This is a genomic window from Streptomyces sp. B93, from assembly GCF_018070565.1.
Lineage (GTDB): Bacteria > Actinomycetota > Actinomycetes > Streptomycetales > Streptomycetaceae > Streptomyces.
This window is the reverse complement of sequence record NZ_JAGPXL010000003.1, coordinates 112,931-294,483: the sequence shown is the minus strand read 5'-3', so window position 1 is coordinate 294,483 and position 181,553 is coordinate 112,931. Positions and strand designations below refer to the sequence as shown.

Annotated in this window: 181 protein-coding genes and 2 pseudogenes (1 of these 183 cut by a window edge); 87 read left to right on the top strand and 96 right to left on the bottom strand. The window is 73.1% G+C overall.

What is annotated here, in order from left to right:
- Positions 1-95: 95 nt before the first annotated feature.
- The 4 genes from glgA (at position 96) to KBY47_RS05140 (ending at position 5,617) form a co-directional block, all read left to right on the top strand.
- On the top strand, positions 96-1,247 hold the full coding sequence (glgA, locus tag KBY47_RS05155; RefSeq protein WP_210919706.1) for a glycogen synthase: 1,152 nt from the start codon (positions 96-98) through the stop codon (positions 1,245-1,247).
- Positions 1,248-1,339: 92 nt separating this feature from the next.
- A complete protein-coding gene (glgC, locus tag KBY47_RS05150; protein WP_210919687.1) occupies positions 1,340-2,560 on the top strand; it encodes a glucose-1-phosphate adenylyltransferase in 1,221 nt (406 codons plus the stop codon).
- A gap of 158 nt (positions 2,561-2,718) precedes the next feature.
- The gene (locus tag KBY47_RS05145) at positions 2,719-4,038 is read left to right on the top strand and encodes a wax ester/triacylglycerol synthase family O-acyltransferase (RefSeq protein ID WP_210919686.1); all 1,320 of its coding nucleotides are present in this window, start codon (positions 2,719-2,721) and stop codon (positions 4,036-4,038) included.
- 103 nt (positions 4,039-4,141) lie between these two features.
- Positions 4,142-5,617, top strand: a complete 1,476-nt coding sequence (locus KBY47_RS05140; protein WP_210919685.1) for an SDR family NAD(P)-dependent oxidoreductase — start codon at positions 4,142-4,144, stop codon at positions 5,615-5,617.
- Here the strand turns inward: KBY47_RS05140 and KBY47_RS05135 are convergent.
- On the bottom strand, positions 5,596-6,069 hold the full coding sequence (locus KBY47_RS05135) for an inositol oxygenase family protein (RefSeq protein WP_210919684.1): 474 nt from the start codon (positions 6,067-6,069) through the stop codon (positions 5,596-5,598). The two genes, KBY47_RS05140 and KBY47_RS05135, sit on opposite strands and share 22 nt — an antisense overlap.
- 441 nt (positions 6,070-6,510) lie before the next feature.
- Between KBY47_RS05135 and KBY47_RS05130 the strand changes: the two genes are divergently transcribed.
- Positions 6,511-6,684, top strand: a complete 174-nt coding sequence (locus KBY47_RS05130) for a hypothetical protein (protein WP_210919683.1) — start codon at positions 6,511-6,513, stop codon at positions 6,682-6,684.
- Positions 6,685-6,744: 60 nt separating this feature from the next.
- Positions 6,745-7,227: a GNAT family N-acetyltransferase gene (locus tag KBY47_RS05125; RefSeq protein ID WP_210919682.1), complete on the top strand. Its 483-nt coding sequence runs from the start codon at positions 6,745-6,747 to the stop codon at positions 7,225-7,227.
- On the opposite strand, the gene KBY47_RS05120 is transcribed toward KBY47_RS05125, so the two are convergent.
- Together KBY47_RS05120 and KBY47_RS05115 are read right to left on the bottom strand one after the other, a co-directional pair.
- Entirely contained in the window at positions 7,224-8,579 is a 1,356-nt protein-coding gene (locus KBY47_RS05120; RefSeq protein ID WP_210919681.1) for an amidase, read from the bottom strand. The genes KBY47_RS05125 and KBY47_RS05120 overlap by 4 nt on opposite strands.
- A gap of 34 nt (positions 8,580-8,613) precedes the next feature.
- Positions 8,614-9,330: a FadR/GntR family transcriptional regulator gene (locus tag KBY47_RS05115; protein WP_210919680.1), complete on the bottom strand. Its 717-nt coding sequence runs from the start codon at positions 9,328-9,330 to the stop codon at positions 8,614-8,616.
- A 173-nt stretch (positions 9,331-9,503) separates the two neighbouring features.
- On the opposite strand from KBY47_RS05115, the gene KBY47_RS05110 reads away from it, so the two are divergent.
- Genes KBY47_RS05110 through KBY47_RS05095 form a run of 4 tightly spaced genes read left to right on the top strand, consistent with a single transcriptional unit; the run spans position 9,504 to position 13,493 of the window.
- The gene (locus KBY47_RS05110) at positions 9,504-10,838 is read left to right on the top strand and encodes an enolase C-terminal domain-like protein (RefSeq protein ID WP_210919679.1); all 1,335 of its coding nucleotides are present in this window, start codon (positions 9,504-9,506) and stop codon (positions 10,836-10,838) included.
- The gene (locus tag KBY47_RS05105; RefSeq protein WP_210919678.1) at positions 10,835-11,590 is read left to right on the top strand and encodes an SDR family NAD(P)-dependent oxidoreductase; all 756 of its coding nucleotides are present in this window, start codon (positions 10,835-10,837) and stop codon (positions 11,588-11,590) included. Before KBY47_RS05110 ends, KBY47_RS05105 begins: the two co-directional genes overlap by 4 nt.
- Entirely contained in the window at positions 11,587-12,606 is a 1,020-nt protein-coding gene (locus KBY47_RS05100) for an aldo/keto reductase (protein ID WP_210919677.1), read from the top strand. Before KBY47_RS05105 ends, KBY47_RS05100 begins: the two co-directional genes overlap by 4 nt.
- Positions 12,603-13,493, top strand: a complete 891-nt coding sequence (locus KBY47_RS05095; protein WP_210919676.1) for an amidohydrolase — start codon at positions 12,603-12,605, stop codon at positions 13,491-13,493. Before KBY47_RS05100 ends, KBY47_RS05095 begins: the two co-directional genes overlap by 4 nt.
- On the opposite strand, the gene KBY47_RS05090 is transcribed toward KBY47_RS05095, so the two are convergent.
- A complete protein-coding gene (locus KBY47_RS05090) occupies positions 13,433-14,860 on the bottom strand; it encodes a lipase maturation factor family protein (protein WP_210919675.1) in 1,428 nt (475 codons plus the stop codon). The two genes, KBY47_RS05095 and KBY47_RS05090, sit on opposite strands and share 61 nt — an antisense overlap.
- A 97-nt stretch (positions 14,861-14,957) precedes the next feature.
- Between KBY47_RS05090 and KBY47_RS05085 the strand changes: the two genes are divergently transcribed.
- From KBY47_RS05085 to KBY47_RS05075, 3 genes are read left to right on the top strand one after another with little or no spacing between them, the layout of a single operon-like run.
- Positions 14,958-16,079 carry a DUF6777 domain-containing protein gene (locus KBY47_RS05085; protein WP_247694209.1) on the top strand — a complete coding sequence of 374 codons (1,122 nt, stop codon included), beginning with the start codon at positions 14,958-14,960 and terminating at the stop codon, positions 16,077-16,079.
- A 47-nt stretch (positions 16,080-16,126) separates the two neighbouring features.
- Entirely contained in the window at positions 16,127-18,232 is a 2,106-nt protein-coding gene (locus KBY47_RS05080) for a SpoIIE family protein phosphatase (protein ID WP_210919674.1), read from the top strand.
- Between the two features lie 33 nt (positions 18,233-18,265).
- A complete protein-coding gene (locus KBY47_RS05075) occupies positions 18,266-19,129 on the top strand; it encodes an Fpg/Nei family DNA glycosylase (RefSeq protein WP_210919673.1) in 864 nt (287 codons plus the stop codon).
- Between the two features lie 9 nt (positions 19,130-19,138).
- Here the strand turns inward: KBY47_RS05075 and KBY47_RS05070 are convergent, their stop codons facing one another.
- The 3 genes from KBY47_RS05070 to KBY47_RS05060 all read right to left on the bottom strand — a co-directional run bounded on the left by KBY47_RS05070 (position 19,139) and on the right by KBY47_RS05060 (position 21,178).
- Complete coding sequence (locus tag KBY47_RS05070; protein ID WP_210919672.1) at positions 19,139-19,792, bottom strand: zf-HC2 domain-containing protein; 654 nt, start codon at positions 19,790-19,792, stop codon at positions 19,139-19,141.
- Between the two features lie 182 nt (positions 19,793-19,974).
- Positions 19,975-20,490: a hypothetical protein gene (locus KBY47_RS05065; RefSeq protein ID WP_210919671.1), complete on the bottom strand. Its 516-nt coding sequence runs from the start codon at positions 20,488-20,490 to the stop codon at positions 19,975-19,977.
- Between the two features lie 139 nt (positions 20,491-20,629).
- Entirely contained in the window at positions 20,630-21,178 is a 549-nt protein-coding gene (locus KBY47_RS05060) for a sigma-70 family RNA polymerase sigma factor (RefSeq protein ID WP_210919670.1), read from the bottom strand.
- A 224-nt stretch (positions 21,179-21,402) separates the two neighbouring features.
- Between KBY47_RS05060 and KBY47_RS05055 the strand changes: the two genes are divergently transcribed.
- Positions 21,403-22,560 (top strand): CapA family protein, encoded by a 1,158-nt coding sequence (locus KBY47_RS05055; protein ID WP_210919669.1) that lies wholly within the window; start codon positions 21,403-21,405, stop codon positions 22,558-22,560.
- Positions 22,561-22,585: 25 nt separating this feature from the next.
- Here the strand turns inward: KBY47_RS05055 and KBY47_RS05050 are convergent, their stop codons facing one another.
- Positions 22,586-23,047 (bottom strand): universal stress protein, encoded by a 462-nt coding sequence (locus tag KBY47_RS05050; RefSeq protein ID WP_210919668.1) that lies wholly within the window; start codon positions 23,045-23,047, stop codon positions 22,586-22,588.
- A gap of 149 nt (positions 23,048-23,196) precedes the next feature.
- Between KBY47_RS05050 and KBY47_RS05045 the strand changes: the two genes are divergently transcribed.
- Positions 23,197-24,033 (top strand): polysaccharide deacetylase family protein, encoded by an 837-nt coding sequence (locus KBY47_RS05045; RefSeq protein ID WP_210919667.1) that lies wholly within the window; start codon positions 23,197-23,199, stop codon positions 24,031-24,033.
- A gap of 33 nt (positions 24,034-24,066) precedes the next feature.
- Here KBY47_RS05045 and KBY47_RS05040 read toward each other — a convergent pair whose 3' ends face one another.
- A complete protein-coding gene (locus KBY47_RS05040) occupies positions 24,067-24,735 on the bottom strand; it encodes a class F sortase (protein ID WP_210919666.1) in 669 nt (222 codons plus the stop codon).
- Positions 24,736-25,071: 336 nt separating this feature from the next.
- Between KBY47_RS05040 and KBY47_RS05035 the strand changes: the two genes are divergently transcribed.
- Positions 25,072-25,557 carry a hypothetical protein gene (locus tag KBY47_RS05035; protein WP_210919665.1) on the top strand — a complete coding sequence of 162 codons (486 nt, stop codon included), beginning with the start codon at positions 25,072-25,074 and terminating at the stop codon, positions 25,555-25,557.
- Between the two features lie 115 nt (positions 25,558-25,672).
- Here the strand turns inward: KBY47_RS05035 and KBY47_RS05030 are convergent, their stop codons facing one another.
- The 4 genes from KBY47_RS05030 to KBY47_RS05020 form a co-directional block, all read right to left on the bottom strand.
- On the bottom strand, positions 25,673-26,269 hold the full coding sequence (locus KBY47_RS05030) for a hypothetical protein (protein WP_210919664.1): 597 nt from the start codon (positions 26,267-26,269) through the stop codon (positions 25,673-25,675).
- Positions 26,270-26,689: 420 nt separating this feature from the next.
- The gene (locus KBY47_RS05025; protein WP_210919663.1) at positions 26,690-27,454 is read right to left on the bottom strand and encodes a DUF4239 domain-containing protein; all 765 of its coding nucleotides are present in this window, start codon (positions 27,452-27,454) and stop codon (positions 26,690-26,692) included.
- A 43-nt stretch (positions 27,455-27,497) separates the two neighbouring features.
- Positions 27,498-27,626 (bottom strand): hypothetical protein, encoded by a 129-nt coding sequence (locus tag KBY47_RS36950; protein WP_282108349.1) that lies wholly within the window; start codon positions 27,624-27,626, stop codon positions 27,498-27,500.
- Between the two features lie 190 nt (positions 27,627-27,816).
- Complete coding sequence (locus KBY47_RS05020; RefSeq protein ID WP_210919662.1) at positions 27,817-28,008, bottom strand: hypothetical protein; 192 nt, start codon at positions 28,006-28,008, stop codon at positions 27,817-27,819.
- Between the two features lie 381 nt (positions 28,009-28,389).
- Between KBY47_RS05020 and KBY47_RS05015 the strand changes: the two genes are divergently transcribed.
- From KBY47_RS05015 to KBY47_RS05005, 3 genes are all read left to right on the top strand, one after another.
- A complete protein-coding gene (locus KBY47_RS05015) occupies positions 28,390-29,358 on the top strand; it encodes an SCO0930 family lipoprotein (protein ID WP_210919661.1) in 969 nt (322 codons plus the stop codon).
- A 211-nt stretch (positions 29,359-29,569) separates the two neighbouring features.
- Positions 29,570-30,382 carry an SAM-dependent methyltransferase gene (locus KBY47_RS05010; RefSeq protein WP_210919660.1) on the top strand — a complete coding sequence of 271 codons (813 nt, stop codon included), beginning with the start codon at positions 29,570-29,572 and terminating at the stop codon, positions 30,380-30,382.
- The gene (locus tag KBY47_RS05005) at positions 30,379-32,523 is read left to right on the top strand and encodes a bifunctional diguanylate cyclase/phosphodiesterase (RefSeq protein WP_210919659.1); all 2,145 of its coding nucleotides are present in this window, start codon (positions 30,379-30,381) and stop codon (positions 32,521-32,523) included. The genes KBY47_RS05010 and KBY47_RS05005 overlap by 4 nt, the downstream gene beginning before the upstream one ends.
- 135 nt (positions 32,524-32,658) lie before the next feature.
- On the opposite strand, the gene KBY47_RS05000 is transcribed toward KBY47_RS05005, so the two are convergent.
- Positions 32,659-33,543 carry a LysR family transcriptional regulator gene (locus KBY47_RS05000; RefSeq protein WP_210919658.1) on the bottom strand — a complete coding sequence of 295 codons (885 nt, stop codon included), beginning with the start codon at positions 33,541-33,543 and terminating at the stop codon, positions 32,659-32,661.
- A gap of 131 nt (positions 33,544-33,674) precedes the next feature.
- On the opposite strand from KBY47_RS05000, the gene KBY47_RS04995 reads away from it, so the two are divergent.
- From KBY47_RS04995 to KBY47_RS04975, 5 genes are all read left to right on the top strand, one after another.
- Positions 33,675-34,346, top strand: coding sequence for a succinate dehydrogenase (locus KBY47_RS04995; RefSeq protein WP_210919704.1), 672 nt, complete (start codon positions 33,675-33,677; stop codon positions 34,344-34,346).
- Between the two features lie 28 nt (positions 34,347-34,374).
- Positions 34,375-36,324 carry a fumarate reductase/succinate dehydrogenase flavoprotein subunit gene (locus tag KBY47_RS04990; RefSeq protein ID WP_210919703.1) on the top strand — a complete coding sequence of 650 codons (1,950 nt, stop codon included), beginning with the start codon at positions 34,375-34,377 and terminating at the stop codon, positions 36,322-36,324.
- Complete coding sequence (locus tag KBY47_RS04985; RefSeq protein ID WP_210919657.1) at positions 36,321-37,070, top strand: succinate dehydrogenase/fumarate reductase iron-sulfur subunit; 750 nt, start codon at positions 36,321-36,323, stop codon at positions 37,068-37,070. The genes KBY47_RS04990 and KBY47_RS04985 overlap by 4 nt, the downstream gene beginning before the upstream one ends.
- Before the next feature lie 219 nt (positions 37,071-37,289).
- On the top strand, positions 37,290-38,069 hold the full coding sequence (locus KBY47_RS04980) for a GNAT family N-acetyltransferase (protein ID WP_210919656.1): 780 nt from the start codon (positions 37,290-37,292) through the stop codon (positions 38,067-38,069).
- Positions 38,066-38,875: a 1-acyl-sn-glycerol-3-phosphate acyltransferase gene (locus tag KBY47_RS04975; RefSeq protein ID WP_210919655.1), complete on the top strand. Its 810-nt coding sequence runs from the start codon at positions 38,066-38,068 to the stop codon at positions 38,873-38,875. Before KBY47_RS04980 ends, KBY47_RS04975 begins: the two co-directional genes overlap by 4 nt.
- Positions 38,876-38,889: 14 nt before the next feature.
- On the opposite strand, the pseudogene gvpO reads toward KBY47_RS04975, so the two are convergent.
- Both gvpO and KBY47_RS04965 read right to left on the bottom strand, forming a co-directional pair.
- A pseudogene (gene gvpO / locus KBY47_RS04970) lies at positions 38,890-39,248 on the bottom strand (gas vesicle protein GvpO).
- Positions 39,249-39,432: 184 nt separating this feature from the next.
- Positions 39,433-40,437: an LLM class flavin-dependent oxidoreductase gene (locus tag KBY47_RS04965; protein ID WP_210919654.1), complete on the bottom strand. Its 1,005-nt coding sequence runs from the start codon at positions 40,435-40,437 to the stop codon at positions 39,433-39,435.
- 156 nt (positions 40,438-40,593) lie between these two features.
- Here KBY47_RS04965 and KBY47_RS04960 point away from each other — a divergent pair, with 156 nt between their 5' ends.
- Entirely contained in the window at positions 40,594-41,085 is a 492-nt protein-coding gene (locus KBY47_RS04960) for a hypothetical protein (protein WP_210919653.1), read from the top strand.
- A gap of 23 nt (positions 41,086-41,108) precedes the next feature.
- Here the strand turns inward: KBY47_RS04960 and KBY47_RS04955 are convergent, their stop codons facing one another.
- Positions 41,109-41,324 (bottom strand): dodecin, encoded by a 216-nt coding sequence (locus KBY47_RS04955; protein WP_210919652.1) that lies wholly within the window; start codon positions 41,322-41,324, stop codon positions 41,109-41,111.
- Between the two features lie 213 nt (positions 41,325-41,537).
- On the opposite strand from KBY47_RS04955, the gene KBY47_RS04950 reads away from it, so the two are divergent.
- Positions 41,538-42,809 carry an extracellular solute-binding protein gene (locus tag KBY47_RS04950; RefSeq protein ID WP_374103056.1) on the top strand — a complete coding sequence of 424 codons (1,272 nt, stop codon included), beginning with the start codon at positions 41,538-41,540 and terminating at the stop codon, positions 42,807-42,809.
- A 16-nt stretch (positions 42,810-42,825) separates the two neighbouring features.
- Here the strand turns inward: KBY47_RS04950 and egtD are convergent, their stop codons facing one another.
- From egtD to egtA, 4 genes are read right to left on the bottom strand one after another with little or no spacing between them, the layout of a single operon-like run.
- Positions 42,826-43,788, bottom strand: coding sequence for an L-histidine N(alpha)-methyltransferase (gene egtD / locus KBY47_RS04945; protein ID WP_210919651.1), 963 nt, complete (start codon positions 43,786-43,788; stop codon positions 42,826-42,828).
- Complete coding sequence (gene egtC / locus KBY47_RS04940) at positions 43,785-44,576, bottom strand: ergothioneine biosynthesis protein EgtC (protein WP_210919650.1); 792 nt, start codon at positions 44,574-44,576, stop codon at positions 43,785-43,787. The genes egtD and egtC overlap by 4 nt, the downstream gene beginning before the upstream one ends.
- The gene (gene egtB, locus KBY47_RS04935; RefSeq protein WP_210919649.1) at positions 44,576-45,913 is read right to left on the bottom strand and encodes an ergothioneine biosynthesis protein EgtB; all 1,338 of its coding nucleotides are present in this window, start codon (positions 45,911-45,913) and stop codon (positions 44,576-44,578) included. The genes egtC and egtB overlap by 1 nt, the downstream gene beginning before the upstream one ends.
- Complete coding sequence (egtA, locus tag KBY47_RS04930) at positions 45,910-47,205, bottom strand: ergothioneine biosynthesis glutamate--cysteine ligase EgtA (RefSeq protein WP_210919648.1); 1,296 nt, start codon at positions 47,203-47,205, stop codon at positions 45,910-45,912. The genes egtB and egtA overlap by 4 nt, the downstream gene beginning before the upstream one ends.
- Positions 47,206-47,475: 270 nt before the next feature.
- Here egtA and KBY47_RS04925 point away from each other — a divergent pair, with 270 nt between their 5' ends.
- Positions 47,476-48,270, top strand: a complete 795-nt coding sequence (locus KBY47_RS04925; protein ID WP_210919701.1) for a TIGR02452 family protein — start codon at positions 47,476-47,478, stop codon at positions 48,268-48,270.
- Here KBY47_RS04925 and KBY47_RS04920 read toward each other — a convergent pair.
- The 3 genes from KBY47_RS04920 to KBY47_RS04910 all read right to left on the bottom strand — a co-directional run bounded on the left by KBY47_RS04920 (position 48,255) and on the right by KBY47_RS04910 (position 50,953).
- Positions 48,255-48,701 carry a type II toxin-antitoxin system PemK/MazF family toxin gene (locus tag KBY47_RS04920; protein ID WP_210919647.1) on the bottom strand — a complete coding sequence of 149 codons (447 nt, stop codon included), beginning with the start codon at positions 48,699-48,701 and terminating at the stop codon, positions 48,255-48,257. The two genes, KBY47_RS04925 and KBY47_RS04920, sit on opposite strands and share 16 nt — an antisense overlap.
- Before the next feature lie 85 nt (positions 48,702-48,786).
- Positions 48,787-50,214 (bottom strand): amidase, encoded by a 1,428-nt coding sequence (locus KBY47_RS04915; RefSeq protein WP_210919646.1) that lies wholly within the window; start codon positions 50,212-50,214, stop codon positions 48,787-48,789.
- A 94-nt stretch (positions 50,215-50,308) separates the two neighbouring features.
- The gene (locus tag KBY47_RS04910) at positions 50,309-50,953 is read right to left on the bottom strand and encodes an FMN-dependent NADH-azoreductase (RefSeq protein WP_210919645.1); all 645 of its coding nucleotides are present in this window, start codon (positions 50,951-50,953) and stop codon (positions 50,309-50,311) included.
- Between the two features lie 141 nt (positions 50,954-51,094).
- Between KBY47_RS04910 and KBY47_RS04905 the strand changes: the two genes are divergently transcribed.
- Positions 51,095-51,457, top strand: a complete 363-nt coding sequence (locus KBY47_RS04905; RefSeq protein WP_210919644.1) for a helix-turn-helix domain-containing protein — start codon at positions 51,095-51,097, stop codon at positions 51,455-51,457.
- A 40-nt stretch (positions 51,458-51,497) separates the two neighbouring features.
- Here KBY47_RS04905 and KBY47_RS04900 read toward each other — a convergent pair whose 3' ends face one another.
- From KBY47_RS04900 to KBY47_RS04870, 7 genes are all read right to left on the bottom strand, one after another.
- On the bottom strand, positions 51,498-52,493 hold the full coding sequence (locus KBY47_RS04900) for a PP2C family protein-serine/threonine phosphatase (RefSeq protein WP_210919700.1): 996 nt from the start codon (positions 52,491-52,493) through the stop codon (positions 51,498-51,500).
- Between the two features lie 208 nt (positions 52,494-52,701).
- Positions 52,702-53,787 (bottom strand): acyltransferase family protein, encoded by a 1,086-nt coding sequence (locus KBY47_RS04895; RefSeq protein ID WP_247694250.1) that lies wholly within the window; start codon positions 53,785-53,787, stop codon positions 52,702-52,704.
- Positions 53,788-53,956: 169 nt separating this feature from the next.
- Positions 53,957-54,343 carry an adenylyl-sulfate kinase gene (locus KBY47_RS04890; protein ID WP_210919642.1) on the bottom strand — a complete coding sequence of 129 codons (387 nt, stop codon included), beginning with the start codon at positions 54,341-54,343 and terminating at the stop codon, positions 53,957-53,959.
- The gene (locus tag KBY47_RS04885; RefSeq protein ID WP_210919641.1) at positions 54,340-55,155 is read right to left on the bottom strand and encodes a sulfotransferase; all 816 of its coding nucleotides are present in this window, start codon (positions 55,153-55,155) and stop codon (positions 54,340-54,342) included. Before KBY47_RS04885 ends, KBY47_RS04890 begins: the two co-directional genes overlap by 4 nt.
- A gap of 78 nt (positions 55,156-55,233) precedes the next feature.
- The gene (locus KBY47_RS04880) at positions 55,234-55,659 is read right to left on the bottom strand and encodes a hypothetical protein (RefSeq protein ID WP_210919640.1); all 426 of its coding nucleotides are present in this window, start codon (positions 55,657-55,659) and stop codon (positions 55,234-55,236) included.
- Between the two features lie 87 nt (positions 55,660-55,746).
- On the bottom strand, positions 55,747-56,187 hold the full coding sequence (locus tag KBY47_RS04875) for a hypothetical protein (RefSeq protein WP_210919639.1): 441 nt from the start codon (positions 56,185-56,187) through the stop codon (positions 55,747-55,749).
- Positions 56,165-56,830 carry an ATP-binding protein gene (locus KBY47_RS04870; RefSeq protein WP_210919638.1) on the bottom strand — a complete coding sequence of 222 codons (666 nt, stop codon included), beginning with the start codon at positions 56,828-56,830 and terminating at the stop codon, positions 56,165-56,167. Before KBY47_RS04870 ends, KBY47_RS04875 begins: the two co-directional genes overlap by 23 nt.
- Before the next feature lie 207 nt (positions 56,831-57,037).
- Here KBY47_RS04870 and KBY47_RS04865 point away from each other — a divergent pair, with 207 nt between their 5' ends.
- Genes KBY47_RS04865 through KBY47_RS04855 form a run of 3 tightly spaced genes read left to right on the top strand, consistent with a single transcriptional unit; the run spans position 57,038 to position 59,027 of the window.
- Positions 57,038-57,913 carry a helix-turn-helix transcriptional regulator gene (locus KBY47_RS04865; RefSeq protein ID WP_210919637.1) on the top strand — a complete coding sequence of 292 codons (876 nt, stop codon included), beginning with the start codon at positions 57,038-57,040 and terminating at the stop codon, positions 57,911-57,913.
- A gap of 26 nt (positions 57,914-57,939) precedes the next feature.
- The gene (locus tag KBY47_RS04860; protein WP_210919699.1) at positions 57,940-58,152 is read left to right on the top strand and encodes a DUF397 domain-containing protein; all 213 of its coding nucleotides are present in this window, start codon (positions 57,940-57,942) and stop codon (positions 58,150-58,152) included.
- Positions 58,153-58,211: 59 nt separating this feature from the next.
- Positions 58,212-59,027 carry an SAM-dependent methyltransferase gene (locus KBY47_RS04855; RefSeq protein WP_210919636.1) on the top strand — a complete coding sequence of 272 codons (816 nt, stop codon included), beginning with the start codon at positions 58,212-58,214 and terminating at the stop codon, positions 59,025-59,027.
- A gap of 104 nt (positions 59,028-59,131) precedes the next feature.
- Here KBY47_RS04855 and KBY47_RS04850 read toward each other — a convergent pair whose 3' ends face one another.
- The gene (locus KBY47_RS04850) at positions 59,132-60,013 is read right to left on the bottom strand and encodes a DUF6424 family protein (RefSeq protein WP_210919635.1); all 882 of its coding nucleotides are present in this window, start codon (positions 60,011-60,013) and stop codon (positions 59,132-59,134) included.
- Between the two features lie 233 nt (positions 60,014-60,246).
- Here KBY47_RS04850 and KBY47_RS04845 point away from each other — a divergent pair, with 233 nt between their 5' ends.
- Positions 60,247-60,642, top strand: a complete 396-nt coding sequence (locus KBY47_RS04845) for a hypothetical protein (RefSeq protein WP_210919634.1) — start codon at positions 60,247-60,249, stop codon at positions 60,640-60,642.
- 2 nt (positions 60,643-60,644) lie between these two features.
- Entirely contained in the window at positions 60,645-62,678 is a 2,034-nt protein-coding gene (locus KBY47_RS04840; protein WP_210919633.1) for a caspase family protein, read from the top strand.
- A 45-nt stretch (positions 62,679-62,723) separates the two neighbouring features.
- Here KBY47_RS04840 and KBY47_RS04835 read toward each other — a convergent pair whose 3' ends face one another.
- On the bottom strand, positions 62,724-63,287 hold the full coding sequence (locus KBY47_RS04835; RefSeq protein WP_210919632.1) for an NAD(P)H-dependent oxidoreductase: 564 nt from the start codon (positions 63,285-63,287) through the stop codon (positions 62,724-62,726).
- A gap of 143 nt (positions 63,288-63,430) precedes the next feature.
- On the opposite strand from KBY47_RS04835, the gene KBY47_RS04830 reads away from it, so the two are divergent.
- Positions 63,431-64,102: a TetR family transcriptional regulator gene (locus KBY47_RS04830; RefSeq protein WP_247694207.1), complete on the top strand. Its 672-nt coding sequence runs from the start codon at positions 63,431-63,433 to the stop codon at positions 64,100-64,102.
- A 73-nt stretch (positions 64,103-64,175) separates the two neighbouring features.
- The gene (locus tag KBY47_RS04825; protein ID WP_210919630.1) at positions 64,176-65,222 is read left to right on the top strand and encodes a LacI family DNA-binding transcriptional regulator; all 1,047 of its coding nucleotides are present in this window, start codon (positions 64,176-64,178) and stop codon (positions 65,220-65,222) included.
- A 74-nt stretch (positions 65,223-65,296) separates the two neighbouring features.
- Here the strand turns inward: KBY47_RS04825 and trxA are convergent, their stop codons facing one another.
- Positions 65,297-65,692, bottom strand: a complete 396-nt coding sequence (gene trxA / locus KBY47_RS04820; protein ID WP_210919629.1) for a thioredoxin — start codon at positions 65,690-65,692, stop codon at positions 65,297-65,299.
- A gap of 123 nt (positions 65,693-65,815) precedes the next feature.
- Here trxA and KBY47_RS04815 point away from each other — a divergent pair, with 123 nt between their 5' ends.
- A complete protein-coding gene (locus KBY47_RS04815) occupies positions 65,816-67,246 on the top strand; it encodes an NAD(P)/FAD-dependent oxidoreductase (protein WP_210919628.1) in 1,431 nt (476 codons plus the stop codon).
- A gap of 28 nt (positions 67,247-67,274) precedes the next feature.
- On the opposite strand, the gene KBY47_RS04810 is transcribed toward KBY47_RS04815, so the two are convergent.
- The 8 genes from KBY47_RS04810 to KBY47_RS04775 form a co-directional block, all read right to left on the bottom strand.
- On the bottom strand, positions 67,275-67,949 hold the full coding sequence (locus KBY47_RS04810; protein ID WP_210919627.1) for a peptide deformylase: 675 nt from the start codon (positions 67,947-67,949) through the stop codon (positions 67,275-67,277).
- A gap of 82 nt (positions 67,950-68,031) precedes the next feature.
- Positions 68,032-68,379: a tetratricopeptide repeat protein gene (locus tag KBY47_RS04805; protein WP_210919626.1), complete on the bottom strand. Its 348-nt coding sequence runs from the start codon at positions 68,377-68,379 to the stop codon at positions 68,032-68,034.
- Positions 68,380-68,429: 50 nt separating this feature from the next.
- Entirely contained in the window at positions 68,430-68,882 is a 453-nt protein-coding gene (locus KBY47_RS04800; RefSeq protein ID WP_210919625.1) for a MarR family transcriptional regulator, read from the bottom strand.
- Positions 68,879-69,361 (bottom strand): MarR family winged helix-turn-helix transcriptional regulator, encoded by a 483-nt coding sequence (locus KBY47_RS04795; protein WP_210919624.1) that lies wholly within the window; start codon positions 69,359-69,361, stop codon positions 68,879-68,881. Before KBY47_RS04795 ends, KBY47_RS04800 begins: the two co-directional genes overlap by 4 nt.
- A gap of 77 nt (positions 69,362-69,438) precedes the next feature.
- Complete coding sequence (locus KBY47_RS04790) at positions 69,439-70,404, bottom strand: pirin family protein (protein WP_210919623.1); 966 nt, start codon at positions 70,402-70,404, stop codon at positions 69,439-69,441.
- Between the two features lie 227 nt (positions 70,405-70,631).
- On the bottom strand, positions 70,632-71,879 hold the full coding sequence (locus KBY47_RS04785) for a cation:proton antiporter (protein ID WP_210919622.1): 1,248 nt from the start codon (positions 71,877-71,879) through the stop codon (positions 70,632-70,634).
- A 6-nt stretch (positions 71,880-71,885) separates the two neighbouring features.
- Entirely contained in the window at positions 71,886-72,371 is a 486-nt protein-coding gene (locus tag KBY47_RS04780) for a cation:proton antiporter regulatory subunit (protein WP_210919621.1), read from the bottom strand.
- Positions 72,372-72,499: 128 nt separating this feature from the next.
- Entirely contained in the window at positions 72,500-73,246 is a 747-nt protein-coding gene (locus KBY47_RS04775) for a DUF4142 domain-containing protein (protein ID WP_210919620.1), read from the bottom strand.
- Between the two features lie 219 nt (positions 73,247-73,465).
- Here KBY47_RS04775 and KBY47_RS04770 point away from each other — a divergent pair, with 219 nt between their 5' ends.
- Entirely contained in the window at positions 73,466-74,443 is a 978-nt protein-coding gene (locus tag KBY47_RS04770; RefSeq protein WP_210919619.1) for a threo-3-hydroxy-L-aspartate ammonia-lyase, read from the top strand.
- Positions 74,444-74,565: 122 nt separating this feature from the next.
- Entirely contained in the window at positions 74,566-74,925 is a 360-nt protein-coding gene (locus KBY47_RS04765; RefSeq protein WP_210919618.1) for a cupin domain-containing protein, read from the top strand.
- Between the two features lie 24 nt (positions 74,926-74,949).
- Here KBY47_RS04765 and KBY47_RS04760 read toward each other — a convergent pair whose 3' ends face one another.
- The 3 genes from KBY47_RS04760 to KBY47_RS04750 form a co-directional block, all read right to left on the bottom strand.
- A complete protein-coding gene (locus KBY47_RS04760; RefSeq protein ID WP_210919698.1) occupies positions 74,950-76,236 on the bottom strand; it encodes a VWA domain-containing protein in 1,287 nt (428 codons plus the stop codon).
- Between the two features lie 62 nt (positions 76,237-76,298).
- Positions 76,299-77,156, bottom strand: coding sequence for a MoxR family ATPase (locus KBY47_RS04755; protein WP_210919617.1), 858 nt, complete (start codon positions 77,154-77,156; stop codon positions 76,299-76,301).
- Between the two features lie 79 nt (positions 77,157-77,235).
- Positions 77,236-78,081, bottom strand: coding sequence for an NAD(P)H-binding protein (locus KBY47_RS04750; RefSeq protein ID WP_210919616.1), 846 nt, complete (start codon positions 78,079-78,081; stop codon positions 77,236-77,238).
- A 98-nt stretch (positions 78,082-78,179) separates the two neighbouring features.
- On the opposite strand from KBY47_RS04750, the gene KBY47_RS04745 reads away from it, so the two are divergent.
- On the top strand, positions 78,180-78,575 hold the full coding sequence (locus KBY47_RS04745; protein ID WP_210919615.1) for a helix-turn-helix domain-containing protein: 396 nt from the start codon (positions 78,180-78,182) through the stop codon (positions 78,573-78,575).
- Here the strand turns inward: KBY47_RS04745 and KBY47_RS04740 are convergent.
- From KBY47_RS04740 to rhaI, 8 genes are all read right to left on the bottom strand, one after another.
- Positions 78,556-79,740, bottom strand: coding sequence for a GDSL-type esterase/lipase family protein (locus tag KBY47_RS04740; RefSeq protein ID WP_210919614.1), 1,185 nt, complete (start codon positions 79,738-79,740; stop codon positions 78,556-78,558). The genes KBY47_RS04745 and KBY47_RS04740 overlap by 20 nt on opposite strands.
- 4 nt (positions 79,741-79,744) lie before the next feature.
- Positions 79,745-80,341, bottom strand: coding sequence for a TetR/AcrR family transcriptional regulator (locus tag KBY47_RS04735; protein WP_210919613.1), 597 nt, complete (start codon positions 80,339-80,341; stop codon positions 79,745-79,747).
- Between the two features lie 87 nt (positions 80,342-80,428).
- Complete coding sequence (locus KBY47_RS04730) at positions 80,429-81,073, bottom strand: lactate utilization protein C (protein ID WP_210919612.1); 645 nt, start codon at positions 81,071-81,073, stop codon at positions 80,429-80,431.
- Positions 81,070-82,545 (bottom strand): lactate utilization protein B, encoded by a 1,476-nt coding sequence (locus tag KBY47_RS04725; protein WP_210919611.1) that lies wholly within the window; start codon positions 82,543-82,545, stop codon positions 81,070-81,072. Before KBY47_RS04725 ends, KBY47_RS04730 begins: the two co-directional genes overlap by 4 nt.
- Positions 82,542-83,297 carry a (Fe-S)-binding protein gene (locus KBY47_RS04720; RefSeq protein WP_210919610.1) on the bottom strand — a complete coding sequence of 252 codons (756 nt, stop codon included), beginning with the start codon at positions 83,295-83,297 and terminating at the stop codon, positions 82,542-82,544. The genes KBY47_RS04725 and KBY47_RS04720 overlap by 4 nt, the downstream gene beginning before the upstream one ends.
- Before the next feature lie 85 nt (positions 83,298-83,382).
- Positions 83,383-84,849, bottom strand: coding sequence for a rhamnulokinase family protein (locus KBY47_RS04715; RefSeq protein ID WP_210919609.1), 1,467 nt, complete (start codon positions 84,847-84,849; stop codon positions 83,383-83,385).
- On the bottom strand, positions 84,846-86,885 hold the full coding sequence (locus tag KBY47_RS04710) for a bifunctional aldolase/short-chain dehydrogenase (protein WP_210919608.1): 2,040 nt from the start codon (positions 86,883-86,885) through the stop codon (positions 84,846-84,848). The genes KBY47_RS04715 and KBY47_RS04710 overlap by 4 nt, the downstream gene beginning before the upstream one ends.
- 116 nt (positions 86,886-87,001) lie before the next feature.
- A complete protein-coding gene (rhaI, locus tag KBY47_RS04705; RefSeq protein ID WP_210919607.1) occupies positions 87,002-88,162 on the bottom strand; it encodes an L-rhamnose isomerase in 1,161 nt (386 codons plus the stop codon).
- A gap of 259 nt (positions 88,163-88,421) precedes the next feature.
- Between rhaI and KBY47_RS04700 the strand changes: the two genes are divergently transcribed.
- From KBY47_RS04700 to KBY47_RS04655, 10 genes are all read left to right on the top strand, one after another.
- A complete protein-coding gene (locus tag KBY47_RS04700; protein WP_210919606.1) occupies positions 88,422-89,939 on the top strand; it encodes a sugar ABC transporter ATP-binding protein in 1,518 nt (505 codons plus the stop codon).
- Complete coding sequence (locus KBY47_RS04695; RefSeq protein ID WP_210919605.1) at positions 89,936-90,976, top strand: ABC transporter permease; 1,041 nt, start codon at positions 89,936-89,938, stop codon at positions 90,974-90,976. The genes KBY47_RS04700 and KBY47_RS04695 overlap by 4 nt, the downstream gene beginning before the upstream one ends.
- Positions 90,969-91,982 carry an ABC transporter permease gene (locus tag KBY47_RS04690; protein ID WP_210919604.1) on the top strand — a complete coding sequence of 338 codons (1,014 nt, stop codon included), beginning with the start codon at positions 90,969-90,971 and terminating at the stop codon, positions 91,980-91,982. Before KBY47_RS04695 ends, KBY47_RS04690 begins: the two co-directional genes overlap by 8 nt.
- 38 nt (positions 91,983-92,020) lie before the next feature.
- Positions 92,021-93,103, top strand: a complete 1,083-nt coding sequence (rhaS, locus tag KBY47_RS04685; protein WP_210919603.1) for a rhamnose ABC transporter substrate-binding protein — start codon at positions 92,021-92,023, stop codon at positions 93,101-93,103.
- 17 nt (positions 93,104-93,120) lie between these two features.
- The gene (locus KBY47_RS04680; protein WP_210919602.1) at positions 93,121-93,441 is read left to right on the top strand and encodes an L-rhamnose mutarotase; all 321 of its coding nucleotides are present in this window, start codon (positions 93,121-93,123) and stop codon (positions 93,439-93,441) included.
- Positions 93,442-93,481: 40 nt separating this feature from the next.
- Positions 93,482-94,912: a BNR repeat-containing protein gene (locus tag KBY47_RS04675; RefSeq protein ID WP_210919601.1), complete on the top strand. Its 1,431-nt coding sequence runs from the start codon at positions 93,482-93,484 to the stop codon at positions 94,910-94,912.
- Between the two features lie 90 nt (positions 94,913-95,002).
- Positions 95,003-96,028 (top strand): LacI family DNA-binding transcriptional regulator, encoded by a 1,026-nt coding sequence (locus KBY47_RS04670; RefSeq protein WP_210919600.1) that lies wholly within the window; start codon positions 95,003-95,005, stop codon positions 96,026-96,028.
- Positions 96,029-96,209: 181 nt separating this feature from the next.
- Entirely contained in the window at positions 96,210-97,511 is a 1,302-nt protein-coding gene (locus KBY47_RS04665; RefSeq protein WP_210919599.1) for an alpha/beta fold hydrolase, read from the top strand.
- Positions 97,512-97,539: 28 nt separating this feature from the next.
- Positions 97,540-98,283: a PIG-L deacetylase family protein gene (locus KBY47_RS04660; protein ID WP_210919598.1), complete on the top strand. Its 744-nt coding sequence runs from the start codon at positions 97,540-97,542 to the stop codon at positions 98,281-98,283.
- 14 nt (positions 98,284-98,297) lie between these two features.
- On the top strand, positions 98,298-99,173 hold the full coding sequence (locus tag KBY47_RS04655; protein WP_210919597.1) for a sigma-70 family RNA polymerase sigma factor: 876 nt from the start codon (positions 98,298-98,300) through the stop codon (positions 99,171-99,173).
- 7 nt (positions 99,174-99,180) lie between these two features.
- Here KBY47_RS04655 and KBY47_RS04650 read toward each other — a convergent pair whose 3' ends face one another.
- Positions 99,181-99,372, bottom strand: a complete 192-nt coding sequence (locus KBY47_RS04650) for a DUF5999 family protein (RefSeq protein ID WP_210919596.1) — start codon at positions 99,370-99,372, stop codon at positions 99,181-99,183.
- A gap of 317 nt (positions 99,373-99,689) precedes the next feature.
- Between KBY47_RS04650 and KBY47_RS04645 the strand changes: the two genes are divergently transcribed.
- Positions 99,690-100,412, top strand: a complete 723-nt coding sequence (locus tag KBY47_RS04645) for a DUF2470 domain-containing protein (protein WP_210919595.1) — start codon at positions 99,690-99,692, stop codon at positions 100,410-100,412.
- A 12-nt stretch (positions 100,413-100,424) separates the two neighbouring features.
- On the opposite strand, the gene KBY47_RS04640 is transcribed toward KBY47_RS04645, so the two are convergent.
- The 3 genes from KBY47_RS04640 to KBY47_RS04630 all read right to left on the bottom strand — a co-directional run bounded on the left by KBY47_RS04640 (position 100,425) and on the right by KBY47_RS04630 (position 103,347).
- Complete coding sequence (locus tag KBY47_RS04640; RefSeq protein ID WP_210919594.1) at positions 100,425-101,474, bottom strand: hypothetical protein; 1,050 nt, start codon at positions 101,472-101,474, stop codon at positions 100,425-100,427.
- 60 nt (positions 101,475-101,534) lie between these two features.
- Positions 101,535-102,785 (bottom strand): aromatic acid exporter family protein, encoded by a 1,251-nt coding sequence (locus KBY47_RS04635; protein ID WP_210919593.1) that lies wholly within the window; start codon positions 102,783-102,785, stop codon positions 101,535-101,537.
- A 67-nt stretch (positions 102,786-102,852) separates the two neighbouring features.
- The gene (locus KBY47_RS04630) at positions 102,853-103,347 is read right to left on the bottom strand and encodes an FBP domain-containing protein (protein WP_210919592.1); all 495 of its coding nucleotides are present in this window, start codon (positions 103,345-103,347) and stop codon (positions 102,853-102,855) included.
- A 168-nt stretch (positions 103,348-103,515) separates the two neighbouring features.
- On the opposite strand from KBY47_RS04630, the gene KBY47_RS04625 reads away from it, so the two are divergent.
- The 3 genes from KBY47_RS04625 to KBY47_RS04615 all read left to right on the top strand — a co-directional run bounded on the left by KBY47_RS04625 (position 103,516) and on the right by KBY47_RS04615 (position 106,293).
- Positions 103,516-104,502 (top strand): phosphotransferase family protein, encoded by a 987-nt coding sequence (locus KBY47_RS04625; protein ID WP_210919591.1) that lies wholly within the window; start codon positions 103,516-103,518, stop codon positions 104,500-104,502.
- Positions 104,503-104,651: 149 nt separating this feature from the next.
- Positions 104,652-105,941 (top strand): ROK family transcriptional regulator, encoded by a 1,290-nt coding sequence (locus KBY47_RS04620; protein ID WP_210919590.1) that lies wholly within the window; start codon positions 104,652-104,654, stop codon positions 105,939-105,941.
- Between the two features lie 88 nt (positions 105,942-106,029).
- The gene (locus KBY47_RS04615) at positions 106,030-106,293 is read left to right on the top strand and encodes a hypothetical protein (protein WP_210919589.1); all 264 of its coding nucleotides are present in this window, start codon (positions 106,030-106,032) and stop codon (positions 106,291-106,293) included.
- Between the two features lie 164 nt (positions 106,294-106,457).
- Here the strand turns inward: KBY47_RS04615 and KBY47_RS04610 are convergent, their stop codons facing one another.
- The 3 genes from KBY47_RS04610 to KBY47_RS04600 form a co-directional block, all read right to left on the bottom strand.
- Entirely contained in the window at positions 106,458-107,489 is a 1,032-nt protein-coding gene (locus tag KBY47_RS04610) for an SDR family oxidoreductase (RefSeq protein ID WP_210919588.1), read from the bottom strand.
- Positions 107,490-107,810: 321 nt separating this feature from the next.
- A complete protein-coding gene (locus tag KBY47_RS04605) occupies positions 107,811-108,467 on the bottom strand; it encodes an HAD family hydrolase (protein ID WP_210919587.1) in 657 nt (218 codons plus the stop codon).
- A 79-nt stretch (positions 108,468-108,546) separates the two neighbouring features.
- The gene (locus KBY47_RS04600; RefSeq protein WP_210919586.1) at positions 108,547-109,578 is read right to left on the bottom strand and encodes a PHP domain-containing protein; all 1,032 of its coding nucleotides are present in this window, start codon (positions 109,576-109,578) and stop codon (positions 108,547-108,549) included.
- A gap of 127 nt (positions 109,579-109,705) precedes the next feature.
- Between KBY47_RS04600 and KBY47_RS04595 the strand changes: the two genes are divergently transcribed.
- Both KBY47_RS04595 and KBY47_RS04590 read left to right on the top strand, forming a co-directional pair.
- On the top strand, positions 109,706-110,518 hold the full coding sequence (locus KBY47_RS04595) for an SDR family oxidoreductase (protein WP_210919585.1): 813 nt from the start codon (positions 109,706-109,708) through the stop codon (positions 110,516-110,518).
- Positions 110,519-110,612: 94 nt separating this feature from the next.
- On the top strand, positions 110,613-110,849 hold the full coding sequence (locus KBY47_RS04590) for a hypothetical protein (protein ID WP_210919584.1): 237 nt from the start codon (positions 110,613-110,615) through the stop codon (positions 110,847-110,849).
- Between the two features lie 16 nt (positions 110,850-110,865).
- Here KBY47_RS04590 and KBY47_RS04585 read toward each other — a convergent pair whose 3' ends face one another.
- From KBY47_RS04585 to KBY47_RS04570, 4 genes are all read right to left on the bottom strand, one after another.
- Positions 110,866-112,098 carry a lectin gene (locus KBY47_RS04585; protein ID WP_210919583.1) on the bottom strand — a complete coding sequence of 411 codons (1,233 nt, stop codon included), beginning with the start codon at positions 112,096-112,098 and terminating at the stop codon, positions 110,866-110,868.
- A 177-nt stretch (positions 112,099-112,275) separates the two neighbouring features.
- The gene (locus KBY47_RS04580; RefSeq protein WP_210919582.1) at positions 112,276-112,851 is read right to left on the bottom strand and encodes a VanZ family protein; all 576 of its coding nucleotides are present in this window, start codon (positions 112,849-112,851) and stop codon (positions 112,276-112,278) included.
- 30 nt (positions 112,852-112,881) lie between these two features.
- A complete protein-coding gene (locus KBY47_RS04575) occupies positions 112,882-113,556 on the bottom strand; it encodes a DUF4230 domain-containing protein (protein WP_210919581.1) in 675 nt (224 codons plus the stop codon).
- A gap of 107 nt (positions 113,557-113,663) precedes the next feature.
- Positions 113,664-114,119, bottom strand: coding sequence for an anti-sigma factor antagonist (locus KBY47_RS04570; RefSeq protein ID WP_210919580.1), 456 nt, complete (start codon positions 114,117-114,119; stop codon positions 113,664-113,666).
- Between the two features lie 180 nt (positions 114,120-114,299).
- Between KBY47_RS04570 and KBY47_RS04565 the strand changes: the two genes are divergently transcribed.
- The gene (locus KBY47_RS04565; RefSeq protein ID WP_210919579.1) at positions 114,300-114,692 is read left to right on the top strand and encodes a VOC family protein; all 393 of its coding nucleotides are present in this window, start codon (positions 114,300-114,302) and stop codon (positions 114,690-114,692) included.
- A 28-nt stretch (positions 114,693-114,720) separates the two neighbouring features.
- Here the strand turns inward: KBY47_RS04565 and KBY47_RS04560 are convergent, their stop codons facing one another.
- Both KBY47_RS04560 and KBY47_RS04555 read right to left on the bottom strand, forming a co-directional pair.
- Positions 114,721-115,017 carry a DUF4235 domain-containing protein gene (locus KBY47_RS04560; RefSeq protein ID WP_210919578.1) on the bottom strand — a complete coding sequence of 99 codons (297 nt, stop codon included), beginning with the start codon at positions 115,015-115,017 and terminating at the stop codon, positions 114,721-114,723.
- A 42-nt stretch (positions 115,018-115,059) separates the two neighbouring features.
- Positions 115,060-116,088 carry a glutathione S-transferase family protein gene (locus tag KBY47_RS04555; RefSeq protein ID WP_210919577.1) on the bottom strand — a complete coding sequence of 343 codons (1,029 nt, stop codon included), beginning with the start codon at positions 116,086-116,088 and terminating at the stop codon, positions 115,060-115,062.
- A 162-nt stretch (positions 116,089-116,250) separates the two neighbouring features.
- Here KBY47_RS04555 and KBY47_RS04550 point away from each other — a divergent pair, with 162 nt between their 5' ends.
- Positions 116,251-117,210, top strand: a complete 960-nt coding sequence (locus KBY47_RS04550; protein WP_210919576.1) for a cation diffusion facilitator family transporter — start codon at positions 116,251-116,253, stop codon at positions 117,208-117,210.
- Between the two features lie 108 nt (positions 117,211-117,318).
- On the opposite strand, the gene KBY47_RS04545 is transcribed toward KBY47_RS04550, so the two are convergent.
- A complete protein-coding gene (locus KBY47_RS04545) occupies positions 117,319-117,768 on the bottom strand; it encodes a nitroreductase family deazaflavin-dependent oxidoreductase (RefSeq protein WP_210919575.1) in 450 nt (149 codons plus the stop codon).
- Positions 117,769-117,817: 49 nt separating this feature from the next.
- Positions 117,818-118,444 (bottom strand): LysE/ArgO family amino acid transporter, encoded by a 627-nt coding sequence (locus tag KBY47_RS04540; protein WP_210919574.1) that lies wholly within the window; start codon positions 118,442-118,444, stop codon positions 117,818-117,820.
- A 331-nt stretch (positions 118,445-118,775) separates the two neighbouring features.
- Between KBY47_RS04540 and KBY47_RS04535 the strand changes: the two genes are divergently transcribed.
- Positions 118,776-120,116 (top strand): lipase family protein, encoded by a 1,341-nt coding sequence (locus tag KBY47_RS04535; protein ID WP_210919573.1) that lies wholly within the window; start codon positions 118,776-118,778, stop codon positions 120,114-120,116.
- Here the strand turns inward: KBY47_RS04535 and KBY47_RS04530 are convergent.
- Positions 120,113-120,979: a hypothetical protein gene (locus tag KBY47_RS04530; RefSeq protein ID WP_308405041.1), complete on the bottom strand. Its 867-nt coding sequence runs from the start codon at positions 120,977-120,979 to the stop codon at positions 120,113-120,115. The genes KBY47_RS04535 and KBY47_RS04530 overlap by 4 nt on opposite strands.
- A gap of 123 nt (positions 120,980-121,102) precedes the next feature.
- A complete protein-coding gene (locus KBY47_RS04525; RefSeq protein ID WP_210919572.1) occupies positions 121,103-121,933 on the bottom strand; it encodes a phytanoyl-CoA dioxygenase family protein in 831 nt (276 codons plus the stop codon).
- Between the two features lie 63 nt (positions 121,934-121,996).
- Here KBY47_RS04525 and KBY47_RS04520 point away from each other — a divergent pair, with 63 nt between their 5' ends.
- Positions 121,997-122,911: a helix-turn-helix domain-containing protein gene (locus tag KBY47_RS04520; RefSeq protein WP_210919571.1), complete on the top strand. Its 915-nt coding sequence runs from the start codon at positions 121,997-121,999 to the stop codon at positions 122,909-122,911.
- Between the two features lie 222 nt (positions 122,912-123,133).
- Here KBY47_RS04520 and KBY47_RS37150 read toward each other — a convergent pair.
- From KBY47_RS37150 to KBY47_RS04510, 3 genes and pseudogenes are all read right to left on the bottom strand, one after another.
- Positions 123,134-123,376 (bottom strand): annotated as a pseudogene (locus tag KBY47_RS37150) (DUF4232 domain-containing protein); the annotation flags it as partial.
- Entirely contained in the window at positions 123,373-123,495 is a 123-nt protein-coding gene (locus KBY47_RS37145; protein ID WP_308405040.1) for a hypothetical protein, read from the bottom strand. The pseudogene KBY47_RS37150 and the gene KBY47_RS37145, both read right to left, overlap by 4 nt.
- 37 nt (positions 123,496-123,532) lie before the next feature.
- Complete coding sequence (locus KBY47_RS04510) at positions 123,533-125,908, bottom strand: SpoIIE family protein phosphatase (RefSeq protein WP_210919570.1); 2,376 nt, start codon at positions 125,906-125,908, stop codon at positions 123,533-123,535.
- 250 nt (positions 125,909-126,158) lie between these two features.
- On the opposite strand from KBY47_RS04510, the gene KBY47_RS04505 reads away from it, so the two are divergent.
- Positions 126,159-128,402: a glycoside hydrolase family 9 protein gene (locus KBY47_RS04505; protein ID WP_210919569.1), complete on the top strand. Its 2,244-nt coding sequence runs from the start codon at positions 126,159-126,161 to the stop codon at positions 128,400-128,402.
- A 43-nt stretch (positions 128,403-128,445) separates the two neighbouring features.
- Here the strand turns inward: KBY47_RS04505 and KBY47_RS04500 are convergent, their stop codons facing one another.
- Positions 128,446-129,612: a CdaR family transcriptional regulator gene (locus KBY47_RS04500; protein WP_210919568.1), complete on the bottom strand. Its 1,167-nt coding sequence runs from the start codon at positions 129,610-129,612 to the stop codon at positions 128,446-128,448.
- 268 nt (positions 129,613-129,880) lie between these two features.
- On the opposite strand from KBY47_RS04500, the gene KBY47_RS04495 reads away from it, so the two are divergent.
- From KBY47_RS04495 to KBY47_RS04455, 9 genes are read left to right on the top strand one after another with little or no spacing between them, the layout of a single operon-like run.
- On the top strand, positions 129,881-130,417 hold the full coding sequence (locus KBY47_RS04495; protein WP_210919567.1) for a Na+/H+ antiporter subunit E: 537 nt from the start codon (positions 129,881-129,883) through the stop codon (positions 130,415-130,417).
- Entirely contained in the window at positions 130,414-130,695 is a 282-nt protein-coding gene (locus tag KBY47_RS04490; protein WP_210919566.1) for a monovalent cation/H+ antiporter complex subunit F, read from the top strand. Before KBY47_RS04495 ends, KBY47_RS04490 begins: the two co-directional genes overlap by 4 nt.
- Positions 130,692-131,006, top strand: a complete 315-nt coding sequence (gene mnhG, locus KBY47_RS04485; RefSeq protein ID WP_210919565.1) for a monovalent cation/H(+) antiporter subunit G — start codon at positions 130,692-130,694, stop codon at positions 131,004-131,006. The genes KBY47_RS04490 and mnhG overlap by 4 nt, the downstream gene beginning before the upstream one ends.
- Positions 131,006-132,001 (top strand): DUF4040 domain-containing protein, encoded by a 996-nt coding sequence (locus KBY47_RS04480; RefSeq protein ID WP_210919564.1) that lies wholly within the window; start codon positions 131,006-131,008, stop codon positions 131,999-132,001. The genes mnhG and KBY47_RS04480 overlap by 1 nt, the downstream gene beginning before the upstream one ends.
- Complete coding sequence (locus tag KBY47_RS04475; protein WP_210919563.1) at positions 131,998-132,357, top strand: cation:proton antiporter subunit C; 360 nt, start codon at positions 131,998-132,000, stop codon at positions 132,355-132,357. Before KBY47_RS04480 ends, KBY47_RS04475 begins: the two co-directional genes overlap by 4 nt.
- Positions 132,354-133,832, top strand: coding sequence for a monovalent cation/H+ antiporter subunit D family protein (locus tag KBY47_RS04470; RefSeq protein ID WP_210919562.1), 1,479 nt, complete (start codon positions 132,354-132,356; stop codon positions 133,830-133,832). The genes KBY47_RS04475 and KBY47_RS04470 overlap by 4 nt, the downstream gene beginning before the upstream one ends.
- Positions 133,825-135,306, top strand: coding sequence for a proton-conducting transporter membrane subunit (locus KBY47_RS04465; RefSeq protein ID WP_210919561.1), 1,482 nt, complete (start codon positions 133,825-133,827; stop codon positions 135,304-135,306). Before KBY47_RS04470 ends, KBY47_RS04465 begins: the two co-directional genes overlap by 8 nt.
- Positions 135,303-135,587 carry a hypothetical protein gene (locus tag KBY47_RS04460; RefSeq protein WP_210919560.1) on the top strand — a complete coding sequence of 95 codons (285 nt, stop codon included), beginning with the start codon at positions 135,303-135,305 and terminating at the stop codon, positions 135,585-135,587. The genes KBY47_RS04465 and KBY47_RS04460 overlap by 4 nt, the downstream gene beginning before the upstream one ends.
- Complete coding sequence (locus tag KBY47_RS04455) at positions 135,577-137,259, top strand: Na(+)/H(+) antiporter subunit D (RefSeq protein ID WP_210919559.1); 1,683 nt, start codon at positions 135,577-135,579, stop codon at positions 137,257-137,259. The genes KBY47_RS04460 and KBY47_RS04455 overlap by 11 nt, the downstream gene beginning before the upstream one ends.
- A gap of 9 nt (positions 137,260-137,268) precedes the next feature.
- Here KBY47_RS04455 and KBY47_RS04450 read toward each other — a convergent pair whose 3' ends face one another.
- The gene (locus tag KBY47_RS04450) at positions 137,269-137,733 is read right to left on the bottom strand and encodes a CBS domain-containing protein (RefSeq protein ID WP_210919558.1); all 465 of its coding nucleotides are present in this window, start codon (positions 137,731-137,733) and stop codon (positions 137,269-137,271) included.
- 162 nt (positions 137,734-137,895) lie between these two features.
- On the opposite strand from KBY47_RS04450, the gene KBY47_RS04445 reads away from it, so the two are divergent.
- On the top strand, positions 137,896-138,936 hold the full coding sequence (locus KBY47_RS04445; protein ID WP_210919557.1) for a CdaR family transcriptional regulator: 1,041 nt from the start codon (positions 137,896-137,898) through the stop codon (positions 138,934-138,936).
- A 7-nt stretch (positions 138,937-138,943) separates the two neighbouring features.
- Here KBY47_RS04445 and KBY47_RS04440 read toward each other — a convergent pair whose 3' ends face one another.
- Entirely contained in the window at positions 138,944-140,554 is a 1,611-nt protein-coding gene (locus tag KBY47_RS04440; protein ID WP_210919556.1) for a carboxylesterase/lipase family protein, read from the bottom strand.
- 97 nt (positions 140,555-140,651) lie between these two features.
- Positions 140,652-142,586: a DUF1996 domain-containing protein gene (locus KBY47_RS04435; protein WP_210919696.1), complete on the bottom strand. Its 1,935-nt coding sequence runs from the start codon at positions 142,584-142,586 to the stop codon at positions 140,652-140,654.
- 249 nt (positions 142,587-142,835) lie between these two features.
- On the opposite strand from KBY47_RS04435, the gene KBY47_RS04430 reads away from it, so the two are divergent.
- From KBY47_RS04430 to KBY47_RS04420, 3 genes are all read left to right on the top strand, one after another.
- Positions 142,836-143,081: a hypothetical protein gene (locus KBY47_RS04430; RefSeq protein WP_210919555.1), complete on the top strand. Its 246-nt coding sequence runs from the start codon at positions 142,836-142,838 to the stop codon at positions 143,079-143,081.
- 3 nt (positions 143,082-143,084) lie between these two features.
- Complete coding sequence (locus tag KBY47_RS04425; protein WP_210919554.1) at positions 143,085-143,465, top strand: toxin Doc; 381 nt, start codon at positions 143,085-143,087, stop codon at positions 143,463-143,465.
- Between the two features lie 374 nt (positions 143,466-143,839).
- A complete protein-coding gene (locus tag KBY47_RS04420; protein WP_210919553.1) occupies positions 143,840-145,444 on the top strand; it encodes an RICIN domain-containing protein in 1,605 nt (534 codons plus the stop codon).
- Between the two features lie 49 nt (positions 145,445-145,493).
- Here the strand turns inward: KBY47_RS04420 and KBY47_RS04415 are convergent, their stop codons facing one another.
- Both KBY47_RS04415 and KBY47_RS04410 read right to left on the bottom strand, forming a co-directional pair.
- Positions 145,494-146,663: a lactate 2-monooxygenase gene (locus KBY47_RS04415; protein ID WP_210919552.1), complete on the bottom strand. Its 1,170-nt coding sequence runs from the start codon at positions 146,661-146,663 to the stop codon at positions 145,494-145,496.
- Positions 146,664-146,745: 82 nt separating this feature from the next.
- The gene (locus KBY47_RS04410) at positions 146,746-147,441 is read right to left on the bottom strand and encodes an alpha/beta fold hydrolase (RefSeq protein ID WP_210919551.1); all 696 of its coding nucleotides are present in this window, start codon (positions 147,439-147,441) and stop codon (positions 146,746-146,748) included.
- A 319-nt stretch (positions 147,442-147,760) separates the two neighbouring features.
- Here KBY47_RS04410 and KBY47_RS04405 point away from each other — a divergent pair, with 319 nt between their 5' ends.
- A complete protein-coding gene (locus KBY47_RS04405; RefSeq protein ID WP_210919550.1) occupies positions 147,761-148,186 on the top strand; it encodes a subtilase-type protease inhibitor in 426 nt (141 codons plus the stop codon).
- A 142-nt stretch (positions 148,187-148,328) separates the two neighbouring features.
- Here KBY47_RS04405 and KBY47_RS04400 read toward each other — a convergent pair whose 3' ends face one another.
- From KBY47_RS04400 to KBY47_RS04390, 3 genes are read right to left on the bottom strand one after another with little or no spacing between them, the layout of a single operon-like run.
- A complete protein-coding gene (locus KBY47_RS04400) occupies positions 148,329-148,535 on the bottom strand; it encodes a CDGSH iron-sulfur domain-containing protein (protein WP_210919549.1) in 207 nt (68 codons plus the stop codon).
- Positions 148,516-149,229, bottom strand: coding sequence for a HemK2/MTQ2 family protein methyltransferase (locus KBY47_RS04395; protein WP_210919548.1), 714 nt, complete (start codon positions 149,227-149,229; stop codon positions 148,516-148,518). Before KBY47_RS04395 ends, KBY47_RS04400 begins: the two co-directional genes overlap by 20 nt.
- Complete coding sequence (locus KBY47_RS04390) at positions 149,230-150,243, bottom strand: iron-containing redox enzyme family protein (protein ID WP_210919547.1); 1,014 nt, start codon at positions 150,241-150,243, stop codon at positions 149,230-149,232.
- Positions 150,244-150,318: 75 nt separating this feature from the next.
- Between KBY47_RS04390 and KBY47_RS04385 the strand changes: the two genes are divergently transcribed.
- Complete coding sequence (locus tag KBY47_RS04385) at positions 150,319-150,927, top strand: flavodoxin family protein (RefSeq protein WP_210919546.1); 609 nt, start codon at positions 150,319-150,321, stop codon at positions 150,925-150,927.
- Between the two features lie 117 nt (positions 150,928-151,044).
- On the opposite strand, the gene KBY47_RS04380 is transcribed toward KBY47_RS04385, so the two are convergent.
- The 7 genes from KBY47_RS04380 to KBY47_RS04350 form a co-directional block, all read right to left on the bottom strand.
- A complete protein-coding gene (locus tag KBY47_RS04380) occupies positions 151,045-151,239 on the bottom strand; it encodes a hypothetical protein (protein ID WP_210919545.1) in 195 nt (64 codons plus the stop codon).
- Between the two features lie 20 nt (positions 151,240-151,259).
- On the bottom strand, positions 151,260-152,261 hold the full coding sequence (locus KBY47_RS04375; protein WP_210919544.1) for a Ppx/GppA family phosphatase: 1,002 nt from the start codon (positions 152,259-152,261) through the stop codon (positions 151,260-151,262).
- A gap of 105 nt (positions 152,262-152,366) precedes the next feature.
- Positions 152,367-155,216 (bottom strand): NHLP bacteriocin export ABC transporter permease/ATPase subunit, encoded by a 2,850-nt coding sequence (locus tag KBY47_RS04370; RefSeq protein WP_210919543.1) that lies wholly within the window; start codon positions 155,214-155,216, stop codon positions 152,367-152,369.
- Position 155,217: 1 nt separating this feature from the next.
- Positions 155,218-157,443: an NHLP family bacteriocin export ABC transporter peptidase/permease/ATPase subunit gene (locus KBY47_RS04365; RefSeq protein WP_210919542.1), complete on the bottom strand. Its 2,226-nt coding sequence runs from the start codon at positions 157,441-157,443 to the stop codon at positions 155,218-155,220.
- Positions 157,440-158,246 carry an HlyD family efflux transporter periplasmic adaptor subunit gene (locus tag KBY47_RS04360; RefSeq protein WP_210919541.1) on the bottom strand — a complete coding sequence of 269 codons (807 nt, stop codon included), beginning with the start codon at positions 158,244-158,246 and terminating at the stop codon, positions 157,440-157,442. The genes KBY47_RS04365 and KBY47_RS04360 overlap by 4 nt, the downstream gene beginning before the upstream one ends.
- Before the next feature lie 76 nt (positions 158,247-158,322).
- Entirely contained in the window at positions 158,323-158,538 is a 216-nt protein-coding gene (locus KBY47_RS04355) for a type A2 lantipeptide (protein ID WP_210919540.1), read from the bottom strand.
- Positions 158,539-159,001: 463 nt separating this feature from the next.
- Entirely contained in the window at positions 159,002-159,415 is a 414-nt protein-coding gene (locus tag KBY47_RS04350) for a PaaI family thioesterase (protein WP_210919539.1), read from the bottom strand.
- Positions 159,416-159,602: 187 nt separating this feature from the next.
- Between KBY47_RS04350 and KBY47_RS04345 the strand changes: the two genes are divergently transcribed.
- A complete protein-coding gene (locus KBY47_RS04345; RefSeq protein WP_210919538.1) occupies positions 159,603-160,835 on the top strand; it encodes a S1 family peptidase in 1,233 nt (410 codons plus the stop codon).
- A 104-nt stretch (positions 160,836-160,939) separates the two neighbouring features.
- On the opposite strand, the gene KBY47_RS04340 is transcribed toward KBY47_RS04345, so the two are convergent.
- Positions 160,940-163,090 carry a PP2C family protein-serine/threonine phosphatase gene (locus KBY47_RS04340; RefSeq protein WP_210919695.1) on the bottom strand — a complete coding sequence of 717 codons (2,151 nt, stop codon included), beginning with the start codon at positions 163,088-163,090 and terminating at the stop codon, positions 160,940-160,942.
- A gap of 254 nt (positions 163,091-163,344) precedes the next feature.
- Here KBY47_RS04340 and KBY47_RS04335 point away from each other — a divergent pair, with 254 nt between their 5' ends.
- From KBY47_RS04335 to KBY47_RS04300, 8 genes are all read left to right on the top strand, one after another.
- Positions 163,345-165,741, top strand: coding sequence for a SpoIIE family protein phosphatase (locus KBY47_RS04335; RefSeq protein WP_374103055.1), 2,397 nt, complete (start codon positions 163,345-163,347; stop codon positions 165,739-165,741).
- A gap of 20 nt (positions 165,742-165,761) precedes the next feature.
- A complete protein-coding gene (locus KBY47_RS04330; RefSeq protein WP_210919536.1) occupies positions 165,762-166,703 on the top strand; it encodes a LysR family transcriptional regulator in 942 nt (313 codons plus the stop codon).
- Between the two features lie 133 nt (positions 166,704-166,836).
- On the top strand, positions 166,837-167,901 hold the full coding sequence (locus tag KBY47_RS04325) for a glucose-1-phosphate thymidylyltransferase (RefSeq protein WP_210919535.1): 1,065 nt from the start codon (positions 166,837-166,839) through the stop codon (positions 167,899-167,901).
- Entirely contained in the window at positions 167,898-168,869 is a 972-nt protein-coding gene (rfbB, locus tag KBY47_RS04320; RefSeq protein WP_210919534.1) for a dTDP-glucose 4,6-dehydratase, read from the top strand. The genes KBY47_RS04325 and rfbB overlap by 4 nt, the downstream gene beginning before the upstream one ends.
- Positions 168,866-169,750 carry a dTDP-4-dehydrorhamnose reductase gene (gene rfbD / locus KBY47_RS04315; protein WP_210919533.1) on the top strand — a complete coding sequence of 295 codons (885 nt, stop codon included), beginning with the start codon at positions 168,866-168,868 and terminating at the stop codon, positions 169,748-169,750. The genes rfbB and rfbD overlap by 4 nt, the downstream gene beginning before the upstream one ends.
- Positions 169,747-170,550 (top strand): class I SAM-dependent methyltransferase, encoded by an 804-nt coding sequence (locus KBY47_RS04310; RefSeq protein WP_210919532.1) that lies wholly within the window; start codon positions 169,747-169,749, stop codon positions 170,548-170,550. The genes rfbD and KBY47_RS04310 overlap by 4 nt, the downstream gene beginning before the upstream one ends.
- Positions 170,551-170,934: 384 nt before the next feature.
- Positions 170,935-171,105, top strand: coding sequence for a hypothetical protein (locus tag KBY47_RS04305; protein ID WP_210919531.1), 171 nt, complete (start codon positions 170,935-170,937; stop codon positions 171,103-171,105).
- Positions 171,102-172,943 carry an HEXXH motif domain-containing protein gene (locus KBY47_RS04300; protein WP_210919530.1) on the top strand — a complete coding sequence of 614 codons (1,842 nt, stop codon included), beginning with the start codon at positions 171,102-171,104 and terminating at the stop codon, positions 172,941-172,943. The genes KBY47_RS04305 and KBY47_RS04300 overlap by 4 nt, the downstream gene beginning before the upstream one ends.
- On the opposite strand, the gene KBY47_RS04295 is transcribed toward KBY47_RS04300, so the two are convergent.
- From KBY47_RS04295 to KBY47_RS04280, 4 genes are all read right to left on the bottom strand, one after another.
- Positions 172,913-173,824: a hypothetical protein gene (locus KBY47_RS04295; protein WP_210919529.1), complete on the bottom strand. Its 912-nt coding sequence runs from the start codon at positions 173,822-173,824 to the stop codon at positions 172,913-172,915. The genes KBY47_RS04300 and KBY47_RS04295 overlap by 31 nt on opposite strands.
- Before the next feature lie 90 nt (positions 173,825-173,914).
- Complete coding sequence (rfbC, locus tag KBY47_RS04290; RefSeq protein WP_210919528.1) at positions 173,915-174,508, bottom strand: dTDP-4-dehydrorhamnose 3,5-epimerase; 594 nt, start codon at positions 174,506-174,508, stop codon at positions 173,915-173,917.
- A gap of 5 nt (positions 174,509-174,513) precedes the next feature.
- A complete protein-coding gene (locus tag KBY47_RS04285; RefSeq protein WP_210919527.1) occupies positions 174,514-176,466 on the bottom strand; it encodes a glycosyltransferase family A protein in 1,953 nt (650 codons plus the stop codon).
- A 147-nt stretch (positions 176,467-176,613) separates the two neighbouring features.
- A complete protein-coding gene (locus KBY47_RS04280) occupies positions 176,614-177,864 on the bottom strand; it encodes a YncE family protein (RefSeq protein WP_210919526.1) in 1,251 nt (416 codons plus the stop codon).
- A 148-nt stretch (positions 177,865-178,012) separates the two neighbouring features.
- On the opposite strand from KBY47_RS04280, the gene KBY47_RS04275 reads away from it, so the two are divergent.
- Positions 178,013-178,678, top strand: coding sequence for a TetR/AcrR family transcriptional regulator (locus KBY47_RS04275; protein ID WP_210919525.1), 666 nt, complete (start codon positions 178,013-178,015; stop codon positions 178,676-178,678).
- Positions 178,679-178,688: 10 nt separating this feature from the next.
- Here the strand turns inward: KBY47_RS04275 and KBY47_RS04270 are convergent, their stop codons facing one another.
- Entirely contained in the window at positions 178,689-179,054 is a 366-nt protein-coding gene (locus tag KBY47_RS04270) for a nuclear transport factor 2 family protein (RefSeq protein ID WP_210919524.1), read from the bottom strand.
- A 171-nt stretch (positions 179,055-179,225) separates the two neighbouring features.
- Between KBY47_RS04270 and KBY47_RS04265 the strand changes: the two genes are divergently transcribed.
- Positions 179,226-179,519 (top strand): hypothetical protein, encoded by a 294-nt coding sequence (locus KBY47_RS04265; RefSeq protein ID WP_210919523.1) that lies wholly within the window; start codon positions 179,226-179,228, stop codon positions 179,517-179,519.
- 37 nt (positions 179,520-179,556) lie between these two features.
- Here the strand turns inward: KBY47_RS04265 and KBY47_RS04260 are convergent, their stop codons facing one another.
- Positions 179,557-181,332 carry an ABC transporter ATP-binding protein gene (locus KBY47_RS04260; RefSeq protein ID WP_210919522.1) on the bottom strand — a complete coding sequence of 592 codons (1,776 nt, stop codon included), beginning with the start codon at positions 181,330-181,332 and terminating at the stop codon, positions 179,557-179,559.
- 39 nt (positions 181,333-181,371) lie between these two features.
- Between KBY47_RS04260 and KBY47_RS04255 the strand changes: the two genes are divergently transcribed.
- Positions 181,372-181,553, top strand: partial view of a metal-sensitive transcriptional regulator gene (locus KBY47_RS04255; protein WP_210919521.1) — the 5' portion only. Its footprint extends 106 nt past the window's final position; the window shows 182 of its 288 coding nt (coding positions 1-182); it begins with the start codon at positions 181,372-181,374; the stop codon falls past the right edge of the window.

The window sequence follows — 181,553 nt, the reverse complement described above, 5'->3', positions numbered from 1 at the left end:
GACCCCGCCCGCCCCACAAGGCGACCGCGGTCTTCCGTGCGTACCCCCTCATGGGTGACCATGTGGGCACCAGCCGCCGAACCAGGGAGCCGCGGGTGCGAGTGGGACTGCTGACCCGGGAGTACCCGCCGGACGTGTACGGCGGTGCGGGCGTGCATGTGGAGTTCCTCGCCCGGGAGTTGGCGCCCCTGGTCGACCTCGACGTGCACTGCTGGGGCGAGGGCCGCGCCGCGGGCGTCGTCCGGCACCGCCCCTGGACCGCCCTCGACCGGGCCAACGACGCACTGCGCACCTTCTCCGTGGACCTGTCGATCGCCGCCGAGCTGGAGGGCCGCGAACTCGTCCACTCCCACACCTGGTACGCCAATCTCGCCGGGCACCTCGCCAAGCTGCTGTACGGCGTGCCGCACATCATGACCGCCCACTCTCTGGAGCCCCTGCGCCCCTGGAAGGCGGAGCAGCTCGGCGGCGGGTACGCGCTGTCCGGCTGGGCGGAGCGCACCGCGATCGAGGCCGCCGACGCCGTGATCGCGGTGTCCGGCGCCATGCGCGAGGACATCCTCGCCTGCTACCCGGCCCTGGACCCGGCCCGCGTCCACGTCGTGCACAACGGCATCGACACCGCCATCTACCGGCCCGACCCCGGCACCGACGTCCTGCAGCGCCTCGGCCTGGACCCGGACCGTCCCTATGTGCTGTTCGTCGGGCGGATCACCCGGCAGAAGGGCGTGCCCCAGCTGCTGCGCGCGGTGCGCGACATCGACCCGGCGGCGCAGGTGGTGCTGTGCGCGGGCGCCCCGGACACCCCGGAGATCGAGCGGGAGTTCCGTGACCTCTTCCGGGAACTGGGCGCCGTACGCGACGCGGTGCACTGGATACCCCGCATGCTGCCGCGCCCGGAGGTGGTGCAGCTGCTCACCCACGCGGCGGTGTTCGTCTGCCCGTCGGTGTACGAGCCGCTCGGCATCGTCAATCTGGAGGCGATGGCGTGCGGTACGGCGGTGGTGGCGTCCGCGGTCGGGGGCATCCCGGAGGTGGTCGCCGACGGTGAGACTGGCCTGCTCGTCCCCCTGACGGACGACTTCGAGGCGGGCCTGACGCGGGCGCTGGACACCGTCCTAGCCGACCCGGCCGCCGCCCGGCGGATGGGCGAGGCCGGGCGGGAGCGGGCGGTGGGTGAGTTCGGCTGGGACACCGTGGCGCGGCGCACGGTCCGGCTGTACGAGGAGACCCTGAAGCACCCTTGAGGCCGCCTGAGGCCCCCGGCGGCCTCGAACAGGCTTACTCACTCGCACCACGGGGCACTCATCGGTCAACCAGGGTGAGGGAGGGGGCGGCCATGCGTCGTGGAGGACCTTCGGTGCTGGGGATCGTGCTGGCGGGCGGGGAGGGCAAGCGCCTGATGCCGCTGACGGCGGACCGGGCGAAGCCCGCGGTGACCTTCGGCGGCACCTACCGCCTGGTCGACTTCGTGCTCTCCAACCTCGTCAACGGCGACATCCTGCGCATCTGCGTGCTGACGCAGTACAAGTCGCACTCCCTGGACCGGCACATCACCACCACCTGGCGGATGTCGAGCCTGCTCGGCAACTACGTCACCCCCGTCCCCGCCCAGCAGCGCCTCGGCCCGCGCTGGTACCTCGGCAGCGCGGACGCCATCCTCCAGTCGCTGAACCTGGTCCACGACGAACAGCCCGAGTACGTCGCCGTCTTCGGCGCCGACCACGTGTACCGCATGGACCCGCGGCAGATGCTCGCCCAGCACATCGAGTCCGGCGCCGGGGTGACGGTGGCGGGCATCCGCGTCCCGCGCGCCGAGTCCTCGTCGTTCGGGGTGATCACCCCCGGCTCGGACGGCCTGACGGTGCAGCGGTTCCTGGAGAAGCCCGCCGACCCTCCCGGCCTCGCGGACGACCCCGACTGCGTCTTCGCCTCGATGGGCAACTACGTCTTCACCACCAAGGCCCTCATCGAGGCCCTCCAGCGGGACGCCGACGACCGGGAGTCCGTGCACGACATGGGCGGCTCGATCCTGCCCCAGCTCACCGCGCGCGGCGAGGCCCAGCTGTACGACTTCAGCGGCAACCACGTCCCCGGTGAGACCAGCCGAGACCAGGGCTACTGGCGGGACGTGGGCACGCTGGACGCGTACTACGACGCCCATATGGACCTGATCGCCGAGCGCCCCGCCTTCAACCTCTACAACCGCAGCTGGCCCGTCTACACCCACTCGGGCCAGCTCTCCCCGGCCCGGTTCAACGCGGGCGGCATCGCCAGCGAGTCGATCATCAGCGCGGGGTGCCTGATCCGGGGGCAGGTCACCCGGTCCGTGCTGTCGCCCGGGGTGGTCGTCGATCCGGGGGCGGTGGTGCAGGGGTCGGTGCTCCACGACAACGTGCACATCGGACGGGGCGCGGTGGTGCGCGGGGCGGTGCTCGACAAGAACGTGGAGGTACCGCCCGGCGCGACGATCGGGGTCAACCCGGAGCGGGACGCCGAGCTGTACACCGTCTCCAAGGGCGGCGTGATCGCGCTGGGCAAGGGTCAGCGGGTGCCGTAGCGCGGGACACGAATGACCGTTTTCTGGCCGTTCGGGGGAGGTCGGAGAGCGTCCGTGCTTAATCTGATGTTAACTGTGCGTAGCTTGATCGTACTTGACCGTAATCACCCCATGGCGATTGACTGCTGGTCCACCTGTCGTCGTCGCGAGGCAAGCCATTGACTTCCGATCCGCTCGCACCCCTCGACCTGGCGTTCTGGAACATCGACTCCGACCGGCACCCCATGCACCTCGGCGCCCTCGGCGTCTTCGAGACGCACTCGCCCACCGCGGGCGCCCACGCGGCCGACCTGCTCGCCGCCCGCGCCGCCGCGGTGCCCGGCCTGCGGATGCGCATCCGGGACGTCTGGCAGCCGTTCGCCTTCGGCGGCGCGGCCCGCGAGCCCGACCCCGGCTTCGACCCCCTCGACCACGTCCGGCTGCACGCGCCCACGGGCGACTTCCAGCAGGCCGCGGGCCACCTCATGCAGCGTCCCCTGGAGCGCGGACGGCCCCCCTGGGAGGCCCATGTGCTGCCCGGCGCGGACGGCACGTCGTTCGCGGTGCTGTTCAAGTTCCACCACGCGCTCGCCGACGGGCTGCGGGCCCTCGCCCTGGCCGCCGCCGTCCTCGACCCGATCGACATGCCCGCGCCCCGCCCCCGGCCCCCGGAGCCCCCACGCGGCCTGCTGCCCGACGTGCGGCGCCTGCCCGGGCTGCTGCGCGGCGCCCTCTCCGACGTGGGCCGCGCCCTGGACATCGGCGCCTCCGTGGCCGTCTCCACCCTCGGCATGCGGTCCACCCCGGCCCTCACCTCCGAGCCCAGCGGCAGCCGCCGTACCGCCGGGGTCGTCGTCGACATCGACGATGTGCACCGCATCCGCAAGGCCGTCGGCGGCACCGTCAACGACGTCGTGATCGCGGTCGTCGCGGGCGCCCTGCGGCGCTGGCTGGACGAGCGCGGCGACGGCAGCGAGGGCGTCGCGCCCCGCGCCCTGATCCCCGTCTCCAAGCGCCGTCCGCGCACCGCCCACCCCCAGGGCAACCGGCTCTCCGGCTACTTGATACGGCTTCCCGTCGGTGACCCGGACCCGCTCGCCCGCCTCGCCGCGGTGCGCACCGCCATGGACCGCAACAAGGACGCGGGCCCCGGGCGGGGCGCGGGCGCCGTCGCCCTGCTCGCCGACCACGTCCCCGCCCTCGGCCACCGGCTCGGCGGGCCCCTGGTCGCGCAGGCGGCGCGGCTCTGGTTCGACATCCTGGTCACCAGCGTGCCGCTGCCCGGCTTCGGTCTGAGGCTCGGCGGCCACCGGCTGGCCGCCGTCTACCCGTACGCCCCGCTCGCCCGCGGTCAGTCGCTGGCCGTCGCCGTCTCGACGTACCGCGGCCGGGTCCACTACGGGCTGGTCGCCGACGCCGAGGCCGTGCCCGACCTCGATCTGCTCGCCCGCGCGGTCACCGAGGAGGTGGCGGCCCTCAACGACGCCTGCGCCCCATGATCGTCACGGGTTTGGCGGCACGGCCCGGCGCTACGTAAAATTCCCCGTTCGAATGCGGGCGCGAGCGGCGCGCCACGACGGCAGAGCAGGGAACGGCAGCGCGATGACGGTGACAGACGACGGCTCGGCGAGCACCCAGGAGCTGGTCCACGGGCCCGGCATCGACCCGGAACGGCTCGCCGTCTGCCTGAGCGTGCTGGAGGAACTCGACAGGCTCGACGTCGACCACCCCGACGCGATCCTGGTCCGCCGGGCCACCTCGCACATCTACCGCACGGTCAAGCAGCGCCGCCGCCAGGAGCGCCGCGCCGCCAAGACCGCGCACGACAAGGCGGTCACCGAGGCCACCGCCACCGGCTCCGCCGAGCGCATCGACGACGAGACCGAGGGCATCCTGCCCTCCTCCCGCACCGCCGAGGGCCAGATCGCCGGGATACTCCAGCGGCCCCGCTCCTGCTACGTCTGCAAGCAGCGGTACGTCGAGGTCGACTACTTCTACCACCAGCTCTGCCAGAAGTGCGCCGACGAGAACCGCGCCCGCCGCGACGCCCGCGCCGACCTGACCGGCAAGCGCGCCCTGCTCACCGGTGGCCGGGCCAAGATCGGCATGTACATCGCGCTGCGGCTGCTGCGCGACGGCGCCCACACCACCATCACCACCCGCTTCCCGAGCGACGCCGTCCGCCGTTTCAAGGCCCAGCCCGACAGCGACGACTGGATCCACCGGCTGAAGATCGTCGGCATCGACCTGCGCGACCCCGCCCAGGTGGTGGCGCTGGCGGACTCCGTGGCGGCCGACGGCCCGCTGGACATCCTCATCAACAACGCGGCCCAGACCGTACGCCGTTCCCCGGGCGCCTACAGCGAACTGGTCGCCGCCGAGTCCGCCCCGCTGCCCGCGGGTGAACTGCCCGCCGCCGAGGTCATCGGCACCTTCGGCTCCGGCGCGGTCGCCGCCCTCCCGGTCTCCGGCGGCGGCGCGCTCACCGCCCAGGACGTGACCGGCCTGGCCCTGGTCTCCGGCTCGGCCTCGCTGGAGCGGATCGCCGCCGGTACGGCCATCGACGCCGGCGGCCTGGTGCCCGACCTGCACGACACCAACAGCTGGGTGCAGACGGTGGACGAGGTCACCCCGGTCGAGCTGCTGGAGGTGCAGCTCTGCAACTCCACCGCCCCCTTCATCCTCATCAGCCGGCTGCGCCCGTCGATGGCGGCCTCGGCCTCCCGCCGCACCTACATCGTCAACGTCTCCGCGATGGAGGGCGTCTTCGCCCGCGGCTACAAGGGCGCCGGACACCCGCACACCAACATGGCCAAGGCCGCGCTGAACATGCTCACCCGCACCAGCGCCCAGGAGATGTTCGAGAAGGACGGCATCCTGATGACGGCCGTCGACACCGGCTGGATCACCGACGAGCGCCCCCACCCCGACAAGGTTCGCCTCGCCGAGGCGGGCTTCCACGCCCCGCTCGACCTGGTCGACGGCGCCGCCCGCGTCTACGACCCCATCGTCCGCGGTGAGCAGGGCGAGGACCTGTACGGCGTCTTCCTGAAGGACTACGCGCCCGGCAAGTGGTGAACGGGCCGGGCGCCCGGCGACGGGTGCACCGCCCGCGCGGCCACCAGCTCCAGGACCGTACGCCAGTCCTCCAGGACGCCGGCGTCCAGACCGGGGACGGTGGCCGCGTCATGGGCCTGGCGCAGCGTCAGGGCGTCGTCGTCGGGATGCCGCCCGGCGGACCCCTGTTGCCGCACCAGCCGGGCGACCCGCTCCCCGAGCAGCGTCCGTACCGCGTCGGCGGCGAGATCCGCCTGCCCGGCGCCGCCGGGGTGCAGCAGCCGTCCGATGGCGTGCACCAGACCCGCCACCTGGAGTTCCTTGTCGGCGGGCCGACTTCGGCGCAGCAGCGCCGCCGTTTGCAGCGCGTGCTCGTGCAGGTCCACCGGCGTCGGGGCGCCGCCGCCGTCCGGGGCCGCGCCCTGACAGGCGTACAGCAGCTCCATCAGCTCCTCGACGCTGCGCAGTTCCATGCGTCAGTCCTCCCGCGAGACAGCCGTAGCGGTGTGCCAGGCAACCATGGGCAGCTTGCGGACCGGCCAACACGAGCCAACGGGACGTGAACCGAGCGGTCGCGCGCAAGCGCCGAACCGAAGACGCGTTCGATCCGCTGGTCCGCGCGGGTGTCCCGGGAGCGGTGCATCATGTAACAAACACGTGCACAGCGGCATCAAACGAACACGGCACGACTCGACATAGTTACAGGTTGTTTGCAGCCCCATCGAGCGGGGGGCCGCTCATTTGGTTAATCTGAAGGCGACGGACAGCAGCACGGGGCTCAACCCAAACCCACGATCCGTTGCCGACGCCACCGCGTCCGACCGTTTGAAGCAGCACCCGAGCGGAACGCCGGACGGCCGGAGCGTGGCTGGACGGCGAACCCCGAGGGTTACCCGACACATAAGGAGTGCGCGGTGACACCGGAGAAGACGAATCGCGACCAACGCCCCAAGGAACGCACGGACCGCGCGGGCCGCAGGCCGGGCGAGATCGGCAGCCTCGACGTGTGGGCCCGGTCCGCCCCCATCCGCCTCGCGGGCTACGAGGACGACCTCGCCGAACCCCACATCCTGCCAAGCGTGGACTGACCGCGTTCCGCGGCAACCCCTCGCGATCGCCGAGCGCATGGGCGTGTCAGACTCACGCCCATGCAGATCAGGGAAGCCGCCGCCGACGACTGGCCGCACATCTGGCCCTTCTGGCACCGCATCGTCGCCGCCGCCGAGACCTACGCCTGGGACCCCGGCACCTCCGAGGAAGCGGCCCGCGCCCTGTGGATGAACCCGGCGAAACGGGTCTACGTCGCCGAGGACGACACCGGCGCCGTCGTGGGCTCCGCCTACCTCACCCCCAACTACGGCGGCCCCGCCGCCCATATCGCCAACGCCGGATTCATGGTCGACCCCGACCAGGGCGGCCGCGGCATCGGCCGCGCCCTCGCCCAGCACATCCTGACCGAGGCCAAACGTCACGGCTACCGCGGCATGGTCTTCAACGCCGTCGTCGAGACCAACCCCGCGGTCGGCCTGTGGAAGTCCCTCGGCTTCACCGTCCTCGGCACGGTCCCGGAGGCCTACGACCACCCGAGATACGGCCCGGTCGGACTCCACGTGATGTACAAGGCCCTCTAGATCCGCGCCTCCCCGACCGGCGCCGTCCGCCGCCACGGCCGTGCCCGCTCGAGCCGTGCGGCCAACTCCAGCAGCACCGCCTCCGATCCGGGCCGCCCCACCAGTTGTACGGCGCAGGGGGCGCCGGAGGGCAGCGTCCCGAACGGCACGGCCATCGCGGGCCAGCCGGTCAGGTTCCAGGGCGGGGTGAACGGCGAGTACGCCGAGTTCGCGCCGACATTGCGCAGCCAGCCACGCTCGTGCCACGCGGCGGCCTTCGGGGAGCGGCGCGCCAGCGCGGGCGTCAGCAGCACGTCGTACTCCTCGAAGAACGGCTCCAGGCGTCGCCGTAGCGCCTCCCGGGCCGTTCCCCCTTGCGCCTTGGTGACGAAACGCCGCCCCAGCGCGGCGTGCACCCGGGTGCGCCGGGCCAGCAGCCGGGTGTCGAGCCCCCGCGCGTCCACCGCCGTACCGGCCGTCCAGTACGTCAGCGCGGTGACGCCCAGCGAGGCCGGGTACGGCGGCTCGGCCCGCCGCACGAGCAGCCCCGTCCGCATCAGCACGCCCGCGGCGTCCCTGGCGGCCCTGGTATACGGTTCGGCGACGGTGATCCCGGCGAGGGGGCTGCGCAGGGAGAGCGCGACGCGGGGGTTCGCCGTGCCGCCTTGGCCGGGGAACTCCCGGTCCGCCAGTACCGACAGCATCAGCCGCGCGTCCTGGACCGTCGTCGCCAGCGGCCCGTTCTCCGACATGCCGAACCAGTCGCCGTCGCTCACCCCCGCCGGGACCACCCCGTGGCCCGGCTTGAGGGTGACCAGGCCGCAGTTGGCCGCCGGTATGCGCAGCGAGCCCATCCCGTCGTTGCCGAGGGCGACCGGCACCATGCCCGAGGCGACCGCCGCCGCGCTGCCGCCGGACGACCCGCCCGCCGTACGGCTCGGGTCCCAGGGGTTGCGGGCCGTGCCGTACGGCCCCTCCGTCGTACCGAAGACACACAGCTCCGGCACGTTGGTCAGCCCGACGACCACCGCGCCCGCCGCCCGCAGCCGGGCGACGGTGACGTGGTCCTCGGCGGCGGGAGCGTCGGGTGTCGCGGCCGACCCGACGCGGGTGGACTCGCCGCGCACGGCCAGATTGTCCTTGACGGCCACGGGGACCCCCGCGAGCGGCAGTTCGGCGAGATCCGCGCGGGCCCCCACCGCCTCCGCCTCGGCGAGCGCCCGCTCGGCCCGTATCTCCCGGAACGCCCCGATACGGCCGTCCAGGCGCTCGATACGGTCGAGGCACCGGGCGACGACGTCTCTGGGGGTGTCCCGCTTCTCCCGTACGGCGGCGGCGATCTCCACGGCGGTGCGAACGGTCGGGTCGGTCACGTGGGCTCCTCGGGTGCGCTGGGGGCGGTGGTGCTCAGTCGTCGGCGAGTTGGGTCCGCAGCCACTCCTCCACCTCGCCGACGTGGGCGGCGGCCGCCGCGCGGGCGGCCTCCGGGTCGCGGGCGGTGAGGGCGCGGAGGATCGCGGTGTGTTCGCGGCGGGTGCGGTCGAAGGCGCCGTCCTCCTGGTGGCCGCGCCGGGTGCGGGCGCGGAAGGTGCGGGAGGACAGGCCGTCGAGGAGGGCGGTCAGGGTCTCGTTGCCCGCGGCGGTCGCGACGGCGCGGTGGAAGGCCAGATCGTGGGCGAGGAGCTGCTCGGGGTCGTCCGTGGTGTCCATCGCCGTCAGATGGCGCTCGACCTCGGCCAGCTGTCCCGGAGTGATGCGGGCGGCGGCGAGCGCGGTCGCCGTGGACTCCAGGATGCGGCGGATCTCCAGGAGTTCCACCAGCCGGGTGCCCCGGGACAGGCCGGCGACCACACCGAAGGTGTCCAGCAGGTCACCGGGGCTGAGCTGGGTGACGTAGCTGCCGGAGCCGTGCCGGGTGTGGAGGACGCCGAGGACGGTGAGCGCGCGGACGGCCTCGCGGACCGAGTTGCGGGAGATGCCGAGCCGGGCCGCGAGGTCGCGTTCGGTGGGCAGACGTTGGCCGGGCTGGAGCCGGCCGTCCGCGATCATCGCCTTGATCTGGTCGATGGCGCGCTGGGTGACCGTGCCCCGCCGCAGGGCCGGGCCCGTCTCCGTGTCGTCCACGCCGTCTCTCCCGTCGTCCCGGTGCGCGGCAGTCTAGTCACTGGGGTGGTCCGACCAATTCGAGCTGAGGCGGCGAGGATTGGCGGTTCGAGGCTGTTACGGCAGTGAAGTGGTATGGTCTGGTAGACAGGAAGCGGTCGCTGTCCAGACGCCCCCGGACCGAAAGGCCCTCCGTGCCACCGACTTCCGCCCGCGTCACCGCGGTCGACACCTATGACATCCGCTTCCCCACCTCCCGTGAACTCGACGGTTCGGACGCGATGAACCCGGACCCCGACTACTCGGCGGCGTACGTCATCCTGCGCACCGACGCGGGCGACGGGCACGAGGGGCACGGGTTCGCCTTCACCATCGGGCGGGGCAACGAGGTGCAGGTCGCCGCGATCGAGGCGCTGCGCGGACAGCTGCTCGGCCGGCCGGTCGAAGGGCTGTGCGCCGATCCGGGCACGCTGTACCGCGACCTGACCGGTGACAGTCAGCTGCGCTGGCTCGGGCCGGAGAAGGGCGTGATGCACATGGCGATCGGCGCGGTCGTCAACGCCGCCTGGGACCTCGCCGCCAAGCGGGCCCGCAAGCCGCTGTGGCGGTTCCTAGCCGACGCCGAACCCGAGTGGATCGTGGCGCAGGTCGACTTCCGCCACCTCACCGACGCCCTCACCCCCGAGGAGGCGCTGGATCTCCTGCGCCGGGGACGGGAGGGGGCGCGGGCACGGCGGGGCACGCTCGTCGAGCGGGGCTACCCCGCCTACACCACCTCGCCGGGGTGGCTCGGCTACGACGACGACAAGCTCACCCGGCTCGCGGCCCGCGCGGTCGCCGACGGCTTCCGGCAGATCAAGCTGAAGGCCGGCGCCGATCTCGAGGACGACGTCCGCCGCTGCCGACTCGCCCGGGCGGCCGTCGGCCCCGGCGTCCGGCTCGCCGTGGACGCCAACCAGCGCTGGGAGGTCGACGAGGCGATCAGCTGGACCAGGGCACTCGCCGATTCCGGGCCGTACTGGATCGAGGAACCCACCAGCCCGGACGACATCCTCGGCCACGCCACGATCCGGCGCGCCGTCGCCCCGGTGAAGGTCGCCACCGGCGAGCACGCCCACAACCGGATCGTCTTCAAACAACTGCTCCAGGCCCGTGCCGTCGACATCGTCCAGCTGGACGCCGCCCGCGTGGGCGGCGTGAACGAGAACCTGGCCGTCCTGCTGCTCGCCGCGAAGTTCGGCGTCCCGGTCTGCCCGCACGCGGGGGGCGTCGGGCTCTGCGAACTCGTCCAGCACCTGGCGATGTTCGACTACCTCGCGGTCTCCGGCACCACCGAGGACCGGGTCATCGAGTACGTCGACCATCTGCACGACCACTTCCTGGACCCGGTGGTGATCAGAGACGGTCACTACACGGCCCCCACCGCGCCGGGTTTCTCCGCCGCCATGCGGCCCGAGTCGATCGCGCGGTACACCTACCCCGACGGCACCTACTGGGCCACCGAGGACGACAAGGAGCGCACGGCATGAGCGACTTCGCGGGACTCACCGCACTGGTGACCGGCGGCGCCTCCGGGATCGGCCGGGCCACCGCCGGACTTCTCGCCGAGCGCGGCGCCCGGGTCGCCGTACTCGACCTGGACCCGTCCGCCGTCGGCCCGCCCCTGCTCGCCCACCGCGCCGACGTCACCGACGACACCTCCGTCCGTACGGCGGTGGCGGCGGCCGTCGCCGGACTCGGCGGGCTCGACGTCCTCGTCAACAACGCCGGGACCGGCGCCCAGGGAACCGTCGAGGACAACGACGACACCGAGTGGCAGCACGTCTGGGACGTCAACGTCGTCGGCATGGTCCGCACCACGCGGGCCGCGCTGCCGCACCTGCGCCGCTCCGCGCACGCCGCGATCGTCAACACCTGCTCCATAGCCGCTACCGCGGGACTCCCGCGGCGCGCCCTCTACAGCGCCACCAAGGGCGCCGTGCAGTCCCTCACCCTGGCGATGGCCGCCGACCACCTCCACGAGGGCATCCGCGTGAACTGCGTCAACCCCGGCACCGCGGACACCCCGTGGATCGGCCGCCTGCTGGCGGCGGCCGACGACCCGGCGGCCGAACGCGCCGCGCTGGAGGCCCGGCAGCCCACCGGACGGCTGGTCACGGCGGCGGAGGTCGCGGGCGCCATCGCCTACCTCGCGAGCCCGCTCTCCGGCGCCACCACCGGTACCGCCCTCGCCGTCGACGGCGGGATGCAGGGCCTCCGGCCGCGGCCGGTGAACCGGTGAACGCGCGCGAGAACGAGGGACGGAACGCGCTCGACCGCAGGGGCGTGAGGGTCACCGCCCTCGGCCTCGGCACCGGCGGCATCGGCAACCTCTACACCCCGCTCGACGACGCACAGGCGCACCACACCGTCACCGCCGCCTGGCGGCAGGGCGTGCGGTACTTCGACACCGCCCCGCACTACGGCCTCGGCCTCGCCGAACGCCGCCTCGGCGAGGCCCTGCGCGCCCGCCCGCGCGCCGAGTACACCCTCTCCACCAAGGTCGGCCGCCGCCTCGAACCCGTCGACGGCGACGACCCCGGCGACGACCTCGCAAACGGCTTCGCCGTCCCCGCCACCCACCGCCGCGTCTGGGACTTCACCGCCGACGGCATCCGGCGCACCCTCGAGGCCAGCCTCACCCGGCTCGGCGTCGACCGCGTCGACCTCGTCTACCTGCACGACCCCGACGACCACGCCGAACAGGCCTTCCGCGAGGGCTACCCGGCCCTGGAACGGCTGCGCGCGGAAGGCGTCGTCGGCGCGATCGGCGCGGGCATGAACCAGACCGGGATGCTCACCCGCTTCGTCCGGGACACCGACGTCGACGCGGTGCTGTGCGCCGGGCGCCACACCCTCCTCGACCAGAGCGCGCTCACCGAACTGCTCCCGGCCGCCGAGGAACGCGGTACGGCGGTGGTCATCGGCGGCGCCTTCAACTCCGGCCTGCTGGCCGACCCGCGCCCAGGCGCCCGCTACGACTACCGCGCGGCGCCGCCCGACGTGATCGACCGCGCCCTGCGCCTGAAGTCCCTCGCCGACCGCCACGGCACCACCCTGCGCGCCGCCGCCCTAGCCTTCTGCGCCGCCCACCCGGCCGTGGTCAGTGTCCTGGTCGGAGCCCGCTCGGCCGCCGAGGCGGACGACTGCGCCGAACAGTTCCGCGCCCATGTCCCCGCGGCCTTCTGGGCGGAGTCGAAGGAGCGCGGGCTGCTGCCGCCGGACGTACCGGTGCCCGGAGGTGAGGGGCCGCCGTGACCGTCGTGGACGCGCACCATCATGTGTGGGACCTGTCCGTCCGCGACCAGCCCTGGCTCGCCGCCCCCGAACTCAGCGCCCTGCGGCGGGACTTCGTCGTCGCCGACCTCGCGCCGTCCGCCCGCGCCGCCGGGGTCGGCCGCAGCGTCCTCGTGCAGACCGTCACCGTGCCGGAGGAGACCCCGGAACTCCTCGCCCTCGCCGCCGGGCACGGCCTGGCCGCGGGCGTCGTCGGCTGGGCCGACCTCACCCGCCCCGACCTCGCCGACGAACTCGCCCGGCTCGGGGAACTCCCCGGCGGGCGGTTCCTGACGGGCATCCGGCACCAGGTGCAGGACGAACCGGACCCCGAATGGCTGCTGCGCCCGGACGTACGACGCGGCCTGACCGCCGTGGCCGCCGCCGGACTCCGCTACGACCTCGTCGTACGGCCCCGTCAACTGCCCGCCTGTGCCCGCGCCGCCGCCGCGCACCCCGGGCTCACCTTCGTCCTCGACCACCTCGGCAAACCGCCCGTCGCCCACGGCCGCCTCGAGCCCTGGCGGACGGCACTGCGCGCCCTCGCCGCCCTCCCCAACACGGTCGGCAAGCTCTCCGGCCTGCTCACCGAGGCCGCCCCCGGCTCCTGGCGCGTCGCCGACCTGCGGCCGTACAGCGAGACGGCACTGGACGCCTTCGGACCGGACCGGCTGATGTTCGGCTCAGACTGGCCGGTGTGCACCCTCCGGGCGTCGTACGGCGAAGTCCTGGACGTCACACGGGAGTTGCTGGCGGGGCTTCATCCGGGTGAGCGCGCCGCTGTGCTCGCGGGTACGGCCACGCGTGTCTACGGCCTGTGCGGACCCGTCCCGGACAGCCGGGTCGGCGGCAGGAACTCGCGTACGTAACTGCGCTCCCAGCAGGCGCCCGTCTCCCGCAGCTCCCGCCAGGTGGTGAAGCGGTAGCGGAAGAGGCGGGCGCGGATGTGGCGCGGCGGATCACCGGGCGGGAAGGGGGAGCGGCGCAGCAGCTTCAGGGTGTCGCGGTCCTCCTCCAGCAGCCGCTCCACCAGCGCCCCGAACCACGCCCCGGCGTAGGCGGGTGACAGCGCGGCGAACCACATCAGCCAGTCCAGCCGCAGGTGGTAGGGCGCGAACTGGCGCGGCCAGCGCCGGGGGTCACCGGGCTTGCCCTTGAACTCGTACTCCCGCCACTCCGAGTCCTCGCGCGGGGTGGCGTCGGCCGTGCCCTCGATCACCACCTCGTAGCGGACCCGGCTGACGCTGCCGAACGCGCCGTAGGTGTTGACCAGGTGCAGGGGGTCGAAGGAGCGGTTCATGACCTGACGGCGGGAGACCATGTTGCGGACCGGCTGGTAGCTGAGGAGGAGCAGCAGCGCCGCCACGGCGAGCACCAGCGCCACGTACCACAGCGGCGCGTCCGGCACGGACGACGGCGGGTCCGCCGGGAACCGGATCGCCGACAGGGCCAGCACGATGGTGATCCAGTTCAGCCAGGAGAAGTTGCCGGACAGCACCAGCCACAACTGCGTCACGATCATCAGCGCGGCGGCGGCCGTCGCGACGGGCTGCGGGGTGAACAGCAGTACCGGGACGACGAGCTGGGTGAAGTGGTTGGCGGCCACCTCCACGCGGTGCAGGGGCCTGGGCAGATGGTGGAAGAACCAGCTCAGCGGGCCCGGCATCGGCTGGGTCTCGTGGTGGTGGTCCAGGCAGGTCAGCTTCCGCCAGCACGCGTCACCGCGCATCTTGATCAGGCCCGCGCCGAACTCCACGCGGAACAGGACCCAGCGCAGCAGGAACAGCACCACGACCGGCGGCGCCACCTCGTCGTTGCCGAGGAGGACGGCGAGGAAACCGACCTCCAGCAGCAGCGACTCCCAGCCGAAGGAGTACCAGGTCTGGCCGACGTTGACGATCGACAGGTACAGCAGCCACGGCACCAGCCACAGCAGCATCGCGCCCCACAGCGGCAGCAGCCCGTCGACCCCTGCCAGCAGCGCCACCGACACCGCGCAGCCCGTCCAGGCGCAGCCCGCGAAGAACCGGTCGGAGTAGTGGAGCTGGAAGAGGCTCGGCGCCTGCCGGAACGGCACCCGGGCCACGAACCGGGGCACCGGCAGCATCCCGCGTTCGCCGAGCAGCGCCCGGAACTGGAGGGCGGCGGTCAGGAAGGCGACGAGGTAGACGGCGGCCAGGGCCCGCTGGAAGACCAGCCGGGTCAGCCAGTAGTCGGACGCGGTGAACCAGTCCACGACCGTGCGCTCCTCTCCGCCTCGTTCCCGTCCCGTCCGCCGTCGCTGTGGGTGATCGCTTGCTCCGCTTGCGTGACCAGTGTGACTGAAGCAGACAATGGTGACGAATCTGCTGGAGACCGAGCGGGAGAGAGCGGTGCGCACCTCCACCGGAGTCCTCGCCGCCCTGGTGCTCTGGGCGGCGTTCCTCGTCACCGGCTGCGGCGCCGGTGACGCCGCCCATACGAGTGCGGAACTGCTCCTCCAGCCTGCCGCGACGCGGGGACCCGACCCCTTCACGACCTCCACGGCCCTCTCCACGGCTACCCCGGCACCGCTGCCCCGAACGCCGCGCACCGCCGCCGCGCCCGCGCCCGCGGCGGGCGCCCCGGCCGCCCTGACCGGACTGCGTTCGCTCTCCGGCGGCACCCCCGGCCTGTACGGCGGCAGCGAGCGCAGCCCCAGCTGCGACGTGCAACGGCAGACCGCCCTGCTCTCCGGCGACCCCGCCCGGTCCGGTGCCTTCGCACAGGCCATGGGGGTGGCGCCGGAGCAGCTCACGGCCTATCTGCACTCCCTCACCCCGGTCGTCCTGCGCGCCGACACCCGGGTCACCGACCACGGGTACCGCCACGGCCGCGCCCGCGACCGGCAGGCCGTCCTCCAGGCGGGCACCGCCGTCCTGGTCGACGAGCGGGGCCTGCCCCGGGTCCGGTGCGCCTGCGGCAACCCGCTCACCCCGCCGCTCGCGCTGCCCGGCGACGCCGCCACCGAGGGCAGGCCCTGGCCGGGCTACCGGCCCGCCGAGGTGGTCTTGGTGACCCGGGCGCCCCGCGTGATGGGCGGCCTCACCCTCCTCGACGCCGACGACCGCACCTGGATCGAACGGCGGATCGGCCACGCGGTGCAGCACGACCGGACGCTGCCACCACCGGACGTACCGAGACCGTCGACGCCGCCGAGCGAGCACCCGGCGCCGGAGCCGGGCACGCCACTTCCCGCGGGGAGCGTCCCCGGGTGGTCCCCGGAGCCCGCCGATCCGCCGGAGCCCCCCACTCCTTCGGGCACCCCGGATGTCACGCTTCCCCCGGTGTCCCCGCGCCCCACCGACGAGACCGGCCCCGAGGCCGTACCGGACGCCCCCGACCTGCCCGACGGCGGCGGTCTCGTCCCGGATGCGCCGGACGCCCCGGAGGACGAGGACGACGGCCCCGCCGAAGACGACATCGGAACCGAATGAATTCGGGACAAGTCGAAGATTCGGCCGGAGCCTGGCAAGGTGAGTCCATGGCTGATCGGGGAGCGAGCGCCCTTTCACTCCCGGACGACTGGCCCGCCCACCCGGACCCGATCCTGGCGCTCAACCGCATGGGCAGCTTCGACTGGGACCTGGACACCGGCCTCATGGTCATGGACGCCCGGGCCCACGAGATCTTCGACATGCGCCCCGACGAATACGACGGCCGCATAGAGACGCTCGGCAGGCGGGTGCCGCCCTCGGAGAGCAGACGCCTCGACGCCCATGTCTCCCGGGCGCTGAAGGACGGCAGTGAGAACTACGGCGCCTACTTCCGGGTCCGCCGCCGCGACGGCAGCCTGCGCTGGACCCACACCCAGGGCTACATCCGGCGCGACGAGAACGGCCGCCCCCGCCGGATCATCGGCATCGTCCGGGACGCCACCCAGGAGCTGAGCGACCCCGAGGCCCGCCGCGAGCAGGCCGAGCAGGACGACATGCGGCGGCGGCAGACCAGCGTCGTGGAGCTGAGCACGGCCGCCCTCGCGCACGCCCGTACCGTCACCGACGTCATCGACGTGCTCAAGGACACCCGCGGCCTGGCCCACCTCGGCGCGACCAGCCTGGTGATGGGCCTGGTCGAGGCGCACCGCATCCGGCTGATCGCGGAGGGCCCGGTCGGCAGCTTCGTGCCCGGCACCCGGCTCACCGGCATCGACGAGCAGTACCCGATGAGCGAGGTCGTCCGCACCCTGCGCCCCCGCTTCATCGAGTCCCCGGAGGACTTCGCCGAGAGCTATCCAGTGCTGTGGCCGCACATCACCGACCTCAACATCACCTCCGCCGCCTATCTGCCGCTCATCGTGCAGGCCCGCCCGATCGGCGCGATGGGCCTGCTCTACAGCGACCGCCGCGGCTTCACGCCCGAGGAGCGCAACGTCCTCGTCGCCCTCGGCAGCAGCATCGCGCAGAGCCTCCAGCGCGCCATGTTCTACGAGCAGGAGAAGGACCTCGCCGAGGGCCTCCAGCAGGCGATGCTGCCGCGCACCATCCCCAGCGTGCCCGGCGCGGACGTGGCCGTGCGCTACCGCTCCTCCGAGGTCGGCGGCTCCCTCGGCCGGGACATCGGCGGCGACTGGTACGACCTGATCCCGCTGCCTGGGGGTCCCCCCTCTGGGGGAGGCCGGGTCGGCGCCGTCATCGGGGACGTCCAGGGCCATGACACGCACGCCGCCGCCGTGATGGGCCAGCTGCGGATCGTGCTGCGCGCCTACGCCGCCGAGGGGCACACCCCGGCCACCGTGATGGCCCGCGCCTCGGTCTTCCTGCACGAGCTGGACACCGACCGCTTCGCCACCTGCCTGTACGCGGAGGCCGACCTGGCCACCGGGGTGGTCCAGGTGGTGCGGGCCGGGCACATCGACCCGCTGCTGCGGGCACCGGACGGCAGCTGCCGCCGGGTCCCCGTGGACGGCGGGCTGCCCCTCGGGCTCTCCGCCGAGTTCGGCGTCCTGGAGTACCCGGTGTCGACCATGGAGCTGGACCCCGGCCACACCCTCCTGCTGTGCACCGACGGGCTGGTCGAACAGCCCGGCGCCGACCTCGACGACGGCATGCAGATCCTGACCTCGGACGTCGCCACCGGCCCCGACGACGTCCGCGCCCTCGCCGACCGGCTGATCGAACTGGCCGGGGAACGCGGCCTGGAGGACGACGTCGCGCTGCTCCTGCTGCGCCGGCGCGGCCTGGACACCCCGCGCACCGGCGGCCGGCTCCAGCAGCACGTGGCGCCCGGCGACCCCGAGGCGCTCACCCAGGCCCGGCACATGATCCGCGCCGCGGTCCGGTCCTGGGGTGCCGTTGACCGCGCCGACGAGATCGAACTCGTCGCCGACGAACTGGTCACCAACGCGCTGATGCACACCGAGGGCGCCGCCGTGCTGACCCTGCGGGTCCTCACCGGCGCCGACCGGCGGCTGCGCGTCGAGGTGGAGGACACCTCCAGCGCCCTGCCCCGGCGCCGGGAGGCGGGCGAGTCCGGGGTGTCCGGGCGCGGACTGCTCCTGGTCGACCTGCTGACGGACGTGTGGGGCGTGGAGGCGCGCGGCGGCGGCAAGGCGGTCTGGTGCGAGTTCGTGGTGCCGGTACGGCGCTGAGCGCACGCCCGCGGGCCCTGGCACCCTGGACCCATGCCGGAACTGCCCGAGGTCGAAGCGCTGAAGGACTTCCTGACCGAGCACCTCACCGGTCACGAGATCGTCCGGGTGCTGCCGGTCGCCGTCAGCGTCCTGAAGACGTACGACCCACCCCTGTCCGCCCTCGAGGGCCACGAGGTCACCGCCGTGCGCCGGTACGGCAAGTTCCTCGACGTCGGCACCGACGGCGGCCCGCACCTGGTGACCCACCTGGCCCGCGCGGGCTGGCTCCAGTGGCGGGACCGCCTGCCCGACGGGCCGCCCAAGCCGGGCAAGGGGCCGCTCGCGCTGCGCGTGGCCCTGGAGACCGGCGCGGGCTTCGACCTCACCGAGGCGGGCACCCAGAAGCGGCTCGCCGTGTACGTCGTGGCCGACCCGCGGCAGGTGCCGGGCGTCGCCCGGCTCGGGCCGGACCCGCTCGCCGCCGACTTCGACGAGGCGCGGCTGGCGGCGCTGCTCGCGGGGGAGCGGCGCCGGATCAAGGGCGCGCTGCGCGACCAGGCCCTGATCGCCGGGGTGGGGAACGCCTACAGCGACGAGATCCTGCACGCCGCGCGGATGTCGCCGTACAAGATCGCGGCCTCCCTGACGCCGGAGGAGACGGCGACGCTGTACGAGGCGCTGCGCTCCACGCTCACGGCGGCCGTCGAGCGCTCCCGTGGTCTTGCGGCCGGGCGGCTGAAGGCGGAGAAGAAGAGCGGCCTGCGGGTGCACGGCCGGACCGGGGAGCCCTGCCCGGTGTGCGGGGACACCATCCGCGAGGTCTCCTTCAGCGACTCCTCGTTCCAGTACTGCCCGACCTGTCAGACGGGCGGCAGGCCGCTGGCGGACCGCCGGCTGTCCCGGCTGCTGAAGTAGGGCGCGGGGTCACCGGGTGCCGAGCCGCACCAGCGGGGTGCCGTCCGCCGTGCGCACCTCGTAGTGGTCGATCTCGTCCGGGTGCAGGGCCGCGCCGCCCTGCATGGTGTTGGGGCGGGCGTCGTGCCGGGGGACGGTCCAGGTGGTGACGGTCTCCTCCGAGCCGTCGCGGCCGACCGCGACCAGGGTGCACACCCGGGGACCCGCCGCGTCCTTCACCGTCACCTCCACCTGGCTGCCCCAGGCCTCGTCCTCGGTGGTGACCTGGGCCCACACCCCCGACCGCTCGTCGGTGGCCGCCACCCGTACGGCCCCGTCGCCGCCGCCGCTCGCGAGGACGGTGAGGCCGGGGCCCGCGACCGCGAGCACCACCGCGGCGGCGACGGCGTACAGGTGCCGCCTGCGGCGCGCCCGGTGCCGGGCCGCGACCTCGCCGAGCAGCCGGTCCAGCAGCCGGGGGCCGGGGCCCGCCATGGGGTGCACCGAGCGCGGTGTCGCCCGCCGGTAGAGCATCAACTGCCGGGCCGCGGGGCCGAATTCGGTGACCTGCGCGGTACAGCTGGCGCAGTCCATGAGGTGGTCCTCGAAACGGAAGGCCTCCGTCTCGTCCAGCACGCCGAGCGCGTACGCGCCGACGTCGCGATGCCTCTCCAGGGACCTCATGCCGAATCCTCGTGCCGTAGGGTGCGGGTGGGGTTACTCCTTGCTCCCACCGGTACGGACCAGGCAGCCGAATCACTCAAGGCGTACACCGAATCGCAACCTGTTGATTCGGAGCGGTCCGGGCCGCGGATTGGTCCCCGTTCGGATTCGGCGAAAAAACCTCCGTCCCGGACCCCGCCGGTTCAGAACAGGTGGATGGCGAGATGGCCCAGGGGCAGGCCGAGTTGCCACGCCGGGGTCCAGACCTTGGGGCCGTCGTCCTCGGACGCCGGTGCCGCGCCGCCCGGCACCGCGTTCAGGTCCGGGGCCAGCAGCTCGGTCTCCTCCAGCCAGCGCCAGGCCGCGCGGGCCAGGTCCAGGTCCGGTGCGGGGGCGCCGGAGGCGGCCGTCTCGGCGATGAGCTGGGCCAGCCGCTCGTCCACCCAGTCCTGCCACGGCTGGTCGTACGCCGTCAGCGACAGCCAGGTCTCCAGCTGGGAGACGACCCGGATGCCGGACAGCTCACCGCTGGTGTCGGAGAGGAAGATCGTCAGCGCCAGGGCGTCGCGCCCGGCGCGGAACTCGAACGACGTCGGCGGCATCAGATCGCCGGTCCGCAGCAGTTCCTCGGCGATGTACTCGGCGTACAACCAGGCCATGGGGACGGTCAGTTCGCCGCCGTCTGTGCCGTCCGTACTGTGATGACCTCTGTCCTGCATCCCTTCCTGCCTTCCTCCGGTGCCTGCGCGCGTCGCCCGACCCCCGAGTCCCGCTGCGGAACACGGATAGAGGACAGCCGATTACCGAACCGGGGTCCGCAGCAAGGCGCTTTACGGAGGTTTGACCCAGCGCTCGGTTTCACCGCAGGTCGGCGGCGTATCCCGGAAGAACCCGGCGCAGGGCGCGCAGCGCGTAGTACGCGCGGGACTTCACGGTACCGGGCGGGATCCCGAGGGTCGCCGCCGCTTCCGCCACAGTCGCCCCGTGGAAGTACACGAGCACCAGGACGTCACGGTGCTCCGGAGTGAGTGTCTTCACAGCCTCCCGTACGTCGACGGCCGCGGCCGACCGTTCGGCGTGATCGGCGCAGACCCGCGCGTTCTCCAGCACCGCGTCGCCGACCTCGGGCGGACGGGCCTGCCGGGCCCGGCGCGCGTCGATGGCGAGCCGCCTGCCCACGGTGAGCAGCCAGGGCCGTACGGAGTCGAAGGCGTCGGCGCGCAGTGCCTCGGGATGCTGCCAGGCGCGCACCAGGGTCTCCTGCACCAGGTCCTCGGCGCGCTGCCGGTCGCCGTCGCAGAGCCGCAGGAGCAGTGCGAACAGGGGCCGGCCGTGCTCCCGCTGGAGTGCGGCGAGCTCGTGCTCGGCGGTCGTCGTCACGTCGGTGAGTGTGGTTCCGGCCGTCATGGCCGTATGGCATCGCAGGGCGTGGCGCCGGGACAGACGGCGGACGCGGATCTGCGACGGACGGTCGATCGCGTCGACGAACGGTTCGACGAACGGTCCGGGCGTCCGGCGGGAGGAGACCGGACGGGCTAATGGGGGTGCCGGGGTTGTTTGCGTACTCATCCGCCTTCGTACCTATTTGTAGGTAAATCCTACTGATGGCTCTGTCGCTCCGGGGTGAACGGATGATCGCACGCAGACACCAGGTGGCCCTCGCCCTCACCGCCGTGCTCGCCGCGGCCGCCGCCTGCCAGGCCGGACGCCACGAGACCCCCGACCGCCCCGGACACCCCGCCCCCACCACCGCCCGCCAGGGCGGCTTCACCCTGGTCGCCTCCGGTGACGTCCTCCCGCACAGTTCGATCATCGACCGGGCGCGCTTCGACGCGGGCGGCCAGGGACACGACTTCCGTCCCATGCTCGAGGGCATCGAACCCGTCGTCGCCCGCGCCGACCTGGCGTTGTGCCACATGGAGACCGTCTACGGCGAGAACGGCCGCTACAGCGGCTACCCCGTCTTCAAGTCCCCGCCCGAGATCGCCCGCGCCCTCTCCGAGACCGGCTACGACGGCTGCTCCACCGCCTCCAACCACACCCTCGACGACGGCGCCGACGGCATCCGCCGCACCCTGGACGCCCTCGACCGGGCGGGCGTACGGCACGCGGGATCGGCCCGCACCGAGGCCGAGGCCGAGGGCGTCACCCTGCTGCGCGCCGGGACCGCCCAGGTCGCCCACCTCGCCTATACCTACGGCACCAACGGCATCCCGCTGCCCGCCGGACAGCCCTGGGCCGTCAACCTGCTCGGCGAGGAGCGGATCGTCGCCGACGCGCGGGCCGCCCGCGCGGCCGGGGCCGACGTGGTCGTCGTCTCCGTGCACTGGGGCACCGAGTGGCAGGACGCCCCCGACCAGCAGCAGCTCACCCTCGCCGACCGGCTCACCGCCGCCACCACCGGCGAACGCCCCGACATCGACCTCGTCCTCGGCACCCACGCCCACGTCCCGCAGGCCTACGAGAAGGTCAACGGCACCTGGGTGATCTACGGCATGGGCGACCAGATCGCCGGAGAGATGGTCAACCACCAGGGCGCCGTCGACCCGCGCGGCAACCAGTCCACCGTCGGCCGCTTCACCTTCGCCCCGCCCGCGCGCCCCGGCGGACGCTGGCAGGTCACCAAGGCCGAATTCATCCCCCAGCTGTTCGACGTCGACGCCGGACGCGTGGTGAACCTCAACACCGCCCTCACCCAGGGCGCCGACGTGCGCGCCGTGCGCGACCGCATCCGCGACGTGGTCCTCAGCAGGGGCGCGGCCCAGGACGGCCTCGTGATGGGGGAGTGAGCAAGGGCCGGTGCGCCGGGCACCGCTACGGCACCACCGTCACCGGCCACCGCCCCGCCTTCACCAGCCGGACCGCCACCGACCCGACGATCCGGTGCCCGGCCTGCTCGGAGGCGCCCACCACCACCGCGTCCGCCTTGAGGTCGTCGGCGGCCTGCACCAGCCCGTTGTACGGATCACCGCGGAACGTGTGGAACTCCCAGCGGACGTCGAATATCCCCTTCACCCGCTCGGTCGCCTCCCGGATCTGCGCGACCAGGTCCTCCGCGATCGCGTCGGTGGTCTCCGCCACGGGCGCCCCGAACGCCGCGCCCCCCGCGAGCACCGGCTGGACGTAGACCATGGCGAGCAGCGCCCCCTGCCGCCGCGCCAGCCCGCCGGCGTACGCCGCCGCCCGCAGCGACGAGTCGGACCCGTCCACGCCGACCACGATGACCTTCGGCCCGTCCGTGCCCCGCTCGAACCGCTGTGCGTGCTGTTCCGTCACGCCCCGAGGCTATCCGACCCCGGCACCCGTCAGCCGGGCCGGTCGGCGCCCCGAGCGGCGGCTCGGGTGCTGCGCCGGGCGGGTGGAATCGTGCCGCCGTGCCGGTGGGGGTGCGGTGCCGCGGCGGCCGGTGGGGCGAGGGATGAGTCATGAAGAAGGATCAGTTGCTCACGCGCCGCCGGTTGCTGGCCGCCGGAGCCGCCGCCGTGGGCGGCGCCGGGATCGCCGCGGCCTTCGGCCTCGGCACCGAGGACGAGGCGGTCCGATCCGCCGCCCCCGCCGCCGGGCCCCCGGCGCGCCACCCGCTGAAACCCTCCGCCTACCGACTCCAGCCCCTGACCGGCTACGGCCCGCCCCGTACCGCGCCCCGGCTGCCGCCGGTCCGCCGGGCACCCCTGCTGAAGGTCTCCGGACTCGGCCGCACCATGGTGCTGACCTTCGACGACGGCCCCGACCCCCGCTACACCCCCGCCATCCTGGACACCCTCGCCGAGTACGACGTCCGCGCGATGTTCTTCGTCTGCGGGGAGATGGTGTCCCGGAGCCCGGACCTGCTCGCCCGGATGGCCGACGAGGGACACGTCGTCGGCAACCACACCTGGTCCCACCCGCTCCTCACCCGGCTGCGGCGCTCCGCGATCCGCGCCGAGATGGAACGCACCTGCGACATCGTCGAGAAGCGCTGGGGCGAACGCCCCGAGTGGTTCCGCGCCCCCTACGGCGCCTGGAACCGCGCCGCCTTCCAACTCGGCTCCGAACTCGGCATGGAACCCCTCGCCTGGACCGTCGACACCCTCGACTGGACCAGCCCGGGCGCCCGTACCATCGCCTCCCGCGTCGAGGACGGCGCCGCCCCCGGCGTCGTGGTGCTCTCGCACGACGCCGGGGGCGACCGCAGCCAGAGCGTCCGGGCCCTGCGCGACTATCTGCCGGACCTGCTGGACGACGGCTACCGCATCACCGTGCCCCGGCGCGCACGCCTCTGACCGGAACCGGCCGCCCGCCCGGCCGGGGCGCGTTCAGCGGATCTCGGTCAGGCGGGCGAAGACGACGACATTCCCGTCGTAGCCGTTCTGCTGGGAAAAACCGCCGCCGCAGGTGATGACCCGCAATTCAGCGGCGCCCTTGGAACCGTAGACCCGGTCGCCGGGGAAATTGTTCTTCTCGAAGACCTCGATGCCGTAGATCTCGAAGACGGCCGTCTTGCCGTCCTGCCGGGAGACCTCGACATGACTGCCCTTCTTCAGGGCGCCGAGACCGTAGAAGACCGCGGGACCCTGCTTGTTGTCGACATGGCCGACGACGACCGCGGTGCCTTTCTCACCCGGGGAGACGGCACCGGTGAACCAGCCCGCCAGATTGGGGTCCTCCGGCGGTGGCGCGTCCACCCAGCCCGCCGCGTCCAGCCCCACCGGCATGATCGGCGCGTCCACCTGGATCGACGGGATGCTGACCCGGTCGGGAACGGCGTACGGCAGCGGCTGGAGGGCCGCCGGGAGAGTGTCGTAGGAACGGCGGTCGTCCGCGTCGGCGGCCGCCGCGGTGGCGGGCTGCGGCGGGCCCACGTCGAACTCTCCCGAACCATTCCGAATGAGCGCGAGACCGGTCAGCAGAACAAGCGCTATCACACCCCACGGGGCGCGCTTCCTCCGCCGCTCCTCCTCCTCGGCCAGCTCGGAAACAGACATTCGCCATCCCCTCTCGACGCGGCCGTCGCCACGTCATTCCGCGCATAGGAGAACGCTAAACGGCACGCGCGCGACCGGCGACGGGACAGAGACGAACGGGTGGTGCTCCACGGGGCGGGGTGCGCCATCCGAGTTGCCGCCCGCAGGAAATTTCTGACGGCGCGTGACCTGCGGCAATATCCGATTGTGCGAATATCCGTCGGCGTGTTGCCTCACCAGGACGGACCATTCCCGAAATGCGGGCGCGTGCGGCGCGTCCGAGGGTCGTGGTCGGGAGGCGCTTTCTCGCCGATCCGACCGGGGACGGGCCCCGGGGCGTCTTCCGCGGAGGATCACATGCGTAGAACACGTGCCCTCGCGGTCTCCGCCGCCGCGGTCGCCGCGCTGGGGGTCGCCGCCCCCGCCGCCGTCGCCTGGGACACCCCCAGCAACATCGTCGCCCTGCCCAGCGTCATCGCCCGCGGCGGCCAGCTGACGGTCACCGTCGACGGCTGCCGCAACGGCGGCACCATGTCGTCCGGGGCGTTCCCGACGACCAACCTGACGCCCATCCACGGTGCCAACGAGACCGCCAAGGGCACCGCCACCATCCACAGCAACGCCCGGCCCGGCCCCTACGACATCACCGTCAACTGCTCCGGCCGCACCCTGACGCGCCCGGCGGCCTTCACCGTCATCGGCGGTGTCCGGGGCGGCATCGGCGGCAGCAGCACCAGCGGTGCGACGCCGACCGACATGGCGATCGGCGGCGGCCTGGTCGCGGCCGCGGTCATCGGCGGCGGCGTGTTCTGGATGCGCCGGCGGGCCGAGCGGCGGGCCTGACCGCGCGCACGGTTCCTCCCCCGCACGTGAAACCCTCCGCCCCGGCACCTCCGACGACGATGACGGAGGTACCGGGGCGGAGGGCGTCGCGCCCCGGGAGTGCGTCGGGAAGTCCTCAGGCGCCGTCCTCCTCGCCGCCGCGTCGGCGGGAGAGGTGGTACGCCGCGCCCACCGAGCCGGTGACGAGCGCGAGGCCGAGGCCGATGTCCTTGAGGTCGAACCCGCCGAGGGTGCCGCCCTCACCGGCGTGCACACCCTTCTGCGGCACGACGTGCTCCGGAGTGGACCGGTGGTCGGCCCGGTGCTCCGGCCGGTGCTCGGGCTGACGGGTGGGCTGGTGGGTGGGGTGGTGACTGGGGTGTGCCGCGGCGATGGTGAGGTCCGTCGACCCGCTCGCCCCGTCACAGGTGAACGTCACCCGGTACGTCGCGCCCGCCCGGGCGTCCCGGTCGACGACCGCGGTGGCCGAGGACTGGCCCGGCCGGATGGCCACGGTGTCGAACACACCCGACGTCACGGTGGCCGCGCCCCGGCACCCGCCGCCGGTCCGGTCCACCCGCAGGGAGACCTGCCCACCGGCCGCGATGGTCGAGGGCATGACGCTGAAGCCGAACGGGGTGATGTCGTCGGCCCGGGCGACGGCGTGCGGCGCACAGGAACTGAGCGCACTGACACCCAGCACCACGGCCGAAGCGACGCATATCCCGCGCATGGTGAATCCTCCGGTCCCCGAGGAGCAGCGGCGGACCTGTTCCGCTCGCGCCAGAAATGCACCTCGATGCCCGAAACGCTAGAAAGCCCGCAGGGGGGCCGCGATCTCAGTCGCGCGAACGGGTCAATCGTGTGGGCCGGTCGGGCGAACCCGGCCCCCACGGGCGGGGGATGGTACGGCGTGGTGGGTGAGGCGGGGCTGGGGGCCGGTCATGCGCGCGAGCGGCTCGGCGGCGCGGGCAGGGGAAAGCGCCGCCCGTCTCCCAGCCGGGTGGCCGCCGGGCGTGGGGCCTTGACGGGTGGTGTGCGCGTCGGGGCCGGGGTACGTCGGGGGTCGGCAACCTGCCTCCCGGTGAGAGGGGAGGCAGGCGCGGTGGCGGTCCGGTTCGGGACGGGGGTGCCCCGGCCCGTCGGGGGCCGCTCAGTCTCCGGCCGTCGGGAACAGGGTCCTGAACGGTTCCGCCGTCGCGGCCAGGCCCCGGCTGTAGGGCGCGTCGAAGTCCCAGATGAGGAACAGGAGGAAGGCGATGAGGGCGGAGAACACCCCGGCGAGGATGAGTTCGCGTGGGGTGCGGCGGATCTGGAGGGCGAGGATCATGCCGATGGTGACGACGGCGCCGACGATCAGGCCGAACCACACCACCCCCGGCATGGTCGGCTCGGTGGAGTCGGCCCGGGCGGCGCGGGCCTGGTCCGCCGCGGCGGCCTGGTCGACCAGCGGCTGGTAGGCCTGGGCCTCGAAGTCGTCGGCCGGTTCGTAGTCGGTGACGGCGACGCGGATGTCCTTCATCAGCTCGTCCCCGCGCTTGGTGACCCCGCCGCCGTCGGCCATCACCTTCCACTCGGTGTCGACGACGTGTCCGACATAGGCGTTGACATCCGCCCGAATACGGTCACGGACGGCGGCGGGATACACCCGTACCCGCTCCGAGATCTCGTGCAGCGCCTGCGCCTCGGCCCGGACGTGGTCCTGCGCCATACCGCGCGCCTCCCAGACCCCGGCGATGGCCAGACCCAGGACGATGGCGTACACCACGCCGATCCACATGGTCATGTACTCGATGACGTCCGGGGTCTCGCTGGGGTCCTCGTCGTCGTCCGCCCTGCGGTGGCGCAGCAGCGTGATGGCGACCACGAGGGCACAGGCGGCCACCATGGCGAGGGTGAGAACAAGCCATTCCGGCAAGGGGTTCCTCCAGAGGGGGCGGTGGATCGGTGGACCGGCGGCATCAGCGCGGCCGGAGCGCTGCCACGGCGATGACCGCGGGCAGGGTGATCAGCAGCACGAAGGTGAGCGGTGAGGTGCCCTTGTGCACGACCGGCTTCGGGGGTTTGGCGCGGTATTCCGGATAGGTCACGGGTGCGGCGGACGGCCGGGGGCTGGGCGCCGGGGATGGAGTCGGGGTCGGCGCGGGCGTGGACGCAGGACTCGGCGTGGGCGCCGGTGTCGGGCTGGGCGCCCGCGGCGGCGGGGGAGCGGGCCGCGGTGCCGCCGCCGGCGGCTTCGGCGGCTCTGGGGTCGGCGTGGGCGTAGGTGTGGGCGTGGGCTTAGGGGGCGGCGGAGGAGGTGGTGGCGGCTTCGGCGTCGGGCTCGGCGTCGGCGCGGGAGTCGGCGTCGGTGTGGGCGGTGGAGTCGGTGTGGGCGGTGGGCACGGCGGGATGGTCGGCCAGGTCAGGCTGCCGTTCCCGGCGATCGCCACCGCGTCCGTGCCGCCCGGCCCGGTCGAGGCGTACGCGCACGCGTCGGCCACCGCGACACCGGCCGGCGCGCCGACGAGCAGCCAGGTGAGGGTCACCAGGGCCAACCCCCGGACGGCGAAGGGGCGGAGGGACGGTTCGGGTCCATGCACGACGAAGATCCTGGGCCCCCGCCCGGCACGCCACGCCCGGCCGCCGCCGGATTGCCCCGAAGGAGGGACAAGGAGGGACACGGAGGTGAACGGCGGTGTGGCCGGGGGACGTTCGTCCGTCCGTGGATGCGCACATCCGTACGGCGGCACAGGAACCGGAAAGAAAACCGGGCCGGGGTTGAACACAACCCGTGTCCCCGTGCGTACCCCATGCCGTGCGGCGGCGCAGCGGGCGCTGCGACACCCATGTTGACGATTCGGGGAGTTGACGATGAAGACGTCCTGGCGGAGCGCCTCGCTCGTGGCGAGCGCCGTGGCCGTACTGGCGCTGACGACGGCGTGCGGTCAGGAGAACGGCACCACCCAGCCCGGCGCCCAGAACGTGGGCGCGGCGGCCACGGCCAGCACGGCCCCCGGCGCCGACGGCGCGGGCATCGGCTCGGGCTACGGCGACGGCACCGCCGAACAGGGTGCCGCCGGTGCCGAGGCGGCGCCCGCGGGCAAGCTGGCGGTGTCCGCCAACGCGGAACTGGGCGAGCTGGTGACGGACAGCGCGGGCCGCACCCTGTACCGCTTCGACGAGGACACCGCCAAGCCGCCGAAGTCCAACTGCGACGGCGACTGCGCGACCGCCTGGCCGCCGGTGCCCGCGGACGACGTGACGGCCGGTGCGGGCATCGACGAGGCGATGCTGGGCGAGGTCACCCGGTCCGACGGCACCAAGCAGCTGACCGTCGGCGGCTGGCCCGCGTACCGCTTCGCCAAGGACGTCAACCCCGGTGACACCAAGGGACAGGGCGTCAAGGGCACCTGGTACGCGCTCGCCCCCGACGGCAAGAAGGCGCAGCTCGCCGATCTGCCCGGCCTCTCGACCCGCGAGGACCCGAAGCTGGGCGAGATCGTCGTCGACAAGAACGGCATGACGGTCTACCGCTTCATGAAGGACACCCAGTGGCCGATGTCCACCGCGTGCACCGGCGAGTGCCTGGAGAAGTGGCCGGTGGTCGCCCCGGTGCCCGCCGAGGACACCAAGGGCATCGACCTCCAGGGCTCCACCCCGAACCGCGGCTACGTGGTCTTCGACCGGCCGGACGGCATCAAGCAGCAGAGCATCGACTGCGTGCCGATCTACACCTTCGCCGGTGACGAGGCCCCCGGCGACACCAACGGTCAGGGCGTGGGCGGCACCTGGTACGCCGTGGCGCCCGACGGGAAGCCGGTCGGCCTCCCCGACAAGTAGGCCGGACCACGCACGCCCCGTCCGCCCCTCCGCCACCGCCGCGGAGGGGCGGACCGCTGTGCGTCGCGTGCTCGCCGCCCGTAACCGAATTGGCACGTGCCGCAGGCAGTGACCGGGAACGGATGGTCAATTTCCGTTTCTGCTCGCTCCATTGGCGGGCGATCAGTAGCCTCTGCTCGAACACCGGATCGCCTACGCCTTGGAGAGATTGATGGAGCGTCCCGCCTGGGCCCCGCGAAGCATCGACATCTCGGTGCCGAGCGTGGCGCGGATCTACGACTACTACCTGGGCGGTTCGCACAACTTCGAGGTCGACCGGCAGGCGGCCCGCAGAGCGATGGACTTCATGCCGGGACTGCCCAAGATCATGCAGGCCAACCGGGCGTTCATGCGCCGCGCGGTCCGGTACGCCGCCGCCGAGGGCATCACCCAGTTCCTGGACATCGGCTCCGGCATCCCGACCTTCGGCAACGTCCACGAGGTGGCGGGGGCCGCCAGCCCCGGCGCCCACGTCGTCTACGTCGACCACGACCCGGTCGCCGTCGCGCACAGCCAGGCCGTTCTCGAGGGGAACGACCACGCGGACGTGATCGCCGCCGACCTCCTGAAGCCCCAGGAGATCCTGTCGAGCCCCCAACTGACCCGACTGATCGACCTGAACCGGCCAGTGGCGCTGCTTCTCGTTGCCATACTGCACTTCGTGGAAGACACGGACGACCCGTACGGGGCGGTGGCCGAACTGCGCGACGCGCTCGCGCCCGGCAGCCTGCTGATCCTCACGCATGCCTCGTACGAGGGAATCCCGCTTCCGGCGGAGCGCTTCGAGGGCACGGTGGGCGTATACAAGGACATTCGCAACCCGCTGATCATGCGCTCGCGCGACGAGATCGCACGGTTCTTCGAGGGGTACGACATGGTGGAACCCGGACTCGTGCCGATGCCGCGCTGGCGGCCGGACACCGCACCGGAGGACGAGGATCCGTACGCCTTCTCCGGTTTCGCGGGCGTGGGGCGTACGGCGTGAGCGCGGAGCCGGACGGGCCTGAGGACAGACTGCGCCGGTTCGCGACGATCTGGAGCCGGGCCGTGTTCCCGGTGACCTCGACGTCGCTGACCCGCCCGGAGTTCGAGCGGCAACTGCTGCCGCTGGCACAGCGGTTGAGCGATGCCCTGCGCGAGCGGACGTTCCACGCGGAGGAGGGCCGGGCGGTCGGAGCCGCCCTGGTATCGGCGCACTGCACCGACCCGGAGGCACTCAGCCGCACGCTGGACTGCGTCGAGGCCTATCTGGTGCTCTACTGCGGCGGCGACGACCCGCACGAGGACCTGCGCGCCCGCTCCTCCCGCCTCCAGCACGCGATGGCCGCCGGGTTCGCCCAGGCGCTGCGGGAGCGGACGCTGGCCGAGCAGGAGGCCATCGCCCAGGCCGCGTTGCAGGCGCAGGGCGTGGTGGCGCAGGCCCTGCACGCCAGCGAGGCCCGCTTCCGGGCGCTGTTCGAGGGCGCCGCCATAGGGATCGGCATCGCCGACCTGAACGGCACCATCCTGGAGGTCAACGACGCCCTGCTGCGTATGTTCGGCGGTTCCGAGCAGGGCATGCGCGCCCGCAACGTCCAGGAGTGGACGCACGCCGAGGACGCGCCCCAGGTGTGGCGGCTCTACGAGGAACTGGTGCGCGGCGAGCGCGAGCACTACCACGTGGAGAAGGCGTTCTACCGCCCCGACGGCACGGTGCTGTGGACCAACCTCACCGTCTCCCTGCTGCGCGACGCCGACGGCAACCCGCAGTACCAGCTCGCCATGATGGAGGACACCACCGAGCGGCGGCTGCTCAACCTGCGGCTGCGCTACGAGGCCACCCATGACGCCCTCACCGGGCTGCCCAACCGCACCCTGTTCTTCGAGCGCCTGGAGAAGGCGCTGAGCGCGGGCGACGACCAGCGCTTCGGGCTCTGCTACCTCGACCTGGACGGCTTCAAGACCATCAACGACAGCCTCGGCCACGCGGCCGGTGACCGCCTGCTCGTCGAGGTCGCCGACCGGCTCCAGGCCTGCGCGACCGCGCCCGGCGAGATGGTCGCCCGGCTCGGCGGCGACGAGTTCGTGGCGCTGACCTGCGGCCCCGACGCCAGCCGCGAGGTCGACGAACTCGCCGCGCGGATCATGAACGCGCTGCTCGCCCCGGTCCGCATCGACGGCCGGGAGCTGACCGTGCGCGGCAGCATCGGCATCGTCGAGGGACCGGCGGGCGGCCAGCGCAGCCCCGCCGAGGTGCTGCGCAGCGCCGACATCACCATGTACCGGGCCAAGTCGGCGGGCGGCAACCGCTTCGAGCTGGCCGACCCGGAGGCCGACGCCCGCGCCATCACCCGGCACGGCCTGACCACCGCCCTGCCGACCGCGCTGGACCGGGGCGAGTTCTTCATCGAGTACCAGCCGCTGGTCAACCTCGACGACGGCAGTGTGCGCGGCGCCGAGGCCCTGGTGCGCTGGCTGCACCCGCAGCACGGGGTGCTCGGGCCCGACCGGTTCATCCCGCTCGCCGAGCACACCGGGCTGATCGTTCCGCTGGGCCGCTGGGTGCTGGAGCAGTCGGTGCGGCAGGCCCGGGAATGGCGGGAGCGGCACGACGAGGCCACCGCGGGCCCGCTGCGCATCAACGTCAACCTCTCGCCCTGCCAGCTGACCCACCCCGGCCTGGTGCAGGACACCGTGGAGATCCTCCAGGCCGCGGGCGTGGACCCGGACGCGCTCTGTCTGGAGGTCACCGAGTCCGCGCTGATCGGTGCCGACGACGACCTGCTGAAGCCGCTCAGGCGGCTGGCCGAGATGGGCGTCGACATCGCCCTGGACGACTTCGGCACCGGCTACTCCAACCTGGCCAACCTGCGCCGCCTCCCGGTGAGCGTCCTCAAGCTGGACCGCTCCTTCACCCAGTCCATGCAGCAGTTCCCGGCCGACCCAGTCGACCTCAAGATCGTCGAGGGCATCGTCTCCCTCGCCCACAGCCTGGACCTCGCGGTCACGGTCGAGGGCGTGGAGACCGGCGCCCAGGCCGAACAGCTCCGCATACTCGGCTGCGACACGGCCCAGGGCTGGTACTACGCCCGCCCGGGCCCCCCGGACCGCCTCCACGAGCTGGCCCTGGTGGATGCGACGGGCTGAGGTGCAGCGCCCCGAAGGGGCGCGGGGCTGTATCGATGTGCGGCTCCGCCGCGTGGGCGCGAGCAACCCCCACGGCCCGCGGCCCCGGACGGCGCGGAACCACAACGGCGCTACCGGGGCCGCGGCCGGCTCACGTCACCGCTCCAACAGCATCCGCTGAAGCTCCCGCGCGGCCCGCGGCGGCGCCACATCACTGCGGTGCGCCAACGCGATCGTCCGATGCAGCCCCGGCCGCGCCAGCGGGGTGACCCGCAGCCCCCGCCCCGACCGCGCGGCGACCATCCGCGGCACCACCGCCACGCCCAGCCCCGCCCGCACGAACCCCAGCACCGCGTCCATCTCGCCGCCCTCCACCGCGAAGTCCGGCTCGAACCCCTCGGCCCGGCACGCCGCCACGGTCAGCTCCCGCAGGTCGTACCCGTGCCGGAACATCACCAGGGGCGCGCTCTCCAGATCGGCGATCCGCACCGTCCGCCGCTCTCCCCCCGGCCGTGGCGCCTCCGGCGAGGACACCACCACCAGGTCCTCCCGCAGCAGCTCCACCGTGGTCAGCGCCGGGGACGGCGTCGGCAGCGGCAGCACCACCAGCGCCAGGTCGAGCGCGCCGCGCGCCAGCTCCCGTACGAGATCGTGCGAGCCGCCCTCCTCGATCAGCAGCCGGATGCCGGGGTAGCGGTCGTGGAAGGCGCGCAGCACGTCCGGGAGGAGACCGGTGCACAGGCTGGGCGTCGCGCCCAGCCGTACCCGCCCCCCGCGCAGCTGTACCAGCTCCTGCACCTCGTGCCGCGCCGTGTCCGCGTCGGCGAGGATCCGCCGGGCCAAGGGCAGCAGGGCCTCCCCGGCGTCGGTGAGGGTGATGTTGCCGCGCGCCCGCTGGAAGAGGTCGGCGCCCAGTTCCCGTTCCAGGGCCTTGATCTGCTGGGACAGCGAGGGCTGGGCGACGTGGACGAGGTCGGCGGCCCGGGTGAAGTGCCGGGTCTCGGCGACCGCCACGAAGTACTGGAGCTGGTGGAACTGCACGCTCCCAGCATAGGCGGTCCATAGCCTGTGCCTATCGAATCAAGGTCTTCCATGTCTTGGACCGATGGGGACCTTCGGCCCTAGCGTCTTGGACCATGGCTCTGGCAACGCGGACGGACCGACGGCCGTCCATGGCGCGCACGATGTGGGACAGCTCCGTCGGCAAGAAGACGGTGATGGCCGTCAGTGGACTGATCATGCTGTCGTACCTGGTCGTCCACATGTTCGGCAATCTGAAGATCTTCTTCGGCCCCGGCGACTTCAACCACTACGCGCACTGGCTGCGCACCCTGGGCGAGCCGTTCCTGCACTACGAGTGGGCGCTCTGGCTGATCCGGGTGGTGCTGGTCGTGGCCGTCGTCGCGCACGCCGTCTCCGCCTACCAGCTCAGCCGCCGCGACCTCAAGGCACGCCCCAGCAAGTACGTGCACTCCCGGCCCCGCGCCTCCTACGCCACCCGCACCATGCGCTGGGGCGGCGTCATCCTCGGGCTGTTCATCGTCTGGCACGTCCTGGACCTGACCACCGGCACCGTGCACACCGGCGGCTTCGAGCACGGCAAGCCCTACCAGAACGTCGTGGACACCTTCTCCACCTGGTACGGCAACGTCATCTACATCACCGCGATGCTCGCCCTCGGCCTGCACATCCGGCACGGCTTCTGGAGCGCCGCCCAGACCCTCGGCGTCGGCAGCCGCACCCGCGACCGCGCCCTGAAGGCCACCGCCAACACCCTCGCGCTGCTGCTCACGGCCGGATTCATCGCCCTGCCCGTGGGTGTCATGACCGGACTGGTGGACTGACATGAGTGACATGACGCACATAACCGACATGAACGACTACGTGAACTACGCGACGGGCGAACCGATCGCCGACACCAAGGCCCCGGACGGGCCGGTGCACGAGCGCTGGGACAAGCGCCGCTTCGGGGCCAAGCTGGTCAACCCGGCCAACCGGCGCAAGCACACCGTCATCGTGGTCGGCACCGGCCTCGCGGGCGGCTCCGCCGGGGCCACCCTCGCCGAACAGGGCTACCACGTCGTCCAGTTCTGCTACCAGGACTCCCCGCGCCGCGCCCACTCCATCGCCGCGCAGGGAGGCATCAACGCGGCGAAGAACTACCGCAACGACGGCGACTCCGTGCACCGCCTCTTCTACGACACCGTCAAGGGCGGCGACTTCCGGGCGAGGGAGTCCAACGTCCACCGGCTGGCGCAGATCTCCGTCGAGATCATCGACCAGTGCGTGGCACAGGGCGTGCCCTTCGCCCGCGAGTACGGCGGCCTGCTCGACACCCGCTCCTTCGGCGGCGTCCAGGTCTCCCGCACCTTCTACGCCCGCGGCCAGACGGGCCAGCAACTGCTGCTCGGCGCCTACCAGGCCCTCAGCAGGCAGATCGCGGCCGGGAACGTCGAGCTGCACCCGCGTACCGAGATGCTCGACCTGATCGTCGTGGACGGACGCGCCCGCGGGATCGTGGCCCGTGACCTGGTCACCGGCAGGATCGACACCTACTTCGCGGACGCCGTCGTCCTGGCCAGCGGCGGCTACGGCAACGTCTTCTACCTGTCGACGAACGCCATGAACTCCAACGCCACCGCCGTCTGGCGGGCGCACCGGCGCGGCGCGTACTTCGGCAACCCCTGCTTCACCCAGATCCACCCGACCTGCATCCCGCGCACCGGCGACCACCAGTCCAAGCTGACCCTGATGAGCGAGTCGCTGCGCAACGACGGCCGGATCTGGGTGCCCAAGGCCAAGGGCGACGACCGGCCGCCGAACCGGATCCCCGAGGACGAGCGCGACTACTACCTGGAGCGCATCTACCCGTCCTTCGGCAACCTGGTGCCCCGCGACATCGCCTCCCGCGCCGCCAAGAACGTCTGCGACGAGGGCAGGGGAGTGGGCCCCGGCGGCCAGGGCGTCTACCTCGACTTCGCGGACGCGATCCGGCGCATGGGCCGTGAGGCCGTCGAGGCGAAGTACGGCAACCTCTTCGACATGTACCAGCGGATCACCGACGAGGATCCGTACGAGGTGCCGATGCGGATCTACCCCGCCGTGCACTACACGATGGGCGGCCTGTGGGTCGACTACGACCTCCAGACCACCGTCCCCGGCCTGTTCGCGATCGGCGAGGCCAACTTCTCCGACCACGGCGCCAACCGGCTCGGCGCGAGTGCGCTGATGCAGGGCCTGGCCGACGGCTACTTCGTGCTGCCCGCCACCCTCAACGACTACCTGGCCCGCAACCCGCACCAGGAGCCGCTGACCGACGACCACCCCGCCGTGCAAGCGGTGACGACGGAGACCACCGAGCGCCTGGAGCGACTGCTGGCCGTCGACGGCGACCGCACCCCGGACTCCTTCCACCGCGAACTGGGCGAACTCATGTGGGAGTTCTGCGGCATGGCCCGCAGCGACGCCGGGCTGCGCAAGGCGCTGGAGCGCATCCCGCAGATCCGCGAGGAGTTCTGGCGGCGGATCAAGGTGCCCGGCACCGGCGAGGAGTTCAACCAGTCCCTGGAGAAGGCCAACCGCATCGTCGACTACCTGGAACTGGCCGAGCTGATGTGCCTCGACGCGCTGCACCGCGAGGAGTCCTGCGGCGGCCACTTCCGCGAGGAGTCCCAGACCCCCGACGGTGAGGCCGCCCGCCGGGACGACGCCTTCTCCTACGCAGCGGCCTGGGAGTTCACCGGCACCGGCACGGCCCCCGTGCTGCACAGGGAAGACCTGGTCTTCGAGTACGTCCACCCCACCCAGCGGAGCTACGCATGAGGCTCACCCTGCGCGTCTGGCGGCAGCAGAACGCCGACGCCGAAGGCGCCATGTCCACGTACGAGGTGGACGGGATCTCCTCCGACATGTCGTTCCTGGAGATGCTCGACACCCTCAACGAGGAACTCATCCTCAAGGGCGAGGACCCGGTCGCCTTCGACCACGACTGCCGCGAGGGCATCTGCGGCGCCTGCTCGCTCGTGATCAACGGTGACGCGCACGGCCCGGAGCGGACCACGACCTGCCAGCTGCACATGCGGTCCTTCAAGGACGGCGACACGATCGACATCGAGCCGTGGCGGGCCTCCGCGTTCCCCGTGATCAAGGACCTGGTGGTGGACCGGTCGGCGTTCGACCGGATCATCCAGGCGGGCGGCTACATCAGCGCGCCCACCGGCTCCGCGCCGGAGGCGCACGCCACGCCGGTGCCGAAGCCGGACGCCGACTTCGCGTTCGAGCACGCGGAGTGCATCGGGTGCGGGGCGTGCGTGGCCGCGTGTCCCAACGGGGCGGCGATGCTGTTCACCTCCGCGAAGGTCAACCACCTGAACGTGCTGCCGCAGGGGGCGCCCGAGCGGGAGTCGCGGGTGCTGGACATGGTGGCGCAGATGGACGAGGAGGGGTTCGGGGGCTGCACCCTGACCGGTGAGTGTGCCACCGCCTGCCCCAAGGGCATTCCGCTGATGTCCATCACCGGCATGAACAAGGAGTGGCTGCGGGCTACGCGCAAGGCGGGGAAGCGGTAGCCGCGAGGTAACCAGACGTTCGCCGCAACGGCGGGCGGGCGGGGCCGGGGTGGTGCTCATTCCCGGCCCCGTCTCGTGTGTCCGGCGCGTGGGCCGCGTCCGCCGTTCAACAGGTTCACATCAGCTCTCCTGGCAGTGGTCACGTACGCGCCAACCACCCTCGGGACAACAGGAGCGACGGCACCGCTCGCCGTCCCCGCCCCTGACCAGGAGCCAGCCATGACCGGCGTATCCACGCTCGACCGTCCCCCACAGCCCGCGGCCCCCACCCGCTACACCGTCACCGTGGCCCGAGACGAGGCCGACGTCCGTGCCGCGCAGCGGCTGCGGCACGACGTCTTCGCCGGGGAGATGGGCGCGCTGCTCGACAGCGCCGAACCGGGGCTCGACGCCGACGCCTTCGACGCGTACTGCGACCACCTGCTCGTCCACGACAACCAGACCGGCCAGGTCGTCGGCACCTACCGGCTGCTGCCGCCCGAGCGGGCCGCCGTCGCCGGACGGCTCTACTCCGAGGGCGAGTTCGACCTCTCCGCGCTGGCCCCGGTCCGCGGTCACCTCGTCGAGGTCGGCCGCTCCTGCGTGCACCCCGACCACCGCGACGGCACCGTCATCGGCCTGATCTGGGCCGGGATCGCCCGCTACATGGTCGACCGCGGCCACGAGTGGCTGGCGGGCTGCTGCTCCGTCCCGCTCGCCGACGGGGGCGCCCTGGCCGCCGCCACCTGGGACCGGGTACGGGCCAAGCACCTGGCGCCCGAGGAGTACCGGGTACGGCCGCTGCTGCCGTGGAGCGCGGACGGGGTGGCCCGGCCCGCCGGACACACCGAGGTGCCGCCACTGCTGCGCGGCTACCTCCGCCTGGGTGCCTGGGTGTGCGGCGAGCCCGCCCACGACCCCGACTTCGGCGTCGCCGACCTGTACATCCTGCTGTCGATGCGCCGGGTCAACGAGCGCTACCTGCGGCACTTCCTCTCCCTCGTGCCCACGGTCGGATGAGCGTCTGGCTGCCCGGCGCGCCCTGCACCCCGCGGGCGTGCGTGGAACCCGCGCAGCGGGGTGCGGCCGCGGTGCGGGCCGTGCTGCGGCTGACAGCCGTCACCGTCGTCCTGCTCGCCGGGATCGTGCTGCTGCCGGCCGGCAGACACCTTCCCGCCGCGCTGGTGCGCCACTGGTCCCGGACGATCGTGCGCGCCGCGGGCGTCCGGGTCCGCGTCCACGGCCCGGCCGCCCCCGCCGGCGGAGTGCTGCTGGTCGCCAACCACATCTCCTGGCTCGACATCCCCCTGCTCGCCGCCGTACGCCCCGCCCGGATGATCGCCAAGACCGAGATACGGCAGTGGCCCGTCGCAGGGGCGCTGGCCGCCCGCGCCGGGGTCGTCTTCATCGACCGCGACCGGCTGCGCGCCCTCCCGGGCACCGTCGCGCGCCTCGCCGACGCGCTGCGCGCCGGGGCGGCCGTCGGCGTCTTCCCCGAGGGCAGCACCTGGTGCGGGCGCGCCCAGGGCACCTTCCGCCGCGCCGTGTTCCAGGCCGCCCTGGACGCGGGCGTCCCCGTGCAGCCCGTCCAGCTGACCTACCGCCTCGCCACCGGGGCGGCCAGCACCGCCCCCGCCTTCGTCGGCGACGACTCCCTGCTGGCCTCCGTGTGGCGGGTGGCCGCGACGCGCGGGCTGGTCGCCGAGGTGGAGGTACGACCCGTGATCCGGCCCGGCACCCACCCGGACCGCCGCTCCCTGGCCCGCGCCGCCCAGCCGCCGCCGACGGACGCACCTAGCCCCGCCCACCCCGTCCTGACGGCCTGACACCCCGGCCCCGGTCATGGGTCCGGGTCGGCCAGCAGCGGTCCCAGCGGCTGAGATCGAGGTTCAGGTCGGAGCGGCTCAGCCCGTGCTGCTCGCACAGGTCGTCCATACGACGGTCGAGCAGCATCAGCGCCGTACCGAGCCGGTCCTCCTGCTCGGGGCTCAGCGTCCCCTCGTCGAACCGGCGCACCGCCTGGCGCTCCATGAGCTGCCGCAGCAACTCCACCAGTTCCACCTCGTACACGGCGAGCAGGCTGGTGGTGTCGGGGATGCGGGCGAGTTCCAGGACGTCGACGTTGACGATCCAGCCGTCGTCGTCGCCGCGGCGGACCGCCGAGACGCCCTCCAGGCGGTGCCGGATCAGCGCGGCCAAGTCCGTCCGCGGCGCGTTCGGCGGCGTCCTGGGCGCCGCGGACGCCGCGCTTGCGGGTGGCCGAGGGGGCTGTGCCGTGGCGTCGCTCGCCGGATTCCGTCATGACGACCACACTCTGGCCACGGTGGCCGTGGGGCGCGCGTGGAGCTGGCCCATCCGGGCCACGGGCGGTCGGCGGGGGCGGTCAGCGCAGCCGGGAGGCGACCGCCGCCAGCCGCCGGTAGGAGTCCAGCAGGGCCGTACGGTCGTAGGTGCTGGTCGTGACCAGCACCTCCTGTGCGCCCGTCTCCTTCAGCAGCGTCTCCAGTTCGTGCTCGACCTGTTCCTCGGTGCCCGCGATGTGCCCGGTCAGACCCTCCTCGTAGCGGGCGCGCTCCTTGGCGGTCATCGTGCGGGACTCGACGGCCTCGGCGGGCGGCAGCGGCGGGAAGGTGCCGTGGGTGCGGGAGTACGCCATCGACCAGGCCTCGGGGACCAGCAGCCGCCGGGCCGCCTCGGGGGTCGCGGCCACCGCGACGGTGCCGGAGACGACGACGTACGGCTCGGCCGCCCAGGGGGAGGGGCGGAAGCGGTCGCGGTAGCGGTCGACGCCGCGCCGCATCCGGTCGCGGTTCCTGAGGTCGCCGATCACCATGGGCAGGCCCGCGCGGGCCGCGATGTCCGCGCCCTCGCCCATCGCCAGCACGAACGGCGGCACGCCCAGCCCCTCGGCGGGGCGGGCGTGGGCGCCGGTCGGGGAGGTGCCGCGGAAGAAGCCGAGGAGTTCGTCGAGCTGGGCGGCGAAGTCGTCGGCGGCGTCCTTGTCCCGGCCGAGCGCCCGGCGTACCCCGTCGGTGAAGCCCACCGAGCGGCCGAGGCCCATGTCGATGCGGCCGGGGTACAGGGACTCCAGCACGCCGAACTGCTCGGCGACGACGAAGGGCCGGTGGTTGGGGAGCATCACGCCGCCGGTGCCGACCCGGATGGTGCGGGTCGCGGCGGCCACGGCGGCGGCCAGCACGGTCGGCGCGGAACCGGCGACGCCGGGCACGCCGTGGTGCTCGGAGACCCAGAAGCGGTGGTAGCCGAGCCGTTCCACCTCCCGCGCCAGCCGTACGGTGTCCCGCAGTGCCTCCCCGTCCGGCCGTCCCTCGCGGGTGCGGGAACGGTCGAGGACGGAGAAGCGGGCCGACGCCGGTTCGGAGGTCACGCAAGGGTTCAACACCTGGCGCGGCGGGGCATTCCCGCGCGCCGGGACGCCGCCTGCCCCGCGATGCCTGGCACGCCCTCTCACCGCACCGGACGCCGCGAGGCCCGCCCTCGGGGCGGACGACGGGACTTTGCGGACACGGCCTAGGGTGGCCGTGTGACAGCCGACAGCGAGCGGCCCGTGGCCGTGTTCGACCTGGACAACACCCTCGCCGACACCGCGCACCGGCAGCGGTTCCTGGAGCGCAGGCCGCGCGACTGGGACGGCTTCTTCGCCGCCGCGCCCGACGACCCGCCGCTCGCCGAGGGGGTGGCGCTGGCGCTGGAGCGCGCCCGGGAGTGCGAGGTCGTGTACCTCACGGGGCGGCCGGAGCGCTGCCGCCGGGACACGGTGGCGTGGCTCGCCGCGCACGGACTACCGAAGGGCCGGGTGTACATGCGGCGCGACGACGACCGCAGGCCCGCCCGGCGCACCAAGCTGGACGTCCTGCGCGGGCTCGCCCGCACCCGCGACGTCCGGGTCCTCGTCGACGACGACGAACTGGTCTGCGAGGACGCCGAACGCGCGGGCTTCACCGTGGTCAGGGCGCGCTGGGCGACCCCGTCGGCCGATCTGAAGGTGGTCCAGGAGCGGGAGGGCCGTACCTGACCGGCCCCGCGCCGGTTGTCACCTCACTCGGCGTCCTCCAGGCGGAACCCGACTTTCATGCTCACCTGCCAGTGCGCGATCTCCCCGTCGTTCAACTGGCCGCGCACCTCCGTGACCTCGAACCAGTCGAGGTTGCGCAGGGTCCGCGAGGCGCGGTCGATGCCGTTGCGGATGGCCTGGTCGACGCCGTCCGGTGAGGTGCCGACGATGTCCGTGACCCGGTAGGTGTGGTTCGACATGCGGGTGGTTCCTTCCGCCGTGGTCGGTGTGCCGTACGTCACTCCACCGTGCCGCAGGCTGGGTCGGAGCGCGAGGCGTCGCATCCGCCTCCCCTGTCCCGCTTGACCTCCGCATTGGTACATACCAAAATCCAGTCACCCCGTGCGAGCCCCGCGCTCGTCCCCCCACGTCGGGCCCCCCGCCCCTGTCCACCAGACAGAACAGGACCCCTCGTGAGACCACCAGCACCAGCCCGTCTGCTCGCCTGCGTCAGCCTGACCGCCACCCTGGCCACCGGCTGCGGTGTGCTGCCGGAGAGCGGCGGCGAGCGGCGCACGGTCACCGTGTGGCTGATGAAGGGCAGCGCGTCGCAGGACTTCATCGACCGGTTCACCGAGGAGTTCGAGAGCGAGCACGGCGACCTCGACCTCGACATCCGCATCCAGGAATGGACCGGCATCGGCGAGAAGGTGCACACCGCCCTGAAGGACTCCTCCCCCGACGGCCCCGACGTCATCGAGGTCGGCAACACCCAGGTCTCGCAGTACGTCGACGGCGGCGGTCTGCTCGACCTGACGCTGGAGTCGATGCGGGACTGGGGCATGCGCGACTGGCTGCCCGGACTCGCCCAGCCCGGCGAGCAGTTGTCCCAGCAGTACGGCATCCCCTGGTACGCCGCCAACCGGGTGGTGATCTACCGCAAGGACCTGTTCGCGCGGGCGGGCGTCGAGGACGTACCCAAGACCCGCGACGAGTGGCTCACCGTCACCGAGCGGCTGAACACGGACGGCGTGCAGGGCGTCTACCTCGCCGGACAGGACTGGTACACGCTGGCCGGGTTCGTCTGGGACGAGGGCGGCGACCTCGCGAAGGACGGCGGCGGCACCTGGAAGGGCACCCTGGACACGCCCGCCGCCCTGCGCGGCATGGAGTTCTACCGCCGGCTCCAGGCGCTCGGCGACGGCCCCGTCGACGCCGACGAGGAACACCCGCCGCAGGCCGAGGTGTTCGCCTCCGGCGAGGTCGCGCAGATCGTCGCCGTACCCGGCACTGCCCGCGCCATCGTCCAGGAGAACCCGGACCTGGAGGGCGAGCTGGGTTTCTTCCCGGTCCCGGGCCTCACCGCCGACAAGCCCGGCGCCGTCTTCACCGGCGGCTCCGACCTCGTCGTACCGAAGAACACCGACGACCGGGAGGCCGCCATCGCCGTGGTCTCGGCGCTCGCCGGGGCGAAGTGGAACACCGAGCTGGCCCGCACGATGGACTACGTCCCCAACAAGACGACGCTGGCGAAGGCGGTCGCCGGTGAGGAGGGGGTCGCCGCCATGGCGGCCGGCGCCGCACAGGGCCGGGCGACCCCCGCCACCCCCGAGTGGGCGAACGTCGAGGCGGACAACCCGATCAAGGAGTACATGACCCGCGTCCTCACCGGCGCCGATGCTCAGACGGAGGCCCGCCGCGCCTCCCGGCGGATCACCGAGGCGCTGGCGGTCCCCGTCGCCTGACCGGACCGGAGGAGGGCTACCGCACGACGCTCAGGGAGAGCGCGAACCGGCCCTCGGCGTCCGTCCACCAGTGCGCCAGCTCGAGTCCGGCCGTGGCGAGTTCGGCGCGCACGCCCTCCTTCCGGAACTTCGCCGACACCTCGGTACGCAGCTCCTCGCCGTCGGCGAAGTCCACGGCGAGGTCCAGCGCGGGGATCTTCACGGTCTGCCCGCCGCGGGAGCGCAGCCGCATCTCGATCCACTCCCGCTCGGCGTCCCACAGGGCCACGTGGTCGAAGGCGCCGGGATCGAAGTCGGCGCCCAGCTCACGGTTGACGACCGTCAGGACGTTCTTGTTGAACGCGGCCGTCACCCCCGCCGCGTCGTCGTACGCCCGGACCAGGACGCCTTCGTCCTTCACCAGGTCGGTGCCGAGCAGCAGCGCGTCACCGGGGGAGAGCAGGGCCCGGACCGCGCCGAGGAACACCGCACGCTCGGCGGGCAGCAGATTGCCGATCGTGCCGCCGAGGAACGCCACCAGCCGCGGCCCCGGGGTGTCCGGCAGCTCCAGGCGGGCGGTGAAGTCGGCGATCAGGGCGTGCACCCGCAGCCCCGGCCGCTCGGCCACCAGCGCCTGCCCGGCCTGGGTGAGCGCGCTCTCGCTGACGTCGACGGGGACGTACGTCTCCAGCCCGGTCAGCGCGTCCAGCAGGTACCGCGTCTTCTCGGAGGAACCGGAACCCAGCTCCACCAGGGTGCGGGCCCGTGCCGCCGCGGCGATCTCGGCGGCCCGGCTCACCAGGATCTCCCGCTCGGCGCGGGTCGGGTAGTACTCCGGCAGTCCGGTGATCTCCTCGAACAGCTCGCTGCCCCGGGCGTCGTAGAACCACTTCGGCGGCAGCGTCTTGGGGTGTTCCGTCAGGCCCTTGAGGACGTCGGCGCGCAGCGCGGCGTCGGTGGCGTCCTCGGGCAGGGTGCGGGTGACCAGGAACGGGCTCACGTGCGGGGCTCCTTGGGCGGTGCGGGGACCGAGGCGTCGCTCGGTTCCTTGAGCGGGGTGAGCAGCACCTCGGCGCCGCTCGCGGTGAGCAGGGTGCGGTCGGGGACCTCCCGCCAGCCGGGCGCGTCGTCGGCGGGCTCGGAGGCGACGACCGTGCCGCCGCCCGGCAGCGCGCGGTACCAGAGGGTGTCGCCCCAGGCGGTCGCGGCGATCGTGGCGCCGTCGGTGAGCAGCAGGTTGAGCCGGGAGCCGGGGGCTGCCGCGGCGACCTCCACGGTGGTGTCGGACAGCGCCCGGCCCGGGTCGTCCCCGGCCCGCAGCCGGGCCAGGGCCAGCGCCCACACCAGCGCCGAGTCGTTGCGCGCCTCCAGGGCGAGCAGGTCCTCCGGCGCCAGGGTGCGTGACAGCCCGGCCAGCGAGCGCGGCCAGCCGGTGACCGCCCCGTTGTGGCTGAACAGCCAGCGCCCGGCGGCGAACGGCGCCGCCGCGGCCTCCGCGTCCGCGCCGGCCAGGGTGGCGTCCCGTACGGCGGCCAGCAGCGCGGTGGAGCGCACCACCCGCGCCAGGTCCGCGAAGGACAGGTCGGCCCAGATCGGCCCGGCCCGCCGGTAGCGGGCGGGCACCGGGTCCCCGGCCGCGTACCAGCCGACCCCGAAACCGTCGGCGTTGACCGTCCCGTGCCGCTGCCGCCGGGGCGCCCACGACTGCCGGTACAGCCCGTGCGGCGGCTCCACCAGCAGTTCCCCGAGCGCCACCTCGGGCCCCGCATAGGCGATATGACGGCACATCAGGACCCCGACCCCGCCACCGAGCGCGCGGTACGGAACCCGGAGAAGATCTGCCGCCGGATCGGGTAGTCCCAGTTGCGGAACGTGCCCCGGCAGGCCACCGGGTCCACCGCGAACGAACCGCCGCGCAGCACCTTGTGGTCGGGCCCGAAGAACACCTCCGAGTACTCCTTGTACGGGAACGCCTGGAAGCCCGGGTACGGCAGGAAGTCGCTGGCCGTCCACTCCCACACGTCACCGATCAACTGCCGTACGCCCAGCGGTGACTCCCCGGCCGGGTAGCTGCCCGCGGGGGCCGGGCGCAGATGCCGCTGCCCGAGGTTGGCGTGCTCGGGCGCCGGGTCGGCGTCACCCCACGGGTAGCGCATCGAGCCGCCGGTCGCCGGGTCGAAGCGGGCCGCCTTCTCCCACTCCACCTCGGTGGGCAGCCGCCGCCCGGCCCAGCGGGCGTAGGCGTCGGCCTCGTACCAGCACACGTGCAGCACCGGCTCGTCGGGCGGCACCACCTCGGTGACCCCGAACCGGCGCCGCAGCCACTGCCCGCCGTCCCGGCGCCAGAACAGCGGCGCCGCGATGGAGTGCCGCCGGATGTGCGCCCAGCCCTCGGGCGTCCACCAGCGCTGGTCGTCGTAGCCGCCGTCCTCGATGAACGCCTGGTAGGCGCGGTTGGTGACCGGGGTGGTGTCGATGTAGAACGGCGCCACCTCGCGCCGGTGCGCGGGCCGCTCGTTGTCCAGCGCCCAGGGCTCGCCGGAGGTGCCCATGGTGAACGGGCCGCCGGGCACCAGCACCTCGGCCGGTCCCGTGAACAGCGGTACGGGATCGGGGTCGGGGGCGGTCAGGGCCTGTGGCCCCTTGCGGAGCTGATGCGTGATCAGCATGGTCTCGTCGTGCTGCTGCTCGTGCTGCGCGATCATCCCGAAGGCGAAGCCCGCCTCCGTCAGCCGCGTCCCGTCGAACGCGGCCCGCTCCAGCACGTCCAGCGCCCGCCCGCGCACGTCGGCCGCGTACCGGCGTGCCTCGTCGGGCGGCAGCAGCGGAAGGCTGGGGCGTTCGGCGCGCGGATGCTCGAAGGCGTCGTACAGGCTGTCGATCTCGGGCCGTATCGCCTCCTGTCCGGCGACCGCCCGCAGCAGCCACTGCTCCTCCTGGTTGCCGATGTGCGCGAGGTCCCACACCAGCGGTGACATCAGCGGCGAGTGCTGGGCGGTCAGGTCCGGCCCGTCCACGCACGAGGTCAGCAGGGTGGTCCGGTCCCGGGCGGTGACCAGCGAGGCCAGCGCACGCTCCCGGAGCGCCTCGGCGTCGGTGGCGGGGTCGATGGCGTGCTCGGTCATGTGCTCGGGTCCTTCCCGTTCAGCTTGTCCAGCAGATCGTCGGCGGGGCAGCGGCCGGGCACGACATGGCGGTCCCGGTAGGCGGCGACGGCGGCGACGACCTCGTCGGTGGCCCCGAGCCGGGGCAGCGCCGCGAGGGCCGCCGCGAAGCAGGTCACGGCCGCCTCGTGCAGTTCGGGGTCGGCGAGCCCGTGCCGGGCCGCGTCGATCCACAGCGGATTGTGCGGCGCGGGCAGCCCGAGGGCCCGCTCGGCCAGCGGTTTCACGGTGCGGTAGGCGGTCTCGGCGGCCCCGGGATCGTCGAACAGCGCGGCCGTCACCGCCAGCGGCACGATCCAGCCGTCGTCGCCGGGCTGCGCGTCGATCATGCGCAGCTCCAGATGGCCCCGCGGTCTGACCGGCGGGAACAGGGTGGTGAGGTGGTAGGAGAGGTCGTCCGGCGTGGGCGGCCGGGGTCCGCCCGACCGGGTCCACTCCCGGAAGGTCAGCTCCTCGGGCACCTCCCACGGCCCGCCGTCGCGCCGTACGCACATCACCGGGGCGTCCAGCACGTGCCGGGCCCAGGCGCCGCGCGGGTCGGTGTCCAGCGGGGGCGCGCCCGCCCGGCCCGCGCCGATCTCCATCCACGTCAGTTGCCGGGTGGAGCGCCAGCCGGTCGGCTCCCGTGCGGCGAGCGGGGAGTTGGCGAACGCGGCCACCAGGACCGCGCCCAGGTGATGGGCCAGCCACCAGCGGCGGACGTGCCCGAGCGGGCCGGGCTCCTCGGTACCGGCGTCCAGACAGACCTGGACGGAGGCGGAGGTGCACATCATGGCGCGCCCGGCCGGGCCGGTGCGGTCGAGACAGGCCTCCATCGCGTCGTAGCGCGGCTGCCGCAGGAAGCGACGGGGCGGGTGCCAGGGGTCCTGGCCGACGCCTAGGAGGCCGAGGCCGTGCTCGCGCAGGACCGCGCGGACGGCGTCGAGGTCGGCGGAGACGGTGCCCACGCACTCCATCAGGGAGGCGGCGGGTGGTGAGCTGAGTTCCAGCTGGCCACCGGGTTCGACGGTGAGCGCCGAGTGCAGCGGCACGGTCCGCAGTGCGGCGTAGGCCGCGTCGAGTCGTTCGGAGGAGACGGGGAGCCAGGGATTGTCCGGCTCCTGGACGAGCCATTCCACTTCGACCCCGAGGGAGCGAGGCGGTCCGGTCTTGAAGCAGATGCCCCGGACGAGGGCCTCCACCTCGGCTTCGGTGACGGCGGTGCGGGTATCGGTACGGCCGCTCCCCGAGGGAGCGCCCCTTGCGTCGGACATGTCGGGATCCTCCTGAGATTCCACCATGTCGCCGGCCGTGACCCGGTGGGGCCGGACCGGCACACCCGTCCAACCCAAGACCGTCACGCCGTCTCGCACAAGGGTGCAAGACGGACTTCCAGGGTCGGACGCCCGGTCTCCGGATCCGTTCCGGCGGCCGGGAAACTCTGTTGCACCGCAGGACCAGCATCGCTCACGATGCGTTCATGAGCACGACGGGGGACGACGGGGGCAGGGCGACGTCCGCGGGGCGCGCGCGAGACGCAGGAGATCGTCGCGGCGGGTGGCTACGACGCACCGGACGGCCGGCGGATCTCCCTCGCCGTCGCGATCGACGCGGCCCGGGAGGGCACCCGGATGCACGGCCCGGGGCCGGTAGCGGTCGCGGTGGTGCCGTCCGTGGACACCTCCTTCGAGGTCACCGGCGAGTCCAGCCTGGCCGCCGCCCGCCGGATGCTCTGGGCCGACCCGGGCCGGGTCGCCGTCCTGAACTTCGCCTCCGCCCGCAACCCGGGCGGCGGCTACCTCAACGGCGCACAGGCCCAGGAGGAGGCCCTGTGCCGCGCCTCCGCCCTCCACACCTGCCAGCTGCGCGCCCGGGAGTTCTACGACCACCACCGCGCCCACCGCGACGCGTTCTACACCGACCGGGTCATCCACTCACCCGGCGTGCCCGTCTTCCGTGACGACGACGGCCGCCTCCTCGGCCAGCCGTACCGGGTGGGCTTCCTTACCGCCGCCGCGCCGAACGCGGGCGTGGTACTGAGCAGGACCCCGGACCGCGCGCCCGAGCTGCCCACCGCCCTCGCCCGCCGCGCCGAGCGGGTCCTGGAGACGGCCGCCCACCACGGCTACCGGCGGCTGGTCCTCGGCGCCTGGGGCTGCGGCGTCTTCCGCAACGACCCGGCCCAGGTCGCGGGCGCGTTCCGGACCCTCCTCGGCCCCGGCGGACGGTTCGCCGGGACCTTCGCCCAGGTGGTCTTCGGCATCCTGGACCGCACCCCGGGCTCCCGGGTGCGCGCCGCGTTCGAGCAGGCGTTCCCGGAGCGTCAGCTCCAGCCGTAGCGCTCCCGCAGCCGGTGGCGCACGGCGTTGAAGCGCATACGGTCCAGGGCGCACGCCTCCCGGCGCATGCCCTGTTCGTGCAGGCGCAGGACCCGGTCCACGCCGACCCAGGAGTCCCGGCCCGACCGGTCCCACGGCCCGCTGCCGATCGGCACCCAGTCCCGCTCCCCGTCCCGCCGCCTGCTGCTGAGCTGCACCGCGAGCAGGGTGCCCGCCGCCTCCCGTGCCACCACCAGCACGGGCCGGTCCTTGCCCCGCCCGTCGTTCTCCTCATAGGGGACCCATGTCCAGACGATCTCCCCGGGATCGGGGTCGCCGTCGTAGGCGGGGGAGTACTCGGTCCGCACCCGGCCCACCTCGCGGGGGTCGGCCTCGGTGGTCGCGGTGGGGCCTTGGCGGCCGGGGGCGTTCTCGTCGGTCAGCGCAGTCACGGGGATCACCGTAGAGGGCGGCTCCGAGCGCGCGGCAACCGAGGCCGCCTCTGCTGCCGCCGCACCGGGCGCCAAGAGGCCTCGCTCACACGGCAGCCGACGCCGGGTCGGCCGCCGACGGGGGCCACCGGTCCTGCCAGCGCAGCTCCGCCTCCAGCTGCGCGGCCAGCGACACCAGCAGCGGTTCGCTGTGCGCGGGCCCGAGCAGCTGGGCGCCCACCGGCAGCCCGTCGCCCATGAACCCGGCAGGCACCCCGACCCCGGGCCAGCCCAGCACGTTCCACGGCCAGGCGTACGGACAGGCGGCGATCACCGCCCGGTCGGTGGCGAACCCGCCCAGCCCGCGCAGCGCCCCGATCCGCGGCGGCGGCGCGGCGGTCGTCGGCGCGAGGACCACGTCGTACGAGGTGAAGAACGCGCCGATACGACGCTTCAGGGGGCCCTCGGCCCGTCGCGCCGCGCGCAGCGGGGGTCCGCCGAGCAGCCGCCCCAGCCGGGCCGCGGCCAGGGTGCGCGGGTCCAGCAGCGCGGGGAAGGGCGCCTCGGCCACCCGCTCGGCGATCCCGGCGGTGGCCCGGGGCACGAAGGTCAGCCCGATCTGCCCGTAGGGCGGGTCGGCCTCCTCGACGGTGTGCCCCAGCGCGGCGAGCCGGTCGGCGAGTTCGACGACCCGCGCCCGGATCTCCGGGTGCAGCGGGGTGGGCAGCGCGGTGAACGGCGGTTTCAGGGACAGGGCGATCCGCAGCCGGCCGGGGTCGCGCCGGGCCGCGGCGGAGGCGTCCACGGCGGGCGGCCGGTGCGGGTCGTGGACGTGGTTGCCGCTGGCCGCGTCCAGCAGCAGTGCCGCGTCGGCGACCGTGCGGGCCAGGGTGCCGTTGACGGTGATGCCCTGGAAGGACTCCCCGCGCGGCCAGGTCGAGATCCGGCCGCGCTGCGGCTTGATGCCGACCAGATGGGTCCAGGCGGCCGGGATGCGGACCGACCCGGCGCCGTCCGAGCCGAGCGCCGCCGGGACCAGGCCCGCGGCGACGGCCGCCGCCGAACCGCCGGAGGAGCCGCCGGGTGTGTGCCGAGGGTTCCACGGGTTGCGGGTCGCCCCGAACGCGGGGCCCTCGGTGACGGGCCACTGCCCGAACTCACAGGTGTTCGTCTTGCCGACGATCACCGCTCCGGCCGCCCGCAGCCGCCGTACCGCCTCCCCGTCCGCCGCGACGGGCGGGAAGTCACCGGCGCAGCCGAACGCGGTCGGCTCCCCGGCCACGTCCATGTCGTCCTTCACCGCGACCGGAACCCCGAGGAGCGGACGGCGGCCCCCGGCGGCCAGCTCCCGGTCGGCGACCTCGGCCTCGGCGAGCGCGGCCCCGGTCCGTACGACGCGGAAGGCGTTGAGGGTGCCCCGGGTCGCCGCGATCCGCGCCAGCGCGCCCTCGGTCAGCGCCCGCGAGGTCACCCGCCCCTCGGCGAGCGCCCGGGCGGTGTCCGCGAGTCCGGTCACGGCGGGGTCGAACGTCATGGGAGCCTCCGGCAGCCGGTTGTCTACCGGACGGTAACGTCTGAAAGCCCTTGCCGGGACCGGTTGGCGCGTCGGCGCGCGCGTCGGACGCCCGTCAGGCGCGCAGCGCGAGCTGCTTGGCCTTGGCGGCGGCGTGCTGGTGGGCCCGCTCGCGGGAGGCCTCGTACAGCGGGACCAGTTCGGCCATCGCGGGGTTGTCCGGGGCCATGGTGAGTTCCGGGACGATGAACTCGGTGTCCAGGGACATCATGTCGACCAGGATCGCCCCGAGGAGGTTCTGCACGTACTCGTACCCCTCCCTGGGCGTGCCGGGCGCGTAGGAGCCGCCGCGGCTGGCGACGACCGTGACGGGCGTGCCCTTGGCGGACGGGGCGTCGCCCGCGGTGCGGCCGAAGAGGATCACGTTGTCCAGCCAGGCCTTGAGGGTCGAGGGGATCGAGAAGTTGTACATCGGGGCGCCGATCAGGACGGCGTCGGCCCGCTCCAGCTCCTCGATCAGCTCCAGCCGGGCACCGAAGGCCTCGGCCTGCTCGGGGGTGCGGGCGGCCGGATCGAGGAACCCGGCCGTGTGGGCGTCGGCGGTGATGTGCGGAACCGGGTCCTTGGCGAGGTCGCGGTAGATCACGGTGCCCTCGGGGTGCTGCTCCTGCCAGGTCCGGCGGAAGGTCTCCGCCACGGCGCGGGAGGCGGAGGCCTCGCCGGGGAACACGGACGAGTCGATGTGCAGCAGCGTGGTCATGCGTTTCTCCAGTGAAAAAGGCAAAGGGATGCCCGGGACGACGTGTGTCGCCCATGGCCCGCTCTTTCGTGCGTAGCTTCAGATTACATAGGGGCTTACTTTTTTTCATCTCCGTACGGTCCCGACCGCTATGCTGGAGCCATGACGGTCGATCAGAGCCACGGTGCGGGCCCTTGTGAGCAGGTGGACGACGGGATCACCCGTGTCTTCCAGCTGCTCGGGAAGCGCTGGACCGGGCCGATCGTGGCCGTGCTGATGGCCCACCCCGCGCACTTCGCCGACCTGCGCAGGGCGATCCCCGGCATCAGCGAGCGCATGCTCTCCGACCGCCTCACCGAACTCGGCGCCGCCGGACTCGTGGTCCGCGAGGTCGACGAGGGACCGCCGCTGCGCGTCACCTACGGCCTGACGGCTACCGGCGCCGCCCTGGAACCCGCGATCAGCGAGCTGCGGGAGTGGGCGAGGGAACACCTGCCGGAGAGCGCCGAGTCCTGCACGGAGTGACCCGGGCCCCGGCTCCACGGAGGCCCGGGGTGCAGAGCCCTCAGCGGTAGCGCAGCAGCAGCATCGCCGCGTCGTCCTGGAGGGGGCCGCCTATGTGCTGGAGCAGGTCCGCCCTTAACGTCTCCAGGGCGGCCTCCGGGTCGTGCTCCTTGAGCAGGTGGGCCCGCTCGGGCAGCGGGTAGAACCGGCCCGCGCCGTCCCTGGCCTCGGTAATGCCGTCGGTGTACAGCAGCAGCTGGTCCCCGGGGCGGAAGTCGGCCCGGTAGGGCAGCGGTGCGGACGGCGCGTGCGCGCTCAGCCCCAGCGGCAGCGCGTAGGCGGGCGGTTCGGGCAGCGCGGAGGAGCCGTCGGCGTGGATCAGCAGCGGCGCCGGATGACCGTAGTTGAGGAAGGTGACCTCGTGGTCGGTCACCTCGGCGAGGATCGCGGTGACGAACTTCTCGCCCTCCAGCTGCCGGTCCACCGACCGCGACAGACGGCGCCCCACCGCGGTCAGATCGGCCTCGTCCAGCGCCGCCTCGCGGAACGCGCCGAGGACCACGGCCGCGGTCTCCACCGCCTCCAGGCCCTTGCCCTGCACATCGCCCACGATCACCCGGACACCCTGCGGGGCCGCGACCACCTCGTACAGATCGCCGCCGATCCTGGCCTCGGCCACCGCCGACGTGTACGACACCGCGGCCCGCAGCTGCCCCGCCAGCCGCGGCACCGGCTTCAGCAGCACCCGCTGCGCCGCCTCGGCGATCGAGCGCACACTGGCCAGCTCCGCCTCCCGCCGCTGCCGCATCGACACGGCCACCAGCCCCGCGGCGGTCACCCCCAGCACCGAGACCACGCTGACGAATCCGCGTACGCCGTCGAACAGGTCGTCGTACAGCCCGAGGGCGACGGTGAGCAGCATCGCCAGCACGCCGATCGCCGCGGTACGCCGCCAGCCGCCGACCAGCGCGGCGAACGCGGGCCCCAGCGCCAGGAGCGGCAGCAGCCCCACCGAAGGGCCTATGGCCACGTCCACCAGCGACACCGTCGCCATCATGGTGAACGGCAGGGTGGACAGCACGGAGCCCCGGTCGTTCCCTTCGGACACGTCCCCTCCAGCGCCGGTGGCGGCTTCCCACGCCCCGCGACCCCCGGGGCGGCCACCGACGCCCCTGCCCGTCGCACGCTCCTGACGGAGCAGGGTCCATCGTCGCAGACGGCTCCCCTCTCCGGGCCCCAGCGCGCTCGTTCCGGGGGCGGGACCGTCAGACCTTCTGCTGCTGGCGGAAGGCCCACTCCATCCTCGGCTCCAGCACACAGCGGAAGACCCGCCGTACCGGCGCCGAACACAGCAGGGTGACACCCGCCCCGGCGACCAGCGTGACGGTGATCGCGCCCAGCGGCCGCTGGAAGAACGCGTGGTCGGCCCAGTGCCAGTGATCGGCCGCCTTGATGAAGAAGCCGTGCAGCAGATAGCCGCACAGGGTGCCCGCGCCCAGCGCGGTGAACCACGTCCGGCGCCGCGGCACCAGGGCGAGGAAGCAGGCGGCGAGGACCATGGAGCAGCCGAAGAGGGCCAGCGTCATGACCGGCCCGTACCAGGCGGGGGCGGCCAGTTCCTCGGCGCTGGAGCGGTGGAAGAACCACGCGTAGTTCATCCGCGGCACCGCCCAGTACGCCGTGACGGCCGCGCAGAGGAAGACCGGGACGGCCAGGGCGCGCACCGTCCGGTGGCGCAGCAGCTGGAAGTGCTCCGCCCGCAGCAGCAGCCCCGCCACGAAGAACGGCAGGAACTGGAGGGTGCGCTGGAGGTCGAGGTCCGTGCCGATGTCCGGGGAGAGGGTCGCCAGCATCGCGATCCCGAGGGCGACGGGCAGCGGCCAGCGCACGAGCTTCCAGATCGGCGTGGTCAGCCGCCAGATGAACAACGCCGCCAGGAACCAGGTCAGGTACAGCGGGTCCAGCAGACTGATCGGCCGGTCCGGGTCACCCTCGGACCACCCGATGAAGACGGAGTACGCCACCTCGAACACGATGTACGGCACCGCCACACCGGTCAGCAGCCGCTTCACCCGTCCCGGGGCCGCGTCGAAGCTCCGCGAGAAGTAGCCGGAGATCACGATGAACGCCGGCATGTGGAAGGCGTAGACGAGTGTGTAGAGGGCGGTGACGGTGCGGCTGTCGCCGCGCAGTGGTTCCCACGCGTGTCCCATCGCGACCAGCACGATGGCCAGGAACTTTGCGTTGTCGAAGAACGCGTCCCGCTCCTTGCCCGGCCGCGCGGCCTGGTCGGTGGCGGGTCTGTCGGAGGCCGCCGGTGGCGGCGGTGCCTGCCCGGGGCTGCGCGGCAGCGTCTCGCTCGTGACTGCTTGGTGAGCTTGAGGGAACCCAGACAGAACAGAACACCTCTTACGGGAGTTGCGTATGTGACCGGTGGGCGAACACCGGGTCACCCTAGCCACGGCCTTCCGGTCGAGTAAACCTGGGAGGTCAGAGCATGCACGCGGATGCGGTGCGGGTTCAGTGCGGGCCGAGCAGCCGCCCGTGCGCCGCGCGCACCGACTCCTCGGGGCTCCGTCGACCCGTGACGCATATCTCCACATAACGGGTGTGGCTCGCCGAGTGCCGGGCGCGGACGGCGGCCAGTGTCTCCGGGGCGCAAGGCACCACGGCCACCACGCCGTTGCGGGCCAGCACCTCCGCGACCAGGCCGATCCGGCGCGCGTCGGTGCCCAGCTCGTCGAACCGGTCGAGCACCTCGACCCGCCGCTCCTCCGCCAGCAGCCGCTCGGCCAGCGCGTACGCGGCGGCCAGCCGGTCGGCCGCGGGGCCGCCCGTCAGCCACACCGTGGCGCCGGGGCAGGTGCACCGGCAGCGCACGCCGCCCCGGTCCGCGGGCGCGGTCAACTCGGGTATCCCCAGGCGCGGGCGATCGGGCGCAGCGGCTCGGGGACGTCCTCGGGGTCGGGCAGCGGCCTGGCCCGCTGGATCCTCCCGGACTTGATGTTCTCGCTCCAGTCGCCGATGAACGGCACGAACGGACCGTGGTCGCCCTTGCGGTAATCCAGCATCCTGGGTGTCCAGTTCACCCCGAGAAAGGCGCAGATCTCCCGGGTCACTTCCTCGGGTCTCTCGGTGAGCGCCTCATAGCGGACGGTGAGTCCGGGCAGCGCGTTGCGGGCCGCCTCGACCGCGTCGACATAGCCGCCGACCTCCTTCACCGTCGCCTCCGGGTCGCGGTCCGGGCGGTTGTTGAGCAGCGAACTCACCATGGACGCCGGGTGCCGCAGCAGGAAGATGTACCGGGCCTTCGGCCAGGCCTCGTGGAGCCGTTCCCACACCCCCGCGTTGCCGGGCGTCTTGTCCACGATGATCTGCTTGCCGCTGCGCACCAGTTCCCGGTGCAGCACCCGGTCCCACAGAAGGTACTCCAACTCTCTCTGGTCGAGGCCGAGTTCGGACATCGCCTTCTTGGTGTAGGGCTTGCTGAGGCCGACGGTCAGGGTCCGCAGGTGCATCTCGTGCGGCGCGCAGATCTGCGGGTGGCTGTTGAGCAGGACCCGCAGCAGGGTGGACCCGGAACGCACCGAGGAGATCACGAACACCGGTTCGGGGACGAGCCGGAGGGCGGACTGGGGCACCGGGGGCTCCGCCAGCCTCCGCAGGCGCCGCTTGACTCCGCGGGCGACGCGACGGAACTCCGTACCGGTCCGGGCCATGGCTGTTGCCTCCCTGCCTCACCGTGTGCGACGTGGTCTTCCTCCCCCTGGGTCCACCCGACCATACTGCCTTCGCGCTCACTCGGAACCGGTGCCGTCGGGCGGCTCCTCGGCCGAGGTGGGGCGCTCCACGGGAGACTCCTCGGACTGCTGGACCACCGAACCGCCGGGCGTCTCGTAGCCGTTCCCCCCGCCGGTGGGCCCGCCGGAGGCCACGAGGAGGAACAGGACGACCGCGGCGGCCGCGCCGAGCGCGCGCAGCACCAGCCGGCGACGGCCCCGGCCGTCCAGATCGCGCCAGGCCGTGGCGTCCCCCGTGTCCTCCCGCCGCCACAGCTCACCGACGGCGTCCACCGGCTCGGCCACCACCCGCGCGCCCGCGGCCCGTTCCCGGGCGGACGGCTCCCTGGGGGCCCGGACGTACGGTGCGTCGCCGCAGTCCTCGACGAACCGGCGCCACACCTCGTCCGGGGAGCCGCTGTCACCGCGCTGTCGACCGGCCACTGACCATGCTCCTCGTCCCGGGGAACCGCTGCACAGCGTAGGGGAAGGGCCGGGGCGCCCGGGGAACACCGCCGGCGGGCCGGGTCTTCAGTCGGGAAAGGTGAGGGACCAGCGCGGTGCGCTGCCCGTCAGCCGGCAGGCGAGGAAGTACAGGGGTATCGGCGGGGTGTAGGGGGAGCCCGCGTCGGGGGCGTGGATCAGGTGCGGGGCGGGCTTGGGCCGGGTGGGCGTCCAGGACGGGTCGGCCAGCCGGGCGCCCACCGAGTAGCGGACCGCCGGGGGCCAGGCGACGCCGACGTGGGAGTCAGCGGGGACGATCCACCACCAGCGCCGGTCGTCGGCGAAGACGCAGCCGATCCGGGGGAGGCTGGCGAGGATGCGTTCGCCGTGTTCGCGGAGGGTGCCCACGGCGTCGTAGCCGAGGCTGGCGGGGAGTCGCGCGGGGATCTTCAGACGTCGGGCGGGGCGGTCCTGGACGAGCGGGGCGGAGCGGGTCCGGGGCGGCTCAGGGGTGCGGGTTCGGTCCATGGGAGAGGGGTCCTTCGGCCGAGTGGGGGGTGGGCCGTTCGGTTGCGCTCGGGGCGGGAGCGGGGGAGCCGGGCGGTGCTTCGGGCGACAGTTCGGCCCAGACCGTGCGGCCGGGGCGGTGCGGGAGGTCGATGACGCCCCAGGCGGCGCTGACCACGTCCACCAGCAGCAGACCGCGCCCGCCCTGCTCGTCGGGGCCGGGCTGCCGGGGGTGGGGGCGGGTGAGGCCTCGGCGCTGGTCCTCGACCTCCAGGCGGAGGGCGTCCGCGGCGGTGAGGATCACCCGGAACACGATCCGTTCGCTCACCGAGTGGGCGATGGCGTTGCCGACCAGTTCCGAGGCGACGAGGACAGCGTTGTCACGTGTTTCCTCGCCGACGTGCCACGCGGTGAGCAGGGTGCGCAGCTGTCTGCGGGCCAGACCCGCCGACTCCGGGATCCCCGGCAGGACGAAGGTCTGGATGTGGTGGGGCGGTTGAGCCCCGGAGGCGAGCCGGTCGGGGCCGAGGGGCCCGGGGAGTCGACCGTGGTGCTCGCCTCCGGGTGGCCGGTCGGGGAGAGCCGGCTGGGGGGAGGGGCTGGATAACCGGTCCCGGTCGTCGGGCAGCCGGGCCGGTGGCCTGGAGAGGGAGGGCGGAGCCATGCCGTACGCCTTTCGTATGCCCGTGCACAGCCTCTGCCCCCGAACCGGGCTGCGGTGTCTGCCTGTTCGGCAGCCGAGACGGTAGGCCTACTGTGGCACCTGCCAACATCGTGTCGCAACTGGCAAGTTGAAATTTGCAAGTGGCCGAGTGCATGCTGCTTTCGCCGAAAATTGATCTGCCGGAAGCTCTGGCGTGAGAGGTGAGGCGTGACCACGGAGACCGACTGGGGCGGCGCCCCGTCCGTGCTGCGCATGATCCTCGGCAGACAGCTGGAGGAACTGCGGACCCGGGCCGGACTGACGTACGAGCAGGCGGGCGCGGCGATCGGGGTCAGCCACTCCACCATCCGCCGGATGGAGGCCGCCAAGGTGGCCCGGCTGCGGCTCGCGGACGTCGAGAAGCTGGTCCAGGTGTACGGCGTGAGGGACCAGCAGGAGATCGACACCTTCCTGAAGTCGGTCCGGGAGGCCAACAAGCGCGGCTGGTGGCACACCTACCGCGATGTCATGCCGGACTGGTTCGCCGCCTATCTCAGCCTGGAACAGGCCGCGTTGCAGATCCGCGCCTACGAGAACCAGTTCGTGCACGGCCTGCTCCAGACCGAGAGCTACGCCCGCGCCCTGCTCGGCGCGGGCAACCCGCACGCCCCGGCCGAGGCCACCGAACGCCGGGTGGCGCTGCGGATGCGCCGCCAGGAACTGCTCGCGCGCGAGGCGCCGCCCCGGCTGTGGGTGGTGATGGACGAGACCGTGCTGAGGTGGCCGGTCGGCGGCGCCGAGGTGATGCGCGCCCAGATCGACCACCTCATCGAGGTCAACGCCCTGCCGCACGTCACCTTGCAGATCATGCCGTTCGCCAACGGTCCGCACCCCGCCATGCGTGCCGGCGCGTACCACCTGTTCCGGTTCCGGGCACCCGAACTGCCCGACATCGTCTACCTCAACGGCCTGGTGGGAGCGGTCTACCTGGACAAGGGCGACGACGTCGTGGTCTACCGCGAGGCCCTGGACCGGCTGGGCGCCCAGGCGACGCCCGCCAGGAAGACCGAGGCACTCCTCGGCGCGATTCGCAAGGAGCTGTGACCGTGCACCACCACATACGCAACGGCATGCCGTCCCGGGAACTGGGCGCTCGCGGCTGGACCCGGCCCTGGAGCGACGACGCCGGGGGCGCCTGCGTCGAAGTCAAGAGGCTCGCCGACGGGCGGGTGGCGATCCGCCAGTCCACCGACCCCGAGGGCCCGGCGCTGGTTTTCACCCCGCACGAGATGACCAGGTTCCTCACGGGGGTGAAGGCGGGAGACGCCGACTTCCTGCTCTGATGTGCCTGTTGACTGACTGTGCGTCCACTAGCGAGACCGACTGAAGGGGAGGGGCGGCGTTGCCGGACAACGGATGGCCTGCCGACCGCATCGACACCGAGAGCGCGCACTCCGCGCGCATCTACGACTACATCCTCGGCGGCAAGGACTACTACCCCGCCGACAAGGAAGCGGGCGACGCCATGGCCCGCGAGTGGCCCGCGCTGCCGATCCACATGCGCGCCAACCGGGACTTCATGAACCGCGCGGTGCGGTACCTGGCCGAGGAGGCGGGGATACGGCAGTTCCTCGACATCGGCACCGGCATCCCCACCTCGCCCAACCTGCATGAGATAGCCCAGCGGGTGGCCCCGGACTCCCGGGTGGTCTACGTCGACAACGACCCCATCGTCCTCACCCTCTCCCAGGGCCTGCTGGCCAGCGCGCCCGAGGGCCGGACGGCGTACATCGAGGCCGACTTCCGTGACCCCGAGGCCATCCTCGGCTCCCCGGAGTTCCGCGAGACCCTCGACCTGGACCGGCCGGTCGGCCTCACGGTGATCGCGATCGTCCACTTCATGCTGGACGAGGACGACGCCGTCGGCATCGTCCGCCGGCTGCTGGAGCCGCTGCCTCCGGGCAGCTATCTGGCCATGTCGATCGGCACCGCCGAGTTCGCGCCGGAGGAGGTCGGCAGGGTCGCCCGCGAGTACGCCGCCCGCAACATGCCGATGCGGCTGCGCACGCACCCCGAGGCCCAGGAGTTCTTCGAGGGCCTCGAACTCGTCGATCCCGGCATCGTCCAGGTCCACAAGTGGCACCCGGACGGCACCGGGGAGCGGGACATCCGGGACGAGGACATCGCCATGTACGGAGCGGTCGCCCGCAAGCCGTAACCGTACGGCACCTCCAACCGCCCGGCGCCCGCAGCGGCTTGGCCCAGTCGGCGCCGGCCCGGCGGGCCGGGCGGTACGGGGTGTGCGCCGCATCCCCCTTGCGTTCAGGGTTGCGGCGGCACCGCCGCATCGGCCGTGAGCGGGCCGGAGGCGGTGCGGCTGCCGGGGGCGATCTGCTCCGCGAACGCCTGGAGCGCCGCGGAACTGTTGGGCGGCAGCACCGCCATCAGCCTCAGCTCCTGGGCCTCGGCCACCGTGTCCGCGGCCGCGCTGCCCTCCGGCACGTGCAGCAGCCGGACGTGCCCGTCGCCGGACCCGCGGCGGTCCACCGGGGCCACCGCGCCATGGGTGCCGTCGGGCAGGGTCACCCACAGCTGGAAGTCCTCGTAGCGGAAGTAGTCCGCGCCCTTGATCGGCCACGGGTAGTGGTGCTCGCCGGGTACCTTGGGCAGGATGCCCTGGTGGTTGGCCCGGCTCAGCGGGACACAGGCGTTGAACAGCGAGTCGGTCCACGCCTCCACGCCGTCGGCGTCCGTGACCGGGGTGCGCAGCAGCTCCTCGGCCTGCTCGTAGCCGAGCGCCGCCAGCGCGGGCAGGGTGCGCGGGAAGGCCCCGACGAGTTCGGCGGCCTCCCGGCGCAGCCGGTCCACCTTCACCGGGTCCGCGCAGAACTGCATGCTCCACTCGACGCCGACCCTGGCCCGGTACATCTGCCAGCCGCCGGTGCCCTTGATCCACAGACTGCCGCCGTGGTGCATCTCCCAGTACTCGTTGGCGCCGGGCCGCGGGCCGTAGGGCAGATGCTCGTCGCCGGTCTCGGCGAGGATCTTCTTCGCCGCCTTCTTGGCGGCCCGGAAGTACGACGACTCGAACCGCTTGGGGTGTTTGACGAGGCGTATCCGCCAGGGATGGTTGCCGCTGCGGATGCCGGCGGGCTCCAGCCCGGCCGGAGTCCGGGACGTGTGGGTGGAAACGGTGTCGGCCATGGCGGTCCTCCTGCTGCGCCTGTGGCGCTCCCCTGTCCCCATCGTGGGCCCGGGGGCCGGGTACCGGCCAGTCGTCGGCAACGGTTGAACCATCAAAAAGGAAGAGTTGAACCGAAACCCACTGGTTTGCCACCCCGTGCGGGGCGACACACACTGTAAGCAAAGACGTGGAGCCACCGGTCGTCCGACGACTCCGCGCCGCCCCGACGGACCGCTAGCGAGGGGCTGAACCGGTGGAGAGAGAACTGCGGATCGTCCTTTCCGAGGAAGGGGCGGAACCCGAGCGGGTGGCCCGGCTGACCGGCTACCTCCGCGAGGAACTGCTCCAGCTCGACGTGGACGACGTGACGGCCGTCCCCGGCGGCGAGCCACCCCCCGGCGCCCGGGTCGCGGGCATCGCCGCGATCGGCACCCTGCTGGTGCACCTGGGCGGCGCCGCCACCGGCCTGGGGCAGGTCGCCGCCCTGGTACGGAACTGGTGGGGCCGCAGCAGCGAGGAGGAGGAGAACCGCCCGGCGCTGCGGCTGTCCATCGGCGACGACGTACTGGAGATCTCCGAGGCGACGGACGAGCAGGTGACCGAGGCCCTCGACCTGTTCGTCAAGCGTCACTCGGCGGTGGGTGCCTAGCCATGGGCGGTACCAGGGACGCGCTGATCATCGCGAACGACAGCTACGACAACGAGGGTCTGAAGAAGCTGAAGGCGCCCGCGCACGACGCCGTCGCCCTCGCCGAGGTGCTCGGCGCCCCCGACATCGGCGGCTTCCACGTCGACGTGATGCGCAACGAACCCGCGCACGTGATCTCGCTGCGCATCGACGACTTCTTCGCCGACCGCCGCCCGGCCGACACCCTCGTGCTGCACTTCTCCTGCCACGGCCTCAAGAGCGAGTCCGGCGAGCTGTACTTCGCCGCCCGCAACACCCTGCCCCGCCGCCTCGCCTCCACGGCCGTCGCCGCGGACTTCGTGCGCGGCCGGATGACCACCACCCGGGCGCGCAGCGTCGTGCTGTTCCTCGACTGCTGCTACGGCGGGGCCTTCTCCCAGGGGCCGGCCTCGGTACGGGCCGCGGAGGACGCGCACGTCCTGGACTCCTTCGCCGGGGAGAAGCTCGGCGGCGGCCGGGGCTGGGCCGTCATCACCGCGTCCAACTCCATGGAGTACGCCTTCGAGGGCTCCGACCTCGCCGAGGGCTCCGCGCCCCGGCCCCGCCCCTCGCTCTTCACCCACGCCGTGGTGCAGGGGCTGGCCACCGGAGAGGCGGACCTGGACGAGGACGGCCGGGTCTCCCTGGACGAGCTGTACGAGTACGTCTTCGACCACGTCCAGCGGCAGAACCCCCACCAGACGCCGAGCCGCACCGTCGACATGCAGGGCGACATGTACCTCGCCCACAGCCACCGGCGCCGGATCACACCGGCGCCCGTCCCCGACGACCTCCGCGCCGCCATGCGCAGCCCCGACCTCTACACCCGGCGCGGGGCCATCGCGGAGCTGCGCGCCAGGATGGAGAACGCGGACCTGCCCATCGCCATGGGGGCGCGGGAGGCGCTGGCGGAGATGGTGCGCAAGGACATCCGGTTCATCGCCGACGAGGCACAGCGGGCACTCGGCGAGATCGCCATCAACCCGCACCCGGTCCGCGTGGACTTCGGCACGGTGCCGCGGGGCGCGCCCGAGCCGCACCGCGCGGTACGGCTGCTCGGACCGCCGCTGGCCCGCTCCTGCGCGCCGCACCCCAAGGACGACTGGCTGCGGGCGGCCCAGACGGACGACGGCCTCGACGTGAGTGTGACGACCGCGAAGGCGGGACGGCTCAGTGGGGACCTGGTGCTGAAGGGGGTGGTGGGGGAGGCGATGGTGCGTGTGGAGGCGGAGGTGGTCCCGGCCGAGCGCACGGCTCCACCGGAGCCGGAGAAGCGGCCTTCGCCGCAGGGGGACGGGCACGCTGACGCCACGCGGCCCGCGGAGCCCGCGCCGCCGCCTCGGCCGCCGGAGCATGTCCCGCCGCCTGCCCCGCAGGGGGACGAGGGTGCCCCGCGAGTCGACGAGGGCGCCACGCGCCCGCTGGGGGAGGTGCCGCCGCCTCCGCCGTCGGGGCGGGTCGACGAGGGCGCGACGCGGCCGTTGGGGGAGGTGCCGCCGCCTCGGCCGACCCGGCCGCTGGGCGACGTACCGCCGCCGCCTCCGCGGCAGAGCGGCAGGGTCACTCCGCCGCGCAAGGAGACCGCCCCGCCGCCACCGCGCCGGCCGCCGCCCCCGGCGAGGCGGGTGCCCGCGGGTGCGCGCCGTGCCCCCGTCCTGGCCGCCATCGCCCTCGCGCTGGCCGTCACCGCGCTGTTCACGGGCGTGCTGGCCGCCGTCGCGGCGACGAAGGTCGGGGAGGCGCTGCGACGGGACGGCGGGATCGAGCACATCCGGGAGCACGCGTCGCAGAACGGCCTGCTCACCCCGCTCCTCGTGGCGCTGGCCGCGGCGGTGGCCGCGATCGTGTTCCGGGCGCTGGCCCGGCACGAGCTGGGCGCGCGGCCCGGCCGTCACCCGGAGTCGGCGGAGCGCGCCACGAGGGCGCTGACCTGGACGGCGAACCTGATCGCGGTCCCGGTCGCGATCATCGCCCTGCTGCTGGCCCTCGCCTACTTCGTCACGCTCGGCGTGGCCTGACCCCGCCGCACCGCGCGGGCGTGCGGCGGGGGAGGGGGCCCGGACTCAGGCCGCGACCTGGGTGCCGGCGTGGCCGTGCAGCTGGGCGACGACCTCGGCGAGCTGCGCCGCGACCTCGGCGTCGTCGGCCGGGTGGGTGTCGGCGAAGCGGGTCACCGAGCCGGGGATGGACAGCTTGACGTCCTCCAGCACCTTGCCGCCCGCGATGCCGACGGCCTTGCGGGCCTCGTCCTGCGCCCACACGCCGCCGTACTGGCCGAAGGCGGTGCCGACCACGGCGACCGGCTTGTCGGTGAGGGCACCGGTGCCGTACGGGCGGGACAGCCAGTCGATGGCGTTCTTCAGGACGGCCGGGATGGTGCCGTTGTACTCGGGGGTGAACAGCAGTACGGCGTCGGAGGCGCCGGCGGCCTCACGCAGCCGCGCGGCGGCGGCCGGGACGCTGCCCTCGACGTCGATGTCCTCGTTGTAGAAGGGCACCTCGGCCAGGCCCTCGTACAGCCGCACGTCGACGCCTTCCGGCGCGAGCTTGACGGCCGCCTCGGCGAGCTGGCGGTTGTGCGAACCGGAGCGAAGGCTTCCGACGAGCGCGAGGATCTGCACGGTCATGAGGGTCTCCCAGAGGGTCAAAAAGGGGTGTGACGGGACTGCTCGAAAACGACGAGCAAGAACCGGACCGAGGTCCGCTTCCACTTTGTAGCACCCTAACCGGACCGCGGTCCATTTTCTTCCCGATGCTTTACGCTGTTTTCATGTCAGCCGCACTGCCGCCCCTGTCGTCGTCCCAGGAGGCCCTGGACGACGCCGAGTTGATCCAGCTCGGCACCCCCGACGAGGAGCAGTGCCTGCGCGCCGACGCCGCGCGCAACCGGGCCCGGCTGCTGGAGGCCGCGGCCCGGCTCGTCGCGGACCACGGCGCCGCCGGGGTCACCATGGAGGCGGTGGCCGCTGCCGCCGAGGTGGGCAAGGGGACCGTCTTCCGCCGCTTCGGTGACCGGGTCGGGCTGCTGACGGCGCTGCTGGACCACTCCGAGAAGAAGTTCCAGGCCGCGTTCCTCTCCGGGCCCCCGCCGCTCGGCCCCGGCGCGCCACCGGTGGAGCGGCTGAACGCCTTCGGCGTGGCCACCCTGCGCCGCTCCGCCGACGACCTGGAGCTGCAACTCGCCGCCCAGGGCGGCCCCGACCGCCGCTTCAGCCCGCCGCCGTGGCGGCTGCACTACGGCCATCTCCTGATGCTGCTGCGCGAGGCGGCCCCCGACGCCGACTGCGAGATCCTCGCCCAGACCCTGATGGGCTACCTCGACCCCGCCGCCATCCACCACCTGACCCGGCGGTGCGGCATGCCGATGGACCGCCTGGAGGCCGGGTGGCGGGACCTCGTCGCCCGGCTGACCGGCACCTCCCGCCGGCCCGACCGCGCCTGACCCCCGGCGCCGGTTTCGTACAAGATTCACCCGTCGGGTCCCGGGCGACGGCCCGTCCGCGGCTTCTGCCAAGATGCCGTACGTCATGGTGCAGATACCCAGATCGCCCGCGCCCGCGTCGCCCTCCGGCAGCTCCGTGCCCACCAGCGCCGATGTGGCACGCCTGGCCGGAGTCTCGCGCGCGACCGTCTCCTACGTCCTGAACAACACCAGCGCGGTACGGATCAGCGAGCCCACGCGCCGCCGTGTGCACGAGGCCGCCAAGGAACTCGGCTACGTTCCGCACGCCGCCGCCCGCAGCCTGCGCGCCGGGCACAGCCGGATGGTCCTGATGCCCGCCCCGACCATCCCGGTGGGCCCGCTCTACAGCCAGTTCCTCAGCGAACTCCAGGGGGCGCTGGGCCGCCTGGACTACACGGTCGTGCAGTACGGCACCGCCGGCGTGCACGGCGACGAGGCCGCCCGTGCCTGGGCCGAACTGCGTCCGGTCGCCGTCCTGGTGCCCGGCTCCGGCCTCGGCCCACAGGGCGTCGCCGTGCTCAAGCGCTCCGGCGCCCGGGCCGTGGTGACCCTGGGCCCCGGGACCGTCGACGGCGCCCACGCCCTGCTCATGGACCACGCGGCCGTCGGCCGGGCCGCCGCCGCCCATCTGTACGCCCGCGGCCGTCGCCGTATCGGCGTGGTGGTCCCCGAGGAGCCGGGCCTGGAGGTCTTCTCACGGCCGCGCCTGCACGGCGTACGGCACGCCCTGCGCGGCACCGACGCCACCGTCACCGAACTCCCCCTCGCCTACGACGAGGAGGCCGCGGCCCGCTTCGCCGGGCGCTGGCGCAGCCTCGGCCTGGACGCTGTCTTCGCCTACAACGACGAGTACGCGATGCTGCTGATGCGCGCCCTGAAGGACCACGGCGTCCGCGTCCCCGGCGAGACGGCGGTCATCGGCGCCGACGACCTGATGCTCGGCAGGCTGCTGCGCCCCCGGCTCAGCACCGTCCACATCGAACTGCCCTCCGGCCGAGACCTCGCCGAACTCGTCGACCGGGCGGTCCGCAACCCGACCGCCCCACCGGAGCGCCGCGAGGTGCTGGGCGCCTCGGTCGTCGCCCGCGACTCCACCTGAACACACGGGTACGCCGCCCTGCCGGTGCGCGAGGCCCGGCCCGGCGGCGTACCCGAGGCGGATGCGGGGGAGCCCTACTGGGCGGTCTGCCCGTCCTGGCCCTCCTGCGCCTGCTGTGCGGCCACGGCCTTGCGCACCTCGTCCATGTCGAGCTTGCGGGCCTGCCCGATGACATCGGTCAGCGCGGCCTCGGGCAGCGCGCCCGGCTGCGCGAACACCGCCACCCGGTCGCGGACGATCATCAGCGTGGGGATCGACTGGATGCCGAAGGCCGCCGCCAGCTCGGGCTGCGCCTCCGTGTCCACCTTGCCGAACACCAGGTCGGGGTTCTCCTCGGCCGCCTTCTCGTAGACCGGAGCGAACTGACGGCACGGGCCGCACCAGGCCGCCCAGAAGTCGATCAGGACGAAATCGTTGTCCGTGACCGTCTGGTCGAAGTTCTCCTTGGTCAGCTCCACGGTGCTGCTCATGGCGTTTTCCCTCTTCCTGGTGTCGGGGCGAGGCCACCGGCTCAACACGGCCGGACCGACTCGTATTCCGCCCGCGCTCGTACCCGTGTGGCCCCGCGCCACACCACCCACCAGACTGATCCCATGACGGAAACGGATTCCAACGCATACGACGTGGTGGTGCTCGGGGCCGGGCCCGTGGGGGAGATCGTCGCCGAGCGCACCCGCGCCGCCGGCCTGTCCACCGCGGTCGTGGAGAGCGAACTGGTCGGCGGCGAGTGCTCGTACTGGGCCTGCATGCCCAGCAAGGCCCTGCTGCGCCCGGTCATCGCCCGCGCGGACGCCCGCAAGGTGCCCGGCCTGAGCCAGGCGGTGCAGGGCCCGCTGGACACGGCCGCGGTGCTCGCCCACCGCGACGACAAGACCTCCCACTGGCGGGACGACGGCCAGGTCGACTGGCTCGACGGCATCGGCGCCGACCTCTACCGGGGCCAGGGCCGCATCAGCGCACCCCGCACGGTCACGGTCACCGGCCCGGACGGTGCCGCGCACATCCTCACGGCCCGGCACGCGGTCGCCGTGGCCACCGGCAGCCGCGCCCTGCTGCCCGACCTGCCGGGCCTGGACGGCGTACGGCCCTGGACCAGCCGGGAGGCCACCAGCGCGAAGGCGGCGCCCGGCCGGCTGATCGTGGTCGGCGGCGGAGTCGTCGCCACCGAGATGGCCACCGCCTGGCAGGCCCTCGGCTCGAAGGTGACCCTCCTGGTGCGCGGCAAGGGCCTGCTGAACCGCATGGAGCCGTTCGCGGGCGAACTCGTCCAGGAGGCGCTCACCGAGGCGGGCGCCGACGTACGCACCGGCACCTCCGTGAAGTCCGTGTCCCGCGAGAACGGCACCGTCGTGGCCATCACCGACACCGGTGACCGCATCGAGGCCGACGAGATCCTCTTCGCCACCGGCCGGGCCCCGCGCACCGACGACATCGGCCTGGACACCGTCGGCCTGGAGCCCGGCTCCTGGCTCCCGGTCGACGACAGCCTCCGCGTCGAGGGCTTCGACTGGCTGTACGGCGTCGGCGACGTCAACCACCGAGCCCTCCTCACCCACCAGGGCAAGTACCAGGCACGCATCGCGGGCGCCGCCATCGCCGCCCGCGCCGCCGGGGACTCCCTCACGGAGGCCGGCCCCTGGGGCGCCCACGCCGCCACCGCCGACCACCACGCCGTCCCGCAGGTCGTCTTCGCCGACCCGGAGGCCGCCGCCGTCGGCCTGTCGCTGGCGGAGGCCGAGCAGGCGGGGCACCGGGTGCGGGCCGTGGACGTCGAGTTCACCTCGGTCGCCGGGGCGGGCCTGTACGCCGACGGCTACAAGGGCCGCGCCCGGATGATCGTCGACCTGGAGGACGAGATCCTGCGCGGGGTGACCTTCGTCGGCCCCGGCGTCGGTGAACTCATCCACTCGGCGACCGTCGCGGTGGCCGGTCAGGTGCCGATCGGCCGACTGTGGCACGCCGTCCCGTCCTATCCGACGGTCAGCGAGGTCTGGCTGCGGCTGCTGGAGGCCTACCGGGGCTGACCGCACGCACGGGCGCGGGCAGCCGGTCTCACTCGGGCAGCCCGAAGCCCAGCTCCCGGGCGGCGTCATGGGGCGTCGGCGCGTTCCAGCGCTCCGCCATCGCCTGCCCGGAGGAGAGGGACCGCAGCTCGGCGCGGTCCAGGTAGAGGACGCCGTCGAGGTGGTCGGTCTCGTGCTGCACGATCCGCGCGGGCCAGCCGGTGACCACCTCGTCGAGCGCCCGGCCGTGCTCGTCCTGGCCCGTCAGCCGCACCGCGGCGGGCCGGGACACCACGGCCTGCCAGCCCGGCACGCTCAGGCACCCTTCGAAGAACGCGGCACGCTCCGTGCCCACCGGCTCGTACGACGGGTTCACCAGCACCCGGAACGGCTGCGGCACCCGCCCGCGCGCCACCCGCACCTCCTCGGGCACCGGCGCCGGGTCCTCGATCACCGCGATCCGCAGGCCCACCCCCACCTGCGGCGCCGCGAGGCCCACCCCGGGCGCCGTACGCATGGTGAGCCGCAGGGCGTCGACGAAGCGGGCCAGCAGCACGGGCGGCAACTGGCCGTCGTACGGCCGCGTACCGCGGCGCAGGACCGGGTCACCGGCCGCCACGATGGGCAACGGGCCACCGGTGGCGAGGAGTTCCTCGACCCGGTCGACGAGCGGCGGGCGGTCGGCGGAATCGGCGGAAGGGCCGGAGTCGGCGGGAGGAGGCATCCGGTCAGCATGACACGCGTCGCCGCTCCCGGAGGGGCAGTGCGCGGGCCCGGCTCCCGGGGCGGGGAGCCGGGCCCGTGTGTCAGAGCTGTTCGAAGTCGCCCGCGAGGGCCGAGGCGAGCCGCAGGTGAGGCTCCGCCTCCGCCGCGCGGCCCTGCCGCTCCAGGGTGCGGCCGAGCAGCAGACGGGCGTAGTGCTCCACCGGGTCGCGCTCCACGATGACGCGCAACTCGGTCTCGGCGCGGCGCAGTTGGGCGGAGTGGTAGTAGGCGCGGGCCAGCAGCAGGCGCGGTCCGGTCTGCTCCGGCGTCTCCTCGACCAGACCACCCAGCACGCGGGCCGCGGCCGCGTAGTCCTTGGCGTCGAAGAACATCCGCGCGCGCTCCCAGCGCTCGGCCGGTGTCCCGTGGTCGTAGTACGTCATGTCCACTCGTGACCTCCTTCGACGGCCTCAACCACCTGGGATGGTTAAACATTCCACTACTTCAGGGCGGCGAGTTCCGCGTCGGCGCGCTCGGTGACCAGGGCCAGCACCCGGCCCGTGGCCGCGAGGTCCGCCGCCGGGATGTCCGCCCAGATCCGCGCCGAGACCGGCGCGGTCTCGGCGGTGACGGCGGCTTGGAACTCCCGCCCGGCGTCGGTGAGCCGCACGGTGTCCTCCTCGGCCGCGCAGAGCCCCTTGGCGACGAGTTGGCCGACGGTCTCCCGCACCAGGGCGGGGTCGGTCTTCAGGGAGCCGACGACCTGCCCGACGAGTGCCTCCCGCCCGATCGGGCCGTCGGCGACGGCGACCACCCGCAGCGTCACCGACTGCTCGAAGGTGGCGCCGTGGCGGGCCAGTACGGATTCCAGCACCCCGCGCGCCGCGTAGTGGGCGAGTGCGAGGACGCGGCTGTCGACGGGGGGTGCGGTGGTGGAGGTGACGGTGGTCATGACGGCTCCTGCCTGTGATCGACGGATGGATCGAGCGGTGCGTCGAGCAGCGTCGCGAGGTCCCGCGTGAACTCCTTGGCGCGCGGCCCGTCGAGGCCGCCGAGGGGCGCCAGCAACTGCTGGAGCAGCCCGTGGACGACCCTGATGGCGCGCCGGGTGACCTGGCGGCCCTCCTCGGTGAGCGCCAGCTGGACGGCTCGGGGGTCGTGCGGGTCGCGGGTGCGCTCCAGGAGACCGGCGGCCTCCAGGGCGCGGGCGAGCTTGGACACGTAGAGCGGTTCGAGTCCGGTGTGGTCGGCGAGGCGGCGCTGGCTGGGCCGCTCACCGGCGCGGTGCATGCCGTGCAGCGAGGCGACCAGCGCGTACTGCGCGTGGGTCAGCCCCAGCGGCGCGACGGCACGGTCGACCGCGACCCGCCACTTCATCGACAGCCGCCAGACCAGGAAACCGGGCGTCGCGCCCTCGGGTGCCGCACTCATGCCGGATACAGTACATGGCTACTATATGCATGGCTACTATTTGTGCGTACGCGACGGCTGAGGCCACCGCGCCGCCGTCAGCGCACCCGCCCCCGGGGCTTCAGCGGGGTCGCCGGGAGGTCCGGTGCGGACAAGGGCGTGCCGTCGTAGCCCTTGACCTCGCCGAAGCGGGTGCCGTGGGTCCAGTCCTCGCGGGCCTGTTCGATCTCCGCCTGGGTGCGGCCCACGAAGTTCCACCACATGATCAGTTCCTCCTCGAACGGCTCCCCGCCGAGCAGCATCACCCCGGCGTCCGACTCGGCGCGCAGGGGCAGTCCGGTACGGCCGCAGCCGAGGTAGAGCATCGAGCCCGGCAGCACCGGCACGCCGTCCACCCGCACCTCGCCGGACATCGCCAGCACCCCGTACTCGAAGTCCGGCTCCAGCGGCAGCGTCACCTCGGCGCCGCCGCTCAGCGCGAGATCGGCGCCGACGATCGGGGTGTACGCCGTCCCGGGCGAGGCCGCCCCGTCGAGCGAGCCGAGGATCACCGTCGCCGTCAGACCGGGTGCCGTGACGGTGGGCAGCCCGGCGTTGTGCTCGAACCAGGGCTCGGTGTGCCGGTGGGCGTCCGGCAGGGCGACCCAGAGCTGGGCACCGTGCAGGAAACGCGCGTGCGACCGCGGGCTCTCCTCCGAGTGGCTGATGGCGCGGCCCGAGGTCATCAGGCCCAGCTCCCTCGGGCGGATGGTCTGGAGGCTGCCCGTGGAGTCGCGGTGCAGTACCTCGCCCTCGTGCAGCCAGCTGACCGTCTGCAGGCCCATGTGCGGGTGCGGGGGCACCTGCATGCCGGGCTCGTCGGCGATGTCGTCGGGGCCGTAGTGGTCGACGAACGCCCAGGCGCCGATCATCCGACGGCCCAGGTTGGGCAGCAGCCGCCGTACCTCGGTGGACTCCCCGAGCGGTACGCGCCGGGGGCTCAGCAGTTCACGGACCGGTTCGGCGACGACGAACCCACGTCCGCCGCACACGCTCGGCACGGGCGCACGGTCAAGATTGCTCATGCCGCACAACCTAGCGCCCGGCGTCGACGTCCCGCAGCGCTACGACACCGACAGCGACCGCGCGCCCCCAGGGGCGCGGGGAACCGCGCACCGAGCAACAACGCCCTCAGCAGACAGGCCACGGCAACGGCACGCCCCGGAGGCGCGGGGAACCGCGCGACCAGTCATGACGCACCCGCCCCCGATCCCCCACCGGCCCCCGATCCACCACCCGCCCGCCGCAGGCGTCAGCGGCCCACCGTGTCATGGTCGTCGACCGGCTGCTCGGGCCGCGCCGCGGGCGGCCCCGGCACCGGCCCCGCCGCCCCGCCCCGGTGCAGCAGCGCGGTCACGCGCAGGGCGACGGGCTCGGTGAAGCGCGCGGTGAGCGAGCCGACGATGACCAGGATCAGCACGTACGCCGTGGCCAGCGGGCCCAGATCCGGTTCGATCCCCGCGGTGACGGCGAGCCCCGCGATGACGATCGAGAACTCGCCGCGCGCCACCAGCGCGCCCCCCGCCCGCCAGCGGCCCTTGACGGATATCCCGGCGCGCCGGGCGGCCCAGTAGCCGGTGGCGATCTTCGTCAGCGCCGTCACCGCTGCCAGCGCCAGCGCGGGCAGCAGCACCGGCGGGATGGTCGCCGGGTCGGTGTGCAGTCCGAAGAAGACGAAGAACACCGCGGCGAACAGGTCCCGCAGCGGCGCGAGCAGCGTGTGCGCGCCCTCGGCGACCTCACCGGAGAGCGCGATGCCCACCAGGAACGCTCCCACCGCCGCCGACACCTGGAGCTGCTGGGCGATCCCGGCGACCAGCAGGGTCAGCCCCAGCACCACCAGCAGCAGCTTCTCGGGGTCGTCGCTGGAGACGAACCGCGAGATGTGCCGCCCGTAGCGCACCGCCAGCAACAGCACCAGCCCCGCCACCCCGAGCGCGATCGCCAGCGTCACGCCTCCAGCGGCGAGTCCGGTCCCGGCGAGCAGCGCGGTGATCACCGGCAGGTAGACCGCCATGGAGAGGTCCTCGAGGACGAGGATGCTCAGGATCGTCGGCGTCTCCCGGTTGCCGAGGCGGCCCAGGTCGCCGAGGACCTTGGCGATCACGCCGGACGAGGAGATCCAGGTGACCCCGGCCAGGACGACCGCGGCGACCGGCCCCCAGCCCAGCAGCAGCGCCATCGCCGCGCCCGGCAGGGCGTTGAGCGCGGCGTCGACCAGCCCGGCCGGGTAGTGCGTCTTGAGGTTGGTCACCAGATCGCTGGCCGTGTACTCCAGGCCGAGCATCACCAGCAGCAGGATGACGCCTATCTCGGCGCCGATGGCGACGAACTCCTCACTGGTCCCGAGCGGCAGCAGCCCACCGTGCCCGAACGCGAGCCCGGCGAGCAGATAGAGGGGGATCGGCGAGAACTGGAACCGGGCGGCGAACCGCCCCAGCAGCCCCAGGGCGAGGATGATCGCGCCGAACTCGATCAGGAAGACAGCTGAGGAGTGCACGTCGGTTCACTCCCGCCCGAGGATCGAGGCGGCCGCCTCCACACCCTCCCGGGTGCCGATCACGATCAGGGTGTCCCCGCCGGCCAGCCGGAAGTCGGGGGCGGGGGAGGGGATGGCCTCGGCCCGGCGCAGCACCGCCACGATGGAGGCGCCGGTGTCCGTGCGCATCCGGGTGTCGCCGAGCAGCCGTCCGTTCCAGTGGGAGACCGCGGACAGTTCGATCCGCTCGGCCACCAGTCCGAGGTCGGTGGTGGAGAGCAGGTTCGGCGTGTGGTGCTCGGGCACCAGCGCGTCGATGAGGGTCGCGGCCTCCTCGGAGGTCAGCCGCACCGACAGCGAGCACGCGTCGGGGTCGTCCTTGGCGTAGGCGTTCAGCGTCCGCTGGCCGTCGCGGTGGGCGACCACCGACAGATGGCGCTGCTCCCGCGTCGTCAGGTCGTAGCGGACGCCGATCCCTGGCAACGGTGTACTGCTGAGGCGTGGCGCGCCCATGGTTGACCCCTCCTCCCGGCGGGCCGGTCCCGCGGTCGGGGGACCACGGACATGCCCGCGCGTGACCCGTGGGGATCATCCTATGTGCGTACCGCCCGGTCCGACGTGGACCGGGCGGTACGGCCCGCTCAGCGCACCGTCGGGCTCGGGCTGGGCGACGGCCCGGTGGTCTGGACGTCGAGGTCGGGGCGCGGGGTGAGGACGACGACCGGGGAGCCGGGCTGCGGCGGGGGCGGGGTCAGCTGCTCCTGGGGCAGCTTCGGGGGCGCGGTCTGCTGGAAGTTGACCTGGTCGTAGTTGACCATGCCGGTGTTCTCCAGCACGGTGATGTGGTCCAGGACGGTGTCGTTGGCCTGGTCGGCGAGCTGCCGCACGAGCGTGTTCTGGGTGCTGGCGCGGATCTTCGCGATCGCCGGGAAGATCTGGCCGTGGGTGACCCGCATGATGTTGGCGGCGGTGGAGTCGAACTCCCGGCCGGACTTGGACTCGATGGTCGCCACGAACTGCTGCTGCTGCGGGGTCGCCTGGTTGGGCAGGATGATGCCCAGCTCGGGGGCGATCTTCCGGCAGGTCGCGTCCAGCGCCGCATGCCCGACGATCAGGTGCTCCCCGGCCTCCTTCATCTCCGCGGTGGTGCCCCGCTCCATGGCCAGCTCGCCCAGCGGGTACTCCCACAGTCCTGCGGAGCGCACCTTGACCACGAAGTCGCGGTCGGCCTCGGTCAGCGGGCCGTACTGGGTGTTGGCGATGATCCGGCTGGTGTCCGAGGCGGTCTTGTCGATGCCGAGCACGGCCGGGTACGCGAGCGCGGTGAGCGTCAGACTCAGCGCGCCGCCCACGAAGACGGTCCCGACCAAATTGCGCGACAGGCGCATCGTGCCTCCCGTAGTGAACAGCCCGAACGCCAGGGAGTACGGACGGAAGCGGCGCGGCAATCACCGTGAGCGGCAAAACTTGCCGGTATCCGGTGTGGCGTCGGTCACAGGCGCCGAGTGCCTGGACGGTGAGTACAGTGATCGGACGGAATGTCCGGACATGGCGGCGGGGCGGGCCGCCGCCCGTTCCGCCGTCGCCGCACCCCGAGGGAGGACCCCGTGACGACCAGCACCCCTGAGGTCACCGCCGCCGACGTCCGCGCCGCCGCCACCCGGCTCGAGGGCGTCGTGCACCGCACCCCGGTGCTGCGCTCGCGCACCCTCGACGCCCGCGTCGGCGCCGAGGTCTTCCTCAAGTGCGAGAACCTCCAGCGCGTGGGTGCCTTCAAGTTCCGCGGCGCCTACCACGCGGCGTCCCGGCTGGCGCCCGAGCGCCTCGCCCGGGGCATCGCCGCCTACTCGTCCGGCAACCACGCCCAGGCCGTCGCCCTCGCCGCCCGGGAACTCGGCACCACCGCCGTGATCGTCATGCCCGAGGACGCCCCGCGCTCCAAGGTCGCGGCGACCGCCGGGTACGGCGCCGAGATCGTCACCTACGACCGCTACTCCGGCGACCGGGCCGCCATCGCCGAGGCCCTGGCCGCCGAACGCGGCCTCACCCTCATCCCGCCGTACGACCATCCCGACGTCGTCGCCGGACAGGGCACCGCGGCACTGGAACTCCTGGAGGAGACCGGGGAACTGGACGCCCTGGTCGTCCCGGTCGGCGGCGGCGGGCTGATCGCCGGGAGCGCCCTCGCGGCCAAGGACCTGCACCCGGGCATCCGCGTCGTCGGCGTGGAACCGGAGGCCGGGGACGACACCAGACGGTCGCTGGCGGCGGGCCGCCGGATCAGCGTGCCCGTCCCGCGCACCATCGCCGACGGGCAGGCCATCACCACCCCGGGCGAACTGACCTTCGCCGTGAACCGGCGGCTGGTGGACGCCGTCGTCCTGGTCGGCGACGAGGAGATCCGCGAGGCGATGCGCTTCGCCTTCGAACGGCTGAAGACGGTCGTCGAGCCCAGCGGCGCCACCCCGCTCGCCGCCCTCCTCACCGGCCGGGTGACCCCGCTGCCGCGCCGGATCGGGGTGATCGTCTCCGGCGGCAACGTCGACGCGGAACGCTTCGCGGAGCTGTGCGGGCACGGGGCCTGACGGTCCGTCCCCGAATGGCGGCGCCCGCTGGACGGGCGGACGATGGAAGGGCGGCGGCGGGGTCACCGCGGTGCCAGTGGGGGCAGCCGGAGACCGGCCCCGCGGCCGGAAGGGAGAGCGTCATGCTGGAGGTCAAGACGCTGGACAAGCCCGACGAGCGCCGCGATTTCCCCCGGGGCCACCTGGAGGCGGTCCACATGTCGGGGCTGGACTTCGCCGTGGCGACGTTCGAACCGGGCTGGCGCTGGTCGGAGTCGGTGAAGCCGCTCGCCGGGACCGACAGCTGCCAGGTCCACCACAACGGCTACGTGGTCAGCGGACGTCTGCACATCGCCATGGACGACGGCGGGGAGCAGGAGGTCGGCCCCGGCGACGTCTTCGTGTGCCCGCCCGGCCACGACGCCTGGGTGGTCGGCGACGAGCCCTGCGTGGCCTACGACTTCGCCGGACAGATGGCCCAGGAGTACGCCAAGGCCGACTAGCCGACCGAGGGGCCCGCCGTCCGTTCACACCGGCAGCAGCCGGGACACGATCGCGCCGAGTTGACGGGCGTTGCGGCACTCGTGCATCTCCACCACCCCGGCGTACTCGGGTGCCGCGGAGTCGCCCGTGCCCCACTGGGCGCGCGGCTCGGGGTTGAGCCAGTACAGGCGCCGGGCCCGCTCGGCGATCCGGCGTACGGCGGGCAGGTTCGGGTCGCCCATGTTGGTGCGCGCGTCACCGAGGACGAACACCGTGGTCCGCGGGCCCACCGCGGCGCCGTACCGTTCCGCGAACTCGCCCAGGGCGACGCCGTAGTCACTGCTGCCGTGCCAGCCGGTGAGCGTCGCCTCGGCCCGGATGCGGGCGCCCAGCCCTTCCGGGTCGGCGGCGCCGTGCTCCAGCAGCCCGGTCACCTCGTCGATCCGGTTGACGAAGGCGAACACCCGCACCTTGCTGAACTGGTCGTGCAGCGCCTGCACCAGCAGCATCGTGAAGTCGGAGAAGCCCGCCACCGACCCCGACACATCGCACAGCAGCACCAGTTCCGGCCGGGCCGGGCGGCGTCTGCGCAGCACCGGCCGCATCGGCACCCCGCCCGTGGACAGCGAGCCGCGCAGGGTGCGGCGCAGGTCGATGGTGCCCCGGGTGGCGCGACGGCGGCGGGCGGCCAGCCGGGTGGCCAGCTTGCGGGCCAGCGGCCGTACGGTCCGGCGCAGTTCGGCGACCCGGTCCTTCCCCGCGTACAGGAAGTCCACCCGGTCAGCGGTCGGCGCCACCGCCCGCCGGGCGATCTCGTCGCGCCCGCGCCGCTCGGCGACCCGCTGCCGCGCCTCCGCGGCCACCTGCCCCCGGAACACCTCGATCCGGCGCCGGATCTCGTCGTCCAGCAGCCGGTCGGCGAACCCCTGCGCGCCGGGCCGCATGCCCTGCCGCACCCGCGCGAGCAGCGTCTGCGGACGGATCCGGTCCAGCGTCTGGTACGACGACCAGCCGTCCGACCCCGGGGAACTCCCGTACCCGCCGAACCCGTCCACGGCCTGTGCCGCCAGCCGTCCCAGCAGCTCGGTGTCGTTCGCGGTGAGCGCGGCGGCCAGCCGCTCCCGCAGGTCGTCCCGGTCCGTCGTGCCCGCCCCGGGACCGCCGACGCCGCGCGGGAAGTACAGGTCGAAGACCGGGTCGAACACCGGCCGCTGGGCCTGGGTGTGCAGCAGTGTCGCCGCCAGCCCCTCGCGCAGCAGCTCCCGGTCCGCGAGACCGAGTTCGGCCACCGCGTGTGCCGCGTCAACCGTCTCCCCGGTGCCGATCCGCATGCCGTGCCCGCGCAGGGCGGCCACCAGCCCCGTCAGCCGGCCCACGAGGGGGTCCGGGGCCGTCACACGGCGTCCAGGTCGAGCTTGGCCGCCGCCTTGACGACGTCGTCCTGGTGCTTGAGGACCACGCCCAGGGTGTCCCGTACGACCTTCTCGTCGAGGGTGTCCGCGCCGAGCGCCAGCAGGGTGCGGGCCCAGTCGACGGTCTCCGCGACCGACGGTGCCTTGCGCAGGTCCAGCGCGCGCAGCGCCCCCACGACCCGGACCACCGACTCCGCGAGCGCGGTCTCGATGCCGGGCACCTTCAGCCGTACGATCCGCCGCTCCAGCTCCTCCTCCGGGAACCCGATGTGCAGGAAGAGGCAGCGGCGGCGCAGCGCCTCGGAGAGTTCCCGGGTGGCGTTGGAGGTGAGCACGACGAACGGGCGGCGGGTGGCGGTGACCGTGCCCAGCTCGGGCACGGTCACCTGGAAGTCGCTGAGGACCTCCAGCAGCAGGCCCTCCACCTCCACATCCGCCTTGTCGGTCTCGTCGATCAGCAGCACCTTCGGCTCGTCGCCGCGGATGGCGGTGAGCAGCGGCCTGGGGAGCAGGAACTCCTCGCTGAAGATGTCGGTGCGGGTCTCGTCCCAGGTCTCGTCGCGGCCCGCGCTGATCCGCAGCAGCTGCTTGGCGTGGTTCCACTCGTACAGCGCCCGGGACTCGTCGACGCCCTCGTAGCACTGGAGCCGCACCAGCCGGGCGCCCGCGACCCGGGCCACCGCCTTCGCCAGCTCCGTCTTGCCGACACCCGCCGGGCCCTCCACGAGCAGTGGCTTGCCGAGCCGGTCGGCGAGGAAGACGGTGGTGGCGACGGCGGGGGACGCCAGGTATCCGGTCTCCGCGAGCCGGGCGGAGACATCGTCGACGGAAGTGAACAACCGGCCCTCCGGGCATCGCGGCGATGGGGTCCGCCCCTATCCAAGCGCTTGTTCACCCGATCTGTCACGGGTCACCGGCTCACCGGAACGCGGCCGCGTACCGCCGGGCCCACTCCGCGAAGGTGCGCGGCGGGCGCCCGAGGACCCGTTCGGCGTCGGGGCTGATCCGCCGCTCGGCCGGGGTCGGCGCACCGAGGATGGCCAGCGTTGTCTCTACCACGGGCTCCGGCAGGAACGCCAGCATCGCCTCCCGGGCCTGCTCCCGGGTCAGCTCGACGAAGCGGACCGGTTCCCCGAGCGCGTCGCCGAGGGCCGCCGCCTGCTCGCGCGGGGTGACGAGCGCCGGACCGGTCAGCTCGTAGCTCCGCCCGGCGTGGCCGTCCTCGCGCAGCGCCGCGGCGGCGACCCCGGCGATGTCGTCCGGGTCGATCACGGGCAGTCCGGTGTCCGCGAACGGCGCGGCGACCGTCCGTTCGGCGCGCACCGACCCGGCCCAGGCGAACGCGTTGGACGCGAAGCCGCCGGGCCTGAGGACCGTCCACTCCAGTCCCGACTGCCGTACGGCGTCCTCGATGGCCCGTGCGACGCCGCCGTGGGAGGCCGACTCCGGGCGGGTCGTCACCCCCTGCGAGGACAGCAGGACGACGCGCTCGACGCCCGCGGCCTTCGCGGCGCCCAGGACGCCCGGCGCGTCGAGCAGGTGGGCGCTCGGCCCGCCGTTCTGGAGGAACAGCGCGGCGGCGCCGTCCAGGACGGGCCGCAGGCTCTCCACGTCGGTGAGGTCGGCGGGCAGCCGCCGTACCCCGTCCGGCAGGTCCGCGTCGAGCACCCCGCGCGAGGTCGCGGTCACCGGCGCACCGGCCGCCGCGAGGGTCCGTACCAGCGGGCGCCCGACGTTACCGGTCGCCCCCGTCACCACGATCATGTCCAACTCCCCAGCAGTCGCTCTCGGTTGACGCGGGGAAGCTAACATCGGGGGGATAGTGGGTACCTAGGGGAAAGTGACTACCTCGGAGGGGACCTATGGCCACCGTTGACAGCACCGATCCCGAGCTGGCCTGCCCGATCAGTCCCGTCGTGGACATCGTCTTCAGCCGGTGGACCACCCCGATCCTGTGGTCCCTGCACACCTTCGGCCGTCAGCGCTTCGTCGAACTCCAGCGCGGGATCACCCACATCACCCCGAAGGTGCTCACCCAGCGCCTGCGCCAGCTCGAACGCGACGGGCTGGTCACCCGCACCTACCACCCGGAGGTCCCGCCGCGCGTGGAGTACGAGATCAGCGACCTCGGCCGCAGCCTCGCCCCGCTCTTCGCGGGACTCGCGGAGTGGGCCACCGACAACCTGGGGAAGGTCGAGAGCGCCCGGCGCGCGTACGACGGGGCGGAGCCGCGGGCGGTCACCGGCCGTCGCGCCTGAAGGGGCCGTCGGGCGCGAACGCCACCCGGGCGAAGCGCTCGCCCATCCGGCGGTGGGTGGCGGCGTCGGGGTGCAGCCCGTCCGGGAGCGGCAGTTCGGCCGTGTCGGACTCGCCGTAGAGCGCCCGGCCGTCGAGGTGGTGCAGGTTCGGGTCGTCGGCCGCGCGCCGCTCGACGATCCCGGCCAGCTCCTCGCGGACGACGGCCAGGGTCAGCTTGCCGTTCGCGGTCTCCGCCGGGTCACCGGTGGCCCGGAAGCCGAGGCGGCCCTCACCCAGCGCGGCGAAGTCGTAGGCGGTGGGCCCCGGGGTGTCCTCGTGCATGGGGCACAGGATGGGGGAGACGACCAGCAGCGGGACGTCGGGGTGGCCCTCGCGGACGGTGTCCAGGAAGCCGTGCACGGCGGGGGTGAAGGCCCGCAGCCGCATCAGGTCCTGGTTGACGATGTTGATGCCGATCTTGACGCTGATCAGGTCGGCCGGGGTGTCCCGCAGGGCGCGCGCGACGAACGGGTCCAGCAGGGCGCTGCCGCCCAGGCCGAGGTTGACCAGCTCAACGCCCGCGAGCCGGGAGGCCAGCGCGGGCCAGGTGGTGGTGGGGCCCGCCGCGTCGGAGCCGTGGCTGATCGAACTGCCGTGGTGCAGCCACACCTTGCGGCCCCGGTCCGGCAGCGGCTCCACGGGGGCGTCGGTGCGCAGCGCGACCAGCTCGGTGATCTCGTTGTGCGGCAGCCAGATCTCGATGTCCTTGGCGCGCTTTGGCAGCCCGGTGAAACGGGCGGTGCCGGGCGGGCCGGGCCGCAGCTCGCTCTGGCCGGTGCTCATGTCGACGGTGACGGTGTGGCCGCCGGTCACGGTGGTCCGCCCGGCCGGTTCGCCGTCGACCAGCAGTTCGTAGACGCCGTCCGGGCGCGGCGGGGCGCCCGTGTAGCCGCGCTTGGTGGGCAGGGTGTCCAGTTCGACGGCGGTGGCGTGGCTGCGGAAGGCGAGCCGTACGCCGGACGGCTGGGACTCCGCCATGGCCAGCTGGGGGTCGGTGTTCTGGGCGCGGGCCCTGGCGGGCAGCCGGTGCGGCAGCAGGCCGTGCACGGTGTGCTCCAGGTCGAGGGCGCCGCGCAGCAGGTCCGCGGTGAGGGGGGTGGTGATCCAGTGGGGCTCGGTGCGCATGGTCTCAATCCGTCGTGCCGATGGGGCCCGGACCGGCCGCGGGCCAGTTCCGCAGCAGGGCGTCGAGGGCGTCCAGGACGCGGTCCCAGCTCTCCTCGGAGGAGGGTTCGCTGTGGCTGAAGCCGCCCGCCGCCTCCAGGCTGACGTAGCCGTGGAAGACGCTGCCCAGCAGCCGGACGGCATGGGTCTGGTCGGGCTCGGCCAGGTCGTAGCCGCGCAGGATGGCCCGGGTCATCCGGGAGTGCCGGACGCCCGCGCTGGCGGCGGCGGTCTCCGGGTCGAGCGGGAGCCGGGCCGCGGTGTAGCGGCCGGGGTGCTCACGGGCGTAGTCGCGGTAGACGTGCGCGAAGGCGACGAGGGCGTCCTTGCCCGCGCGCCCGGCGAGCGCGTCGGCCGCCCGGTCGGCCATCTCCGCCAGCGCGAGCAGCGCGATCCTGGTCCGCAGCTCCTGGGAGTTCCTCAGGTGCGAGTAGAGGCTCGCGACCTTCACGTCGAACCGCCGGGCCAGCGCGGAGACGGTGACCTGGTCGAAGCCGACCTCGTCGGCCAGCTCCGCCCCCACCCGGGTCAGCAGCTCGGGTGTCAGTCCTGCGCGTGCCATGGCGCTCCTCTCCTCGGGCAAGACCGAGTATGCATTTACCTAAAGCTTTTAGGCAAATGCGAGAGGTATGAAGGAAGGTGTGAAGGCTCACTGATCGACCAGTACGACCTCCAGCACGCGCGGCCCGTGCACCCCCTCCACCCGGTCCAGCTCGATGTCGCTGGTCGCCGAGGGGCCGGAGATCCAGGTCAGCGGGCGCAACGGGTCGAGGCGGGGCATGGCCAGCGGGACCGACGCGACGACCTGCTCCGGCACCCGTACGACACAGATGTGGTGGTCGGGGACGAGGGTGATCCGGCGGCGGCCCTGGTCGGGGGAGCCGTCCAGCACGATCGTGCCCGTCTCCGCGATCGCCACCGCGCAGCCCGTGACCACGCTGTCCACCCGGTCCAGCTCCTGCGCCGTGCTCTCCGCCCGGTCGGCGACCCGGGTCACCCCGCTCTCCGTGAGCCAGCCCTCGTCCAGCCCCGGCGGCACCAGCACTGACCCGGCGCCGTGCTCGGTGAGCAGCCGGGCGATCAGCGCGGGCAACTCGGCGGCGGCGCAGCGGTGCACGATCGCCCGGTAGTCCGCGAGGTTCTCGGCCAGCAGCTCCACCGTCCGCGCGACGTCGCGGTCCCCGTGCTCGGTGAGGTAGTCCCGGGTGACCGCAGCGTCGTACGACGGCTCGTCGGGCGGTACGTCCGCCAGCGCGCGCCGCACCCGGCCCAGGATCCGGTCCCTGCTGCTCACTTCGCGTCCTTTCCGCCGTTGGTGCGCTGCCACCAGTCACGGAACGGCTCTGTCGGCAGCGGTGGCAGGTCCCGGGTGCCGCTCCACGCCCGGCCGGGACCGGGCAGGGTGCGGGGGTGGAAGCGCCGGGTGCGGGAGGCGAGCCGCTGCCCGGCGCGCAGGGCGCCGGGGCGGGCGAACGCCCAGCGGGCCGCCCGCATCGCGGCGCGCTCGGCGGCGTGGCCCCTGGCGGGCTTCAGCACCACCTTGTTGCCCGCCCGGGTCACCTGGCCGCCCTGCACCACCCGCTCCCGCAGGTGCACCAGCACCTCGGGGATGTCGATGGCCACCGGGCACACCTCGTAGCAGGCGCCGCACAGCGACGACGCGTACGGCAGGGAGGCGTCGATCTCGCTCCCGGTGCCCCGCAGCTGCGGGCTGAGGATGGCGCCGATCGGGCCGGGATACACCGAGCCGTAGGCGTGCCCGCCCGCCCGCTCGTACACCGGGCACACGTTCAGACAGGCCGAGCAGCGGATGCAGCGCAGGGCCTGGCGGCCGACCTCGTCGGCGAGGGTGTCGGTGCGGCCGTTGTCGAGCAGCACGAGGTGGAAGGCGCGCGGACCGTCCGAGTCCGACGTCCCGGTCCAGGTGCTGGTGTACGGGTTCATCCGTTCGGCCGTCGACGAGCGGGGCAGTGTCTGGAGGAACACCTCCAGGTCCCGCCAGGTCGGCACGGTCTTCTCGATGCCGACCACCGAGATCAGCGTCTCGGGGAGCGTGAGGCACATCCGCCCGTTGCCCTCGGACTCCACCACGACCAGCGTGCCGGTCTCCGCGACCATGAAGTTGGCGCCGGAGATGCCGACCTTGGCCCGCAGGAACTTCTCCCGCAGGTGCAGCCGGGCCGCCTCGGCGAGTTCGGCGGGGGTGTCGGTCAGGCCCTCGGGAGCCGGTCGCCCCCACTCGCTCATCTCCTTGGCGAAGATGTCCCGGATCTCACCCCGGTTGCGGTGGATCGCCGGGACCAGGATGTGCGAGGGCCGGTCCTTGCCCAGCTGCACGATCAGCTCGGCCAGATCGGTCTCGTAGGCGCGGATGCCCGCGGCCTCCAGCGCCTCGTTGAGCCCGATCTCCTGGGTGGCCATCGACTTGACCTTGACGACCTCGGACTCCCCGGTCGCCTTCACCAGCTCGGTGACGATCCGGTTGGCCTCCTCGGCGTCGGCGGCCCAGTGGACCGTGCCGCCCGCCGCCGTCACCGCCTCCTCCAACCGCTCCAGATAGCGGTCCAGGTGGCGCAGCGTGTGGTCCTTGATCCGCCTGCCCGCCTCCCGCAGCTGCGCCCAGTCCTCGACCTCGGCGACCGCCTTGGCCCGCTTGGCGCGGATGGTGTGGGTGGCGTGCCGCAGATTGCCCCGCAGGGTGGTGTTCCGCACCGCCTCGTGCGCCGCCTCGGGGAAGGCGGGCATTCCGACGAAGGTTCCGCTCATGCCGCCGTCTCCTCCTCCGTGCTCGCCAGGATCTCCGCGATGTGCACCGGCCGCATGTCCGTGCCGAGCCGGGTCATCGTGCCGCCGATGTGCATCAGACAGGAGTTGTCGGCCGCGCACAGCACCTCGGCGCCCGTCGACTTGGCGTTGCGTACCTTGTCGGCGCCCATCGCCGCCGAGACATCGGAGTTCTTCAGCGAGAAGGTGCCGCCGAAACCGCAGCACTCCTCCGCGCCCGGCAGCTCCACCAGCTCCAGCCCCTTGACCGCCTCCAGCAGCCGCCGGGGCCGCTCACCGAGCCCCAGACCGCGCAGCCCGTGGCAGGTCGGGTGATAGGTCACCCTGTGCGGGTAGTACGCCCCGACGTCCGTCACCCCCACCACGTCCACCAGGAACTCCGTCAGCTCGTACGTCTTCGGCACCATCGGCGCCAGCGCGGTCGCCAGCCCGCTGCCCCGGCCCTCGGCGCGGGCCCGCTCACCCATCCGCGGATACAGCTCCCGCACCATCGCCGCACACGATCCGGACGGCGTCACGATCGCCTCGTACTCCCCGAAGACATCGGAGAAATGCCGGGCCATCGGCTCCGTCTCATGGCGGTAGCCGGTGTTGTAGTGGGCCTGCCCGCAGCAGGTCTGTGCCATCGGGAAGTCGACCTCGACGCCCAGTCTGGTCAGCAGTTTCACCACGGCGCGCCCGGTGTCCGGATAGAGCGTGTCGTTGATGCAGGTCATGAACAGGGCGACACGCATGGCGGCTCCTCGTTCCTCGGTCATCGGATGGGTGCAGGGTAGTGCGGGTGAGGCGGCCGGGGGAGACCGCGCTCACCCGCACGGCTCAGGAGTGCGCGCCGTCCGGCGCGGCGCCGAGCCGGGCCGCCGCCGCGTGCCACCGCTCCGCGTCACCGCGCGGCTCGTACCGGGTGAGCGGCTGGGTGCGCACCAGCAGGTGCCGCATGTCGGTCCGGTCGCCCACCAGCGCGTCGGCCCGCGCCTGGACGAGCACGTTGCCGAACGCCGCCGCCTCCGTCGGGCCCGCCACCACCGGCAGCCCCAGGGCGTCGGCGGTCAGCTGGCACAGCAGCGCGTTGCGGGTGCCGCCGCCCACGATGTGCACGACGTCCACCGGATGGTCCGCGAGCCGCTGGGCGTCCTCGATCGCCCGGCGGTGGGCCAGGGCGAGGGAGTCCAGGATGCAGCGGGTGATCTCCGCCCGTGACTCCGGCACCGGCTGCCCCGCCGCCCGGCACGCCTCGGCGATCCGCTCCGGCATCCGGCCCGGCGCCAGGAACGCCGCGTCGCCCGCGTCCACCACCGACCGCAGCGCCGGTACCCGGGCGGCCTCCCGCAGCAGCGCACCGAGGTCCGGCTCGCCCCACGCCCGCACGCACTCCTGGAGCAGCCACAGGCCCATGATGTTGCGCAGGTAGCGGACCGTGCCGTCGATGCCCAGCTCGTTGGTGAAGTTGGCGGCCCGGCTCTCCTCGGTGAGCACCGGCGAGTCCAGCTCAAGACCGGCCAGCGACCAGGTACCGGTGCAGATGTAGGCGAACCGCTCGCCCACCGAGGGTACGGCGGCCACCGCGGACGCGGTGTCGTGCGAGGCGACCGCCCGCACCGGCACCGGCCCGCGCAGCCCCGTCTCCTCCAGCACCTCCGGCCGCAGCACTCCCGCCGCGTCCCCGGGCCGCCGCAGCGGCGGGAAGAGGCCGAGGTCGATCCCCAGCCGCTCCGCCACCTCGTACGACCAGTCCCGCGTACGGGGGTCGATCAGCTGGGTCGTGGAGGCGTTGGTCAGCTCGGTGCCCTGCGCGCCGGTGAGCCAGTACGTCAGCAGGTCCGGGATCAGCAGCAGCCGTGCCGCCTGCCCGAACTGCGCCGACGAACGCGCCGCCGTGAGCTGGTACAGGGTGTTGAAGGGGGCGTACTGGAGACCGGTCGCCGTGTACAGCTCCTCGGCGGGCACGGTCGCCCGGACCTGCTCCGCGATCCCGTCGGTGCGGGCGTCCCGGTAGTGCACCGGATTGCCGAGCAGCGCCCCGTCGGCGTCCAGCAGGCCGTAGTCGACGGCCCAGCTGTCGATGCCGACGGAGTCGACCCGACCTGCCGCCCGCAGCCCCTCCAGGACCCCGGCGTACAGCCCGAGCACATCCCAGCGCAGCCCCTCCGGCACCCGCACCGGCCGGTTCACGAACCGGTGCGCCTCGGCCAGCTCCAGGGTCTCGGGGCCGACGCGGCCGACCATGACGCGCCCGCTGGACGCGCCCAGGTCGACCGCGGCGTACGACTTCACGGGCGCGCTCATCGCAGGAAGGCGGCCGCGACACCGGCGTCGACCGGGACGTGCAGGCCGGTGGTGTGCGACAGCTCGCCGCCGGTCAGGGCGAACACGGCGTTGGCGACATGCTCCGGCAGCACCTCGCGCTTGAGCAGGGTGCGCTGGGCGTAGAACTCGCCCAGCTTCTCCTCCGGCACCCCGTACACCGCGGCGCGCTGGGCGCCCCAGCCGCCCGCGAAGATGCCCGAGCCGCGCACCACGCCGTCCGGGTTGACGCCGTTGACGCGGATGCCGTGTTCACCCAGCTCGGCGGCGAGCAGACGCACCTGGTGGGCCTGGTCGGCCTTGGTGGCCGAGTAGGCGATGTTGTTCGGCCCGGCGAACACGGCGTTCTTCGAGGCGATGTAGACCACGTCGCCGCCCAGCTCCTGGGCGATCATCACCCGCGCCGCCTCCCGCGACACCAGGAACGAACCGCGGGCCATGATGTCGTGCTGGAGGTCCCAGTCCTTCGCGGACGTCTCCAGCAGCGGCTTGGAGACGGAGATCCCGGCGTTGTTCACCACCAGGTCGACCCCGCCGAACGCGAGCAGCGCCGCCTTGAACGCCTCGGCGATCTGCTCCTCGGAGGTGACGTCCACGGTCACCGCGACGGCCTTGTCCGGACCGCCCAGCTCCTCGGCGACGGCCGCCGCGTTCTCCCCGTTCAGATCCGCCACGACCACACAGGCGCCCTCGGCGACCAGCCGCTGCGCGATCGCCCTCCCGATCCCGCTGCCCGCGCCGGTGACCAGCGCCACCCGGGTGGCCAGCGCCTTCGGCTTCGGCATCCGCTGGAGCTTGGCCTCCTCCAGCGCCCAGTACTCGATGCGGAACTTCTCCGACTCCTCGATCGGCGCGTACGTCGACACCGCCTCCGCGCCCCGCATCACGTTGATGGCGTTGACGTAGAACTCACCGGCGACCCGCGCCGTCTGCTTGTCCTTGCCGAAGGAGAACATGCCCACGCCCGGCACCAGCACGATCGCCGGGTCCGCGCCGCGCATCGCGGGGGAGCCGGGCTCGGCGTGCCGCTGGTAGTAGGCGGCGTACTCCTCGCGGTACTCGGCGTGCAGCTCCTTCAGCCGGGCGACCGCCTCGTCCAGCGGGGCGGTCGGCGGCAGGTCCAGGACCAGCGGGCGCACCTTGGTGCGCAGGAAGTGGTCGGGGCAGGAGGTGCCCAGCGCGGCGAGGCGCGGGTGCTCTGCGGCGGCCAGGAAGCCGAGCACCACGTCGGAGTCGTTGAAGTGCCCGACCTGCGTCCTGTCCTTCGACGCGACGGCGCGCACGTACGGCGCCAGCGCCGCCGCCCGCTCCCGCCGCTCGGCCTCCGGCAGCGCCTGGTAGCCCTCGATGACGGGCCCGAAGGGCTCCGCCTTCCCCTTCTCCTCCAGGAACGCCTCCGCGGTGCGGATGATGTGCAGCGAGTTGCGCTCGCACTCCTCGGAGGTGTCGCCCCAGGCGGTGATCCCGTGCCCGCCGAGGACGCAGCCGATGGCCTGCGGGTTGGCGGCCTTCACCGCGGCGATGTCCAGGCCCAGCTGGAACCCGGGCCGCCGCCACGGCACCCACACCACGGTGTCGCCGAAGCACTCGGCGGTCAGCTTCTCCCCGTCCGCCGCGCAGGCCAGCGCGATCCCGGAGTCGGGGTGCAGATGGTCGACGTGCGCGGCCTCCACCAGCCCGTGCATCGCGGTGTCGATCGACGGGGCGGCGCCGCCCTTGCCGTGCAGGCAGTAGTCGAACGCGGCGACCATCTCGTCCTCGCGCTCCACGCCCGGGTACACGTCCACGAGCGCCCGCATCCGGTCGAGACGCAGCACGGCGAGACCCGCCTCGGTCAGCGTCCCGAGATCCCCGCCGGACCCCTTGACCCACATCAGCTCCACGTCACCCCCGGTGACGGGATCGGTCCCGGTCCCCTTGGCGGAGGCGTTGCCCCCCGCGTAGTTGGTGTTCCGCGGATCAGCACCGAGCCGGTGCGACCGGGCGAGCAGAGCGGCGGCCTCGGGGTGGGTTGCCATGATCATTCAGTCCTTTTCGAAGAAGGGGATGGTGAGCGCCCCCATAGGGGCGCGGGGAACTGCGCGACCAGCCACACTCGGCCCGCAGTCCGCGACGAACAGAACCCGGCAGACGCTCACGCCCCCCACCCGGCCTGCTCCCCACCAACCCGCTCAGCCACGATCCGCTCCCCCCACCCGGAAGAGGCATACGCGGCCATGGGCTCGGGGGCGACCCCCATTTCCTCGCGCACCTCACGAAGCAGCGGCCGCACGTCCGTATTGAACGCGTCCATCACCACACCGTTGGCGCCCAGCACATCCCCCGAAGCCTGCGCAGCGACAAGCGCCTCCCGGTCCACCAGCAACGCCTTCGCCGTGGCCTCCTGCACGTTCATCACCGACCGGATGATCGCCGGTATCTTCGCCTCGATGTTGTGGCACTGGTCGAGCATGAACGCCACCTCCGGCGTGAACCCGCCACCCCGCACCACCTCGTACATGATCCGGAACAGCTGGAACGGATCGGCCGCCCCCACCATCAGGTCGTCATCGGCGTAGAACCGCGAGTTGAAGTCGAACCCGCCGAGCTTCCCCTCCCGCAGCAGCGTGGCGACGATGAACTCGATGTTGGTCCCCGGCGCGTGGTGCCCCGTGTCGACCACGACCTGCGCCTTGGGCCCGAGCTTCAGGCAGTGCGCGTACGCCGTCCCCCAGTCCGGCACGTCCGTCGAGTAGAACGCGGGCTCGAAGAACTTGTACTCCAGCAGCATCCGCTGCCCGTCCCCGAGCCGCTCGTACACCTCCGCCAGGGCCTTGGCGAGCCGGTCCTGCCGGGCCCGGATGTCGTCCTGGCCGGGATAGTTCGTGCCGTCGGCGAACCACAGCTTCAGATCGCGGGAGCCGGTGGCGTCCATGATGTCGACGCACTCCAGCAGGTGGTCGACGGCCTTGCGGCGGACCGCCGCGTCCGGGTGGCAGACGCTGCCGAGCTTGTAGTCGTCGTCCTGGAAGGTGTTGGAGTTGATGGCGCCGAGCCGCACCCCGTGCTCCTCGGCGAACTTCGCCAGCGCGGCGTAGTCCTCGACCTTGTCCCAGGGGATGTGCAGCGCCACGGTCGGCGCCACACCGGTGAACTCGTGCACCTTGGCCGCGTCGGCCAGCTTCTCGTAGGGATCGCGGGGCACACCGGCCTGGGCGAACACCTTGAAACGGGTCCCCGAGTTCCCGTACGCCCACGACGGCGTCTCGATGGCCTGGGTCTTCAGGGCGGCCTTCACCGCGGCGACATCGGTCACTTGAGGGCTCCTGTGGCAAACGACAGTTGATGAAACGATTCAGAACGGCAAGCTATGAGCCGCCAGCGGGGGTGTCAAGCACTCTGACCGACCGGGCTGTCCGTGATCCGGTTGTGACCTTCGGCTATCGAAAACTTTTCGACACGGACCCATTGACGTGACAAGCCCCGCCTGCCTAACGTCCCGGCAACCCAGTTGAAACCTTTCACGACGCCGTGCGGGTCGCTCGCCGGTCACGCCGCGTCGTCGAGGAGCCCCCATGACCCACCCGTCCGCAACGGGTCCGGCGCCGGTGCTTGCGCTGAAGGACATCTCCAAGTCCTTCGGCGCGGTACGCGCTCTGCGGGACGTCTCCCTGGAGCTGTTCCCCGGCGAGGTGCACGCCCTCGCCGGTGAGAACGGCGCCGGCAAGTCGACCCTGATCAAAACCCTCGCCGGGGTGCACCGCCCGGACGCCGGCCAGGTGCTGCTCGACGGTGAGCCCGTCGTCTTCCACGGACCCGGTGACGCCCGCGACGCCGGTATCGCCGTGATCTACCAGGAGCCCACGCTCTTCCCCGACCTCTCGATCGCCGAGAACATCTTCATGGGCCGCCAGCCGCGGCGCGCCCTCGGTCGGATCGACCACAAGGCCACGCACGAGGCGACCCTCGCCCTGATGGCCCGGCTCGGCGTCGAACTCGACCCCGAGCGCCCGGCCCGCGGTCTGTCCATCGCCGACCAGCAGATCGTCGAGATCGCCAAGGCGCTCTCCTTCGACGCCCGCGTCCTGATCATGGACGAGCCGACCGCCGCCCTCACCGGCAGCGAGGTCGCCCGTCTCTTCGGCGTCGTACGGACCCTGCGCGCACAGGGCGCCGCCGTGCTGTTCATCTCGCACCGGCTGGAGGAGATCTTCGAGATCTGCCAGCGGGTGACGACCCTGCGCGACGGCGCCTGGATCTCCAGCGAACCCCTCGACGGCATGACCGAGGACGACCTGGTGCGCCGCATGGTCGGCCGCGACCTCGACGAGCTGTACCCCAAGCAGGACGTGACCCCCGGCGAGGTCGCGCTGAGCGTGCGCCGCCTCACCCGCGAGGGCGTCTTCACGGACGTCTCCTTCGAGGTGCGCCGCGGAGAGATCGTCGGTCTCGCCGGACTCGTCGGCGCCGGGCGCACGGAGGTCGCCCGGGCCGTCTTCGGCATCGACCGCTGGGACGCGGGCGAGGTGGAACTCGACGGCCGCAGGCTCACCAACGGCGCCCCGTCCACCGCGATGGCCGCCGGACTCGCCCTGGTCCCCGAGGACCGCCGCGCCCAGGGCCTGGTGATGGACATGTCCATCGAGCGCAACATCGGCCTCACCGGTCTGCGTACGACGGTGAGGGCGGGCCTGGTGGACCGGGGCGCCGAACGCAGCCGGTCCTTGGACTGGGCCGTCAAGCTGCACGTCAAGTACGCCCGGATCGCCGACGCGGTCGCCACCCTGTCCGGCGGCAACCAGCAGAAGGTCGTCCTCGCCAAGTGGCTCGCCACCGGGCCCAAGGTGCTCATCGTCGACGAGCCCACCCGTGGCATCGACGTGGGCACCAAGGCGGAGGTGCACCGGCTGCTGTCGCAGCTCGCCGCGGACGGTGTCGCCGTACTGATGATCTCCTCCGACCTGCCCGAGATCCTCGGCATGGCCGACCGCGTGCTGGTGATGCACGAGGGCCGCCTGACCGCAGAGATCCCGCGCTCCGAAGCCACCGAGGAATCCGTGATGGCAGCAGCCACCGGGAGGGCCGCCACATGACGGTGACCACCCCCGAGAAGACCCCCGTCGTCGAGGTGCCCAAGTCCAGCGGCACCCGGCTGGTCGACCGCGTCTTCAAGATGCGCGAACTCGCGATCCTTCTGGTCTTCCTGGTGATGATCGGCGTCACCCAGGCGGGCAACAGCGAGTTCCTCTCCGAGCAGGGCATCAAGGACCTGCTGCTGAACGCGACCATCCTGGTGCTGGTCGCCACCGGCCAGTCCCTGGTCGTCATCACCCGCAACGTCGACCTGTCGGTCGGCTCCACCCTCGGCATCAGCGCCTTCGCCGCCGGTGTCTACCTCCAAGACGGCGGCAACCCCGTCGTCGCCATCGCGCTCGCGGTGCTGATGGGCATCGGCTTCGGACTGCTCAACGGTCTGCTGGTCAGCCTCGGCCAGGTGCCCGCCCTGGTGGTCACCCTCGGCACGCTCTACATCATCCGCGGCATCGACTCCATCTGGGTCGGCTCCCGCCAGATCACCGCGGCCGACCTGCCCGGCGGCTTCGTCGACTTCGGCTCCGGCGGCATCTCCGCGGTTCCCTACCTGGCGCTGATCGCGCTCGCCGTGCTGGTGGCCACCGCCTACTACCTCAAGCACTTCGGCAGCGGCCGGGAGCTGTACGCGCTCGGCTCCAACCCGGAGGCCGCCCGGCTCGCCGGTATCCCCGTCCGCAAGCGCATCCTGGCCGCGTACACCTTCTGCGGCGCGCTCGCCGGACTCGCCGGTGCCCTGTACCTGGCCCGGTTCGGCAACGTCGACTCCGGCACCGGCAACGGCTACGAACTCACCGTCGTCAGCGCGGTCGTCGTCGGCGGCGTGGTCTTCACCGGCGGCTCCGGCAGCGTCTACGGCGCGGCGCTCGGCGCGCTGCTGCTGACCTCCATCAACAGCGTGCTGCCCGCCCTCGGCGTCAGCTCCGTCTGGGTGCTCGCGATCAACGGCATCCTGCTCATCCTCGCCATCGCGGTCGACCGGATCGTGGCCCTGCGCGTGGCCACCGCACTGAAGAAGAGGAACGCCCGCCATGCCTGAGTCCGCTTCTTTGGCACATCGCGCGGTCCGATGGGACACGGTCGTCGGTGCGCTGCTCGTCGTCCTGCTGCTGTTCTCCTTCACCACGGTGGACGGCTTCGGCAACGCGCTCAACCTGTCCTTCCTGATCGGCAACACCCTGCCGATCGCGCTGATCGCGCTGCCGATGACCCTGCTGGTGGTCTCCGGTGAGATCGACCTGTCGGTCGCCTCCACCGCGGGGCTCTCCGGCGCCGTGATGGGCGCCCTGTGGAACCAGGGCATGACCATCGAGACGATCATCCCGATCTGTCTGCTGCTCGGCGTGGTCTGCGGACTGGTCAACGGACTGCTCGTCACCAGGCTGGGACTGCCGTCCCTCGCCGTCACCATCGGCACCCTCGCCGCCTACCGGGGCATCGCACAGATCGTGCTCGGCTCCGACGCGGTGACCGACTTCCCCACCCAGTACCTGGACTTCGCCGCCGGACGCATCGGCGACACGTTCATCCCGTACGCCCTGCTGCCGTTCCTCGTGCTCCTCGCCATCGCCGTGGTCGCGCTGCATGCCACCCCCTTCGGGCGGTCGCTGTTCGCGATCGGCGCGAGCGAGGAGGCCGCGCGGTTCGCCGGTATCCGGGTCAGGCGGCAGAAGCTGATCCTGTTCACCCTGACCGGTCTGATGGCGTCCCTCACCGGCGTCTTCTGGGCGCTGCACTACGCCAGCGCCCGCTACGACAACGCCACCGGCCTGGAGCTGTCCGTCGTGGCCGCCGTACTCCTCGGCGGCATCGACTTCGACGGCGGCAAGGGCACGCTGGGCGGTGCGATCGCCGGTGTCTTCCTGCTCGGCGCGCTCCAGAACGTGATGAGCCTTCAGGACGTCTCCGCGCAGTCGCAGATCGTCGTCACCGGTGTGCTGCTCGTGCTGTCGGTGCTCGGCCCCCGGGTCGCCCGCCAGATCGCCGTCGCCAGGGCCGGGCGCAGAGCCCAGAGCGCCCCGGCTGCGTCCTCGCAGTCCTCATGAACCCACCCCCCGGCTCTCCTCGTAAAGGACCACACACCATGCGCAAGTCATCCCTGCGTCGCACCGTCGCGGCCCTCGCCGCCGTCACCTCGCTCGCCCTCGCGGCCACCGCCTGCGGCGGCACCACCAAGGAGGACGTGGCGAACGAGGGCGGCTCGGCCGCCGCGGCCGGGAAGGCCGACCCGAACGCCGAACTGAAGAAGGGCCTGACCGTCGGCTTCCTGCCCAAGCAGGTCAACAACCCCTACTTCACCACCGCCGACAAGGGCGGCGAGGCGGCCCTGAAGGAGCTGGGGTCCAGCTACAAGGAGGTCGGCCCGAACAGCGCCACCGACACCGCCGGCCAGGTCTCCTACGTCAACACGCTCACCCAGCAGCAGGTCGACGCGATCGCCGTCTCCGCGCAGGACCCGGGCGCGCTGTGCACGGCCCTCAAGCAGGCCATGAGCAACGACATCAAGGTCGTCACCTACGACTCGGACACCAAGCCCGAGTGCCGCAACGCCTTCATCTCCCAGGCGTCCGCCGAGGACCTCGGCCGCACCGAGGTGCAGCTGCTCGCCGAGCAGATCGACTACAAGGGCGAGATCGCGATCCTGTCCGCGGCGCAGACCGCGACCAACCAGAACACCTGGATCGACTTCATGAAGGAGGAGCTGAAGGACCCCAAGTACAAGGACATGAAGCTGGTCAAGGTCGCCTACGGCAACGACGACGCCCAGCAGTCCTTCCAGCAGACCCAGGGCCTGCTCCAGGAGTACCCGAACCTGAAGGGGATCATCTCCCCGACCACCGTCGGCATCAAGGCCGCCGCCCAGTACCTGTCGGGCTCCAAGTACAAGGGCAAGGTCAAGCTGACCGGCCTGGGCACCCCCAACGACATGCGCAAGTACGTCAAGAACGGCACCGTCGAGGCGTTCGAGCTGTGGGACCCGGCGAAGCTCGGCGAGCTGGCCGCCCGCACGGCCGTCGCGCTGTCGTCCGGCCAGATCACCGGCCAGGAGGGCGAGAGCTTCACCGCCGGTGACATGGGCGAGTACACCATCGGCGAGGACGGTGTGATCAGCCTCGGCAAGCCGACCGTGTTCGACGCCGACAACATCGACCAGTTCAACTTCTGAGGGCCGGAGGGCTGTTGATGCAACGCGTGTGCTTCCTGCTGAAGGTCCGGGCGGACCGACTCGACGAGTACCGCGAGCGGCACGCGGCCGTGTGGCCGGAGATGCTGGACGCGCTCTCGGCCACCGGCTGGCGCAACTACTCGCTCTTCCTGCGGGAGGACGGCCTGCTGGTCGGCTACCTGGAGACCGAGGACTTCGCCGCCGCCCGGGCCGCCATGGAGGCCACCGACGTCAACGCCCGCTGGCAGGCCGAGATGGCGCCGTTCTTCGAGTCGCTGGACGGCGCCCGCCCGGACGAGGCGATGAAGCCTCTCACCGAAGTCTTCCACCTGGCCTGAGCACCTTCCCGAGCACACCACGAGCCGGAGAGCCGCCGCCATGAAGAGACGTACCGTGATCGCCACGGCCCTGCTGGGGGCCGTGGCCGGGCCCGGACTCGGGTCCACCGTCGCCCGTGCCGCCGACCCGGGCCCCTCCGTCACCCGGAGGGGCACCACCACCCTCGACCCCCAGGCCCTCTACTTCGTCTCCTACGACGGCCTGGTCAACAACAACTCCTTCCAGAAGAACGGCCTGCTGACCTACCGGGGCCACCAGTACGCCGCCTGGTACACCGCCGACCGGAACGCCGTCGTCGCCCGCCGCGCCCTCGGCGCGAGCACCTGGTCCACCGTCCGGGTGGGCCACACGCTGCGCTACGACGACTCCCACAACGTCATCTCCATGGGCGTCTCCCGCGTCGACGGCCGACTGCACCTCAACATGGACTCGCACAGCGACGGCTTCACCTACGTCAAGTCCGTCGCCGGGCTCATGGACGACCCGACGCGGCTGAGCTGGACCGCGAGCCGCTTCGGCGCGCCGCGGTCCACCCTCGACGGCCTCGCCCTGACCAGCCAGTTCACCTACCCGCAGTTCGTCGCCACCCCCGAGGGCCGCCTCCAGCTCAGCTACCGGGTCGCGGTCTCCGGCAACGGCCGCAACGCGCTCGCCGAGTACGACGGCTCCCGGTGGACCGCGCTGGGGGAGTGGACCAGCTCCACCGGCACCTACACCAGCGAGCACGGCTCCAGCACCGCCCGCAACATGTACCTGCACGGCATCGACTACGACCGGAGCGGCCGCCTGCACGCCTTCTTCACCTGGCGCGAGCAGAACGGCGCCGTGATGTGCTCCGGCGGCGGCATCACCAACCACGACACCGGCTACGTCCACTCCGACGACCGCGGCCGGACCTGGCGCAACGACGCCGGGACGGTGGTCGGCACCACCGGCGGCACGGGCTCGGACCGGGTCGCCGTCACCGACCCTGGCCTGGTCGTCGACCCGCTGAACCCGGACCACTCCCTGATGAACCAGGAGAGCCAGTTCACCGACTCGGCCGGGCGCCCGCACGCGATCATCAGCTATGTCCCCGGCCGCTTCGGCCAGTGCACCACGGACTATGTGGCAGACCGCATCCGCAACGGGCGCGCCTTCCACGTCCGCAAGACCGCCTCGGGCGCCTGGCGGAAGACGGAGATCCCGGTCCCGCTCAACTCCAGCCAGCGCACCAAGCTGGTCCTGGACCGCTACGACAACGCCTACGCCATCCTCCCCTTCGGCCGGATCGCGGGCGCCTCCGCCGCCTCCGGGCACACCGACTGGCGGCTGCTGTTCGACGGCGCCGGTCTGAACGCCTTCGGCGAGGTCGTGGTGGACGAGACCCGGGTCGCGCAGGACGGAGTGCTGTCCTTCATGTACCAGGAGAGGTCCACTGGTACGACGCCCTCCGCGCTGCGTGTCGTCGACTTCCAACTGCCTGTATGAGGCATGTATGAGGCACTCAGCAACGGGGCGGCAGGACGGTAGTGTGAAGGCTTTCCCGCCGCCCCTCGTTCCCTTGGAGGTCCCTGCCTGATGGCCCAGTCGGTGGGTATCAAGGACGTCGCCCGCGCCGCCGGAGTCTCCGTGGGAACGGTCTCGAACGTCATCAACCGGCCGGACACGGTCGCCAGCGAGACCCGGGCGCGGGTGCTGTCCGCGATCGACCGGCTCGGCTACGTCCGCAGCGAGTCCGCGCGCCAACTGCGCGCGGGCCGCAGCCGGATCATGGGGCTGCTCGTCCTCGACATGGGCAACCCCTTCTTCGTCGACGTGGCGCGCGGCGCCGAGCGGGCCGCGCGCGAGGCGGGACTCGGCGTGATGGTCTGCAACAGCGCCCAGAGCCCTGCCGAGGAGGCGGACTACCTCTCCCTCTTCGCCGAGCAGCGGGTGCGCGGGGTGCTGCTCACACCGGCCGACGCGACCGGCCGCAACATCGCCGCGTTCCGCCGCCACGGCATCCCGTTCGTGCTGGTGGACCGGGTCGCCGAGGGCGCCACCGAGTGCTCCGTCTCCGTCGACGACGTGGCGGGCGGCGCGCTCGCGGTACGGCACCTGGTGGACGCGGGGCACCGGTCCATCGCCTACGTCAGCGGCCCGCCCGAGCTGAACCAGGTGCGGGACCGGCGCACCGGCGCCCTGAACGCGCTCGCCGAGGCCGGGCTCGGCCCCGACGCGCTGCGCGAGCTGCCGACCGAGCGGCTCGACGTGGCCGCCGGACGCGACGCCGGGGCCCGGCTGCTGGGCATCGCCGACCGGCCGACCGCCGTGTTCTGCGCCAACGACCTGCTCGCCCTCGGCGTCCTGCAGGCGATGTACGCGGCCGGGGTCGGCGTCCCCGACGACCTCGCCATCGTCGGCTACGACGACATCGAGTTCGCCGCCGCCGCGGCCGTCCCGCTCACCTCCGTACGGCAGCCCGCGGTCACCATGGGCGCGCTCGCCGCCGGGCTGCTGCTGGAGGAGACGGAGGCGGAGGGCGGTCCGGGGCGGCACGAGCACCGGCGGGTGGTGCTCCAGCCCGAACTGGTGGTGCGCCGCTCCAGCCTCTCCGGCCGCTGAACGGTCGTTCAGTACGCCGGGGCCGGTACCGGGCGCCGGTTGCTGAATGGCCGTTCAGGACGCCGTCCGCCCCCCGCTGAACCACCGTTCAGCGGCTGTTCATGATCCCCGGTGCCGCCGACGGCCCCGGCATGTGCTGAACTGGGACGCGGTCCGCACACCGTCCGTCCCGGGAGCCACGTTGACCGACAGCTACCGCCAGCCCGGCGTCGTCCTCACCGACCGCCGTTTCACCGTGCCCCTCGACCACGCCGACCCGGCCGGGGAGACGATCGAGGTCTACGCCCGTGAGGTCGTCGCCAGCGACAAGGCGGGGCAGGACCTGCCCTGGCTGGTCTACCTCCAGGGCGGCCCCGGCTTCGGGGCGAATCGTTTCGTCGGGAAGCCGGCCTGGCTCGGCCGGGCCCTGAAGGAGTACCGCGTCCTCCTCCTCGACCAGCGCGGCACCGGCCACTCCACCCCCGCCAACCGCCAGACCCTGCCCCTGCGCGGCGGCCCCGCCGAACAGGCGGACTACCTCACCCACTTCCGTGCCGACTCCATCGTCCGCGACTGCGAGCTGATCCGCCGCGAGGTCACCGGCGGCGCCCCCTGGACCGTCCTCGGCCAGAGCTTCGGCGGCTTCTGCACCGTCAGCTACCTCTCGCACGCCCCCGAGGCACTGAGCGCCGCCCTGATCACCGGCGGCCTGCCGTCCCTCGACGCCCACGCCGACGACGTGTACCGGGCCGCCTACCCGCGCATCGAACGCAAGGTCACCGCGCACTACGCCCGCTACCCGCAGGACGTCGAGCGGGCCCGCCGGATCGCCGACCACCTGCTGAACCACCAGGTCGTCCTCCCCAACGGCTACCGCCTCACCGTCGAGGCCTTCCAGTCCCTCGGCATCATGCTCGGCGGCGGCGAGGGCTCCCACCGGCTGCACCACCTCCTGGAACAGGCCTTCGTCCCCACCCCCCGGGGCCCGGCCCTCTCCGACGCCTTCCAGGAGGAGGTCCAGGGCCTGCTGTCGTACGCCGCGCACCCGCTGTACGCGCTGGTCCACGAGGCGATCTACGGCCAGGACGAGCGGCCCACCGACTGGGCGGCCGAGCGGGTGCGCGCCGAGTTCCCGCAGTTCGACGCCGCCAAGGCCCTCGCGGGCGACGCCCCGCTGCTGTTCACCGGCGAGAGCGTCCACCCGTGGATGTTCGACTGCGACCCGGCCCTGCGCCCCCTGCGCGAGACCGCCGGACTCCTCGCCGCCCGCACCGACTGGCCCCCGCTCTACGACCCCGCGCGCCTCGCCGCCAACGAGGTCCCCGTCGCGGCGGCCGTCTACCACGACGACATGTACGTCGACACCGCCCACTCCCTCACCACCGCCCGCGCCGTGCGGGGCCTGCGCACCTGGGTGACCGACGAGTTCGAGCACGACGGCGTGCGCGCGGGCGGCCCCCGCGTCCTGGACCGGCTGCTCGCCCTCGCCCGTGACGAGGCGTGATGTCGGTGCCGGCGGTTAGTCTGCGGGCATGACCGAGCCGACGCCGCCCCAGCTGGAGCCCATGCCCGACGACTGGCGACGCGCCCTCGCCGTGGTCGCCCACCCGGACGACCTGGAGTACGGCTGCTCGGCCGCCATCGCCCAGTGGACCGACGAGGGCCGGCAGGTGGCGTATGTGCTCGCCACCCGGGGCGAGGCGGGCATCGACACCCTCGCTCCCGCCGAGTGCGGACCGCTGCGGGAGCGGGAGCAGCGGGCGAGCGCCGCCGTCGTCGGTGTCTCGGAGGTGGAGTTCCTCGACCACCAAGACGGCGTCATCGAGTACGGCGTCGCGCTGCGCCGTGACATCGCCGCCGCCGTCCGCCGCCACCGGCCCGAGCTGGTCATCACCCTCAACCACCGGGACACCTGGGGCGGCGTCGCCTGGAACACCCCCGACCACGTCGCCGTCGGCCGGGCCACGCTGGACGCGGTGGGCGACGCGGCCAACCGCTGGATCTTCCCGGAGCTGACCGAGCGGGGCCTTGAGCCGTGGGACGGCGTGCGCTGGGTCGCGGTCGCCGGTTCCAGCAACGCGACGCACGCGGTGGACGCCTCGGCCGGGATGGAGCGCGCGGTGCGGTCGCTGCTGGAACACCGCGCCTACATCGAGGCGCTGACGACCGAGGACCCGGAGACGTACGTCCGCGGCTTCCTCACCGGGTTCGCGCGGTCGACGGGGGAGCGGTTCGGCGGGAAGCCCGCCGTGGCCTTCGAGTTGTTCAGCCGATGACGGGAGACGGGGGAATGGCGAACGCGCTGGTGACGGCGGACGCTTTCGAGGAGTACCGCGGGCACCTGCGCGCGGTGGCGTACCGGATGCTCGGCTCGCTGGCCGAGGCGGACGACGCCGTGCAGGAGACCTGGCTGCGCTACAGCGGCGCCGACCTCGGCGAGGTGCGCAACCTCGGCGGCTGGCTGACCACGGTGGCCGGGCGGGTCTGCCTGAACATGCTGCGCTCCCGCGCCGCCCGCCGCGAGCAGCCCATGGAGACCTACGTCCCCGATCCGGTCGTCAGCCCGCTGGACCACGTCGACCCCGAGCGGGAGGCCCTGCTGGCGGACTCCGTGGGACTCGCCCTGCTGGTGGTCCTGGACACCCTGGAGCCCGCCGAGCGGCTGGCGTTCGTGCTGCACGACATGTTCGCGGTGCCGTTCGACGACATCGCGCCGGTCGTGGAGCGCACCCCGGCCGCCACCCGGCAGCTCGCCAGCCGTGCCCGCCGTCGTGTGCAGGGCGCCGTCCCGGCGCCGGAACCGGACCTCGCCCGGCAGCGGACGGTCCTGGAGGCCTTCCTCGCCGCCTCGCGCGGGGGCGACTTCGAGGCGCTGGTCGCGGTGCTCCACCCGGACGTGGTGCTGCGCGCGGACGCGGGCGCCGCGCTGTCGAAGCTGGTGCGGGGCGCGGCCGGGGTGGTCGAGCAGGCGAAGATGTTCCGTCAGCTGTCGCACGACGAGGTACTGGTCCGTGTCAACGACGGCGTGGGGGCGGTCGCGATGACGGGCGGCCGGGTCTTCTCCCTGATGGCGGTCACCGTGGTCGACGGGCTGATCACCGAGATCGACATCGTGGCCGACCCGGAGCGGCTGGCCCGTCTCGGCGTCCCGGCGCAGGTCGGCTGACGCGCTCTCAGGCGGCGACGGCGAGGACGCGCCGCGGGTCGACGGTCCGTCCGTCGGGCAGCACCTCCCCGGTGTCGTCGAAGACGATGGTGCCGTTGCACAGCAGGCTCCAGCCTTGTTCGGGATGGGCGCGGACGGTGACCGCGGCGCCGTGCTGGGCGCTCTCGGCGGTGGGGCACGGGGGCTGGTGGCTGCACATGGCGGTCTCCTCGAAGCGTTGGGCTCCTGCCGGTTCGGCTTGTCTCCCAGTGGTAGCCGACGTTGTTTTCCGTTGGATGAGGAGACCCCCACAACGCGCGGAACTCATCGGTGAGGTGGCGTTCCGGGCCGCCGATCACCCAGCCGCAGCCCACGGCTGCCCGGGGGAGCGCGGGCACCCGGCTGCCGGGGACGGTGGAACGGCCCGCGCACTGGGTGCCGTAGCCGCCCGGGAGGGGACGTCGGCGCGGCGGGTGTGGTTGGCGTACTCCCCGATCTTCGATAGGTTAGGCAAGGCTTACCTAAGGAGGATTGGTGATGGGTGACAGCCAGGTCTGGACGGCCGCCCCCAGCGCGGCGGAACGGGCCCGCTCGGTGCTCGCCACCGCGTGGTCGTGCGCGGTGGCCGCGGAGGGCGTGCGCGAGGAACTCGTCGGCGCGCACACCGTGTCCGAGGACGGGCGGGTGCTGCTGCACGTGCCCGAGGACAGCGCCCTGCTCGCGGCCGCCCTCTGCGCGCCCCGGGGTGAGCCGTCCGCCGTCCTGGAGTTCGCCGACGTGGCGCCCGTCCCCGTGCGCCACCGGATCCGGGCCCGGCTGTGGATCGCGGGCTGGCTCTCCGTCGCCGAGGGCCATCTGGTCTTCCGGGCCACCCGGGTGGTGCTGCGGCAGCGGTCCGGCGCCGTCGTCGTCGACCCCGACGAGTTCGCCGCCGCCACCCCCGACCCGCTCGCCACCGCCGAGGCCCGCCTGCTCACCCATCTCGCCGACTGCCACGGCGACGCCGTCGAACGCCTCACCCGGCTCGTCGAACCCGGCAGCCTGCTCGGCGCGACCCGCGTCCAGCCGCTCGCCGTCGACCGGCACGGACTCACCCTGCGCATCGAACGCCGCCGCGCCCACGGCGACGTACGACTGCCCTTCCACCGGCCCGCCGACGACATCGCCCAGCTCACCGAACGCGTGCACGTCCTGCTCTCCCAGGCGGGCACCAACTGCCCGCGCGCCCTGCACCGGCAGCGCACGGACGGCGACGTCTGACGCCCGCGCCGGCTACCAGTCGCCGTCCTGCACCGGCTCGCCCGGCGCGTCCCCGAGTGGCCGCACCTGGTGGGGCGACGGCTCCTGCCACGGCTCGTGGTCGTCGCCGAGCCAGTCGCCGACCGGCCGCACCGAGGTGAGCGGGCCGGTGGGGGCGAGGTCCTCGGCGTCCGCGTCGTAGTAGTCGAACCAGGGCAGCCCCGCCGCGGTGTACGCGGCCCGGTCCACCGGCGACGGCGGTGGCGCCTCACCGGTGATACGGCGCCACTGCGGCGGCGTCACCAGATGCACGAACACCCGCCCCGCCGGGGCCGCGGCCCAGTCCGACAGCGGCCGGTCGTCCTGGTAGACCTCCTGGCGCATCGAGCCGCCCACACCGAGCCCCATCGCCGCCGCGGCCCGCGCGCGCGGCGGCGCGCCCGCGGCGGCCGGGGGCCCGCCCGGCGCCGCCATCGGCATCGGCCCGCCGTACGCGCCCCCCGGTGCCGGGGGCATCCGCGCCGCCGTCTCCGCCCGGCGCCGCTCCGCCGCCCGCCACTCGGCCAGCACGGTGTCGTTCAACGGGAAGGACTGGAGCTGTACGCCGCCCCAGGTCTCCTCGCCCGTGACCTGGCCCTCCACCGTCGCGCCCAGGCCCAGCGGCACCGCCACGAACTGCCGGACCGTCCCCTTGCCGGAGTTGATGCCGTCCAGCCAGGGCTGACGGGGCAGCACCACGTAGTTCTGCGGGCGGCGGGTCAGCCGGTCGCTCCACGGCTTGCCCGAGACCGCGCACACCTTGCCCACCCCGACCTGGAGCGCGGCGGGCTCCACGGTGCCGGAGAAGCTCAGCCACATCGCCTCGCGCAGATACGCCGGCAGCATCACCCCGCCCCGCGCCCGCCACGCCTCGGGCACGGTGTCCGGGTAGTCGGAGACCCGGCGCACCGGGAACTCGCCCAGACCGGGCGGCAGGGCGTGCGTACCCTTCTCGGGCAGCCGCAGCGTACGGATGAACCGCACCGCCACACCGCCCGGCAGCCGCAGGGTGTTCCCGTCGATCCGTACCGTACCCGTCGTCATCCGCGCGCTCTCCTCGCCCTCGCCGCCCCCGCCGCCCGCGTCGTGCCCCGGGCGGCCTCCTCACAGAGAACGCCGTTCGGAGGCGTCGTGGTTCCGGCGGCCCGGCAGCCGTCCCAGCCACGCCTGGAGCCGGGCCAGCCGCGGCATCCGCTCGCGCTGTTCCCGGGAGACCCGGTCCAGCTCCTCCAGCAGCCGACGCGAGCGGTGTTCGGTGTCCATCTCGTCCAGGATCCGGTCGACCTCGGTGAGGACGGCGCCGTAGAGCTGCCACTGGCGGGGGTCGTCCCGCACCTCGGTCAGCAGCATCTGGGCCAGCCGGTCGCGGGTGGCCGCGGCGGTGTGCAGTTCGGCGGTGAGCCGGGCCTCGGCCGACTCCGCGTTCGCGCTGACATGGGTGGTCACCAGCACCGCGAAGCTGACCACCGCGTCGGCGATCTCGGAGAGCAGCTGCTGGACCACGGGACCGGTCTCCCGCTCGAACAGCGGCTCCGGCTCCCGTTCCTTCGCCAGGTCGGTGAGGGTGCGGGCCAGCACCCGCAGCACCACCGTGCAGATCTCCAGGGTGTCCAGTCCGGTGCGCAGCACCACCCGGTGCAGCAGCCCCTCCCGCACCCGGGGGTTGAGCCGCAGGCTGTCCTCCGCCTGCCGCAGCGAGGCGTCCACCTGCACGATGTCGTGGTCGAGGCGGCGGGCCTCGTGCAGCCGTTCGGCCGCCAGCGCGAACGGGGTGCGGTCGGCGGCCTGCTCGCCGATGCGCAGCATCAGCTGCCGCAGCCGCCGCGCGAGACCCTCGATCGACTCACCGGCCTCACCCACCCACACGGGCGGTGGCAGCAGCACATTGGTGCCGAGTCCGACGACGGCGCCGATCAGTGTCTCCAGGACGCGGGCCCAGGCGTACTCCCCGTGCGTGGTCACGCCGAGCACCAGCATGGCGCTGATCGCCACCTCGGGAACGTACTCGTCGACCCGCACCAGATGCCCGACGCCGAGCGAGGCCAGGATCAGCAGCGCCAGGCTCCACCAGGTCAGCCCCACCAGCAGGCTGAAGGCGATGGCGACCAGGACACCCGCCACCACGGCGTTCACCCGGCGGATGCCGTTGGTGAGGGTGGCGAACAAGGTGACCTGGACGACCAGCAGCGCGGTCAGCGGTGCCGTGAGCGGCGCGGCCTCCGGGCTCAGCCGCAGGGCGATGACGTAGGCGATCGTCGCCGCGAACGTCGAACGGAACGCCTGCACGAAGACGGGATCACGGCGCCGCCGTGCCGCGCGCGCCAAGGGCTCCTGCCACTCATTCACCACTCGCATCCCTTGGGCTGTTCCCCGTCGCAGGACGTATGGAACGTATCGCCTTAACTCAGGGCAAGGTGGCGGGTCAGGCGGAGAGCCTGTCCAGGAACGCGTACAGGTTGCCCGTGGTCCGGGCGATCTGCTCCTCCAGGGTGAGGCTCTCCTCGAAGCGGGCGCCGGTCTCCGGGACCTTCTTGCCGCGGAGGTAGAGGGAACACGCGAGGTCGGTGCAGATGTAGAGGCCGACCGAGTTGCCCTCGCGGCCCGCGGCCCCCGCCTTGCGGGCGGTCATCAGGCTGACGCCGCCGCGCGGATGCCCCGTCAGACACAGGGAGCACAGGCTGCGGTGCAGGAAGCCGCGCTGCGGGGGTGGGAAGCGGAAGGTCACGCCGACGATCCGGTCTGCCCGTTCGGCGACCAGATAGCTGCGGTCCGGCGCCCCGGGGTCCCGCCAGCCCAGGAAGTCCAGGTCGTCCCACGGGCGTTCGCCCAGATCGCGGGGGACGGCCAGCCGCTTGGCCTCTCCCTTGGAGCAGTTGACGAAGGAGTTGCGGATGTCCTGCTCGGTGAGCGGTCTCACGGGGGCCTCCGGTCGGTCGGCATCTTCACGGGAATCCAGGAACCTAGGGTTCCTAGGCAACTTCCTTAAGGTATATGGGGGCGCTCGGAGGGTCGAATGGATTTCCGGGCCTCGGCGCGGGCGCCGTTCCGTAGGCTGGGGAGCCACACCGGGGGAGGGGCGGGGCACATGACGGTCGACACCGAGGGGCGCGTCCAGGAGATCCTGCGGACGGCGGGCATCGCCCCGGACCGGCTGGCCGGGCTCCGGCCGCTCACCGGCGGCACCTACAACACCGTCACCGAGGTGCGCCTCACGGACGGCGCGCGCTACGTCCTGAAGGTCCCGCCCGCCGCGTCCGTCCCCGGGATGCGCCACGAGCGGCTCCTGCTCCTCGGCGAGGCCGAGTTCTACCGGGGAGCCGCGCGGGCGGCCGTACCGGCGCCACGGGTCGTGTCCCTGTCCGACGCCGCGGCCGAGCGGCAGTACCTGCTGATGACCGCCTGCCCGGGTGACCCCTGGGACGACGGCGCGCTGGACGCCGGTGAACAGGGTGCCCTGCGCACCGGTCTGGGGCGCGCGGTCGCCCGGCTGCACCGGATCACCGGACCCGGCTTCGGCTACCCCTCCGGCGCCCTCGGCCCGCTCGCCGCCGACTGGGGGACCGCCTTCACCGCGATGTTCGACGCCGCCCTCGCCGACGCCCGCGACTACCGGGCCTGGCTGCCCCGCCCCGTGGACGAGATCGCCGCCGTCCTGCGGGCCGGTCGCGGCGCGCTCGACGAGGTCACCACGGCCTGCCTGGTCCACTTCGACCTCTGGCGCGGCAACATCCTCGTCGACCGCTCCGCCGGGCCGCCCCGGCTCGGCGGCCTGATCGACGGCGAGCGGATGTTCTGGGGCGACCCGCTCGCCGACTTCGTCTCCCTCGCCCTGCTCGGCGACATCCGGGAGGACGAGGCCTTCCTCGCCGGATACCGGGAGGGTGGAGGCCGGGCCGGGTTCGACGGCCCGGCCTCCACCCGGCTGGCGCTGTACCGCGCCTACCTCTACGTGATCATGCTCACGGAGACCGTGCCGCGCGCCGTCGGCGGGGAACAGGTGCGCTGGGTGCGGGACGCAGTCGCCCCGGAGCTGGTCAAGGCGCTGGCCGAGATCGAGGACCGGGCCCGCTGACGGACGTCGCGTGTCCCGCCCCGACGCTCGCCCGGCTTAGCTCATCACATGAATTAAGGGTTGGAGTAATATCGCGCACGGCCTGTCCGGGACGGTAGGTTGCAGGTGGGACAGGGTTCGGCGGACGGGCCGGGGTCGAAGGGAGCCACATGGCGGAGCGCAACGGGCGCACGGTACGCGATCTGCGGCGGGCCAACCGCACGGCGGTACTCCAGAAGCTCTACTTCGACGGCCCCCTCAGCCGCTTCGAGCTGGGCCCGGCCACCGGACTCAGCTCCGGCTCCGTCAGCAACGTGGTCGCCGACCTGATCGCCGACGGACTCCTCGAAGAGGCCGGGAGCGTCGACTCCGACGGCGGCCGGCCGCGCACCCTGCTGCGCGTCGCCCCCGGCAGCGGCCACATGATCGGCGTGGACGTCGGCGAGACCCGGGTCCGCGTCGAACTGTTCGACCTGACCCTCACCGAACTCGCCCGCACCGAACGCCCCCTCGCCAAGCAGCGCTACGACGTCGAGGTGATCGTCGGCCACATCCGCGACGGCGTCGCCGAGGTGCTCGCCACCGCGGGCATCACCGCCGACCAGCTGCTCGGCGTCGGCATCGGCGTCCCCGGCATCGTCGAGCGCACCCCGGACCGGGGCGCCGTCGTGCACGGCCAGACCATCGGCTGGGACGCGGTGCCGCTGGAGTCCCTGCTGCGCTCCGCCGCCGGGCTGCCCGACACGGTCGCCTGCTTCATCGACAACGGCGCCAAGACCCTCGGCCAGGCCGAGATGTGGTTCGGCGGCGGCCGCGGCGCCCGCAACGCCGCCGTGGTCCTCTTCGGCTCCGGCGTCGGCGCCTGCCTGGTCACCGCCGACGTCTCCCAGGGCCGGGCCGTGGAGTGGGGGCACCTGACCGTACGGGTCAGGGGGCGCCGCTGCCGCTGCGGCGCGCTCGGCTGCCTGGAGGCGTACGCGGGTGCGGAGTCGCTGCTGGAGCGCTGGCGCGAGGGCGGGGGACAGCCACCGGAGGGCGTCGATGAGGAGACCGCGCTCACCGCCATGCTGGCCGCCGCGCATCCCGACCGGGCGCCCGACATCGACCCGGTCGCCCTCACCGTGCTGGAGGAGACCGCCGAGTACCTGGGCGCCGGGCTGTCCGACCTGATCAACCTCTTCCAGCCGGAGCGCATCCTGATCGGCGGCTGGGCGGGGCTCCAGCTCGGCACCGGGTTCCTGCCCGCCGTACGCCGTCATGCCACCGCGTACGCACTGCGGCACCCCGCCGAGAAGGTCACCATCGAACTGGGCACCCTCGGGCCGGACGCCGTCACCGTCGGCGCCGCGATCCTGCCGCTGGCCGACTTCTTCGCCCGTGGCGGGCGCCGCCCCGAGCCCGCGGTCGAGGGCCCGCCCCCGGCCTGGCGCGCGGCGCTGCGGGAACGGGCGCCCAGCTGAGGTTTCGCCGCTGATCGCGGAGGTACCCGGCGGGTTCGTCACCGCCCCTTGGCGGCGTGGCGCCGCACCTCGCGAAGGGAGACGAAGCATGCACCGGCACCAGGCACCCGGCGAGACCGGCGGCGATCCCGTACCCCGGGACATGCCGGACCAGCAGCACGGCGCGGGCGAGGACCACTGGGACGTCGATCCCAAACAGGCCGACCCCGCCACCGACGAGGCCGAGCCCGCCACCCAGGACGTCTCCGACGACGTCCCCGACACGGACGAGGCGGGCACCGGCCGCAAGGGCGCGGCCCACGGCAGCACCGTCCATCCGGAGCACCCGGACCCGGACGAGTCCCCGGCCTGACGGACCTCGCCTCGGCCGGACCTCCCCTCGGCCCGGGCCGAGGGCCCCGACCGCCGCATGGCATCCAGATCGCAGGCCGACTGGCCTGTCCCGGCCGCGGGCCGCCCCGAGCGGCAGCCGGCCGCAGCTCGCGGGCAGCCCCCGCTCACCCCGCGCCGTCGGCCTCAGCCCACCTTCCGCCCCCGCATCGGTTCCGTCGGCGCGCCCGCGCCCTGCTGGAGGCCCTGGAGGAACTCCTCCAGCACCTCCGTCGCGGTGCGCTCCGGGCGCCAGCCGAGCTCGGTGTGCGCACGCGCGCAGTCCATCAGGGGCAGCCGCAGGACCGCGTCGAACAGGTGCGGCGAGGCGGGCAGCAGGTGCAGCCCCCACGCCGCCGCGATCGCCGAGCGGGCGGCGGAGCGCGGCAGCCGCACCCGGCGGGGGGTGCCGAGCAGTTCGCCGAGCAGTTCCGCGTCGACCGGCGGATCGGCGGCGAGGTTGAAGGCGCCCCGCGCCTCCGAGCGCAGCGCGGCGAGATACGCCCGGGCCGCGTCGTCGGTGTGCAGCGCCTGCACCCGCAGTCCCGGGATGTCCGGCAGGAACGGCAGCAGCTCGGGCCGGGCCAGCGGACCCGGCAGGAACCGCCCGCCGAAGATCCGGCGCTGCTCGCTCGCCGACTCCCGCTTGAAGAGGAAGGCGGGCCGCATCCGCACCACCCGCACCTGCGGATGGGCCCCCTCGAAGGTGTCCAGGGCCCGCTCCAGATAGGCCTTCTCCCGGCAGTACGCGGCGTCCGGCCAGCCGTGCGTCGGCCAGGACTCGTCCACCGCGTGGTCCTTTGGGCCCGGCGAGTACGCGCCCACCGAGGAGGCGTGCACCAGCACCGGCACACCCGCGGCGGCCACCGCGTCGAAGACCCGCATGCCGCCCAGGACGTTGGTCCGCCAGGTGGTGGCCGGATCATGGGTGGGCTGGAACGCCCAGGCCAGGTGGATCACCGCGTCGGCGCCCTCGAAGTGCGCGGTGAGATCGCTCTGCTCCGACGCCACGTCGACCCCGGCCCAGTCCGTCTTCGGCGGCTCCCAGTCGGGGATGCGGCGGGCCAGCCCCAGCACCGACCCGACCTCGAGGTCCTCCGACAGCAGCCGCACCACACTGGTGCCGACGTTGCCGGTGGCGCCCGTGACGACGACCCTGCTGCCCGCTGTGCTGCTCACTTCGGCTCCTCTCGGCCGTACCCTGCGGCGGGACGGCCGAGTACCCCCGCGCGGCGGCGACCACCTCGGTGCGGGCAGGAAAAAGCCCCGACCGGACGGGGGGATCACGGTCGGGGCGGCTCAGGTGTGGGCGCGGATGGCGGTCGCCTCTCGGCGAAAGGCTCCACAGGGCTTCAGCCGAACGATCGTCCCTGTGGGCAAAAGGTGAGGCCCGGGGACACTGTCCCATCCGCACCCACGGTCTGTTCAACGGCGAACCACCTCTCGGTGTTCCATCGATTGCCGCTTTCCGAGGTGACGTGCATCACTCGTCTGGGATTCCTAGGCGAACGGGCTCTCCGGCAGGGCAGCCAGCAGGTGCGCGGGGTCGTCGTAGATCACATCGGCCCCCGCCTCCCGCAGGTCGGCGCGCGGAATGCCCCCGCACAGCACACCCACGCAGTGCACCCCGGCCCGGGTCCCCGCCCGCATGTCCCACACCGTGTCCCCGACGAACACCGAATGGTCGGCGGGCGCGCCCGCCAGTTCCAGGGCGTGCTCCACCGGCTCGGGCGCCGGCTTGCCCTCGGTGACGTCGTCGGCGCTCGCCGTGGCCGTGATCGCGTCGTCCGCGTCGATCGCCCGCCGCAGCGCCGCCAGCTCCGCGCCGCCCGCCGAGGTGGCCAGCACCACCGCCCAGCCGTCCTCGTGCAGCCGGTGCAGCAGACGGCCCGCGTCCGGCAGCGGCGGCAGCCGGTCGAAGAACTGCCCGTACAGCACCTTGTGCGCGGCGCCGATCTCCGCGTCCCGCGCACGGTCGCGGTCCTCGCCGAGCAGCCGCGCGATCAGATCACCGGAGCCCAGACCGACCGCCCGGTGCACCGAGTGCATCGGAATCCGGTGCCCGGCCTGCCGGAAGGCCTCCCACCAGGCGGTCACATGGAGGTGGTTGGTGTCGACCAGCGTCCCGTCGACGTCGAACACGGCGGCGCGTTCCATGGATGCGGCTCTCCCTCCTCGCGGCGCTTGCTCCTCGCGTCGCGTCCTCTCACCAGCGGTCCGAGTACCCCACCGGCGGCTAACGAGCCCGCTGCGGCACCCGGCCCTCCCGCGTCCACGCCAGCAGCTCGTCCGCCGACCAGGTGGTGACCACCCGCTCGGCGGGCACCCCGCACTCCTGCGCGCGGGCGCAGCCGAGGATCTGCCAGTCCAGCTGGCCCGGTGCGTGCGCGTCGGTGTCGACGGAGAACAGCACGCCCGCCTCGACGGCCCGGCGCAGCAGCCCGCGCGGCGGATCGAGCCGTTCCGGACGGCTGTTGATCTCCACGGCGGTGCCGGACTCGGCGCACGCGGCGAACACCGCGTCCGCGTCGAACCGCGACTCGGGCCGCCCCCGCCCGGTCACCAGCCGCCCGGTGCAGTGTCCGAGCACATCGGCGTGCGGATCGCGCACGGCCCGCACCATGCGCCGGGTCATCGCACCGGCGTCCATGCGCAGCTTGGAGTGCACCGACACCACCACCACATCGAGCCGGTCCAGCAGCTCCGGGTCCTGGTCGAGCGAGCCGTCGTCGAGGATGTCGCACTCGATGCCGGTGAGCAGCCGGAACGGCGCCCACCGCGCGTTCAGCTCCGCGACCACGTCCAGCTGCTCGCGCAGGCGGTCCGCGCTGAGCCCGCGCGCCACCGTCAGCCGGGGCGAGTGGTCGGTCAGCACCGTCCACTCATGGCCGAGGGCGGCGGCGGTGCGGCCCATCTCCTCGATCGGGCTGCCGCCGTCCGACCAGTCCGAGTGCGTGTGGCAGTCGCCCCGCAGCAGCGCCCGCAGCCCTTCACCGGCCCGCTCGCGCGGCTGTGCTGCCTCGTCCTCCAGCTTGGCGAGATAGCCCGGCACCGACCCGGCCAGCGCCTCCCGGGCCACCTGTGCCGTCTTCGGCCCGACACCCCGCAGGGACTCCAGCGTCCCGGCCTCCGCCCGCTCCCGCACCTCGTCGTCCGGCAGCGCCGACAGGGTCCGGGCCGCCGTGCGGAAGGCGCGGACCCGGTACGTCGGTGCCAGGGACCGCTCCAGCAGGAAGGCGATGCGCTCCAGCGCCTCGACGGGATCCATCGCCACCTCCTCCCTGGGCTCTCCAGGGTCCCCCAGCCGGTCCGGGACCGCACGACGGCGCCGGTGCCGTTTGTGCGGAGCCGCCCCGGGTACTGCGACGCCCTGTCGAGCAGCGAGGAGGCCCGCCATGTCCGTCCCCACCACCGAAACGCCCCGCAGGGTGGCCGTGATCACCGGTTCCGACTCGGGTATCGGCCGGGCCACGGCCGTACGGCTGGCCAGTGCGGGGATGAACGTCGGCATCACCTGGCACCGCGACCGGGCGGGCGCGGAGGAGACCGCCGAGGAGGTCCGGGCGCTCGGGCGGCGGGCCGAGGTGGCGCGCCTGGACCTCACCCGGCTGCCCGACGCCGCCGACGTGGTCGACGAGCTGGGCGGCCGGCTCGGCCGCGTGGACGTGCTGGTCAACAACGCCGGTACGGGCACCATGACGCCGTTCCTCGAACTGGACCTGGCCACCGTGCGCGAGGTCCTCGACGTGGACCTGGTGGGGCCGTTCCTGTGCGGGCAGCGGGCGGCGCGGCACATGATCCGGCAGGGCGACGGGGGCCGCATCGTCAACGTGACCTCCGTCCACGAGCACCAGCCCCGGGTGGGCGCCGCCCCGTACTGCGCGGCCAAGGGCGGGCTCGGCCTGCTCACCCAGGTCATGGCGCTGGAGCTGGCCGAGCACGGCATCACCGTCAACGCCGTCGCGCCCGGCGAGATCGCCACGCCCATGACCGGCGAGGAGGACACCGACGTGCGCGCCGAGAGCCGCCCCGGCGTGCCGCTGGGCCGCCCCGGCGACGCCCGCGAGGTGGCCGCCGTGATCGCGTTCCTCGCCGGGCCCGGGGCCTCGTACGTCACCGGAGCCTCCTGGGCGGTGGACGGCGGCATGCTCCGGATGGGCCCGCAGGCCGGTTCGCACCTCACCGACGACGCCTGGCGGCGCCCCTGAACACGGCCCGGCGACGCGTCCCGGCCACCGGTGGCCTGCCGGAACCGCGCCGCACGGGGTCCGCTTTGCCCGATTGCGTCCTACGCTCTAAGACATGACCGAAATAGCGAGCCCCTACATGTCCCACCCGCGGATCCTGGTGCTCGGTGTGCAGCCGGGCAGGCCCCCGTTCCGCATCGTGGAGATCGACGGTGAGGTCGTCGGTGAGGCGAGGGCCGTCACCGACGTCCTGGAGACCGCCGCCGCGTTCGGCATCACGGTCCACGACCTCGACGATCCCGACGTGGTGCGCTGGGTGGGCGGCGACAAGTTCACCTGGACGCCGCGCTGACCCGCCCGGCGTGCCGTCAGCCGACCGTCCACTTCTGGTTGGCCGTGCCCGCGCACGTCCAGATCTGGAGGCGGGTGCCGTTGGCCGAGTTGTTGCCGGTCACGTCCAGGCACTTATCGGCCGCCGGATTGACGATGTCGCGCGCCGCGGTGACCACCCACCGCTGGTTGGTGCCGCCCGTGCAGTCCCACAGCTGGACGGTGGAGCCGTCCGCCGTGCCCCGCTCCGTGACGTCCAGGCACTTGCCGAGCGCCCGCAGCGTGCCGTCCGCGCCGACCGTCCACCGCTGGGCGGCGGTGCCGTTGCAGTCGTAGAGCTGTACGGGGGTGCCGTTGGCGGAGTTCGCCCCGGCCACGTCGACGCACTTTCCGGCCAGGCCCCTGATCGCCACCCCTTCGGCAGTGTCGCTGGTGGTCACGGAGACGTGGTCGACGACCAGCTGCTGCGGGAAGACCGTGGAGCCGTCGGGGTCGCCGGGCCAGTAGCCGCCCACCGCGAGGTTGAGGATCAGGAAGAAGGGCTTGTTGAACACCCAGGTCCGGCCGCCCAGGTCGGCGGGGGTGCGGCGCTGGTAGACCTGGCCGTCCACGGACCAGGTGATCGAGTCGGGCGCCCAGTCGACGGCGAAGGTGTGGAAGGCGTCCGCGAAGGCCTGCCCGTTCGGCAGCGTGTACGCCGCGCCGATGCCGCCCGAGCCGTAGTAGCCGGGGCCGTGCAGGGTGCCGTGCACCGTCGACGGCTCGAAACCGACGTTCTCCATGATGTCGATCTCGCCGGAGGCGGGCCAGCCGACGTCCCCGAGGTCGTGGCCGAGCATCCAGAACGCGGGCCACATGCCCTGCCCGCGCGGGATCTTCATCCGGGCCTCGACGTGTCCGTACTGCGCGGTGAACTTCCCGGCCGTGTTCAGCCGGGCCGAGGTGTACTGGCAGGTGCCGTACCAGCACTGGTAGTTGGCCGGGTTCTCGCGGCGGGCGGTGATCACCAGATGGCCCTGGCCGTCCAGGGCGGCGTTGTTGCTGCCCGCGGTGTAGAACTGCCGCTCGTGGTTGTTGACGTTGTCGCCGGTCTCGATCTGCCACTTGGAGGAGTCGACCGGCGCCCCGGCGGGCCCGTCGAAGGTGTCGGAGAACGTCACGGCCTGTACGGCGGCCGGTTCCGCGCTCGCGGGCACGGCCGCCCCGGTGGCGAGCAGGGCGACGGACAGCACGGCGAGCAGGCATCTGCGCAGCAGACGTGGGGAGTTCACGGCGTTCCCTTCCGTACGGCGCCCCGGGGGGCGGGTGCGCCGACTGTGGTGGGGGGTGAAGGTCTCTGTGGTGGGGGAGAGGCTCGTGGAACGTGGAAAGGGTTGCCTTGATTTAAGTGGTGAGCTAAGTCGGCGTCAATACTCTGGTACAGACCAGGTCTCCGCCCCCCGCCGGCGTCACCCGCTCCCCGCGCGCGCGTGCACCGCCCGCCCGAGCCTGCGCCCGATGAACAGGTAACCCACCAGCGCGCCGGCAGTGTTGAGGATGACGTCGTCGATGTCGAAGGCGCGCCCGGTGACCATCGAGCCCTGTGCCAGCTCCACCAGCAGCATGACGGTCGCGGTGAGCGCCAGCACCCGCAGCAGGCCGCGCGCCCGCGGCGCCACGACCGGCACCAGCACGCCGAAGGGGACGCCGAGCAGCAGGTTGCCGCCGATCTGCTTCACGGCGTCCCGCAGTTCGGGCTGGTCGAGGTAGGCCCGCAGCGAGCGCCCCGGGTGCAGGTTGCTGTGGGTGAGCGCCTCCGAGGCGGGGGAGGGCTGAAGGGTGAGCCGGGCCAGGACGACCGCGAAGGCCACCATGAACACGAAGGCGAACCCCGTCGCCAGCACCCGGACCAGCACCGCGCCGACACGGCGCCCGCGCGGCGGGTCCGGCTCCGGCTCCGGGACGTCCTTGGGCACAGGGCCGTCCTTCCCCCCGGCGGTGCGCAGCCGGGACGGTACGAGGGAGCGCAGGGCCACTCGGGCCATTCGGTCCTCCAGTCTTGGACTTCTCGCTGATCACGGCCGTGCCGGGCTCCCGTACGTGACGTGCACCTCCTTGAAGCCGAGGGAGCCGAGCAGTCCTTGGAGCATGTCGGTGGTGTTGGTCTCGGCGCGCGCGGTCAGTTCGCTCTCCCGCGCCGCGTCCCCGATGTGCCGTACGGCGAGCCGCTGCACGGCCTGTTCGCTGTTCGGGTTGTCCGAGAAGACGTCCCCGAGCCGGTCGAGCAGCCCGCGCTGCTTGGAGACGGCGTAGGAGCGGTCGGGGTCGAGGGCGGGCTTGCCGAGCCGGGCGTGCGGCAGCCGCAGGGTGGCCGTCGTACGGTCGTCGTCGACCGTCACGTCCCGTTCGCCGATCGCGCCGAGGTCGACATAGGCGTCCACGGTGCCCGCGCCGACGTACAGGGTGCGGGTGCCGCGGATCGCGTCGGGCAGGAACTTGGTGTCCTTCTCCAGGTCCACCACGACCTGGAAGTTGCCGGAGGCGGCGTCGTAACGGCTGATGTCCTGGATGGACTTGAGCAGCGCGGGGCCCGAGCGGTCCCGGGTCTCGGTGCCGAAGAAGTCCTTCAGGCCGGGGACCACGCTCAGCCGGAAACCGGCGAACAGCAGCGCGAGCACCAGCGCGACGGCGGTCAGTACCTTGGCCCAGCCGGGCAGGCGCCCGGGGAGGCGCTTGATGGGAGTCGTCATGGCGACGGCCCTCCTTCCTACTGACCGGATGCCCTCCAATTCCCTTGGCAGACCGAGGCGTTGACGGATGTACGACCCTTGTGGGAGCCGGGAGGGGGCGAAACGGGTCAGTGGGAGCCGGAGGCGGCGCCGGGCCGGCCGAGGGCCGCCTCCAGCGTGGGCTGCGGCGGCAGCAGCCGGGACAGGCCGGTGATCCGCAGGATGCGCAGGGTCAGCGGGTGGGCGCAGACCAGCGCCAGCCGCCCGCCGTGGACATGCACCCGGTGCCGCGCCCGGTGCAGCAGCCGCAGCCCGGAGCAGTCGAAGAACTCCACCGGCCGCAGGTCGATCACGATCCGGCAGCCCGGGTGTCCGGTGAGCGCGTCCAGGTGCGGGCCGATCTCCGCCGCGGCGGCGATGTCGATCTCACCGCGGAACTCCAGGACGGTGTGACCTCCGTCCTGGTGGACCCGCAGATGCCGGGTGAGCGGCGCGGCCTCCTGACCCACGACGACATCGCCTCCAGCGTGCTTCACAACGTTTCCCGCCCTGCAAGTTACCCTCGATGGAGTGAATTCCAGCATGTTCGATTGACATATGTCGTTGAATTCCAGCCGAGTGCAAGGGAGTTCGGCGGGGCTCGAACCACCCGGGAGCACCCGGGAGCGGCCGGAAGGCTGACTGAACACGCCGAACCGGGACAACCGTTGGGGAAGAGGGCGCGGCGCACCACCGCACCGCGCCCCCGATCCGACGGAGGAGACATGGCACTGGTGAAGGCGGGCGTCGTGGTGCTCGACTGTGCCGAGCCCGAAAAGCTCGCGGAGTTCTACAAGGAACTGCTGGAGGCCGAGGAGATCCACCTCACCGCCAACCGGGTGGAGATCAGGAGCCCGGACGGCACCCAGCTGGCCCTGCGCCGCGATGTGAACGCGACGCCGCCCAGCTGGCCGCGTCCCGAGAACTCCCTCCAGGCACACCTGGAGTTCGAGGTGACCGACCTGGACGAGGCCGAGCGCCGCATCGTCTCCCTCGGCGGGCGCCCCACGGACACCAATCGCGCCACCGGCCCCTTCGAGGAACGGTCCTACGCCGACCCCGCGGGCCACTCCTTCAGCCTGCGCCGCTCCGTGCCGCAGGGCCCCAAGCTGGGCTAGCCGCTCGCCCGAGGCCCTGCGCGGGGGCTCAGTCCCGGCCGCCCTTGTCCTTGGCGGGCCAGGTGCCCGTGGAGCGGGCGATGGCCTTGGCGCCACCCCGGTCCACGGCACTGCGCACCGCGGCGAAGATGGCGCCCTGGATCGCGGCGGCCAGCAGGATCTCGCCCCAGCCGCGGTCCGGGTCCAGCGCGTCCGGCGCGTCGTCCTCGTGCCGGATCGCCTTCCACGTCTTGCGGAAGGCGAGCCCGGCCAGCGCGCCGCCCGCCCAGCCGAGCACCCAGCCGACCGGCTGGTAGGCGAACGGGATCTTCTTCTTGTAGGCCACCTGAAGTCTCCTCACTCGTGAAGCGGGCTCTGCTGCTCATTCCTACCGGGCGCCGGGCACCTCCTCACCCGCGCGCACCGGCCCCGGTGCCGTGCCGCCCCCGAACGGGCGCCCGCCCAGCTCCTGCCGGTGGTGCGGCGTCAGCCAGCCCCCGAGGTCCGGGCCGAGCGGCACGATGCGGGTCGGGTTGATGCCGGTGTGCACCTGGTAGTAGTGCCGTTTGATGTGGTCGAAGTCGACGGTGTCGCCGAAGCCGGGGGTCTGGAACAGGTCCCGGGCGTAGGCCCACAGCACCCGGTTCTCCGTCAGCTTCCAGCGGTTGCACTTGAAGTGGCCGTGGTAGACGGCGTCGAAGCGGACCAGCGTGGTGAACAGCCGGATGTCCGCCTCGGTGACCGAGTCGCCGACCAGGTAGCGCCGCCCGGACAGCCGGTCCGCGAGCAGCTCCAGCCGCCGGAACACCCCCGCGCAGGCCTCCTCGTACTCCCGCTGGCCGGTCGCGAAGCCCGCCCGGTACACCCCGTTGTTGACGTCCTCGTACACCTCCGCCATCACCGCGTCGATCTCGTCGCGCCGTGCCTCGGGATAGAGGTCGGGCGCACCGTCGCGGTGCAGCGCCGTCCACTCGGTGGCGAGGTCGAGGGTGATGCGCTGGTAGTCGTTGGTGACCAGCCGCCCGCTGGGCACGTCCACGATCGCGGGCACGCTGACCCCGCCCGGATAGCCGGTCTCGCGCCGGTCGTAGGCCTCGCCGAGGAAACGGATGCCGAGCACCGGGTCGCGGCCGTCCCGGTCCAGGGTGAACCGCCAGCTGCGGTCGTCCTGGACGGGGTCGGCGACCGCCATCGACAGGGCGTCCTCCAGGCCCAGCAGCCGCCGGGAGATCACCGCCCGGCTCGCCCACGGACACGCGCGGCTGACCACCAGCCGGTAGCGCCCGGGCGCCACCGGCCAGCCGTCCCGGCCGTCGGCCGTGATCCGGTCGGTGAAGTGGCTCCTGGACCGCTTGAAGGCCACCCTTCCGTAGGCGGCGTTCCCGCGCTTGCCGTCGCCCTCGCCGTCGTCGCTCATGACCCGCCCTCCTCGGCCCCGTGGACCGTCGTCCTGCCGGACGGGTTCCCCGACTTCCCGGCTTTCCGCCCGCCACCGTGTGATCTCTCCCGGCCGGGGCAGTCGCCGGGAAGGGAGAAGAGAAGAACGGCGCTGCGGACGGTACGACTCCACGGAAGGCAGATGACAGGGGACCGGAAGACGGACCGGAGGACGCGGATCACCGTCCTGGTGGCGCTCGCCGCCAATCTGGTGATCGCCGGGGCCAAGGCGCTCGGCGGTGTGATCGCGGGCTCGCCCGCGCTGCTGTCGGAGGCGGCGCACTCGGTGGCGGACAGCATGAACGAGGTCTTCCTGCTCGCCGCCCTGCGCCGCAGCCACCGCCCCGCCGACCGTCGGCACCCCTTCGGCTACGGCAAGGAACGGTTCTTCTGGTCGCTCCTCGCGGCCGTCGGCATCTTCGTCATGGGCGGCTGCTTCTCCTTCTTCCAGGGCGTCGAGGCCCTCAGGAACGGCACCGAGGAGTCCTTCGGCGGCTATGTGGCCGGAATGATCGTGCTCGGTGTCGCCCTGCTCGCCGAGGGCGCCTCCCTGCTGCGCGCCCTGTACCAGCTGCGTCGGCAGGGCGGCCGGGCCGGGCTGCGCGACCCGGCGCTGCGCACGGTCGTCGCCGAGGACGGCACGGCGGTGCTCGGGGTCTGCCTCGCCCTGTCCGGGATGGCGCTGCACATGGCGACCGGGCAGGTCGTGTGGGAGGCGTCCGCCTCGCTGGCGATCGGCGCGCTGCTGGTCTACGTCGCCTACCGGCTGGGGTGCGAGGCCCGCGACCAGCTGATCGGGGAGGCCGCCGACCCGCGGGCCAGCGACCGGATCGAGGCGGTGCTGCGGGCGCAGCCGGAGATCGACAGCGTGGAGGCGCTGTTCACGATGAAGACGGGCGTCGACACGGCGCTGGTGGCGGCGCGCGTCGACCTGGTGCCCGGGCTGGACAGCGAGGAGGTCGAAGAGGTCGCCGTGCGCATCAAGCGGACGATCGTGCGGACCGTGCCCGAGGCGGACCAGGTGTTCCTCGACGTGACCGACCGCCCCGCCGAGGAAGCACGTGAAAGCCCCGCCGCGACGGGGGAACGCGGCGGGGCCTGAGGAGCGGGTGCCCGGCTCCGGGCGGTTCATTCCTCCCGAAGAGAGAAAATCACCGGGCAGCCGTCCTTAATCGTCCGGTTCCTTACCTTCCGGTCCCCTACCGTCCGGTCACTGTCCGTCGGCGGGTTCCAGCACGAAGACGGGGATCTCCCGCTCCGTCTTCGCCTGGTACTCGGCGTACGGCGGATAGGCCGCGACGGCCCGCTCCCACCACTCGTCCTTCTCCGCGCCGGTGACCTCACGCGCCGTCATGTCCCGCTTCTCGGCCCCGTCCTGCAGTTCCACGTGCGGGTCGGCCTTGAGGTTGTGGTACCAGACCGGGTGCTGCGGGGCGCCGCCCAGGGAGGCCACGGCCGCATAGCGCCCGCCGTGCTCCACCCGCATGACCGGGGTCTTGCGGATCCTGCCCGTGCGGGCGCCGCGGCTGGTCAGGATGATCACCGGCAGTCCGGTGTCCCCCAGGGTGGTCCCCCGGGTGCCGCCGGAACTCTCGTACAACTCCACCTGATCGCGCACCCACTGCGTGGGGCTGGGCTCGTACTCGCCGTCCAGGGGCATGATCCGTACCCTTCGTCGCGTACCTCGGAGTACCACGCGTACCCGTGTTTCAGACCATCACCATATGTACGGCCAGCGCGGCCATCACACCACTGGAGACGAGCGCGGTCACCAGCCGGCCCCGGCGCCCCGCCAGCGTCCGGCCGAGCAGGGCGCCGCCCCCGGCGAGCAGCAGCTGCCAGCTGGCGGAGGCGGTGAAGGCGGCCAGCACGAACACCGCCTGGTCCACGGGGTGCGGGGCGTCGGCGGCGCGGGTGCCGACGACCAGGGCCGCGAAGTACATCACGGTGGTCGGGTTGAGCAGGGTGATCCCGAGCAGGGTCAGAAAGGCGCGGGAGGGACCGGGTGGCGCCGGGGCCGACCGGGTGGTGAGCACCCGGTCGCGGTACTGCCGTACGGCCATGACCGTGCCGCGTGCCGCGAGGTACACCAGGACCAGGGCGGCGATCCAGCTCAGCGGGCCGAGGACCGGCCGCAGCGCGGCGGCGACCGCGGAACCGCCGACGGTGGCGAGGAGGGCGTAGAGCCCGTCGGCGGTGGCGACGCCGAGGGCCGCGCTCAGTCCGGTCCGCAGCGAGGTGCGCGCGGTCAGGGAGACGAGGTAGGTGCCGACCGCGCCGACCGGGACGGCGATGCCGTACCCCGCGACCAGCCCGGCGACGAGCGCCCCCGTCATGACCGGGACGGCGCTGGTCCCTCCGGGCGGCGGCCGGACCGCTGTCGGGTCCGCGAAGCGCGGTCGGCGGCGAGGGTCGGCGGCAGGGGATGTCCGGTGGCGAGCATGCCGGAATCCTGCTGCCCGCGGCCACGGGCCGACAACCGAATTAAGGGTGACGTTCCGCCCGGGCGCCGAGCGGGCACCACCTTACTCGCGGGTCACCTTACTGAACCGTAACCTTCCGGCTGCTACCGCCGGTAACCCTCGGCTGGTTACCGTCAGGGCCGTCACTCCGGAGTGGCGTGAGCAAGGTCCGTACCACCGACTTGCCGTCACCAGGAGGTTCGCCATGCCCGCACGCAGCCGCACCCGCCTGCTCGCCGTGGCCGTCACGACCGCCACCGCCGCCGCCTGTCTCGCCGCCCAGGCGCTGCCCGCCGGCGCCGCCGACGGGACCGCGCGGGACGCCGCGCGCGCCGTCACGGTCCCCGCGTTCTACACCCCGCCCGGGGACCTGCCGGACGCCGACGGCGCCCTCGTCCGCACCGAGCCGCTCCCGCTCGCGCTGAGCCTGCCCAGCCTGAACGGGCCGCTGCCCGGCCGGGCCACCCGCCTGATGTACAAGTCCACCGACTCCGGCGGCGGCCCGGTCGCCGTCACCGGCGCCTACATCGAACCCACCGCCGCCTGGACCGGCTCCGGGCCCCGCCCGCTCGTCGCCGTCGCCCCCGGCACCATGGGGCAGGGCGACCAGTGCGCCGCCTCACTGGGCCTCCAGCACCCCCTGAACATCGACGGCGACACGGTCTCCGTCGGCTACGAGGACATCGCCGTCTACCGGCTGCTGGCCAAGGGCGTGGCCGTCGTCGTCACCGACTACGCCGGACTCGGCGCCACCGACCGGCTGCACACCTACGTCAACCGTGTCGACGAGGGCCACGCCGTGCTGGACGCGGTCCGCGCCGCCCGCGCCCTCCCCGCAGCCTCGGTCACCGCGTCCTCCCCGGTCGGCCTGTTCGGCTACAGCCAGGGCGGCGGCGCCACCGCCTCCGCCGCCGAACTCCAGCCGGCCTACGCGCCCGACGTGCGCCTGGCCGGCACCTACGTCGGCGCGCCGCCCGCCGAACTGACCGAGGTCACCGCCGCCATCGACGGCAGTGAACTCGCCGGGGCGCTGGGCTGGTCCCTCAACGGCTTCCTCCAGTCCGAGCCGGAGCTGCGCCCCCTCGCCGAGAAGCACATCAACGCCAGGGGCAGGGCAGCGCTGGACGACCTCGCCACCCGCTGCGTCGGCGACGCGATCTTCGCCTACGGCTACCAGCGCAGCACCGCCTGGACCAACGACGGCCGGTCGATCAGCGACATCATCCGGTCCGAGCCGCTGCTCCAGGACTTCCTCGCCGAACAGCGCATCGGCGGGCTGAAGCCGACCGGACCCGTCCGCCTCGCCACCGGCGTCAACGACAACCTGGTGCCGCACGGCCAGGCCCGTCAGCTCGCCGTCGACTGGTGCCGCAAGGGCGGCAACGTCACCTACAAGCCGGTGATCCTGCCGAACGTCGTCAGCCCGCTGCTCAACCACTTCGCCCCGCTCCTCACCGACCAGGGCGAGGCCGTCGACTGGCTCATGGACCGACTGTCCGGCAGGTCCGCATCCGGCAACTGCTGGAGCATGCCGATCCAGCCCTAGGCGCATCCCACGGTCGGCCCCTCGAGCATGCCGCCGGTGTAGAGGGCCTGCCCACGCGGCATCCAGTAGCCCAGCTTGGAGACGACCGTGGAGCAGCGCGCGTCCAGCGTCACCCGGACGGTCACGGTCGCCGGGCGGCCGGGCTGGAGGTCGGTGAGGGCGCAGTCCACGGCGTGCGCCAGCCGGGTGTCGGAGGGGTGACGGCCGATCAGCGGATTGACGCACCGCGCGTCGTCGGTGGCCAGCCGCACCCCGCTGTCCTCCTCCCCGATGAGCCCGAACCGGGCACTGCCGTCGCCCTCGTCGCTGTCGCGGTGCAGGGTGTACGTCAACGAGGTGGTCGTCCCCGGCCGCAGCGGCCCGCCCGTCACCTCCACGCGGTGGGTGGGCGCCGCCTTCGGCGCGGTCAGCGTCAGCGAGGCACGGACCGTGCCGCTCAGATCGACGTCACCGGACGCGGAGCGCACCCGCACCTCGGCCTCGACGTCGTACGTCCCGGGTCCCGGGTACGCCGCCGACCCCGGCAGCGTCCCGGAGGCGACGACCTCGCCGTCCCGCCGCGCCGTCCAGCTCCCGGAGGTGAGACAGCCGTCACCGACGGCCCCGCCGGGCCGGTGACAGGCCGCCGGTGCCGACACGGCCAGGCTCGGTGTGCCGCTGCCCGCGCACAGACTGACCGTGGCGCGCTGGCCACCGGTACCGCGCAGGGTCCCGGCCGGGGCGCACAGCGTCGCCGGGGGCTCGGCGGCCGGTGCCCCCTCCGGCAGCGGACGGCCCTCGGCGGGCCCGCCGAGAGCCAGGGTCAGGACGGCGGCCGCCGTCAGGATCCGGACCACCGAGCGCATGGTCGAACGTGTCGCCACCGCGTTCCTCCCGTACGGCACGACCGGCCGGACGCCGGTCACCTGTGCCGAGCATGCGGTCCCCCCGACGGCCCGGCCCGCTCCCACGCCGCCCGGTCACCTGGGGGCAGCAACGCGCCGGGGTCAATGGGGACCGGGCTCGCCGAACTCCGTCCCGCACGGCCCCGCCCCCTCGCTCTCGCCCAGCACCACCCGCTCCCCGCTCATCGACACCGTCCGGTAGTACGACCCGATGCGCTGCGCCGACCGGCCCACGTAGTGGCCGATGAAGGAGCGGCGGAAGCGGTCGGCGGTGTGGTTGGGCTGGGAGCCGTGGACCAGGCTGCCGTTGAAGAAGAGGACGTCGCCGGGGGACATGTCGACGGGCACGGGGGACAGGCCCGGCGGTGGCGGGACGTACTCGCGGGCGAAGGAGACCTCCGCGTCGGCCTGCTCGGGGCAGAACAGGTCCATGCGGTGGGTGCCGGGGACGACCTCCAGACCGCCGTTGGCGCGGTCGATGACATCACAGGCGATCCAGGCGGCGACACAGGTGCCCGGCTCCACCCGCAGGTAGAAGTTGTCCTGGTGCAGGGCCTGGCCCCGGGCGCCCGGCGGCTTGAAGTAGAACATGCTCTGGGCGGCCAGCACCTCCTCGCCCAGCAGGACCTCCAGCACCGCCCGCAGCCGGGGGGCCAGCAGCACCCGCCGCGCCCGGTCGCTGATCTCGTGCGGGTGCATCACCCTGGGGTAGGCCGCCAACGGGTCCGCCGAGGGCCCGGGACGCGGCTCGAAGTGGCCCGGAACCGGCCGCCCCGCCGAATGCAGGGACTCGAACTCCGCGCACAGGGCGTCGATCTCGCCCCTCGTGAACAGGGCGCGTACGACCGTGAAGCCGTCCTCCTCGTACCGGGCGAGCGCCGGTTCGGGCAGGATGGGGGCCGAACCGGCGGCGCCGATGCCCGTGGCTGTCATGTCCGTCCTCCTCGGTCCGGGACCGTTCGGCTCTCACGCTAGGCGCGGAGGGGAGTGCGCAGGATGTCCCGGAACGCTGACGACCTGCCCGTGGCTGCTGCGCCCGGCGACCCCTCACCGCCGCCCGGCCTGCTGGTGGCCGGCTGTTTCGACCAGCCTGCCGGATACCGTGTCGACCGGCCCGACGGCTCCGCCAGTTGGCTGTTCACCTGGACCACCCACGGCCTCGGACACATCCGCCAGGGCTCGGCCGAGGCACGGGCGGGCGCGGGCGACCTGGTGGTGCTCGCGCCGGGGGTCCGCCAGCGGTACGGCGTGGCCCCGGGCGCGGACCGCTGGCGGTTCTGGTGGGCGCACTGCCAGGCCCGCGCGGGCTGGCTGACCTGGCTGCGGCCGTACGCCGTGGGGGACGACGGGATGTACGCGGTCACTCCGGTGCCCGGCGCGCTGCACGGCCGTATCGAGGCCGCGCTGCGGCGCATGCGGGCCGACGCCCGGTGGACCGGCACCGGTCTCCCGCCCGACCCGGGACCCGACGGCGATCTGGTCGCCGTCGCGCACGGTACCGCCGCCCGGGAACTCGCCCTCGGATCGCTGGGGGAGGCCGTCGTGCTCGCCGCCGCCACCGCCCGCACCGCACCGCCGCCACCGGGCACCGACCCCCGGGTGCGGCAGGCGCAGGCCGTCATCGCCGCCGACCCCGGCGCCCCGCACAGCGTCCGCTCCCTCGCGGAAGGGGTCGCCCTCTCGCCCTCCCGGTTCGCGCACCTGTTCACCCGGCAGACCGGTCGGTCGCCGATGCGGGCGCTGCGCGAGGCGCGGCTGCGGCATGCCGCACGGCTGCTGGAGAGCACCGACCTGTCCGTGGAGCGGGTCGCCGCCGCTTCCGGCTTCGTGAGCCCGTTCCACTTCAACCGGGTGTTCCGGGAGCGGTTCGGCGTGCCGCCCGGCGCCTACCGGGCCGCCGCGTCGCGCTGAGCCCTCGTGGCCGGTCAGCCCGCGGGGCCGGGCCGGACCACTGTCAGATGCACCCCGGAGGCGTTCCCGGACACCGGTACGGGACCGGCCGTCCACACCATCCGCAGCGGCGTGTACTCGTCCGGCGGGGTGACCGGCAGCGCGGCCGGGGTGGCCGTGTCGGCGCCGCTGATCTCCGGGCGCGAAGCTCAGGCCCGCCCAGGCGCGCTCGCCAGGCGCCGGCCGCACGGTGGCCGGACGCTCCGGCGGCCGCCGCGGGTCGGGGCCCAGCCGCTCGCCCGCGGCGTCGACGAAGGCGGCGCCCGGACAGCCGTACAGCGTGCAGGTGCGCGTGGAGGCGTTGGTCAGGACGATCGGGTGGTTCCGCTGCCCGGCGCGGGGGGAGACACGGTCCACCGACGCACGCAGCTCGGGTGTACGGCACCGGGTGGAGCCGGAGGCGGACGTGGCCCCCTCGGCGCTCATCGGCGTGGGTCGGGCGCCGGTTCCGCCGGGCGCGGCTGCCGCGGCGCCGGGGTGTCCGGGGTGCCCTCGACCGGCCCGCCGCAGCCGGTCAGCAGCGCCAGGACGGTGAGGGCGCCCACGGCACCCAGGACGCTCCTGGGTCCCCGGCCGGTGACATCACTCGTCCTCCAGCAGCGTCAGTTCCGCCCAGATGGTCTTGCCCTCGGTGGTGTGGCGGCTGCCCCAGCGCTGGGTGAGCTGGGCGACCAGGAGCAGCCCGCGGCCGCCCTCGTCCCAGGTCTTGGCCCGGCGCAGGTGCGGGGCGGTGTGGCTGGTGTCGGAGACCTCGCAGATCAGCGTGGTCTCGTCGTGGATGAGGCGCAGCCGGATCGGCGGGGCGCCGTAGCGGATGGCGTTGGTGACCAGCTCGCTGACCACCAGCTCGGTGGTGAAGGACGCCTCGCTGAGTCCCCAGTCGCCGAGCTGGTCGAGGACCTGCTTGCGGATCGGGGCCACCAGCGCCGGGTCGGCCGGGACGTCCCAGGTGGCGACCTGGGAGGCGGGCAGGCCCCGGGTGCGCGCCAGCAGCAGGGCCACGTCGTCGCAGGCGGTGTCGTCCTTGGGCAGCAGGGTGTGCAGCACCCGGTCGCAGGTCTGCTCCAGCGAGCCGTCGCCGGGCCCGCCATCCCGGGCCAGCGTCTGAAGCAGCATGCGGCGCGCGGTGTCCTCGTCGCGGGTGTGGGACTCGATCAGCCCGTTGGTGAAGAAGGCGAGCAGCGTGCCCTCGGCGAGGGACAGTTCGGCCGCCTCGAACGGCAGGCCGCCCAGGCCCAGCGGTGGCCCGGCGGGCAGTTCGATCTCCTTGGGCTCACCGCCGGGCGCGACGAGCATGGGCGGCGGGTGCCCGGCGCGGGCCATCGTGCACCGCCGTGACACCGGGTCGTACACGGCGTAGAGACAGGTCGCGCCGACCTCGGGGCTGCCGTCGCCGCCGCCGGTCTCCTCCGAGAGCCGTACCACCAGGTCGTCCAGGTGGGTGAGGAGTTCCTCGGGGGCCAGGTCGATGTCGGCGAGGGTGCGCACCGCGGTGCGCAGCCGGCCCATGGTGGCGGAGGCCTGCACGCCGTGCCCGACGACGTCGCCGACGACCAGGGCGACCCGCATCCCGGACAGCGGGATCACGTCGAACCAGTCGCCGCCCACCCCGGCGCGCGCCGCGGGCAGATAGCGGGAGGCGGCCGCCACCGCGGCGGTGTGCGCCAGGGTGCGCGGGAGCAGGCTGCGCTGGAGGGCGAGCGCGGTCTCGCGTTCGCGGGAGTAGCGGCGGGCGTTGTCGATGCAGACGGCGGCGCGCGCGGTGATCTCCTCGGCGAGCAGCGCGTCGTCGGCGGTGAAGGAGTCGGGCCGCCGGTAGCGGGCGAAGACGGCGACGCCGAGGGTGGTGCCGCGGGCCCGGATCGGCACGGACATGCCGGCGCGCACGCCGTACTCCAGCGCCCGGTCGCGGCGGGGGCGGTCCCGGGAGAGCCACTCGTCGAGGTCCCGGTCCGGGAGTGTGGCGATGATCGTGCGGCCGGTGAGCAGCGACTTGGCCTGCGGGGACTCGGCGGGGTAGGAGTCGGTGTCGCCGGGTTTGACCAGGGCCTCGGGGGTGCCCGCGTGCACCGACCGGTGGGCGCTGCGGCGCAGCGTGACGGGTGGGGTGAGCCGGGCCGGGGGGTCGCCGCCGTCGGCGGGGTCCAGCAGGTCGACGCTGACGAAGTCGGCGAGGGCGGGCACGCACACGTCCGTCAGCTCCTGCGCCGTGCGGGTGACGTCGAGGGTGGTGCCGATGCGGACGCTGGCCTCGTTGACCAGCTGGAGCCGCTCGCGGGCCAGGTACTGCTCGGTGAAGTCGTGCGCGGCGACGCTCACACCCAGCACCCGGCCCCCGGCATCCGTGATCGGGGCCATCCGGGCCAGCCAGGCGTCGATCTTGCGGTCGGCGCCGACGGGTACGTAGGTCCGTACGTGGGTGCCGTGGCCGGAGGCGAGGACCTGGAGCATGTGCTGTTCCAGCTCGTGGGTGTGCGGCAGGTCGCTCATCTCCGTCGGGCGCAGGCCGCGCAGCCGCTCCTCGGGCAGGCCGAGGACGTCGGTCATGGCCTGGTTGGCCCGGCGCAGCCGCAGCTGGTCGTCGTGGATGGCCATGGCGCAGGGCGACTGGATGAGGTCGACGTGGTTCAGCGGGTCGCCCGGTGCCAGGGGCCCGGTGTGCCGCGGGCTGACCACCAGCCAGCCGTCGGCGCGGGGATGGGCGAGGAGCCAGACGGGGAGGGTGCGGCCGTCCCGGTGACGCAGTGTGAGGGTGCCGCCGAGCCGGTCGCCGCCCAGTCCGGCGACCGGAGCCAGCCCGCCGTCGGCCACCAGTTCCGCCGCCGGGCGGCCCAGCACCTCCGCCGCCGTCCAGCCCAGCAGCGCCCGGGCGCCCTCGTTCCACTCGGTGAGGGTGCCGTCGCCGTCCAGGGCAGCCCGGGCCGTCGAGGCCTCGTCGAACGAGTGATCCGGGCTCATCGTCGCCACTCCATCGCGTCCACTCACAGTGAACAACTGTGTTGCCTGAGTTCCAGACTAGTGCTTTTGCTCCGGGCCGGTCGGTTAGCCCGGGTGCCCACTAATCCGGCACCGACATGCCTCCCGTTCGGGAAAACCGTCCCGTCCGGACCGTTGACGGGTGTCATGACTCCAACAACCATGGCCTCCGTCCGCATCTGGGAGCGCTCCCATGGAGCGTCACCCGCACCTCCCTTCCAGGAGCCCAGACGTGAAACGACCCAGAACCGCCCTGCTGTCGCTGACAGCCCTGCTGGCGGCGGGCCTCACCGCCCTGCCCGCCGCCCCCGCCGGGGCCGACGAGGTCGAGCAGGTCAGGAACGGCACCTTCGACACGACCCTCGACCCGTGGTGGACCACCAGCAACCTCACCGCCGGACTGTCCGACGGCCGCCTGTGCGCGGACGTGCCCGGCGGCACCCAGAACCGCTGGGACGCCACCGTCGGCCAGAACGACATCACCCTGACGGAAGGGGAGTCGTACCGCTTCTCCTTCTACGCCGACGGCGTGCCCGACGGGCACGTGGTCCGGGCGATCGTCGGCCTGTCCGAGGCGCCCTACGACACCTGGTTCGAGGTGAGCCCGCAGCTCAGCGTCTCCGGCAACTCCTACGCGTACACCTTCACCTCGCCCGTCGACACCGACCGCGCCCAGGTCGCCTTCCAGGTCGGCGGCAGTGCCGAGCCCTGGCGGTTCTGCACGGACGACGTCTCCCTGCTGGGCGGGGTGCCGCCGGAGCAGTACGAGCCCGACACCGGCCCGCGCGTGCGCGTCAACCAGGTCGCCTACCTGCCCGCCGGGCCGAAGAACGCCACCCTGGTCACCGACGCCACCACCCGGCTGCCCTGGCAGCTGAAGCGGGCCGACGGGACCGTGGCCGCCCGCGGCTGGACCATGCCCCGCGGCACCGACGTGTCCTCCGGGCAGAACGTCCACTCCATCGACTTCGGCGCCCACAAGGCCAAGGGCACGGGCCTCACCCTGGTCGCGGACGGCGAGACCAGCCGCCCCTTCGACATCGACGCGCGTGTGTACGAGCGACTGCGGCTCGACGCCGTGAAGTTCTACTACACCCAGCGCAGCGGCATCGAGATACGCGACGACCTGCGCCCCGGCTACGGACGCCCTGCCGGGCACCTGAACGAGGCACCCAACCAGGGCGACGCCGACGTCCCCTGCCAGCCAGGCGTCTGCGACTACACGCTCGACGTCACCGGCGGCTGGTACGACGCCGGCGACCACGGCAAGTACGTCGTCAACGGCGGCATCTCCGTCTGGGAACTGCTCAGCACCTACGAACGCGCCCTGCACGCCCGCACCGGGCAGCCCGCGAAGTTCGGCGACGGCTCCCTCGCCATCCCCGAGAGCGGCAACAAGGTGCCCGACCTCCTCGACGAGGTCCGCTGGCAGCTGGAGTTCATGCTGAAGATGCAGGTCCCGGACGGGCAGGCGCTCGCCGGGATGGCCCACCACAAGATCCACGACGAGGCGTGGACCGGTCTGCCGCTGCTGCCCAGCGCCGACCCGCAGAAGCGCGAGCTGCACCCGCCGACCACCACGGCCACCCTCAACCTGGCCGCCTCGGCCGCCCAGGCCGCCCGCCTCTACAAGCCCTACGACCGCCGGTTCGCGGCCGAACTGCTCACCGCGGCCCGCACCGCCTGGAGCGCCGCGCTCGCCCACCCCGACCTGCTGCCCGACCCGGACGACGGCGTCGGCGGCGGCGCCTACCCCGACACCGACGTGAGCGACGAGTTCTACTGGGCCGCCGCCCAGCTGTACCTCACCACCGGTGAGAAGCAGTTCGAGCGGTACGTACTGAACTCGCCGGTGCACACCGCCGACATCTTCGGCCCCACCGGCTTCGACTGGGCCCGCACCGCCGCCGCCGGCCGACTGGACCTCGCCACCGTGCCCAACCGGCTCCCCGGCCGGGACAAGGTGCGCCGGTCCGTCGTCAAGGGCGCCGACCGCTACCTCGCCACCCTCGAGGCACAGCCGTACGGCATGCCCTACGCCCCCGACGGCAACGTCTTCGACTGGGGCTCCAACCACCAGGTCCTCAACAACGCCGTCGTCATGGCCACCGCCCACGACATCACCGGCGCCGCCAAGTACCGCGACGGGGCCGTGCAGACCATGGACTACGTCCTCGGCCGCAACGCGCTGAACCTGTCCTACGTCACCGGCTACGGCGAGGCCAGCGCCCAGAACCAGCACAGCCGCTGGTACGCCCGGCAGCTGGACCCGAACCTGCCGAGCCCGCCCGCCGGCACCCTCTCGGGCGGCCCCAACTCCAGCATCCAGGACCCGCTCGCGCAGTCGAAACTCCAGGGCTGCGTCGGCCAGTTCTGCTACATCGACGACATCCAGTCCTGGTCGACCAACGAGCTGACCATCAACTGGAACGCCGCCCTGGCATGGGTGGCGGCCTTCGTCGCCGACCAGGGGTAGCGCACACGGGGCCGCTGTCCGCGGGGCGTCCCGCGGACAGCGGTCACGTATCGCCCGGCCAGCCGAGCAGCCGCGCCCCGAGCACGGCCACCTGCAGGGTGAAGCCCTGCTGCGGGTCGTACACCGAGTAACCGGTCAGCGCCTCGACCCGGTTGAGGCGGTAGGTCACCGTCCGGACCCCGATGTGCAGCTGCTGCGCCGCCGCCGTCGCCACCCGGCCCGCCGCGAAGTACGCCGACAGGGTGTCCAGCAGCGTCTCCGGGCGGATGCGGCCCGCCCGCAACGGCTCCAGCACCACGTCGACGAGGTCCGCCAGAGCGGCCCGGTCCCGGATCAGCACCTGGTAGACGAGGAGTTCGGAGGCCAGGTGCACCTGGCCGGGCAGTTCCAGACGCTGGGCCATGCGCAGCGCCTGCCGGGCCTGCTCGAACGACCGTACGGCGCCACCCGGGCCGCGCTGCGGACGGCCGACGCCGATCCGCCAGCCGCCGTCCGGCCCCAGCGTCTCCAGCAGCCGGCCGACGAACTCCTCGACCGCGTCACCGGCGTCCGGTGCGACACACACCAGCAGCCCGTCCTTCGTCGTCACCAGCACCTCCCTGCTGGTGTGCGACCCGTCGACGACCGCCTCGACACGGCGGGTCGCCGGGCCGCCGTCGACGAACGGCTGGGCGCCCGCCGCCACGACCACCACATAGCTGCCCGCGAGCCGCAGCCCGTACCGCTCGGCCCGGCCCGCCAGCGTCTCCAGACGGCGCCCGTCGAGGAGGTCGTCGACGAACTCGCGGCGGAACGACTCCTCCTGACGCAGCGACCAGCGCTGCGCCTCCTCGTAGCCCTCCGCCACCGCCGTGATGGCCGTGTCGGCGGCGTGGAAGACCGCCTCGCCGATCCGGCGCAGCGTGTCCGCGCCGGTGGCGGCCAGCACCCCGGGCAGCGACGGCCAGGCGATCCACGTCGCGCTGAGGTACAGGTCGACGACCCCGCGCATCGGCACGTCCCGCTCCGCGGCGAGGGCGCCGATGTCACGCCGACGCCGACGCTCCTCACCGTCGAGCCCACCGCCCGTGCTGATCGCCGCGAGCAGCGCCACATAGCCCTCCAGGAGGTCCGTCGGCACGCCGCACGCCTCCCGGCTCGCGCGCTCGGCGACGTCCCGCGGGCAGAGCGGCCCGGTGCCCGGGGGGTCGGACGGGGTCCCGCGCGTCATGGTCAGAGCGATCCCTCCTCGTCCGGCGGCACGACGGCCCGTTCCGGGCCGGGATCATGACACTCTTGCCGACCGTCGGCAAGGATGGAGTGCCCTTCCTTGACCGCGTCGGCCGTTGGCCGGACCCGCGCGGTACCGGAGAATCGAGGTGGGTGGGGCTGCCCGGGCCTGCGTGTCGACGACGGGAGAGGTGCATGCGTGCTGCCGATGCCGTCGCGACGTTGCCGACCAGCGGTCAGCCCGGCCGGGTGCGGCCCGAGGGGGCCGCATGACCCAACTCGACGTCGGCTCCCCCCAGGTGTCCCGCGCGCCCCGCCCGCGCGAGCGGGTCCTGCGCGGCCTGCTGCGGACCGCGCCGGTGCCCGCCCTGTTCTGGCTGGCCCTCTCCGGGCACTACACACCCCTGCTGCTGGCGCTCGGCGCCCTCTCGGTCCTGCTGGTCTGCTGGCTCACCAGGCGCGCCCGGCTCGAACACCACGGTCTGACCCTGCCCCTGGCGCTGCGGCTGCCGCGCTACCTCCTGTGGCTCAGCGGCCAGGTCCTCCTCACCGCCTGGACGGTGACCCGCAAGGTGTGGAGGCCGAACCCGGGACTGCGCCCGGTCGTCGCGACCACACCGGCCCCGCCCCTGCCCGAGCAGTCGCAGGTCATCTACGCCAACTCGATCACGCTCACCCCCGGCACCCTCGCCCTCGACGTGGAGGAGGACGGCATCGAGGTGCACAGCCTCGACCGGGCCGGGATCGACGAACTGGACGCGGGCGCCATGCTGCGCCGGGTACGGCGGACGGAGGACCGGCGATGATCCTCGCCGTCATGGTGGCGCTCCTGGTCACCATGGTGCTCGCCCTGCTGCGCGCCTTCGCCGGACCCGGCCTCTACAACCGCATCCTGGCCATCAACATGTTCGGCACCAAGACCGTCCTCTTCATCGCGGTGGCCGGCTTCCTCTTCGGCCGCCCCGAGTTCCTCGACATCGGCATCCTCTACGCCCTCGTCAACTTCGTCGCGACCGTCGCGGTGCTGCGCCTGAGCCACTACCAGGAACTGTTCGGCGGCACCGGAGGAGGCGAGCGGACGTGATCGTCCTGGAGGTGCTGAGCGGCGTCCTGCTCACCGGCGGCGCCCTGTTCCTGCTCTCCGGCGCCGTCGGCATGCTGCGATTCCCCGACTTCTACACCCGTATCCACGCCGTCGGCGTCACGGACTCCGCCGGAGCCGGCCTGGTCCTGCTGGGCCTGCTGCTGCGCACGGACTCCTGGGGCACCGCGGTCCGGCTGCTGATCATCCTGCTCTTCATGGCGCTGACCAGCCCCACCGCGACCCATGTCCTGGCGCACGCCGCGCGCCGGGACGGGGTGCCCGTCTGGCGAGAGGGTGACCCGCGCCGCTGATGCCGACCTTCGTACTGATCAACGTCGTCCTGCTCGCCGTCCTCATCGCCACCGCCGTGGCCATCACGCGCCTGCGGGCACTGTACGGGGCGGCCATGCTGGCGGCCCTGTTCAGCCTGGTCACCGCGAGCCTGTTCGTGCTGCTGGACGCCGTGGACGTGGCGTTCACCGAGGCGGCCGTCGGGGTCGGCATCAGCACGGTGCTGCTGCTCGGCGTGCTGGCGCTGACCCGCTCCCGGGAGGCCGTCACACCCCGTCGGCGGCGGCTGCCCGGCTTGGTCGTCGTCGTCCTGACCGGCGCGGTGCTCGGCTGGGCCAGCACGGACCTGCCCGAGTTCGGCGCCGCCGACAGCCCGGTACAGCGCCACCCGGTCACCGAGACGTATCTGCGCGACTCCCAGGAGGACATCGGCATCCCCAACACGGTCACCTCCGTGCTGGCCAGCTACCGGGGCCTGGACACGCTGGGCGAACTGGTCGTGGTGTTCACCGCGGGCCTCGCCGTGCTCTCCCTGCTCGGCCCGCTCGCCCGTCCCGACCAGATCAGGCCCGCCCCCGACCTGCACCTCGCCGACTACCGCGTCATCCGGGTCGTCACCGGCACCCTGATGCCGCTCATCCTGCTCTTCGCGCTGTACGTGCTCTTCCACGGCGACTACGGCCCCGGCGGCGGCTTCCAGGCCGGGGTCATCTTCGCCAGCGGTTTCGTCCTGTACGGCCTGGTGTTCGGCCTCGACCGGGCCGAACGGGTGGTGCCGCGCAGGGCGCTGTGGCTGCTCATCTCACTCGGCCTGCTGCTCTACGCCGGGCTCGGGCTGACCACGATGGCGCTCGGCGGCTCGTTCCTCGACTACGACCTGCTCGACCCGGGCCACCCCGAGGAGGGCCAGCACATCGGCATCCTGCTGGTCGAGACGGCCATCGGCATCACCGTCGCCGCCGTCATGACGACCATCTTCTTCGGCTTCGCCAGCCGGGGAGGCGTCCGCCGGTGATCGCCACCCACTACGTCTACTGGACGTTCTTCGCCCTCATGCTGATCGGGCTCTACGTCGTCATCAGCCACGGCAACCTGATCAAGAAACTGATCGGTCTGTCCCTGTTCCAGGTCGGCGTCTTCCTCTTCTACATCGGCCTCGGCAAACGGGACCACGGCAGCGCGCCGATCATCGCGAAGGACGTCGGGACCTACTCGCACCCGCTGCCCCAGGTGCTGATCCTCACCGCCATCGTGGTCGGCGTCGCCACCCTCGCCGTGGGACTCGCCCTGGCCGTCCGCATCTTCGAGGCCTACGGAACCGTCGAGGAGGACGAGGTCCTGGAACGCGACGACGACGGCGAGGGCCCATGACGGCCCAACTGCCGGTGCTGCAAGTGCTCATCCCCCTGCTCGGGGCGCCCCTGTGCGTACTGCTGCGCTCCCGTACCGCGGCCTGGCTGCTCTACCTCACCGCCGCCACCGCCTCGCTGACCGTCGCCGCCCTGCTCACCGCCGAGGTGGCCGACGAAGGCCCGCTCACCTACCGGATGGGCGGCTGGTCGGCTCCCGCCGGGATCGAGTTCGTCGTCGGCGAGTTCAGCACACCCGTGCTGCTGCTGGTGTCGCTGACCGCCACCGTCGCCGCCGTCTACGGCCGCCGTGGCGCCGAGGCCGAAGTGGACGACCGGCGCGCCCCCCTGCTCTACGCCTGCCTCTGCCTCACCCTCGCCGGACTGCTGGGCCTCGCGGTCACCGGGGACGTGTTCAACGCCTTCGTGTTCCTGGAGATCAGCTCGCTGGCGACGTACACGATGATCGCCATGGGGAGACGGCGGCGGGCGCTGCTGGCCGCCTTCCGGTACCTGGTGATCGGCAGCGTCGGCGCGGTGTTCGTGCTGATCGGCATCGGCATGGCCTACGCGGTCACCGGCACCCTGAACATGGCCGACCTCGCGGCGCGGCTCGACGGCGCCGACGGCGACCGCGCGGTGCGGGCCGCGGTCGTGTTCGTCTTCGTCGGCCTCGCGGTCAAGGCGGCCCTCTTCCCGCTGCACGCCTGGCTGCCCGCGGCCTACGGGGAGGCGCCCACCGTCGTCAGCCTCTTCCTCGCCGCCACCAGCACCAAGGTGGCGCTGTACATGCTGTGCCGGTTCGCCTACACCGTCTTCGGCGCCCCGCTGGTCTTCGAGTCGATGCCCGTCGGGCGGATCGGACTGCTGCTCGCCTGTCTGGCGATGCTGGTGGGCTCGGCCGTCGCCTGTCTCCAGAGCGACCTGCGGTATCTGCTGGCCTGGTCCAGCGTCGGGCAGATCGGCTACATCGTGGCCGGGATCAGCCTGGCCACCACCGCCGGGGTGTCCGCCGCCTATCTGCACATCATCGCCCACGCGATCACCAAGGCCGCCCTGTTCGCGACGGCCGGGCTGCTGCTGGCCCGGCTCGGCTCGGCCCGGCTGTCCGCACTGGCCGGGCTCGGCCGCCGGATGCCGTGGACGTTCGCCGCGTTCGTGCTGGCCGCGCTCGGGCTGATCGGCGTACCGCCGAGCGGCGGGTTCGTCAGCAAGTGGGCGCTGGTCACGGCCCTGGTCGACGACGGCCGGTGGGCGGTGGTCGCGGCGGTGCTGACCAGCTCGCTGCTCGCGGTGGTGTACGTCGGGAGGGTCGTCGAGATCGCCTGGTTCCGCGAACCCGAGGGCGACACCCCGCCCGCGCGCCCGGCGCCTTCGATGGTCACGGCCGTGTGGGCGCTCGCCCTGCTGTCCCTCGCCATCGGCCTCGACCCCTCCTTCCCGGCGGAACTCGCCGACGCCGCCGCGGCGGCCCTCCTCGGAACCGGAGGTGGGTGAGGTGATCACCGGCTGGACCTCTCCCGACCGGGCGTACGCGCTGCCGGTGGCGGTGGCCGTGCCCCTGCTGGTCTGCGGCGCCGTCCTGCTGCTGCGCTCCCGGCCCGCCGCCCGGAACGCGGCTTCCGTGACCGGCGGCCTCCTCCTGGTGGGTGTGGTCGTGTCCCTGTGGCCGGTGGCCGACGAGGGGACGCGCTTCGAACTGTGGACCTGGCTGCCGGGCCTCTCGCTCACCTTCGCGCTGGAACCGCTGGGGCTGCTGTTCGCCTCGGTCGCCGCCGTGCTCTGGCCGCTGACCACGGTGTACGCCTCCGGCTTCCTGCGGGCCGCGCGGGAGCCCGCCCACGCCCGCTTCTTCGCCTGGTTCGCGCTGACCATCGCCTCCGCGATGTGGATCGCCCTCTCGGGCAACCTGATCACCCTGCTCATCGGCTACGAGGTCATGACCCTGGCCACCTGGCCCCTGGTCGCCCACCACGGGGGAGCCGCCGTCCGGCGCGGGGCCCGCACCTACGTCCTGGTCCTGCTGGCCACCTCCATCGGCCTGCTCCTGCCCGCCGTGGTGTGGACCTGGGTACTGGCCGGGAGCACCGACTTCCGGCCCGGCGGCCTGCTCGCCGGTACGGCCGGAACCGGCGTGCTCACCCTGCTCTTCGCCCTGTACCTGTTCGGCGTCGGCAAGGCCGCGCTGATGCCCGTGCACCGCTGGCTGCCCGCCGCCATGGTGGCTCCGGCGCCCGTCTCGGCGCTGCTGCACGCGGTGGCGGTGGTCAAGGCCGGGGTCTTCACCGTCCTCAAGGTCGCCGTCTACGTCTTCGGTCTCGACACCCTGCGCGACACCGGCGCCGCCGCGCCGATGAGCTGGGTGGCCGCTTTCACCCTGCTCGCCGCCGCGGTGGTCGCCATCCGCGCCGACAACCTCAAACGGCGGCTCGCCTACTCCACCGTCAGCCAGCTCGCCTACATCGTGCTGGCCGCCACCGTGGCCACCGGCGTCGCCGTGGAGGGCGCCGCGCTGCACCTGGTCACCCACGCGGTCGCCAAGATCACGCTGTTCCTGTGCGCGGGCGCGATCGCCGTCACCACGGGCCGGACCAGGGTCAGCGAACTCGACGGGCTCGGCCACGCCATGCCATGGACGTTCGCCGCCTTCCTCACGGCCAGCGTCTCGATCATCGGGCTGCCCCCGACGGGCGGCACCTGGAGCAAGTGGCTGATGCTGCTGGGCACGGCGGAGGCCGACCAGATCATGCCGCTGGTGGTCCTGCTGGCGGGGTCGCTGCTCGCGGTCGCCTATCTGGTGCCGGTCGCGGTCCGCGGCTTCCTGCGGCCACCGGCCGCACCGCTCACCCACGGCGAGGCCGCGCCCGTGCTGACCGTACCGCTGGTCCTCACCGCCCTCGGCTGCGTCGCCCTGTTCTTCGGCGCGCAGGCCCTGATCGACCCGCTGGCCGGGACCCTGGAGGTGCCGTGACCGACGACCGCCGCCCGGACGACCGCCGCTGGCTGGACGACCCACGCCATGTGACCCTCATCGTGCGGATCCTGACCGCGCTGTGCGCACTGGCGCTGCTGGCCGACCTCTTCTACTCCAAGCACCCCTACTTCTCGATCGAGGAGTGGCCCGCCTTCTACGCCCTGTACGGCTTCACGGGCAGCGTCGCCCTGGTGCTCACGGCGAAGTGGCTGCGGCGGTTCCTGAAGCGGGACGAGGACTACTACGAGCCGCAGGAACGGAACCGCGATGACGACTAGTCCCGCCCTGCTGCTGATGATCGGGGCGGCCGGGGTGCCGTTCCTCAAGGGCCGCCTGCGCGGCGCCTGGACGGTGCTGCTGCCGGTGGGCGGCCTGGTGCTGCTCTGGCTGCTGCCCGAGGGCCCCGGTGACAGCCTCACCCTCTTCGGCCTCGAACTCACCCCGGTGCGCGTCGACGCCCTCTCCCGGATCTTCGCCACCGGCTTCCTCGTCGCCGCGCTCCTGACCGCCGTGTACGCCCTGTGCCTGAAGGACGCCCTCCAGCAGACCGTGATCCTCCTGTACGCGGGAGCCACGGTCGGCGGCGCGCTCGCCGGTGACCTGATCACCCTGTTCGTGTTCTGGGAGCTGGGCGGCCTCGCCTCGGCCTTCCTGATCTGGGCCCGGCGCACCGAACGCGGCTACCGCGCCGGGATGCGGTACCTCGTCGCCCAGCTGCTCGCCGGGCTGCTGATGCTCGCCGGGATCGCGCAGCGCGTCCAGGCGGGCGCGGGCGTGGAGTTCGGCCACCTCGGGCTGGACGGTCCGGGCGGCCCGCTGATCCTCGCGGCGGTGGGCATCAAGTGCGCCTTCCCGCTGCTGCACGCCTGGCTGACGGACACCTACCCGGAAGCGACCGTCGTCGGCACGGTGGCCCTGTCGCCCTTCACCACCAAGCTCGCGGTGTACGTGCTCGCCCGCGGGTTCCCCGGCACCGAGGCGCTGGTCTGGATCGGCGCGGCCATGACCGTGTTCCCCATCTTCTACGCGGTCCTGGAGAACGACCTGCGCCGGGTCCTCGCCTACAGCCTGGTCAACCAGCTCGGCTTCATGGTCGTCGGCGTCGGCGTCGGCGGCTCCCTCGGCATCAACGGCGCCACCGCGCACGCCTTCGCCCACATCGTCTACAAGGGCCTGCTCTTCATGAGCATGGGGGCCGTGCTGTACCGCGCGGGCACCGTCAAGGGATCGGAACTCGGCGGGCTCTACAAGTCCATGCCGAAGACAGCCGCCCTGTGCATGGTGGGCGCCGCCTCCATCTCGGCGGTGCCCTTGTTCTCCGGCTTCACCACCAAGTCGATGATCCTCTACGCGGTCGCCCAGGAACACCGGACGGTGGTCTGGCTGCTGCTGCTGTTCGCCTCCGCGGGCGTCTTCCACCACGCGGGCATCAAGGTCCCCTACTTCGCCTTCTTCGCCCACGACCGCGGACTGCGGGTGCGCGAGGCACCGGCCACCATGCGGGTGGCCATGACGATGGCCGCCGCCCTGTGCGTCGCCATCGGGGTGGCGCCCGGACTGCTGTACGACTTCCTGCCCTACACCGTCGACTACAGCGCGTACACCACGGCACATGTGATCAACCAGCTGCAACTGCTGCTGCTGGCGTCGCTGGCCTTCACGTTCCTGGTCCGCACCGGTCTCTACCCCCCGGAGGTGCGCTCGGTGAACCTCGACGCCGACGTGGTCTACCGCCGTGCGCTGCCCGCCGCCTGGCGCAGGCTGTCCGACGCCGTGCCCCGGGCCAGCACGCGTGTGGTGACGCCCCTGCGGCAGCGGGCCGTGGCCCTGTGGGGCACCGCCGTCCGCTCGTCGGCCGGCGGCGGGTTCACGGCGCCCTGGTCCACCCACTCCATGGTCCTGTGGGCGGTCGCCCTGGTCGGTGCCGTGCTGTTCCTGGCGCTGCTGTAGGGCGGGCGGTCAGGCATGGGCGCGGCTGCGCAGCCGCTGGAGCACCCGGGTGGCGGTGACCACCCCGAGCAGCCGGGCGTCCGGGCCGGGGCCGCCCTCCAGCACGGCCACGACCGGGCAGCCCGTGCGGGCCATCAGTTCGGCCACCTCCACCACCGTGCACTCGGCGGTGACGGAGAACGGCCGCGGACCGCCCCGCGGCAGGCACTCGGCGACCAGCCGTTCCGGAGCCACGCCCATCCGGTCGGCGTACGGCTCGTCGATGAGCCGGACGAGCAGCGGGTCGTCGGCGAAGTAGCCGGGCAGACAGGCGGCGAGCACCTGGTCCGCGCGGAGCACGGCGACGGGACGGCCCTCGGGGTCGGTGATCAGCAGAGCGGGCAGATCGCGCCCCACCACCAGGTCGACCGCGGTGGCGAGACGGTCCGTCGTCCGCACCGAGGGATAGGGCTCGGCAAGGGCACGTGCGCGCATGGGGCCTCCCGGGTTCCGCCGCAGCGGTTCTACCCGACAGCGCCCCCGCGACCCGGCCGCGGGGAGACGACCGGCGGACAACTGAACCTGCCGCTCCTTGCCGACCCATGGCAAAGTGAAGGCAAACGCGCAGCCGGGTGCGGGTAAAAAGGGGTGGTTGCGATGACCGGCCAGGGCGAGTCTCCCGAACGGCCACCGGCCCCCGCGACGGCGCCGGGCCAGGCGCTCGACGACGCCGACCGCGACCGGCTGCGCGCCGCCGCCGCGCACGCCGCCGACCGGGGCGTCCCGCTGCGCGCCCTGATCGAGACCCATCTCGGCCGCCACTGCGAGGCGGCCCCCGGGGACGTCGTCCGGCGGATGCGGGACGTGGCGATCGCCCTCACCGAGGGCTACGAGAGGGCGCGCGGCGCGGCGATCCGCCGGGAGGAGGAGATCCGCCACGCCTTCGTCGACGGTCTGCTGAGCGGCCCCGGCGACCTCGGCCGCATGGCGGAACTCGCCCACCGCGTCGGCTTTCCGCTCACCGGCCCACACCGGGTGGCCGTCGCGCGGGCGGGCGCCGCGTTCCTCGCCTCGGCCCCGGCCACCCGGTACGTGGCGGAGGCCATGGCCGCGTACGGGGACGAGTCGCCGAGCCTGGTCGCGACGAAGGACGGACTGCTGATCTGCGTCACGGCCGGGGACGGTGCCGCCGTGTGCGAACACTTCGCCGCACAGGTCCGCCGTGCGGCCGTACGGGACAGCCAGGTCGCCGTCAGCCGCCCCCGGCCCGGCGCGAACGGCGTCGTCCACTCCTTCCGTGAGGCCCGCGAGACCCTGGAACTGGCCGACCGGCTGGGGGTGCCCCGGCCGGTCGTCCACGCCTCCGATCTGCTGGTGTTCCAGGTCCTGGGCCGGGACCGGGCGGCCATCACCGATCTGGTGGCCACCGTCCTCGGCGGTCTGGAGCAGGCCCGCGGCGGACCCGGGCTCCTGCTGGAGACCCTCGGCGCCTACTTCGACAGCGGCTGCGCCCACACCGTCACCGCACGGCGCCTGGGCCTGAGCGTCCGGGCCGTCTCCTACCGCATCGCCCGCGTCCGTACTCTGACCGGCTACGACCCGGCGCTGCCCGACCAGCGTTACGCCCTCCAGACCGCCACCCTCGGCGCCCGTCTGCTCAACTGGCCCGCGCAGCCTCTGCAGCCGCCGGACGGTTAGCAGGGGTTCAGCGAGCTGCGAGCGGCCAGGAGGCGCCCTGGCTCCACAGGTCGCACTGGTGGTCCTCCGGGAAGGAGGTGCCCGGGGTGATCGCCTCCGGGGCGAGCGTCTGCACCTGCGGGAACCGGGGCCAGTGCGGGGCGCCCGCGGCGTACGGCACGCCGGTCCTGGCGAAGTTCGTCCAGTAGCCGAGCATCCGGTCGGAGAGGGCGTTCTGGGCGGGCGTGCCGGAGAGACCGCCGAAGACGTACCGGATCTCCGAGCCGTGCGGGGCGCCGAAGGGGAAGCTGAGGGGCAGGTTCAGATGGTCCATGGCGTGCCGGTCGGCGAACTCGTACTGGTAGGAGCGGGTGTGCTCGGCCATCAGACCGGCCGTGCGGGACTGCGCGCAGGCGAACTGGGAGTCGGTGAGGACCGCGCCCAGCGCCTCCGCTGGGGTGCCGTGGGCCGACAGCGGGTAGCGGGCCAGGATCGCCTCGGCCCGGTCGCCGTAGGCCGCGCGGACCGCGGCCGGGTAGCCCTCCGCCGTGAGCTGCCTGCCCGCCAGGTCGTAGGTGGTGGCGACGGTGAGCCTGCCCTCGTCGGCCGTGGTGCCCTGGAGGACCGGCACCCGGTGGAAGCGTCCGCTCGCCAGCGCGTCCGTCACCTGGAGCGGCAGGATCACCCCGTCCACGTTGGGCGTCCAGCGGGCCGTGGGGGAGAGCGAGGCCCGCAACAGCTCGTCGGCGGGCTTGGCGCGCAGACAGGCCAGGTCCGCGCAGCCCAGCGACCGGGCCCAGGCGGTGCCGTTGTTCTGCTGGGAGGCCTGGGTGGGCAGGGTGAAGCCGCAGCCCGACTGGGCGATGGCCCGGTCGAACTGGCCGACGGTGCGCGGCGAGATCAGCTGGTGGCAGACGCTGCCGCCGCCCGCCGACTCACCGAAGAGCGTCACGTTGCCCGGGTCGCCGCCGAACGCCGCGATGTTCTGCCGCACCCAGCGCAGCGCCGCCTGCTGGTCGAGCACGCCGTAGTTGCCCGACAGGCCGAGCGGTGACTCCTCGGCCAGGCCCGGGTGGGCCAGATAACCGAACGCGCCCAGCCGGTAGTTGAAGTTCACGACCACGACATCGCCCTTGGCGGCGAGCTTGGCGCCGTCGTAGAAGGTCCCGGAGCCCACGGTGAAGCCGCCGCCGTGGATCCACACCATCACCGGCCGCTTGGCCGGGGAGCGCTTCGCGGGCGTGTAGACGTTCAGGTAGAGGCAGTCCTCACTGGGCGTGCCGGGTCCCGCCAGGTCGCCCCAGGGGGTGGATGAGGGCGCCTGCACACAGGGGTTGCCCGGGGTGGCGGCGTCCCGGACGCCCGTCCACGGCCGGGGCGGGGACGGCGGCTTCCAGCGGCCGTCGCCGACCGGTGGGGCGGCGTAGGGGATGCCCAGGTAGGAGGTGGCGGTCTCGCCCGCCGTGCCCCGCACCTGGCCGTAGCGGGTGGGGACGGTCGGCCCGTCGGCCGCCGCCGCGGGTACGGCGGCCAGGCCGACCGCCGACAGCAGCAGGGCGACGGACAGCGCGCACAGCCGTCGGGTCCATAGTGGCCACCGGTGGTTCCTGACCGGGGGCTGGGTGAGTGGGCCGGGCATCGGCACCTCCGTGGAGTAGGGGGTGGAGAGTCATCGCAGTCTCGCCACCCGGCCGATGCCCGGCACCGCGTAAATCACCGGTGCCGCCGAACCCGGCTCACACCGAGCGCTTGCCCCTCGTCGTCCGCATCAGGAGAACACCGCCGCAGATCAGCAGGACCGTCCCGGCCGCAGCGGGCCACAACTTGGCGCCCGTCTCGGCGAGTCCGCCCCGCACGGCCTGGGGTTCGGTGCCCGACCCGGTCCGCTCGGGGGCGGCCACGGCCGCCTGCGACTCGGCGCCGCCGTCGCCCGCCGGGGCGGTCGACGGGCGCGCGGTGGCCGCCGGGGAGGCGCTGATCTTGGGCGCGGCGCTCGCGGTCGCGGTTCCGTCGCCGCGGGGCTGCTCGTGCGTGGGCTCGGCGGTCTGCTCCTCGCCCTGCTGGGGCTGCTCGGTCTTCGTCGGCTCCTCGGAAGGCTCCTCGTTAGGGTTCTCGGACGGCTCTTCGGAGGGCTCCTCGCTCGGCTGCTCCGTGGGCTCCTCGGAAGGCTCCTCCGTGGGCTCCTCGCTCGGCTCCTCGGACGGGTCCGGGGTCTCCTCGCCCCCGCCCCCGCCGGGAGGCGTGCCGCCGTCCGGCAGGTCGGCGGCGTCGCACGTACGGCCGCTGTTGATGCAGTCGACCATCTCGCCCATCAGGTCCTCGTCGAAGACGTTGACGAAGTCGCCGTGGTCCGTGACCGGCTTGTGCAGCTGCTCGGGGAAGGAGTCCACGGCGAACAGCGGTGTGGTGCGGCCGCCGTCGTCCAGGCTCGGCGCGGCCACGTCGTACACGATCCGCTGCACCAGCTGCGGGATCGCCCGGAACCCCTCGGGGCAACGGCCCTCCGGGTCCGCGAACGCCACGTGTGTGCGGTGGTTGGCGCTGTCGATGCCGCTGCCGTCCCAGCAGCTCTGGAAGCGGAAGGTGCGCACCACGCTGCTGCCGTCCGGGCACAGCGGGTACTTGTCCTTCAGCTGCCGGTCCTCGAAGCCGGTGCAGCTCCAGGAGGCGTTGGCGTTGGCGGTGCCGTTGACGAACGCCTTGGCGTCGCCGGTGATGATGCGCAGCAGCCGGGGCATGGCGGTGACCTCGCCGACCGGGCTGCCCTCGAACGTCAGCGTGACCTCGGCGGGCGTGACGATCTCACCGGCGTTGCCCTCGATGCCGCCGCCGGGGGACTCGGCGTCCCGCTCCACGGTGCCGTTCTGGAGGCGCAGCACCGGCCAGTAGTACGTCGACCTGTCGCCCGGGTTCTCGCAGCTCGTCTCGGCGTTCGCGAGGTCCTCGTCGCTGGCGAAGGCGGTGTTGGACTGGTTGCCGATGTAGTCGTGGAAGTGGTGGGCGCCGTTGGAGACGCCCGGCGCGACGATGATGTTGTCGGAGTTGAACAGGCCGTTCTCGTTGACGCCGCAGCTGGTGGTGAAGGTGCCGCGGGAGGCGTTCGCACGCTGGCGCGGGCGCTGCGCGGTGGGCTGCACGGAGGTGATGTCGGCGTAGTCCGCGGCTACGGGACCGTTCCCGGCCTGCCCGCCCCCGCCCTGCTCCTCCTGGCCTTCCTGGCCCTCCTGATCTTCCTGGCCCTCCTGGTCCTGCTCGCCCTCGGGCGCCTGCTCCGGCGTGCTCACCGTGCACGCCGCGAGGTCGGCCAGACCCTGCGGGGGCTCGCCGACCCGGGCGAGTGCGGCCGTGATCCGCTCGATCGTCGCGGTGCGCTGCTCCTGGAGCGGCCCGGTGATCTCCGCCGCGTCGACGGCGCCGTCCGGCGCGGCGGCCGCCGCGTCCCGGAGCCGCTGGTAGGCGTCCGCCACCTGCTGGTCCAGTGCGGCGAGTTCGGTGTCCACCTCGGCCCGGGCGCCGTCCGGGACCTCGGTGAGCCGTTCGCCGACATCGGGGCAGTCGATGGTGGCGCCGGGCTGGGCGCCGTCCGTGAGGGTGCGGTCCCCGCCGCCCGTCGCGCCGTCGGTGGCGGAGGCGTAGACGTTCACCGCCACCAGCCCGCCGCCGCCGAGCATGAGGGCGACCGCTGCGAATGTCGCGCGTCGCGCGCCTCTTGGGCGTCTGCGCGTGTTGCGTCCCACGGATGACTCCTACGAGTGAGGGGGTGGCCGGTCATGGAGGCCGTCCGTACTTGTACGGAGTCGAACGTCGGGGTGTTCAAACGTGAGAGGAACCGATCGGTTGCACACCCCCTCGGTACCGTGTCGTACCGGTCCTGAGCTGCGGGTATTTACGATTAAGTACCCGAGCGGTACCGTGATGTCATGCCAGCTCTGAATGTGGAGTTCAGCGACCGCGAGCTGGAGGACCTGCGACAGATCGCCAAGGAACGCGGTACGTCGATGAAGGCCCTCGTGCGAGAGGCGGCCGCCGCCGACATCGCCCGGCACCGGGCGCTCCAGGAAGGGGCGGAGGAGTTCCGCCGGTTCTTCGCCGCGCACGCCGACGAGTTCGCCGCGGCCTTCCCCGACGACGAGCCGCCCGCCAAGGGCGAGGGACGGGCCGCCTGACCGATGACACCTCCCGTCGTCCATATCGACGTGCCCTGGCTCCTCCAGCGCCATGAGGAGGTCCTGCCGGACCAGCCGACCGTCAACGACTTCTCGGCGCTGGTCGCGGCCGTAGCCCGGCACCGCGTGGACCCGCCGCGCCTCGGCGTCGACTCCGACCCGGCCTGGCGGGCCGCGGCGCTGCTGCACACCCTGGCCCTGCTCAAGCCGCTCCCCGCGGCGAACGCCCGGTTCGCCTGCGCGACGGCGGTGGCGTACATGTTCGTCAGCGGCGTCGGCATGGACCCGCCCTACGGCGCCTTGGTGGACCTCGCCCGCGATCTGATCGACGGCAAGGCGGACGTCTACGCGGCGGCCGACCGGCTGCGCTCCTGGCAGATCTGAACCCGAGCCCCGCCAGAGCGTGCGGTGTCCGGGAGAGCACGTGAGGGGCCGATGTGTGCGCCTGTTTCACACGGGGCGCAAGGAAAGTCGAATGCCGGTGCGAACCCGCAGATGAACCGCTCGCCAATTGACTCACTTTCAGTGGTGCCCATGTTGCCCGAGTGCCTTGTTGGGCGTGAGTGACCTGTGCAAGGGTGAACCCGCCATGCGGGGGGCAATTGCCAGGGCTCACGGACTTGTTGAACCGGGTCCGATGCACCAAAGGTGAATTCACGCACCCCGCTCACCGCCAAAAAGGTACGCACCAACGGGGGCCCCTTTTCGGCGACAGAACTCATGTGTGTCCACGCGCGCGTGGGAAGGAACCTGTTCAAGTGCCCACCCCCCACCCCCCTCGACCTCCCTACCCGCCGCCCGGCGCGGTACCCGGTGATTCCGACGAGGTCCTCGCGGCCCGGCTCACCGGCGCCACGGACGACGAGGTCGCCCACTCCACCGGCCTGCTCATGGCGAGGCACTGGCAGCCGGTGCACGAGTACGCCGTCATCTGCCTTGCCTCCTCGGCACCGGCCGCCTCCATGGTCACCGCCACCGCCTTCCACCAGGTCTTCGACCGGCTCACCCTGGGCGAACCGGGCGTCGCGCTGCGGCCCCCGCTCCTGGTGGCCGTGCGGGACACGGTCCGCCGCTGGTCGGCCGACGACCGGATATCCGGCGTACTGCCGGATCTGCTGAAACCCGCCGGAGGACGCGGTATGCGCGCGGCGGGCTCCCTGACCCCGGAAAACCGCAAGCTGGCGGAGCGGGCATTCCAGGGTCTGGCTCCTCTGGCCCGCTGTCTGCTCTGGCACACCGAGGTGGAGGCGGAACCGATAACCGTCCCCGCCGCCCTGCTCGGCCTCGACACCGAGAGTGCGTCGGCCGCGCTGGAACAGGCCCGGGACACATTCCGCGAAGGCGTTGTCCGCGCCCACCGGGAACTCGCGCCGAGCAAGGAGTGCGGCTTCTACAACCGGCTCCTCGACGTCCCGATTCGCCGCGGCGGCACCCTGTTGCCGGATGTCCAGCAACATCTCGACGGGTGCCGCTACTGCCGTTCCGCGGCCGAACAACTGAGCCAGGCCGAAAGCCAGTTGGGAACGCTGCTCGCCGAAGCCGTACTCGGCTGGGGCGCCCGCCGCTATCTCGACTCACGGCCCGGCCGCAGCCGCGCCAACCCGCGCGGACGGCGCTCCGGACGGCACGGCGGCCGTTCCCGGCGCAACCGGCTGCTGGCCCGCGTCCCCACGCCCGTCGTGCTGCCCACTCCACGGGCCCTGCTCACCGGCGTCGGCGTCGCCTCCGCCGGACTGCTCGCCACCGTCCTGATCACCAACCTGTGGTCCTACGACGGTGACGCCGACCCGGCCGCCTCCAGCAGCGCGGTCGGCGGCACCGGCAGCCAGGACGCCCCGGGCGTCTCCTCCGCGCCGCCCGACAACGCCGCGCTCCCCGGCGCCGTACGGCGCATCGTCCTGCGCAACGCCGCCTCCGACCTGTGCCTCGGCGTCCGCGGCACCCCACGGGCCGGATCGGGCACCGAGCTGGCGGAGTGCTCCGACGCACGCGGTCAGCAGTGGTCGTACGAGGACGACGGGCTGTTGCGCAGCGTGGCCGAGCCCGGGCTGTGCCTGGACTCGCACGCGGACGCCGGAGTGGTCATACTCGGCGCGTGCGCGCCCGCCGACGCCGAGCGCGGCGCCGACGTGCGCTACGACCTGACGGTGCGGGGCGAGTTGCTGCCCCGCTGGGAGAAGCAGCTCGCCCTGGCGGCCACCACCGACGCCCCCGGCGCCGACATCGTCGTCAAGGTCCGGGACGGCTCCGACAGCCAGCGCTGGCTGACCGGGTCACCGTCGGCGAGCCAGGGCGCGCTGTCGGGCGCCGGCACCGAGAGCCCGTCCGCGCGGCGGGTGGAGCTGCCGGGCCACAGCGCCTGACGGTGACGGGCACGCCCACGCTCAGCGGGGGCGTGCCCGTCCCGCTTGCTCAGCCCGTCCCGCCGTCCAGGTCCGAGGCGCCGACCGTGGCGGGGGAGGCGTGGCCGGACAGGGCGAGGGTGAGGTCCAGCTCGGCGAGCAGACAGCGGACCACATGCTCGACGCCCGCCTGGCCGTCCAGGGCCAGACCGTAGACGTAGGGCCGTCCCAGCAGGACCGCCCGCGCGCCGAGCGCGAGCGCCTTGAAGACGTCGTCGCCGGTGCGCACCCCGCTGTCGAACAGCACCGTCAGCCGGTCGCCGACGGCCTTCGCGACGCCCGGCAGCGCGTCCGCCGCCGCGATCGCACCGGCCACCTGACGGCCGCCGTGGTTGGAGACCACCACCCCGTCCATCCCCGCGTCGGCGGCGAGCCGCGCGTCGTCGGGGTGCAGGACGCCCTTCAGGACGATCGGACCGTCCCAGTTCTCCCGCAGGAACGCCAGGTCCGGCCAGGTCTTGCCGGGGTCGGCGAACATGCCGACGAAATGCATCACCGCCGCGTTGAGGTCCTCGTGGGGCGGTTTGGCGAGACCCGCCCGGAAGGCCGGGTCGGAGAAGTAGTTGGCGGTGCCCACGCCGTGCAGGAAGGGCAGGTACGCCTGGTCGAGATCGCGCGGCCGCCAGGCGAGCAGCGGGGTGTCGAGGGTGACGACCAGCACGGAGAACCCGGACGCCTTCGCCCGGGTGAGGAAACTCCGGGTGACCTCGCGGTCCTTGGCCCAGTACAGCTGGAACCAGCGCTCGGCGCCGCCCATCGCCGCCGCGACCTCCTCCATGGGCGTGCTGGACGCCGAGGAGAGCACGAACGGCACGCCCTGCGCGGCGGCGGCCCGGGCGGCGGCCACCTCGGCGTCCGGGTGCATGATCGACAGGACCCCGACCGGGGCCAGCGCCAGCGGGGCGGGCAGCGCGCGGCCCAGCACCTCCACCGAGATGTCGCGCTCGTGCACGTCCCGCAGCATCCGCGGCACGATCCGGTACCGCTTCAGCGCCGCCCGGTTGGCGCGGGCCGTGCTGCCGTCCCCGGCGCTGCCCGACACATAGCCGACCGGTCCGGGGCCCAGGCGCCGCTCGGTCAGCTCCTCCAGGCGGGTCAGATCGGTGGGCAGCCGGGGGACCGCGCCCGACATGCCGTTCAGATAGATCTCGTACTGGAAGTCCGCCCAGTGCTTGGCCATCGCCAACTCCCGCCTCTCCTCGTCGAGCCGCGCGCCCCGACGATACCGGCGAGTAGCCGCGGGTGTGCCCGGCGGTCGGGCCTCACTCGCGCAGCGCGGCCTCGTGCAGGACGCGGGCCAGTTCGCGCGGGGCGGAGAACATGGGCCAGTGCCCGGTGTCCATCCGCACCAGCTCCCAGCGCTCGCTCCCCAGCAGGTCGGCCACGGCGCCCATCGGCTCCTCGCCGTCGAGCAGGCACTTGACGTAGGTGGCGGGCAGCTCGGCCAGCGAACGCGTCAGCGCGGCGGGTTCGGTCAGCGAGGCGCCCGGGTGCGGGGTGGCACCGGCCAGCAGCCGGGATATCTGCTCGTCCGTCAGCCCCTGGCCCGCGAACTCGCCCGCCGGGAGCGGGGGCCACCAGCCGTCGCCCGCCTCGATCGCCTCGAGCACCCAGTCGCTCGGCCAGCCCGCGAGGAACGACGCGCCGTCGACGGGGACGTTGGAGTCGACGAACACCACCCGGCGCAGCCGGTCGCCGATCCGCTCGGCGGCCTGCCCGACCGGCACGCCCGCGTAGCTGTGCCCGACCAGGACGACATCGCGCAGGCCGCCCTGCTCGACCGCGTCGACGATGTCCCGCACATGGGTGCGCTGTCCCGCCGCGGCACCCTGCTTCTCGGCGAGCCCGGTCAGGGTCAGGGGGTGGACGGCATGCCCGGAGGCGCGCAGTTCGGCGGCCGTCTCGTCCCACGCCCACGCGCCGAGCCAGGCACCCGCCACCAGTACGAAGTGAGTCATGCCCGCAACCTAGCCGAGGGGTCTGACAACGGGCCGCCGCCGACCGGTCAGGGCTTCCCGCGGAATGTTTCCGGCCGATTAACCAAGAGCGGTAAACCGGCCATTCGGCCACCGTGAACGATCAAGAGTGGCCTGCGAATGGAGTTGGAACGTTCGAATTCTGTGACTTCCCGCCACTGATTCAACACGCAAGGTTACTGAAACCGGTGGGGTCGATGTGAGTTTCGGCGGCGGACTCGGCAGACTCGCGCTCGCCGGTCCGGCACCCGACCGAGAGGCCGGTCCGGCACCCCTGGAATCGAGCGGAAGGATGCACACAATGCGGAACCCCGCGCGCTGGGCAGCGACCCTCGGCCTCACGGCCACCGCCGTCTGCGGACCCCTGACCGGGGCCGCGCACGCCGAGCCTGCCCCGACCGCGCTCTACGCCCCGTCCGCGCTGGTCCTCACCGTGGGCCACGGCGAGACGGCGGCCGCCGCGGCTCCCGAACGCGCCGTGACCCTGGACTGCGCGACGCGGCCGACCGGCACGCACCCGGCGCCGCTCGCGGCCTGCGCGGAACTGCGCGGCGCGGACGGCGACCTGGACGCTCTCGAGGCCCGCGCCGGTGTGCTGTGCACGCGCGAGTACAACCCGGTGGTCGTCACCGTCGACGGGGTCTGGCAGGGCCAGCGCGTCTCCTACGAACGCACCTTCGCCAACGAGTGCGTGAGGAGCTCCCACGGAGCGCTCTTCACGTTCTGATGGACCGGGACCGCCAGGTCACCGCGAGCGCAGCAGTCGACCCGTGACTGGGGAGTGCGGGTCCTTCGCGGGGCACCAGGCGGTCTCGCACCGGGGACCGGCGGACGGAGTGGGGCCGTCCGCCGGTCCCCGGGAACACGCGTCAGGCGCGGTCGCGGTGGCTGGTGTCGCACCATGGATAGCGGCGGCTGCGACGGCAGGTGCACAGGGCCACCCGGAAGCGGTCGGAGGAGACGACGGTGCCGTCCTCCAGTTCCACCTCTACCGGCCCCTCCACGAGCAGCGGTCCGCGCCGCTGGATCCTGACCCGGCGTGGACGGTCGTCGGTCTCAGCAGAGGGCTTCGGCACGGACGACCACCAGCTCTTCCTTGTTCTCGGCGGCGGACAGCAGCCCCCGCTCCCGCAGCCAGTCCGCCCGCGCGCGCAGGACGGGACCGAAGGCGATCCGGCGCCGGTGCGTCACCGCCGCCTCCAGACCGGCCGCGCGCAGCTGGGCCAGGGTCCGGTCGGCGTCGCTGAGCGCGGACTGGACCAGCAGCAGGGTGCCGCCGGGCGACAGCAGACCGGGCGCCTCCCGGCAGATCCGGTCCAGGACCGCCCGCCCGTCCCGGCCCCCGTGCCAGGAGGCGGCCGGACCGCGCGGCCCCGGGGCCGCGTCCGGGCCCGGCACATAGGGCGGATTGGCCATGATCAGGTCGAACGACTCCCCGCGCACCGGCGCGAACAGGTCACCGTGCCGGACGCGCACCGGCAGCCCGGCGCGCCAGGCGTTGTACCGCGCGGTGCACACCGCCCGCCAGGAGAGGTCCACCGCGGTCACGCGTGAGCCGCGGCCCGCCGCGCGCAGGGCCAGGGCGCCGGAGCCGGTGCCGACGTCCAGGACGTCCGCCTCCGGCGGCAGCGGCTCCCCGGCCAGGGCGTCCCCCAGCAGGACGGTGTCCTCCTGCGGGGCGTAGACGCCGGGCGGGGCCAAGGGGTCGGGGGCCGGATCGGGCGGTATCGATGTCACCTGTGGAGTCACGCACCTCAGGTACCCCGACATTCACGACATAAGTGCCGTAACGCTCGCTTCCGTGGCGCGCAGCGACGAGCGTCCCGCCCGCCAGTCCGCCAGCAGCCGGGCCGCGAGCCGGTCCTCGACGTGTCCGGTGGCGTCGATCCCGAACGCCACGTCGGGCTCGAGGTGCGGCTCCTCCGCCAGCAGCCCGCCGATGACGTCATGGCGTACGACCTGCTCGTGCACGGCGTCGGCCTCGACGTGCTCGTCGTAGAAGTGCTCGGCGGCCGGACCGGCGCCGGTGCGGCGCATCGCCTCGGCGAGCCGCCGGGAACCCGGTGACGACGTCACCTCCACCGCCGCGAAGTGCCCGACGAGGGCGCCGCGCAGCGAGCGGTGCAGCCCGAAGAGGGACATGAGATTGACCGTGGCCAGCATCTCCGCGGACGCCACCTCCAGGTAGTGGCCGTACGACGTGTCCAGACCGAGGTCCGTCATCAGGTCGGCGAACAGGCGCGCGTGCACCCGGTCGGGACGGCCGCCGCCGTACTCGTCGAACTCCACCGCCGCCATCGCCGCCTTCGCCCGCCCCCACAGCCGGGGCAGCACCCACGCGTGCGGGTCCGCCTCCTTGAGGTGGTACAGCGAGCGCTGCGCCGCGTACTCGCGCAGGTGCCACAACTCGCCCCGGTCGCGCAGGAAATGGGTGACGCCCGTCCCGTCGACAGGTTCCACCAGCAGTCCGGCCAGCGCCTCGGTCACGCCCTCGTGGACCGGGGTGTCGCGGCGCAGCGCGGCCAGGAAGCGGTCCTCCAGCGCGGCACGCGCGCGCAGCAGGTCCGGGTCCCACTCGCGGTCCGGGCCGACCTCCGCGAAACCGCGGTAGTGCAGCTCGTAGCAGAGGTAAAGGGCCAGCTGGAGGTCGTCGCCGTACGCCGCCGCGTCCCGGACGTCGTCGGCCTGCGGCGGCGTGCCGGTCCCCGACAGGTACGCCATGACGGCGGCCGAGACGGGGCCCCGGGCGGACGGCAGCCGTGGTCCTTGGGGATCGTGTGCCATGGGGGACGGGTACCCGGGCGCCGGACGGGCATCCCGGCCGACTGGTCGGGGCGCGGGCGGGTACTCGGCGGCGGCATGAAGGCACTTGTGATCAACTGCACGCTCAAGACATCGCCGGAGCCCTCCAACACCGAGGCGCTGGCCGGGGTCGTCGTCGGGCAGCTGGAGGAGGACGGCGTCCAGGTGGACGTCGTACGCGCCGTCGACCTGGACATCGCGCCGGGGGTGACCAGCGAGCCCGTGCGCGAGGGCGACCAGTGGCCGTCCGTCCACGAACGGCTGCTGGACTCCGAGATCCTCGTCATCGCCTCCCCGACCTGGCTCGGGCGGCCGTCGTCCGTGGCCCAGCGGGTGCTCGAGCGCATGGACGCCATGCTCTCCGAGACCGACGACGACAACCGGCCCGTCGCCTACAACCGGGTCGCGGGCGTCGTCGTCACCGGCAACGAGGACGGCGCCCACCATGTGATCAGCGAGATCTCCGGCGCCCTCGGCGACATCGGCTACACCGTCCCCGGCCAGGCCTGGACCTACTGGCACCTCGGCCCGGGCCCCGGCCCCGACTACCTCGACGAGGAGAAGGGCCGCGACTGGTCGCACAGCACCGCCCGCGCCATGGCAGCCAACCTGCACGGCGTGGCCCGTGCCCTGACGGACCGCCCCCTGAGCGCCCCGCCGGGCTAGGGCCCGCGGCTTCGCCCGGCCCGCGCGGGGGCACCCCCATCGCCGCCGCCGGGGCCGCCCTCCGGGCGGACGACGGGAATGCGACGACAGGCCCTGGGCCCTGCCCTCCGCGTCCGCTCAGTCGCCCTGGGACTCCTCCTGGGCCTCGGTGTTCGGGGTGATGGCCTCGCCGGCCTCGCCCCGGTGCCGTTTCTGCTCGTCGGTGTCCCGGGTGCGGCGTTCGATCTTCTCTATCTCGCGCAGGACCTTCTCCGGCGCGGTCTCGGCGTGCTTCTCGTCGCCGCTGCCGGTGTCCGTGGTCTCGTCCGACATGGGAGCCTCCTCGCCTGCTGTCAGTTCTGTACGGTCGCGATCCGCAGCGGGACCGGCTCGGGGGTCTCCTCCGCGGACCGGGAGACCTCCGCCCACCAGGACGGGCCGTCCTCGATGTGCCGCAGCAGGATGCCCTCGCGGATCGCCCAGGGGCAGACGGTGACCGTGCGCAGCCCCGTCAGCTTCATCGCCGTGTGCCCCACCACCGCGCCGGCCAGGCTCTGCGCGGCGCGCGGTGCGGAGATGCCGGGCAGCCGGGACCGCTCGGCCGCGGGCAGCTCGGCCAGCCGGGTGATCGCCCGGCGCAGCTCCGAGCGGTGCAACTGCCGGTCCACGAAGGGCCCGTGACGGCCGGGCGCCGCTCCGCACAACCGGCCCAGCTGCTGGAACGTACGCGAGGTGACCACCGCCGTGCGCGGCCCCTCCCAGCGGATCCGGGCCGCCACGTCCCGCAGTTGGTGCCGGACCTTGCGGCGCAGCCCGCGGATCAGCTCCGGCGACGGCGGGTCCTGCCCCGCGAAGAACTCATGGGTCAGCCGGGCCGCGCCCAGCGGCAGCGACGCCGCGAAGTCCGGCAGCCGCCCCCGCCCGAAGGCCACTTCGAGCGAGCCGCCGCCGATGTCGAGCAGCGCCAGCGGTCCCGACCGCCAGCCCATCCAGCGCCGGGCTCCGAGGAACGTCAGCTCGGCCTCCACCTCGCCCGGCAGGGTGCACAGCTCGACACCGGTCCGCTCCCGGACGGTGCGCAGCACCTCCTCGCGGTTCGGGGCGGCCCGCACCACGGCGGTCGCGAAGGCCAGCGGCCCGGCGGCGTGCCAGCGCGCCGCGCTGCGCGCCGCCCCGGCGACCGCGTCGGCGAGGCGCTCCACCGCCTCGTCCGGAATCCTGCCACCGGGCTTCACCTGCTCCGACAGCCGCAGCCGCCACTTCGCGGTGTGGACCGGCAGCGGCACCCCGCCCTCCGCGTCCGCCACAACCAGCCGGACCGTGTTCGATCCCACATCCACCACGCTGATTCGCATGAGCGCGCGAGTACCCGGTCACGGCCGGTGTCAAAAGGGTCCGGCACCGTAACGGCGTGAACCGGGCGGTCGGCGGCCCGCCGGAGGGCCCCGGTACCGGGCCCGTTACGCCAGCTGACGGCGGACCAGCTCGTGCAGCCGTCCGGTGGTGTCGGCCAGCAGTTGGGCGGGTGGCCCCTGCTGCGCGATCCGGCCGTCCTCCATCACGATGACCCGGTCGGCGTCCAGGACCGTGGACAGCCGGTGCGCGATCACGATCCGGGTGGCGTTGAGCGCCTTGGTGCTCTCGATGACCGTGCGCTGGGTGACGTTGTCCAGGGCGCTGGTCGCCTCGTCGAGGAAGAGCAGGCGCGGGCGGCGGATCAGCGCCTGGGCGATCATCAGCCGCTGCCGCTGGCCGCCGGAGACCGAACCGCTGCCGGAGACGATGGTGTGCAGCCCCATCGGCATCCGCTCGATGTCCTCGGCGAGCCCCGCCAGCCGGGCCGCCGCCATCACCTCTTCCGCCGGATACGGCTCGGTGCCGCAGATCACGTCCATGATCGAGCCGGTGAAGGGCTGGGCGTGCTGGAGGACGACCCCGCACTGCCGCCGCACCGCGGACCGGTCCAGCGCGGCCAGGTCCTGGCCGTCGTAGAGGACACTGCCGGCAAGCGGGCGGTCGAAGCCGATCAGCAGGCGCAGCAGGGTCGACTTGCCGCAGCCGCTCGGGCCGACGATCGCCACGAACTCACCCGGCCGCACCTCGAAGGAGACGTCGTCCAGGACGAGCGGGCCGTCGTCGGAGTAGCGGAAGGACAGCCGCCGAGCCGCCAGCGCGCCCGACAGCGGGCCCGGCCGGGTGCTGCCCGAGCGGACCTCGGGCGCCGCGTCCAGCACTGGCTTGATCTGTTCGTACAGCGGCAGCGCGGCCACCACCGAGACGAACGCCCCGGTCACCTGGGTGACCGAGGTCAGCAGCATCGTCACCGCGGTGTTGAAGGCCAGGAAGTCCGCGGCGGACATGCTGCCCCGCGCCGGGCCCGCCAGCAGCATGAACATCAGCAGCGAGCACAGCGGAAGGTAGACCGCGCCGAGCACCGTGGTGAGGTTCTTGATCCGGCCCACCCGCTGCTGGAGTTCGCGGCTGCGCGCGAACTCGCCCGCCCAGGCCGCGTACGCGTAGTTCTCGGCCGCCGCCACCCGCAGTTTCGGCAGTCCGCGCAGGGTCTGGAACGCCTGGTTGTTCAGCTTGTTGGTGAGCACCACCAGCCGCCGCTGCCAGCGCACCTGCCACAGACCGAGCCCCAGGAACACCGCCGCGATCACCACCAGCATGCCGACCGCGGCCAGCGCCATCGGCACGCTGAACCACAGCAGCAGACCCAGGTTCATCGCGCCGACCGTGACCGACTGGGCGACCGTGGGACCCACGCCCGCGAGCATCCGGCGGATCGCGCTGATGCCCATCGCCGCGCTGGCCAGCTCGCCGGTGGAGCGGCCCGTGAAGAACCCCGTCGGCAGCCGCAGCAGCCGGTCCCACACCGCGGGCTGGAGAGCGGCCTCCACCCGGCCCTCGAGCCGGAGCACGGTCAGGTTCTGCATCAGCAGGAACGCCGCCGCGACCACACTGCCGACCAGCACCGCCAGACAGACCTGGGTGATCAGCCCGGCCTGCGCCCGCGGCACGAACTCGCCGAGCACCCGGCCCGTCGCGATCGGCACCAGCGCGCCGACCGCCACCGTCACCAGCCCGCTCAGCAGCAGCGCCCGCAGATCGCCGCCGGTGCCGCGCAGCGTGAAGCGCAGCAGGCCCAGCGGACCGAGGCGGCGGTCCGGCAGCGGCCGGTAGAACATCACCGCCCGCGGCTCGAACTCCGCCGCGTTGGCCTTCTCCACCGGGGTCCGGCGGCCGGTGGCGGGATGGACGGCGACATAGCCGCCGCGCCGCCACAGCAGCGCGACCGGCGCACCGGACAGCGCCCGGTGGCCGACCAGCGGGCCGACGTCCTCCCGCCACCAGCGGCCGGTCAGCCGTACCGTCCGGGTGCGCACCCGGGACGCCAGCGCGATGCGCTCCACCGGGTCGAGACGGTCGCTCCCGGCGCCGCCGTGCCCGGGGTCGGCCAGCGTGATCCCGACGGCACGGGCGACCAGACGGCACGCCGCGTAGGTGGCGTCGGCGTCGGCGGCCGTGACACGCCGGGCCGACGGCTTGCCGATGGCGGCCAGCAGGGTCCGGTCGGCCTGGTCGCGGACGGCCTCACCCGCCCGGATACCGGCGGCCGTACGCGTCTCGTGGCTGCGCTCCAACTGCTCGATCCAGCGGTCCAGCGTGGTCAGCAGCCGGTACTGCTGGTCGACCATCGACTGCCACACCGCCGGGTCCATCAGCAGGTCGGCCGCCGCCTCCGCGCCGTACAGCGACCCGTACTGCACGCTCCCCGGCGGCACCTGCATCCAGAACACGTCGTCGTCCCCCACGCTCGAATGAACTCGCGCGGGGGCGCCCCCGTCCTCCGCGGCCCCCTCGCCGGCCATCGGCGCCTGGAAGAGGACCGACAGCCCGCGGCCGACGCCGAGGGCGAGGGCGTACTCCAGCGGGCTGGTCGTCGGAGGGACGTACTGCGGGTTGCCGTACGCGTCGTAGGACCAGGTCTGGGTGGGCGCGGGCTGGTACAGCTCACGCAGTCCGATCCGGCGCACCACACAGCCGCGCAGCGGCCGGGCCACCAGGGTGTGCTGCGGGCCGGTCACCGGGCCGAGCAGCAGCGTGCCCGCCTCCAGCCGCCCGAGGTGATGCCAGTGCCCCCGCTGCCCGGCGTCCACCGCGAACAGGTCCAGTGCCCCGGCCGCGACCAGCCACAGCACCTGCGGCCCTTCCAGGTCGAGCCGGGTGAACCCGGCGCAGTCCACCGGGGTGCCGAGCGTCCCCAGGGCGCCCAGCACGAGGTCGCCCTCCGGTACGGACGTCATCTCACCGCTCCCTGACCAGCGCCGCGTACGCCCCGCCGCGCGCCACCAGCTCGTCGTGCCGCCCGCGCTCCACGATCGTGCCGTGCTGGAGCACCACGATCTCGTCGCTGTCGCGCACGGTGCTCAGCCGGTGCGCGATCACCACACAGGCGCAGCCGCGCCGCCGCAGATTGTCCATCACCACCAGCTCGGTCTCCGCGTCCAGGGCGCTGGTCACCTCGTCGAGCACCAGGACGCCGGGGCGGCGCACCAGCGCCCGGGCGATCTCCAGGCGCTGCCGCTGACCGCCGGAGAAGTTGCGGCCGTCCTGCTCCACCGGGCTGTGGATGCCGCCCGGCCGCCGCGCCACCACGTCGTACAGCGCCGCGTCGCGCAGCGCCTCCACCACCGCCTCGTCGGGGATCGACGGGTCCCACAGCGCCACGTTGTCGCGGACGGTGCCCTCGAAGAGGAACACCTCCTGGTCGACGAAGGAGACCGAGGCCGCGAGCGCCCCGCGCGGAACGTCCTCGATGCGCTGCCCGCCGACGCGGATCACGCCCTCCCACGGCGTGTACAGGCCCGAGATCAGCCGGGACACCGTGGACTTGCCGCTGCCGGAGCCGCCGACCAGCGCCACCTGCTGGCCCGGTCCCACGGTCAGGTCGAAGCCGCTGAGCAGCGGCTTGTCCAGCGGGCTGTAGCCGAAGGTGACGTTCGTCAGCTCGACGTGCCCGCGCAGCCGCCGGGTGGCGTCCGGACCGCCGTCGTCACGGTCGTACAGCGGGTCGGCGCGGAAGTTCTCCACGTCCTTCAGCCGGGCCACGTCCGCCGCGAAGTCCTGGATGCGGCCCGCGACGCCGTTGAGCCGGGTCAGCGGGGCGGTGAAGCGGGTCACCAGCGCCTGGAAGGCGACCAGCAGACCGACCGAGACATGGCCCTCGATCGCCCGCATCCCGCCGATCCACAGGATCAGCGCGCTGTTCACCGTCGCCAGCGTCGGCGCGACCACGCCCAGCCACGCGGTCGGCACCCCGAGCCGCTGCTGCTCCTCCATGGTGGTGGCGTGCTGCCCCGCCCACTTGCGGAAGTAGCCGTCCTCACCGCCGGTCGCCTTCATCGTCTCGATCAACTGGAGGCCGGTGTAGGCGGTGTTGGTCAGCCGTGCGCTGTCGGCGCGCAGCTTCGCCGTACGCGTCGCGCGCAGCCGTACGACGATCCGCATGGCGACGATGTTCAGCAGGGCCACGCCGATGCCGACGAAGGTGAGCTGCGGGTCGTAGGTGTAGAGGAGGACGGCGTACAGCACCACCACGATCGCGTCGACGCCCGCCGCGGCGAGGTCCCGGGCCAGCGTCTCGGCCACCGCGTCGTTGGACTGGAGGCGCTGCACCAGGTCGGCGGGGCTGCGCTGGGCGTAGAAGGTGACCGGCAGCCGCAGCAGATGGCGCAGGAAGCGGGCGCTGGACAGGGTCGAGGAGATGATCCGGCCGTGGTGCAGATTGGCCTGCTGGAGCCAGGTCAGCACCACCGTGAGCAGCACACAGGCGCCCATGGACGCGAACAGCACGTCCAGCAGGGCGGTCTGACCGCCGATCAGGAAGGTGTCGATGTAGGTCCGGCTGAGGGCGGGCACGGCGGCGCCGACCAGCACCAGCAGCAGGCTGGCGAGCACGGCCGCGGGCAGCGTCCCGGCGGTGCCGCGCAGCCGGGCGGGCATGGCGCCCCACACGCCGGGGCGGCGGCCACCGGCGGTGAAGCCGTCGCCGGGTTCCATGGTGAGGACGACGCCGGTGAAGCTGCCGTCGAAGTCCTCGAGCGACACGAAACGGCGGCCCTTGCCGGGGTCGTTGACGTACACGCCGCGGCGGCCGAGGCGGCGCCCCATGCCGTCGTAGACGACGTAGTGGTTGAACTCCCAGAACAGGATGGCGGGTGCCCGGACCTCGGCGAGCGCGGCCAGGTCCATCTGCATGCCCTTGGCGGTCAGGCCGTAGGAACGGGCCGCCTTGAGCAGGTTGCTGGCGCGTGAGCCGTCGCGGGAGACGCCGCAGGCGATCCGCAGTTCCTCCAGCGGGACATGGCGGCCGTAGTGGCCGAGGACCATCGCGAGCGAGGCGGCGCCGCACTCCACCGCTTCCATCTGGAGCACGGTCGGGGTGCGCACGGTCCGCGCCCGGGGCCGGGGCACGGAGCGTTTCGGCGGGGCGGCGCGGCGTCGGCCGCGGGTCTGCTGGGCGGTGGTCACGGCAGCAGCCAATCGACGGGACGCTGGTCGGCCAGCCGGATCGAGCCGGTGGCGAGCGTCATGGAGGTGAGGGCGTGCGGGGGGCCGTCGGCGGTGGACCACCGGTAGCCGCTGTCGGTGCCGGCGGCGGTGTCCAGGCGGACCGTGACGGCGACCGGGCGGCCGTCCTCGGTGAACTGCTCGCCGAGCTGGCTGTCGCCGAGGAACGCGGCGATCCGCTGCGCGGACTGCGGGGTGCGGTCCACCGACTTCACATGGCCGCGCAGCACGCCGTACCGCTCGGCGGGCACGGTCTGGAGGGTCAGGTCCACGGCGGCATCCGCGGGCAGGGAGGCGGCGCTGCGCGCGGGGACGTACACCGTCGCGTAGAGCGGGTCGTCCGCGTCGGCGACCTTCTCCACGGCGGCCACGTTCGCGCCGGTGGTGACGATCTGACCGATCGACACGGCGAGCGCGGTGAGACGGCCCGCGGCGAGGGTGCGCACCACGGTCTCACCGTCGGCCGTACGGACCTTCAGGACGGGGGAGCCGGCGGGGAGCCGCGCGCCCTCCTCGGCGACGATCTCCGTCACCTGCCCGGCGACCGGGCTCTGGAGGACGTAACTGCCCTGCCCGTGGGTGAGGACGGCGGGCGCGCTGACCGTGGCGGAGACGGTGCCGGTCACCGCCCACACGGAGGCGGCGGCCAGCGCGACCACGGTCACGGCCAGCACGAGCCAGCCCTGCGGGCGGGCGAGGCGCACCGGGAGATCAAGCTCCTCCGGCGACTGGAGCTTGGCGAGGGCCTGTTGACGGAACTGCACGGGAGGTACCTCGGGGCAGACCGGAGTCCCGGAACCGGAAGGCGGCTCCGGGACTCGCGGGCGCACTCGGGTGCGGTCAGAGACCGGCGACCAGGCCGGCGACCGGGGCGGTGTTCAGGCCGGTGACGCCCTCGACCGTGCCGACGGCGGTGTTCACCACGCCGGAGACCGGGGCGACGCCGTCCACCAGACCGGTGACGGTGCCCAGCGCGTTCACGTGCAGACCACCGGAGACGTTGTCCAGCTCAGCGTCCGAGATCTCGACGGTCTCGACCTGGGGGGTGGAGTTCATGATGGAACTTCCCTTCCTATGGATATCTCACAAGGGGGAGCGGCCCCTCTGGGGACAGATGGACGGCCGCCGACCGCGGGCGCCGGGCGCCCTGCCGGGTGCCGTGGCGGGCCCCGCGGTGCGATGGATCAAAGCACGCGGCCGCCGTGGGCTTCCAATCAATCACCCCGTCCCACCTGGGCAGTTGCACCCGAGTGGCGACCAACCGTGCAGAGACGCGCACGGCACCCCGGCGACTTCTTCACACCCCGCGCGGGATCGTCGCAGACGTTCTCTTGCCGGCCCGGCGGCGAATCCGGCACTCCCGTCCCAAAGACGTGTCCGGCGGCGCGCGGTTGTGCAGATCCAACGGACTCGGTGCCCCGGATGGGCAATCGGTGTGCAGATTCGCTGAAGCCGGGATTCCGCCCCCCGGTCCGAAACGGACCGTCGCCGACCGGTCACGCCCGGTGCTGACCCGCCGTCACCCCAGCAGGGCGTAGACCGTGTTCGCGCGGGCCGCCAGCTCACCCGTCGTCGCCACGCTCATCGTGATGTCGGCGAACGCCATCCGGCGGCCCACCTTGGTCAGCACCGCCTCCACCAGCACGTCCGAGCCCAGCACCGCCCGCTGGAACGACGTGGACTGCTGCACCGTCGTCATCGGCACGAAGCCGCCGCGCGCCGCCGAGACGGCGATCACCGTCGCGGTGTCCGCCGCCGCCATCAACGCCTGCCCGGACAGCCCGCCGCCCTCGCGGGCCAGCCGCTTCGACCAGGGCAGCCGCAGCACCGCCCGGTCGTCGCCCAGCGATTCCACCGTCAGGCCCAGTTCCAGGACCCACGGGGCGAAGTTGGCGGAGAGGATCTTGTCGGCCTCGGCCGTGGTCATCGTCATACGGCGATTGTTCCCGCGCGGGGTGCGCCCCGCGAGCGGCGTGACCGGTACGGGCCGTCAGCCCCGGCCCGCGAAAACGGAATTGAACGTCCCGCGCGCCCTGTCCGTACCAGTGGCCATCCAGGCGCCCCGAACACGGCGGCCGGTCCACGGCCCGCAGACCCCGTCCCCCAGGAGGTCGAGAAGGTTGAGTCACAAGCGAATTCCGAAGCGCAAGGCCGCGATCGCGGCGGGCGGCGTGGCGGCGCTCGGAGCGGCGGCCATCCTGCTGCCGCACGCCAACGCCTCCCAGGACGGCGCCTCGGACGCGACGGCCCCCAGAACCCTCAAGTCCACGGACGCCTCGGACCTCGCCGCCCAGCTCGCCGGACTCCTCGGCGACGCCTTCGCGGGCTCCTACTACGACGCCGACAACCAGCAGCTCGTCGTCAACGTCGTCGGCAACGACAACCAGGTGATCGTCCAGGCCAAGAAGGCGGGCGCGGCGATACGCCAGGTCGACAACAGCATGGGCGAACTCCAGACCGCCGCGGGGACGTTGAGGAGCGAGGCCGCCATTCCCGGCACCGCCTGGGCCGTGGACCCCCGCACCAACAAGATCCTCGTCACCGCCGACTCCACGGTCACCGGCGACAACTGGGACCAGCTGGAGTCCACCGTCGAGACCCTCGGCCCCGGCATGGCCACCCTCAAGAAGTCCAGCGGCACCTTCAAGACCTTCGCCTCCGGCGGCGACGCCATCTTCGGCGGCGGCGCCCGCTGCTCCCTCGGCTTCAACGTCACCGCCGCCGACGGCACCCCGGCCTTCCTCACCGCGGGCCACTGCGGGGTCGCCGCCGCCCAGTGGTCCGACCAGGCGAACGGGGCGCCGATCGGCACCGTCGACCAGGCCGTCTTCCCCGGCGCGGGCGACTTCGCGCTGGTCAAGTACGACGACCCGGCCGTCCAGGCGCCCAGCGACGTCAACGTCGGCGGGGGACAGCTCGTTCCCATCGCGGGCGTCGCCGAGGCGGCGGTCGGCCAGCAGGTCTTCCGGATGGGCAGCACCACGGGACTGTTCGACGGCACGGTCACCGGCCTCGACGCCACCGTCAACTACCCCGAGGGCACCGTCACCGGCCTCATCCAGACGAACGTCTGCGCCGAGCCCGGCGATAGCGGCGGCTCCCTGTTCACCCAGGACGGCAGCGCGATCGGCCTGACCTCGGGCGGCAGCGGCGACTGCACCATCGGCGGCGAGACGTTCTTCCAGCCGGTCACCACCGCCCTGGAGGCGGTCGGCGCGACCCTCGGCGCGGGCGGCGCCGGGGAAGAGGGCGACGCGGGGGCCGGGGAGCAGGACACCGGCGCCCGCGAGATACCCGGCCTCGGCGACGAGGTCGGCCTCGGTGCCCGCAAGGGCCAGACGGACAGGCACTGACCCGCCCCCACGGATGTCCACTGACCGCCCCCCACCAGCGGCAGCGGACGACGCGGTCCGGTCCTTCGGCGGAGGGACCGGACCGCGCTGTGTCCGGGGACCCGTCAGTCCCGCTCCCGCGCCCGCAACAGCAGCAGCGCCACGTCGTCGTCCCGCTCCTCCGCCGCCTCGTGCCGCACCAGGGTGTCGGCCAGCTCGTCCAGGGGCAGGTCCCCGGCCTCGGCCAGCCGCCGCCCCAGATCGGCCAGGGCGTCCTCGATGTCGACGCCCGGCGACTCGATCAGCCCGTCCGTGTACAGCACCAGCACCGAGCCGGGCGTGAGCGCGACCTCCGTCGTCGGGTAACCGGCGGCCCCGTCGATGCCCAGCAGCGGGCCCCCGGCCAGGTCCAGCACCCGTACCCGGCCGTCCGGGCGGCGCAGCAGCGGCGGCGGATGCCCGGCCCGCGCCATCACCGCCCGCCCGCGCGCCGGGTCGAGACGCAGGTACAGACAGCTGGCGAACAGGTCCGAGCCCAGGTCGATCAACAGCCGGTTGGTGCTGGCCATGACCTCCTGCGGGGACTGCCCGACGGCCGTGTACGCGCGCACCGCGGTACGGAGCTGACCCATCAGCCCGGCCGCGGTCACGTTGTGCCCCTGGACGTCCCCGATCACCGCCGCCGCCTGCCCCCCGGTCGGCACCACGTCGTAGAAGTCACCGCCGATGTCCATGCCCCGGGTCCCCGGCAGATAGCGGGCCGCGGCGTCGATGCCGGGCAGCGGCGGCAGCGAGTGCGGCAGCAGCGCCGCCTGGAGGCCGTGCGCGAGCTGGTGCTTGGCGTCGTAGAGCAGCGCCCGCTCCAGGGCGAGCGCGACCAGCCCGCCGAGGCTCGTCAGCACCGCCCGCTCGTCCGCGGGGAAGCCGTGCGGCTCGGCGTAGGCGAGCACACAGGTGCCCACCGGCCGTCCGGAGGCGATCAGCGGCAGGAACGCCCAGGAGGCGAACCCGTCCGGGGTGGCGGGCCGCGCCGGGTAGAGCCGCTCCAGCTGCTCCCGCGACTCGAAGAACGCGGGTACCCCGCTGGTCAGGGCCTGCGCGCCGGGGGTCGTCGAGTCCAGCGGCAGCCCGTCGAACTGCTCCACCATGTGCGCGTCCGGATAGCCGCGGTGCCCCAGCACCCGCAGCCGCCCGCCCCGCGTCCCCAGCAGCACCAGCGCCTGGCAGCCCACGGCGGGCGCGATCTCGTCGGCGACCAGCTGCACCACGTCCTGCACGCCCACCGCCTCGGTCAGCGCCCCGGCCATGCTCAGCACCTGGGTGATGGTCACCAGCCGGGACGGCGCGTCACCGGGCCCCGGCGCCGCCCGCGCCATCTCCGCCACCGCCCGCGCCCTGCTGATCCGCACACTCAGCCCGGTCGTGCTCGGGTACATCCGGAACGACAGCCAGTCGGCCGGCGGGCGCAGCGCCACGAACGAGGTGACCTGCTGGCTGAAGAGCGCCCCGCGGTAGCGGTCCTCGTACACCGGGTCGTTCAGCCAGGGCACCGACGCCCACAGCTGGGTGCCGAGCAGCCGGTCCGCCGACACCTCCAGCAGCTCGGTCGCCGCCGGATTGGCGAAGGTGACCCGCCCCTGCACGTCGAGGGAGCACAGCCCGTACGGCAGCCGCGCCACCATCCGGGTCGCCTCGACCGAGCCGAGGGTGCCGGACATGTTCCCGATGAGCGGCGTGGCCAGCAGGTCGGGCTCCGGGCGCAGCGGCAGCCCGGACTGGGCGGCCCGCTCCAGACGCGTCGCGAGCCTGCGGCAGGACGCCGTCAGATGGTCCCGCTCCCGGTCCGACAGCTCCGGGGCGTGCCCGCCGGGCCAGGTGACGAAGACCGCCCCGTACAGCGTGCTCTCGGACGCCACCGGCAGCGCGGCCAGCGAGAACGGGTACGGCAGCACCACGGCGACCCGGGGGAAGCGGCGCGCCATCTCCTCCTCGCCGCCGACCCAGACCAGCTTGCGGTCCCGGGCCGCCTCGGCGACCGGTATCGGCGCGGCCAGCCCCACCCGCTCCCAGGGCGCCGCGAACGACCGGGGGAGTCCCGCCATCACCGCCATCTGGAGCACCGGCTCGTCCGGCGCGAGCAGATAGACGGCGCCGGAGTGCGCGTGGACGTCGTCCATCATCGCGGCCAGCGTCAGCGACAGCAGCGGAATGCCGACCGGGAGCCGGGCCGCCGGTGCCTGCTGCCCCGGCTCCTGCACCTCGGACACGCCGACCACCTCCTCGCCGTGCCGCCGAACGGTCCCAGGGAACAAATCTCCCTCGCCGGGGCCTCCCGCGCACGGCGAGTGGCCGCCCACGCCCGCCGTGCCACGGCCCGCCGGGGCCGTCGCGCGACGTCGGCGCGCCGCCCGGAACGCTCACAGGGGCTGCGCGGCAGCCGCATACGCGCTGTAATACCCACGTGGTCAGTCATGGCGCCGCGGGACGCAGCACGGGAACGCTGCGTACCGAAGGTGCCCTGAAAGCGCTGATGTCCGATCCCGACTCCCCCGAACGGCGGCATCGCGTCCTCGAACAGGCGCTCGTCTTCGCGGGGGCGACCTTCGCCGCCGTCTACACCCTGAGCGAGGACGGCGACCTGCTGTGCCTCACCGAGTCCGCCGGGGTGCCCCGCACCCTGTACGGGCTGCGCGACACCTACGCCGTCGACGGCCGCTCCCCGGCGGCCGACACCCACCGCACCCGACAGCCGGTCTGGCTCGGCCCCGCCGACCTCGCCGACCTGGCCGATGCCCGGCGCACCCCGTCCCGTGACTTCCACCTGGCCGCCCTGCCCGCGCGGCACGCGGACGAGGGCGGCTGTCTGCTCGCCGTCAGTGAGCGCGTCGAGGGCTTCGGCGCCGAGGAACGGGCCTGTCTGGAGCTGATCGCCGACGCCGTCGTCTGCCCGGTCCCCGACTGGCGGCCCGAGCGCGGCGAGCTGCCGGCGTACGCGTTCGGGCTGGCCATGGACAGCGGGCGGGTCGAGGTCGGCGACGGCCTGCTGGAACTGTTCGGGCTGCGGTCCGCTGACTTCGACGGCAAGGTCGAGACGCTGCTCGGCCGCACCGTGCCCGAGGACCTGCCCTCGCTGATGTCCGTGGTGGAGGCCGACCACATGTCCATCGGCGAGCGCGAGCTGGAGTTCCGGGTGCTCCAGCCCGCCGGGCCGCCCAAGTGGCTGAGGCTGCGCGGCCGGATGCTGCCCGGCGGCGAGGGCCATCCGGCCCGTCTCGTCGGCACCGTCATGGACGCCTCCCAGCTGCGCTCCGACGTCACCGACGTCGCCCGCATCCAGCGGCTGGCCGCCGCCCTGGCCACCGCGGGCACCGTCCGCGACGTCAGCCACGCCCTCGTCTCCGCGCTGCGCAAACCGCTGCGGGCCGACCGGATCGCCCTCGCCGAGCTGGAGCACGACCGGCTCGTCGTCACCGTCCTCGACCCGCCCGAACCGGAGTCCTGGCCGGAGCTGTGGCGCCTGGAGTGGCGCGGCGAGTGGCCCGACGCCCCGGTGCGCGCCATGCCCACCCTCGCGACAGCGCTCGGCGAGGGCCGCGCGCAGATCTGGCCCGCCGGGACCGCCGCCCTGGAACCCGCCCTCGCCGAGGTCGGCCCCGGCGGCCTGGCCGTGCTGCCGCTGCCCGCCGGGGGCCGCATGGTCGGCGCCTGCCTGATCGGCTGGGACTCCCCGCACGACTTCGGGCCCGACGAACGCGCCCTGCTCACCGCCTCCGCCGGACTCGCCGGACAGGCCCTGCTGCGCGCCCACGCCTTCGACGCCGAGCACGAACTCGTCGGCATGCTCCAGCGCCAGCTGCTCCCGCGCCGCCTGCCGAAACTGCCCGGCGCCGAGGCCGTCGCCCGCTATCTGCCCGCCACCGCCGGTCTGGAGGTCGGCGGCGACTGGTACGACGTGATCCCGCTGCCGGACAACCACGTCGCCCTCGTCATCGGCGACGTCCAGGGGCACAGCGCGGGCGCCGCCACCCTGATGGGCCAGATGCGCACCGCGCTGCGCGCCTACGCCGCCGAGGGGCATCCGCCGGACGTGGTGGTCAGCCACGCCAACCGGCTGCTGGTCGACATGGAGACCGACCTCTTCGCCACCTGCGCCTATGTCGACGTCGACATGGAGGAGGGGTTCGCCTGGTGCGTACGGGCCGGGCACCTGCCGCCGGTGCTGCGGCAGCCGGACGGGAGCACCGAGATCGCCGAGGCGGAGGGCGGGCCGCCGCTCGGGGTGCTGGCGCAGGCCGACTTCCCCATGAGCCCGCTGCGCCTCCAGCCAGGCACCGTGATCGCGCTGACCACGGACGGTCTGGTGGAGACCCCGGACACCGACATCGACACCGGCATGGACCACTTCGCGCACATGCTCGCGGGCGCGGACCCCGCCCACCTCGGACCGGTCGCCGACACCCTGCTCGACGGCGCCCGGCGCAGCGACGACATCGCCCTGCTGCTGATGCGCTACGACGGCATGGCGGTCCGTCCCCGGCGGGAGAGCTGGACGGTGTGGCGGGTCCCCGAGGCGGTCCGGCACGCCCGCCGCTTCACCCGGCGCACGCTGCGCTCCTGGGGCGCCGCCGAACACGTCGACGCGGCCCTCCTCGTCGTCTCCGAGCTGGTCACCAACGCCCTCGTGCACACCGACGGCAAGGTCCGCCTCGACCTGACCCTGCTCAGCGACCGCCTCCGCGTCTCCGTCGCCGACGCCTCCCCGCGCACCCCCGTCAAGCCGACCTCCATCGGCTGGGAGGCCACCGGCGGGCGGGGCCTCCTGCTCGTCGAGGCCATGTCGACGGCGTGGGGGAGCGTGCCCGTCAGCGGCGGCAAACAGGTCTGGAGCGAGATCACCCTCGACTCGGGCAACGGCGAGGACACCTAGGGCGCCGCTAGGCTCCCCACGTGAGGCACGACCACCCCGACGGCTCCCGGCGCCCGGCGTCCGGCGCGCCCGCCGACCTGAATCTGCTGCGGACCTTCCTCGCCGTCTACCGGTCGGGGTCGTTCACGGCCGCGGGCCAGCTGCTGGGGCTGTCGCAGCCGACCGTCACCACCCAGATCCGGTCGCTGGAGCGGCAGATGGGACGGGAGCTGTTCGAGCGGCTGCCGCGCGGGGTCGCGGCGACCGCCGTGGCGGACGAACTGGCCGCGCGGATCGCCGTACCGCTCGACGCGCTGGCCGCCGCCACCGGCGACGGGGCACCGGATCAGGCGCCGCCGGAGCCGGTGCACCTGGCCGGGCCCGCCGAACTGCTGGCGACCCGGGCCCTGCCCGCGCTCGGGGAGCTGGTGGTCCAGGGCGTACGGCTGCGGGCGAGCCCGGGGCTCACCGACCCGCTGCTCGACGAGCTGCGCGCCGGACGGCACGACCTCGTCATCGCCACCACCCGGCCGCGCGGCCGGGCACTGACCGCCGTACCGCTCGCCGACGAGGAGTTCGTGCTGGTGGCCGCCCCCGAGTGGGCCGACCGCCTGCGGGCGCCGCTCGCCACCGACGGCCCCGGCGTACTGCACCCGGTGCCGCTGATCACCTACGCCGAGGACCTGCCGATCGTCCGCCGCTACTGGCGCCATGTCTTCGGCCGACGGCTCACCTGCCATGCCGCCGTGTCCGTGCCCGACCTGCGGGCCGTCCTCGCGCTGGTGACGGGCGGCGCCGGGTTCAGCGTGCTGCCCCGCTACCTGTGCGCCGACGCCCTGGAGTCCGGCGCCCTCGCCCTGCTCGACGCCCCGGACGACCCGCCGATCAACACGGCGTTCCTGGTGCAGCGTCCGGGCCCGGCCCGCAACCCGCACGTCACCCTCGTCCGCGACCGGCTGCTGGCGGTCGCCCGGGAGTGGTGAGCCCGATCCCGGGTATGCGTCCGCGGACCCGACCCGACTCCCTGGAGGCGGCGAACGCGCGGACAACGAGCCGTGACCGGTGAGTGAACCCAAAGAGACATCCGTCCGGGCGATCACCGCTATGGTGAAGCAGATGAAGGCTCTCGTGCTGTCCGGCGGCGCCGGAACACGGCTCAGGCCGATCACGCACACGTCGGCCAAGCAGCTCGTCCCGGTGGCGAACAAAGCCGTGCTGTTCTACGGACTGGAATCGATCGCGGCGGCCGGTATCACCGACGTCGGACTGGTCGTCGGCGACACCGCCGAGGAGATCAGGGAGGCGGTCGGCGACGGATCGAAGTTCGGTCTGGACATCACCTACATCCCACAGGAACGGCCCCTGGGTCTCGCCCACGCCGTACTGATCGCCCGTGAGTACCTCGGCGACGACGACTTCGTGATGTACCTCGGCGACAACTTCATCGTCGGCGGCATCACCGGCCTCGTCGAGGAGTTCCGCGCCACCCGCCCCGACGCCCAGATCCTGCTGACCCGCGTCTCCGACCCCCGCGCCTTCGGCGTCGCCGAACTCGGCCCGACCGGGCGGGTGATCGGCCTGGAGGAGAAGCCCGAGCACCCCAAGAGCGACCTCGCGCTCGTCGGCGTCTACCTCTTCACCCCCGCCGTCCACGAGGCGGTGCGGGCCATCACCCCGTCGTGGCGCGGCGAGCTGGAGATCACCCACGCCCTCCAGCACCTCCTCGACACCGGCGCCGACGTCCGCTGCACGGTCATCAAGGGCTACTGGAAGGACACCGGCAACGTCGGCGACATGCTGGAGGTCAACCGCACGGTCCTGGAGGACGTCGAGCGCCGCGTCGACGGCGAGACCGACGCCTCCGAGATCATCGGCCGGGTGGTGGTCGAGGAGGGTGCCCGGGTCGTCCGCTCCCGGATCGTCGGCCCCGTCGTCATCGGCGCCGGAACCGTCGTCAGCGACTCCTACGTCGGCCCGTTCACCTCCATCGCGGAGAACTGCCGCATCCAGGACAGCGAGTTGGAGTTCTCGATCGTGCTGCGGGACTCCTCCATCGACGGCGTCGGCCGCATCGAGAACTCGCTCATCGGGCGGCACGCCCAGGTGACCACCGCGCCCAGCGTGCCCAGCGCCCACCGACTCGTCCTCGGCGACCACAGCAAGGTGCAGATCCACACATGAAGCTCCTCGTCACCGGCGCCGCCGGTTTCATCGGCTCCGCCCACGTCCGCGCACTGCTCGCCGACGGCGGGCCCGAGGCGCCGCACATCACCGTCCTCGACAAGCTCACCTACGCGGGCTCCCGCGACAACCTGCCCGCCGGCCACCCCCGGCTGGAGTTCGTGCACGGCGACATCTGCGACGCCGCCCTGGTCGACAAGCTCATGGCCGACACCGACCAGGTCGTGCACTTCGCCGCCGAGTCCCACGTGGACCGCTCCATCGACTCCGCCGCCGACTTCGTCCGCACCAACGTCCTGGGCACCCAGACCCTGCTGGACGCGGCCCTCAGACACGGCGTGGGCCCCTTCGTGCACATCTCCACCGACGAGGTCTACGGCTCCATCGACACCGGCTCCTGGCCCGAGGAACACCCCCTGAGCCCCAACTCGCCGTACTCCGCCTCCAAGTCCTCCTCCGACCTGCTCGCCCTCGCCTACCACCGCACCCACGGCCTGGACGTCCGCGTCACCCGCTGCTCCAACAACTACGGCCCGCGCCAGTTCCCCGAGAAGGTCATCCCGCTGTTCATCACCAACCTCCTCGACGGGCTGACCGTCCCGCTGTACGGCGAAGGGCTCAACGTCCGTGACTGGCTGCACGTCGAGGACCACGTCCACGGCATCGAGCTGGTGCGCACCAAGGGCCGCCCCGGCGAGGTCTACAACATCGGCGGCGGCACCGAACTGAGCAACCGTGACCTCACCGCCCTGCTGCTGAAGGCCTGCGGCGCCGACTGGGACCGCGTCGAGCACGTCCCGGACCGCAAGGGGCACGACCGGCGCTACTCCGTCGACTGGAGCAAGGCCCGCACCGAGCTGGGCTACCGGCCCCGCCACGACTTCACCGCCGGCCTCGCCGAGACCGTCGACTGGTACCGCGAGAACCGTTCCTGGTGGCAGCCCCTGAAGCAGCGGGAGCGGGTATGAGGTGGCTGGTCACCGGGGCGGGCGGGATGCTCGGCCGGGACACCGTCGCCGCCCTCGTCCGGCGCGACGCCGAGGTGACGGGCCTGGACCGGACCGCCCTCGACATCACCTCGCCCGACGCCGTCGAGCGGGCCTTCGCCGAGCACCGGCCGGACATCGTGGTCAACTGCGCCGCGTACACGGCCGTCGACGACGCCGAGACCGACGAGGCAGGCGCCCTGCTGGTCAACGGCGAGGGGCCCCGGCTGCTGGCCCGCGCCTGCGCCGCGGCCGGCGCCCGGCTGCTGCACGTCTCCACCGACTACGTCTTCGACGGCGACACACGCACCGCGCCCTACCCGGAGGACCACCCCCCGGCCCCGCGCACCGCCTACGGCCGCACCAAGCTCGCCGGTGAGGAGGCCGTACGGGCCGAACTCCCCGAGCACAGCGCCGTGGTGCGCACGGCCTGGCTGTACGGCGTCCACGGCCGCAGCTTCGTCCGTACGATGATCGAGCTGGAGGCCCGCCGGGACACCGTCGACGTCGTCGACGACCAGCGTGGCCAGCCCACCTGGAGCGCCGACGTCGCCGAACGCCTCGCCGACCTCGGCCCCCTGATCGGCCCGGACGTCAGCGGGGTCTTCCACGCCACCGGCTCCGGCGAGGCCACCTGGCACGAACTGGCCCGCGAGGTTTTCCGCGGCCTCGGCGCCGACCCCGCACGGGTGCGCCCCACCAGCAGCGCGGCCTACCCGCGCCCGGCACCGCGCCCCGCGTACAGCGTCCTCGCCCACGGCCGGTGGAAGGACGTGGGCCTGCCCGGGCCGCGCGCCTGGCGGGCCGCGCTCGACGAGGCACTGCCCCAGATCCGCAAGGAGCACCAAGGAGTTTCGACGTGAAACGTCATGAGTTCCTCCGGGGACTGCACAAGGCGGTCGCCAACCGCAACTACCTGGAGATCGGCGTCAACGACGGCCGCAGCCTCACGCTCTCCCGGGTCCCCAGCATCGCGATCGACCCCGCGTTCAAGGTGACCTCGGAGATCCGCTGCGACGTCCACCTGGCCAAGGCGACCAGCGACGCCTTCTTCGAGCGCCCCGACCCGCTGGCCCACCTCAAGGGCGGGCGCCACCCGCTGCGCAACATGGCCCGCGGCCGTCACCCGCTGGCCCACTGGCGCCGCACCACCCTCGACCTGTCCTTCATCGACGGCATGCACCTCTTCGAGTACGCGCTGCGCGACTTCATCAACGTCGAGCGCCACTCGGACTGGTCCAGCGTGATCGTCTTCGACGACATGCTGCCGCGCAACGTCGACGAGGCCGCCCGCGACCGGCACACCGGCGCCTGGACCGGCGACGTCTACAAGATCATCGAGATCCTCTCCCGCTACCGCCCCGACCTCGCGACCGTCCTGGTCGACACCCAGCCCACCGGCCAGCTGGTGGTCTTCGGCGCCGACCCCGGCAACACCGTCCTGAAGGACAAGTACGAGGAGATCATGGCCGAGTACGACGTGCCCGACCCGCAGAAGGTCCCCGAGGCCGTTCTCGACCGGGTCCGCGCGGTCCGCCCCGAGGACCTCCTGGGCGCCGACTTCTGGCACCCCCTGACCCGGGCCCGCAACCGCGGCCTGAGCCGCTCGCGGGGCTGGGAACCCCTCCGCACGGCCGTGAACCAGCTCGCCCCGCCCGCCTGACCGGGCATCAGGTCCCAACCCGGCCCGCCAATTCCTGCTCGGCTGGGAGAAGACTGTCCGGCTGCCGGGTGGGGAGCGATAATCGGGTGGCGAGTGATGCCCCGTGAACTTGACCCGGTGTGTGAACAACCGTCGGACCGCCACTCGTTCGCGGGGTCCCGGGAGGCGAAATGATAGAGACTCGGATGCCCGATCTCGGCGCCGTGCCACTCCGCACACTGCTCACCGCCGAGGAGCCCGTCCTGTTCCGTGCTCTCGCATGGCAGGGAAGCCAGGCGGACAGGGCACGATCCGTCGCCGCCTCCGAGGAGGGGGGAGGGGGTGGGGGAGCCGAGCGCATCGACTGAGCGCACATCCCGGTACCGACCCATCTGAGGAGCGAATGTGATCGAGTCCCACCTGCCCGACTTCGCGGCTTCTTCCCTTAGGTCAGTCCTTGACTCCGATCAGTCCGCTGTTCGGCAGGGCCTGGAGTGGATCGGTTCGCACGCTGACCAGGAGCGGCCCATTGCCGCCGGTGGCGAAGAGGGCGGCGGCGCGGAGCGCATCGATTGACGCGGGCGCAGATCTCCCCTCACCGGATCGAGTGGAGCACCGTCGACGCCCTCGCCAGGGGGAGCGTCGGCCCCGAAGAGGTCCGGGAGTTGAGGCGGGCGGAGCGCAGCCGTACGTTGCTGCTGCTTCGCGCCGTTCAGGACGAGGTGGTGAAGGCGCCTGACTCCCGCGGTCCTCTTACCTCGCTGGAACCCGCTTGGAGTGTGCTCGAGCAGGTCCAGCAGACGGCACCGGAAGCCCTGGAGTCCCTGCTGTCCTACCCCTACGTCGCGGGATGGGCGGGTTTCACCCTGCGTCGGCTCCGTCGTGGCCAGGCCGCGGATGCCGCACCGCCATGGGTTCACGTCGGGCACCTGCACTGTGTCGCAGTCGCCGCCGCACTGCGGGCGGGCATCGACGTGGACCTGCGTGTTCCGGCCAGGCGAGGGCAGGTCGCGCTGCCCGCCTTGGGGCTGGTTCGCTCCCCGAGCCGGTCCGGAACGCCTTGGACAGTGGCCCGTGTCCGCCACCGCGCGGGGGTCTGCGACGTGGACTTCGGTGACAGCACCGTGCGGTTGCCGCCGGACCTCGGCCGTGACGCGTCCGGCTGGTGGACGCTTCGACGCCTCGAGTGCCGGGCAGGGCCGAGAACGCTGTCCCTGCGACTGGACGACATCGATCCGTATCGCGGCCTGTACGAGCCTCTCGGTCCGGATCGCCTCGACACCGCGCAGGTCGCGGTCTGGCAGGAACTGCTCGATGGTGCCTGGCACCTGCTCTGCCGCCACGACCCGCACCTCGCGGATGCGATGAGCGCCGGCCTGGACGCCTTGGCGCCCTATCCGTTCACGAGTCGCTTCCCCCTTATCAGCGCCTCGAGCGGAGAGGCCTTCGCCGGGATCACGGTCGCCAGGCCCGATGCCCCCGGAGACCTGGCGGAGACACTCGTGCACGAGTTCCGACACGTCCTCCTGGGAGGCCTCCTCCATCTGGTCCCGCTGACCCGGCAGAACGAGGGCGGTCTTCTCTACGCTCCCTGGCGCGACGATCCGCGTCCCGCCGCGGGACTGCTCCAGGGCATCTACGCCTTCTCCGGGGTGACGAAGTTCTGGCGGGCCGTGACGCGCTCCCGCGAGGAGCCCGAGGGTCACGCGGAGTTCGCCCGCGCCCGATGGCAGGCACCCACGCTCGAGGCGGCCCGCGCCCTGCGCGACACCGCGTGTCTCACGGAAGCCGGGCAGCGTTTCCTCGAGGGTGTCGAGGAACAGCTCACCGGCTGGGAAGCCGAGGCCCCGTACCACCCGGCAGCGGAAACGACCATCGAGGACCACCGTGCCGGGTGGCGGCTACGGCACCTGGTCCCCGACCCCGGCCTGGTGACCGCGCTGGCACGTGAGTGGGAGGGGACCACCGACAGTGTGACGGGCCCGTACACGGAGGAACTGGTGCCGCGGGGAGACGGCCCCTGGTCCGCCGCCCGCGCCGATCTCCTGCGCTGCGCCGTCCAGGCGGGCCCGTCACCGCTGGAGCCCTCACTCGTGGCGGAGACCGGTGCGACAGTCGCCGATCTGGCCCTGGTCCGGGGGCGTTTCGAAGAGGCGCTGACCGGCTACCGTGCGGAACTGGCCGACGACCCCGACCGGCCGTCCTCCTGGACCGGCTTCGCACTGGCCTGGTCCAGGCTCACCACCGGACCCGGGCCCGACATTCTGCTGCTGCGCCCCCAGTTGGTGCGGGCCGTTCACCGCGCGTTGCGCGGCGGCGGTGAGCCCCCTCAGCCGGACGCGCTGGCCACCTGGCTCGCCGCCCGTCTGCCCACCGATGAGCTTCACGCCCGTCCGCGCACCGGGATGGCGTAGCGGTAGCCGAGCTTGGCCTGCGTCGTCTTCCAGTGCACTCCGTCCGCCATGTGGCAGTAGCGCGACTGGAGCTGCGACTCCGGCATGTCGGCCATCTCCATGCCGAGTTGTTGCGCCTCCACCCGGCTCTGCGCATAGGGAGAGCAGGCGACTTCGAGACCGTCGCGGCCGGTGATGGTGACCTCCAGGACGTCCGTCACGTACGAGACGTCGGTGTAGCAGTTCTCCTCATGGCCGACGAAGCCGAAAGCGCCGATCAACTCCAGCTCGACGGTGAAGGAGCAGCGGGTGCGACCCGGGGCCAACGACACCGGGACCCGTACGGCGCCCGACTCGACGAGACGTCCGTCGGCGGCCGTCGGCTCGGCGGGTACCTTGCGCTCCCTCCTGACGAAGGCGATCGTGGGGTCGGAATCCACCCCGTCCACGCTCACCCGGCGCACCACGATGCTCGTCCACGGCGTGTGGTCCGGTGACACCTCCGCGATCATCGGGAAGGAGATCCACGGCACCACGGCGGACTCAGCTGATTCCACCTGGCAGGAGATGTGCAGCGTGGCATTGCCGTCACCGCCGATGACGAAGGTGTCACGGCGCTGCCGGAAGCGGATGAGCCGGGGCACGTAGGCTTCCAGGTCGCGGAGATGGGCCAGGTCCCTCACGTCCTTGCGAATGCTGTCGGCGAGCAGCCACACGGCGACGACGCCCGTCGCGATGGACGCCGCGATCAACAGCCATGTCAGGATGAGGAAGAGCGCGGCCTGGGAAGCGCTGGACCGCAGACCGACCAGCGTCCCGGCAATCGTGAGGATCACCGAGACGACCGCGGAGACGAAGCCCGCGAAGGCCGCGCTGACACCGCCCTGCGTCCGCTCCACCACGGCTTCGCTCCCCCCGACGCGTGGCCCTGCGGGCATTGTCCCGTAGATCGGCGCGGGTGACAGCCGCACCGCAGATGTGAGAGCCCCCGGTCAGCCCCGCAATTCCCGGTAGTGGGCGCGGCAGGTGTCGTACGCCGGGAGGAGGCCCGTGGTGCGGGCCTCGGTCAGTGACGGTGCCGCCGCGTCCTTCGGGGAGAGGAGCGGGGGGATGCCCTCGGGCCAGTCGATCGCCAGGTCCGGGTCGAGGGGGTGGATTCCGTGCTCGCGTTCGGGGGCGTAGCCGGTGGAGCAGAGGTACACCACCGTCGCCTCGTCGCTGAGGGCCATGAAGGCGTGGCCGAGGCCCTCCGCGAGGAACACCGCGTGCCGGGTGTCGTCGTCGAGGCGTACGGCCTCCCAGCGGCCGAAGTCCGGTGAGCCGACGCGGAGATCGATCACCACGTCCAGGACCGCGCCGCGTACACAGGTGACGTACTTGGCCTGCCCGGGCGGCACGTCGGAGAAGTGCACGCCCCGCAGCACACCCCGGCGGGAGACCGAGCAGTTGGCCTGCGCGAGGGTCAGGTCGTAGCCGGTGGCCTCGCGGAACTCCGCGCCCCGGTACCACTCGTGGAAGCTGCCCCGCTCGTCCGGGAAGACCTTGGGCTCCAGCACCCAGGCGCCCTCGATGTCCAGCGCTCGCACCCGCGTCACCTCCCCCGCGCCGCGGCGCGTGCCGTCACCGGGCGCAGCAGTCGCCGCGCCCTGCCCACCAGCCGCCGCAGCCGGGGATGGCGACGCGTGTGCGCCGCCCGGACGCGGCCACCGTCCGGCGCCGCGCGCAGCGACAGCGGCAGGGCGACGAACCTCGGCTCGCCGGCGTCCGGGTCCGGTCCCAGCGCGGTGCGCCAGACCCCACCCGCCAGCTCGGCGCCGGAGAGAGCGGCTTCGAGCATCGCGCCCGGGCGTGCCCTGACCGGCGACAGCGTGCCGGGGACGGTGACCGGGGCCGTGCCCGCGGGACCGGTCAGCCGCACCAGCACCTTCGCCGCGCCGTTCACGTACAGCGGCAGCCGCATCCGAAGCCGCCCGCCCGAGACCCCCATGTCCCGCTCAGCGACCTGCCCGAGCCCCAGCCGCCCCTGCGCCCGGTCCACGTCCAGCGACAGGTTGCGGTACGGATCGGTCAGGTACGGCAGGATCAGACGCCCGGCGACGACACCGGCGTACGGCAGCGCGAGCGCCCGGCCCTCGCCCGGTCTGCTCTCCTTGGTCCAGCCGCCCAGCCTGACCCGGACCACCGGGTCCCACACCTCGGCGTCCAGCGGTGTCCCGCCCGCCGCCGTCGCCGGATCCACGGTGGCCGTCGCCCGCAGCACCAGCCGGACCCGGGAGCCGTCGCCGACCGGGACCCTCTCGTGGGTGACGCCGGTGGGCTGGAAGTGGGTGGCGGCGCTGGAGCGGGCGCGCAGCACCAGGTCGAGCGGCGCCTTGTCGAACCGGGCGGCGTTGTCCGCGCCCAGCAGCTCCACCGCCTCGGCGACATCGCGCGGCGGGCCGTCGAAGGCGGGGCTCGCCGCGTCGGCGGGGTAGGTCATCGGCTCGCCGTCGTGGGTGTACTCGGCGCTGAGCCCGATGTGCAGCTTCCCGTCCCGCCACTCCACGCTCTCCGTGGTCGCCCGCAGCCCGACCGCGGCCTCCCACTCGGCGAACGCCACCACGTCGTCGTAGCGTCCGGCCGTGGTCAGCGCGGCGACGATGCGCTGGGCGGGCTGGAGTCCGGCCGCGACGCCGGGCCCGAAGCGCTCTGCGACGACCTTGTGGATCTCCTCGAACAGTTCCCGCCGGAAGTCGTCCGGCTTCGCCAGCAGCCGACGGCCGCGCAGCCGTTCCACCATCTCGTTGCGCAGCCAGCGGCGCAGCAGCCGGTCGCGCGGCGGACCCGGCTCGGTGTACCGCTCGACGATGTCCAGGGCCTCCCGCAGGTTGTTGAAGTACCCGACGGGGTCGAACCGTTGGAAGCCCGCGTTGGAGCCGTCGTCGCGGCGGGTGTGGTAGTAGCAGACGTAGTCGCTGAGGACCGAGACGTTGCCCGCGCGCAGATAGGCCTCGGTGACGAAGACATGGTCCTCGAGCCGCCGTCGGCCCTCCGGGAAGCGCAGGCCGATGCGGTCGAGGAAGGCGCGTCGGACCATCTTGTGCGGGGTGAGGCTGTCGATCAGCGGCGCGTTCCCGACGGACGCGTGCGGCCGGTTGACCCGGAACAGTTCCACCGGCACGCCGCGGCCCTGGCCCGCCATCTTGCCGACCACCACGTCCGCGTCGTTGGCCACCCCGTAGTCGTACATCCGCTCCAGCGCCTCGTCGCCGAGGTGGTCGTCGTGGTCGACGAACATCACGTACTCGCCCCGGGACGCGTCGATGCCGACGTTGCGGGGTCTGCCCGACCAGCCGGAGTTCTCGATGTGGATGACCTGGACCCGGGGCTCCTCGGCGGCGAGCGCGTCCAGGCGGGCGGGGGTCTCGTCGGTGGAACCGTCGTCGATGAAGATCACTTCGTATGCGTCGGGTGGCAGTGACTGCCTCAGCAGCGACGCGATGCACTCCTCGATGTATCGCCCGGGGTTGTAGACCGGGACGACGACACTGACCTTGACCGGCATGAGCTACTTGGCCCCCTGGGGTCGCTTGCCGTTCATCTGCGGGCTTGGTGCGCGTGGCCCGATGCTAACCCCGTTGCCGTGCCGCCGGTCACGGGACCCTCGTACGGCCGTGGCCCACACCGGTCGGCGTGGGCCACGGCGGGCCGGTCAGCGGGACGCGGGGCCCGTCCAGTCGGCGGGCACCCGGGCCAGCCGGACGCGCTGGGGGTGGTCGCCGACGGGGACGGAGACGGTCTTCTGACCCGTGGCGAAGTCGATCGCGGTGACCTGGTCGGCGCCGCTCTCGGAGACCACGCAGGACCTGCCGTCACCGCTGACGGTGGCCCAGTAGGGCTTGGCGACGGGGACCAGCGGGCCTTCCTGGAGCGTCGTACGGTCCACGACGGTCGCGTAGTCGTCCATGGTGCCCGCGACGCACAGTTTGCTGCCGTCGGGCTTCATCGAGATGCCGTGGTGGCGCGAGTCGTTGACGAACGTGGTGCGGTCGTCACTGGTCGCCGGGTTCTTCGGCAGTGTCTTGGTGCGGGTGATGCGGTCGGTGGCGACGTCGTACTCGAAGAAGCCGTTGAAGAACGACACCTGGAAGTAGAGCTTGGACTCGTCGGGGCTGAAGGCCGCGGGCCGCACCGCGTCGGAGTAGTCCTTCAGGCCGATCGCGTCCAGCCGGGACCGCATGTCGATCACCTTGACCCGCTGGAACGTCCGCGCGTCGACGACCGTGATGCGGCGGTCGCCCTTCGTCCAGTCCAGCCAGGGCGCGTCGAGGTCGGTGTTCACCTCGCCGATGGACATGTTCCAGATGTAGTCGCCGCCGCCGGTGAAGACGTTCTCGTGCGGTTTGTCGCCGGTGGCGAAGCTGCCGAGCTGCGCGCCGGTGTCGATGTCCAGCACGTGCACGGTGTTGGAGGTGGAGGCGGAGACGGCGACCCGGGTCCCGTCGGGGGAGACCGCCATGTGGTCGGCGCGGTAACCCGACACCGCGAAGCGCCAGTTGACGGCGCCGCTGGCGAGGTCGATGGAGACCACGTCGGCGAAGCTGGGCCGGGAGACGACCATCGAGCGGCCGTCCGGGGTGGCGTACATGTCGTCCACGAACTGGTCGTGGCCCTCGCCGACGCTGTTGCGGATCGCCATGAAGTAGATCCACTTGATCGGGTCGGCGTTGATCTCCGCCATGCGCTGTGCCTTGTCGGGTACGACGTTGATCCGCCCGATCTTCGCGAAGTCCCCGGAGGACTTCAGGACGTCGGCGGTGCCGTCCCAGTTGTTGCCGACGAACAGCACCTCCCGCAGGGCGGTGGGCCCGGGGTCGGCGGCGGCGGTGGTCGCGGGCACGGTCAGGGTCAGGGCGAGGGCGGCGGCCACGGAGCAAAGGTGCCTGGGTCTGATGGCAGGCATGGGTGCTCTCTCCTCGGAGGGGGGAATCTGAAGACGAGCGCGTTCAGAGTGAACTTACTGAAAAGTAAGGAGGGATGGCCTTCACCACAAGACCGCGTACACGACAAAATTGGAGATCGCATCGACGGGGAGCACGGGGAGGGACCACGTGGCGGGCAGGCTCAGGGCGCCGACCGGCCGCTACGGCGGCAGATCGGCCGAGGAACGCAAGGCCGAGCGCCGCGCCCGCTTCCTGGACGCGGCGCTGCGGCTGTTCGGCGGAACCCCGGGCTACCGCGCCACCACCGTCGCCGCGCTCAGCGAGGCCGCGGGCCTGTCCACCCGCCAGTTCTACGAGGAGTTCCGCACCCTGGAGGACGTGCTGGCCGCCCTGCACCTCCAGGTCAACGACTGGGCCGAGCAGGCCGTGCTCGCCGCGCTGGCGGACGCCGGGGGACTGCCGCTCGCCGACCGGGTCGCCACGATCTTCGGCGCCTACGCGGGCAACGTCACCGCCGATCCGCGCCGCATCCGCATCACCTTCGTGGAGATCGTCGGCGTCAGCCCCCGCCTGGAGGAACAGCGGCTGGCCCGCCGGGCGCGCTGGGTCGACCTGCTGTGCGCGGAGGCCGCCGCAGCAGTCGCCCGCGGCGAGGCGGCACCCCGCGACTACCGACTCGCCGCGACGGCCTTCATCGGCAGCGTCAACGGGCTGCTCCACGACTTCAGCGCCGGATGGGTCGACGCCACCCTCGACGAGGTCGTCGGGGAGCTGGTCCGCCAGCTCCTCGGCATTCTGCGTCCGGCGGCCTGGGACCCGGGCACGGGTCCGTGAGGGCCTGGGACTACTCGTCCCAGGCCTGGATCAGCGTCTGCTCGGTGATCTTCCCCTCCCGCAGCGAGACCATCGACTCGGCGAGTACCCGTACCCCGTCCGGGTACTCACAGGACTCGCTGAACGCGAGCCGGTCGCCCTGGACCACGCAGTTGTCCAGTTGGTGGGTCATGTCCCGGCTGTAGACGTCGTCGAGGAAGGTGCTGATCTCGTCCCGGCCGTGCATCACCTTGGGGCTGCTGGGCTGGGTGTTGCGGTCCACGACGCGCAGCTCGGCGTCGTCCGCGTAGAGCGACAGCAGGGTCGACGCGTTCTGTTCCTCGATGCCCCGGCGCAGCGCCTCGGTGTCGAAGCCGGTGCCTGCCGCAGTGCCCATGGTGACCTCCTCGGGGAGCCGCGGCCCGTTCGGCGCGGGCCGCGAAGGACCTCTCCTACGAGCGTCCTCCGTTGCCGTCGGCCCGGCAAACGCAGCGGCCCCGCTGCGCCTCACGGGTGACCGGCGCCGGGGGGCCGTGTCCGGGCCGGGGCCGGTGCCGTTGCTGAAGGCATGATCTCAACACGTCGTATCGTCGCCGCCGTTGGTCTCGCCGCCGGGGTCGCCGGGCTCGCCGCCCCCACGGCGGACGCCGCCGAGGCGGGGGCCAGGGGCACCGGCAAGCTCAGCCCGCTGGCCGTCGTGGACTCCCTCCAGGTCAAGGACATGCCCGCCCGTTACCGCGATGCCCTGCCGCTGCCCTCCCAGCAGGTGAACCAGCTCAACCGCCTCAAGGAGCTGAACCAGCTCGGCCAGGTCACCGGCCTGGTCGCCCCGGTGTTCGGCCTGGTCCCCGCCGTCAAGTAGCGGTCCGGCCGCCGCCCCCGGCGGCCAGTGGATGTCCCTAGGGCCTGTCCGACGCCCCCTGGTCCGCCGAGGCGAGGAACTGCGTGGCCGCCAGCTCCGCGTACAGCGGGTCGGCGGCCACGAGTTCGCGGTGGGTGCCCACCGCCCGGACCCGGCCCGCGTCCATGACCACGATCCGGTCCGCCATCGTCACCGTGGACAACCGGTGGGCCACGACCAGCACGGTGGTCGCCCGGGCCACCTCGGCGACCGTGTCGCGCAGCGCCGCCTCGTTCACCGCGTCCAGCTGCGAGGTGGCCTCGTCCAGGAGCAGCAGCCGGGGGCGGCGCAGCAGCGCGCGGGCGATGGCGACGCGCTGTCGCTCCCCGCCGGAGAGCCGGGTGCCGCGGTGTCCGACGAGGGTGTCCAGGCCGTCCGGGAGCCGCGCCACCAGCCCGTCGAGGCGGGTCGTCTTCACCACCCTGGCCAGGGCGTCGTCGTCCGTGTCCGGATTGCCCAGCAGCAGGTTGTCGCGGAGCGAGCCGGAGAGCACCGGGGCGTCCTGCTCGACATAGCCGATCGAGGCGCGCAGCCGGGCCAGCTCCCACTCCGCGACATCCCGGCCGTCCAGCGTGATCACCCCGGACCCGGGGTCGTAGAACCGCTCGATCAGCGAGAAGACGGTGGTCTTGCCCGCGCCGGACGGGCCGACGAACGCGGTCATGCCGCGCGGCGGCACGGCGAAGCTGACCCCGTGGTGGACGTACGGCAGGTCGTCGGCGTACCGGAAGCGGACGTCGTGGAAGGCGAGCGCCGCCGGGGCCGTCTCCGGGGCGGGCAGCGGGGCGGCCGGGGCCCGCTCCTCGGCGGGCAGCGCCAGCGCCTCCTGGATCCGGGTGAGCGCCGCGGCACCGGTCTGGTACTGCGTGATCGCGCCCACCACCTGCTGGATCGGCGCCATCAGATAGAAGACGTACAGCAGGAACGCCACCAGCGTGCCGATGTCGATCGCGTCGGTGGCCACCCGCGCCCCGCCCACCGCGAGCACGGTGATGAAGGCGCTCTGCATCGCCAGGCCCGCGGTGTTGCCCGCGGCGGCCGACCACTTGGCGGCGCGCACGCTCTGCCGCCAGGACTCCTCGGCCGCGGCGTGCAGGGTGACCTCCTCGCGGTGCTCGGCGCCGGACGCCTTGACCGTGCGCAGCGCGCCCAGCACCCGTTCCAGTGAGGCGCCCATCACCCCGACCGCGTCCTGCGCCTGTCTGCTGGCCCGGTTGATGCGCGGCACGATCACCCCGAGCACCGTGCCCGCGCCCAGCACCACGGCGAGCGTCACCGCGAGCAGCACCGGGTCCACGAAGCCCATCATCACCACGGTCGCGACCAGCGTGAGCCCACCGGTGCCCAGGCCGACCAGGGAGTCGGTGGTGACCTCCCGCAGCAGGGTGGTGTCGGAGGTGATCCGGGCCATCAGATCGCCCGGCTCGCTGCGGTCCACGGCGGGTATCCGCAGCCGCAGCAGATACGACGACAGGGCGCGCCGGGCGCCGAGCACCACGGACTCGGCGGTGCGCCGCAGGACGTACGAACCGAGCGCGCCGAGTGCGGCGTTGGCGACGACCAGGGCCGACATGAGCAGCAGCGCGCCGGTGATGGCGCGGTCGTGGGACAGGTCGTCGATCAGCTCCCGGGCCACCAGTGGCAGCAGCAGCCCGGTGGCGCCGGTGACCAGCGACAGCAGCGCGCCCGTGAGCAGCGACCAGCGGTGGGGTGCGACATAGCCGAGCAGCAGCCGCCACGCGGGCGGGGCGGGTTCCGGCTGGACAAGGCTCACGGTAATATACCCCCAAGGGTATGTGGAGGAGTGGTGGGCGTGGAGTTGCAGTTCGAGGGCGATGATCTCAAGTCGGTGCTGAACCGGCTCCGGCGGGCCCAGGGGCAGATCTCGGGTGTGATCCGGATGATCGAGGAGGGACGGGACTGCGAGGACGTCGTCACCCAGCTCGCCGCCGCCTCCCGCGCCCTGGACCGGGCCGGGTTCGCGATCATCGCCAC

Bases quoted from the DNA above. Each gene is read 5' to 3' on its own strand.
- KBY47_RS04700 (WP_210919606.1), top strand. From the start codon at position 88,422: ATGACCCACCCGTCCGCAACGGGTCCGGCGCCGGTGCTTGCGCTGAAG.
- KBY47_RS04850 (WP_210919635.1), bottom strand. From the start codon at position 60,013: ATGGCCGACACCGTTTCCACCCACACGTCCCGGACTCCGGCCGGGCTG.
- KBY47_RS05010 (WP_210919660.1), top strand. From the start codon at position 29,570: ATGGAGCGTCCCGCCTGGGCCCCGCGAAGCATCGACATCTCGGTGCCG.
- KBY47_RS04740 (WP_210919614.1), bottom strand. From the start codon at position 79,740: ATGCGCACCGAGCCCCACTGGATCACCACCCCCCTCACCGCGGACCTG.
- KBY47_RS04655 (WP_210919597.1), top strand. From the start codon at position 98,298: ATGGCGAACGCGCTGGTGACGGCGGACGCTTTCGAGGAGTACCGCGGG.
- KBY47_RS04900 (WP_210919700.1), bottom strand. From the start codon at position 52,493: ATGATGGCGACGGTGTCGCTGGTGGACGTGGCCATAGGCCCTTCGGTG.
- KBY47_RS04625 (WP_210919591.1), top strand. From the start codon at position 103,516: ATGACGGTCGACACCGAGGGGCGCGTCCAGGAGATCCTGCGGACGGCG.
- KBY47_RS04975 (WP_210919655.1), top strand. From the start codon at position 38,066: ATGAGCGTCTGGCTGCCCGGCGCGCCCTGCACCCCGCGGGCGTGCGTG.
- KBY47_RS04445 (WP_210919557.1), top strand. From the start codon at position 137,896: ATGACCGGCCAGGGCGAGTCTCCCGAACGGCCACCGGCCCCCGCGACG.
- KBY47_RS04640 (WP_210919594.1), bottom strand. From the start codon at position 101,474: ATGACGACGGGTACGGTACGGATCGACGGGAACACCCTGCGGCTGCCG.
- KBY47_RS05035 (WP_210919665.1), top strand. From the start codon at position 25,072: ATGCGTAGAACACGTGCCCTCGCGGTCTCCGCCGCCGCGGTCGCCGCG.
- KBY47_RS04600 (WP_210919586.1), bottom strand. From the start codon at position 109,578: ATGGATCCCGTCGAGGCGCTGGAGCGCATCGCCTTCCTGCTGGAGCGG.
- KBY47_RS04565 (WP_210919579.1), top strand. From the start codon at position 114,300: ATGGCACTGGTGAAGGCGGGCGTCGTGGTGCTCGACTGTGCCGAGCCC.
- KBY47_RS04570 (WP_210919580.1), bottom strand. From the start codon at position 114,119: ATGCTGGAATTCACTCCATCGAGGGTAACTTGCAGGGCGGGAAACGTT.
- KBY47_RS04620 (WP_210919590.1), top strand. From the start codon at position 104,652: ATGGCGGAGCGCAACGGGCGCACGGTACGCGATCTGCGGCGGGCCAAC.
- KBY47_RS04790 (WP_210919623.1), bottom strand. From the start codon at position 70,404: ATGAGCAATCTTGACCGTGCGCCCGTGCCGAGCGTGTGCGGCGGACGT.
- KBY47_RS04860 (WP_210919699.1), top strand. From the start codon at position 57,940: ATGCCGTCCCGGGAACTGGGCGCTCGCGGCTGGACCCGGCCCTGGAGC.
- KBY47_RS04405 (WP_210919550.1), top strand. From the start codon at position 147,761: ATGCGGAACCCCGCGCGCTGGGCAGCGACCCTCGGCCTCACGGCCACC.
- KBY47_RS05125 (WP_210919682.1), top strand. From the start codon at position 6,745: ATGCAGATCAGGGAAGCCGCCGCCGACGACTGGCCGCACATCTGGCCC.
- KBY47_RS04750 (WP_210919616.1), bottom strand. From the start codon at position 78,081: ATGATCGTGGTGACGGGGGCGACCGGTAACGTCGGGCGCCCGCTGGTA.
- KBY47_RS04885 (WP_210919641.1), bottom strand. From the start codon at position 55,155: ATGGCCCGGACCGGTACGGAGTTCCGTCGCGTCGCCCGCGGAGTCAAG.
- KBY47_RS05075 (WP_210919673.1), top strand. From the start codon at position 18,266: ATGCCGGAACTGCCCGAGGTCGAAGCGCTGAAGGACTTCCTGACCGAG.
- KBY47_RS05030 (WP_210919664.1), bottom strand. From the start codon at position 26,269: ATGCGCGGGATATGCGTCGCTTCGGCCGTGGTGCTGGGTGTCAGTGCG.
- KBY47_RS04915 (WP_210919646.1), bottom strand. From the start codon at position 50,214: ATGACGTTCGACCCCGCCGTGACCGGACTCGCGGACACCGCCCGGGCG.
- KBY47_RS04735 (WP_210919613.1), bottom strand. From the start codon at position 80,341: ATGGCACGCGCAGGACTGACACCCGAGCTGCTGACCCGGGTGGGGGCG.
- rfbB (WP_210919534.1), top strand. From the start codon at position 167,898: ATGAAGCTCCTCGTCACCGGCGCCGCCGGTTTCATCGGCTCCGCCCAC.
- KBY47_RS04985 (WP_210919657.1), top strand. From the start codon at position 36,321: ATGAGGCTCACCCTGCGCGTCTGGCGGCAGCAGAACGCCGACGCCGAA.
- KBY47_RS04415 (WP_210919552.1), bottom strand. From the start codon at position 146,663: ATGGCCAAGCACTGGGCGGACTTCCAGTACGAGATCTATCTGAACGGC.
- KBY47_RS04395 (WP_210919548.1), bottom strand. From the start codon at position 149,229: ATGTCGGGGTACCTGAGGTGCGTGACTCCACAGGTGACATCGATACCG.
- KBY47_RS04690 (WP_210919604.1), top strand. From the start codon at position 90,969: ATGCCTGAGTCCGCTTCTTTGGCACATCGCGCGGTCCGATGGGACACG.
- KBY47_RS04380 (WP_210919545.1), bottom strand. From the start codon at position 151,239: ATGTCGGACGAGACCACGGACACCGGCAGCGGCGACGAGAAGCACGCC.
- KBY47_RS04335 (WP_374103055.1), top strand. From the start codon at position 163,345: ATGTCCGATCCCGACTCCCCCGAACGGCGGCATCGCGTCCTCGAACAG.
- KBY47_RS04780 (WP_210919621.1), bottom strand. From the start codon at position 72,371: ATGGGCGCGCCACGCCTCAGCAGTACACCGTTGCCAGGGATCGGCGTC.
- KBY47_RS04490 (WP_210919566.1), top strand. From the start codon at position 130,414: ATGATCCTCGCCGTCATGGTGGCGCTCCTGGTCACCATGGTGCTCGCC.
- KBY47_RS04905 (WP_210919644.1), top strand. From the start codon at position 51,095: ATGACGGTCGATCAGAGCCACGGTGCGGGCCCTTGTGAGCAGGTGGAC.
- KBY47_RS04840 (WP_210919633.1), top strand. From the start codon at position 60,645: ATGGGCGGTACCAGGGACGCGCTGATCATCGCGAACGACAGCTACGAC.
- KBY47_RS04355 (WP_210919540.1), bottom strand. From the start codon at position 158,538: ATGAACTCCACCCCCCAGGTCGAGACCGTCGAGATCTCGGACGCTGAG.
- KBY47_RS05085 (WP_247694209.1), top strand. From the start codon at position 14,958: ATGGTGACGAATCTGCTGGAGACCGAGCGGGAGAGAGCGGTGCGCACC.
- KBY47_RS04635 (WP_210919593.1), bottom strand. From the start codon at position 102,785: ATGCGAGTGGTGAATGAGTGGCAGGAGCCCTTGGCGCGCGCGGCACGG.
- KBY47_RS04375 (WP_210919544.1), bottom strand. From the start codon at position 152,261: ATGCGAATCAGCGTGGTGGATGTGGGATCGAACACGGTCCGGCTGGTT.
- KBY47_RS04495 (WP_210919567.1), top strand. From the start codon at position 129,881: ATGACCCAACTCGACGTCGGCTCCCCCCAGGTGTCCCGCGCGCCCCGC.
- KBY47_RS04535 (WP_210919573.1), top strand. From the start codon at position 118,776: ATGCCCGCACGCAGCCGCACCCGCCTGCTCGCCGTGGCCGTCACGACC.
- KBY47_RS04980 (WP_210919656.1), top strand. From the start codon at position 37,290: ATGACCGGCGTATCCACGCTCGACCGTCCCCCACAGCCCGCGGCCCCC.
- KBY47_RS05070 (WP_210919672.1), bottom strand. From the start codon at position 19,792: ATGAGGTCCCTGGAGAGGCATCGCGACGTCGGCGCGTACGCGCTCGGC.
- KBY47_RS04435 (WP_210919696.1), bottom strand. From the start codon at position 142,586: ATGCTCGGCGGCGGCGGGCTGGTGGCGGTGAACGTCTACGCCTCCGCC.
- KBY47_RS05060 (WP_210919670.1), bottom strand. From the start codon at position 21,178: ATGACGGCCGGAACCACACTCACCGACGTGACGACGACCGCCGAGCAC.
- KBY47_RS04525 (WP_210919572.1), bottom strand. From the start codon at position 121,933: ATGACAGCCACGGGCATCGGCGCCGCCGGTTCGGCCCCCATCCTGCCC.
- egtC (WP_210919650.1), bottom strand. From the start codon at position 44,576: ATGTGCCGTCATATCGCCTATGCGGGGCCCGAGGTGGCGCTCGGGGAA.
- KBY47_RS04425 (WP_210919554.1), top strand. From the start codon at position 143,085: ATGACACCTCCCGTCGTCCATATCGACGTGCCCTGGCTCCTCCAGCGC.
- glgC (WP_210919687.1), top strand. From the start codon at position 1,340: ATGCGTCGTGGAGGACCTTCGGTGCTGGGGATCGTGCTGGCGGGCGGG.
- KBY47_RS04720 (WP_210919610.1), bottom strand. From the start codon at position 83,297: ATGCGTGTCGCCCTGTTCATGACCTGCATCAACGACACGCTCTATCCG.
- KBY47_RS05040 (WP_210919666.1), bottom strand. From the start codon at position 24,735: ATGTCTGTTTCCGAGCTGGCCGAGGAGGAGGAGCGGCGGAGGAAGCGC.
- KBY47_RS04815 (WP_210919628.1), top strand. From the start codon at position 65,816: ATGACGGAAACGGATTCCAACGCATACGACGTGGTGGTGCTCGGGGCC.
- KBY47_RS04410 (WP_210919551.1), bottom strand. From the start codon at position 147,441: ATGACTCACTTCGTACTGGTGGCGGGTGCCTGGCTCGGCGCGTGGGCG.
- KBY47_RS04835 (WP_210919632.1), bottom strand. From the start codon at position 63,287: ATGACCGTGCAGATCCTCGCGCTCGTCGGAAGCCTTCGCTCCGGTTCG.
- KBY47_RS05055 (WP_210919669.1), top strand. From the start codon at position 21,403: ATGATCGCACGCAGACACCAGGTGGCCCTCGCCCTCACCGCCGTGCTC.
- KBY47_RS04580 (WP_210919582.1), bottom strand. From the start codon at position 112,851: ATGGCCCGAGTGGCCCTGCGCTCCCTCGTACCGTCCCGGCTGCGCACC.
- KBY47_RS04710 (WP_210919608.1), bottom strand. From the start codon at position 86,885: ATGGCAACCCACCCCGAGGCCGCCGCTCTGCTCGCCCGGTCGCACCGG.
- KBY47_RS05045 (WP_210919667.1), top strand. From the start codon at position 23,197: ATGAAGAAGGATCAGTTGCTCACGCGCCGCCGGTTGCTGGCCGCCGGA.
- KBY47_RS05065 (WP_210919671.1), bottom strand. From the start codon at position 20,490: ATGCAGGACAGAGGTCATCACAGTACGGACGGCACAGACGGCGGCGAA.
- KBY47_RS04540 (WP_210919574.1), bottom strand. From the start codon at position 118,444: ATGACGGGGGCGCTCGTCGCCGGGCTGGTCGCGGGGTACGGCATCGCC.
- KBY47_RS04660 (WP_210919598.1), top strand. From the start codon at position 97,540: ATGACCGAGCCGACGCCGCCCCAGCTGGAGCCCATGCCCGACGACTGG.
- KBY47_RS04910 (WP_210919645.1), bottom strand. From the start codon at position 50,953: ATGACCACGCTGCTGCACATCGACTCGTCCGTGTTCCCCGGCGAGGCC.
- egtB (WP_210919649.1), bottom strand. From the start codon at position 45,913: ATGACCGAGCACGCCATCGACCCCGCCACCGACGCCGAGGCGCTCCGG.
- KBY47_RS04650 (WP_210919596.1), bottom strand. From the start codon at position 99,372: ATGTGCAGCCACCAGCCCCCGTGCCCCACCGCCGAGAGCGCCCAGCAC.
- KBY47_RS04350 (WP_210919539.1), bottom strand. From the start codon at position 159,415: ATGACGATGACCACGGCCGAGGCCGACAAGATCCTCTCCGCCAACTTC.
- KBY47_RS04550 (WP_210919576.1), top strand. From the start codon at position 116,251: ATGACAGGGGACCGGAAGACGGACCGGAGGACGCGGATCACCGTCCTG.
- rfbD (WP_210919533.1), top strand. From the start codon at position 168,866: ATGAGGTGGCTGGTCACCGGGGCGGGCGGGATGCTCGGCCGGGACACC.
- KBY47_RS04715 (WP_210919609.1), bottom strand. From the start codon at position 84,849: ATGAGCGCGCCCGTGAAGTCGTACGCCGCGGTCGACCTGGGCGCGTCC.
- KBY47_RS04470 (WP_210919562.1), top strand. From the start codon at position 132,354: ATGACGGCCCAACTGCCGGTGCTGCAAGTGCTCATCCCCCTGCTCGGG.
- KBY47_RS04870 (WP_210919638.1), bottom strand. From the start codon at position 56,830: ATGGCTCCGCCCTCCCTCTCCAGGCCACCGGCCCGGCTGCCCGACGAC.
- KBY47_RS05140 (WP_210919685.1), top strand. From the start codon at position 4,142: ATGACGGTGACAGACGACGGCTCGGCGAGCACCCAGGAGCTGGTCCAC.
- KBY47_RS04670 (WP_210919600.1), top strand. From the start codon at position 95,003: ATGGCCCAGTCGGTGGGTATCAAGGACGTCGCCCGCGCCGCCGGAGTC.
- KBY47_RS05105 (WP_210919678.1), top strand. From the start codon at position 10,835: ATGAGCGACTTCGCGGGACTCACCGCACTGGTGACCGGCGGCGCCTCC.
- KBY47_RS04325 (WP_210919535.1), top strand. From the start codon at position 166,837: ATGAAGGCTCTCGTGCTGTCCGGCGGCGCCGGAACACGGCTCAGGCCG.
- KBY47_RS04455 (WP_210919559.1), top strand. From the start codon at position 135,577: ATGACGACTAGTCCCGCCCTGCTGCTGATGATCGGGGCGGCCGGGGTG.
- KBY47_RS04775 (WP_210919620.1), bottom strand. From the start codon at position 73,246: ATGCGCCTGTCGCGCAATTTGGTCGGGACCGTCTTCGTGGGCGGCGCG.
- KBY47_RS05015 (WP_210919661.1), top strand. From the start codon at position 28,390: ATGAAGACGTCCTGGCGGAGCGCCTCGCTCGTGGCGAGCGCCGTGGCC.
- KBY47_RS04745 (WP_210919615.1), top strand. From the start codon at position 78,180: ATGGCCACCGTTGACAGCACCGATCCCGAGCTGGCCTGCCCGATCAGT.
- KBY47_RS04615 (WP_210919589.1), top strand. From the start codon at position 106,030: ATGCACCGGCACCAGGCACCCGGCGAGACCGGCGGCGATCCCGTACCC.
- KBY47_RS04280 (WP_210919526.1), bottom strand. From the start codon at position 177,864: ATGCCTGCCATCAGACCCAGGCACCTTTGCTCCGTGGCCGCCGCCCTC.
- KBY47_RS04510 (WP_210919570.1), bottom strand. From the start codon at position 125,908: ATGAGCCCGGATCACTCGTTCGACGAGGCCTCGACGGCCCGGGCTGCC.
- KBY47_RS04520 (WP_210919571.1), top strand. From the start codon at position 121,997: ATGTCCCGGAACGCTGACGACCTGCCCGTGGCTGCTGCGCCCGGCGAC.
- KBY47_RS04500 (WP_210919568.1), bottom strand. From the start codon at position 129,612: ATGACGCGCGGGACCCCGTCCGACCCCCCGGGCACCGGGCCGCTCTGC.
- KBY47_RS05080 (WP_210919674.1), top strand. From the start codon at position 16,127: ATGGCTGATCGGGGAGCGAGCGCCCTTTCACTCCCGGACGACTGGCCC.
- KBY47_RS04765 (WP_210919618.1), top strand. From the start codon at position 74,566: ATGCTGGAGGTCAAGACGCTGGACAAGCCCGACGAGCGCCGCGATTTC.
- KBY47_RS04390 (WP_210919547.1), bottom strand. From the start codon at position 150,243: ATGGCACACGATCCCCAAGGACCACGGCTGCCGTCCGCCCGGGGCCCC.
- KBY47_RS04645 (WP_210919595.1), top strand. From the start codon at position 99,690: ATGGGTGACAGCCAGGTCTGGACGGCCGCCCCCAGCGCGGCGGAACGG.
- KBY47_RS04370 (WP_210919543.1), bottom strand. From the start codon at position 155,216: ATGACGTCCGTACCGGAGGGCGACCTCGTGCTGGGCGCCCTGGGGACG.
- KBY47_RS04265 (WP_210919523.1), top strand. From the start codon at position 179,226: ATGATCTCAACACGTCGTATCGTCGCCGCCGTTGGTCTCGCCGCCGGG.
- KBY47_RS04675 (WP_210919601.1), top strand. From the start codon at position 93,482: ATGAAGAGACGTACCGTGATCGCCACGGCCCTGCTGGGGGCCGTGGCC.
- KBY47_RS04795 (WP_210919624.1), bottom strand. From the start codon at position 69,361: ATGAGTGCGGCACCCGAGGGCGCGACGCCCGGTTTCCTGGTCTGGCGG.
- KBY47_RS04760 (WP_210919698.1), bottom strand. From the start codon at position 76,236: ATGCGGATCGGCACCGGGGAGACGGTTGACGCGGCACACGCGGTGGCC.
- KBY47_RS04680 (WP_210919602.1), top strand. From the start codon at position 93,121: ATGCAACGCGTGTGCTTCCTGCTGAAGGTCCGGGCGGACCGACTCGAC.
- KBY47_RS04955 (WP_210919652.1), bottom strand. From the start codon at position 41,324: ATGTCGAACCACACCTACCGGGTCACGGACATCGTCGGCACCTCACCG.
- KBY47_RS04480 (WP_210919564.1), top strand. From the start codon at position 131,006: ATGCCGACCTTCGTACTGATCAACGTCGTCCTGCTCGCCGTCCTCATC.
- KBY47_RS04430 (WP_210919555.1), top strand. From the start codon at position 142,836: ATGCCAGCTCTGAATGTGGAGTTCAGCGACCGCGAGCTGGAGGACCTG.
- KBY47_RS04270 (WP_210919524.1), bottom strand. From the start codon at position 179,054: ATGGGCACTGCGGCAGGCACCGGCTTCGACACCGAGGCGCTGCGCCGG.
- KBY47_RS04875 (WP_210919639.1), bottom strand. From the start codon at position 56,187: ATGGACCGAACCCGCACCCCTGAGCCGCCCCGGACCCGCTCCGCCCCG.
- KBY47_RS04545 (WP_210919575.1), bottom strand. From the start codon at position 117,768: ATGCCCCTGGACGGCGAGTACGAGCCCAGCCCCACGCAGTGGGTGCGC.
- egtA (WP_210919648.1), bottom strand. From the start codon at position 47,205: ATGTCCGACGCAAGGGGCGCTCCCTCGGGGAGCGGCCGTACCGATACC.
- KBY47_RS04555 (WP_210919577.1), bottom strand. From the start codon at position 116,088: ATGAGCGACGACGGCGAGGGCGACGGCAAGCGCGGGAACGCCGCCTAC.
- KBY47_RS04575 (WP_210919581.1), bottom strand. From the start codon at position 113,556: ATGACGACTCCCATCAAGCGCCTCCCCGGGCGCCTGCCCGGCTGGGCC.
- KBY47_RS04285 (WP_210919527.1), bottom strand. From the start codon at position 176,466: ATGCCGGTCAAGGTCAGTGTCGTCGTCCCGGTCTACAACCCCGGGCGA.
- KBY47_RS04800 (WP_210919625.1), bottom strand. From the start codon at position 68,882: ATGACCACCGTCACCTCCACCACCGCACCCCCCGTCGACAGCCGCGTC.
- rhaS (WP_210919603.1), top strand. From the start codon at position 92,021: ATGCGCAAGTCATCCCTGCGTCGCACCGTCGCGGCCCTCGCCGCCGTC.
- KBY47_RS04810 (WP_210919627.1), bottom strand. From the start codon at position 67,949: ATGCCTCCTCCCGCCGACTCCGGCCCTTCCGCCGATTCCGCCGACCGC.
- KBY47_RS04995 (WP_210919704.1), top strand. From the start codon at position 33,675: ATGGCGCGCACGATGTGGGACAGCTCCGTCGGCAAGAAGACGGTGATG.
- KBY47_RS04990 (WP_210919703.1), top strand. From the start codon at position 34,375: ATGAACGACTACGTGAACTACGCGACGGGCGAACCGATCGCCGACACC.
- KBY47_RS04830 (WP_247694207.1), top strand. From the start codon at position 63,431: ATGTCAGCCGCACTGCCGCCCCTGTCGTCGTCCCAGGAGGCCCTGGAC.
- KBY47_RS04595 (WP_210919585.1), top strand. From the start codon at position 109,706: ATGTCCGTCCCCACCACCGAAACGCCCCGCAGGGTGGCCGTGATCACC.
- KBY47_RS04605 (WP_210919587.1), bottom strand. From the start codon at position 108,467: ATGGAACGCGCCGCCGTGTTCGACGTCGACGGGACGCTGGTCGACACC.
- KBY47_RS04450 (WP_210919558.1), bottom strand. From the start codon at position 137,733: ATGCGCGCACGTGCCCTTGCCGAGCCCTATCCCTCGGTGCGGACGACG.
- KBY47_RS04695 (WP_210919605.1), top strand. From the start codon at position 89,936: ATGACGGTGACCACCCCCGAGAAGACCCCCGTCGTCGAGGTGCCCAAG.
- KBY47_RS04590 (WP_210919584.1), top strand. From the start codon at position 110,613: ATGACCGAAATAGCGAGCCCCTACATGTCCCACCCGCGGATCCTGGTG.
- KBY47_RS05135 (WP_210919684.1), bottom strand. From the start codon at position 6,069: ATGGAACTGCGCAGCGTCGAGGAGCTGATGGAGCTGCTGTACGCCTGT.
- trxA (WP_210919629.1), bottom strand. From the start codon at position 65,692: ATGAGCAGCACCGTGGAGCTGACCAAGGAGAACTTCGACCAGACGGTC.
- KBY47_RS04385 (WP_210919546.1), top strand. From the start codon at position 150,319: ATGAAGGCACTTGTGATCAACTGCACGCTCAAGACATCGCCGGAGCCC.
- KBY47_RS04725 (WP_210919611.1), bottom strand. From the start codon at position 82,545: ATGAGCGGAACCTTCGTCGGAATGCCCGCCTTCCCCGAGGCGGCGCAC.
- KBY47_RS04825 (WP_210919630.1), top strand. From the start codon at position 64,176: ATGCCGTACGTCATGGTGCAGATACCCAGATCGCCCGCGCCCGCGTCG.
- KBY47_RS04440 (WP_210919556.1), bottom strand. From the start codon at position 140,554: ATGCCCGGCCCACTCACCCAGCCCCCGGTCAGGAACCACCGGTGGCCA.